The sequence below is a fragment of the Streptomyces sp. BRA346 genome, from assembly GCF_052851135.1.
The window spans coordinates 1-226431 of the sequence record NZ_JAIWIH010000006.1 but is presented as its reverse complement, the minus strand read 5'-3'; the positions used below and the strand labels follow the sequence as shown (position 1 = coordinate 226431).

209 protein-coding genes, 1 tRNA gene, 2 pseudogenes and 2 riboswitches (1 of these 214 only partly in view) are annotated in these 226431 nt (G+C 71.5%); of the genes and pseudogenes, 102 read left to right on the top strand and 110 right to left on the bottom strand.

Annotation, left to right across the window (positions count from 1 at the left end; genetic code table 11):
- On the bottom strand, positions 1–856 hold the 5' portion of the coding sequence (locus LCH29_RS10785; RefSeq protein ID WP_446461473.1) for an asparaginase. Its footprint begins 164 nt before the window's first position; only the first 856 of its 1020 coding nucleotides appear in the window; it begins with the start codon at positions 854–856; its stop codon lies beyond the left edge, outside the window.
- 227 nt (positions 857–1083) lie between these two features.
- Here LCH29_RS10785 and LCH29_RS10780 point away from each other — a divergent pair, with 227 nt between their 5' ends.
- Positions 1084–2109: a LacI family DNA-binding transcriptional regulator gene (locus LCH29_RS10780; RefSeq protein ID WP_123108129.1), complete on the top strand. Its 1026-nt coding sequence runs from the start codon at positions 1084–1086 to the stop codon at positions 2107–2109.
- Here LCH29_RS10780 and LCH29_RS10775 read toward each other — a convergent pair whose 3' ends face one another.
- The 4 genes from LCH29_RS10775 to LCH29_RS10760 form a co-directional block, all read right to left on the bottom strand.
- A complete protein-coding gene (locus tag LCH29_RS10775; RefSeq protein ID WP_446461472.1) occupies positions 2110–2796 on the bottom strand; it encodes an ABC transporter permease in 687 nt (228 codons plus the stop codon). It lies immediately after the preceding gene.
- A 59-nt stretch (positions 2797–2855) separates the two neighbouring features.
- Positions 2856–3698, bottom strand: a complete 843-nt coding sequence (locus LCH29_RS10770; protein WP_446461706.1) for an ABC transporter permease — start codon at positions 3696–3698, stop codon at positions 2856–2858.
- 130 nt (positions 3699–3828) lie between these two features.
- Positions 3829–4848 (bottom strand): ABC transporter ATP-binding protein, encoded by a 1020-nt coding sequence (locus LCH29_RS10765; RefSeq protein WP_446461471.1) that lies wholly within the window; start codon positions 4846–4848, stop codon positions 3829–3831.
- 107 nt (positions 4849–4955) lie between these two features.
- The gene (locus LCH29_RS10760; RefSeq protein WP_446461470.1) at positions 4956–6269 is read right to left on the bottom strand and encodes an NYN domain-containing protein; all 1314 of its coding nucleotides are present in this window, start codon (positions 6267–6269) and stop codon (positions 4956–4958) included.
- Positions 6270–6534: 265 nt separating this feature from the next.
- Between LCH29_RS10760 and LCH29_RS10755 the strand changes: the two genes are divergently transcribed.
- A complete protein-coding gene (locus tag LCH29_RS10755) occupies positions 6535–6702 on the top strand; it encodes a hypothetical protein (protein WP_446461469.1) in 168 nt (55 codons plus the stop codon).
- A 73-nt stretch (positions 6703–6775) separates the two neighbouring features.
- Here LCH29_RS10755 and dnaE read toward each other — a convergent pair whose 3' ends face one another.
- Positions 6776–10321, bottom strand: coding sequence for a DNA polymerase III subunit alpha (dnaE, locus tag LCH29_RS10750; RefSeq protein ID WP_446461468.1), 3546 nt, complete (start codon positions 10319–10321; stop codon positions 6776–6778).
- 227 nt (positions 10322–10548) lie between these two features.
- On the opposite strand from dnaE, the gene LCH29_RS10745 reads away from it, so the two are divergent.
- From LCH29_RS10745 to LCH29_RS10730, 4 genes are all read left to right on the top strand, one after another.
- On the top strand, positions 10549–11874 hold the full coding sequence (locus LCH29_RS10745) for a DUF2252 domain-containing protein (RefSeq protein WP_446461467.1): 1326 nt from the start codon (positions 10549–10551) through the stop codon (positions 11872–11874).
- Between the two features lie 102 nt (positions 11875–11976).
- Positions 11977–12675, top strand: coding sequence for a hypothetical protein (locus LCH29_RS10740; RefSeq protein WP_446461705.1), 699 nt, complete (start codon positions 11977–11979; stop codon positions 12673–12675).
- Between the two features lie 64 nt (positions 12676–12739).
- Positions 12740–13570 carry a DsbA family protein gene (locus tag LCH29_RS10735; protein WP_446461466.1) on the top strand — a complete coding sequence of 277 codons (831 nt, stop codon included), beginning with the start codon at positions 12740–12742 and terminating at the stop codon, positions 13568–13570.
- A gap of 154 nt (positions 13571–13724) precedes the next feature.
- The gene (locus tag LCH29_RS10730; RefSeq protein ID WP_446461465.1) at positions 13725–15359 is read left to right on the top strand and encodes an alkaline phosphatase D family protein; all 1635 of its coding nucleotides are present in this window, start codon (positions 13725–13727) and stop codon (positions 15357–15359) included.
- Here the strand turns inward: LCH29_RS10730 and LCH29_RS10725 are convergent, their stop codons facing one another.
- A complete protein-coding gene (locus tag LCH29_RS10725; protein WP_446461704.1) occupies positions 15360–15941 on the bottom strand; it encodes a dienelactone hydrolase family protein in 582 nt (193 codons plus the stop codon).
- Positions 15942–16043: 102 nt separating this feature from the next.
- Here LCH29_RS10725 and LCH29_RS10720 point away from each other — a divergent pair, with 102 nt between their 5' ends.
- Positions 16044–17168 carry a mechanosensitive ion channel family protein gene (locus LCH29_RS10720; RefSeq protein ID WP_446461464.1) on the top strand — a complete coding sequence of 375 codons (1125 nt, stop codon included), beginning with the start codon at positions 16044–16046 and terminating at the stop codon, positions 17166–17168.
- 23 nt (positions 17169–17191) lie between these two features.
- Here the strand turns inward: LCH29_RS10720 and LCH29_RS10715 are convergent, their stop codons facing one another.
- From LCH29_RS10715 to LCH29_RS10700, 4 genes are all read right to left on the bottom strand, one after another.
- Positions 17192–17668, bottom strand: coding sequence for a GNAT family N-acetyltransferase (locus LCH29_RS10715; RefSeq protein ID WP_446461463.1), 477 nt, complete (start codon positions 17666–17668; stop codon positions 17192–17194).
- Positions 17665–18606 carry an RluA family pseudouridine synthase gene (locus LCH29_RS10710; RefSeq protein ID WP_446461462.1) on the bottom strand — a complete coding sequence of 314 codons (942 nt, stop codon included), beginning with the start codon at positions 18604–18606 and terminating at the stop codon, positions 17665–17667. Before LCH29_RS10710 ends, LCH29_RS10715 begins: the two co-directional genes overlap by 4 nt.
- 70 nt (positions 18607–18676) lie before the next feature.
- Positions 18677–19258: a signal peptidase II gene (locus LCH29_RS10705; protein ID WP_446461461.1), complete on the bottom strand. Its 582-nt coding sequence runs from the start codon at positions 19256–19258 to the stop codon at positions 18677–18679.
- Positions 19259–19329: 71 nt separating this feature from the next.
- Positions 19330–20124 carry a TraR/DksA family transcriptional regulator gene (locus LCH29_RS10700; protein ID WP_446461460.1) on the bottom strand — a complete coding sequence of 265 codons (795 nt, stop codon included), beginning with the start codon at positions 20122–20124 and terminating at the stop codon, positions 19330–19332.
- A gap of 592 nt (positions 20125–20716) precedes the next feature.
- Between LCH29_RS10700 and ileS the strand changes: the two genes are divergently transcribed.
- The gene (gene ileS, locus LCH29_RS10695; RefSeq protein ID WP_446461459.1) at positions 20717–23848 is read left to right on the top strand and encodes an isoleucine--tRNA ligase; all 3132 of its coding nucleotides are present in this window, start codon (positions 20717–20719) and stop codon (positions 23846–23848) included.
- 619 nt (positions 23849–24467) lie between these two features.
- Here ileS and LCH29_RS10690 read toward each other — a convergent pair.
- From LCH29_RS10690 to rsmH, 16 genes are all read right to left on the bottom strand, one after another.
- Positions 24468–25661, bottom strand: coding sequence for a DivIVA domain-containing protein (locus LCH29_RS10690; RefSeq protein ID WP_446461458.1), 1194 nt, complete (start codon positions 25659–25661; stop codon positions 24468–24470).
- 49 nt (positions 25662–25710) lie between these two features.
- Positions 25711–26007 carry a YggT family protein gene (locus LCH29_RS10685; RefSeq protein WP_009718667.1) on the bottom strand — a complete coding sequence of 99 codons (297 nt, stop codon included), beginning with the start codon at positions 26005–26007 and terminating at the stop codon, positions 25711–25713.
- Positions 26008–26080: 73 nt separating this feature from the next.
- On the bottom strand, positions 26081–26695 hold the full coding sequence (locus LCH29_RS10680; protein ID WP_446461457.1) for a cell division protein SepF: 615 nt from the start codon (positions 26693–26695) through the stop codon (positions 26081–26083).
- Positions 26696–26818: 123 nt separating this feature from the next.
- Positions 26819–27538: a YggS family pyridoxal phosphate-dependent enzyme gene (locus tag LCH29_RS10675; protein WP_446461456.1), complete on the bottom strand. Its 720-nt coding sequence runs from the start codon at positions 27536–27538 to the stop codon at positions 26819–26821.
- A gap of 3 nt (positions 27539–27541) precedes the next feature.
- Complete coding sequence (gene pgeF, locus LCH29_RS10670) at positions 27542–28273, bottom strand: peptidoglycan editing factor PgeF (protein WP_446461455.1); 732 nt, start codon at positions 28271–28273, stop codon at positions 27542–27544.
- 43 nt (positions 28274–28316) lie between these two features.
- Positions 28317–29552, bottom strand: coding sequence for a cell division protein FtsZ (gene ftsZ, locus LCH29_RS10665; RefSeq protein ID WP_446461454.1), 1236 nt, complete (start codon positions 29550–29552; stop codon positions 28317–28319).
- Between the two features lie 277 nt (positions 29553–29829).
- On the bottom strand, positions 29830–30627 hold the full coding sequence (locus tag LCH29_RS10660) for a cell division protein FtsQ/DivIB (protein ID WP_446461453.1): 798 nt from the start codon (positions 30625–30627) through the stop codon (positions 29830–29832).
- 13 nt (positions 30628–30640) lie between these two features.
- Entirely contained in the window at positions 30641–31735 is a 1095-nt protein-coding gene (gene murG / locus LCH29_RS10655) for an undecaprenyldiphospho-muramoylpentapeptide beta-N-acetylglucosaminyltransferase (protein ID WP_123106667.1), read from the bottom strand.
- Between the two features lie 6 nt (positions 31736–31741).
- A complete protein-coding gene (ftsW, locus tag LCH29_RS10650; protein ID WP_446461452.1) occupies positions 31742–33364 on the bottom strand; it encodes a putative lipid II flippase FtsW in 1623 nt (540 codons plus the stop codon).
- Positions 33365–33421: 57 nt separating this feature from the next.
- The gene (murD, locus tag LCH29_RS10645) at positions 33422–34882 is read right to left on the bottom strand and encodes a UDP-N-acetylmuramoyl-L-alanine--D-glutamate ligase (RefSeq protein ID WP_446461451.1); all 1461 of its coding nucleotides are present in this window, start codon (positions 34880–34882) and stop codon (positions 33422–33424) included.
- Positions 34879–35946, bottom strand: coding sequence for a phospho-N-acetylmuramoyl-pentapeptide-transferase (mraY, locus tag LCH29_RS10640; protein WP_446461703.1), 1068 nt, complete (start codon positions 35944–35946; stop codon positions 34879–34881). Before mraY ends, murD begins: the two co-directional genes overlap by 4 nt.
- A 59-nt stretch (positions 35947–36005) precedes the next feature.
- Complete coding sequence (locus LCH29_RS10635) at positions 36006–37433, bottom strand: UDP-N-acetylmuramoyl-tripeptide--D-alanyl-D-alanine ligase (protein ID WP_446461450.1); 1428 nt, start codon at positions 37431–37433, stop codon at positions 36006–36008.
- A gap of 62 nt (positions 37434–37495) precedes the next feature.
- Positions 37496–39259 (bottom strand): UDP-N-acetylmuramoyl-L-alanyl-D-glutamate--2,6-diaminopimelate ligase, encoded by a 1764-nt coding sequence (locus LCH29_RS10630; RefSeq protein WP_446461449.1) that lies wholly within the window; start codon positions 39257–39259, stop codon positions 37496–37498.
- Between the two features lie 12 nt (positions 39260–39271).
- Positions 39272–41254 (bottom strand): peptidoglycan D,D-transpeptidase FtsI family protein, encoded by a 1983-nt coding sequence (locus tag LCH29_RS10625; RefSeq protein WP_446461448.1) that lies wholly within the window; start codon positions 41252–41254, stop codon positions 39272–39274.
- Positions 41255–41258: 4 nt separating this feature from the next.
- Complete coding sequence (locus LCH29_RS10620; protein ID WP_446461447.1) at positions 41259–41771, bottom strand: septum formation initiator family protein; 513 nt, start codon at positions 41769–41771, stop codon at positions 41259–41261.
- Complete coding sequence (gene rsmH, locus LCH29_RS10615; RefSeq protein WP_446461446.1) at positions 41768–42727, bottom strand: 16S rRNA (cytosine(1402)-N(4))-methyltransferase RsmH; 960 nt, start codon at positions 42725–42727, stop codon at positions 41768–41770. The genes LCH29_RS10620 and rsmH overlap by 4 nt, the downstream gene beginning before the upstream one ends.
- Before the next feature lie 418 nt (positions 42728–43145).
- Here rsmH and LCH29_RS10610 point away from each other — a divergent pair, with 418 nt between their 5' ends.
- From LCH29_RS10610 to LCH29_RS10590, 5 genes are all read left to right on the top strand, one after another.
- Positions 43146–43649 carry a beta-class carbonic anhydrase gene (locus LCH29_RS10610; protein ID WP_446461445.1) on the top strand — a complete coding sequence of 168 codons (504 nt, stop codon included), beginning with the start codon at positions 43146–43148 and terminating at the stop codon, positions 43647–43649.
- Between the two features lie 204 nt (positions 43650–43853).
- Positions 43854–44903 carry an AAA family ATPase gene (locus LCH29_RS10605; protein WP_446461444.1) on the top strand — a complete coding sequence of 350 codons (1050 nt, stop codon included), beginning with the start codon at positions 43854–43856 and terminating at the stop codon, positions 44901–44903.
- Positions 44903–46291 (top strand): DUF58 domain-containing protein, encoded by a 1389-nt coding sequence (locus LCH29_RS10600; RefSeq protein WP_446461443.1) that lies wholly within the window; start codon positions 44903–44905, stop codon positions 46289–46291. The genes LCH29_RS10605 and LCH29_RS10600 overlap by 1 nt, the downstream gene beginning before the upstream one ends.
- Positions 46288–48717, top strand: a complete 2430-nt coding sequence (locus LCH29_RS10595) for a transglutaminase TgpA family protein (RefSeq protein ID WP_446461442.1) — start codon at positions 46288–46290, stop codon at positions 48715–48717. The genes LCH29_RS10600 and LCH29_RS10595 overlap by 4 nt, the downstream gene beginning before the upstream one ends.
- Before the next feature lie 105 nt (positions 48718–48822).
- Positions 48823–48906, top strand: a tRNA-Val gene (locus LCH29_RS10590).
- A gap of 185 nt (positions 48907–49091) precedes the next feature.
- Here the strand turns inward: LCH29_RS10590 and LCH29_RS10585 are convergent.
- The 3 genes from LCH29_RS10585 to LCH29_RS10575 form a co-directional block, all read right to left on the bottom strand.
- Complete coding sequence (locus LCH29_RS10585; RefSeq protein WP_009718649.1) at positions 49092–49487, bottom strand: DUF3040 domain-containing protein; 396 nt, start codon at positions 49485–49487, stop codon at positions 49092–49094.
- Between the two features lie 275 nt (positions 49488–49762).
- Positions 49763–50560: a methyltransferase gene (locus tag LCH29_RS10580; RefSeq protein ID WP_446461441.1), complete on the bottom strand. Its 798-nt coding sequence runs from the start codon at positions 50558–50560 to the stop codon at positions 49763–49765.
- Between the two features lie 141 nt (positions 50561–50701).
- Positions 50702–51241 (bottom strand): SAV_6107 family HEPN domain-containing protein, encoded by a 540-nt coding sequence (locus LCH29_RS10575; protein WP_446461440.1) that lies wholly within the window; start codon positions 51239–51241, stop codon positions 50702–50704.
- Between the two features lie 241 nt (positions 51242–51482).
- On the opposite strand from LCH29_RS10575, the gene LCH29_RS10570 reads away from it, so the two are divergent.
- The 4 genes from LCH29_RS10570 (at position 51483) to LCH29_RS10555 (ending at position 57053) form a co-directional block, all read left to right on the top strand.
- Complete coding sequence (locus LCH29_RS10570; RefSeq protein ID WP_446461439.1) at positions 51483–52304, top strand: ATP-binding cassette domain-containing protein; 822 nt, start codon at positions 51483–51485, stop codon at positions 52302–52304.
- Positions 52276–54363 carry a YhgE/Pip family protein gene (locus LCH29_RS10565; RefSeq protein ID WP_446461438.1) on the top strand — a complete coding sequence of 696 codons (2088 nt, stop codon included), beginning with the start codon at positions 52276–52278 and terminating at the stop codon, positions 54361–54363. Before LCH29_RS10570 ends, LCH29_RS10565 begins: the two co-directional genes overlap by 29 nt.
- A gap of 76 nt (positions 54364–54439) precedes the next feature.
- Positions 54440–55075 (top strand): TetR/AcrR family transcriptional regulator, encoded by a 636-nt coding sequence (locus tag LCH29_RS10560; protein ID WP_123098130.1) that lies wholly within the window; start codon positions 54440–54442, stop codon positions 55073–55075.
- A 406-nt stretch (positions 55076–55481) separates the two neighbouring features.
- Entirely contained in the window at positions 55482–57053 is a 1572-nt protein-coding gene (locus LCH29_RS10555; RefSeq protein ID WP_446461437.1) for a phytoene desaturase family protein, read from the top strand.
- 70 nt (positions 57054–57123) lie between these two features.
- On the opposite strand, the gene LCH29_RS10550 is transcribed toward LCH29_RS10555, so the two are convergent.
- The 5 genes from LCH29_RS10550 to LCH29_RS10530 all read right to left on the bottom strand — a co-directional run bounded on the left by LCH29_RS10550 (position 57124) and on the right by LCH29_RS10530 (position 61664).
- Positions 57124–58107, bottom strand: a complete 984-nt coding sequence (locus LCH29_RS10550; protein ID WP_446461436.1) for a hypothetical protein — start codon at positions 58105–58107, stop codon at positions 57124–57126.
- A gap of 40 nt (positions 58108–58147) precedes the next feature.
- Positions 58148–59065, bottom strand: coding sequence for a methylenetetrahydrofolate reductase [NAD(P)H] (gene metF, locus LCH29_RS10545; protein ID WP_446461435.1), 918 nt, complete (start codon positions 59063–59065; stop codon positions 58148–58150).
- Positions 59066–59186: 121 nt separating this feature from the next.
- On the bottom strand, positions 59187–59834 hold the full coding sequence (thiE, locus tag LCH29_RS10540) for a thiamine phosphate synthase (RefSeq protein WP_446461434.1): 648 nt from the start codon (positions 59832–59834) through the stop codon (positions 59187–59189).
- Between the two features lie 108 nt (positions 59835–59942).
- Positions 59943–60308 carry an Rv2175c family DNA-binding protein gene (locus LCH29_RS10535; protein ID WP_009718639.1) on the bottom strand — a complete coding sequence of 122 codons (366 nt, stop codon included), beginning with the start codon at positions 60306–60308 and terminating at the stop codon, positions 59943–59945.
- A 123-nt stretch (positions 60309–60431) separates the two neighbouring features.
- Positions 60432–61664 (bottom strand): NAD(P)/FAD-dependent oxidoreductase, encoded by a 1233-nt coding sequence (locus LCH29_RS10530; RefSeq protein ID WP_446461702.1) that lies wholly within the window; start codon positions 61662–61664, stop codon positions 60432–60434.
- Between the two features lie 194 nt (positions 61665–61858).
- Positions 61859–61972, top strand: a riboswitch (TPP riboswitch).
- Here LCH29_RS10530 and thiO point away from each other — a divergent pair.
- The 9 genes from thiO to LCH29_RS10485 all read left to right on the top strand — a co-directional run bounded on the left by thiO (position 61971) and on the right by LCH29_RS10485 (position 70678).
- A complete protein-coding gene (gene thiO, locus LCH29_RS10525; RefSeq protein WP_446461433.1) occupies positions 61971–63191 on the top strand; it encodes a glycine oxidase ThiO in 1221 nt (406 codons plus the stop codon). (Overlaps the previous riboswitch by 2 nt.)
- Positions 63188–63388: a sulfur carrier protein ThiS gene (gene thiS / locus LCH29_RS10520; protein WP_123106968.1), complete on the top strand. Its 201-nt coding sequence runs from the start codon at positions 63188–63190 to the stop codon at positions 63386–63388. The genes thiO and thiS overlap by 4 nt, the downstream gene beginning before the upstream one ends.
- A 6-nt stretch (positions 63389–63394) precedes the next feature.
- Positions 63395–64225: a thiazole synthase gene (locus LCH29_RS10515; RefSeq protein WP_446461432.1), complete on the top strand. Its 831-nt coding sequence runs from the start codon at positions 63395–63397 to the stop codon at positions 64223–64225.
- 56 nt (positions 64226–64281) lie between these two features.
- Entirely contained in the window at positions 64282–64752 is a 471-nt protein-coding gene (locus tag LCH29_RS10510) for an SRPBCC domain-containing protein (RefSeq protein WP_446461431.1), read from the top strand.
- Positions 64753–64839: 87 nt separating this feature from the next.
- A complete protein-coding gene (gene pknB / locus LCH29_RS10505) occupies positions 64840–66753 on the top strand; it encodes a Stk1 family PASTA domain-containing Ser/Thr kinase (protein WP_446461430.1) in 1914 nt (637 codons plus the stop codon).
- A gap of 504 nt (positions 66754–67257) precedes the next feature.
- Positions 67258–67845 carry a TetR/AcrR family transcriptional regulator gene (locus LCH29_RS10500; protein ID WP_446461429.1) on the top strand — a complete coding sequence of 196 codons (588 nt, stop codon included), beginning with the start codon at positions 67258–67260 and terminating at the stop codon, positions 67843–67845.
- Positions 67842–69008, top strand: coding sequence for an FAD-dependent monooxygenase (locus LCH29_RS10495; protein ID WP_446461428.1), 1167 nt, complete (start codon positions 67842–67844; stop codon positions 69006–69008). The genes LCH29_RS10500 and LCH29_RS10495 overlap by 4 nt, the downstream gene beginning before the upstream one ends.
- A gap of 147 nt (positions 69009–69155) precedes the next feature.
- The gene (locus tag LCH29_RS10490) at positions 69156–70034 is read left to right on the top strand and encodes a deoxyribonuclease IV (protein WP_446461427.1); all 879 of its coding nucleotides are present in this window, start codon (positions 69156–69158) and stop codon (positions 70032–70034) included.
- Positions 70035–70135: 101 nt separating this feature from the next.
- On the top strand, positions 70136–70678 hold the full coding sequence (locus LCH29_RS10485) for a DUF4396 domain-containing protein (protein WP_446461426.1): 543 nt from the start codon (positions 70136–70138) through the stop codon (positions 70676–70678).
- Here LCH29_RS10485 and LCH29_RS10480 read toward each other — a convergent pair.
- From LCH29_RS10480 to LCH29_RS10465, 4 genes and pseudogenes are all read right to left on the bottom strand, one after another.
- Positions 70605–71660, bottom strand: coding sequence for an RNA-guided endonuclease InsQ/TnpB family protein (locus LCH29_RS10480; RefSeq protein WP_446461701.1), 1056 nt, complete (start codon positions 71658–71660; stop codon positions 70605–70607). The two genes, LCH29_RS10485 and LCH29_RS10480, sit on opposite strands and share 74 nt — an antisense overlap.
- Before the next feature lie 137 nt (positions 71661–71797).
- Complete coding sequence (gene ltrA, locus LCH29_RS10475; protein ID WP_446461425.1) at positions 71798–73558, bottom strand: group II intron reverse transcriptase/maturase; 1761 nt, start codon at positions 73556–73558, stop codon at positions 71798–71800.
- 643 nt (positions 73559–74201) lie between these two features.
- Positions 74202–74417, bottom strand: a pseudogene (locus LCH29_RS10470) (RNA-guided endonuclease TnpB family protein); the annotation flags it as partial.
- Between the two features lie 173 nt (positions 74418–74590).
- Positions 74591–75034, bottom strand: coding sequence for a MarR family winged helix-turn-helix transcriptional regulator (locus LCH29_RS10465; protein WP_446461424.1), 444 nt, complete (start codon positions 75032–75034; stop codon positions 74591–74593).
- A 100-nt stretch (positions 75035–75134) separates the two neighbouring features.
- Here LCH29_RS10465 and LCH29_RS10460 point away from each other — a divergent pair, with 100 nt between their 5' ends.
- A complete protein-coding gene (locus LCH29_RS10460; protein ID WP_446461423.1) occupies positions 75135–75653 on the top strand; it encodes a phenolic acid decarboxylase in 519 nt (172 codons plus the stop codon).
- 194 nt (positions 75654–75847) lie between these two features.
- On the opposite strand, the gene LCH29_RS10455 is transcribed toward LCH29_RS10460, so the two are convergent.
- Positions 75848–76471, bottom strand: a complete 624-nt coding sequence (locus LCH29_RS10455) for a sulfite oxidase-like oxidoreductase (RefSeq protein ID WP_123106817.1) — start codon at positions 76469–76471, stop codon at positions 75848–75850.
- 169 nt (positions 76472–76640) lie between these two features.
- On the opposite strand from LCH29_RS10455, the gene bfr reads away from it, so the two are divergent.
- Entirely contained in the window at positions 76641–77120 is a 480-nt protein-coding gene (gene bfr / locus LCH29_RS10450; RefSeq protein WP_123106816.1) for a bacterioferritin, read from the top strand.
- Positions 77121–77137: 17 nt separating this feature from the next.
- Here bfr and LCH29_RS10445 read toward each other — a convergent pair whose 3' ends face one another.
- The 3 genes from LCH29_RS10445 to LCH29_RS10435 form a co-directional block, all read right to left on the bottom strand.
- Positions 77138–77386 (bottom strand): (2Fe-2S)-binding protein, encoded by a 249-nt coding sequence (locus LCH29_RS10445; protein ID WP_446461422.1) that lies wholly within the window; start codon positions 77384–77386, stop codon positions 77138–77140.
- Between the two features lie 128 nt (positions 77387–77514).
- Positions 77515–78864 (bottom strand): class II 3-deoxy-7-phosphoheptulonate synthase, encoded by a 1350-nt coding sequence (locus LCH29_RS10440; RefSeq protein WP_446461421.1) that lies wholly within the window; start codon positions 78862–78864, stop codon positions 77515–77517.
- Between the two features lie 65 nt (positions 78865–78929).
- A complete protein-coding gene (locus LCH29_RS10435; protein WP_446461420.1) occupies positions 78930–79334 on the bottom strand; it encodes an ATP-binding protein in 405 nt (134 codons plus the stop codon).
- 73 nt (positions 79335–79407) lie between these two features.
- On the opposite strand from LCH29_RS10435, the gene LCH29_RS10430 reads away from it, so the two are divergent.
- On the top strand, positions 79408–80232 hold the full coding sequence (locus LCH29_RS10430; protein WP_446461419.1) for a helix-turn-helix domain-containing protein: 825 nt from the start codon (positions 79408–79410) through the stop codon (positions 80230–80232).
- Complete coding sequence (locus LCH29_RS10425) at positions 80216–80404, top strand: DUF397 domain-containing protein (RefSeq protein ID WP_446461418.1); 189 nt, start codon at positions 80216–80218, stop codon at positions 80402–80404. Before LCH29_RS10430 ends, LCH29_RS10425 begins: the two co-directional genes overlap by 17 nt.
- Before the next feature lie 572 nt (positions 80405–80976).
- Here LCH29_RS10425 and LCH29_RS10420 read toward each other — a convergent pair.
- Positions 80977–81483 carry an LppU/SCO3897 family protein gene (locus LCH29_RS10420; RefSeq protein WP_446461417.1) on the bottom strand — a complete coding sequence of 169 codons (507 nt, stop codon included), beginning with the start codon at positions 81481–81483 and terminating at the stop codon, positions 80977–80979.
- 175 nt (positions 81484–81658) lie between these two features.
- Between LCH29_RS10420 and LCH29_RS10415 the strand changes: the two genes are divergently transcribed.
- The 5 genes from LCH29_RS10415 (at position 81659) to LCH29_RS10395 (ending at position 85404) form a co-directional block, all read left to right on the top strand.
- On the top strand, positions 81659–81970 hold the full coding sequence (locus LCH29_RS10415) for a hypothetical protein (RefSeq protein WP_446461416.1): 312 nt from the start codon (positions 81659–81661) through the stop codon (positions 81968–81970).
- Positions 81967–82554 carry a Uma2 family endonuclease gene (locus LCH29_RS10410; RefSeq protein WP_446461415.1) on the top strand — a complete coding sequence of 196 codons (588 nt, stop codon included), beginning with the start codon at positions 81967–81969 and terminating at the stop codon, positions 82552–82554. Before LCH29_RS10415 ends, LCH29_RS10410 begins: the two co-directional genes overlap by 4 nt.
- Before the next feature lie 178 nt (positions 82555–82732).
- Positions 82733–83266, top strand: coding sequence for a hypothetical protein (locus LCH29_RS10405; RefSeq protein ID WP_446461414.1), 534 nt, complete (start codon positions 82733–82735; stop codon positions 83264–83266).
- 15 nt (positions 83267–83281) lie between these two features.
- Positions 83282–83338, top strand: coding sequence for a trp operon leader peptide (locus LCH29_RS10400; protein ID WP_106516695.1), 57 nt, complete (start codon positions 83282–83284; stop codon positions 83336–83338).
- A gap of 92 nt (positions 83339–83430) precedes the next feature.
- A complete protein-coding gene (locus tag LCH29_RS10395) occupies positions 83431–85404 on the top strand; it encodes an anthranilate synthase family protein (protein WP_446461413.1) in 1974 nt (657 codons plus the stop codon).
- A gap of 486 nt (positions 85405–85890) precedes the next feature.
- Here the strand turns inward: LCH29_RS10395 and LCH29_RS10390 are convergent, their stop codons facing one another.
- From LCH29_RS10390 to LCH29_RS10375, 4 genes are all read right to left on the bottom strand, one after another.
- Positions 85891–86919 (bottom strand): 6-phosphofructokinase, encoded by a 1029-nt coding sequence (locus tag LCH29_RS10390; protein ID WP_123106764.1) that lies wholly within the window; start codon positions 86917–86919, stop codon positions 85891–85893.
- Between the two features lie 166 nt (positions 86920–87085).
- The gene (locus LCH29_RS10385) at positions 87086–87772 is read right to left on the bottom strand and encodes a response regulator (protein ID WP_446461412.1); all 687 of its coding nucleotides are present in this window, start codon (positions 87770–87772) and stop codon (positions 87086–87088) included.
- A 16-nt stretch (positions 87773–87788) separates the two neighbouring features.
- The gene (macS, locus tag LCH29_RS10380) at positions 87789–89033 is read right to left on the bottom strand and encodes a MacS family sensor histidine kinase (RefSeq protein ID WP_446461411.1); all 1245 of its coding nucleotides are present in this window, start codon (positions 89031–89033) and stop codon (positions 87789–87791) included.
- A gap of 66 nt (positions 89034–89099) precedes the next feature.
- Positions 89100–89918 (bottom strand): lysophospholipid acyltransferase family protein, encoded by an 819-nt coding sequence (locus tag LCH29_RS10375; RefSeq protein WP_446461700.1) that lies wholly within the window; start codon positions 89916–89918, stop codon positions 89100–89102.
- A 126-nt stretch (positions 89919–90044) separates the two neighbouring features.
- Here LCH29_RS10375 and LCH29_RS10370 point away from each other — a divergent pair, with 126 nt between their 5' ends.
- Positions 90045–90860, top strand: coding sequence for an alpha/beta hydrolase (locus tag LCH29_RS10370; RefSeq protein ID WP_446461410.1), 816 nt, complete (start codon positions 90045–90047; stop codon positions 90858–90860).
- Positions 90853–91578 (top strand): hypothetical protein, encoded by a 726-nt coding sequence (locus LCH29_RS10365; RefSeq protein ID WP_446461409.1) that lies wholly within the window; start codon positions 90853–90855, stop codon positions 91576–91578. The genes LCH29_RS10370 and LCH29_RS10365 overlap by 8 nt, the downstream gene beginning before the upstream one ends.
- 19 nt (positions 91579–91597) lie before the next feature.
- Here LCH29_RS10365 and LCH29_RS10360 read toward each other — a convergent pair whose 3' ends face one another.
- The 6 genes from LCH29_RS10360 to LCH29_RS10335 form a co-directional block, all read right to left on the bottom strand.
- The gene (locus tag LCH29_RS10360) at positions 91598–92374 is read right to left on the bottom strand and encodes an endonuclease/exonuclease/phosphatase family protein (RefSeq protein ID WP_446461408.1); all 777 of its coding nucleotides are present in this window, start codon (positions 92372–92374) and stop codon (positions 91598–91600) included.
- 20 nt (positions 92375–92394) lie between these two features.
- On the bottom strand, positions 92395–93336 hold the full coding sequence (locus LCH29_RS10355; protein ID WP_123106771.1) for an ROK family glucokinase: 942 nt from the start codon (positions 93334–93336) through the stop codon (positions 92395–92397).
- A gap of 57 nt (positions 93337–93393) precedes the next feature.
- Positions 93394–93870 (bottom strand): DUF5304 domain-containing protein, encoded by a 477-nt coding sequence (locus tag LCH29_RS10350; protein WP_446461407.1) that lies wholly within the window; start codon positions 93868–93870, stop codon positions 93394–93396.
- Between the two features lie 127 nt (positions 93871–93997).
- The gene (locus LCH29_RS10345) at positions 93998–95350 is read right to left on the bottom strand and encodes an ArsA family ATPase (protein ID WP_446461406.1); all 1353 of its coding nucleotides are present in this window, start codon (positions 95348–95350) and stop codon (positions 93998–94000) included.
- A gap of 127 nt (positions 95351–95477) precedes the next feature.
- Positions 95478–95915, bottom strand: coding sequence for an SRPBCC family protein (locus tag LCH29_RS10340; RefSeq protein ID WP_446461405.1), 438 nt, complete (start codon positions 95913–95915; stop codon positions 95478–95480).
- Between the two features lie 66 nt (positions 95916–95981).
- Positions 95982–96752 carry a metallophosphoesterase family protein gene (locus LCH29_RS10335; RefSeq protein WP_446461404.1) on the bottom strand — a complete coding sequence of 257 codons (771 nt, stop codon included), beginning with the start codon at positions 96750–96752 and terminating at the stop codon, positions 95982–95984.
- Positions 96753–97005: 253 nt separating this feature from the next.
- Here LCH29_RS10335 and LCH29_RS10330 point away from each other — a divergent pair, with 253 nt between their 5' ends.
- The gene (locus tag LCH29_RS10330; RefSeq protein ID WP_446461403.1) at positions 97006–98802 is read left to right on the top strand and encodes an AMP-dependent synthetase/ligase; all 1797 of its coding nucleotides are present in this window, start codon (positions 97006–97008) and stop codon (positions 98800–98802) included.
- Between the two features lie 55 nt (positions 98803–98857).
- On the opposite strand, the gene LCH29_RS10325 is transcribed toward LCH29_RS10330, so the two are convergent.
- The 6 genes from LCH29_RS10325 to LCH29_RS10300 form a co-directional block, all read right to left on the bottom strand.
- Positions 98858–100000: a glycosyltransferase family 4 protein gene (locus LCH29_RS10325; protein ID WP_446461402.1), complete on the bottom strand. Its 1143-nt coding sequence runs from the start codon at positions 99998–100000 to the stop codon at positions 98858–98860.
- Positions 100001–100345: 345 nt separating this feature from the next.
- The gene (locus LCH29_RS10320) at positions 100346–101620 is read right to left on the bottom strand and encodes a hypothetical protein (protein ID WP_446461401.1); all 1275 of its coding nucleotides are present in this window, start codon (positions 101618–101620) and stop codon (positions 100346–100348) included.
- A gap of 30 nt (positions 101621–101650) precedes the next feature.
- Positions 101651–102730 (bottom strand): NlpC/P60 family protein, encoded by a 1080-nt coding sequence (locus LCH29_RS10315; protein WP_446461400.1) that lies wholly within the window; start codon positions 102728–102730, stop codon positions 101651–101653.
- Positions 102731–102908: 178 nt separating this feature from the next.
- On the bottom strand, positions 102909–103934 hold the full coding sequence (locus LCH29_RS10310; protein ID WP_446461399.1) for an NlpC/P60 family protein: 1026 nt from the start codon (positions 103932–103934) through the stop codon (positions 102909–102911).
- Between the two features lie 263 nt (positions 103935–104197).
- On the bottom strand, positions 104198–105559 hold the full coding sequence (locus tag LCH29_RS10305; RefSeq protein ID WP_446461398.1) for an NYN domain-containing protein: 1362 nt from the start codon (positions 105557–105559) through the stop codon (positions 104198–104200).
- A gap of 19 nt (positions 105560–105578) precedes the next feature.
- Positions 105579–105824: a hypothetical protein gene (locus LCH29_RS10300; RefSeq protein WP_009718598.1), complete on the bottom strand. Its 246-nt coding sequence runs from the start codon at positions 105822–105824 to the stop codon at positions 105579–105581.
- Positions 105825–105968: 144 nt separating this feature from the next.
- Between LCH29_RS10300 and LCH29_RS10295 the strand changes: the two genes are divergently transcribed.
- The gene (locus LCH29_RS10295; protein ID WP_446461397.1) at positions 105969–106679 is read left to right on the top strand and encodes a rhomboid family intramembrane serine protease; all 711 of its coding nucleotides are present in this window, start codon (positions 105969–105971) and stop codon (positions 106677–106679) included.
- The gene (locus LCH29_RS10290; protein WP_446461396.1) at positions 106676–106957 is read left to right on the top strand and encodes an Lrp/AsnC family transcriptional regulator; all 282 of its coding nucleotides are present in this window, start codon (positions 106676–106678) and stop codon (positions 106955–106957) included. Before LCH29_RS10295 ends, LCH29_RS10290 begins: the two co-directional genes overlap by 4 nt.
- A gap of 11 nt (positions 106958–106968) precedes the next feature.
- Here the strand turns inward: LCH29_RS10290 and LCH29_RS10285 are convergent, their stop codons facing one another.
- The 6 genes from LCH29_RS10285 to ctaE form a co-directional block, all read right to left on the bottom strand.
- Positions 106969–108330: an aminotransferase class V-fold PLP-dependent enzyme gene (locus LCH29_RS10285; protein ID WP_446461395.1), complete on the bottom strand. Its 1362-nt coding sequence runs from the start codon at positions 108328–108330 to the stop codon at positions 106969–106971.
- 156 nt (positions 108331–108486) lie between these two features.
- A riboswitch (SAM riboswitch) is annotated at positions 108487–108604 on the bottom strand.
- A 397-nt stretch (positions 108605–109001) separates the two neighbouring features.
- Complete coding sequence (gene trpD / locus LCH29_RS10280) at positions 109002–110081, bottom strand: anthranilate phosphoribosyltransferase (protein ID WP_446461394.1); 1080 nt, start codon at positions 110079–110081, stop codon at positions 109002–109004.
- A gap of 140 nt (positions 110082–110221) precedes the next feature.
- Positions 110222–111856, bottom strand: coding sequence for a cytochrome bc1 complex cytochrome b subunit (gene qcrB / locus LCH29_RS10275; protein WP_446461393.1), 1635 nt, complete (start codon positions 111854–111856; stop codon positions 110222–110224).
- Positions 111853–112908, bottom strand: a complete 1056-nt coding sequence (gene qcrA, locus LCH29_RS10270; protein ID WP_446461392.1) for a cytochrome bc1 complex Rieske iron-sulfur subunit — start codon at positions 112906–112908, stop codon at positions 111853–111855. The genes qcrB and qcrA overlap by 4 nt, the downstream gene beginning before the upstream one ends.
- Positions 112905–113714, bottom strand: coding sequence for a cytochrome bc1 complex diheme cytochrome c subunit (gene qcrC / locus LCH29_RS10265; RefSeq protein WP_446461391.1), 810 nt, complete (start codon positions 113712–113714; stop codon positions 112905–112907). Before qcrC ends, qcrA begins: the two co-directional genes overlap by 4 nt.
- 69 nt (positions 113715–113783) lie before the next feature.
- Positions 113784–114404 (bottom strand): aa3-type cytochrome oxidase subunit III, encoded by a 621-nt coding sequence (gene ctaE, locus LCH29_RS10260; RefSeq protein WP_179933802.1) that lies wholly within the window; start codon positions 114402–114404, stop codon positions 113784–113786.
- Positions 114405–114615: 211 nt separating this feature from the next.
- On the opposite strand from ctaE, the gene LCH29_RS10255 reads away from it, so the two are divergent.
- Positions 114616–115017: a hypothetical protein gene (locus LCH29_RS10255; RefSeq protein WP_446461390.1), complete on the top strand. Its 402-nt coding sequence runs from the start codon at positions 114616–114618 to the stop codon at positions 115015–115017.
- 25 nt (positions 115018–115042) lie between these two features.
- Here the strand turns inward: LCH29_RS10255 and LCH29_RS10250 are convergent, their stop codons facing one another.
- The 4 genes from LCH29_RS10250 to ctaC form a co-directional block, all read right to left on the bottom strand.
- The gene (locus LCH29_RS10250) at positions 115043–116296 is read right to left on the bottom strand and encodes an Ig-like domain-containing protein (protein ID WP_446461389.1); all 1254 of its coding nucleotides are present in this window, start codon (positions 116294–116296) and stop codon (positions 115043–115045) included.
- 292 nt (positions 116297–116588) lie between these two features.
- Positions 116589–116987, bottom strand: a complete 399-nt coding sequence (locus tag LCH29_RS10245; RefSeq protein ID WP_009718587.1) for a cytochrome c oxidase subunit 4 — start codon at positions 116985–116987, stop codon at positions 116589–116591.
- Positions 116984–118723: an aa3-type cytochrome oxidase subunit I gene (gene ctaD, locus LCH29_RS10240; RefSeq protein WP_123101579.1), complete on the bottom strand. Its 1740-nt coding sequence runs from the start codon at positions 118721–118723 to the stop codon at positions 116984–116986. The genes LCH29_RS10245 and ctaD overlap by 4 nt, the downstream gene beginning before the upstream one ends.
- Entirely contained in the window at positions 118720–119682 is a 963-nt protein-coding gene (ctaC, locus tag LCH29_RS10235; protein ID WP_446461388.1) for an aa3-type cytochrome oxidase subunit II, read from the bottom strand. The genes ctaD and ctaC overlap by 4 nt, the downstream gene beginning before the upstream one ends.
- 453 nt (positions 119683–120135) lie before the next feature.
- Here ctaC and LCH29_RS10230 point away from each other — a divergent pair, with 453 nt between their 5' ends.
- On the top strand, positions 120136–121536 hold the full coding sequence (locus tag LCH29_RS10230; RefSeq protein ID WP_446461387.1) for an aminotransferase class V-fold PLP-dependent enzyme: 1401 nt from the start codon (positions 120136–120138) through the stop codon (positions 121534–121536).
- Positions 121537–121663: 127 nt separating this feature from the next.
- On the opposite strand, the gene LCH29_RS10225 is transcribed toward LCH29_RS10230, so the two are convergent.
- Positions 121664–122638: a carbohydrate kinase family protein gene (locus LCH29_RS10225; RefSeq protein WP_446461386.1), complete on the bottom strand. Its 975-nt coding sequence runs from the start codon at positions 122636–122638 to the stop codon at positions 121664–121666.
- A gap of 159 nt (positions 122639–122797) precedes the next feature.
- On the opposite strand from LCH29_RS10225, the gene LCH29_RS10220 reads away from it, so the two are divergent.
- Together LCH29_RS10220 and LCH29_RS10215 are read left to right on the top strand one after the other, a co-directional pair.
- The gene (locus tag LCH29_RS10220; RefSeq protein WP_123101587.1) at positions 122798–123022 is read left to right on the top strand and encodes a hypothetical protein; all 225 of its coding nucleotides are present in this window, start codon (positions 122798–122800) and stop codon (positions 123020–123022) included.
- Positions 123023–123161: 139 nt separating this feature from the next.
- Positions 123162–124628 (top strand): hypothetical protein, encoded by a 1467-nt coding sequence (locus tag LCH29_RS10215; protein WP_446461385.1) that lies wholly within the window; start codon positions 123162–123164, stop codon positions 124626–124628.
- 76 nt (positions 124629–124704) lie between these two features.
- On the opposite strand, the gene erpA is transcribed toward LCH29_RS10215, so the two are convergent.
- Positions 124705–125058: an iron-sulfur cluster insertion protein ErpA gene (gene erpA, locus LCH29_RS10210; RefSeq protein ID WP_179933809.1), complete on the bottom strand. Its 354-nt coding sequence runs from the start codon at positions 125056–125058 to the stop codon at positions 124705–124707.
- A gap of 223 nt (positions 125059–125281) precedes the next feature.
- Between erpA and nadA the strand changes: the two genes are divergently transcribed.
- Positions 125282–126469: a quinolinate synthase NadA gene (gene nadA, locus LCH29_RS10205; RefSeq protein WP_446461384.1), complete on the top strand. Its 1188-nt coding sequence runs from the start codon at positions 125282–125284 to the stop codon at positions 126467–126469.
- Positions 126470–126496: 27 nt separating this feature from the next.
- Here the strand turns inward: nadA and LCH29_RS10200 are convergent, their stop codons facing one another.
- From LCH29_RS10200 to LCH29_RS10185, 4 genes are all read right to left on the bottom strand, one after another.
- Positions 126497–127174: a response regulator gene (locus LCH29_RS10200; RefSeq protein ID WP_446461383.1), complete on the bottom strand. Its 678-nt coding sequence runs from the start codon at positions 127172–127174 to the stop codon at positions 126497–126499.
- Positions 127171–128403, bottom strand: coding sequence for a sensor histidine kinase (locus LCH29_RS10195; protein ID WP_446461382.1), 1233 nt, complete (start codon positions 128401–128403; stop codon positions 127171–127173). Before LCH29_RS10195 ends, LCH29_RS10200 begins: the two co-directional genes overlap by 4 nt.
- 122 nt (positions 128404–128525) lie before the next feature.
- A complete protein-coding gene (gene pspAA, locus LCH29_RS10190) occupies positions 128526–128804 on the bottom strand; it encodes a PspA-associated protein PspAA (RefSeq protein WP_123101597.1) in 279 nt (92 codons plus the stop codon).
- Between the two features lie 49 nt (positions 128805–128853).
- Positions 128854–129627: a PspA/IM30 family protein gene (locus tag LCH29_RS10185; protein WP_446461381.1), complete on the bottom strand. Its 774-nt coding sequence runs from the start codon at positions 129625–129627 to the stop codon at positions 128854–128856.
- A 241-nt stretch (positions 129628–129868) separates the two neighbouring features.
- Here LCH29_RS10185 and LCH29_RS10180 point away from each other — a divergent pair, with 241 nt between their 5' ends.
- Positions 129869–130465: a DUF3043 domain-containing protein gene (locus LCH29_RS10180; RefSeq protein WP_123101601.1), complete on the top strand. Its 597-nt coding sequence runs from the start codon at positions 129869–129871 to the stop codon at positions 130463–130465.
- A gap of 80 nt (positions 130466–130545) precedes the next feature.
- Positions 130546–131256 (top strand): class I SAM-dependent methyltransferase, encoded by a 711-nt coding sequence (locus tag LCH29_RS10175; RefSeq protein WP_446461699.1) that lies wholly within the window; start codon positions 130546–130548, stop codon positions 131254–131256.
- Between the two features lie 48 nt (positions 131257–131304).
- Here LCH29_RS10175 and LCH29_RS10170 read toward each other — a convergent pair whose 3' ends face one another.
- Positions 131305–131508 carry a hypothetical protein gene (locus tag LCH29_RS10170; RefSeq protein ID WP_039942100.1) on the bottom strand — a complete coding sequence of 68 codons (204 nt, stop codon included), beginning with the start codon at positions 131506–131508 and terminating at the stop codon, positions 131305–131307.
- Between the two features lie 149 nt (positions 131509–131657).
- Between LCH29_RS10170 and LCH29_RS10165 the strand changes: the two genes are divergently transcribed.
- Entirely contained in the window at positions 131658–132860 is a 1203-nt protein-coding gene (locus LCH29_RS10165; RefSeq protein ID WP_446461380.1) for a bifunctional adenosylcobinamide kinase/adenosylcobinamide-phosphate guanylyltransferase, read from the top strand.
- 398 nt (positions 132861–133258) lie between these two features.
- Positions 133259–134320: a nicotinate-nucleotide--dimethylbenzimidazole phosphoribosyltransferase gene (cobT, locus tag LCH29_RS10160; protein ID WP_446461698.1), complete on the top strand. Its 1062-nt coding sequence runs from the start codon at positions 133259–133261 to the stop codon at positions 134318–134320.
- Between the two features lie 7 nt (positions 134321–134327).
- Here the strand turns inward: cobT and LCH29_RS10155 are convergent, their stop codons facing one another.
- The gene (locus LCH29_RS10155; RefSeq protein WP_446461379.1) at positions 134328–135068 is read right to left on the bottom strand and encodes a hypothetical protein; all 741 of its coding nucleotides are present in this window, start codon (positions 135066–135068) and stop codon (positions 134328–134330) included.
- A gap of 34 nt (positions 135069–135102) precedes the next feature.
- On the opposite strand from LCH29_RS10155, the gene LCH29_RS10150 reads away from it, so the two are divergent.
- The 7 genes from LCH29_RS10150 (at position 135103) to LCH29_RS10120 (ending at position 145674) form a co-directional block, all read left to right on the top strand.
- A complete protein-coding gene (locus LCH29_RS10150) occupies positions 135103–135984 on the top strand; it encodes an adenosylcobinamide-GDP ribazoletransferase (protein WP_446461378.1) in 882 nt (293 codons plus the stop codon).
- Positions 135985–136126: 142 nt separating this feature from the next.
- Entirely contained in the window at positions 136127–137689 is a 1563-nt protein-coding gene (locus tag LCH29_RS10145) for a leucyl aminopeptidase (protein WP_446461377.1), read from the top strand.
- Positions 137690–137911: 222 nt separating this feature from the next.
- The gene (gene lpdA / locus LCH29_RS10140; RefSeq protein WP_123105757.1) at positions 137912–139300 is read left to right on the top strand and encodes a dihydrolipoyl dehydrogenase; all 1389 of its coding nucleotides are present in this window, start codon (positions 137912–137914) and stop codon (positions 139298–139300) included.
- A 55-nt stretch (positions 139301–139355) separates the two neighbouring features.
- Positions 139356–141086, top strand: coding sequence for a 2-oxoglutarate dehydrogenase, E2 component, dihydrolipoamide succinyltransferase (sucB, locus tag LCH29_RS10135; RefSeq protein WP_446461376.1), 1731 nt, complete (start codon positions 139356–139358; stop codon positions 141084–141086).
- Between the two features lie 160 nt (positions 141087–141246).
- Positions 141247–141870, top strand: a complete 624-nt coding sequence (locus LCH29_RS10130) for a GntR family transcriptional regulator (RefSeq protein ID WP_055551003.1) — start codon at positions 141247–141249, stop codon at positions 141868–141870.
- 93 nt (positions 141871–141963) lie between these two features.
- Positions 141964–144648: a pyruvate dehydrogenase (acetyl-transferring), homodimeric type gene (aceE, locus tag LCH29_RS10125; RefSeq protein ID WP_446461375.1), complete on the top strand. Its 2685-nt coding sequence runs from the start codon at positions 141964–141966 to the stop codon at positions 144646–144648.
- Positions 144649–144684: 36 nt separating this feature from the next.
- The gene (locus LCH29_RS10120; RefSeq protein ID WP_446461374.1) at positions 144685–145674 is read left to right on the top strand and encodes a helix-turn-helix transcriptional regulator; all 990 of its coding nucleotides are present in this window, start codon (positions 144685–144687) and stop codon (positions 145672–145674) included.
- 8 nt (positions 145675–145682) lie between these two features.
- Here LCH29_RS10120 and LCH29_RS10115 read toward each other — a convergent pair whose 3' ends face one another.
- Complete coding sequence (locus tag LCH29_RS10115; protein WP_446461373.1) at positions 145683–146603, bottom strand: SDR family oxidoreductase; 921 nt, start codon at positions 146601–146603, stop codon at positions 145683–145685.
- 153 nt (positions 146604–146756) lie between these two features.
- Here LCH29_RS10115 and LCH29_RS10110 point away from each other — a divergent pair, with 153 nt between their 5' ends.
- Complete coding sequence (locus LCH29_RS10110) at positions 146757–147275, top strand: DUF4240 domain-containing protein (protein ID WP_446461697.1); 519 nt, start codon at positions 146757–146759, stop codon at positions 147273–147275.
- A 2-nt stretch (positions 147276–147277) separates the two neighbouring features.
- On the opposite strand, the gene LCH29_RS10105 is transcribed toward LCH29_RS10110, so the two are convergent.
- Positions 147278–147817 (bottom strand): N-acetyltransferase family protein, encoded by a 540-nt coding sequence (locus LCH29_RS10105; RefSeq protein WP_446461372.1) that lies wholly within the window; start codon positions 147815–147817, stop codon positions 147278–147280.
- 68 nt (positions 147818–147885) lie between these two features.
- On the opposite strand from LCH29_RS10105, the gene LCH29_RS10100 reads away from it, so the two are divergent.
- Both LCH29_RS10100 and LCH29_RS10095 read left to right on the top strand, forming a co-directional pair.
- Positions 147886–148785 (top strand): TIGR01777 family oxidoreductase, encoded by a 900-nt coding sequence (locus tag LCH29_RS10100; protein WP_446461371.1) that lies wholly within the window; start codon positions 147886–147888, stop codon positions 148783–148785.
- Positions 148786–148969: 184 nt separating this feature from the next.
- Positions 148970–150322 (top strand): NAD(P)/FAD-dependent oxidoreductase, encoded by a 1353-nt coding sequence (locus LCH29_RS10095; RefSeq protein ID WP_446461370.1) that lies wholly within the window; start codon positions 148970–148972, stop codon positions 150320–150322.
- A 14-nt stretch (positions 150323–150336) separates the two neighbouring features.
- Here the strand turns inward: LCH29_RS10095 and LCH29_RS10090 are convergent, their stop codons facing one another.
- Positions 150337–150465 (bottom strand): hypothetical protein, encoded by a 129-nt coding sequence (locus tag LCH29_RS10090; protein WP_446461369.1) that lies wholly within the window; start codon positions 150463–150465, stop codon positions 150337–150339.
- A 54-nt stretch (positions 150466–150519) separates the two neighbouring features.
- On the opposite strand from LCH29_RS10090, the gene LCH29_RS10085 reads away from it, so the two are divergent.
- The 3 genes from LCH29_RS10085 (at position 150520) to LCH29_RS10075 (ending at position 152439) form a co-directional block, all read left to right on the top strand.
- Complete coding sequence (locus tag LCH29_RS10085) at positions 150520–150771, top strand: hypothetical protein (protein ID WP_446461368.1); 252 nt, start codon at positions 150520–150522, stop codon at positions 150769–150771.
- A gap of 105 nt (positions 150772–150876) precedes the next feature.
- Positions 150877–151626 (top strand): nucleotidyltransferase domain-containing protein, encoded by a 750-nt coding sequence (locus tag LCH29_RS10080; protein ID WP_446461367.1) that lies wholly within the window; start codon positions 150877–150879, stop codon positions 151624–151626.
- A 48-nt stretch (positions 151627–151674) separates the two neighbouring features.
- Positions 151675–152439 (top strand): ArsR/SmtB family transcription factor, encoded by a 765-nt coding sequence (locus LCH29_RS10075; protein ID WP_446461366.1) that lies wholly within the window; start codon positions 151675–151677, stop codon positions 152437–152439.
- A 4-nt stretch (positions 152440–152443) separates the two neighbouring features.
- On the opposite strand, the gene LCH29_RS10070 is transcribed toward LCH29_RS10075, so the two are convergent.
- Positions 152444–153976: a regulator gene (locus LCH29_RS10070; protein ID WP_446461365.1), complete on the bottom strand. Its 1533-nt coding sequence runs from the start codon at positions 153974–153976 to the stop codon at positions 152444–152446.
- Between the two features lie 190 nt (positions 153977–154166).
- On the opposite strand from LCH29_RS10070, the gene lipB reads away from it, so the two are divergent.
- From lipB to LCH29_RS10050, 4 genes are all read left to right on the top strand, one after another.
- Positions 154167–154985 (top strand): lipoyl(octanoyl) transferase LipB, encoded by an 819-nt coding sequence (gene lipB / locus LCH29_RS10065; RefSeq protein ID WP_446461364.1) that lies wholly within the window; start codon positions 154167–154169, stop codon positions 154983–154985.
- Between the two features lie 152 nt (positions 154986–155137).
- Positions 155138–156082, top strand: a complete 945-nt coding sequence (lipA, locus tag LCH29_RS10060; RefSeq protein ID WP_446461363.1) for a lipoyl synthase — start codon at positions 155138–155140, stop codon at positions 156080–156082.
- A gap of 314 nt (positions 156083–156396) precedes the next feature.
- Positions 156397–156594, top strand: coding sequence for an SCO2195 family GlnR-regulated protein (locus LCH29_RS10055; RefSeq protein ID WP_446461362.1), 198 nt, complete (start codon positions 156397–156399; stop codon positions 156592–156594).
- A 10-nt stretch (positions 156595–156604) separates the two neighbouring features.
- Complete coding sequence (locus LCH29_RS10050) at positions 156605–157285, top strand: DUF4191 domain-containing protein (RefSeq protein WP_123105633.1); 681 nt, start codon at positions 156605–156607, stop codon at positions 157283–157285.
- A gap of 92 nt (positions 157286–157377) precedes the next feature.
- Here the strand turns inward: LCH29_RS10050 and LCH29_RS10045 are convergent, their stop codons facing one another.
- On the bottom strand, positions 157378–157845 hold the full coding sequence (locus LCH29_RS10045; protein ID WP_446461361.1) for an RDD family protein: 468 nt from the start codon (positions 157843–157845) through the stop codon (positions 157378–157380).
- Positions 157846–158032: 187 nt separating this feature from the next.
- Between LCH29_RS10045 and glnA the strand changes: the two genes are divergently transcribed.
- Positions 158033–159442, top strand: a complete 1410-nt coding sequence (gene glnA / locus LCH29_RS10040) for a type I glutamate--ammonia ligase (protein WP_123105629.1) — start codon at positions 158033–158035, stop codon at positions 159440–159442.
- Positions 159443–159520: 78 nt separating this feature from the next.
- On the opposite strand, the gene LCH29_RS10035 is transcribed toward glnA, so the two are convergent.
- Both LCH29_RS10035 and LCH29_RS10030 read right to left on the bottom strand, forming a co-directional pair.
- Positions 159521–160708 (bottom strand): Ig-like domain-containing protein, encoded by a 1188-nt coding sequence (locus LCH29_RS10035; protein WP_446461360.1) that lies wholly within the window; start codon positions 160706–160708, stop codon positions 159521–159523.
- 318 nt (positions 160709–161026) lie between these two features.
- A complete protein-coding gene (locus tag LCH29_RS10030; protein ID WP_446461359.1) occupies positions 161027–161635 on the bottom strand; it encodes a phosphatase PAP2 family protein in 609 nt (202 codons plus the stop codon).
- Between the two features lie 205 nt (positions 161636–161840).
- Between LCH29_RS10030 and LCH29_RS10025 the strand changes: the two genes are divergently transcribed.
- On the top strand, positions 161841–163751 hold the full coding sequence (locus LCH29_RS10025) for an ABC transporter ATP-binding protein (RefSeq protein WP_446461358.1): 1911 nt from the start codon (positions 161841–161843) through the stop codon (positions 163749–163751).
- A gap of 3 nt (positions 163752–163754) precedes the next feature.
- On the opposite strand, the gene LCH29_RS10020 is transcribed toward LCH29_RS10025, so the two are convergent.
- Positions 163755–164243 (bottom strand): inorganic diphosphatase, encoded by a 489-nt coding sequence (locus tag LCH29_RS10020; RefSeq protein ID WP_123106726.1) that lies wholly within the window; start codon positions 164241–164243, stop codon positions 163755–163757.
- Between the two features lie 185 nt (positions 164244–164428).
- On the opposite strand from LCH29_RS10020, the gene LCH29_RS10015 reads away from it, so the two are divergent.
- Entirely contained in the window at positions 164429–165490 is a 1062-nt protein-coding gene (locus tag LCH29_RS10015) for a medium chain dehydrogenase/reductase family protein (RefSeq protein ID WP_446461357.1), read from the top strand.
- Between the two features lie 131 nt (positions 165491–165621).
- Positions 165622–166248, top strand: coding sequence for a GntR family transcriptional regulator (locus tag LCH29_RS10010; protein WP_446461356.1), 627 nt, complete (start codon positions 165622–165624; stop codon positions 166246–166248).
- A gap of 6 nt (positions 166249–166254) precedes the next feature.
- Here the strand turns inward: LCH29_RS10010 and LCH29_RS10005 are convergent, their stop codons facing one another.
- From LCH29_RS10005 to LCH29_RS09995, 3 genes are all read right to left on the bottom strand, one after another.
- Positions 166255–166620, bottom strand: a complete 366-nt coding sequence (locus tag LCH29_RS10005; RefSeq protein WP_446461355.1) for a cupin domain-containing protein — start codon at positions 166618–166620, stop codon at positions 166255–166257.
- Positions 166617–167423, bottom strand: coding sequence for a carbon-nitrogen hydrolase family protein (locus LCH29_RS10000; RefSeq protein WP_446461354.1), 807 nt, complete (start codon positions 167421–167423; stop codon positions 166617–166619). The genes LCH29_RS10005 and LCH29_RS10000 overlap by 4 nt, the downstream gene beginning before the upstream one ends.
- Before the next feature lie 89 nt (positions 167424–167512).
- Positions 167513–168868 carry an MFS transporter gene (locus tag LCH29_RS09995; protein ID WP_446461353.1) on the bottom strand — a complete coding sequence of 452 codons (1356 nt, stop codon included), beginning with the start codon at positions 168866–168868 and terminating at the stop codon, positions 167513–167515.
- Positions 168869–168992: 124 nt separating this feature from the next.
- On the opposite strand from LCH29_RS09995, the gene LCH29_RS09990 reads away from it, so the two are divergent.
- Complete coding sequence (locus tag LCH29_RS09990) at positions 168993–169724, top strand: DUF2848 domain-containing protein (protein ID WP_446461352.1); 732 nt, start codon at positions 168993–168995, stop codon at positions 169722–169724.
- 98 nt (positions 169725–169822) lie between these two features.
- On the opposite strand, the gene LCH29_RS09985 is transcribed toward LCH29_RS09990, so the two are convergent.
- Both LCH29_RS09985 and LCH29_RS09980 read right to left on the bottom strand, forming a co-directional pair.
- Positions 169823–170266 (bottom strand): SPW repeat protein, encoded by a 444-nt coding sequence (locus LCH29_RS09985; RefSeq protein ID WP_446461351.1) that lies wholly within the window; start codon positions 170264–170266, stop codon positions 169823–169825.
- Positions 170267–170426: 160 nt separating this feature from the next.
- On the bottom strand, positions 170427–170804 hold the full coding sequence (locus LCH29_RS09980) for a 5-carboxymethyl-2-hydroxymuconate Delta-isomerase (protein WP_446461350.1): 378 nt from the start codon (positions 170802–170804) through the stop codon (positions 170427–170429).
- Between the two features lie 100 nt (positions 170805–170904).
- On the opposite strand from LCH29_RS09980, the gene LCH29_RS09975 reads away from it, so the two are divergent.
- Positions 170905–171036, top strand: coding sequence for a hypothetical protein (locus LCH29_RS09975; RefSeq protein ID WP_257231808.1), 132 nt, complete (start codon positions 170905–170907; stop codon positions 171034–171036).
- A 129-nt stretch (positions 171037–171165) separates the two neighbouring features.
- Complete coding sequence (locus tag LCH29_RS09970; RefSeq protein ID WP_446461349.1) at positions 171166–171753, top strand: winged helix-turn-helix domain-containing protein; 588 nt, start codon at positions 171166–171168, stop codon at positions 171751–171753.
- 66 nt (positions 171754–171819) lie between these two features.
- Here the strand turns inward: LCH29_RS09970 and LCH29_RS09965 are convergent, their stop codons facing one another.
- Positions 171820–174015 (bottom strand): MMPL family transporter, encoded by a 2196-nt coding sequence (locus LCH29_RS09965; RefSeq protein ID WP_446461348.1) that lies wholly within the window; start codon positions 174013–174015, stop codon positions 171820–171822.
- A gap of 258 nt (positions 174016–174273) precedes the next feature.
- On the opposite strand from LCH29_RS09965, the gene LCH29_RS09960 reads away from it, so the two are divergent.
- The 4 genes from LCH29_RS09960 to LCH29_RS09945 all read left to right on the top strand — a co-directional run bounded on the left by LCH29_RS09960 (position 174274) and on the right by LCH29_RS09945 (position 181606).
- Positions 174274–175548 carry a sensor histidine kinase gene (locus tag LCH29_RS09960; RefSeq protein WP_446461347.1) on the top strand — a complete coding sequence of 425 codons (1275 nt, stop codon included), beginning with the start codon at positions 174274–174276 and terminating at the stop codon, positions 175546–175548.
- 85 nt (positions 175549–175633) lie between these two features.
- Positions 175634–176302 (top strand): LuxR C-terminal-related transcriptional regulator, encoded by a 669-nt coding sequence (locus LCH29_RS09955; protein WP_179933848.1) that lies wholly within the window; start codon positions 175634–175636, stop codon positions 176300–176302.
- Positions 176303–176404: 102 nt separating this feature from the next.
- Positions 176405–179551, top strand: a complete 3147-nt coding sequence (locus LCH29_RS09950; RefSeq protein ID WP_446461346.1) for an alpha-N-acetylglucosaminidase — start codon at positions 176405–176407, stop codon at positions 179549–179551.
- 90 nt (positions 179552–179641) lie between these two features.
- Positions 179642–181606 carry a hypothetical protein gene (locus LCH29_RS09945; protein WP_446461345.1) on the top strand — a complete coding sequence of 655 codons (1965 nt, stop codon included), beginning with the start codon at positions 179642–179644 and terminating at the stop codon, positions 181604–181606.
- Here LCH29_RS09945 and pulA read toward each other — a convergent pair.
- From pulA to LCH29_RS09920, 5 genes are read right to left on the bottom strand one after another with little or no spacing between them, the layout of a single operon-like run.
- Entirely contained in the window at positions 181603–184260 is a 2658-nt protein-coding gene (gene pulA, locus LCH29_RS09940; RefSeq protein WP_446461344.1) for a pullulanase-type alpha-1,6-glucosidase, read from the bottom strand. The two genes, LCH29_RS09945 and pulA, sit on opposite strands and share 4 nt — an antisense overlap.
- Positions 184257–185663, bottom strand: coding sequence for an alpha-amylase (locus tag LCH29_RS09935; protein WP_446461343.1), 1407 nt, complete (start codon positions 185661–185663; stop codon positions 184257–184259). The genes pulA and LCH29_RS09935 overlap by 4 nt, the downstream gene beginning before the upstream one ends.
- A 43-nt stretch (positions 185664–185706) precedes the next feature.
- Positions 185707–186546, bottom strand: a complete 840-nt coding sequence (locus LCH29_RS09930) for a sugar ABC transporter permease (protein ID WP_446461342.1) — start codon at positions 186544–186546, stop codon at positions 185707–185709.
- Complete coding sequence (locus tag LCH29_RS09925) at positions 186543–187499, bottom strand: carbohydrate ABC transporter permease (protein ID WP_446461341.1); 957 nt, start codon at positions 187497–187499, stop codon at positions 186543–186545. Before LCH29_RS09925 ends, LCH29_RS09930 begins: the two co-directional genes overlap by 4 nt.
- An 11-nt stretch (positions 187500–187510) precedes the next feature.
- Positions 187511–188788, bottom strand: coding sequence for an extracellular solute-binding protein (locus tag LCH29_RS09920; RefSeq protein WP_446461340.1), 1278 nt, complete (start codon positions 188786–188788; stop codon positions 187511–187513).
- 269 nt (positions 188789–189057) lie between these two features.
- Between LCH29_RS09920 and LCH29_RS09915 the strand changes: the two genes are divergently transcribed.
- The 6 genes from LCH29_RS09915 (at position 189058) to LCH29_RS09890 (ending at position 195489) form a co-directional block, all read left to right on the top strand.
- Entirely contained in the window at positions 189058–190719 is a 1662-nt protein-coding gene (locus LCH29_RS09915; protein ID WP_446461339.1) for a glycoside hydrolase family 13 protein, read from the top strand.
- A 25-nt stretch (positions 190720–190744) separates the two neighbouring features.
- Positions 190745–191770 (top strand): LacI family DNA-binding transcriptional regulator, encoded by a 1026-nt coding sequence (locus LCH29_RS09910; RefSeq protein WP_063735708.1) that lies wholly within the window; start codon positions 190745–190747, stop codon positions 191768–191770.
- A gap of 50 nt (positions 191771–191820) precedes the next feature.
- Positions 191821–192624 carry a phosphatase PAP2 family protein gene (locus LCH29_RS09905; protein ID WP_446461338.1) on the top strand — a complete coding sequence of 268 codons (804 nt, stop codon included), beginning with the start codon at positions 191821–191823 and terminating at the stop codon, positions 192622–192624.
- A gap of 174 nt (positions 192625–192798) precedes the next feature.
- Entirely contained in the window at positions 192799–193599 is an 801-nt protein-coding gene (locus LCH29_RS09900) for an HAD family hydrolase (protein WP_446461696.1), read from the top strand.
- Positions 193600–193687: 88 nt separating this feature from the next.
- Positions 193688–194833, top strand: a complete 1146-nt coding sequence (locus tag LCH29_RS09895; RefSeq protein ID WP_446461337.1) for a threonine synthase — start codon at positions 193688–193690, stop codon at positions 194831–194833.
- On the top strand, positions 194830–195489 hold the full coding sequence (locus LCH29_RS09890; protein WP_446461336.1) for a helix-turn-helix transcriptional regulator: 660 nt from the start codon (positions 194830–194832) through the stop codon (positions 195487–195489). The genes LCH29_RS09895 and LCH29_RS09890 overlap by 4 nt, the downstream gene beginning before the upstream one ends.
- Before the next feature lie 9 nt (positions 195490–195498).
- On the opposite strand, the gene LCH29_RS09885 is transcribed toward LCH29_RS09890, so the two are convergent.
- From LCH29_RS09885 to LCH29_RS09875, 3 genes are all read right to left on the bottom strand, one after another.
- Entirely contained in the window at positions 195499–197088 is a 1590-nt protein-coding gene (locus tag LCH29_RS09885; protein ID WP_446461335.1) for an ABC transporter substrate-binding protein, read from the bottom strand.
- A complete protein-coding gene (locus tag LCH29_RS09880; RefSeq protein ID WP_446461334.1) occupies positions 197085–199232 on the bottom strand; it encodes a hypothetical protein in 2148 nt (715 codons plus the stop codon). Before LCH29_RS09880 ends, LCH29_RS09885 begins: the two co-directional genes overlap by 4 nt.
- 64 nt (positions 199233–199296) lie before the next feature.
- Positions 199297–199977, bottom strand: a complete 681-nt coding sequence (locus LCH29_RS09875; RefSeq protein WP_446461333.1) for a response regulator — start codon at positions 199975–199977, stop codon at positions 199297–199299.
- 186 nt (positions 199978–200163) lie between these two features.
- Here LCH29_RS09875 and LCH29_RS09870 point away from each other — a divergent pair, with 186 nt between their 5' ends.
- The 3 genes from LCH29_RS09870 to LCH29_RS09860 are packed head-to-tail and all read left to right on the top strand — an operon-like array spanning position 200164 to position 203165.
- Positions 200164–201141 (top strand): Bug family tripartite tricarboxylate transporter substrate binding protein, encoded by a 978-nt coding sequence (locus LCH29_RS09870; RefSeq protein WP_446461695.1) that lies wholly within the window; start codon positions 200164–200166, stop codon positions 201139–201141.
- Positions 201138–201668: a tripartite tricarboxylate transporter TctB family protein gene (locus LCH29_RS09865; protein ID WP_446461332.1), complete on the top strand. Its 531-nt coding sequence runs from the start codon at positions 201138–201140 to the stop codon at positions 201666–201668. The genes LCH29_RS09870 and LCH29_RS09865 overlap by 4 nt, the downstream gene beginning before the upstream one ends.
- Positions 201669–201671: 3 nt before the next feature.
- Complete coding sequence (locus LCH29_RS09860; protein ID WP_446461331.1) at positions 201672–203165, top strand: tripartite tricarboxylate transporter permease; 1494 nt, start codon at positions 201672–201674, stop codon at positions 203163–203165.
- A gap of 7 nt (positions 203166–203172) precedes the next feature.
- Here the strand turns inward: LCH29_RS09860 and LCH29_RS09855 are convergent, their stop codons facing one another.
- Both LCH29_RS09855 and LCH29_RS09850 read right to left on the bottom strand, forming a co-directional pair.
- The gene (locus tag LCH29_RS09855) at positions 203173–203367 is read right to left on the bottom strand and encodes a DUF397 domain-containing protein (RefSeq protein WP_446461330.1); all 195 of its coding nucleotides are present in this window, start codon (positions 203365–203367) and stop codon (positions 203173–203175) included.
- Positions 203368–203381: 14 nt separating this feature from the next.
- A complete protein-coding gene (locus tag LCH29_RS09850) occupies positions 203382–204263 on the bottom strand; it encodes a helix-turn-helix domain-containing protein (protein WP_446461329.1) in 882 nt (293 codons plus the stop codon).
- Between the two features lie 177 nt (positions 204264–204440).
- Here LCH29_RS09850 and LCH29_RS09845 point away from each other — a divergent pair, with 177 nt between their 5' ends.
- Positions 204441–204869 (top strand): ATP-binding protein, encoded by a 429-nt coding sequence (locus tag LCH29_RS09845; RefSeq protein WP_446461328.1) that lies wholly within the window; start codon positions 204441–204443, stop codon positions 204867–204869.
- On the opposite strand, the gene LCH29_RS09840 is transcribed toward LCH29_RS09845, so the two are convergent.
- Genes LCH29_RS09840 through LCH29_RS09830 form a run of 3 tightly spaced genes read right to left on the bottom strand, consistent with a single transcriptional unit; the run spans position 204864 to position 206490 of the window.
- Entirely contained in the window at positions 204864–205721 is an 858-nt protein-coding gene (locus tag LCH29_RS09840) for a helix-turn-helix domain-containing protein (RefSeq protein ID WP_446461327.1), read from the bottom strand. The two genes, LCH29_RS09845 and LCH29_RS09840, sit on opposite strands and share 6 nt — an antisense overlap.
- Positions 205722–205751: 30 nt before the next feature.
- Positions 205752–206276 (bottom strand): DUF6879 family protein, encoded by a 525-nt coding sequence (locus LCH29_RS09835; RefSeq protein ID WP_446461326.1) that lies wholly within the window; start codon positions 206274–206276, stop codon positions 205752–205754.
- The gene (locus LCH29_RS09830; protein ID WP_446461325.1) at positions 206248–206490 is read right to left on the bottom strand and encodes a hypothetical protein; all 243 of its coding nucleotides are present in this window, start codon (positions 206488–206490) and stop codon (positions 206248–206250) included. The genes LCH29_RS09835 and LCH29_RS09830 overlap by 29 nt, the downstream gene beginning before the upstream one ends.
- 350 nt (positions 206491–206840) lie before the next feature.
- Here LCH29_RS09830 and LCH29_RS09825 point away from each other — a divergent pair, with 350 nt between their 5' ends.
- The 6 genes from LCH29_RS09825 to LCH29_RS09800 all read left to right on the top strand — a co-directional run bounded on the left by LCH29_RS09825 (position 206841) and on the right by LCH29_RS09800 (position 215146).
- The gene (locus LCH29_RS09825; protein WP_446461324.1) at positions 206841–206972 is read left to right on the top strand and encodes a hypothetical protein; all 132 of its coding nucleotides are present in this window, start codon (positions 206841–206843) and stop codon (positions 206970–206972) included.
- Between the two features lie 524 nt (positions 206973–207496).
- On the top strand, positions 207497–207952 hold the full coding sequence (locus tag LCH29_RS09820; protein ID WP_446461323.1) for a GNAT family N-acetyltransferase: 456 nt from the start codon (positions 207497–207499) through the stop codon (positions 207950–207952).
- Positions 207953–208079: 127 nt separating this feature from the next.
- On the top strand, positions 208080–209708 hold the full coding sequence (locus LCH29_RS09815; RefSeq protein WP_446461322.1) for an IS200/IS605 family accessory protein TnpB-related protein: 1629 nt from the start codon (positions 208080–208082) through the stop codon (positions 209706–209708).
- A gap of 276 nt (positions 209709–209984) precedes the next feature.
- Complete coding sequence (locus LCH29_RS09810) at positions 209985–210614, top strand: maleylpyruvate isomerase family mycothiol-dependent enzyme (RefSeq protein WP_446461321.1); 630 nt, start codon at positions 209985–209987, stop codon at positions 210612–210614.
- Between the two features lie 121 nt (positions 210615–210735).
- The gene (locus LCH29_RS09805) at positions 210736–211767 is read left to right on the top strand and encodes an SHOCT domain-containing protein (RefSeq protein WP_446461320.1); all 1032 of its coding nucleotides are present in this window, start codon (positions 210736–210738) and stop codon (positions 211765–211767) included.
- Positions 211768–211927: 160 nt separating this feature from the next.
- Complete coding sequence (locus tag LCH29_RS09800) at positions 211928–215146, top strand: bifunctional [glutamine synthetase] adenylyltransferase/[glutamine synthetase]-adenylyl-L-tyrosine phosphorylase (RefSeq protein ID WP_446461319.1); 3219 nt, start codon at positions 211928–211930, stop codon at positions 215144–215146.
- A gap of 111 nt (positions 215147–215257) precedes the next feature.
- Here LCH29_RS09800 and LCH29_RS09795 read toward each other — a convergent pair whose 3' ends face one another.
- From LCH29_RS09795 to LCH29_RS09785, 3 genes are all read right to left on the bottom strand, one after another.
- Positions 215258–215395 carry a hypothetical protein gene (locus tag LCH29_RS09795; protein WP_446461318.1) on the bottom strand — a complete coding sequence of 46 codons (138 nt, stop codon included), beginning with the start codon at positions 215393–215395 and terminating at the stop codon, positions 215258–215260.
- A 114-nt stretch (positions 215396–215509) separates the two neighbouring features.
- Positions 215510–215881, bottom strand: a complete 372-nt coding sequence (locus tag LCH29_RS09790; protein ID WP_446461317.1) for a universal stress protein — start codon at positions 215879–215881, stop codon at positions 215510–215512.
- A gap of 49 nt (positions 215882–215930) precedes the next feature.
- A complete protein-coding gene (locus LCH29_RS09785) occupies positions 215931–217349 on the bottom strand; it encodes a sugar porter family MFS transporter (RefSeq protein ID WP_446461316.1) in 1419 nt (472 codons plus the stop codon).
- A gap of 359 nt (positions 217350–217708) precedes the next feature.
- Between LCH29_RS09785 and LCH29_RS09780 the strand changes: the two genes are divergently transcribed.
- The gene (locus LCH29_RS09780) at positions 217709–218692 is read left to right on the top strand and encodes a LacI family DNA-binding transcriptional regulator (protein ID WP_446461315.1); all 984 of its coding nucleotides are present in this window, start codon (positions 217709–217711) and stop codon (positions 218690–218692) included.
- Between the two features lie 40 nt (positions 218693–218732).
- On the opposite strand, the pseudogene LCH29_RS09775 reads toward LCH29_RS09780, so the two are convergent.
- Positions 218733–218819: pseudogene (locus LCH29_RS09775) on the bottom strand (glutamine synthetase); the annotation flags it as partial.
- A 239-nt stretch (positions 218820–219058) separates the two neighbouring features.
- Here LCH29_RS09775 and LCH29_RS09770 point away from each other — a divergent pair.
- From LCH29_RS09770 to LCH29_RS09755, 4 genes are all read left to right on the top strand, one after another.
- Positions 219059–219481 (top strand): effector-associated constant component EACC1, encoded by a 423-nt coding sequence (locus tag LCH29_RS09770; RefSeq protein ID WP_446461314.1) that lies wholly within the window; start codon positions 219059–219061, stop codon positions 219479–219481.
- The gene (locus LCH29_RS09765; protein ID WP_446461313.1) at positions 219453–220853 is read left to right on the top strand and encodes a caspase family protein; all 1401 of its coding nucleotides are present in this window, start codon (positions 219453–219455) and stop codon (positions 220851–220853) included. The genes LCH29_RS09770 and LCH29_RS09765 overlap by 29 nt, the downstream gene beginning before the upstream one ends.
- 303 nt (positions 220854–221156) lie before the next feature.
- Positions 221157–222392, top strand: a complete 1236-nt coding sequence (locus tag LCH29_RS09760) for a helix-turn-helix domain-containing protein (protein ID WP_446461312.1) — start codon at positions 221157–221159, stop codon at positions 222390–222392.
- Entirely contained in the window at positions 222389–222952 is a 564-nt protein-coding gene (locus LCH29_RS09755) for a flavoprotein (RefSeq protein ID WP_446461311.1), read from the top strand. The genes LCH29_RS09760 and LCH29_RS09755 overlap by 4 nt, the downstream gene beginning before the upstream one ends.
- Positions 222953–223168: 216 nt before the next feature.
- Here the strand turns inward: LCH29_RS09755 and LCH29_RS09750 are convergent, their stop codons facing one another.
- Positions 223169–223555, bottom strand: a complete 387-nt coding sequence (locus LCH29_RS09750; protein ID WP_446461310.1) for a GntR family transcriptional regulator — start codon at positions 223553–223555, stop codon at positions 223169–223171.
- A 626-nt stretch (positions 223556–224181) separates the two neighbouring features.
- On the opposite strand from LCH29_RS09750, the gene LCH29_RS09745 reads away from it, so the two are divergent.
- From LCH29_RS09745 to LCH29_RS09730, 4 genes are read left to right on the top strand one after another with little or no spacing between them, the layout of a single operon-like run.
- On the top strand, positions 224182–224475 hold the full coding sequence (locus tag LCH29_RS09745) for a hypothetical protein (protein ID WP_446461309.1): 294 nt from the start codon (positions 224182–224184) through the stop codon (positions 224473–224475).
- Positions 224472–224801, top strand: coding sequence for a hypothetical protein (locus tag LCH29_RS09740; RefSeq protein WP_446461308.1), 330 nt, complete (start codon positions 224472–224474; stop codon positions 224799–224801). Before LCH29_RS09745 ends, LCH29_RS09740 begins: the two co-directional genes overlap by 4 nt.
- Positions 224801–225178, top strand: a complete 378-nt coding sequence (locus tag LCH29_RS09735) for an RRQRL motif-containing zinc-binding protein (RefSeq protein ID WP_446461307.1) — start codon at positions 224801–224803, stop codon at positions 225176–225178. The genes LCH29_RS09740 and LCH29_RS09735 overlap by 1 nt, the downstream gene beginning before the upstream one ends.
- Before the next feature lie 39 nt (positions 225179–225217).
- Positions 225218–226294: a hypothetical protein gene (locus tag LCH29_RS09730; RefSeq protein WP_446461306.1), complete on the top strand. Its 1077-nt coding sequence runs from the start codon at positions 225218–225220 to the stop codon at positions 226292–226294.
- The last annotated feature ends 137 nt before the right edge of the window (positions 226295–226431 follow it).

Sequence of the window (226431 nt, the reverse complement as noted above, 5' to 3'; positions counted from 1 at the left end):
CGCCGCCGCCGTTGCCGTACACCGCGGCGACCGGACCGGCGTGGACGCGGGTCGAGAGCGCGACCACGACGCCGGAGCCGACGAGCCGCGCGACCTCGTCGGCGACCTGCGGGTTGGCGTTGCCCGCGCCGGTGGCCTCGAGGACCACCGCGCGGGCCCCCGCGTCGGCCACCGCGCGCAGGGCCCGGATGTCGCAGCCGGGGTAGACCGCGACGATGTCGGTGCGGATGCGCCCGGGTGCCTCGGGCAGGAAGGCCGCGAGGTCGAGCGGTTTGGGACGCAGGGGCGCCGCGGTGATCTCCACCTCGCCGTCGGCCACCCGCCCCAGCGGACCGCCGTCGGGGGCGGCGAACGCGGCGGGGGCCACGGTGTGGGCCTTGCGGGTGCCGCGGGCGGGGTAGATCCGGCCGTCGAAGGAGATCAGTACGCCGACGTCCCGGGCGCGGGCGGCGTTCGCGACGGCGATGGCGTCGGCGAGGTTGCGCGGCCCGTCGCCGTCCGGGGCGTCCGCCGGGCGCATCGCGCCGGTGAACACCACGGGCCGGGGGTCGGCGTGGAAGAGGTCGAGGAGGTACGCGGTCTCCTCCAGGCTGTCGGTGCCGTGGGTCACCACCACGCCCCGCACGCTCTCGTCGGCCAGCGCCTCGTGGGCGGCCACGGCGACGTCGCGCATATCGGCCGGGGTGAGCAGATAGCTGCCCAGGCAGAAGACGTCGCGCGTCTCGACGGGCACCCCCGGGGGCCGGGGAAGCCGCTCCAGCAGGGCGTCCGCCGGATCGGCGGCGAGCCTGGTGCCATGGGCGTCCTGGCGGGTCGCAATGGTCCCGCCCGTCGACAGTACGACGATCCTGCGCACCCGGCCTCCTCGTGATGTGGCGTGATGTGGCGCGATGGAAGCCGTGGTGCATGGCCTGAAATCGCGCCTTGCGTGACTCAAATGTGCGCCCAAACGTTTGGGGCAATCGTTTGGGTAGGATGTGTGTCACCGGCCACAGGTGTCAAGAGGTCCGCTGTTACCATCACGATCGTTCGCTGTACCGGGGACCGGGGTGCGGCGGTGGGACAACCGGAGGCCGAGCCGAAGTGGGCACGCAGCAGTCACGACCGGTCACCCTGCGCACGATCGCCGATCAGCTCGGTCTGCATGTCTCGACCGTCTCCCGGGTGCTGCACGCGAAGCCGGACGAGAGCCTGCGGGCCGCCTCGGCCGACACCGTGGAGCGGGTCCGGCGGCTCGCCGACGAACTGGGCTACCAGCCCAACCCCCATGCCACCAGCCTGCGCACCCGGCGCAGCAACCTGGTCGGCGTCCTGGTCCCCCGGCTGTCGGACATCGTGCTCGCCACGATCTACGAGGGGATCGAGGAGGCCGCCGCCGAGCAGGGCCTGTCGACGTTCGTCGCCAACACCGGCGACAACCCCGACGCCCAGCGCACCCGCACCAACATGGTCATCGGGCGGCGCGTCGACGGCATGATCTTCGGCGACGCGCACGCGGACGGGCGCTTCCTGGCCGAGGTGGCCGGGCGCGGCATCCCGTTCGTCCTGGTCAGCCGGACCTGTGCCGACCACCCGTCGGTGACCTGCGACGACTACCTGGGCGGCCGACTGGTCGCCGACCATCTGCTGGAGCTGGGCCACCGTGATGTCGCGGTCGTCGCGGGCGAGCCGTACGCGAGCACCGGCATCGACCGTACGGCGGGTCTGGTGGACCGCTACCGGGAGGCGGGGCTGCCGATCCCGGCCCACCGGATCGCGCACTCCCGCTTCGACGTGCCCGGCGGACACGCCGCCACGGCGCGGCTGCTGGACACGCCGGAGCCGCCGACGGCGGTCTTCGCGGTGAACGACTTCGCGGCCATCGGCGCGATCGGCGCCCTCCGCGAACAGGGCCTGCGGGCGGGCGCCGATGTGGCGGTGGTGGGGTTCAACGACACGCCGCTGGCGGCGGAGTTGCCGCTGCCGCTGACGACCGTGCGGTCGCCCATGCTGGAGATGGGCCGCCGGGGCCTGCGGCTGCTGGTCCGGCTGCTGGAGGGCGAGGCGGTCGAGTCCGAGCGCCTGCGCCCGGAGCTGGTCGTCCGCGCCTCCAGCGCGCCGCGGCTCTAGCTACGCGGCGGTCGTGGTCTGGTAGTAGGTCTCCGGCTCCTCGTCGCGGGGGCCGAACAGACCGGTCAGGGCCAGGTGCACGACCATCGCGGCCACCGACCACGCCAGCAGCGCGCCCTTCGCGTTCAGCTTCAGCGGGGCGTCGAACGCGACGCCCTTGCCGACCTGCCGGGCGTGCGTCACGACGTCCGTGGACGGCCCGAGCCAGACGCCGAGACGCCAGGCGATCACCGAGCCGAGGACGCCGCCGATCGCCAGCCCGACCACCAGGGCGACCCCGCCGCGGCGGCAGAACAGGAAGGTCAGCAGCGCCGAGACCAGGCCGAAGGCCAGCGCGGCCAGCACGAACACGCCGTCACCGCCGATCGCGTTCTCACCCTCGGAGTCCTTCAGATAGACGGCCTTGCCGTCCGAGATCAGCGACACCCGGGGCGCCAGCCACAGCCAGAGCAGCCCGAGCAGCACGCCCGCGACCGCCACCGCGATCGCCGCCACGGACGCCTGGACCAGCTCGGCCCGCAGCTCCTCCCCCGGTTCGGAGTACTCGGCGTGCTCGGACTCCTCGACGGGATACGGATCGGGATGCCCCTGCGGACCCTGCGCGGCGGGTTCGCCCGGTGCGGGCTGCCCGTGCTCGGCGTCGTCGTGCGGCGAGGACTGCTCATGTGGCGTCAACGGTGCGGTCACTCCGTCATCGTGCCAGGTGGACGGCGTACTTCGGTCGGCGGGACGTCCGCTGCGGCGCGTCACCGCACGGCTGCCCGGCGATAGGCCCAGGTCGCGGCGGCAAGCGACACCACGGCCACCCCCGCGCACACCCCGAGGTCGGCGCAGACCGCCGGCCAGTCGGGCTGACCGTCGAAGGACCGGGCCAGGGCCTCCACACCGTACGTCGACGGCAGCAGATCACGCGCGTACGACACTACCTCCGGCATCCGGTCGGCGGGCAGCACCCCCAGTAGCAGCGCGGCCGACATCCCCAACTGCCCCAGCAGCGTGGCCAGTTCCTGGCGCGGGGCGAGCAGCCCGAGGGCCGCGCCCAGGCCCGCGAGCGCGGCGCCGGAGAGCGGGATCACCGTGGCGAGCACCCACAGGTGGCCCATCGGCAGCTGGAACAGCGCGCTGCCGACGACCGCGGTGACGGCCGTCCCCGGCACGGTGAAGGAGGCGTACGCGGCGGCCGCGCCGAGCACCACCGCGGCGGGCGGCACCGGCAGCGTCGCGTAGTGGTCGAGCCCGCCGCTCGCGCGGAGCTGGCCGAAGTACTGCGCGAGCAGATTGAGCGCCACGAAGGCCACGACGAGCACGCTCGACCCGGCCACCACGGACCGTGCAGCGCTGCCGCCCTCGTCCACCACGCCGCGCATCAGGACCATGATCCCGATCGACTGGAACGTCGCCACGAACAGCAGCGGGATCCGCGCCACCCGCGCCCGCGACAGCTGCGCCCGGTAGACCGCGACCAGCGCGGGCAGCAGCCGCGCGGAGGCCGCCAGCGGCGCCGGGTCCACGAGCGGGGCGGGGGCGGCGTCGGCTGGCCGGGGCACGGCACCACCGGCCTCCTCGACCGGCGCACCGGCCTTCGGCATGCCGGGCATGGCCTGCGCGGGCACGACACTCACGTCTGCGCTGCTCCTCTTCCGTCTGGCTTGGTCACGGGCTTGGTTACGGACATGACCACGGCGGCGTTCACCGCATGCCGTCCCCTCCTACGGTCCCTCATGTCTTCACCAGCCCCTCCGCACCGTCCGTATGGCCGCCCAGCGCCACGTACACGTCCTCCAGGCTGGGCGTGGCGAGGGTGAAGTCGTCCAGCGCGGCGAAGGCGGGCCCGCCGGTCACGGTGGCGATCGCGGCGCGCGCCGCGTCCGGGGGCAGCCGCAGCGTCCAGCGCCGCCCGGAGGCGTGCGCGGCGTCCCGCAGCGCGGCGACGCCGGGGATGTGCAGCGGCGCCTCGGCGCGCCACACCAGCTCCACCCGCACCTCGTCCGCGACCATCGCCTTGAGCCCGGCGGGGGTGTCGCAGGCGATGACCCGGCCCCGGTCGAGCACCGCGACCCGGTCGAGCACGGTCTCGGCCTCGATGACGTTGTGCGTGACGAGCAGCACGGTCACCCCGCGCTCGGCCCGCCGCCGGTCCACGGCGGCCCAGACGGCGCGGCGCGCCACCGGGTCCATTCCGGTGGTCGGCTCGTCCAGCACCAGCAGCGGCCGCTCCCCCACCAGGGCGGCGGCCACGCAGGCCAGCCGGCGCTGACCGCCGGAGAGCTTCTTGAGCGGCCGCCCGGCGAGCCCGCCGAGCCCCAGCTCCTCGATCACCGCGTCCCGCTCGGCGCGGGCGGCGCGGGCGTCGAGCCCGCGCAGCCGTGCGGTGGTCTCGGCGGCGAGCGCGACGGTCAGCTCGTCCAGCGCGGTGGAGTCCTGGCCCAGGTAGCCGAGGAGGCGGGAGGCGCGCTCGGGGTGGCGTACGAGGTCGTGGCCGAGCACCCGGACCTGGCCCTCGTCGGGCCGCAGCAGGCCGGTGAGCTGGCGTACGAGGGTCGACTTCCCGGCGCCGTTCGGCCCGAGCAGCCCGAACACCTCACCGCGCGCCACGTCCAGGTCGATGCCGTCACTGGCCCGCACCGCGGGCGTGGCGGGCGCACCGCGGCGGCCACGCGCCGCGGGATAGGTCTTGACCAGGCCGCGCACGGTGCACACCACATCGCCTGCCGTCGCCTGTTTCGCGCCCGTCCTCACGAGCTATGAGGGTACGCGCCCAAACACCCGGTGCCGTCCGCGGGGGGCCCGGCCCAGGTCCTGTCCGGCGGATCTTCGTGGGCCCGCGAAGATCCCCCGGACGGGGCCTACTCTCCCGCGGGGGCGTGCTCGGCGGCGGTGCGCACGTCGATCTCGCGCCAGAACCCGGCCCGGATCGCATAGCGGTCGTGCTCGTCGATCTGGTCGTCCTTGTGGGCGAGCAGACCGAAGCGGGCGGCGTAGCGCAGCAGCTCGCCGTCGATGCGGTGCGGGATGCGCGGGTACTCCGTCGACAGCTGGTGGAGGTGGCCCGCGTCGGAGAGCCGCTCGGTCCAGCGGCGGGCGAAGACCTGGCCGACCTCGAACGGGTCGCCGCTGACCGCGGTGATGTCCTCCTCGCGGTCGGCCCAGCGCTGCTCGGCGCTGGTGAGCTGGGCCAGCATGGGCAGATTGGCGGTCTCCGGCGGCTCGCCCACTCCTGAGCCCGGGCCGCGGTCGACCCAGCCCTTGTCGGAGGACCAGCGGAGGGTGGCGCTGGGGGCCGGGTGCGGCGCGGCGGAGGAGCCGGGCCCGCGGCCCAGGCCCGCGAGGTCCTTCGGGGTCGGCACGCCCTTGGCCCCGCCCGCGGCCGTGGCGTCCGGCGCGGCGGCGGGGGCCGGGCCGGGCGCCCGGGCGTCCGCTCCGGCCGCCCCGCCCGCGGCCGGGGCGGCGCCCGGGGCGCCCGCCGCGGGCCGCGCCGTGCCGTTGCGCGTGCCGGGCGATTCGGCTGCCGCCGCCGCGGCGGCCGCGGCGGCGGTCTCCGGCAGTGGGGCGGCGAGGATGGCGGCGATCTCGGGGCGCGGCTCGGTGGTGGGGGCGCAGGGCCCGGGGAGCTCCTTGGCGCGCACCGCGCCGGTGATCCACGCCCGGTCCAGGACGCGCCGCTCGTCGGCCTCGGCGACCAGGTCCTCGGACTGGTTGTAGTCGCCGTCGGCGGCCTGGACGGCCCACAGGTGGACGGCGACGCCGTGTTCCTTGGCCGACATCAGCCCGGGCAGCAGATCGCCGTCGCCGGTGACGAGCACGATGTCGGAGCAGGCGCGGTTGCGGGCCAGCTCGGTCAGCTCGGCGTGCATGGCGGCGTCCACGCCCTTCTGCGCCCAGCGGCCGTCGCTGCGGGTGAGGGCGCCGAGCCGGACGGTGACGCGGGGCATCACCCGCAGCCGCCGGTGCTCGGGCTGGGGTACGCGGTCGGGGGCGCCGTCGAACCAGTAGATGCGCAGCAGCGGGCGCTCGGTCTCGGCCTCGGCACGCTCCCGCAGGCCCTGGATCAGGGTCGCGTGGTCGACGGAGATGCGGGAGCGGGCGGGCTCCCCGGCCAGCAGGCTCGCGGCGGCGCCCAGTAGATAGCCGGCGTCCACCAGGACGACGCAGCGGTCCACGTTCCACCCTCTTTCCTGAAGTCCAGTCGTCGGTCGCCCCCCGACACAGCCGTGCCCCGGATCTGTTCTCGGTCCTCTTGGTCCTCCCTTCGAGTCTGCCCGACCGTACGGGGGTTATCAGTCCGAACTGGATCACCGGCGTGGCGGATACGGCCTCCTCGGCAAGACCGCCCTTCTCACTCACGGTAATTGCCCGAAATGCACGGGTCACCAAGGCGTGTCACTGTTCTTCCCGGGGGCTGATCCCAACTGGAGGCACACCACCATGGGTAAGAACAAGAACCGCGATCGTAAGCAGCAGCAACAGCAGAACCGCGGTCGGGCCGACCAGTCGCAGCAGTCCTCGATGGAGGCGCAGTCCCCGCAGATGCCGCCGGAGGGCACCCCCTCGACGGCACGGAAGGGCCGACAGAAGAGTTTCGGCCACAACTGACCCGCCGCCCAGAACCCGTTGAGGGGCGCGCCCGGCTGCCGGGCGCGCCCCTCATCTGTTCACGGTCTGGTGCTCAGCCTGCCAGGCAGGAGGCTCCCAGCAGCACCTTGAGGTCGCCGAAGAGCGCCGGGTCGGGGGTGACCCGGTGCTTGTCGAGCCGCAGCACGGTGGTCTTGCGCGCCCCTTGCAGCCTGATCCGCACCTCGGTCGACCCGCGGTGGTGGGTCAGCACCTCGCCGAGCTTCTCGACCAGCGGCGGGGTGACCTTGACGGTCGGAATGGTGATCGTCACGGGGGCGTTGGCGCCCGCCTCGGACAGGTCGGGGACCATCAGCTCCATGGCGACCAGCCGCGGAATGTCCTCGCGCTTGTCGAGGCGGCCCTTGACGAAGACGACGGCGTCCTCGATGAGCTGGGTGGAGACCAGCTGATACGTGGCCGGGAAGAACATGCACTCGATGGACCCGGCCAGGTCCTCGACGGTCGCGATGGCCCAGGCGTTGCCCTGCTTGGTCATCTTGCGCTGGAGGCCGGAGATGATGCCGCCGATGGTGACGATCGCCCCGTCCGCGTGCTCACCGCCGGTGAGCTGGGAGATGGCGGCGTCCGCCTTGTCGTTGAGGACGTGCTCGATACCGAAGAGCGGGTGGTCGGAGACGTAGAGGCCGAGCATCTCGCGCTCCTGGGCGAGCAGATACGTCTTGTCCCACTCGACGTCGGAGAACTCGATGTCGAGCCCGAAGCCCGGCGCCTCCCCGCCACCGCTCTCCCCGCCCATGCCGCCGAAGAGGTCGAACTGCCCCTCGGCCTCCTTGCGCTTCACCGCCACCACGTTGTCGATCATCGTTTCGTAGTGCGCGGTGAGGCCCTTGCGGGTGTGGCCCATCTCGTCGAAGGCGCCCGCCTTGATGAGCGATTCCGTGGTGCGCTTGTTGCAGACGACCGCCTCGACCTTGTCCAGGTAGTCGGGGAACGAGCTGTACTTCCCCTTGGACTTGCGGCCGCGGATGATCGCTTCCACCACGTTCTGACCGACGTTGCGGACCGCCGTCAGGCCGAAGAGGATCACGTCGTCACCCTGGGCGGTGAAGTTGGCCTCGGACTCGTTGACGTTCGGCGTGAGCACCTTGATGCCCATGCGGCGGCACTCGTTGAGGTAGACCGCCGACTTGTCCTTGTCGTCACGGACCGAGGTGAGCAGCGCCGCCATGTACTCGGCGGGGTAGTTGGCCTTGAGGTACGCGGTCCAGTAGGTGACCAGGCCGTACGCGGAGGAGTGCGCCTTGTTGAACGCGTATCCGGCGAACGGGACCAGCACGTCCCACACCGCCTGGATGGCCTCGTCGGAGTAGCCGCGCTCCCGGCAGCCCTTCTGGAAGGGCACGAACTCCTTGTCCAGGACCTCCTGCTTCTTCTTGCCCATCGCACGGCGCAGCAGGTCGGCTTGTCCGAGCGAGTACCCCGCGAGCACCTGGGCGGCCTTCTGCACCTGCTCCTGGTACACGATGAGGCCGTAGGTGATGCCCAGGACCTCCTTGAGCGGCTCCTCCAGCTCGGGGTGGATCGGCGTGATCTCCTGCTGGCCGTTCTTCCGCAGGGCGTAGTTGATGTGCGAGTTCATGCCCATCGGGCCCGGCCGGTAGAGGGCCGAGACGGCGGAAATGTCCTCGAAGTGGTCGGGCTTCATCATGCGCAGCAGGGAGCGCATGGGGCCGCCGTCGAACTGGAAGACGCCGAGGGTGTCGCCGCGGCAGAGCAGTTCGAAGGTCTTGGGGTCGTCCAGCGACAGGTCGAGCATCTTGAGGTCGACGCCCTTGTTGGCGCGGACCATCTTGACCGCGTCGTCCATGATGGTGAGGTTGCGCAGGCCGAGGAAGTCCATCTTCAGCAGGCCCAGCGACTCACAGGTCGGGTAGTCCCACTGGGTCACGACCTGGCCGTCGTTCTTCGGCGAGAACACCGGGACGTGGTCGGTCACCGTCTCGCTGGACATGATCACGCCCGCGGCGTGCACGCCCATCTGACGGACCAGGCCCTCGATACCGCGCGCGGTGTCGATGACCTTCTTCACGTCCGGCTCGTTCTCGTACATCCCGCGCACCTCGCCCGCCTCGCTGTAGCGGGGGTGCTTCTCGTCGGTGATGCCTGACAGCGGGATGCCCTTGCCTAGGACGTCGGCGGGCATGGCCTTGGTGATGCGGTCACCCATCGCGTACGGGTAGCCGAGCACGCGGGCCGAGTCCTTGATGGCGTTCTTGGCCTTGATCGTGCCGTACGTGCCGATCTGGCAGACCTTGTCGTGGCCGTACTTCTCGGTCACGTACCGGATGACCTCACCGCGCCGGCGCTCGTCGAAGTCGATGTCGACATCGGGCATGGTCACACGCTCGGGGTTGAGGAACCGCTCGAAGATCAGCCCGTGCTCGACCGGGTCGAGGTCGGTGATGCCCAGCGCGTACGAGACGATCGAACCGGCCGCGGAGCCCCGGCCGGGGCCCACCGCGATGCCGTTGTTCTTGGCCCACATGATGAAGTCGGCGACCACGAGGAAGTAGCCCGGGAACCCCATCTGGATGATGACGTCCATCTCGTACTCGGCGAGCTTCTGCCGGTCCTCGGGAATGCCGCCGGGGAAGCGCTGGGCCATCCCCTTGCGGACCTCCTCCTGGAACCAGGTGACCTCGGTGTACCCCTCGGGCACGTCGAAGCGCGGCATCAGGTCGCGCTTCTCGAACCAGCCGGTGTTGTCGATCTGCTCCGCGACCAGGAGGGTGTTGCGGCAGCCCTCCTGCCAGGCGTCCGAGGAGTCGATGGCGTACATCTCCTCGGTGGACTTCAGGTAGTAGCCGGTGCCGTCGAAGCGGAAGCGGTCCGGGTCGGAGAGGTTCTTGCCGGTCTGGACGCACAGCAGCGCGTCGTGCGCCACGGACTCGCGGGAGTAGGTGTAGTGCGAGTCGTTGGTGACCAGCGGCGGGATGCCCAGCTTCTTGCCGATCTCCAGCAGCCCGTCCCGGACCCGGCGCTCGATCTCGATGCCGTGGTCCATCAGCTCCAGGAAATACCGGTCCTTGCCGAAGATGTCCTGGTATTCGGAGGCCGCCTTCAGGGCCTCGTCGAACTGGCCGAGCCGCAGCCGGGTCTGGAGCTCACCGGAGGGGCAGCCGGTGGAGGCGATCAGCCCTTCGGACCACTGGGCGATGGTCTCCTTGTCCATCCGGGGCCACTTGACGAAGTAGCCCTCCATATAGGCGTCGGAGGAGAGCCGGAAGAGGTTGTGCAGACCGGTCTTGTTCGTCGCCCAGATGGTCTTGTGGGTGTAACCACCGGAACCGGAGACGTCATCGCGCTTCTGGTGCGGCTGGCCCCACTGGACCCGTCGCTTGTAGCGCCGCGACTCCGGCGCGACATACGCCTCGATGCCGATGATCGGGGTGACCCCGGCGGACGTCGCCTGCTGGTAGAAGTCATACGCGCCGTGCAGGTTGCCATGGTCGGTCATGGCGATGTGCGTCATGCCCATCTCGTTGCAGGCGTTGAACATGTCCTTGAGCCGCGCCGCACCGTCCAGCAGCGAGTACTGGGTGTGGACATGCAGGTGCGTGAAGGGCGGCTTGGTCACGGTGGCAGACCTCCGGCGAACGGTTGATGACAGCTGGGTGGGACAGGACCGAAGGTTACCCCTCCGGACTGACAGCGGACGGGCACGGGCGAGTAGCCTCAGGCGTTGATCCTCTCGGGATCCTCCGTCCCGCCGCATACGTCGGAACGTATGTCGCACGGGATGAAAAACACCCTGTCGTATGAGTCACCACGCCGTAATCCCCATGCCCCAGGAGGCGCTCCGCGATGTCGACCCAGCAGACCCAGGCGGAACAGCGCGGCGAACACATCCTCGCCGTCTTCGACACCGCCTTCGGCGAGCTGCTCGCCGCCGACCCGGCCGCCTTCCGGGTGAAATTCCGGAAGATGGCCGCCTCGGCGTTCGCCTTCTACCGCGGCACGGCCTGCCTGTTCTACTCCGACGTGGAGCGCGAGCGGGCCGGCGGGCCGTACCTGGACGACCGCACCAGCCGGGTGTGGATCCACGGTGACCTCCACGCCGAGAACTTCGGCAGCTACATGGACGCCAACGGGCGCCTGGTCTTCAATGTGAACGACTTCGACGAGGCCTACGTCGGCCCCTTCACCTGGGACCTCAAGCGCTTCGCCGCCTCCGTCGCGCTCATCGGCTACACCAAGGCGCTCAGCGACGAGAAGATCACCGAGCTGGTGCGCATCTACGCCGCCGCCTACCGCGAGCGGATCCACGCACTGGCCACCGGCGCCAAGAACGACGAGGTGCCGCCCTTCACGCTGGAGACCGCCGAGGGTCCGCTGCTGGACGCGCTGCGCGTCGCCCGCTCGCTGACCCGCTTCGGGCTGCTCGACTCGATGACCGAGATCCGCGACTTCGAGCGCCGCTTCTCGGCGGGCGGCGGCTCCATCGAGCTGGACGCCGCGACCCGCTACAAGGTGCTGGCCGCCTTCGACGGCTATCTGGAAACGCTTCCCGAGTCCAGTCTCGCGCGTCCGGACTCCTACCGCGTCAAGGACGTCGTGGGCCGCCGGGGCATCGGCATCGGCAGCGCCGGGCTCCCCTCGTACAACATCCTCCTGGAGGGCAACAGCGACGCCCTGGAGAACGATGTGGTGATCTACATGAAGCAGGCGCAGACCCCGGCGGTCTCCCGGCACATCACCGACGAGCAGGTGCGCGCGTACTTCCACCACGAGGGCCACCGCACGGTGATCTCGCAGCGCGCCCTCCAGGCGCACGCCGACCCGTGGCTGGGCTGGACCGAGCTGGACGGGGCCGGGCAGCTCGTCGCCGAGATCTCGCCGTACGCGGTGGACCTGGACTGGTCCGACATCGACGACCCGTCCGAGATCGCGGCCGTCGTCGCCGACCTCGGACGGGCCACGGCCACCATGCACGCCGCCGCCGACGACCAGAGCGGCCACTCGCTGGTGCCGTTCTCCACCGAGCGCGCCATCGACGCGGTGATCGCCGCCGACGAGGACGGCTTCGCGGAGCTGCTGGTGGACTTCGCCCACTCCTACGGCACCCGGGCCCGCACCGACCACCAGATCTTCGTGGACCTCTTCCGCAACGGCCGCATCCCGGGGCTCTGAGCAGCGACGCGGGGTGCCCGCAGGGCGGGCACCCCGCGCCCTGAGCCCCTCTTGATATCACTCCTACAGGCGAACGTGGCACAATCCGACCTTATGGACGGCATGGGCGGCACCGCCGGAACGGGCGGCACCGGGCCCCAGCTGAGGGCCCTGCGCGCAGCGCTCTTCACGGCGCTGTGCGTCACCCTGTCCTCGGCGTCCCATGTGCTGCTCTCCCGCGTCCCGCTGCCGCTGTCGACGGTCGCGGTGCTCTCGGTGGTCGTCTTCGCCCTCGCCTACGCCCTCGCGGGCCGGGAGCGGAGCTTCTGGGGCATCGCCGCCCTGCTGGTCCCGCTGGAGCTGGCCGCCGACACGATCTTCACCACGGGCCAGGACGCCTGTTACGGCCAGTCCGGCGGCCCGGTGGCCGGGCCCCTGCGCTCCATGGGCGTCGACCTGCTCTGCAACAGCGGTGACGTGGGCACCCCGCTGGCCGGGATCACCCATCCGGGGGGTGGCACTCCCCTGTCCGCCGCCGTCAGCTCCGCCACGCCCTGGCTGCTGCTCGCCGCCCACGTGGCCATCGGGCTGATCGCCTCGGCCTGGCTGCGCCGCGGTGAGGCCGCCGTCGCGCGGCTGCTGGGCGCCCTCGCCGGTTTCGCCTTCCGGCCGCTGCTGCTGGCCGTCGCCGTGGTCACCTCGGCCCTGCGGCCGCGGACCCCGGCCCTGCTGCCGATACGCCCGGCGCGCCCGGCCCCCGCGCTCCCCCTTTTGGTGCACTCCGTCGTACGACGTGGACCGCCCTGCTCAGTCGCCGCCTGAGCACAGCGTTTCCCTTCCACGTACGCACTACAGACCGACGTAGAACGACGGAGATCGATCAATCATGAGCAACCGCAATAGCCACCAGAACAAGCAGGCCGCGCGCGAGCGGCTGCGCGCCGAGCGCGAGCGTCAGGCCAAGAAGGAGCGGGTGCGCCGCCAGCTGTTCGTGGGCGGCGCGGTCCTCGCGGTCCTCGCGATAGCGGGCGGCATCGGCTACGCCGTCACCAATATGAACACCGACGACGTCAACCAGAAGTGGCGGACGGCGGCCGAGAAGAAGACGATGGCGAAGCCCGCCAACACCAGCGGGGCCCAGGGCACCACGGTCGTCATCGGCGACAAGAAGGCCAAGAACACCCTCCACGTCTACGAGGACATGCGCTGCCCGGTCTGCGCCCAGTTCGAGAAGTTGACCGGGCCGACCGTGCTCAAGGACATCAAGGACGGCACCTACAAGGCGCAGTTCACGATGGGCACCTTCCTCGATGACAACAAGCAGATGCCCGGCGCCGGCTCGAAGAACGCCCTGAGCGCGCTCGGCGCGGCGCTGAACGTCAGCCCGCAGGCCTTCCTGGACTACAAAACGGCGCTGTTCTCCCCGAAGAACCACCCCACGGAGACCGACGACGCCTTCGCCGACGACCAGAAGCTGCTCGACGTCGCCCAGCAGGTCAAGGAGCTCAAGAACAACGCGGCCTTCGAGAAGGCCGTGAAGAAGGGCACGTACGACCGGTGGGCGCTGGCCATGTCGGCGTCCTTCAACAAGGCCAAGGACATCGACGGCACCCCGGCCTTCAAGCTCAACGGCAAGGTGCTGGAGACCCCCCAGAAGAATCCGCCCATGACGCCGGACCAGTTCACCCCGCTCGTCCAGCAGAACCTCAAGAAGTAACCGCCCCGCACCGCCCGGTCCGCGCGGGCGTGCCTCCAGGGGATCACCCCGGGGGCACGCCCGCCGACCCGGCGGTGACCCCGCGGCGACACGGGGGCGAACTTCCCCCGGAAGCCCTGCCCTTCGGGGCTACTTGCCAGTAATCTCGTCGGCCGTGACCGACGCCAAAAACCACATATCCCGCCGCAGCGCCGTCACGGCCGTAGCGGCCACCGCCGCCCTGCTGCCGCTGGCCGCCCAGCCGGCCGCCCACGCCGCCACCGGACCCGCCTTCCTGCACGGCGTCGCCTCCGGCGATCCGCTGCCCGACGGCGTCCTGCTGTGGACGCGCGTCACCCCCACCCCGGACGCCGTCCCCGGTTCGGGGCTCGGCCCGGCCGTCGAGATCGGCTGGGAGATCGCCACCGACCGGGAGTTCCGCACGGTCGTCGCGCACGGCACCGCCAAGACCACCGCCTCGGCCGACCACACCGTCAAGGCCGATGTGCGCGGACTGCGCCCGGCCACCGCCTACTTCTACCGCTTCCGCTCCGACGGCGGCGCGTACTCCCCCGTGGGGCGCACCCGCACCGCTCCGGCGGCCGACGCCGCGGCCCCCGGGATCCGCTTCGGCGTGGTCTCCTGCGCCAACTGGGAAGCGGGCTGGTTCTCCCCGTACCGCCATCTCGCGGCCCGCACCGACCTGGACGCGATCCTGCACCTGGGCGACTACATCTACGAGTACCAGAGCGGCGAATACCCCGAGAAGAACGTCGTCCGGCAGCACGCCCCCACCCACGAGATCGTCACCCTCGCCGACTACCGCACCCGGCACGGCAGGTACAAGACCGACGCCGATCTCCAGGCGCTGCACGCCGCGGTGCCGATGATCGCCATCTGGGACGACCACGAGCTCGCCAACGACGCCTGGTCGGGCGGGGCCGAGAACCACACCCCCGGCGCCGAGGGCGCCTGGGCGTCACGGATGGCCGCCGCCAAGCAGGCGTACTTCGAGTGGATGCCGGTGCGCCCCTCCACCGAGGGCACCACCTACCGGCGGCTGCGCTACGGCACCCTCGCCGACCTCCACCTGCTCGACCTGCGCTCGTTCCGCTCCGAACAGGTGGGCGTGGGCAACGGCGCGGTGGACGACCCGGAGCGCACGGTCACCGGGCGCGCCCAGCTCGACTGGCTCAAGTCCGGGCTCTCCGCCTCGGACACCACCTGGCGGCTGGTGGGCAACTCGGTGATGATCTCGCCGGTCGCTTTCGGCGCGCTCCCCGCCGAAGTACTCGCCCCGCTGGCCGAACTCCTCGGGCTGCCCAAGGAGGGCCTGGCGATCAACACCGACCAGTGGGACGGCTACACCGACGACCGGCGCGAGCTGCTCGCCCATCTCACCGGGAACGCCATCGGCAACACCGTCTTCCTCACCGGTGACATCCACATGGCCTGGGCCAACGACGTGCCGGTGAAGGCCGCGACCTATCCGCTCTCCGACTCGGCCGCGACCGAGTTCGTGGTCACCTCGGTGACCTCCGACAACCTGGACGATCTGCTCCACGTACCGGCGCACACCGTCTCGCTGGCCGCGGCCGCCGCCCTCCGCGCCGCCAACCGCCATGTGAAGTGGCTGGACATGGACGCCCACGGCTACGGCGTGCTCGACGTCACCGCCGAGCGCGCCCAGATGGACTACTACGCCGTTTCCGACAAGGCCGACCCGCACGCCACCGCGTCCTGGGCCCGGTCCTACCGCACCCGCTCCGGCACCCAGCGCGTCGAGCGTGCCGACAAGCCGGTGGCCTGACTACCCCAGCTCGTCGAGGAAGCCGAGCGCCACCCGCCAGGTGGCCTCGGCGGCCTCCTCGTCGTAGTCCGGCAGCTCCGGGTCGGTGTACAGGTGCCCGGCCCCCGGATAGCGGAAGACCTCCACATCGGCCCCGGTCCGCCCCATCCGCAGGTACCAGGCGTTCAGCCAGTCGTGCGGCTCGAACGGGTCGGGGTCGGCGACGTGCAGCTGCACCGGCAGCTCGTCGGTCGTGGTGTCGTCGGCGATGTCCGACGTCCCGTGCAGCAGGAGCAGGCCGCGCGCCTTCTCGTCGGCCAGCGCCAGGTTCTGCGCGATCGAGCCGCCGAGCGAGAAGCCCGCGTAGACCAGCCCGCGGTTCGAGACGGGCGCCGCGGCCCGTACCGCCCGCTTCAGCAGCTCGTCCCCGCCGATCTCCTCCTTGAGGGCCATGCCCTCCTCGGCGGTGTTCGCCGTCCGACCCTCGTACAGATCCGGTACGTGCACCTCGTGCCCCGCGGCGCGCAGCCGGTCCGCGGCCGCGTGCACCGCGGGCCGCAGGCCGTACATGGAATGGAGGAGCAGGATCGGGGAACGGGTCACAGTGGTCACTTCCTAGTGGGTGGAACGCTTCGCCCATCGTGCCAGGTACGGCCCGGGAAGGCGGAACCCAGAACCTCCGGCGGAAGGACGAGGAAGATCTTCATGGAGGACGTGCTGCGTCCGGTCATCGTCATCGGCGGCTCCCTCGCCATCACCGTGTTCATCGGCTGGGGAGCCGACTGGCTGCTGCGACGGATCGACGCCCGGCACCCGGAGACCCCGCTGTGGGACCTGCTGCGCGGCTGCCGGCTGCCGCTCCAGGTGACGGTGTGCACGGCGCTGCTGCGCGGCTCGTACGAGACGATCGACGCGCAGGCCATCACCGCGCACCAGACGGCGATCGGCCGGCTGCTCACCCTGGTGCTGATCGCGGCGACCGCCTGGCTGGTGATCCGGGGGTCCGGCGCCATCGTGGAGTCCTCGTACTCCCGCTACGCCGCCAGCGCGCACGACCCGGCGCGGGTGCGGCGGGTGCGCACCCAGGTCACGCTGATCCAGCGGGTGGTGGCCGCGGTGGTCGGGGTGGTGGCGGCATCGGCGATGCTGCTGACCTTCCCCGCGATGCGCGCCGTCGGGACGTCCATGCTGGCGTCCGCCGGAATCCTGGGCATCGTCGCCGGTGTCGCCGCCCAGTCGACGCTGGGCAACCTCTTCGCCGGTCTCCAAATCGCCTTCGGCGACATGGTGCGCATCGGCGACACGGTGGTGGTCAACGGCGAATGGGGCACGGTCGAGGAGATCACCCTGACCTTCCTGTCCGTGCGGACCTGGGACGAGCGGCGGATCACCATGCCGGTGTCGTACTTCACCGGCCAGCCGTTCGAGAACTGGTCGCGCGGCGGCACCCAGAAGACCGGCACGGTCCTCTTCCACCTGGACCACCACGCCCCGATCGCGGAGATGCGGACGAAGCTGCGCGAGATTGTGCAGGAGTCCAAGGCCTGGGACGGCAGGGACTGGAGCCTGGTCGTCACCGACACCAGCCCGAGCACCATCGTGGTGCGGGCGCTGGTGACCGCGCGGGACTCCGACGACGCGTGGACGGTGCGGTGCGAGATCCGGGAGCGGATGATCACGTGGCTGCGGGAGGAGCATCCGTACGCGCTGCCGCGGATCGCGACCGCGCCCGCGGTGCAGGCCCAGGTGCCCGCCCCGGCGCCCACGCATCCCGCCCCCGGGCGCGAGGACCACTTCGCCCGCTTCGACAACGGCTTCCGCAAGAGCTAGCGGTCCTCGGGGGGCTCAGCGCCTCACAGCGCCCGTCGCATCGCGCGGTGCGGAATGCCGCTGCCCTCGTCGAACTCGGGCCCGAACGCCTCGTAGCCCAGCCGCTCGTAGAACGCGAGCGCGTGGGTCTGCGCCTCCAGGTAGACCCGGGACAGCCCGCGCCGCCCCGCCTCCGCCTCGACGGCCCGGACCAGCGCGGCGCCCAGCCCCGTGCCGCGCGCCGCGGGGACCACGGCAAGGCGGCCGAGGGCGGCGGTGGTGGCGCCGTTCACCCCGGCGCGGCCGTACTTCTTGTCGGCGGCCGCGCCGTGCAGAAAGCGGACCGTGCCCACCGGGCGGCCCGCCGAGGAGGCCAGGAGGTGGACGGCGTGCGCGTCGTACGCGTCCATCTCCTCCGCCATGGAGATGCCCTGCTCGACCACGAAGACCTCGCGGCGCACGGCATGGCAGTCCGTGAGGTCGCCGTCGGTCACCACCTCGATCGCGTACGGCGCGCTCACGCGCTCTCCGCCCGCACGATGTCCAGCGCCCGCTGGAGGTCGTCCGGGTAGGGGCTCTCGAACTCGATCCAGCTGCCGTCGGACGGGTGCTCGAAGCCCAGCCGCATCGCGTGCAGCCACTGCCGGGTCAGCTTCAGCCGCTTGGCGAGCGTGGGGTCGGCCCCGTAGGTGAGGTCGCCGACGCACGGATGGCGGTGGGCCGACATGTGCACCCGGATCTGGTGGGTGCGCCCGGTCTCCAGCTTGATGTCGAGGAGGCTGGCGGCGCGGAAGGCCTCGATGAGGTCGTAGTGGGTGACGCTCGGCTTGCCGTCCGCCGTCACGGCCCACTTGTAGTCGGCTTGCGGATGACGCCCGATCGGCGCGTCGATGGTGCCGCTGAGCGGATCGGGGTGGCCCTGGACCAGCGCGTGGTAGCGCTTTTCGACCGTACGCTCCCGGAACTGCTGCTTCAGCAGGGTGTACGCGCGCTCGGACTTGGCGACGACCATGAGCCCGGAGGTGCCCACGTCCAGCCGGTGGACGATGCCCTGGCGCTCGGCGGCGCCCGAGGTGGCGATGCGGAAGCCCGCGGCCGCGAGCCCGCCGATCACGGTCGTTCCGGTCCAGCCGGGGCTGGGGTGGGCGGCGACGCCGACCGGCTTGGCGATGACCACGATGTCGTCGTCGTCATGGACGATCTCCATGCCCTCGACGGGCTCGGCGACGATCTGGACCGGCGGCGCGGCCTGCGGCATCTCGACCTCGAGCCAGGCCCCGCCGGAGACCCGGTCGGACTTTCCGGCGACGCTGCCGTCGACCTGCACCTTCCCGGCGGCGGCCAGCTCGGCCGCCTTGGTCCGCGAGAAGCCGAACATGCGGGCGATCGCGGCGTCGACGCGCTCGCCCTCCAGTCCGTCGGGTACGGGCAGGGTGCGGATCTCGGGAATCGTACTCACCCGTCGAGTATGACGGACCGCGCGGACCGGTTCGTACGCCCGTCGGATACCGGTCCGCGGCGGCCGGGTGTCAGTCCTTGTGGACCGTGCCGTCCGGGTCCAGACCGCGGAACGACAGGATCACGATCAGGAAGCCGCCGCACACGATCGCCGAGTCGGCGAGGTTGAAGACCGCGAAGTGGGCGGGTGCGATGAAGTCCACGACCGCGCCCTGAAGGTCGCCGGGCGCCCGGAAGACCCGGTCGGTGAGGTTGCCGAAGGCGCCGCCGAGGAGCATGCCGAGCGCGATGGCCCACGGCAGGCTGTAGAGCTTGCGGGCCAGCCGCGCGATGACCACGATCACCGCGGCCGCGATCACCGTGAAGACGATGGTCATCGCCTCGCCCATACCGAAGGCCGCGCCGCGGTTGCGGATCACCTCCAGCTGGAGCCAGGTGCCGATCACCTCGACCGGAGCGTGGTGCTCCAGCTTCGCGACCACGGCCAGCTTGCTGACCAGATCCAGGAGGTACGCGAACGCGGCGACCGCGACCAGCACCCCGATCCGCCGCCTCTTCCCGGCCCCGGACGCGGCACCGGCGGCGCTGGTCCCGGCGCCCTCCTCGGCCTTCCCCGCGTCTGGCGTACCGATGGCCTGCTCCGCCTCTGTCAACGTGTGTCCCTCATCGTCCGGGCCAGTCTCCCCCTGGCTCAGACGAGGGTACGGCACAGGCGTGCGGACGGTCAGCGGCGCTCCTGACGCTGTTTGCACTCGACACACAGCGTGGCGCGCGGGAACGCCTGCATCCGGGCCTTGCCGATCGCGTTCCCGCAGTTCTCGCACAGGCCGTACGTCCCGGCGTCCAGCCGCTCCAGGGCGCGCTCGGTCTGGAGCAGCATCTCGCGGGCGTTCCCGGCGAGGGCCATCTCGTGCTCGCGCGTGATGTTCTTGGTCCCGGTGTCGGCCTGGTCGTCGCCCGCGCCGTCGCCGGAGTCGCGCATCAGCCCGGTGATCGCCTCCTCGGAGGCGAGGATCTCGGTGCGCAGCCGCCCGGCCTCGGTCAGCAGTTCGGCGCGCGCCTCGTCCACCTCCTCCGCCGACCAGGGGTCCTCACCGGGGCGTACGGCCAGCTCAGCCGGGTCGACGGGCCCGTTCGCGACCCGGGCCTTGGGCACGCCGGACGGCGGGAACGACGGCGCGGTCTGCTTGGCGGCCGGCGCACCGCCCGGGGTCTTCTTCGCAACCACTTTCCTGGCTCCCGTCTTCTTCGCGGGCACCGCCTTCTTGGCCGGTGCGGCCGACGCGGTCTTCTTGGCCGTGGCCTTCTTGACCGTGGTCTTCGTGGTCTTGGTGGCCTTGGTGCTCTTCTTGGCCGCGCTCTTCTTGGCCGCCGCCGTCCTGGCGGCCGCCTTCTTCGTGACCTTCTCGTCCTGCGCGGCGGCCGATGTGGCCTTGCCGGCCGAGGCGCTCTTCTTCGCGGACGCGGCCTTCGTCGCCTTCGCCGTGCTCTTCTGCACGGCGGTCTTCCTCGCCACCATGGCCGCGGCCCCTTCACATATTGTGATCTTGCTCGCGAATCGTTCCGGAACGATAAATCGACTCCGGGCACGCGGCAACGGGGCACGCCGCCCGATTCGCCCGGCTTGCCCGTACGACAACCCGGTCTCCACCGTTGTGCCCCACCCGCCGCCCGGTAATCCGGCCGGGAACCGGTACCGGAGAGTGACGTACGACGACTCCCGGACTGAAGCACCCGGCGTATCGGCATTCGGGTCATCTCAGGACCGGCCCGTCCCCCGGTCGGCGCAGTGAGGAAAAGCGGTCGGCCGCGGTCCGTCCGGCCCCGTACACTGGGCGCAGCGAAAGGCGTGGATGGGGACGAGTAGCGTCGTAGGCGGCCACGAGCGACCCGGGGACGGTGTGAGCCCGGGGGCGAGCGCGATGCGAAGGATCACCCCGGAGCCGCCGGAAGAACACCCGCACAGGGCCAGTAGAACCGGCATCGCGACCCTAATGAGGGGGCCGGGAGCGCACTGCTCGCGGCCAAGGAGGGTGGTACCGCGGGAGCGCTGACGGCTCTCGTCCCTCCGACGGAAACGACGAGACGTATCCGCCGGAGGACGTGTTCCGATGACGCAGTACCGCCAGGTGCCCGCCCAGGTCGACCTGCCCGCCCTCGAGCACGCCGTGCTCGACTTCTGGCGGGAGAACAAGATCTTCGCCCGTACCCTCGAGCAGTCCGAGGGCCGGCCGGAGTGGGTCTTCTACGAGGGCCCGCCGACCGCGAACGGCATGCCGGGCGCCCACCACATCGAGGCCCGCGTCTTCAAGGACGTCTTCCCCCGCTTCCGCACCATGCGCGGCTACCACGTCGCCCGCAAGGCGGGCTGGGACTGCCACGGCCTGCCGGTGGAGCTGGCGGTCGAGAAGGAGATGGGCTTCAACGGCAAGAAGGACATCGAGGCGTTCGGCATCGCCGAGTTCAACGCCAAGTGCCGGGAGTCGGTGACCCGGCACACCGACGCCTTCGCCGACCTGACCCAGCGCATGGGCTACTGGGTCGACCTGGACGACGCCTACCGCACGATGGACCCCGAGTACGTCGAGTCGGTGTGGTGGTCGCTCAAGGAGATCTTCACCAAGGGCCTGCTGGTCCAGGACCACCGGGTCGCCCCCTGGTGCCCGCGCTGCGGCACCGGGCTGTCCGACCACGAGCTGGCGCAGGGCTACGAGACCGTCGTCGACGCCTCGGTCTACGTACGCTTCCCGCTGACCTCCGGCCCGCTGGCGGGCGAGGCGTCCCTGCTGGCCTGGACGACCACCCCGTTCTCGCTGGTCGCCAACCTCACCGTCGCCGCCCACCCCGACGTGACCTATGTGGTCGCCACGGACGGCAACGAGAAGCTGGTCGTCGCCGAGTCGCTGGTCGAGCAGGCGCTGGGCGAGGGCTGGCAGACCACGGGCCAGAGCTTCACCGGTGCGGAGATGGAGCGCTGGACGTACCAGCGCCCCTTCGAGCTGGTCGAGATCCCCGACGCGCACTTCGTCGTCAACGCCGACTACGTCACCACCGAGGACGGCACCGGACTGGTCCACCAGGCGCCCTACGGTGAGGAGGACTTCAAGAGCAGCCGCGCCTACGGCGTGCCGATCGTCAACCCGATCCGCACGGACGGCACCTTCGAGGAGGAGCTGGACCTCGTCGGCGGCCAGTTCTTCAAGAAGGCCGACGAGGCGCTGGTCCGCGACATGGACGAGCGCGGGCTGCTGTTCAAGCACCTGGCGTACGAGCACAGCTACCCGCACTGCTGGCGCTGCCACACCCCGCTGATCTACTACCCCCAGCCGTCCTGGTACATCCGCACCACCGCGATCAAGGACGCGCTGCTGCGGGAGAACGAGAAGACCAACTGGTTCCCAGACTCGGTCAAGCACGGCCGCTACGGCGACTGGCTCGACAACAACATCGACTGGGCCCTGTCCCGCAATCGCTACTGGGGCACCCCGCTGCCCATCTGGCGCTGTGAGGAGAACCACCTGACCTGTGTCGGCTCGCTCACCGAGCTGTCCGAGCTGACCGGCACCGACCAGACCGGGCTCGACCCGCACCGCCCGTACATCGACGAGATCACCTTCGCCTGCCCCGCCGACGGCTGCTCCCTGGAGGCCGTGCGGGTGCCGGAGGTCATCGACGCCTGGTACGACTCGGGTTCGATGCCGTTCGCGCAATGGGGCTACCCGTACCGCAACAAGGAGGTCTTCGAGAAGCGCTACCCGGCGCAGTTCATCTCCGAGGCCATCGACCAGACCCGCGGCTGGTTCTACACGCTGATGGCGGTCGGCACGCTCGTCTTCGATCGGTCGAGCTATGAAAACGTGGTCTGCCTCGGTCACATCCTGGCCGAGGACGGCCGGAAGATGTCCAAGCACCTGGGCAACATCCTTCAGCCGATCCCGCTCATGGACCAGCACGGCGCCGACGCCGTGCGCTGGTTCATGGCCGCCGGCGGTTCGCCGTGGGCCGCCCGCCGAGTGGGCCACGGCACCATCCAGGAGGTCGTGCGCAAGACGCTGCTCACCTACTGGAACACGGTCGCCTTCCAGGCCCTGTACGCCCGCACCACGGGCTGGGCGCCGTCCGACGCCGACCCGGCCCGGGCCGAGCGCCCCATGCTGGACCGCTGGCTGCTGGGCGAACTGGGCACGCTCACCGAGCAGGTCACCCAGGCCATGGAGGCGTACGACACCCAGCGCGCCGGCAAGCTGCTCTCGGCGTTCGTGGACGACCTGTCCAACTGGTACGTGCGCCGCTCGCGCCGCCGCTTCTGGCAGGGCGACGCGGCCGCGCTGCGCACCCTCCACGAGGTCATCGAGACGGTCACCCGGCTGATGGCCCCGCTGGTCCCGTTCATCACCGAGCGGGTCTGGCAGGACCTGGTCGTCCCCGTGACCCCGGACGCCCCCGACTCCGTCCACCTGACCTCCTGGCCGGAGGCCGACCAGGCCATGATCGACCCGGCCCTGTCGGCGCAGATGGCGCTCGTACGGCGCCTGGTGGAGCTGGGCCGGGCCACCCGTGCCGAGTCCGGCGTGAAGACCCGCCAGCCGCTGTCGCGCGCGCTGGTCGCCGCGTCCGGCTTCGAGAAGCTGGGCCCCGAGCTGCGCACCCAGATCGAGGAGGAGCTGAACGTCACCTCGCTCGCCGCGCTGAACGAGGTCGGCGCCTCGCTGGTCGACACCACGGCCAAGGCCAACTTCCGTGCCCTGGGCAAGCGCTTCGGCAAGGGCACCCAGCCGGTCGCCAAGGCCATCGCGGAAGCCGACGCGGCCGCGCTGTCGGTGGCGCTGCGCGAGGGGACCGCCTCGGTCGTGGTGGACGGCGAGACGGTCGCCCTCTCCCCCGACGAGGTCATCATCACCGAGACCCCGCGGGAGGGCTGGTCCGTCGCCTCGGACTCCGGCGCCACGGTCGCCCTCGACCTGGAGATCACCCCGGAGCTGCGGCGCGCGGGCCTGGCCCGGGATGCCATCCGGCTGATCCAGGAGGCCCGTAAGAACAGCGGGCTGGACGTCGCGGACCGGATCGCCCTGCGCTGGGAGACCGCCGACGAGGAACTCCGCCAGGCCCTCACGGACCACGCGGGGCTGATCGCGGACGAGGTCCTCGCCACGGACTTCGCCCCCGGCGAGGCCGACGCCGCCTACGGCGCCCCCTTCGAGGACGGCACCCTGGGCCTCACCTTCCGCCTCCGCAAGGCGTAACACCCGAGCGGGGGTTCGCCCCCTCCCCGCAACCGGGGCCCACCCCGGGCCCCGGTTGCGGCACGCCCGCCCGAGCGCCGCGACCGGCACGCCGCGCGGCCCCCAGGCGGCAACCGACATGGGGCCCGGGCACCACGACCGGACGTAGGCGCGGCGATCGGAGGGCGAACCCCAGCCGGGAGTTTGTCCCCTACCCGCCCCTTCCCGAACCTGGGCTCCGCCCCGGACCCCGGCCCGGGCAGGCTGCTGTCAGCCCGCCCCTTCCCGAACAGAGGGTTCCGCCCCGCCCCCCTGGCCTCCGGCCCGGCGGCGCCCAGCCGAGCTGGCACCGGCTCGCCCGGGCTTCGCGACCGAGCCCACAAGCACCCGGCCGCCCGGCGGGGCGGAGGCCCCGCCCGCGCCTACGACCGGAACCCGTTGCGGAGCACTCGCACTTCAGCCCGTCCGGCGCCCCGGACCGGGGGTCCGGGGGCGGAGCCCCCGGGTTCGGGGAGGGGCGGGTAGGGGAAAGAGCCCCCGGCGCACCGAACCCGCACGGCAAAAGGGCCGGGCCCGGGAGCTTGAAGCTCCCGGGCCCGGCCCTCGTGATTGCCGAGACGACGCGCCGACGCGCGCAGCGTCAGTTGTCGTCCTCGTCGATGAGGAAGCCCCGCATCGGGCTCGGCGCCTGCTGCATCGGCTGCGGACTCTGCGGCCGCACCGGTGCCATCGGCTGGGTCATCGCGGGGGACATCTGCTGCTGGCCACCGTACGACGGCGCGCCGCCGTTCTGGTTGTGGCCGCCGCCCATCGACTGGTTGCCGCCCATCGTGTGGCCACCCATCGAGCCGGCACCCGAGGAAGCCATGGACCCGCTCATCGAGGGGGACGGCGGCAGCGAGGCGGTCGCGGGGGTCCGCGGCGGGGCCAGCGAGTCGTCGGACTGGTTCTCCAGCTGGCGCAGCTGGCTCTCCAGGTACGACTTCAGCCGCGTGCGGTACTCGCGTTCGAAGCCGCGCAGGTCCTCGACCTTGCGCTCGAGCGTGGCACGAGCGGACTCCAGGGAGCCCATCGCGACACGGTGCTTCTCCTGCGCGTCCCGCTCCAGCGCGTCCGCCTTGGCGCGGGCGTCACGCTCCAGGCCCTCAGCGCGGCTGCGGGCCTCGCCGACGATCTTGTTGGCCTCGGAACGGGCCTCCGCGATCGCCTGGTCGGCGGTCTGCTGCGCGAGCGAGAGCACGCGCGCGGCGCTGTCGCCGCCCGGGCCCTGACCCGGCTGCGGCAGCTGCGGGCCGCCGGGACCACCGGGGCCGCCCATCGGGCCACCCATGGGTCCGCCGGGACCCATCGGGCCGTTCTGGCCCATCGGACCGGGACCGCCAGGACCGCCAGGACCGCCGGGGCCACCGGGACCGCCCTGACCCATCGGGCCGGGCCCGTTCTGGCCCATCGGACCGGCCGGCAGCTGCGGGGCACCGCCCGGAAGCTGGGGCGGGCCGCCCATCTGCTGCTGCTGCTGTTGCTGCTGCTGCGGCGGGCCGGGCTGGCCCTGCTGCTGCTGCTGCGGCGGTCCGGATATGGCGGCGGGGACAGGGGCGCCGGGTCGCTCCTGCTGTTCCGGAGGTTTACGCATGCCTTGCTGCTGCTGACTCTGTGCGGCGGCCCGCGTGGCTGCGGCCAGCTTGGCGCGCAGGTCCTCGTTCTCCCGCAGCAGCCGGGTCAGTTCGGCTTCGACCTCGTCGAGGAAGGCATCGACCTCGTCCTCGTCATAGCCTTCTCGGAGGCGGACGGTCGTGAACTGCTTGTTCCGCACGTCCTCGGGGGTCAACGGCATCTCTACTTCACCTCAACGTAGTCGTCGGCAATCGGCAAGACCGTATCGTTCACACCCTGCTCGCAAAATTGCTCACGACGGTGATCAGGATCCAGACGATGATCATCAGCACGAAGAAGGACAGGTCGAGCGCCACACCCCCGAGACGCAACGGCGGGATGACCCGCCGCAGCAGCTTGAGTGGCGGATCGGTCACAGTGTAGGTGGCCTCGAGGATGACCACCATCGCCCTACCGGGTTGCCACGAGCGTGCGAACTGGAAGACATAGTCCATCACCAGCCGGAAGATCAGCACGATCAGGAAGCAGTACAGCGCGATGTAGATCACCTGTAGTGCGATGCTCATCTCGCGCGTCCCTCTCCCCTGTTTCGTACGCGGCCTTGCGGCCTCGGATGACTCGGTGTTGCCGTGTTGCGTCTCAGCTCTGGTTGAAGAACCCGCCCTCTGCGATACGGGCCTTGTCCTCCGCCGTGACATCGACGTTAGCAGGAGACAACAGGAACACCTTCTGCGTCACTCGCTCAATGCTCCCATGGAGACCGAAGACGAGTCCGGCGGCAAAGTCGACAAGTCGCTTCGCGTCCGTGTCGTCCATCTCCGTCAGATTCATGATCACCGGGGTGCCCTCGCGGAAGTGTTCCCCGATAGTACGGGCCTCGTTGTAGGTCCGGGGGTGCAGTGTGGTGATGCGGTACGGCTCCCGCTCGGACACAACCTTGGGCATGATCACCGGTGCGTTCTTCTCCAAGTTCTGACGTTCAGGTGTGATAGACGCCACGGGGGCAATTCGCGCGGGTTGTCTGCTTTCCGTCGCAAGCGGAGCCGGTTCGCGCTGTGCGGGGGGGTGGACGACTCGCACAGATTCGCCCCTCTCCGGCCGCGGTTCGGTCTCCACTGCCGAATGACGCCGACGCTCCCGCTCGGGCTCCGGCTCGGGCTCGAATTCGTCGTCGGGGTCGAACCCCCGGCCGTCGTACCCATCGTCCTCCACGAGGCCGAGGTAGACCGCCATCTTGCGCATCGCGCCGGCCATTCTCTGCGTCCTCCGCTCTGTGGTGGATCGGCTCCGCCACCGGATGCCTTGGATCCACGTGGCCTGCCCGTCTTTTGACGGGAATGACCATATTTTCTGCTGTGGTCCGACTTCTTCGCGACGTTACCGGAGCCTGGGGCGGACTCCGAGTACCGCGGTGCCGACGCGCACATGTGTCGCTCCCGCCGCAACCGCTTCTTCCAGATCTGAGCTCATTCCCGCCGAGACCATGTTCGCAGCCGGATGAGCCACGCGCAGGCCGGATGAGATTTCCATCAGCCGGTCGAAGGCCGCCCGCGGCTGGTCCGCGTAGGGACCGGCCAGCGGCGCCACGGTCATCAGGCCGTCCAGCCGCAGACCGTCGGCCGCCACCACGGCCTCGGCCAGCGCGCCCACTCCGTCCGGACCGACCCCGCCGCGCTGCCCCCGCTCCCCGGAGTCCACGTCGAGCGCCACTTGAATCAGGACACCCAGCTCGCGCGCGGCCCCCACGGCCGCACCCGAGAGCGCGTCGACCAATCGCTTGCGATCAACCGATTGCACCACATCGGCATAACTACATACGGAACGGACCTTATTGGTCTGCAATTGCCCGACAAAATGCCAGATGAGTGGCAGATCAGCGCATTCCGCAGCTTTGGGAGCGGCCTCCTGATCGCGGTTCTCCGCGACGTGCCGGACGCCGAGTTCCGCGAGCAAACGGACGTCGCTCGCCGGATACGTCTTGGTGACCACGATCAGGGTCACCTCTTCGCGCTTGCGACCGGCGGCGGCGCAGGCGGCAGAGATACGTTCCTCCACCCGTGCCAGGTTCGCGGCCAGTTCCGTCTTGCGATCCGTCACAGCTCAGCCGTCCAACCAGACATAGCTCGCGAGCCGCCCCGTCGTGCGGTCGCGCCGGTACGAGAAGTGGTCCGCCGATTCCAGCGTGCAGATGTGAGATTCTCCATCCATCTCCACACCGGCGCGGGCGAGTTGGGCCCGCACTCCGGCCGCCACGTCCACCGCCGGGGTGCCCCAGCTGGTCTCGGCCCAGGACTCGGGCACCGTCGCGGCGACCTCGGTGCGCATCGCCGCGGGGACCTCGTAGCACCGGCCGCAAACGGAGGGTCCGCTTCGGGCCACGATCCGGGCCGGGGAGGCACCCTGAGCCGTCATCGCCTCGACCACCGCCGGGACCACCCCGGCGACCAGCCCGGGCCGTCCCGCGTGCGCGGCACCGGCGACACCGGCGTCCGGGTCGGCCAGCAGCACCGGGGTGCAGTCGGCGGTGAGGACGGCGAGGGCGAGCCCCCGACGCGACGTCACCACCGCGTCCACACAGGGGATCTCACCGGTGGTCCAGGGGCCCTCGACCACGGCCACGTCCCGGCCGTGCACCTGGTTCATCCAGACGACGGACGACGGGTCCAGGCCGAGCGCCTTGGCCGCCAGTTCGCGGTTGGTCCGTACGGACTGGGGGTCGTCGCCGACCGCCCCGCCGAGGTTGAGCTCGTCATACGGAGCGGCGCTCACCCCGCCCCACCGATCGGTGAAGGCGAAGTGCGCGCCGCTCGCGTCGTGCTGTTGCGCTATCACTGCGGGATCGCTTCAGGGTCGCCGTGGAGCCATGGCAGCGGGCTCACTTCAGGAAGTCCGGCACGTCCAGCTCCTCGGCCTGGCTGTCCTGGTAGGGACGGGCCGGCGGGACCTGCGGAGTGGACACCGGGGGCGGCGGCGGGACCTCGGCGACCGGAGCGGGCTCCGGGGCGGGCTCCTCCTCACGCGGAGTGACGCTGCCGAGGCCGCCGAAGGACGGGCGGCCGGCTTCCTGGGCGGGCGGACGGGGGGCCTGGCTGCCGGTGTTCTCCTCGCGGCCGCCGTTGTACGAGCCCAGCACCTTGTCGCGGTTCTGGTTCTTCGCGGGGGGCTGGCCGCCGTCGAAGCCCGCCGCGATGACGGTGACCCGGACCTCGTCGCCGAGCGCGTCGTCGATCACCGCGCCGAAGATGATGTTGGCCTCGGGGTGGGCGGCCTCGCTCACCAGCTGGGCGGCCTCGTTGATCTCGAACAGACCGAGGTCGGAGCCGCCCGAGATGGAGAGCAGCACGCCCCGGGCGCCGTCGATCGACGCCTCCAGCAGCGGCGAGGAGATCGCCATCTCGGCGGCGGCCACCGCGCGGTCGTCGCCGCGCGCCGAGCCGATGCCCATGAGCGCCGAGCCCGCCTCGGACATCACGGACTTGACGTCCGCGAAGTCGAGGTTGATCAGGCCGGGGGTGGTGATGAGGTCGGTGATGCCCTGAACACCCGACAGCAGCACCTGGTCCGCCGACTTGAACGCGTCGAGCACGCTCACCTGACGGTCGGAAATCGACAGGAGCCGGTCGTTCGGAATGACGATGAGGGTGTCGACCTCGTCGCGCAGACCCGCGATGCCGTCCTCCGCCTGATTGGCGCGGCGGCGGCCCTCGAAGGTGAACGGACGGGTGACCACACCGATCGTCAGTGCGCCCAGCGACCGGGCGATGTTGGCGACGACGGGCGCGCCGCCGGTGCCTGTGCCGCCGCCCTCGCCCGCGGTCACGAAGACCATGTCGGCCCCCTTGAGGACCTCCTCGATCTCCTCGCGGTGGTCCTCGGCGGCCTTGCGGCCGACATCGGGGTTGGCGCCGGCGCCCAGTCCACGGGTGAGCTCGCGGCCGACGTCGAGCTTGACGTCCGCGTCACTCATCAGCAGGGCCTGCGCATCGGTGTTGATCGCGATGAACTCGACGCCCTTGAGCCCGACCTCGATCATCCGGTTGATGGCATTCACGCCACCGCCGCCGATGCCGACGACCTTGATGACTGCGAGGTAGTTCTGCGGTGCTGCCACGTCGAAGGCCTCTCGCCTCGAGTTACGTGTCGCCACCCCGCTGTTGTCGCGGTGCGCCGACTGATGCCGAATGGGACGGTTCCGATTGCCGACCCCAACCCTAACGCTGAAGTTTAGGGTTACCAGTGCCTCTGTTTCCCGGAGTCTTCGGAACAGGACACTAAGTCGACAAGTGGCGCGCGTTCAATGAACACGCCGAACCTCCCGCTTTTCTTTTCACCCTATGTGATCACCCAGTGGGCTAGCCAACCAGGGTGCTGGCCTGCTGGTATCCCCGTCAACTGCGGGACACCGCAGGCGCGCTCGGCGCGCTGACGTCGAAGTGACCGGCGTCGGGCCGCGCTTTCATGAGCGCCGTGAGCGCCTTCGCCTTCGCGGCTCCGCGCTCATCGCTCCCCCACGCAACCGTACGGCTCCGTGACAGCTCCAGGGTGATCGAGTCGTACGAGCGGACCCGGACCGAGCGCATGTCCGCACGGACCTTCGCCGGGAGCCCGGCGACTACCCCGGCGGCCTCGCGCCGCAACCGCGCCGGGCCGAAATGGCGTGAACTCGGCGACCGGTCCGGCTCCATTTCAAGCAGGGGAACGCCCTTCGGCCGCTTGGCCAGACGGGAGAACCGCACGCCATGGGCGTCCACTTCGCGGAACTTCCCGCCCTCTTCGACAATCACTTCGGCCTTGCGTTCCGTCACATCAAGACTGATGGTGTGCGGCCATGACCGGGATACGTCCACTTTCGCTATCCGTGGCAGCCGGTCGCGCAGCCGCTCCCCGATCGCGCCGGTGTCCACGGCGACGAGGGGGGTGTTCAGCGGAACGTCCGCGGCCTCGCGGACCTCGTCCGGGGTGAGCACGTCCTCGCCGGTGACCGTCACCCGCTCGGCGCGCAGCCAGCTCGACCCGTACAGCAGCCAGCCGGTCCCGCCGCCCAGCAGGGCCGCGACCACGGCGGCGATCACCAGGGTGCGGCGGCGGGGCAGGCGGAACCTGCGCCGCGCCGCGAAGATGCGCGGGGGCGGGCCGGACGGCGACGTCCTGCGGGCACCGCTCTCGGCGGTCGTCGGTCCGGCCACGCTCCCTGCCTTCTCACGCCTGGCGGCGTGCCGCGATTGCCTCGTACACCATGCCGACCAGCAGCTCGTCGGCGTCCCGGCGGCCGAACTCGGCGGCGCGCCGCGACATCTCGTACAGCCGGTGCGGGTCGCCGAGCACCGGGAGCACATTGCTCTGCACCCATTCGGGCGTCAGTTCGGCGTCGTCGACCAGCAGTCCGCCGCCCGCCTTGACCAACGGCTGGGCGTTGAGCCGCTGCTCGCCGTTGCCGATGGGCAGCGGGACGTAGGCGGCCGGCAGCCCGACGGCGGACAGCTCGGCGACGGTCATCGCGCCCGCGCGGCAGAGCATCATGTCGGCCGCGGCGTACGCGAGGTCCATCCGGTCCACGTACGGTACCGGGATATAGGGCGGCATTCCGGGCATGTTGTCCACATGCGGCAGTTCGTTTTTCGGGCCGACCGCGTGCAGGACCTGGATTCCGGCCCGCTGGAGGAACGGGGCGACCCGCTGGACCACCTCGTTCAGCCGGCGCGCGCCCTGCGAACCGCCGGAGACCAGCAGGGTCGGCAGGTTGGGGTCGAGGCCGAAGGCCGCGCGCGCCTCGGGGCGGACCGCGGCCCGGTCCAGGGTGGCGATGGAGCGGCGCAGCGGGATGCCCACGTAGCGGGCGCCGCGGAGCTTGCTGTCCGGGGTGGAGACCCCGACGGACGTGGCGTAGCGGGAGCCGATCTTGTTGGCGAGACCGGGCCGGGCATTGGCCTCGTGGACGATGATCGGCACGCCCAGCCGCTTGGCGGCCAGATAGCCGGGCAGGGCCACATAGCCGCCGAAGCCGACCACGCAGTCGGCCTTGGTGCGCTCAAGGATCTGCTCGGCGGCCTTGATGGTGCCGCGCAGCCGCCCGGGGACGGTGATCAGCTCGGGTGTGGGTTTGCGTGGCAGCGGAACGGCGGGGATCAGCCCGAGTTCATAGCCGCGCTCTGGCACGAGCCGGGTCTCCAGCCCGCGCTCCGTGCCGAGCGCCGTGATCCCCACGGTCGGATCCTGCCTTCGCAGGGCGTCCGCGAGGGCGAGCGCGGGCTCGATGTGGCCGGCGGTCCCCCCACCGGCGAGTACGACATGCACCGAAATTCACCGCTCTCCGGACGGCCGTTCCTTGACGCGCCGTCTCATCGTCTTCCGTCTCACCCGAGCCAGCTTCTTCCGCAAAGCAGGCTGCCGCATGGCCAGTGCCGCCCGTGCAGCGGGCTCGGCCCGTGCGAAGGCGATCAGCAGACCTACGGCGAACATGGTCGGCAGCAGGGCGGACCCTCCGTAGGAGAACAGCGGGAGCGGAACCCCGGCGATCGGCAGCAGACCGAGCACCGCACCGATGTTGATCACGGCCTGGGCCGTGATCCAGGTGGTCACGCCTCCCGCGGCGTACCTCACGAAGGGGTCCTCCGTGCGTCCGGCCACGCGGATACCCGCATAGCCTAGAGCCGCGAAGAGGACGAGCACCGACAGCGTCCCCGCCAGGCCGAGTTCCTCCCCGGTAATGGCGAAGATGAAGTCGGTGTGCGGTTCGGGGAGTTCACCCCATTTTTCCATGGATGCGCCGAGTCCGGAACCGAACCATCCGCCATTGGCCAGAGCATAGATCCCATGCACCGCCTGCCAGCACTGATCGTTGGCTCCGGGCTCGGTGGCGCCGATGCAGGCGAGCCGGGACATCCGGTTGGCGCTGGTCTTGATCAGCAGGATGCCGATCACTCCGGCGAAGGCGAGCACCCCGGCGAAGAGCCGGGTGGGGGCGCCCGCCAGCCAAAGCAGGCCGAAAAGGATCGCCGTGAGGATGATCGCGGTGCCCATGTCGCCGCCGAGCATGATCATCCCGAGCAGCAGGGCCGCCGCCGGGACGAGTGGCACCAGAAGGTGCTTCCACTGCGTGAGCAGCCGCTTGTCCTGCTTGCGGGCCAGCAGGTCGGCGCCCCACAGGACGAGGGCGAGCTTGCCGAACTCGCTCGGCTGGAGCATGAACGGGCCGCCGAAGGAGATCCAGTTCTGGTTGCCGTTGACCGAAATCCCTATCCCCGGCACCTGGACCAGGCACATCAGAAAGACCGAGGCGGCCAGCAGCGGATAGGCGAAGGCGCGGTGCAGCTTGATCGGCATGCGCACGGCCAGCAGCATCAGCGCGGCGCCGAGCGCCGCCGCGAAGAGCTGTTTGCGGAAGAAGTACGAGGGCGCGAGGCCCGACTGGAGGGCCTTGATCTGGGAGGCGGAGTAGACCATCACCAGACCCAGCACGGTGATCAGCGCGGCGCCGCCGAGGATCAGGTAGTACGCGGTGAGCGGCCGGTCCCAGGCCTTCTTGGCGCGCTGCTGTGCGCCCCGCAGCGCGTCCAGCACGCTGCCCTTGGAGGGACGGCGGGGCCTACGGATCACCGGGCGGCGGGGGGCCCTCGGCGGGCTCGGGCGGCCCTTTCCGGCCGCGGCCCTGGCCGCAGCGGCCTCGTCGGCCCTGGCCTTGTCCGCCCTGGCCCTGCCCGTCCTGCCCTGGTCCGCCTTGCCCTGGTCCGCCTTGCCCTTGTCCCCGAGGGGCGCGGCCGGGGCCTTGCCGCGGCCGCCCGGCGGCCGGGCGGGCGCCGCGGACCGCTCCCCGCCCCGCGCGGCGGGCCGGGGCCGCGCGGCGCCGCCCGCCCGCGGCCCGGGGCGGCCGGTGGCTGCTCCGGCCTGCCGGGACCGCGGCGCGGCGGGCTGGTCAGGCGTCATGTCGAATCCCCTCCAGGTTCTCCGCGCGAGCGGTGGTCCTCGCGGGGGACCGGCGGGCTACTGCTCGTCCGTGACCGGGCCCGAGGCCAGGTCGTGAACCGCCGCGGCGAAGGCGTCGCCCCGCTTGTTGTAGTTGGTGAACATGTCCATCGAGGCACAGGCCGGGGCCAGAAGGACGGTATCGCCCGGCCGGGCGAGCCGGGCCGCTTCCCGGACAGCCGCCGCCATCGCCCCAGTGTCGGTCCGGTCGAGGTCCACGACCGGGACATCCGCTGCGTGTCGCGCGAGCGCTTCCCGGATCAGGGCGCGGTCGGCGCCGATCAGCACCGCACCGCGCAGCCGCGGGGCGGCGCCGAGCACCAGCTCGTCGAAGGTGGCGCCCTTGGCGAGGCCGCCGGCGACCCACACGATGTGCTCGTACGCGCCCAACGACGCCTCGGCGGCGTGGGTGTTGGTCGCCTTGGAGTCGTCCACGTAACGCACGCCCCCGACGTCCGCGACGTGCTCCACCCGGTGCGGGTCCGGGCGGAAGGCGCGCAGCCCGTCCCGTACGGCCTGGGGCGGCACGCCGTAGGCGCGGGCCAGGGCCGCGGCGGCGAGCGCGTTGGCGATGTTGTGCGGCGCGGGCGGGTTGACGTCGGCGACCTCGGCCAGCTCCTGGGCGCTCTTCTGCCGGTTGGTGACGAAGGCCCGGTCGACCAGGATGTTCTCGACGACGCCGAGCTGGGAGGGGCCGGGGGTGCCGAGGGTGAAGCCGATCGCCCGGCAGCCCTCCTCGACGTCGGCGGCCCGGACCAGGTCCTCGGTGGCCGGGTCGGCGGCGTTGTAGACGCAGGCGACCTGGTTGCCCTCGTAGATCCGGCCCTTGTCGGCCGCGTACGCCGCCATGGAGCCGTGCCAGTCGAGGTGGTCGGGGGCGAGGTTGAGCACCGCGCCGGAGTGGGCGCGCAGCGAGGGCGCCCAGTGCAGCTGGTAGCTGGACAGCTCGACGGCGAGCACGTCGTACGGCGTATCGCCCAGCACGATGTCCAGGAGCGAGACGCCGATGTTGCCGACGGCGGCGGTGCGCAGCCCGGCCGCCTCCAGGATGGACGCCAGCATGCGCACGGTGGTGGTCTTGCCGTTGGTGCCGGTGACCGCGAGCCAGGGCGGGGCGTCCGGGCCGCGCAGCCGCCAGGCCAGCTCCACGTCGCCCCACACCGGGACGCCCGCCTTCTCGGCGGCCAGGAAGAGCGGGCTGCTGGGCTTCCAGCCGGGCGTGGTGACGATCAGCTCGGTGCCCTCGGGGAGCCCCGCGGCGGAGCCGCTATTGGACGCAGTCCCGTCGCCGAGCCGGACCGTGATGCCGAGCGGCTCCAGTTCGGCCGCCTGGGCGCGCTGGGGCTCCCCGTCGCTTCCGTTGACGACGGTCACCGTGGCCCCGAGGCCCCGCAGCGCACGCGCTGCGGGGACCCCGGAGACGCCGAGTCCGGCGACGGTGACATGCCGTCCGGCGAGGTCGGTGACGTCGATGGTCACGAAGCCCGCCAGCCCGCGTAGAAGATGCCGAGTCCGACGATCACGCACATGCCCTGAATGATCCAGAACCGGACCACCACCAGGACTTCGCTCCAGCCTTTGAGTTCGAAGTGGTGCTGGAGTGGTGCCATCCGGAAGACCCGGCGCCCGGTGAGCCGGAACGAGCCGACCTGGATGACCACGGACAGGGTGATCAGGACGAACAGACCGCCGAGGACGGCCATCAGCAGCTCCGTGCGGGAGCAGATGGCGAGCCCGGCGAGGCCGCCGCCGAGCGCGAGCGAGCCGGTGTCCCCCATGAAGATCTTGGCGGGCGAGGTGTTCCACCACAGGAAGCCGAAGCAGGCGCCCATCAGCGCGGAGGCGACGACGGCGAGGTCGAGCGGGTCGCGCACCTCGAAGCAGGACGAGGGGTTGGTCAGGGTCCGCGCGTTGGCGCAGGACTCCTGGTACTGCCAGACGCCGATGAAGGTGTAGGCGCCGAAGACCATCACGGAGGCGCCGGTGGCCAGGCCGTCCAGGCCGTCGGTGAGGTTCACGCCGTTCGACATCGCGAGGATCATGAACAGCGCCCAGATCGCGAAGATCACGGGGCCGAAGGACCAGCCGAAGTCCTGGACGAAGGAGAGCCGGTCGGAGGCCGGGGTCTGCTGGCGGGCGTCGGCGAAGTTCAGCGCGAGGATCGCGAAGGCGACACCGACGATCAGCTGACCGGCCATCTTGGCCTTGGCCCGGAGGCCCAGGCTGCGCTGCTTGACGATCTTGATGTAGTCGTCGAGGAAGCCGACCAGGCCCATGCCCGCGAACAGGAAGAGCACCAGCACACCGGAGAAGGTGGGCTGGCTGCCCGTGATCACCTTCGTCACCGCGTAGGCGATCAGCGTGGCCAGGATGAAGGAGATGCCGCCCATGGTGGGCGTGCCCTTCTTGCTGCCGTGCGTCCGCGGGCCGTCGTCCCGGATGTACTGGCCGTAGCCCTTGCGGGCGAGCAGCTTGATCAGCAGCGGGGTGCCGATCAGGGTCAGAAAGAGACCGATGGCTCCGGAGAAGAGGATCTGCCTCATGGCGCCTACGTGTTCTTCTCCCGCGGCGAGGCCACCGGCGAGGAGGGTCTGCCCCATGGTCATCGCCCGGCGACCTCACCCTCGAGCAACGCCTGCGCGAGTTGCTCCAGGCCGACCGACCTGGATGCCTTCACCAACACGACATCCCCCGGTCGCAGCTCGCTCCGCAGCAGATCGACCGCTGCCCGCACGTCGGACACGTGCACCGACTCCTCACCCCACGAACCCTCGTTCTTGGCGCCCATGTCCAGCCACGCGGCCTCCTGACCGCCGACCGCCACGAGCTTGCTGACGTTGAGCCGGACGGCCAGCCGTCCGACCGCGTCGTGCTCGGCCAGTGACTCATCGCCCAGCTCGGCCATCGGGCCCAGCACCGCCCACGTGCGACGCCCCGGTGTTGCGGCGCCCATCGCGGCCAGCGCGCGCAGCGCGGCTCGCATGGACTCGGGGTTCGCGTTGTAGGCGTCATTGACGACCGTCACGCCGTCCGAGCGCTCGGTGACCTCCATCCGCCAGCGGGAGAGCTGCCCCGCTTCGGAGAGCGCCACGGCGATCTCGTCGACGGACATGCCCGTCTCATGGGCGACGGCGGCCGCGGCGAGCGCGTTCGACACGTGGTGCTCACCGTACAGGCGCATGGTCACGTCACCGCACCCGGTAGGGGTGTGAAGCGTGAAGGCGGGGCGGCCACCGTCGGCAAGCCGGACATTCGAGGCACGCACGTGGGCGTCCCCGGCCTCGCCGAACAGGACGGTACGGGCCTTCGTACGGGACGCCATGGCGCGCACCAGGGGGTCGTCGGCGTTGAGCACCGCCACCCCGCCGTCCTCGGCGGAGGGCAGCGCCTCGACCAGTTCGCCCTTGGCCTCGGCGATCTGCTCGCGGCCGCCGAACTCCCCGATGTGCGCGGTGCCGACGTTGAGGACGAGCCCGATGCGGGGCGGGGTGAGGTCCGTCAGATAACGGATGTGCCCCTTGCCTCGGGCGCCCATCTCCAGCACCAGGTGCTGGGTCGTCGCGTCGGCGCGCAGCGCGGTCAGCGGCAGCCCGATCTCGTTGTTGAACGAGCCGTGCGTCCACACGGTCGGGCCGTGCCGCTGGAGCAGCTGGGCGATGAGGTCCTTGGTGCTGGTCTTCCCGGCGGAGCCGGTGAGCGCGACCACGGTGGTGCCCAGCCGCTCGACGACGGCGCGGGCGATCGCGCCCATGGCGGCGACGGCGTCGGGGACGACGATCGTCGGAACCGGGGCGTCCGGTGTGGAGACCGGGCGGGTGGCCAGGACCGCCACCGCGCCCGACTCGACCGCGCCGCGCGCGTAGTCGTGGCCGTCCACGCGCTCGCCGGGGAGCGCGGCGAACAGGCTCCCGGGCCGCACCTCGCGGGAGTCGATCACGACGGGTCCTGTGACCTTCAGGTCAGGGTCCGGTATGTCGTGCGGCTGCCCACCGACGAGGCCGGTGATCTCGGTGAGGGACAGTGGGATCACTGATCACCTCCGGCCGTGCGGGAGAGCTGCCTGGAGGGGGCTGGTGCGCGCATGGCGGTCTGTCATCCCTGGTTGTCTTGAGGTGTGTGCCCGTGCGGTTCGCTCGCCTCGGGGCGTTGCGGACCGCGCCCCTTGGCTCGCTCGCTGAGTTCGATGGCTTCCCGCAGGACCTGGCGGTCGTCGAAGGCGCGGATCACCCCGGCGATGTCCTGGCCCTGCTCATGGCCCTTGCCCGCGACGATCACGGTGTCGCCGGGTTCGGCGCGGGCGACGGCGGCGGCGATGGCGTTCTCCCGGTCCTCCTCGACCAGGACGTCGCCGCGCTCGTGCGAGGGCACCTCGGCGGCGCCCGCGAGCATCGCGGCGAGGATGGCGAGCGGGTCCTCGGAGCGCGGGTTGTCGGAGGTCAGCACGGCCGTGTCGGCGTACCGGGCCACCGCGGAGCCCATCGGGCCCCGCTTGAGCCGGTCGCGGTCGCCGCCGCAGCCGAGGACGGCGTGCAGCTTGCCGTCGGTGACCTTGCGCAGGGCGCGCAGCACCGACTCCACGGCGTCGGTCTTGTGCGCGTAGTCGACCACCGCGAGGTACGGCTGGCCCACGTCGACGCGCTCCAGCCGGCCGGGCACGCCGGGGACGGCGCCGATGCCGTCCGCGGCCGTCTGCGGGTCGATCCCGGCGACGGCGAGCGCGACGAGGGCGGCGAGCGCGTTGGCGACGTTGAACGGGCCCGCGATGGGGGCGGCGGCCCGTACCGTCTCGCCGTTCGGGCCGATCGCGGTGAAGGTCGAGCCGAGCGGGCCGACCTCGACGTCCGCGGCGCGCCAGTGGGCGTCGGGGTGGCCCTCGGCGGAGAACGTGGTGACCGGGACCTCGGACTCCTCGATGAGCCGGCGGCCGTACTCGTCGTCGTAGTTGATCACTCCGGCCCGGCTGCGGGCCTTGGTGAACAGCTGGGCCTTGGCCTGGAAGTAGTCCTCCATCCCCGAGTGGAACTCCATGTGCTCCGGGGAGAGGTTGTTGAACACGGCGACGTCGAAGACGCAGCCGTCGACGCGGCCGAGGACCAGGGCGTGGCTGGAGACCTCCATGACGACCGAGTGGACGTCGCGTTCGCGCATCACCGCGAACAGCGCCTGGAGGTCGGTGGCCTCGGGGGTGGTGCGCTCGGACTTGATGCGCTCGTCGCCGATGCGCATCTCGACGGTGCCGATGAGCCCCGTGGGACCACCTCCGGCCTGCTCCGCGGCGGCCCTGAGCCCGCCGTCGACGAGGTAGGCGGTGGTGGTCTTGCCGGAGGTGCCGGTGATGCCGATCTGGAGCAGGCTGTGGCCCGGCTCGTCGTAGATCGTGGCGGCCAGCGCGCCCATCCGGCCGCGCGGGTTGTCCACGACCAGGACCGGCAGCCCGGTGGCGGCGGCGCGCTCGGCGCCGTCCGGGTCGGTCAGCACGGCGGCCGCGCCGAGGTCGGCGGCCTGGGCGGCGAAGTCCGCGCCGTGCAGCCGGGCGCCGGACAGCGCGGCGTACACGTCGCCCGGGCGCACGGCGCGCGAGTCATGGGTGATCCCGGTGACCGCGGCCTCAGCCGGGACGCCGGAGGCATCGACGCCCAGCTGGTCCGCCAGCTCCGCGAGCGGGACGGGCCGGACCTGGAGAGGGCGGGGCGCTCCCGGGTATTCCACAGAAACGTCCTTCTGAGGGGTTTGAGACTGATCAGCTTGGGGCACGGCGGTGAGCGTACCCGGCCCACCCGCTCCGTCGCGAAATCCGGCGTCGGAGCAGCGGCGCACCGGGCCCCGGTTCCCGGGCTCCCGCGTGATCGTCGTCACGGCTGGACCCGCTCACTGGTCCGGGCTGTAGCTCACGGGAAGCCGCTTGGGCTGCGTACCCGTAGGCGGGACCTGGAGCGACTTGAGCGCGAACTCCATGACCTTCTTGTAGACCGGACCACAGACCTGACCGCCGAAATAGCTGCCCCTGGTCGGATTCTGCACCGCGCAGTAGACCGTGAGGCGCGGTTTGTCCGCTGGTGCGAAACCGGCGAACGAAGCGGTGTATCCGTGGTAACGGCCGGTCTTCGGGTCCACGCGGTTGGAGGTGCCGGTCTTGCCCGCCACCAGATAGCCGGGGATCTTCGCCTTGGTACCGGTGCCCTCCTCGTTGTCCACGACCGATTCGAGCATCTCGGCGAGCGTCTTCGCGGTCTTCGGGCTCACCACGCGCGTCTTCTCGGGCGCGGGCGCGGGGGTGAAGTCGCCGCCGGGGCCCCGGGTGCCGCGCACCAGGCTGGGGGCGATGCGCTGGCCGCCGTTGGCGACGGTGGAGTACACGGAGGCCGCCTGGACGGCGTTGAGCGACAGGCCCTGACCGAAGGGGATGGTGTACCCCTGGGTCGGGCTCCAGTCCTGCGGCTTGGCCAGGATGCCCGGGGTCTCGCCGGGGAGGCCGAGCCCGGTGGGCTGCCCGATGCCGAACCGCCGCAGGTAGGAGTAGAGGATCCGGTTCTTCTGCTTCTCGGTCTTGCCCAGCTGCTCGGTGGCGAGGATGGTGCCGATGTTGCTGGACTTGGCGAGCACCCCGTTGAGCGTGAGGTACCAGGTGGGGTGGTCGACGTCGTCGGCGAAGGCGCGACCCGCGCGCGGCAGCCGGTTCGGGACCTGCACCTGGGTGTTCCAGCGGGCGGCGCGCTCCTGGAGGACGGCGGCCATCGACATCACCTTGCTGACGCTGCCCGGCTCGTACGCGTCGGAGACGGCGGCGTTGCCGAGGGCGTCGCCGTCCGCGGTGGAGATGTCGTTGGGGTCGAAGCCGGGGGCGTTGGCCATGGCCAGCAGCCGGCCGGTGCGGGTGTCCTGGACGACGACGTAGCCGCGGTCCGCCTGCGACTTCTTCACCTGGTCGGAGATGGCGTTCTGGGCGGCCCACTGGATGTCGCGGTCGATCGTCAGCTCGACGTCGTTGCCGGGCACCGCGGGCTGTTCGCTGACGTCCCCGGTGGGCACCTGGTGGCCGCCGGACTGGGCGTAGACACGCTTGCCGTCCTTGCCCGCGAGCTTCTTGTTCAGCTGCTGCTCGATCCCCGCGGCCCCGCGCCCGTCGGCGCCCACGAAGCCCAGGATCCCGGCGGCGAGGTCGCCGCCCGGGTAGACCCGCTTGCTGTGCGACTCCCGGTTGACCCCGGCGAGGACGTTGGTGCCCTTGCCCTTGGCCGCGGCGTCGTCCAGGTTGTTCTTCAGGTCCTTGATCTGCTTCCAGACCAGCGGGGTCTGCTGCCGGGCCAGCACGACGTACTGCGACGTCGGGTTGTCGGTGAGCTTCTTCTCCAGGTCCGCCTCGTTCTTGCCGAGGATCGGCGCGAGGAGGGCGGCCGCCTGCCGGGGCGCGTCCTTCATCTTGGCGTTGCGCGGGGTGAGCAGGTCGGGGGCGGCCGTGATGTCGTACGCGTCCACGGTGGTGGCGAGGTTGACGCCGTCGCGGTCGGTGATGGACCCGCGCTCCGCGGACAGCTTGACCGGGATGTAGCGGTTGACGTTGGCCTTGGCGGCGTACGCGGAGGCGTCCACGGCCTGCACCTGGAGCAGCCGTACGACGAAGGCCAGCATGACGAGGGTCAGGCCGAGGCTGATCAGCCGCAGCCGGGGGCGCGGGCTGCCCAGCCGCAGCTGCGCCGGAGCGCCCCCGGGGCGCCCGCCGCGCTGCGCGCCGGGGCGCGGGCCGCGCTCGCCGGGGCGGCCCTGCGCCCCCTGGCGCGGGCGGCGGTCGCGGTCGCCGCGCGGCGCCGCCGGGCCGGGCACGCGTCGGCGGGGGTCCTGGGGTCGCGTCACCGTGTCACCTGCCAGGGGCCGGGGTGGTCGGGGCGCCGGCCGCCGGGGCCCGCGGGCTCGCCGACGGCAGGACGGCCGGGGCCGGGGCGGACGCCGCGGCGGGAGCCGACGGGGTCGGCGCCTGGGTGGGGTCGAGCACGAGCGGGGGCAGCGGGCCGGGGGCGTGCGCCACCGAGGGCTGCCCGGTGGCCGGTGCGGGCACCCCCGCCACCGTGCCGTCCGGGTTGAGGAACGCCGGGCTGCCGCCGGGCACCATGCCCAGTTCCTGGGCGCGCTGCTCCAGCGCGCCGGGGGCGGAGAGCTGGTCGACCTCCTGCTGGAGCGACTGGCGTTCGTCGCTCAGCTCGTCGGTCTGCTTCTCCAGCTTGCTCAGCTCGAACGACCCCTGGTTGAGCGAGGAGTTCAGCAGCAGCAGCGCGATCAGGCCGGAGCCGAGCAGGATCACGACGAGCAGCACGAAGGGCGCCCGCCTGGCCGTGACCGCGCCCGGTACGGGCGACACCGGCGCCCGGGTCACAGCGCGTCCTCGCGGATGCGCTCCGCGCCCCGGAACCGGGCCGGGGCGGCGCGGCGGTTCTCGGCGATCTCCTCCTCGGTGGGCAGCTCGGCGCCGCGGGTGAGCAGCTTGAGCTTGGGCTGATAGCGCTCCGGGACGACCGGCAGGCCGGGCGGCGCGGTGTTGGCGGCACCGGCCGCCAGCACGTGCTTGACGAGCCGGTCCTCCAGCGAGTGGTACGACAGCACGGCGATCCGCCCGCCCACCGCGAGCGCCGCCACGGCCGCCGGAACGGCCCGCTCCAGGACGGACAGCTCGCCGTTGACCTCGATGCGCAGCGCCTGGAAGGTGCGCTTGGCGGGGTTGCCGCCGGTGCGCTTTGCGGCCTGCGGCAGGGCCTCGCGGATCAGCTCGACGAGCCGGGCGCTGTTGCTGAACGGCTCCTTGGCGCGCTCCCGGACCACCACGTCCACGATCTTCTTGGCGAACTTCTCCTCGCCGTACGTCCGCAGGATGCGCACCAGGTCGCCGGGCGGGTAGGTGTTCAGCACCTCGGCGGCGCTGATGCCCGTCGACTGGTCCATCCGCATGTCCAGCGGGGCGTCCTGCGCGTAGGCGAAGCCGCGCCCGGCCTCGTCCAGCTGCATGGAGGAGACGCCGAGGTCGAACAGGACGCCCTGGACGCGCGGCACCCCGAGCCGGTCCAGAACCTCGGGCAGCTCGTCGTAGACGGCGTGCACCAGGGTCGCCCGGTCGCCGTACGGGGCCAGCCGCTCACCGGCCAGCCGGAGCGCGTCCGGGTCGCGGTCGAGGGCGACGAGCCGGGCGGCGGGGAAGCTGCGCAGCAGCGCCTCGCTGTGCCCCCCGAGGCCGAGCGTGCAGTCGACCACCACCGCGCCGGGTTCGGCGAGGGCGGGGGCCAGCATGTCCAGGCAGCGCTGAAGCATGACGGGAACGTGGAGAGCGTTGCTGCTCATTGCGCTGCTCGTGCGCCCTTCTGAGGGTCGGGCGTGGCGGGTACGCACCGCCGGGTCCCCACCCGCTCTGAAGGGGAAGCGGCCGACTGGCGCCGGGGAAGTGACGTCAGGCGACCGGAGCGGGAGGAGGCCGAGGGGTACGTACGCACCGCGCTCACGCGAAATTTCGGGGATCCAAGGGGAGCGTCACGCCTCCCACTTCGCGCCACTTTAGTCCACTCGTCCCTTCGGTCAACCAACCGGCCAGCGCGTCCCGCCGACGAGGTCGCCCGAAGGGAACGGCCGCGTCCGAGGGCACCGGACAAGGGCGCACGGGGGCGTGAAGTGGCTCACAATCACTCCTTCGGAGCACCCGATGCCCTCGTTTGCGTAACCTAAAGAAAAGACAAAATCCCCTGGTGGGCTTAGGGTCATAGCCATGTCGATATCTGTCACCGACCGCTTGGTCGAGGCCAACCGCGCGTACGCCGACAAGTTCACCGACCCCGGGATGGACGCCCGCCCTGTGCAGAAGGTGGCCATCGTCGCCTGCATGGACGCACGTCTCGATCTGCACGAGGCGCTCGGCCTGGAGCTGGGCGACTGCCACACCATCCGTAACGCGGGCGGTGTGGTCACCGACGACATCATCCGTTCCCTGACCATCAGCCAGCGCGCGCTGGGCACCCGCAGCGTCGTGCTGATCCACCACACGGGCTGCGGCCTGCTGAACCTCACCGAGGACTTCCGGCACGAGCTGGAGGAGGAAGTGGGCCAGCGGCCGTCGTGGGCCGTCGAGGCGTTCAAGGACCTGGACGCCGATGTGCGCCAGTCGATGGAGCGCGTCCGCACCTCGCCGTTCCTGCTGCACCGGGACGACATCCGGGGCTTCATCTTCGATGTGACGACCGGTCTGCTGCGCGAGGTCGAGCCGCGCAGCTGAGGAGATTTTCAGCCCGAACTCGCACAAGCGTGACAAATAACCCCGGGTTATCCACAGCCGAGTGACGCGAGACGGCGAAGACCGCAAGAATGCGTAGATGACATCGTCCCCCGCAACCCCGCGGGGGCCGGTGACAGCGTTTGCGGTGGGCCGGTCCGTCCTTGGTCGGACAGTCGGCCCTGAGAACGGGCCGAGGAGGGCCGGGTGACGACCTATGACGAACGAGCGAGCCTCAGCGATCTGACCACCACAGCGGAGCGGGTCCGCCGGTCGGTGGAGGGTGTGATCGAGGGCAAGCCCGAGGTCGTACGGCTTTCGCTGACCGTGCTGCTCGCCGAGGGGCATCTGCTGATCGAGGATGTCCCGGGCGTCGGCAAGACCATGCTCGCCAAGGCGCTCGCGCGGTCCATCGACTGCTCGGTGCGCCGTATCCAGTTCACCCCCGACCTGCTGCCGTCGGACGTCACCGGGGTGAGCATCTACGACCAGCAGCGCAAGGAATTCGAATTCAAGCCGGGTGCGATCTTCGCCCAGATCGTCATCGGCGACGAGATCAACCGCGCCTCCCCCAAGACCCAGTCCGCGCTCCTTGAATCGATGGAAGAGCGCCAGGTCACCATCGACGGGAAGAGCTACGAACTGCCCGGCCCGTTCATGGTGGTGGCCACCCAGAACCCGGTCGAGATGGAGGGCACGTATCCGCTGCCCGAGGCGCAGCGCGACCGCTTCATGGCACGCGTCTCCATCGGCTACCCCAGCCCGCAGGCGGAGCTGGAGATGCTGGACGTGCACGGCGGGGTGTCCCCACTGGACGACATGCAGCCGGTCGCCCACGCCCACGAGATCGTCAAGCTGGTCGAGGCGGTGCGCTCGGTGCACGTCGCCGAGGCCATCCGGCGGTACGCGGTGGACCTGGTGTCCGCCACCCGCAACCACCCCGATCTGCGGCTCGGCGCCTCCCCCAGGGCCACCCTGCACCTGCTGCGGGCCGCCAAGGCGTCGGCCGCGCTGGCCGGGCGGGACTTCGCCCTCCCCGACGACGTGCAGTCGCTCGCCGTCCCCGTGCTGGCCCACCGGCTGCTGCCCACCGCCCAGGCCCAGCTGAACCGGCGCACCGCGGAGCAGGTCGTCGGCGACATCCTCCAGCACACCCCGCTGCCCACCTCGTCGCAGCGGAGCGGCGGGCCGGTGCCCCCGGTGCCGCCCATGCCCCCGGTCGACTACGGGCAGCAGCCGGGCGCACGGAGGCTGTGATGACCACAGGGGGGACGGGCGCGCGCCCCGGAGGCGCCGGAAGCGGGGAGGACCGGGGCACGATCCGGGCGGCGCTGGCCGGGCTGACCACCCGCGGCCGTTCCTTCCTGGCCGCCGGGGTCGCCGCCGCGGTGTGCAGCTATGTGCTGGGCCAGGCCGATCTGCTGCGGGTGGGGCTGCTGCTGGCGGCGCTGCCCCTGGTGTGCGTGGCCGTGGTCTACCGCACCCGGTACCGGGTGGCGGGCAGCCGGCGGCTCGCGCCCGCGCGGGTCCCGGCGGGCTCCGAGGCCCGGGTGCACCTGCGGATGGACAACGTCTCGCGGCTGCCCACCGGGCTGCTCATGCTCCAGGACCGGGTGCCGTACGTGCTGGGGCCGCGCCCCCGCTTCGTCCTGGACCGGGTGGAGCCGGGCGGCCGCCGCGAGGTGTCCTACCGGGTCCGCTCCGATCTGCGCGGCCGCTATCCGCTGGGCCCGCTCCAGCTGCGGCTGAACGACCCGTTCGGGATGTGCGAGCTGACCCGCGCGTTCAGCGCCTACGACACGCTCACCGTGGTGCCCCGGGTCGAGCCGCTGCCCGCGGTGCGGCTGACGGGCGAGGCCGCGGGGTACGGGGACGGGCGGCACCGCTCGCTGGCCCTGGCCGGTGAGGACGATGTGATCCCGCGCGGCTATCGCCACGGCGACGACCTGCGCCGGGTCCACTGGCGGTCCACCGCGCGCTACGGAGAGCTGATGGTGCGCCGGGAGGAGCAGCCGCAGCGCGCCCACTGCACGGTGCTGCTGGACACCCGGGGCATCGCCTACGAGGGCGCGGGGCCCGACTCCCCCTTCGAGTGGGCGGTGTGCGGCGCGGCCTCGGCCTCGGTGCACCTGCTGGAGCGGGGCTATGCGGTCCGGTTGCTGACCGACACCGGAAGCTCGGTGCCCGGCCCGGACGGCGGAGGCGGATTCACCGGTTCCACGCATGACTCGGCCGAGACGGCCGGGCTGATGCTGGACACCCTCGCGGTGGTGGACCACTCCGACGAGGACGGGCTCTCCCCCGCGTACGACGTACTCGGCGGCGGGGGCGAGGGCCTGCTGGTGGCCTTCCTGGGCGATCTGGACGAGGAGCAGGCCGCGCTCGTCGCGCGGATGCGGCACCGCGCCACGGCGGCGGTGGCGTTCGTCATGGACGGCCCTGCCTGGTCGCGGGGCATGGAACCGGCCGGTCCGGAAGAGCTGGGGGACGCGCTGCGCCGACTGCGCGAGGCGGGGTGGACGGCGCTGCCGGTCGCCCCTGGCGCCTCGCTGGCGGAGCTGTGGCGGCAGGCCGACGGGCAGGGCGCCACCCGGGCCGACACCGGACCTCGGGTCGTCGGCGGCATGACAGGGAGCTGGGGATGAGTGGGAGCGTTCGGCTGGCGATCTGCGCGGCGTTGGCCACGGCCGCGGCCGCGTGCGCGCTGCTGCCGCTGGTGAATCCGGCCGGCTGGCTGCTCCAGGCCGTGCTGCTGCTGGCGGTCCAGAGCACCGCGGGCGTGGCCGCCCGCCGGGTGCCGCTGGCCCGTCCGCTGACGGTCGCGGGGCAGGCCGTGGTGATGATGCTGCTGCTCACGGTCGTGTTCGCGTCCGGGCAGGCGATCGCCGGGGTGCTGCCGAGCCCGGAGGCCCTCCATGAGTTCGCGCTGCTGCTGCGCGAGGGCACCAGCGACGTCGGGCAGTACGCGACCCCGGCGCCGGTCACCGACGGCATCCGGCTGCTGCTGATCGGCGGGGTGCTGCTGATAGGGCTGGTGGTCGACGCGCTCGCGGTGACCTACCGCAGCGCGGCCCCCGCCGGGCTGCCGCTGCTGGCGCTGTACTCGGTCGCGGCGGGCCTGTCGGACGACGGAAGCGACTGGGTGTGGTTCCTGGTCGCGGCGGCCGGCTATCTGCTGCTGCTCCTGGCCGAGGGCCGGGACCGGCTCTCCCAGTGGGGCCGCGTCTTCAACGGCGGCGCCCCGCGCGCGCCGGGCACGCCGACCTCGGGGCTGGCCGGGGCCGGTGGCGGCCCCGCGTCGGCCCCGGTCCGTGCGGGCCACCGGATCGGCGTGCTGGCGCTGGGCATCGCGGTCGCGGTGCCCGCGGTGCTGCCGTCCCTGGACGGCGGGCTGCTGAACCGGCAGGGCAGCGGCGGCGGTCCGGGCAGCGGCGGCGGCACCATCTCGGCGGTGAACCCGCTGGTGTCGCTCCAGGACAGCCTGAACCAGCCGGAGAACAGGGAGGTGCTGCGGTACCGCACCTCCTCGCAGAGCACCCAGGACATGTATCTGCGGATCGTGGCGCTCGACAAGTTCGACGGCGCCTCGTGGAAGTCGTCCGAGCGGCACGTCACGGATGTGCCGGGCCGACTGCCGGCGCCGACCGGTCTCGGCCCCGCGGTCCGGACCACCTCCGTGGACACCACCATCTCGGCCGCCGAGTGGTACGCGCAGAACTGGCTGCCGCTCCCCTACCCGGCCGACAAGGTGCAGATCGACGGGCGCTGGCGGTACGAACCCGAGGGCCGCACGCTGGTCGGCGACCGCGGCCAGACCACCCGCGGCGCCCGCTACCGGGTCACCAGCCTGATGGTGGAGCCGACCGCCGACCAGCTGGCCTCCGCCCCGCCACCGAACCCGCGGCTGCTGCGCGAGTACACCGAGGTGCCGGACTCGCTGCCGCCCGTGGTCTCCCAGACGGCGCGCGAGGTGACCTCGGGCGCGTCCAACGCGTACCAGAAGGCGGTCAAGCTCCAGGACTGGTTCGCGGTGAACGGGGGCTTCCGGTACGACACCGAGGTGCAGTCCGGCAGCGGTTCGACCGCCATCGCCAAGTTCCTCAAGCAGAAGGCGGGCTTCTGCGTCCACTTCTCCTTCTCCATGGCGGCGATGGCCCGGACGCTGGGCATACCGGCGCGGGTGGCCGTCGGGTTCACCCCCGGCACCTCGCAGGCGGACGGTTCGGTGTCGGTCGGGCTGAAGGACGCCCACGCCTGGCCCGAGCTGTACTTCGAGGGCGTCGGCTGGACCCGCTTCGAGCCCACCCCGAGCCGCGGCACCCAGCCCGACTACACGATGGAGCAGACGCCGTCGGGCGAGGTCCCCGACGAGCCCTCGGCCCAGCCGAGCACCAGCTCCGAGCCGACGGCCGCGCCGTCCGCCTCGGACAGCTGCGCACCGGAGCTGCGGAAGGAGGGCGGCTGCGACGCGGCCGCGGTCCCGCAGCCCGGTGACGGCTCCTCGGGCGGCGGGTTCTCGGTGACCACGGTCACCAGCTGGAGTTCGCTGGCGCTGCTGTTGCTCGTGGTGCCGCTGCTGCCCATGCTGTGGCGGCGGCGGGTCCGGGCCCGCAGACTGGACGGCTCCGGCGGGCGCACCGAACAGGACGCCGCCGACCGGATCCTGGCGGCCTGGCACGAACTGGTCGACACCGCCTGGGACTTCGGCGTCCTGCCGGACGACTCCCAGACCTCGCGCAAGGCCGTGGCCCGGATCGTGCGGCTCACCGAGCTGGACGACGAGGCGAGACAGGCGGCCGAGCGGGTGGCCACGGCGGTCGAACAGGTGCTGTACGCGCCGCACCCGCGCCCGGTCGCCGGGGTCGCCGACGACGTGCGGGCGGTCCTGGCCGGTCTCCAGGCCGGAGCCGGACGCCGCGAGCGTCTACGGGCCCTGCTGGCCCCGCGCTCGGCGGTCCAGGTGGTGTGGGCAGCCGCCCGCCGCTGGTCCGCCCTGGTCGACCGCTGGGGAACCCCACGATGGGCCCGCTGGGCGGCCCAGCTCCGAGGCCCCCGCGGAGAGCGGAGCTGAGGGCGGACCGGGCCCTTCGCCGGGGCGGCACGACCGCCCGGCGAAGGGCCAGACGCGACCCGCGTGGATGAAGGGCCAGGGCCGGCCCGGCTGACAGCTCGCTCAGGACGCATAGCTCAGCGGTGGAGCGCTGCCCTTACAAGGCAGCTGTCCGCCGGTTCGAACCTCGACGGCAGGCCGGCGCGGCCATCGCTGCAAGGCCGGAGACGTCCCACCGGTGCAAGGCCGGGTGCGGCCCCGGCGGGGCGTGACGGGGCACCCCCGCATCGGGGGCGTGCGGTACGGACATGGGTGAGGGGCGGTCGCTCTCGGCGACCGCCCCTCACCCATGCGTTCTCAACCGGTGGACCCGCTCCGGCCCGGGGTCCCGGTGGTCAGTGGCCCTGCTCGTCGCGGCGGCGCTGCCACCGCTCCTCGATCCGGTCCATCATGGAACGGCGCTGGCGGCCCTGACGGCGGGGCGGCCCGGCCCCACCCGCCCGCTGCGCCTCACCGGGCTTGGGCGCCTTGCGCCAGCCCGTCACGGCGAGCACCGCACACCCCAGCATGATGAGGAAGCCCACCACGCTGATCCAGATCTGCGGAACGATCACTCCGACCATCAGGAGCGCGATGCCGACCAGAAAACCCGCGACCGCCTGGTAGACCCGTCGCCGGGTGTACGTGCGCAGGCCGCTTCCCTCAAGCGTTGTCGCGAACTTGGGATCTTCGGCGTACAACGCTCGCTCCATTTGCTCGAGCATGCGCTGCTCGTGCTCCGAGAGCGGCACGGAGTCCTCCTACTCGTCGGTCGCGGGGGGCGACCGGGGTGCGACCCTTTCAGGATAGGCAGGGAATCGCCCCCGTGAAACCCGCCCCTCAGCGCCAATTCGCCCACCGTTACGTGTGTGACGAAAGTTGACGCTGAGACGTCCATTCCCCTCCCGCCGATTCGCCATGCCGGACGGTGTACCCCGATCATACGGGGCCGGACGGCCGAGCGGGTGCGCTGTGGCCTACTCCACCTGCGCCATCCGTCACGGAGCGGGGCGGGAGCGGCGGGCGGTCAGTCCCGCTCGGCGAGGACGTGCAGCTGGGTGGCGACGGAGTGGAAGGCGGGCAGCTCGGCGGCGGCCTCCTCCAGCCGCAGGAGCGCGTCGAGGGCGCCGGGCTCGGTGTCGACCAGGACTCCGGGGACCAGGTCGGCGAAGACCCGTACGCCGTGCACCGCGGCGATCTCCAGCCCGGCCTCGGTCACCAGCTCGGACAGCTGGTCGGCGGTGAAGCGGCGCGGCATGGGGTCGCCCTCGCCCCAGCGGCCGTCCGGCCCGGTAAGCGCTTGCCGGGCCTCCGTGAAGTGTCCGGCCAGGGCGCGGGCGAGCACGGCACCGCCGAGCCCCGCGGCGAGCACGCTGAGGGTGCCCGCCGGGCGCAGCGCGTCCGCGGCGTTCCGCAGGCCCTCGGCGGGGTCGTCGACGTACTCCAGCACGCCGTGGCACAGGACCACGTCGTAGCCACCGCGCTCGACCACGTCGAACAGGCCGTGGGCATCGCCCTGGACGCCGCGCACCCGGTCGGCGACCCCGGCCTCGGCGGCCCGCCGCTCCAGCGCGAACAGCGCGTTGGGGCTGGGGTCGACGACCGTCACGCGGTGGCCGAGCTGGGCGACCGGCACGGCGAAGTTGCCGCTGCCGCCGCCGGTGTCGAGCACGTCGAGCGTCCCGTGCGCGGCCCCGCTCCCGGCCCCGGCGGCTGCCGCCGCTTCCCCGCCCGTGGCCTTGGCCCGCCGTTCCAGGGCGTCTTTCAGGACCTCCCACACCACGGCGGTACGGAGGGACGCACGGGGGCGCTGCGGGTCTGACACGGCGGGTGGCTCCTCGGCGCGGTGCCGTCACCGCCCGGGGCGGCGACGACGGGTTACTGACGTCGCTCCCAGCCTATTGCCTCCGGACCCCGGGCCGGTCCCGCGGTGGTTTCAGCGGTGGTCAGCAGTGATCAGCGGTGGTCAGCGACCTGGCTCGCCGTCCGTCGGCGGGGTCTGCCGGGGCAGCGCGGGCTGGAGCACCAGCATCCGCTCGACCAGCCGCAGGAACATGGCGGCGGCGCGCAGCAGATCGTCCGCGTCGCGGCAGCTGGCCGCGCCCTGTATGCCCGCTTCGGCGCGGGCCCGGCGCTCGGCGCCGGAGGCGAACAGGGCGCTCCACTCGGTCAGTTCGGGGGCGACCTCCGGAAGCACCTCCCAAGTGCTGCGGATCCGGGCGCGGCGCCGGGCCGTGGTCTCGGGGCGGCCCCGCACGGCGAGCACGGCGGCGGCCGTCCGCAGGGCCGCCAGATGCGCGGTGGCGAATCGCTCGTTCGAGGTCTCCAGCACGGCGGCCTCCTCCAGCCCCTGGTGAGCCTGGGTGAGCAGGTCCAGCGCGGCAGGTGGGGCCGCGGAGCGGCGCAGCACGGGGTGGACGTCGCTCGCGGGGCCAATCGACGAAGGGGCAGGGGTAGGGGCAGGGGCGGCGGCACGGTGCCGGCGCTCTGCGGCGGTACTGGCCATGACGAACCTCCTGTCGTCGCGTGGCGGCCGGGTCGTATGACGAAGCGACCGCCGTATGGGGCCATCGTGGGGCACACCACTGACAATCGGCCCTGACCTGCTCCTTTCTCCTCCGGGTCGCCTCGGGGGCACCTCTCGGTCCGCCCCGGTGCGGATGCCCGATCCGTGATCCCCCATACTGAATTGAACTGACTGGTCAGTTCAAAAAGTTGATGATTCATACGGCCGAGGCACACAGGGAGTGGTTCTCGTGACGGGCACCCCGGACCGGGGCGCCGGAGCGGCGGTGACGGCCGGCGGACTCGGCGTCAAGGGCTCACACGGCTGGGCGTATCGCGATGTCGGCGTCACCGCGGACCCCGGCGCACTGATCGCCGTCGAGGGGCCTTCGGGCTCCGGGCGCACCTGTCTGCTGCTCACACTCACCGGACGGATGCGCCCCACCACCGGGCAGGCCGCCGTCGGCGGCTTCCGGGTTCCCCAGGAGATGCGCCGCATACGTCGGATCAGCGCGCTCGCCCACGTACCCGGCGTCAGCGAGCTCGACCCGGCGCTGACGGTCGCCGAGCATCTGCGCGAGCGGGCCCTGCTCCAGCGCCGGTTCGGGGACTCGCCGCGCGGGCTGCTGCGGCCGCGCCGGGAGCGCGCCGCCGCCTCCCGGGCCGCGATCGAGGCGGCCCTCACGGCGGCCGGGCTCGACCTGGAGGCGCTGCCCAAGGGGCCGCGTACGGCCGTACGGGACCTGGAGCGGCTGGAGGCGCTGCGGCTGTCGGTGGCGCTCGCGCTGATCTCCCGGCCACGGCTGCTGGCCGTGGACGACACCGACCTGAAGCTCTCGGACGCCGAACGCGCACGGGCCTGGGCGCTGCTGCGCGGGATCGCGGAGGGCGGCACCACGGTCCTCGCGGTGTGCAGCCAGGCCCCGGAGGGCGCCGTGGTGGTCTCGACCGTCACGGACCCCGCCGAAGCCACGGACGCGGACGACGACACGAACGAAGACGACGACACGGACACCGACGAGGAGGGGGCGGCGGATGCGCTCGCCGAAACTGGCCGCGCTTGAGCTGAAGCGGTTCGGCAGGGGGAAGCTGCCCCGGGCGGCGCTCGCCGCCCTGCTCCTGCTGCCCCTGCTGTACGGCGCGCTCTACCTGTGGTCCTTCTGGGATCCGTACGGCAAGCTCGACAAGATCCCCGTGGCGCTCGTCAACTCCGACAGGGGCGCCACCGTGAAGGGCAAGCACCTCACCGCGGGCGACGACCTCACCGAGCGGCTGCTCGACAGCGGCAAGAGCTTCGACTGGCACCGCACCAGCGCCGCCGAGGCGCGCGAGGGCGTCGAGAGCGGCAGGTACTACCTGTCGCTGACCGTGCCCGGGGACTTCAGCAAGCGGATCGCCTCCAGCTCCGGCTCGAGCCCGGAGACCGGTGCCCTCAAGGTGCGCACCAACGACGCCAACAACTACATCGTCGGCCAGATCTCCCGCAGCGTCTTCTCCGAAGTGCGCGCGGCGGCCTCCACCAAGGCGTCCCGGGGCTTCTACGACAACATCTTCGTCTCCTTCTCGGACATCCACGGCCGCACCGAGAAGGCCGCCAAGGGCGCCGACGAGCTGGGCCGGGGCATCGGCAAGGCCAGGACGGCCGCGGGTGACCTCGCCAAGGGACTGGGTACGGCGAAGAAGGGCAGCCACGGCCTGAAGTCCGGACTGGGCAAGCTCAACAAGGGCGCCGGGACACTGGACACGGGCGCGGGCGGGGTCGCCGACGGCACCCAGACACTGGCCGACACGGTGAACGGCGTAGCGGACAAGGCCGGTCCGTTCCTCAAGGAGCACGGCAAGGAGATCGGCGACGTCTCCCGGCTGGTCGCGGACGCCTCCCAGCAGGCGTCCGACGACCTGGACGACCTCCCCGAGGCGGCCTCCAGTGCCGCCGCCGACGCCCGCTCGGCGTCCGACGACCTCGCCGCCGACTACCGGACCCGCTGCGAGGGCCCGGTGGCCACCGCCCCCGACTGCCCGGCGCTGAAGAAGGCCGTACGGGCGGCCGACCGTGCCGCCGATGTGGCCGAGGACGTCAACAAGCTCGTCAAGGACAACACCGGGCAACTCGACACCCTCGCGGGCGACTTGAACGATCTGCACGACAAGGCGCTCCTGCTCGCCGAAAAGGCCCCGCACCTGGGCACCGACCTCGACGCCGCGGTCAAGAAGGTCAACGCCCTCAACTCAGGGGCGCACAAGGTCGCCAAGGGCGCGGGCAAGCTGCACACCGGGCTGACCACCGCCCACGGCGCGGCGTCCACCCTCGACACCGGGGTCGGGAAGCTGCGCACCGGGTCGACCTCCCTGAAGGGCGGTCTGGTCAAGCTGGCCGACGGCTCCGGCACGCTCTCCGGCGGGCTGCACGACGGCGCCGCGAAGATCCCCGATTACGACAAGCACGACCGGGACGCCCGTACGGGGGTGATGGCGGACCCCGTCCAGCTCGTCAACCAGGAGCTGCACAAGGCACCCAACTACGGCACCGGTTTCGCCCCGTACTTCGTCCCGCTGTCCCTGTGGGTCGGCGCGATGGTGGCCTACATGCTGATCCCGCCGCTCAACGCCCGGGCGATCGCCGCCGGGGCCTCCTCCTGGCGCGTCGCGCTCGCCGGATGGCTGCCGGTCGCCGCGATCGGCGCGGTCCAGACGGGGGCGCTGATGGCCGTGCTGCACTGGGCGGTGGGGCTCCAGATGGTGCGGGCCGCGGGCACGGTCGGCTTCCTGGTGCTGGTGGCCGCCTGTTTCGCGGCGATCGTGCAGTGGCTGAACGCCCGCTTCGGACCGGCCGGGCGGATCCTCGTCCTGGCGCTGCTGATGCTCCAGCTGACCTCGGCGGGCGGCACCTATCCGGTGCAGACCAGTCCCCGGTTCTTCAACGCCATCCACCCCTTCCTGCCGATGAGCTACGTGGTGGACGGGCTGCGGCGGCTCATCACGGGCGGCGGGCTCGGCCCGGTGTGGGTCGCGTGCGGGGTGCTGCTCGGCTTCGGCGCGGCCGCGCTCGCGCTCACCGCGTGGTCGGCGCGGCGCAGGCAGGTGTGGTCGGTCGACCGGCTGCACCCTCAGCTGTCGCTGTGAGCACCGGACCGGTCGGCGCCATGCCTGGGGGCGCCCTGTGAGCGGGACCACTCCGGCAGCGGGCAGAATCGGCGCCATGGACAGCAGCAGCACGCGCCGCCAGGGCACCCGGCAGAAACTCTTCGAAGCAGCGGTCACCCTCATCGCCGAACAGGGCTTCTCCTCCACCACCGTGGACGAGATCGCCGAGCGGGCCGGGGTGGCCAAGGGCACGGTGTACTACAACTTCGCGTCGAAGACCGTGCTGTTCGAGGAGCTGCTGCGGCACGGCGTCGAGCTGCTGACCGCCTCGCTCCAGAACGCCGCCGACGAGAACGCCGAGCGCGGCGGCAGCCACGTGGACGCGCTGGACGCCATGGTCCGGGCCGGGCTGGACTTCATCTCCCGCTATCCGGCGCTGACGCAGCTGTACGTGGCCGAGCTGTGGCGCACCAACCGGGCCTGGCAGTCGACGCTGATGATGGTCAGGCAGCAGGCCATAGCGGTCATCGAGGCCGAGCTGCGGGCCGGGGTGGCGGCGCGGGAGCTGAGCGACGACATCGACATCCCGCTGACCGCGTCGGCGCTGTTCGGGATGGTGCTGGTGGCCGCGCTCGACTGGCAGTCCTACCAGCCGGAGCGGTCGCTGGAGGACGTCCACGCCGCCCTGTCCCGGCTGTTGCAGGGGCGGGTGGGCGGAGCCCTGGTCAAGGAGGCTCCGGCTTCGGGCTGACGACGTCCCGCGGCAGCTGCCGCGGGACGGTCGCCCGCACGAAACAGAAGGCGCTGTTCCGGAACGGTTCGACCCCCATCGACCCGTCGCGGAACAGCGCCTCCCCCCGTACTTCCCCCGTTTCCCCCGTACTTTCCCCCGTGCTTCCCCCGTGAGAGCCCCCGGGGCGTATTCCCCGGCGGCTCCCCCGTCCGGAAGGCCGCCGTGCCGTTCCGCCGCCCCGTGTCGGCGGTCCGGTCCGCGTCCTTCCGTGTGCTCCACTCTCCCGTCTGCGGGGGTGGCCGCCCATCCGCGCGCCTACTCATCTCGGCGACTAGGTACGGGTACTCAGTCACCCGCGCGCGGGCCCAGCGTGCGTCCGGGGACGAGCGCGGGGCTGTCGGTGGGGCCGGATAAAGTCACTGGCATGGCACGGATTGCGGTGATCGGCGCTGGGATGGGCGCCATGGCGGCCGCCGCCCGGCTGGCCGTCGCGGGCCACCGGGTGGTGGTGTACGAGCGCGGGCGGACCCATGGCGGCGGGGTCGGGCTGTTCGAGCGGGACGGCTTCCGCTTCGACACGGGCCCGGGGCTGCTGCGGCTGCCCGCGGTCTACCGGGACCTGTTCGTGAAGACCGGCAAGGAGACCCTGGAGCAGACCGTCCGGCTCACCCAGGTCGACCCGGCGGTGCGGCACCTCTTCGCCGACGGCACGGACGTGGCGCTGCCCAACGCCTCCCGCGCCGGGGTGCTCCGGGCGCTGGACGGCGCCTTCGGGGCGGGCGCGGGCGAGCGCTGGAGCGATCTGGTCAACCGGGCGCGCGAGGCGTGGGACGCCACCCGCAGACCCCTGCTGGAGGAGCCGCTGCGCACCGACTGGCGGGTGCTGGGCGGCGATCCGTATCCGGCCGCCGCCCCCGCGCGGCGCGGCTGGTTCGGCGGTCTCCTCGCGCGCGGCGGGGGCCGTCCGCGGGTGCCCACCCTGGCCGAGGTGGCGCGGCGGGAGCTGGCGGATCCGCGGGCCGCCGCCCTGCTGGAGAGCCATGCGCTCGCGCACGGCCTGGACCCGCGCACCGCCCCCGCGAGCGCCACCGTGCTGCCCTATGTGGAGCAGACCTTCGGCGCCTGGTACGTCGGCGGCGGGATGCGGGCGCTCGCCGACGCGCTGTACGAGCGCTGCGGCAAGCGGAAGGTGGAGTTCTGCTTCGAGGCGAAGGTCACCGGCATCGTCGAGAAGGACGGCCGGGCGGCAGGCGTCGAGCTGGCCGACGGCACGGTCGCCGAGGCGGACGCGGTGGTCGCGGGCATCGACCCGGCGCTGCTGCCCGCCCTGCTCGGCGGCCAGGAGCCCTGGCGGGAGGGCGAGGACGTCACGCCCGGGCCGGGGCCCGGCGCCGGTCCGCCCGGCCGCCTCACGGTCTTCCTGGCGCTGCGCGGCGGCCGCCCCGGCGACGCGGTGCACCGGACCGTGGTGCACGCCCCGGACCGGGAGGCGGAGCTGACCGCCGTCTTCGGCGCGGAGGGCGACGGCGGCCCGCGAGAGCCCTGTCCGCGCCCCACGGTGACCGTCCTGCGCCCGGACGATCCCGCGACCCGCCCCGACGACGGCCACGAGGCCGTCACCCTCACCGCGGTCGTCGCCCCGCACGGACCGGTCGACTGGACCGACGGGGAGGCCGCCGCGCGGGGCGCGGACCGGCTGATCACGGCCGCGGAGGCGGCGATACCGGGGCTGCGGGACCGGATCCTGTGGCACGAGGTCCGCACCCCCCGCGACATCGCCGCCGACACCGGTGTCGCGGGCGGCTCCGTGCCGGGCCCGGCGCTGGCCGGTGCCGAGGGGCGGTATCTGCGCCCGGCCAACCTCACCCGGCTCCCGGGCCTCTATCTGGCGGGCGGCTGGTCCCACCCGGGCGGCGGGCTGGCCCACGCCGGGATGTCGGGTGCGCTCGTGGCGGGCCTGATCGTCGAGGGGCAGGACTGGCGCGGCTCACAATGAGCGACGCCGGTCCCGGCCCACGTCGGAGGCGGGCCGGGACCGGCGTGCGTGGGCGCCGGGTCACAAGCGGTCAGAAGCGGTACTGCTCGTCGTACCCCTGCTGGAAGCCGCCCTGCTGCTGGTAGGGGTACGGCGGCTGGTCCTGCTGCGGGGGCGGGGTGTCGCCCTCGCGCTGCTGCGGGACCCAGGAGCCGCCCGGCTCCATCGCGTCGGTGCCCGGGGCGTATTGCTGCGGGGAGCCGTACGAGGCGTCCGCCGCGTAGTGGTCGCCGCCGTACCCACCGGCGGCGTACGGGTCCTGCTGGTAGCCCGCGTACGGGTCGGGGTACTGCGCCTGTGCGTAAGGCTGCTGGCCGTATGCCTGCTGGTCGTAGCCACCCGCGTACGGGTCCTGGCCGTAGGCCGCGTACGCCTGGTCCTGGTAGCCGTACTGCGAGGCGTCCGCGTACACGTCCTGCTGCTGGCCGTAGCCCACGTCGGCGTAGCCCTGGTCCTGAACGCCCGGAACGCCCTGGACACCCTGGCCGTCCTGCGTGCCGTACCCGGCGTACGTCTCGTACGGGCTGTACCCGGCGTTCGGGTCCGCGTAGGCGCCGGAGGCGGGGGTGAACGGGGACGGGTCCTCGTAGACGCCGTACTCGCTGGTGTCGTCCGGCATCGGCTCCGGCCGGTAGGTGGGCGGCTCGGGCCGCGACACCGGGACGTCCTCCAGGTCCGAGACCTGGAGCATCGGCTCGGGCTCCGGGCCCTCCGGCCCGGGGTCGCGCTCGCGCCCCCGGCCCAGCCCCGGCACCCCGGGGATGCTCTCCAGCGCCCAGCCCATCTCGAAGCCGCGGCGGAAGGAGAGCGTGACATAGGTCTGGCCGATCGCGAAGGCGATCGCGCCGATCGCGATCACGACCACCGAGGGGACCAGCACCCCCACGACCACACCCAGAAAGCCGACGAAGGCCAGCAGCCGCCAGCGCAGCCGCGCCTTGTACTGAAGGAGTACCTCCCCCAACAGCCACAGCGCCACGACGCCGAAAGCGATGTAGAGGACCGTCCAGCCCATGCCCGCCCCTCTCAGTGCGGCTGCCCCTTGGCCGCCGTCATCAGGACCGCTGGTGCAGTCCCAGATTCTTGTAGATTTCCAGCGTCGCCGTGGAGTGGTTCAGGGTAATGAAGTGAAGCCCGGGGATCTCCTCGGCCATCAACCGCGAACACAGCTCCGTCGCGTAGTCGATCCCGATCGAGCGTACAGCCGCCGCGTCGTCCTTGACCGCCAGGATGCGTTCGGCCAGCTCCGGCGGGAAGGCGGCGTTGCTGAGCTGCGCGAACCGCTCGATCTGCTTGACGTTTGTGACCGGCATGATCTCAGGGATGATCGGTGTCGTACAGCCCGAGGCCGCGACCCGGTCGCGCAGCCGCAGGTAGTCCTCCGGATAGAAGAACATCTGAGTGATCGCGAAGTCGGCGCCCGCGCGGCACTTGTCGACGAAGTGACGGATGTCGGTGTCCCAGTCCGTCGAGCGCGGGTGCATCTCGGGGAAGGCGGCGACGCCGACGCAGAAGTCGCCCGACTCCTTGATCAGGCGGACCAGCTCGGCGGCGTAGGTGATGCCGTCGGGGTGTCTGACCCACTCGCCCATGGGGTCGCCGGGCGGGTCGCCGCGCAGGGCGAGCATGTTCCGGATCCCGGCGTCGGCGTACTGGCCGATGATGTTGCGCAGGTCGGCGAGGGAGTGGTTGACCGCGGTCAGGTGGGCGACGGGGGTCAGGGTGGTGTCGGTCGCGATCTGCTCGGTGGCACGGACGGTGCCCTCACGGGAGGAGCCGCCCGCGCCGTAGGTCACGGAGACGAAGGTCGGTGAGACGGCCTCCAGTCGGCGGATGGCGTTCCACAGAGTGTGCTGCCCCTTGTCCGTTTTGGGGGCGAAGAATTCGAAGGAATACGACTGCTCGCCCGAAGCGAGCAGGTCACGCACGGTAAGGGCTCGATCAGTCCTGGTGGAAGCGGTGCCTAGGGCCATACGGGAAGGTTAGCCAGCAGGCTGGTCGGCGCCCACCCGGCGACGTGGTTATGGGGGTTTTGCGAGGCTCCTGTCCGCAATGCGGACAGGATGATCGAGCCGGGCTCAACCCCGACACTTGCTAGACATCTGCTGCTCGCACGCGCTTCGCCAGGGATTCCGTGGCCGCCGCCGGGTCCTCGGCCTCGGTGATGGCCCGCACCACGACGATCCGGCGCGCTCCCGCCTCCAGCACCTGGTCCAGGTTGGACGCGTCGATGCCGCCGATCGCGAACCAGGGCCGGGCCGGGCGCCTCGCTGCGGCGTGACGGACCAGGGAGAGACCGGGGGCGTGGCGTCCCGGCTTGGTGGGGGTGGGCCAGCAGGGGCCGGTGCAGAAGTAGTCCACGCCGGGCTCGGCGAGGGCCGCGTCCACCTCGGCCTCCGCGTGCGTGGAGCGCCCGATCAGCGGGCCGTCGCCGAGGATGGCGCGGGCCGCCGGGACGGGCAGGTCGCCCTGGCCCAGGTGGAGCACGCCGGCACCGGCGGCGTGGGCGACGTCCGCCCGGTCGTTGACGGCGAGCAGCTTGCCGTGGCGGCGGCAGGCGTCGGCGAAGACGGCGAGGTGATCCAGCTCCTCGGCGGCCTCCATGCCCTTCTCCCGCAGCTGGACGATGTCCACCCCGGCCGCCAGCACGGCATCCAGGAACTCCGGCAGGTCGCCCTGGCGCTTGCGCGCGTCGGTGCACAGGTAGAGGCGGGCGTCGGCCAGCTGCTCGCGTGCGGTCATGGGTGGGTTTCCCCCCGGATCGTGCGGCGTACGGGCAGGGTCGGCCCCGCCCGTACGCCTGGTGGTTCAGAAGTGGATCAGAAGTGGTTCGGAGAACGGCGGGCGACGTCAGACGGCGAGCGCCTGCGCGCGCCGCTTCACTTCCGTGCCGCGATTCTCGCGCAGCGCCTGGGCCGGGGTGCCCGGCAGGCTCGGGTCAGGGGTGAAGAGCCACTCCAGCATCTCCTCGTCGCTGAAGCCGTCGTCCTTGAGCAGTGTCAAGGTCCCCACGAGGCCCTTGACGACCTTGCCGTCACCGATGAAGTCGTCGGGCACCTGGAGCACCCGGTTCTCGCCACGGCGCACCGCGATCAGCTGGCCCTCCTTGACCAACTGCCTCACGCGGGTCACCTCGACGCCGAGCCGGTCGGCGACGTCGGGGAGGGTGAGCCAGGCGGGGACGAGAGCATCGATCTTTGCGTCAATCTCGGTCACAGAACAAGCCTGCCATCTGGGACTGACAGTGGGTAGCCGGGCGTCCGCCGTGCGGGCCGCCGGATGCGGGGCCCGCACGGCGGACGCCCGGCCCCGCCCCCTGCTCACGGGGGTACCGGCGGGTCACAGAACGGCCGACTTCAGCGGCACCGACGGATCCGTGGCCCGGGTCCGGTCCAGCCGGGCGCCGCGTTCGATCAGCTTGCGGCCCTGGGCCAGATCGCGCGGACGGCCGACCGCCAGCAGGGCGACCAGGGCCCCGTCCCGCAGCCAGCACACCGACCAGGCGGCGCCGTCCGGGTCGCCCCGCCAGACCAGTTCGTCGGCGTCCGAGTGGTGCCCCGCGTACTGCACGAACCTCCCGAACTGCTCGGACCAGAAGTACGGCACCGGGTCGTAGACCTGGCCGGGGAAGTGCGCGGTCCGGCTGCCGACCACGTTGGCGGCGACCGTCCGCGGCCCCTGGAGCGCGTTGTCCCAGTGGTGCACCAGCAGCCGGGTCCCGTAGCGGGCGGACGGGAAGGACGCGCAGTCGCCGACGGCGTACACGTCGGGCGCCGAGGTGCGCAGCCCCGCGTCGGCGGCGATGGACCGGTCCTCGGCGAGTTCGACGCCCGAACCGGCCAGCCAGCCGGTCGCGGGCCGGGCGCCGATGCCGACGACCACCGCACCGGCCCGCAGCCGGGTGCCGTCGCCGAGCTGGAGCCCGTTTTGGTCGAGCGCGGTGACCCGGGCGCCGGTGACCAGGGTGGCGCCGTAGTCCGCGTACCAGCCGGTCATGTGGGCGGCGACCTCCGCCGGGAGGGCGCCCGCCAGCGGCCGGTCCGCGGCCTCGACGACCGTCACCGTGCAGCCCGCCTCGCGGGCCGCGGTCGCGAACTCCGCGCCGATCCAGCCCGCCCCCACCACCACGATCTCCTGCTGCGCGGCGAGCACCGGGCGCAGCCGTTCGGCGTCGTCCAGGGTGCGCAGCAGATGGACGCCGGGCACGCCCTCGCTGCCGGGCAGGGCGACCGGCTCGGCGCCGGTGGCGATCACCAGGACGTCGTACGGGACCGGGCCGGACCCGGTCTCGACCGTGCGCCCGTCCGTGTCCAGCCCGGTCACCGGGACGCCGAGGCGCAGCTCGATGCCGAGCGCGGCGAAGTCCACGTCGAACGCGGACCCTTCGGCCTTGCCGAGCAGCACGGCCTTGGACAGCGGCGGCCGGTCGTACGGCTGATGGGGCTCGGCTCCCAACAGCAGGATCTCCCCGGTCCAGCCCTGCTCCCGCAGCGCCACCGCGGTCTGCACCCCCGCCATCCCAGCGCCGACGATCACCACCCGCTGTCCGCCGCCACCCGCCGAGGACGCCATCGTCTTCGTCGTCTCATCGCTCACACGATCACTGTATTGCGGCAGGTGGGGCGGACCGGAGAGCGCACGACGAGATCTCGGGCACAGCCCGACGGACCGGACGGCCCGTCGTACCGGGGCGCGGGGCTTCGTGCCCGGCACCGCCCGGGACGCTCCCTTCCGGGCGATTCGGGGCGCGTACTAGGGTGGCGGGACAGAGCACTCGCGGGAGCCCGGGCGCACCGGGCTGAGAGGGAGGCTGGCGCGGCCTCCGACCGTACGAACCTGATCCGGGTCATGCCGGCGAAGGGAGGGGGCGACCAGCCCATGCACACCCCACATGAAACGCCTCAAGGCAACGCCGCACCGTACGACGTCCTCGTCATCGGCGGCGGCATCATCGGCCTGGTCACGGCCTGGCGGGCGGCCCAGCGGGGCCTGCGCACCGCCGTCGTCGACCCGGCGCCCGGCGGCGGGGCCGCCCGGGTCGCGGCCGGGATGCTGGCGGCCGTCACCGAGCTGCACTACGGCGAGCAGACCCTGCTCGGGCTGAACCTGGCCTCGGCGCGCCGCTACCCGTCCTTCGTGCCGGAGCTGGAGCAGGCGAGCGGCCATGACCTGGCCTTCCGTACCTGCGGGACGCTCTCGGTCGCGCTCGACGCGGACGACCGGGCCCATCTGCGCGAGCTGCACGGCTTCCAGCAGCGGCTGGGACTGGACGCACAGTGGCTCACGGGGCGCGAATGCAGGCGCCTGGAGCCGATGCTCGCGCCGGGCGTACGCGGGGGCCTGCGCGTCGACGGCGATCACCAGGTCGACCCGCGGCGGCTGGCGGCGGCGCTGCTGGCGGCGTGCGAACGCGCCGGGGTGGTCCTCCACCGCGTCCGCGCCGAGCGGCTGCTGCTGAACGGCGACGGCGACCGCGCCACCGGGGCCGAGCTGGCCGACGGCGCGCGCACCCGGCTGACCGCCGGGCAGACCGTACTGGCCGCGGGCAGCCTCAGCGGGCGGCTCCCCGGCGTGCCCGAGGAGGTCCTGCCGCCCGTGCGCCCCGTCAAGGGCCAGGTCCTGCGGCTGTCGGTGCCCGGCCCGTACGCGCCCTTCCTGTCCCGGACCGTGCGGGCCGTGGTGCGCGGCGGGCACGTCTACCTCGTCCCGCGCGAGAACGGCGAGCTGGTCGTCGGCGCGACGACGGAGGAGCTGGGCTGGGACACCACCGTCACCGCGGGCGGGGTGTACGAGCTGCTGCGCGACGCCCACGAGCTGGTGCCCGGCATCACCGAACTGCCGCTCGTCGAGACCCTGGCCGGGCTGCGCCCCGGCTCCCCCGACAACGCCCCGCTGCTCGGCCCGACCGAGCTGCCCGGCCTCCAGCTGGCCACCGGCCACTACCGCAACGGCGTCCTGCTCACCCCGATCACCGGCGACGTCATGGCCGAGGCCCTGGCGAGCGGCGAACTGCCGCCCGAGGCGCGGCCGTTCTCCCCGCGGCGCTTCGCGGCGACCCCGCCTCTCCCCACCGCAGCAGTACAGGAGCACACCGCATGACCGTGACCGTGAACGGCGAGCCCCGCGAGCTGCCCGACGGCACCACTCTCGACGGGGTCGTCGCGACCCTCACCCAGGCGCCCTCGGGCGTCGCCGCGGCCGTCAACGAGACGGTCGTCCCGCGCGGCCAGTGGCCCGCGACCCCGCTCGGCGACGGCGATCGCGTCGAGGTCCTCACCGCGGTCCAAGGAGGCTGAACCCCCATGTCCCACGCCACGACGCTGGATCAGGTCCTCACCGACGCCGATCCGCTCACCATCGCCGGTACGACCTTCGGCTCCCGCCTGATCATGGGAACCGGCGGCGCGCCCAGCCTGGACATCCTGGAACGCTCGCTGATCGCCTCCGGCACCGAGCTGACCACGGTCGCGATGCGCCGCCTCGACCCCACGGTGCAGGGCTCGGTGCTGTCCGTACTGAACCGGCACGGCATCCGCCCGCTGCCCAACACCGCGGGCTGTTTCACCGCCGGTGAGGCCGTGCTGACCGCCCGGCTCGCCCGCGAGGCGCTGGGCACCGACTGGGTGAAGCTGGAGGTCGTCGCCGACGAGCGCACCCTGCTCCCCGACCCCATCGAGACGCTGGACGCCGCCGAGACCCTGGTGGACGACGGCTTCACGGTCCTGCCGTACACCAACGACGACCCGGTTCTGGCCCGCAAGCTGGAGGACGTCGGCTGCGCCGCGATCATGCCGCTGGGCTCGCCGATCGGCTCCGGCCTCGGCATCCGCAACCCGCACAACTTCCAGCTGATCACCGAGCACGCCGGAGTCCCGGTGATCCTCGACGCGGGCGCGGGCACGGCGTCCGACGCGGCGCTCGCCATGGAGCTGGGGTGCGCGGCCGTCATGCTGGCCTCGGCCGTGACGCGCGCCCAGGAGCCGGTGCTGATGGCCGGGGCGATGCGGCACGCGGTCGCCGCGGGGCGGCTGGCGCACCGGGCGGGCCGCATCCCCCGCCGCCACTTCGCCGAGGCGTCGTCCCCGGCCGAGGGGCTGGCCGCGCTCGACCCGGAGCGGCCCGCGTTCGCGTGACGCGGCCGTACGGAGTGGTACGGGGCGGCCTACCGTGGAATGCGGAGGTGGTCGCCGTGAGGGAGCCGACAGCCGTGACCGTGGCCGACCGGATCGAGCGCGAGGCGTACGTCCCCGCCCCCATCGACCGGGTCTGGCGGGTGCTGACCACGCCGGAGCACATCCGCACCTGGTACGCCCCCGGCGGCTGCGAGATCGACCCGCGTCCCGGCGGCACCGTCCGCTTCCGCTGGGACGAGCACGGGGAGTTCCACGGCCGGGTCGAGCGCGCGGTCCCCGACGCACTCTTCCGCTTCCGGCTGGCCCACGCCCCCGACCGCGCCCCGCTCGGCCCCGGCCAGTCCACCGTGGTCGAATTCACGCTCTCCCCGGAGGGCGCGGGCACCCGCCTCCGCCTCGCCGAGACCGGCATCCGCGCGCTCGACCTCCCGGACGAGGCCAAGGCCAAGCACGCCGAGTACGCCGCCCTGGCCTGGACCTCCGCCCTGGAGGAGCTGGCCGCCCTGGCCGCGGCCTCGCACAACTGAGGCACAGGTCACCGTTGTGTCGCAGTCCGCACCGGAGATGGGGCGGGCGGCCCGACGCGGCGCTGACGGCTCGTAGACTGCGTTCTCGTGGATACGACGCTCCAGGACCCCCTCGTCGGGCAGGTGCTCGACGGCCGCTACCGCGTTGAGGCGCGCATCGCCGTGGGCGGGATGGCGACGGTCTACCGGGCCGTCGACACGCGGCTCGACCGCGTCCTCGCCCTGAAGGTGATGCACCAGAGCCTCGCCTCGGACGCCGCCTTCGTGGACCGCTTCATCCGCGAGGCCAAGTCCGTCGCCAGACTCGCGCACGCCAACGTGGTGGGCGTCTACGACCAGGGCACCGACGGCGCCCACGTCTACCTGGCCATGGAGTACGTCGCCGGGTGCACCCTGCGCGACGTGCTGCGCGAGCGCGGCGCCCTCCAGCCCCGTGCCGCGCTGGACATCCTGGAACCGGTGCTCGCCGCGCTCGGCGCCGCCCACCGCGCGGGCTTCGTCCACCGCGACATGAAGCCGGAGAACGTCCTGATCGGCGACGACGGCCGGGTCAAGGTCGCCGACTTCGGCCTGGTCAGGGCCGTGGACACCAACACCAGCGCGTCCACCGGATCCGTCCTGGGCACCGTGTCCTACCTCGCGCCCGAGCAGATCGAGCACGGTACGGCCGACACCCGCGCCGATGTCTACGCGTGCGGCGTCGTCCTGTACGAGATGCTCACCGGCTCCAAGCCGCACGGCGGCAGCACCCCGGCGCAGGTCCTCTACCAGCATCTCCACGAGGACGTCCCGCCGCCGTCCGCCGCCGCGCCCGAGGTCGCGCCGGAGCTGGACGGACTGGTCGCCTCCGCCACCGCGCGCGATGTGGCGCTGCGGCCCGCGGACGCCGTCGGACTCCTCGGCCAGGTGCGGACGGCGCGGGCCGCCCTCACCGACGCCCAGCTCGACGCCGTACCGCCGCAGGCCCACGAGGAGGCGCTCGGCGGCGGTTCCGAAGACCGTACGACGGTGATCCCGCGCCCGGCGGGGGCCGTGCCGCAGGACGAGGTGAACCACACCAGCCGCCTGGAACTCCCTCAGGACCCGCCCGAGCCGCGGCCGCGCCGCCGTCTGCCGCGGCGCGGGGTGGTGACGATCGTCGCCGCCGTGCTGCTGGCGCTCGGCATCGGCGCCGGGGTCTGGTACATCAGCGCCGGGCAGTTCACCAACGTGCCGTCCGTGCTGAAGATGGACCGCGCGGACGCGGAGAAGAAGCTCGAGAGCGCCGGTCTGGACGTCAAGGTCGTCCAGGACTACAGCGACGTCGTCGACAAGAACAAGGTCATCAGCACCAAGCCCGGCGTCGGGAGTCGCATCCGCTCCACCGGCACCGTCACCATCCACGTCTCCCAGGGGCCGCCGCGCGCCGAGGTGCCCAATGTCGTCGGCCGCCCCCTCACCGAGGCCAAGGCGAAGATCGCCGACGCCGGGCTGACGGTGGGCACCGTGACCCGCGACTTCAGCACCGAGACCCCACAGGGCTCCGTCCTCGCCACCACCCCCGGCCCGGACGCCGTCCGCCGCCCCGACACGCCCGTGAACATCGTGGTGAGCAAGGGCGAGCAGCTCGACATCCCGGACGTCATCGGCGACGACCCGGCCGACGCCCGGTCCGAGCTGCGCGAGGCGGGCTTCAAGGTCAAGTTCGCCGAGCGCCGGGTGTTCTCGGAGGAGGACCGCGGCACGATCGCCGAACAGTCCCCGTCCGGCGACGAGGGCGCCAAGGGCGACACGATCACCCTCACCCTCTCCAAGGGCCAGCAGATGATCGAGGTCCCGGACGTCGAGGGCGACAACATCGACGACGCGAAGCGAGAGCTGGAGGACGCGGGCTTCACGGTCAACGTCGACAAGCCGCTGCTGTTCCCGGGCGACACGGTGAAGGACCAGTCGGTGTCGGGCGGCGACAAGGCGCCGAAGGGAAGCGAGATCACGATCACGGTGAAGGGCGGCGTCTTCTAGCGCCGGCGGCCCCCGCAGAACGCACCGCGAGGTCCCACCCCAGCCCGGGTGGACAGCCCGGCGTCACCGATCACGTCGTGGGCGGCGCCGGCTCACGCCCGCCGGAAGAGCGCACCTGCCCCGGGTCCGTTCGCTGTGCGCACGTCGAACCGGGATCGCGATCCGTAACACGCGCTTGGCTCCGGCGCAGAGCTCGACGTTCGCGGCCTGGGCGACCAGGTTCATGAACGCCTCGACACCGGTGCGCCGTTCCGTGCGGCCGAACGCCTTCGCGCGGTGAACGCCGCAGGCCGCCGGGCAAACCGGGGAGCAGCCGCGGCCGCAGGCGTGGACGACACACATGGCGCGAGCGTCACCGCGCGGGCCTGCCTTCTTCCCCTTCCGCCTCAGCACGGAATGTGCGCACATCCGATCCCGATGGGGACCCTTGTGGCCGCAGGCCGTCTCTGCGGCCACCCATGCTAGATTGGGCATTCGTCCAAGTCGATTGCCCAAGGAGTGCGCTTGCCCGGTCAGACCAACACCGAACGCGGCCGGAGCGTACGCGCACGGCTACTGGCGGCCGCCCGGGAACTCATCGGAGAGGTCGGCTGGAGCGCCGTGAGCACCCGCAACCTGGCCGAACGGGCCGGCGCCCGTCCGGGCCTGGTGCACTACCACTTCGCGTCACTCCAGGCACTGCTGTGCCAGGCCGCGCTCGAAGAGATGCGCCGCGTACTCGATGACACCGCGGGTCTCCTCACCACGGCCGCCGACCCCGCCGCCGGTATCGAGGCGATGCTGTCCGACCTCGACCGGTACACCGGCGCCGACCCGGCATCCCTGCTGTTCATCGAGGCGTATCTCGCCGCTACTCGCGATCCTCGACTGCGCGAGCAGATGCGTGGACTCATGATCGACTTCCGCGGCAACCTCGCCACCGCGCTGGCCCGCGCGGGCCACCCCACGCCCGAAGCGGCGGCGACCGTCGTCATGGCCGTCTTCGACGGCTTCCTCCTCCACAAGGGACTCGATCCGGAGCTGTCGGCCGCGCACATCGCACCACTCCTGCGTCAGCTCACCGAAAAGGAACCGAACGGAGAGCACCGATGAGAGCCCTCATCTGCGGCGCGGGCATCGCCGGCCTCGCCCTGAGCAACCGCCTCCACCACCACGGGTGGGAGGTCCACCTCGTCGACCACGCCCCCGGCCCACGCACCCAGGGCTACATGATCGACTTCTTCGGTCCCGGATTCGAGGCCCTGACCGCCATGGGCCTGCGATCGCGGCTGCGCGAGTTCGCCAGCCCCGTCGAGGAGTTCTGCTACATCGACGACCGCGGCCGCAAGACCGTCAGCGTCGACTACACCCTCGTCTCCAAAGCGCTCAACGGTCAGATAGCCAGCATCATGCGGCCCGCACTGGAACGCATGCTGCGCGAATCGCTCACCGACGAGGTCCACCTCCGCTACGGCACGACCATCGATCGGATCGACGACGACAAGGCCCTCCTCTCCGACGGCACCGCGATCGACGCCGACCTGATCGTGGGTGCCGACGGCGTCCACTCCCGCGTCCGCTCGCTCGTCTTCGGCGGAGAACAGGACCATCTCCGCTACCTCGGCATGCACACGGGCGCCTTCGTCTTCACCGATCCCGAGGTGTTCCAACAGGTACGCGGCCGGTTCGTGCTCACCGAGACACTCAACCGCCAGATGGGCTTCTACGGGCTCGGCGACGACCGCGTCGCGGTCTTCGCCGTGCACCGCACCCCCCACCTGGCCCTTCCCGAGGACCCGCGCGAAGCGCTTCGCCACGCATACACCGGCATGGGAGATCTCGCCGAGCGCGCCTTGGCGCAGTGCCCCCCGCCCGACCACGTCTACTACGACCAGGTTGCCCAGATCGACCTCCCGGGCTGGTGCGACGGACGGGTGACACTGGTCGGCGACGCCGCCCACGCCGTCTCGCTCGTCGCCGGACAAGGCGCCTCCCTCGGCGTCGCGGGCGCCTACGTGCTGGCGGAGCGGCTACACCGGTCGGCTTCGGTCTCCGAAGGAGTAGCCGACTACGAACAGCGCTGGCGTCCGGTCGCGGCACAAGTCCAGACGGCCGCCCGGGACCGAGTCACCGAGTGGTTCCTGCCGACCTCGTCCGCCAGACTCCGCTTGCGACGCTGGGGATTCCGCGCCATGCACCTGCCCGGCCTCGACCGGCTCCTGGTCGGCCCCCTCTTCCCGAAGGACCACCGGACGTTGGCCGAACTCAGCGCCTGACCGCGCCGCCTCACGAGTGGACCACGTGACGGCACGGGGCTCGCCCCGTCCCCACAAAACAAAGATCACCGCGCCGGGTCGATCGGCCGACTTGGCCTCCGGACCACCGGGACCGGGGCGGTGGCCGTCGGCTGGGATGCTGGAAGGGTGAGTACGAACCGCAGCCGCAATCCCATCGGCGGGCACATCCGCGTCGCCGGTGGCCTCGCCTCCACCGGACTTCCGCACGCGCAGGACATCGGCGCCGAAGCCGTGCAGGTCTTCGTCGCCAATCCGCGCGGCTGGGCCACCCCGCCCGGCACCCCGGCCCAGGACGAGGCGTTCCGGGCCGCGTGTGCCGAGCAGTCCGTACCGGTGTACATCCACGCCCCGTACCTGATCAACTTCGGGTCGCACACCGAGGCCACCGCCGACCGCTCCGTCGATTCGCTGCGGCATTCGCTCCGCCGCGGGCGGGAGATCGGGGCGCTCGGGGTCGTCGTGCACACCGGGTCGGCGACCGGCGGGCGGGCGCGGGGGACGGCGATCGCGCAGGTGCGGGAGCGGATGCTGCCGCTGCTGGACGAGCTGACACGGGACGACGACCCGCCGCTCCTCCTGGAGCCGACGGCGGGGCAGGGCACGTCCCTGTGCGCGCTGGTCGAGGATCTCGGCCCGTACTTCGAGGCGCTGGACCGGCACCCCAAGCTCGGCGTCTGCCTCGACACCTGCCATGTCTTCGCGGCGGGTCACGACCTGGCCGCGCCCGGCGGGATGAAGCAGACGCTCGACGAGCTGGTGGACGTCACCGGCAAGGGGCGGCTGAAGCTGATCCACGCGAACGACTCCAAGGACGTGGTCGGCGCGCACAAGGACCGGCACGAGAACATCGGCGCGGGGCACATCGGTGAGGAGCCGTTCCGGGAACTGTTCACGCATCCGGCGACGGAAGGGGTGCCGCTGGTGGTCGAGACGCCGGGCGGGGCCGACGGGATCGAGGGGCATGCGGCGGACATCGCCCGACTCAAGGCGCTGCGGGACGAATGAAAGACAGCGACCTCCACCATTGAGGAATACCCCCTAGGGGTATAACGTTCCTTCTGCCGGAGGATCGCTACTACTCCCTGGGGGCATCCGACATGGATCGCATGGAGCACGACACGCACCACGCGCACGGCGAACACGGTCACGAGCATGAGCACGGGCACGGGAACGAACAGGGTCACAGCCACGGCAACACCCCCGCCAACTGGCGCATGGCCGCGCAGGCCACCCTGCACTGCCTCACCGGCTGTGCCATCGGCGAGATCCTGGGCATGGCCATCGGCACGGCACTGGCCTGGCACAACGCACCCACCATGGCCCTGGCGATCGCGCTCGCCTTCGTCTTCGGCTACGCCCTCACGATGCGCGGCGTCCTGCGCGCCGGGCTCGATCTACGGAGCGCACTACGCGTCGCCCTGGCCGCCGACACCGTATCGATCGCCATGATGGAGCTGGTGGACAACGGAACGATCCTGCTGTTCCCGGGCGCGATGGACGCGACCCTGTCCGACGCCCTGTTCTGGCTGAGCCTGGCGCTCTCCTTCGCGGTCGCCTTCGTCCTGACCACCCCGGTCAACAAGTGGATGATCGGGCGCGGGAAGGGCCATGCAGTGGTGCACCAATACCACTCGACGACCCGGCACTAAAGTCCCGGGATTGCACAACGGGCACCACTGGCTGTGGCGCTGCGTTTGCGTCCTGTCCCCGCTCCGGTTCGGGAAGTGGGGCTGGGGCGGTCGACTGCGCCCCGCGTCGCCACAACGCCCACGCTCTCGCGCGGATGTTGCGGGAGCTGTTCCGGTCTGCGTGATCAACGAATCCGCAGTCCCGGCACACGAACCAGGCCTGCGAGACCCGGTTCACTCTGTCGATGTGCCCGCACTGGGAGCAGGTGCGGGAGGTGTACGCCGGATCAACGTGCACCACCGGCACCCCTGCCCTGCGGGCCTTGTACGCGATGAACCGCCCCAGTTGGGCGAAGGACCAGCTGGAGTGGGTGGCCCGTTGGGGCTTGCGAAGCCGTACCCGCTCGCGGATGCCCGTGAGGTCTTCCAGGGCGATCCCGCGACCGGTGCGTTCTGCCTCGGCCACCACATGCTTGTCGATCTTGTGGTTGATGTCCCGCGCCCGCCGCGCCTCCTTGCGCCGCCGCTTCTTCAGGCGGCGTCTGGCGGATGGGGTGTTCTTCTGCTGGAGCTTGGCTCGGAGCTTCCGTTCCCGGAGTCGGACGCGGTTGAGTGCCCGCCCCGCCATGAGCTCGCCGTCGGAGGTCGTAGCGATGTTGACAATGCCCAGGTCAACGCCGAGGAAGTCCACCGGATCAGCGTTCAGCGGCGCTTGGGGCACCTCGCAGGTGGCGTGCAGGAACCACATGCCGTCCCGGCACACCAGATCGGACTCACCCTTGCGGTAGAGGGCCAGGGTGGCCAGCTGCTCCGGGGACGCGGTGATAGCCACGCTCTTCATCCGGCCGGTCACGGTCCAGATCGAGATCCTGCGCTGGTCGATCTGCCAGGACAGCATCCGGTCGTCGTAGGGCTGCGCGCTCTCCGGGCGGAAGCTGACCGGCTTCCCGGCGGCCTTCCGCCAGCGCTTCGAGCCCGGCCTGCCCAGATTCCCGGCTTTCAGGTTGGCCTTGAGCGTGGCGTACGCGTCGCAGGTCTGTCGGGTAGCCGGAGCGCATTGCTGCGCTCCGGCCCCCTCAGAACCGGACTTGCGACTTTCACCGCATCCGGCTCAAGCAAACCCCAGAGAACGAAACGGGGTTACTTCCTGGTCCGTTTGCCGTCTGCTGCGTGGTGCAAGCGGTGGCATTCGGAGTGCACGAGGCGAAGGTTGGTCCTGTCGTCCGATCCCCCGTCGCGGCGGTACACAAAGAAGTGGTGCTTGTGTAGCGCCTTCTTATGGGCCGCGAACCAATCGATCCACTGACGTGGTTCTTCTGGCTCGTATTCAGCCTCGGCAATGAGCGCCTGTTCGCAGAGCGGGCATAGCCCCTTCTGTTTGTACGCCAGATAGATGCTGGTCTTATCCATCGACGGTGGCGTTCTCTTGCGTCGACGGGATTCCCAGTAGTCGATGAGCGCCGGATCATGTACTGATGCGGTGCCCCTGACCGGGACGTGTCGGACAATCTTCGTCCAGGCAAATTGGGGAAGGTGGATACCGGTGGCCCGGTCTCCGAACACCCAGTTGTTCTGCCTGGATTTGTTGAACCTGCCGAAGTACTTGTTGGTGACCCAGTGCCTCGGCTTGGTCGGGTGGGTGTGTTTGGCCCACTTGTAGGTGAGCTTCCACAGATAGTTGTCCAGAGATGTGAACACCTCCTTCGACACCACCGTCCGGTAGTAGGCGGACCAGCCCCGGATGATCGGAGCCAACCGCTTCATGACGGCCCTGCTGTTTGCCCCGCGCAGGGACAACGTTTCGGCCTTCAGTCTCTCCCGGACCCTCGTAACCGCCGCCTTGCTCGGCTTGATCAGGAGCTTCCCTCTGTAGCGGCGTACGTTGAACCCGAGGAAGTCGAACCCGTCTTCTAGGTGTACGACTTTGGTCTTTCCTTCGTTGAAGAAGAGACCTCTTGGCTCCAGCCACTCCGCCAGATCGCTCCTGACCTGTAACGCTTCTTGTTCCGTGTGACAGAGCACAACGAAATCGTCTGCGTATCTCACCAGAACTGGGGTGCCGGGCTTCGCGCCGGGCTCGGGCCTGCGCCCGTCCCGAACATAACGGCACCCTGCGGCGTGCTCCATCCCGTGCAGGGCTACGTTCATCAGCAAGGGGATGATCACCCCTCCCTGTGGTGTCCCCTCGTCCGTTGGTGCGAGTCTCCCGCCCTCCATGACTCCGGCCTTGAGCCATCCTCGGATAGCCGCCCTGCCCGGGAATTGCCCGATCAGGTCCAGCAAGTGGTCATGGTTGATACGGTCGAACGCGGCCGAGAGGTCCGCGTCCAGGGCCCACAGCCTTGCAGCGTTCTTCTGGGCTGTGGTGTTGAAGATGGCCGCGATGGCATCGTGGCATCCCCGCCCCGGGCGGAATCCGTAGCTCTTTGCTTCGAATTTCGCCTCCCACTCGGGTTCAAGCGCATTACGCACTCGCGCTTGCATGGCCCGGTCTCGAATGACCGGAATTCCAAGCGGGCGTTGTTTTCCATTGCTCTTCGGGATGTATACCCGTTTGACGGGCTGGACCTTCCAGGGTTTCGACCACTGATGGATTTCAGTTGCCAGGGCCGCTCTCTCCTTTGGATTGAGCGCCACCTTCCCGTCGATACCAGCCGTCGCACGGCCAGAGCTCTGCTGTGTCACTCTCCTCACACTGACCAGAGTGTTCGAGAGTGATCGCAGCAGCAGCTTTTGCAGGTTCCGGACTTTCTTCCGGTCCCCTTCCTGTTCCGCCTTGAAGATCCTTCGTTGCAGTCGCCGTACGTTGTCCTCACATCTAGCCCAGTCAACATCGAGCCAATCGAGGCCATCGCCCTTGGGTCCGTTCTCCAAGGGTTGCGAGATCGACACCTCGGCCACGCCTCCCCCTTCGTCTAACTTGTCCGCCGGTTATGACTCTTGCTACGTCAGCCTTCAAAGGTTCACCTGGTCCACGTGGGCCCCCTTTCGGGGCGAGGCACCGGCCTCGTATCCGGCGGGTTATGCGGAACTATCCGCTTTCCCCTGGCCTTTCGGCCTACCGGCGTTCGCTTCTTGGACCATCCTGTTCCCGCTGCGGGTTTGGGCCTTCTTTACATCTGGCTTACCGGACTGGCGAGTCCGGACCGCAACGGGGTTTCCACGTTCCGCAGCCGCGAGCTGCGACCGGGTCGGGTGCCCCCTATACCCCGAGGCCAGTGGTGTCCTCCCCCCACGTTCAAAATCCCGCAGGGGCACTTGATGCCTTGCAGCATCGGGCCTTCAAATCGCCGCTTGCGTTCCGCCGGGCGACCTCACGTTGACGAGGCATCGTCGGGGGTTCACTTGCGTTCACCCTTCCGGTCTTCCCCTTGCCTGTTGTTCTCCGGCGGTCGGAGAACTCTTGGGCGTGGACACCAGGCTTCACACCCCGCCGTTACCGGCAACGCATGCTGGTGTGGGGACGGGCCGTTGGACACGGGCCCGAGAGAAACGGCTATATCACCCGTTCCTCCACTCGACGACAGCGACTTCGTGTCGCACTCTTGATGACGTGCTGGGCGGCCTGCGCCCCCAGCCCCCACCGGGCTTTGATCTCGCCGTAAGTGTGCTTGCGCAGCGCGAAGTTGTTCTTCACATCCTTTTCGAACGCCACCACGCTGACCCAGGTCGCCGCCTCGTTGCAGGCGCGCAGGGTCGCCTCGAGCGCCACCGCCTGCGCGGGCGTCGGCAACAGCCTGACCTGCACCACCAGCTTCACGATCAGCAAAGCTACACAGGCGTACGACTGCCCGCCGCATGTTCACCACTCACCACTCGATCGAGTGGACTCGCTACCGCGGGGACTCAGCACCGGCTCCGCCAATGCGATTCCCTCCAGGATTGAAGCCCTGGGAGGAATCGCAATAATCTGCTGAAAAACCAACGCCCCCGTCACCCCTCCCCCGGAGCCTCCGCCTCCAGCGCCGCGAGCAGATCGTCGAGCGCGGGCAGCGCCCGCTCCAGCGCCTCGCGGCGCGACGGGTCGAGGCCGTCCAGCGCCCGGCGCAGGGCGGCCGTACTGGTGCGGTCGTAGGCGTCGAGCATCTCCAGTGCCCTGGGCGAGGCGGCGAGCCGCACGGTGCGCAGGTCGACGGTGGAGGGGGTGCGCTCGACCAGACCGGCGGCGGTCATCGTACGGACCAGGTTGCTGACGGTGGACGGCGCGACCCGCAGCCGCTCCGCGACCTCGCGCGGGGCCGCATCACCCTCGGCGAGCACCCGCAGCAGCTCGATCTGAGCCTCGGGCAGATCGGGGAGGTCTGCGGTGTGGCGGGTGCGCAGGACGGCCCTGCGCAGGGGGCCGAGGAGTCGGCCGAACTCGGTCGCGGTGTCCATGAACCCCATTCTGCCGGGGCGCATAGTTTTGACACAAAACAGTTTTGTCGCAAAATTGAATGGTCGGCCGAACCCAGACCCCCCCCCGAGGAGGCAGACCATGACCACCGTCGCCAACCCCGTCCCGCCGCAGGACCTCTCCGGGATCGTCGGCCACCGCTTCATCTACACCTACGCCAACGGCTGGCAGTACGAGATGTACGTGAAGAACGACCACACCATCGACTACCGCATCCACTCCGGCATGGTCGGCGGCCGCTGGGTCAAGGACCAGCAGGTCGATCTGGTCCAGCTGGACGACGACAGCTTCAAGATCTCCTGGAACGAGCCCACCGGCACCTCCGTCTCGGTGAACGTCATGCCGCGCAAGCGCCGCCTGCACGGCGTGATCTTCTTCCCGCACTGGGTCGAGGAGCACGGCGAACGCACCGTCTGCTATCAGAACGACCACCTCGACGCGATGCGCGCCTATCGCGACCAGGGCCCGACGTACCCGGTGTACGTCGTGCCCGAGTTCGCCAGGATCACCCTCTTCGAGCACGTCGGCGCGGACGACGAGTCGGTCATCGCGGTGGCCCCCGGCGCCCTCCCCGAGGGCTGGTCCAGCCGCACCGACTGAGCAGAGGCGGCCTCTAGGGGTGTCCGCAAAGTCGCGTCGGATCAGCCCGCGGCGTCAGGGGGCACCTCCCAGCGGTAGCCGGGGGCGCGTGCGATCGCGTGATCCCGACAACGCAGCGAGAGGGGGCACCTCCCAGCGGTAGCTGGGGGAGCGTGCCAGGCGTCGCGGGCCCGACGGGACTTTGCGGACACCCCCTACAGCTCGGGCCCGTCCCCCGGCTCCTCCTGGTACGTATAGCGCTGCTCGCTCCAGGGGTCACCGATGTTGTGGTAGCCGCGCTCTTCCCAGAAGCCGCGCCGGTCGGCGGTCATGTACTCGACGCCGCGGACCCACTTCGGACCCTTCCACGCGTAGAGGTGCGGGACGATCAGCCGCAGCGGGAAGCCGTGCTCGGCGGTCAGCAGCTCGCCGTCCTTGTGGGTGGCGAACATGGTCGCCTCGGTCATGAAGTCCGTCAGCCGCAGATTCGAGCTGAATCCGTACTCCGCCCACACCATGACGTGCGTGACGTCGGGCGCCGGCGGCGCAAGCTTGATGATCTCGCTCGCCGCGACGCCACCCCATTCCGCGCCCAGCATGGAGAACTTGGTGACGCAGTGCAGATCGGCGACGACCGTCGAGTACGGAAGGGCGGAGAACTCCTCATGCGTCCAGCAGTGCTTCTCCCCGTCCGCCGTCGCGCCGAACACGCGGAACTCCCAGCGGTCCGGCCGGAATTTCGGGACCGGCCCATAGTGCGTAACCGGCCACCCGCGCTGGAGTCGCTGCCCCGGGGGCAGCTGCGCAAGCTCTCCCTCGCGGTGCTCCGACTGACCCATGGACTCCATGCTCTCAGACCGCCGGGGGTGGTCGGGACCAGGGCATGCGGCACCGGGGCCACGGCGGGGCAACTCGCACTAAGCGTGCCCTTGCTGGACGCCCCAGCTGCGGCGATGCAACGATGCCGGAACCTGGCATTCCCCCTTCTGATGGGAAGGAGCCCCTTCGATGCAGGGCGACCCCGAGGTTCTGGAATTCCTCAACGAGCAGCTGACCGGCGAGCTGACGGCCATCAATCAGTACTTTCTGCATTCGAAGATGCAGGACAACAATGGCTGGACACGACTGGCGGCATACACCCGGTCGGAGTCGTTCGATGAGATGAAGCACGCGGAGATGCTCACCGACCGCATCCTCCTTCTGGATGGCCTCCCGAATTACCAGCGGCTCTTCCACGTGCGGGTGGGCCAGACGGTCACCGAGATGTTCCAGGCCGACCGCCAGGTGGAGCTGGAGGCCATCGACCGCCTCAAGCGCGGCATCGAGCTGATGCGGTCCAAGGGCGACATCACCTCGGCCAACATCTTCGAGAGCATCCTCGCCGACGAGGAGGAGCACATCGACTACCTCGACACCCAGCTCGATCTGATCGAGAAGCTCGGTGAGGCGCTCTACATCGCCCAGCAGATCGAGCAGCCGAGCAGCTGACGGGCCAGGACGGCAGGCTAGGCGGCTTCGGCGGCCTCCACCCCGACCTCGACCGCCGCGGCAGCAGACAGCGCGACGGGCTCGAGCGGGGCCTCGCGGCGCGGGCACGCGCCCCGGCCCAGCAGCGCCTGGATCTTGCGTACGCAGGAACCGCAGTCCGTGCCCGCCTTGCAGGCACCGGCAATCTGGCGCGGTGTGCACGCGCCCGTGGCGGCGTGCTCGCGCACCTGCTTCTCGGTGATCCCGAAGCATGAGCAGACGTACACGGGCAGACTCTCCAGCGTTGATCAATAAGGTAACCCTTACCTTACCTTTCATGCCGGAGCCTTACAACGGCGAGGGGCGCGGATCGATGTGATCCGCGCCCCACCTGCGTAAATGATCTGTTTCGGCCCTACTGGTCCCGGTACATCTCCGCGACCAGGAACGCCAGGTCAAGCGACTGGCTGCGGTTCAGCCGCGGGTCGCAGGCCGTCTCGTACCGCTGGTGCAGATCGTCGACGAAAATCTCGTCGCCACCGCCCACGCACTCCGTGACGTCGTCACCGGTCAGCTCCACGTGGATGCCGCCCGGGTGGGTGCCCAGCTCCTTGTGGACCTCGAAGAAGCCCTTGACCTCGTCCAGCACATCGTCGAAGCGGCGCGTCTTGTGGCCCGACGCGGCCTCGAAGGTGTTGCCGTGCATCGGGTCGCAGACCCAGGCGACCTGCGCACCGGACGCGGTGACCTTCTCCACCAGGTGCGGCAGCTTGTCGCGGACCTTGTCCGCGCCCATCCGCGTGATGAAGGTGAGACGGCCCGGCTCCCGGTCCGGGTCGATCTTGTCGATCAGCGTCAGCGCCTCTTCGGGCGTGGTCGTCGGGCCCAGCTTCACGCCCACCGGGTTACGGACCTTCGACGCGAACTCGATGTGCGCCCCGTCCAGCTGCCGGGTGCGCTCACCGATCCACACCATGTGGCCGGACACGTCGTACAGGTCGCCGGTCCGCGAGTCGGTACGGGTCATCGCCGACTCGTAGTCCAGGATCAGCGCCTCGTGCGACGAGAAGAACTCGACGGTCTTGAACTCCTCCGGGTCCACCCCGCAGGCGTTCATGAAGTTCAGCGCCCGGTCGATCTCGCGCGCCAGCGCCTCGTAGCGCTGCCCCGAGGGGGACGACTTCACGAAGTCCTGGTTCCAGGCGTGCACCTGCCGCAGATCGGCGTAGCCGCCGGTGGTGAAGGCGCGGACCAGGTTCAGCGTCGAGGCCGACGCCTGGTACATCCGCTTCAGCCGCTGCGGATCCGGGATCCGCGCCTCCTCCGTGAACTCGAAGCCGTTGACGGAGTCGCCGCGGTACGTCGGCAGGGTCACCCCGTCGCGGGTCTCGGTCGGCTTCGAGCGCGGCTTGCTGTACTGCCCGGCGATCCGGCCGACCTTCACCACCGGGACGGACCCGGCGTAGGTCAGCACGGCGCCCATCTGGAGGAGCGTCTTCAGCTTGTTGCGGATCTGATCGGCGCCCACCCCGTCGAAGGCCTCGGCGCAGTCACCGCCCTGGAGCAGAAACGCCTCACCCCGGGCGACGGCCCCCAGGCGGTGCCGCAGCTGGTCGCACTCGCCCGCGAAGACGAGCGGCGGATAGGCCTCGAGCTCAGCGATGACATCGCGCAGAGCCTCTTGGTCCGGCCAGTCAGGCTGCTGCGCCGCGGGAAGGAACTGCCAGGTGTTGCCACCGGCGTGGGATTCAGCGTTCACGGTCACCCGGACAAGGGTACGGGGTCTTCCTCCGCGTCCAGCCCGCCGCCCACGGTGTGAGACGGCACCCCTCACGCTTTGAGCTCGAACCACACCTTCTTCCCCGGCCGCCCCGTGTTCCGCTCCACGCCCCACGCGTCCGTGACCAGCTCCACCATCGCCAGCCCCCGCCCGTTCTCCTCCCACGGCCCCGCCGCACGCCTGACGGGCACGACGGACGAGGCGTCGCCGACCTCGACCCGCAGCTTGCCTTCCTCCGCGAGCAGCAGCACGGTGCAGCTCGCGCCGGGCACGTGCTTGATCACGTTCGCGAGCAGCTCGGTCACGGCCAGCCCGGCGGGTTCGGCCAGGTGCGGCATGTCCCACATGGCGAGGAACGTACGGACGATACGTCGGATGTGGCAGGCCGCATGCGCGGACAGCGTGGTGAAGGTCAGGTGGTAGTGGGGCGGCGGGTACGCAATGTCTTCGTTCACGCCACAAGAGTGGATCCGGACGATTACTGTGGGCTACCTCACGAACACAACGTGCTGGTTGTTGGGGGCTGTCATGCCGAACATCCGAAAGCTGGACCCGACTACGTCTCCGATGCATCACCTTGGCGCGGAGCTACGCCGGTACCGGGAGGCCGCGGGGCTCACGCAGGATCAGTTGGGCGCGAAGGTGTACTGCACGGGGTCGCTGATCGGTCAGTACGAGACGGCCAAGAAGATCCCGACCAATCGCTTCACCAAGCAGCTGGACGACGTGCTGAACACGGGCGGCGCGCTGCTGCGGCTGCTGGAGATGGCCCTGCGCTTCGGCGTGCCCCTCGAACTCAAGGATCACAGCGAACTGGAGGCCGAAGCCACCCAGAAGTTCGTGTTCGAGATGACCGTGGTGAACGGCCTGCTACAGACCCCGGATTACGCACGGGCGGTGCTCGGCGTGCTCCGCAAGGATCAGCTCGAATCAAAGCTGGAGCAGCGACTGTCACGCCAGCAGATCCTTCACGGGAAGCGCCCGCCGCTGCTGTGGGCCGTATTCGGCGAAGGGGTGCTGTGCCAGGAGATCGGCGGTCGGGACGTGATGCGGGCCCAACTGGCACACCTGTTGAGCTTCCGCGACGACCCACACGTGCACATCCAGATCCTGCCGTTCACGGCCGGAGCACATGCCGGTTTTGGTGGGGCTTTCGCGCTGCTGCGCTTCAAGGACAGCCCGGAGCTGGCGTACGACGAGACGCGTAAATTCGGCTACATGACCGCCGATCCGGAGTACGTCGGCGATCTCAGCCTTCGTTACGCTCACTTGCAGGCTGCCGCCCTGTCCGTACAGGACTCGGCAGACCTGATCGCGCACGTGATGGAGGAACGCTATGGAACGCAGTCCTGAGTGGCGCAAGTCGAGCTACAGCGCGGACGACGGCGGCGAATGCGTGGAGATCGCCGAAATACCCGGCCGGATGGCCATCCGCGACTCCAAGCACCCCGACGGCCCCGTCCTGCTCCTCTCCCCCGCCGCCTTCGGCGACTTCGTCGCCGCTGCCGCGAACGGCGAACTCTGATCCCGACGGTGCGGCTTTCGTGGCGCCTTCGGCGATGGAGCATTGGCAGGGCCCGGGGGCCACGCCGCGCCGTCGCCGTCTGACGGCATTGCGGTGGCTTTGGTCCACGCCAGCGGTACGTCCGGTACCTCAACACGCCCCAGACGCACCGCATGTGGCCCTGTAAGCACGGCCGGTGACATTGAGGCGGCTCACCGACACCGCCGCGCCGATAGCAACGGTGTCAGTGTCCGTAAGCCGCCTCAACCGGGTTCTCGGACGCCCCGCAGCCCGGCACCGCCCCATGCCACGAGGGCGCGGAGCCGCCACCGGCCCCCGCCCGAGGGGAGCGTCCGAAGGCAACGGCGAGACCTGGCCCCCACCGCCCCCAATGCTCCAATCACCGGAACCGAGACGAAACCCGCACCCGGCATCCGGCCAGTGCACCCACCAGCGGGTACCGCACACCAGCGGATACCGCACACCAGCGGATACCGCACACCCACGACGCCCACAAAACACCCCGGGGCCGTGTGCTCCGCCCTCCGGCGGAGCACACGGCCCCGGACACACCGGCCCTACTGGCCCACGTGCTACTTGCTGACGTGCTCCATGCAGAGCGTGAACTGCGGCCGGCCGTTCCGCGTCAACTGGTACGTCGCATACTGCGGATCGCAGGTGTAGTCCATCACCTCACGCTGCTTCACCTTGTAGTCCGCGGTGGCCTCACCGCAGCCCACGATGGACAGGTCCGGGTCGCTCTCGGAACCCTTGTTCTGGAGGCAGTCGCCGACCTCGGCGGAGGACGCGCTGGTGCTGTCCGTGTTGGCCGGGCCGGTGTCGGGGGAATCGTGGCCCAGCACCCCGTACCAGACAGCGCAGAAGATCGCTACCAAGACACCGGCAATCATCTGGATCTTCGTCTTGAGGTTGAAGCGGCTGAAGAAGCCGCGCCGGGGCGGAGGCGGCGGCGCCGGAGCGCCCGGGTAGGGCTGGCCGTGCGGCGGCTGCTGGCCGTACTGGGGCTGACCGTACGGGTACGGCTGCTGCGCCGGGTAGGAAGGACTGTGGCCGTGGGGCGGCGGTGCGGACGTGGACAAAGCGATTCCCCCATTGAAGAGCATGCGTGATGACCGCGCATCGCGCCGATGCGCGGGCCCTGTAACTTAACGGCCCCCACCGACAGCCCCGGCGCCCGGGGTCGCGGCCTCCACACCGCCCACACCTCACCCACGCAACCTGTCGCGACCGCGACTCACGAAGAGGCGATGCAGCATGGCCCACGTCAGCATTCACGTGGACGACGAATGGCTGAGGATTCTGTCGGCGCGGGTGTCTGGCTACAGTCCAGAACACACGGTCCTGTCCGTGCTCCGACTTGCCAAGGAGCAGGCCGTCCGCGATGCGCTGGACTACAACGACCAGCATGGCTCTCACCTGCCGATGGAGGAAGCTGCCGAGGCAGTGGCAAGCGAGCACCGGAGCGAAGCGCTTCAGCGGATTCGCGAGATGAGCGCTGAGGGCGTGTTCGACCAGGGGGCAACACCGCCCCGCGATACCGCCCCTCCGCGTACTCTGCCCTCATGACTGCCGAGCCGCTGCCCGACTGGGTGATCCCGCCTCCCGGCGGCTTCACCGCCGAGGACCTTCTGCGGCTGCCCGGCCTCCCCCCACACACCGAGCTCATCGACGGGAGCCTCGTCTTCGTGAGCCCGCAAGAAAAATGGCACAGCCGGGTGATCAATCTGCTGGTCGCGGAGCTGGACCGGCAGGCCCCCGGCGGGTTGCGGGCCGATCGTGAGATGACCGTCCGACTCGCCAAGCGCCAGGCTCCCGAGCCGGACGTCGTCGTGGTGACCAGCGAGGCGTACGAGCGCGACGAGCCGTCCACGTACTACCTCCCGGAAGACGTCGTGCTGGCCGTCGAAGCCGTGTTGCCGGACTCGGAGGAGCGGGACCGCGACACCAAGCCCCGGAAGTACGCGAAGGCGGGCATCCGGCACCACTGGCGGGTGGGGAACGACAAGGGACGCACCGTGGTCTACGTCTACGAGCGCGACCCGGCCACGGAAGGCTTCTCCTTGACCGGCATCCACCACAACCAGCTCAAGGTCACGACGCCCTTCGCCCTCGACATCGACCTCACCTCCGTGGGCAAGCGCTCCGCGTAACAAAGGTCTGCACCAAGCACACACGGGACGCGTCGCGCAAGAACGGACGTTCGGGCATCTCTCCGCCACTTACGGCCATCCCCTGAAGATGCCGTGATGGAACCGTGCGCTCCTCGGACGCTGTTCGGGTGACCGGCCCGACCGGGCCGTGCGTACGACGCCATCTGAGGAGTGCCCCATGAGGACGTTGCTCCGCCGCAGTGCCGCCGCCTTCGCGGCCGCCGCCTCGCTCGTACTGCTGTCGCTCAACGCCACCCCCGCCCGGGCGGACTCGTCGGCCATCCCGTCCGGGATGACGTGGACCGTGCTCGACAAGGGCAACGGCACGGTCCGGGTCGGGGCCGACGCCGCGACCGACCCGTACAACGGCGACACCGCCGCCACCGCGACGCTTCCGCTGCTGTGCCTGAGAGTGAACGGCAGCGGGGTGCCGAGCGGGATCACGCCGGACTTCTACGCGGGCTGGGCCCGCGGCACCGTGGCGGCGACGCCGCCCGTGCTGGGCAAGACGCTGACCAGCAGGGCGACGGCGGATGCCCTCTGCGCGCAGTACTACGGCGCGGACTGGCGGATGGCCGAGTTCCACGACGGCCGGTACGGCGCCAACCTTGAGGCCAGCGGTGGCTGGTCCTTCTGGGCGTACGGCTACGTCCCGGACGGCACCCGCTTCTGGGCGGCGATCAATGACCAGCCTGCGAACCCGTGGAACTGATGTAAAGTCCTGACCATGTTCGCGCGACTGACCATGACCTGGTGGTGGACCGCTCATCCGGCGGCCCACTGAATCGCGCGCACCCACAGACACACGCGAAGGCCGCCCGAGGGGCGGCCTTCGGCGTTTCCGCGGGTCGTTCCTCCTCTCCGGAAGGAACCTCCATGCACAACGCAGACGCTCAGGCCCTCGTCGCCCGGCTGCTCGCCGACGACTGCCCGCCCTTCGCCCTGCTGCACCGCCGTACGCCAGGACACGACGCCGACACCGTCGAGGTGCTCATCGGCCCGGCCGGTGAGGTGGAGCGGCTGACCGACATCCCGCTGCCGACCGGGGCGCCGGAGGGCGGCGGGCCGGTGAACGACGCGCTCGCGCTGGTGCCGTTCCGGCAGATCCGGGAGCGCGGGTTCGACGTACGGGACGACGGGACGCCGCTGACCGTCCTGCGGCCCGAGACCACGTACGCGCTGCCGCTCGCCGAGCTGCTGGACGCGCTGCCCGCGCACGACGTGCGGGTCGAGGGCGGGCGCTTCGACGTCGACGACGACGCGTACGCCGAGATCGTGAGCCGGGTCATCGAGGACGAGATCGGCACCGGCGCGGGTGCGAACTTCGTGATCCGACGGACCTTCGAGGGCGAGATCCCGGGGTTCGCGAGTACCGACGCGCTCGCGCTCTTCCGGCGGCTGCTCGCCGGTGAGCGGGGCGCGTACTGGACGTACGTCGTACGGCTGGGCGGCGGGCGGACGCTGGTCGGGGCGAGCCCGGAGGTGCACGTACGGATGTCAGGTGGGAGGGGCGAGCGCGAAGCGCTCTCGGTTGAGGGTGGTGGCGGGCGCCGGGCGGGAGGGACGGTCGTCATGAACCCGATCAGCGGGACGTACCGCTATCCGGAGGGCGGGGCGTCGGTGGACGGGCTGCTGGAGTTCCTGCACGACCCCAAGGAGGTGGAGGAGCTGTCCATGGTCGTGGACGAGGAGCTGAAGATGATGTGCACCGTCGGCGACATGGGCGGCGTCGTGGTCGGGCCGCGGCTCAAGGAGATGGCGCACCTCGCGCACACCGAGTACGAGCTGCGGGGCCGCTCGTCGCTGGACGTGCGGGAGGTGCTGCGGGAGACGATGTTCGCGGCGACCGTCACCGGGTCGCCCGTGCAGAACGCGTGCCGGGTGATCGAGCGGTACGAGCCGGGTGGGCGTGGCTACTACGCGGGCGCGCTCGCGCTCATCGGGCGGGACGGCGGCGGTGCGCAGACCCTCGACTCGCCGATCCTCATCCGCACCGCCGACATCTCCGGCCGCGGGGCGCTGCGGGTGCCGGTCGGGGCGACGCTGGTGCGTCACTCGGACCCGCGGGGTGAGGTCGCCGAGACGCACGCCAAGGCGGCCGGGGTGCTGACCGCGCTCGGCGTGCGGGAGGCGCCCGTACGGTCCGGCGCTGGCCCGCGGCCCCGGCTCGCGGACGATCCGCGGGTGCGGGCGGCGCTGGACGCGCGGCGGGCCGACCTGGCGCCGTTCTGGCTGCGGATGCAGGCGGCTGAGCAGTTGCTGTCGGGGCATGCGCTGGTGATCGACGCCGAGGACACGTTTACGTCGATGCTCGCCCATCTGCTGCGGACGGCGGGGCTGACGGTGACGGTGCGGCGGTACGACGAGCCGGGCGTGCGGGAGGTCTGTCTGGCCCACGACGGGCCGGTCGTGCTCGGCCCCGGGCCGGGGGATCCGGGCGATGCCGCGGACCCCAAGATGCGGTTCCTGCGGGGGCTGGCGGCGGAGTTGGTGGCCGGGCACCGGCACGGGCTGCTGGGGGTGTGCCTGGGGCACGAATTGATCGCGGCGGAGCTGGGGGTGGAGATCGTGCGGAAGGATGTGCCGTTTCAGGGGGCGCAGGAGCGGATCGACTTCTTCGGGCGGGAGGAGACGGTGGGGTTCTACAACACGTTTACCGCTCGGTGCGATGAGGGGGTGGAGGCGGAGTTGGCGATGCACCGGGTGGAGCTGTGCCGTGACTCGGCTTCGGGGGATGTCCACGCTTTGCGGGGGCCGGGCTTTGCGGGGGTGCAGTTCCATCCGGAGTCGGTGCTGTCGTTGGATGGGGCGAGGCTGGTGGCGGAGCTGCTGGCGGCGGTGCGCGTCTGACTGTTCCCCACCCCGCCCCTTCCCGCAGTACCGATATGCGGCTCCGCCGCGTGGCGGGCTCCGCCCCGGCCCCCGCTCCTCAAACACCGGAGGGGCTGGATGATGCCCCTGGGGGGCTGGGGGTGGGCCTGGGGCTGCGCCCCAGGCCCGCTGCGGGGGCTCCGCCCCTCGACCCCGCTCCTCAAACGCCGGAGGGGCTGGGTTGTACGCCCGGAGGGGCTGGGTGACGGCCCGGCTGGAAGCAGCCCCGGGGCGCGGGGCGGGCTCCGGCCCCGGACGCATGGGCCACTCGCCCGGGGCGGCCCTCCGTTGCGGGGCCTCCGGGGCTCCGCCCCTGGACCCGTACCCCACAGGCCCCCGTTGTGGGCAACCGTTCCGCGGAGGGGGCACCTCACAGCGGTAGCTGGGGGAGGAACGGGTGGGCACAACCCTGCCACCGGGCCGCGCCCGGCGACGAAACCCCAGGCCCCGGCGGGAGCGGCGGGCTCAGCCGAAGAAGACCTCCGCTTCCGCGTACAGCGACGGGTCCACCGTCTTCAGGCGGGCCGTCGCCTCGGCCAGGGGGACGCGGACGATGTCCGTGCCGCGCAGGGCGACCATCTTGCCGAAGTCCTGGTCGCGGACGGCGTCGATGGCGTGCAGACCGAAACGGGTGGCGAGCCAGCGGTCGAAGGCGCTGGGGGTGCCGCCGCGCTGGACGTGGCCGAGGACGGTCGTGCGGGCCTCCTTGCCCGTGCGCCGCTCGATCTCCTTGGCCAGCCACTCCCCGATGCCGGAGAGCCGGACGTGGCCGAAGGAGTCCAGGGACTCGTCCTTGAGGACGGCATCGCCGTCCTTCGGCATCGCGCCCTCCGCGACGACCACGATCGGCGCGTAGCGGATCTTGAAGCGGGATTCGACCCACGCGCAGATGCGGTCGACGTCGAAGCGCTGCTCGGGGATGAGGATGACGTTGGCGCCGCCGGCGAGCCCCGCGTGGAGGGCGATCCAGCCCGCGTGGCGGCCCATCACCTCGACGACGAGGACGCGCATATGGGATTCGGCGGTGGTGTGGAGGCGGTCGATGGCCTCGGTGGCGATGTTGACCGCGGTGTCGAAGCCGAAGGTGTAGTCCGTGGCGGAGAGGTCGTTGTCGATGGTTTTGGGGACGCCGACGCAGGCGATGCCGTAGTCGCCGGAGAGCCGGGAGGCGACGCCGAGGGTGTCCTCGCCGCCGATCGCGATGAGGGCGTCGACCTCCTGTTTGGCCAGGCCCTCCTTGACCCGGCGGATGCCGTCCTCGCTGTTGAAGGGGTTGGTGCGGGACGAGCCGAGGATGGTGCCGCCGCGCGGCAGGATGCCGCGTACCGCGCGGATGTCGAGGGGAACGGTGTCGTTCTGGAGGGGACCGCGCCAGCCGTCCCGGAAGCCGACGAAGTCGTAGCCGTATTCCTGTACGCCCTTGCGCACGACGGCGCGGATGACCGCGTTGAGACCGGGGCAGTCGCCACCGCCGGTCAGCACTCCGACCCGCATCCTTTTCATCCCTTCTGCCGCTGAAATCCCGAGATTGGGCCCGATACGGGGGCCACGCTAACGGTGATCCAGGTCACAGGGGATGGGGTGAAAAGCGATTCCTGCGTTCCCCAAGGGAGTTGGGAGGGAAGTTCACCCGTTCGAGCGGCAGGGCGGCGGACGGGGCTCAGGCCTCGTCCAGCCCCGCCTCGATGGCGTACCGCACCAGCTCCACCCGGTTGTGCAGCTGGAGCTTGCCCAGGGTGTTCTGGACGTGGTTCTGCACGGTGCGGTGGGAGATCACCAGGCGCTCGGCGATCTGCTTGTACGAGAGCCCCTTGGCCACCAGCCGCAGCACCTCCGTCTCCCGCTCGGTGAGCTGCGGGGCGACCGGCTGGTCGGCGGTGGCGGGGGCGGGCTCGCTGGCCAGCCGCCGGTACTCGCCGAGCACCAGACCCGCGAGGCCCGGGGTGAAGACGGCGTCGCCGACGGCGGTACGGCGCACCGCGTCGATCAGCTCGTCCGTACTGGCCGACTTCACCAGGTAGCCGGTGGCGCCGGACTTGACCGCCTCCAGGACGTCCGCGTGCTCACCGCTCGCGGAGAGCACCAGCACCCGCAGCTTGGGGTGGGCGGCGACGACCTCCTTGCAGACCTCGACGCCGGGCAGCCCGGGCAGGTTGAGGTCGAGCACCAGGACGTCGGGCTCGGCGGCCTTGGCCCGGCGGACCGCCTGCGGGCCGTCCCCGGCGGTGGCCACCACGTCGAACCCGGCCTCGGACAGATCGCGGGCGACGGCGTCGCGCCACATCGGGTGGTCGTCCACCACCATCACCGTCACCGGCCGCTCGGCTTCGCGGTCGTCGTCGGTCATCGTGCAGTCGTTCCCTTCATGTCCGGTCCTTCGCGTTCAGCGCGGGCTTCGGAACCGTCAGCTCCACCTCGGTGCCCTGACCCGGCGCCGAGATCCACTCGGCGGTGCCGCCGAGGTCGCGCAGCCGCCCCCGGATCGACAGGGCGACGCCGAGCCGCCCTTCGCGCTCGGCGTCGGCGAGCCTGCCGTCGGGGATGCCGGGCCCGTCGTCCCGTACGGTCACCATCACCGCGTTCGGCTCGTCCTCCAGCAGGATCCAGGCCCGGGCGCCCTCGCCCGCGTGCACCCGCACATTGTCCAGCGCGGCACCGACAGCGGCCGCCAACTCCCCCGCCGCGGCGGCCGGGAGGAGCACCGGGGCGCCGGGTTCGGAGAAGGTGACCTGGGATCCGGCGTGCGGGGCGATCAGGGCCCGCAGGTCGCAGGGGTCGGCGCTGTCCTCGGGCAAGCAGGGCAGGGCGTCGGCAGGAGCGGGATCGGGGCCGGGGCCGGGCGGCGATACCGGGGGTGCGGCGTCGTCGAGGTCGTGGCTGTCGTCGGCCGCGGCGCGCGGCGGGGTGACCAGGCCGGTGGCCACCAGCGAGCGCAGCGCGATCTCCTGCTCCCCCGCCATCCGGCCCAGTTCGGCGGCCTCGCCGCCGATCGCGGCGCCCCGCCGCTGCACCATGGCCAGCACCTGGAGCACGCTGTCGTGGATGTCCCGGGCCAGCCGCTCGCGTTCGCGGGTCGCCGCCTCGATGCGCAGCGCGCGGGCCAGGGTGCGTTCACTGGCGCGGGCGACCTCCACGACGTACCCGATGGCCACGCTCGCGACCCACACCAGCATCAGCATGTGGACGGTGTCCTGGGCGAACCCGCCGCGCTCGATGATGTTGGCCGCGCACACCACGGTCGACGCCCACGCGGCCCACCGCCAGCCGCCCTTGATGGCGAAGCCGAGGACCGCGCCCGCCGTCCATATCGAGGGCAGCGTGGGCGTGCCCTCGGCGATGCGGTCGTGGGTGTCGACCAGCGGGGTGAGCAGGATGCCGGTGATCGCCACCGCCAGGTCGCCGATCAGGAAGCGCCGGGTGCAGCGCTCGGCCGAGGAGACCATGCGGAAGGTCAGCGCCGTCCACACGGTCAGCACCGCCATATAGGCGGCGGCGCCGAGCGGACGGTCGTAGTCGTAGAAGGAGTAGACGAAGAGGCAGAGCGCGTAGATCAGCGTGAGCACCCGGTAGGCGGTCAGCGCATGCCACAGCGGCTGCTCCACTGACATGCGTACGACACGCTCGCGCTTGGGCTGTAGCGCCAACTTCCCCCCACCCCCGGGCCCGGCGCGACGTTACGCCCCGGTCTTGTGCTTGTCCGTACTCTCGCCGTCCGTGCTCTTGTCGTCCGAGCTCTTGTCGCTCTTGTCGCTCTTGTCCGTGCCCTTTTCGGCGGCCTTCTCGGCCTTTTCCTTCTCCTTCTCGGCCTTCTTACGGGCCGCCTCCGCGTCCGCGATCTGCCGCTTGGCCGCGGTCGCGTAGATGTCGACGTACTCCTGGCCGGACAGCTTCATGATCTCGTACATGACCTCGTCGGTCACCGAGCGCAGGATGAAGCGGTCGCCGTCCATGCCGTGGTAGCGGCTGAAGTCCAGCGGCTTGCCGATCTTGATGCCGGGGCGCATCAGCTTGGGCATCACCTTGCCCGGCGGCTGGATCTTCTCGGTGTCGATCATCGCGACCGGGATCACCGGCGCGCCCGTCGCCAGCGCGACCCGCGCCAGACCGCCGGGCTTGCCGCGGTAGAGGCGGCCGTCCGGCGAGCGCGTGCCCTCCGGGTAGATGCCGAAGAGCTCACCGCGCTTGATGACCTCGATCCCGGCCTTGATCGCGGCCTCGCCCGCGCCCCGGCTGCCCGAGCGGTCCACCGGCAGCTGGCCGACGCCCTTGAAGAACGCCGCGGTCAGCCTGCCCTTGATCCCCGGAGTGGTGAAGTACTCCTGCTTGGCGATGAAGGTGACCTTCCGGTCGAGCATCGCGGGCAGGAAGAAGGAGTCGGAGAAGGAGAGGTGGTTGCTCGCGAGGATGGCCGGCCCCTCGTCGGGGACGTTCTCCAGTCCCTCGACCCAGGGCCGGAAGGCGAGCTTCAACGTCCCACCCACCGACAGCTTCATTGCACCGTAGAACAACCGAGAACCTCCTGTATCCGACGAGGAGACCTTAACCTGCCTACCCCCGGTGGGGCGCGCCGCGTACGCTGAGGTCCCGTTGACCGCTACACCACCGAACGGAGATCCGTGGTGCCGCTCCTCCCCGGAGCCGAGCCGTTCCGCCACGACGGCGGAGAGATCGGCGTCCTCGTCTGTCACGGCTTCACCGGTTCGCCGCAGTCGGTGCGTCCCTGGGCCGAGCACCTCGCACGGCGCGGACTCACCGTCTCGCTTCCGCTGCTCCCCGGCCACGGGACCCGCTGGCAGGATCTCGCGGTCACCGGGTGGCAGGACTGGTACGCCGAGGTCGACCGGGAGCTGCGGGCGCTGCGCGAGCGGTGCGCCCGGGTCTTCGTCTGCGGGCTGTCGATGGGGGGCGCGCTCGCGCTGCGGCTGGCCGCCCAGCACGGCGCCGAGATCAGTGGCGTCGCCGTCGTGAATCCCGCCAACCGGATCCACGATCCGCTGGCCGTGGCCCTTCCGGTGCTGCGTCATCTGGTGCCCTCCGTCAAGGGGATCGTGAGCGACATCGCCAAGCCGGGTTCCCAGGAATCGGGATACGACCGGATGCCGCTGCACGCGGTGCACTCGATGCGCCGCTTCTACCGGGTGGTCGACGCCGAACTGCCGCAGGTGACCCAGCCGCTGCTGGTGATGCACAGCCCGCAGGACCACGTGGTGCCGCCCGCCGACTCCGAGCGCATCCTGAGCCAGGTCTCGTCCCGGGACGTCACCGAGCGGCGGTTGGAGCGCAGCTACCACGTGGCGACGCTGGACTACGACGCCGAGTTCATCTTCGAGGAGACGGACACGTTCATCACCCGGCTGACCGCGGGTATGGGAGAGGACAACGGGGCGCACCCCGGGGACGTCGGCGGGAAGGAGGGGGCGGCGGCCAGTGGCTGAGCGCGATTCGAACGAGAACGAGGCGGGGGCGCGCCGGGACGACGACGCCGCCTTCGCGGCGATCGTCGCCGCGTACGGGGAGGAACCGCCGGACCCGCCGGAGGCGGAGCGGTGGCCCGTCGCCGAGAACCTGACGGAGAAGTGGGGCCGCGAGGACGCCCGCCGCGAGGACCGGCGCGACGACCCGCTGGACGAGCTGGACGACGGGTTCGAGAGCCGTTTCGATGACGACTTCGACCCCGACGTCGAGGACGACCGCAGGGGCACGACGGCCCCGGACGCCCTCACCAAGGCCGATAGGGCGGATCAGGCCGATACGGCGGATAAGGCGGACACGAGCGATCCGGGCGACGCGGCCGACAAGGGCGACAAGCCCGTCGGCAGCTTCATCGTGTTCGCGCCGGGCGTGGGCCCGCGCGACTGGGACGCCACGGATCCCTCCGAGGACGACTTCGACGAGACCGACGAGGGCCACTTCGTCCCGCCCGAGCCGCCGCCGCTGCCCGAGTCCGACACCACGTCCCGGTTCGCCTGGCTGGGCGTGCTGGGCGGGCCGCTGCTGCTGCTCGGCGTGGTGCTGTTCCAGGTGGAGCTGACCTGGTGGATCGCGACGCTGGGCGTCGGCGGCTTCCTGGGCGGCTTCATCACGCTGGTGATGCGGATGCAGGACAGCGACGACGAGGAGGACGACGACCCGGGGCGCGGCGCCGTCGTCTGATCCTCATCCGGAGCGGGTCCTACGGGGCCACGCGGGGCAGCCGGAGCGCGGCCAGGACCGGCAGGTGGTCCGTGGCCGCCCGCAGATCGGCGTCCTGGACGCCGGGCAGCCCGGACGGCACCCCGCAGCCGATGATCTCGATGCCGTCGGACGCGAACAGCGCGTCGATGCGGCGGCGCGGATCGCTCGGGTCGAACGTGGCCTCGCTCCCCCACGGCTCGGTGGCCCAGCCGTCCCGCAGCGTCCCGGCGATGCGGCGGAAGGCGCGGCCGTCGGGCTGCTCGTTGATGTCCCCGGCGGCGACGGCGTACGGCACGTCGAGCGCGGCGACCCGGTCCAGCAGCATCCCGGCCTGGTCGTAGCGCTCGGCCGCGGCCAGGCTCAGATGGCAGCTGACGACGCCGAGGCGAATGCCGTCGTCGTCCCGGTGGCCGCCGCCGAAGCGCAGCACGGCGGTGGCGAAGCCACGCCGGTGCAGTCCGGGGACGCGGGGCAGCAGGATGTCCTCGGCCCGCTCGACGTGGGCGCGCAGCGAGGTGAGGATCATGGGGCCGGTGGCGGTGGCCCCGCCCGTGGCGTAGACGAGGCCGGTCTCGCGGGCCAGCCATGCGACGGCCTTGCGCCAGCGGAAGAAGCGCGGCGCCTCCTGGACGCAGACCACATCGGGGGCGCAGGCCCGGATCACCCGGGCCAGCGCCTCGCGGTCGTCGCGCAGTGAGCGGATGTTGTAGCTGAGCACCCGCACCACGGCCGCGTCGGGGCCGGTGGTGGAGGCGGGCAGATCCGCGAGCACCACGGTCCCCCCCCTTACGGCCGTCAGCCCTGGCGGGCGAGGTCGGCCGCGCCGACCAGCCCGGCCTTGCCGCCGAGCTGGGCGGCCAGCACCTGGGCGTGCGGCCGCCACTGGTTGCCGACCAGCCAGCGGCGGAACGACTTGCGGATCGGCTCCAGGACGAGGTCGCCCTCGTCGGAGACCCCGCCGCCGACGATGAACGCCGAGGGGTCGAAGAGCGAGGCGAGGTCGGCGAGCCCGGCCCCGGCCCAGCGCGCCAGCTCGCGGAAGGAGTCGATGGCGACCGGGTCGCCCTGGCGGGCGGCGTCGCTGATGTGCTTGCCCTGGATGTTCTCGGCGGTGCCGTCGCCGAGGCCGAGCAGGATCTCGGCGTTCTCCGGGGTGGCGTTGGCGCGCTGCTTGGCGTACCGCACGAGGGCGCGGCCGGAGGCGTACTGCTCCCAGCAGCCCTGGCTGCCGCAGCCGCAGAGCAGACCGTCGGGGACGACCCTTATGTGGCCGAACTCGGCCGCGACGCCGAAGCGGCCGCGGTGCAGCTTGCCGCCGATGATGATGCCGCCGCCGAGGCCGGTGCCGAGGGTGATGCACACGACGTCGTCGTGGCCCGCGCCGGCGCCGAACCGGTACTCGCCCCACGCGGCCGCGTTCGCGTCGTTCTCGACGACGACGGGCAGGCCGACGCGCTGCTCGACCTTGTCCTTCAGCGCCTCGTGCCGCCAGTTGATGTTGGGCGCGAAGAGCACCGTGGCGCGCTTGTCGTCCACGTAACCGGCCGCGCCGATGCCGACCGCCTCGACGTCATGACCGGTGCTGACCTTGCGCACCGCGTCCGCGATGGCGTCGACCACTCCCTCGGGGGTCGGCGGGGTCGATACCTTGCTCGTTTCGAGAATCGAGCCCTCTTCGTCGACCACGCCAGCCGCGATCTTCGTGCCGCCGATGTCGACGCCGATGGTGAGTCCCATGAGTCCCTCAGTTATTTGGTCGAACCCCGCCACCGCTAACGGTACCGGAGGTAGCGCTCAATCGAGGTCGATGTGTTCACTACTCGAACTCTGACCTTCGTCTCCACCAGACGCGCCCCCGCTGTCGTCACCACGGGTCCAACGCTGCTCCTGGCCCGTCACGGCGGCGCGGTAGGCGGCGAGCAGTTCACTTCCGGCGCTGGCGAGATGCTCGAATACGTCGGGATTGCGCTCTATGACCGGCTCAACGGCCGCCTTCGCCCCTGCGATCAACTGTTGTACGGCCCCCTCCACCGGCGTACCGGCGAGCGGGGTGTGGAGCCCGGCCAGCTTCTCCGCGACGGCGTCGGCCAGCTTGCGCAGTTCCTCGGCGGCGCTGCCCGGCTCCCCGCCGCCGCCCTCACGGGCCCGCCGCCGTTCCTTCTCGGCGGCCAGGTCCTCGGCGCAGGCGCGCTCCCAGGCGTCGGGGTCGATCTCGGTGACCGGTACGTCGGTGCCGGGGCTGTCGGCGGGACGCTCGGTGGCATCGCTCATGGCGAACTCCTGCGGCGGGGAGGCTGGCTGCCCGGTCCGTTCGTTCAACCGGGCTTGCTCTCGACGTTACCGGAACGACGGGCCTCGGTCAGAGCCCGCGGAGGGCACCGCAGGGGCGTACGGGAGGTCAGGGCCGCCTCGGCCACAGGTCGGGGTCCGGGGTGAAGCGGACCTGGAGGTGGCCGTCGCGCAGCCCGGCCCCGGAGACCGTGCAGCGGCGCAGCGCGGACGGCAGCGGCAGCACGCGGTGGAACGGTCCGACCGTGACGATCAGTTCGTCGCCGCGCCGGACCAGGCCCAGCCCGTCCCGGGAGGCACCGGGCAGCGGCAGCCGCCACAGCAGAACCCCCTCGTCGGCCAGCCGGTCCTCGACGGTCCACGGGTCGGCCGCCGGGCGGTCAGGGCGCGGGTCGGGCGGCCCGACGGGACCGGCCAGCGCGCCCAGTCCGGCGGTCGGGCGGGGCGCGCCGCCCCCGCCGGAGACCACCACGCCGGAGATCACGCCGGGGGCGTCACCGGGGCCGTTGTCGGCGGTGTCGGCGGTGTCGGTGGCGTCGCCGAGGCCCTGCGGATCGCGGCCCAGATGCGGCAGCTCGCGGACCGGCACGGCGGGTGCCCACTGCTCGTACAGGTCCTTCAGCGCGGCCTGCTGCTGCCCGGACAGCGCCCCGAGCCAGGGGTCGGGGGTGCCGGTGGGCAGCAGCCGGTTGGCGACGACCGACTCCACCCGGCAGCCGTGCAGCGCGAGCCCGGCGCGGGCGGTGCGCAGCGCGCGGTCGGCGAGCGGCCCGGGCTCCACCACCACCCGTACGGTCGTGGCCTCCGACTCCAGGACGCCCTGGATGGCGGCCAGCTCGTGCTCCCAGCGCTCGGCCAGCTCGTACAGCTTCTGCGCGGGCATCGGCATCCCGGCGAGCTGCGCCAGCATCGGCCGCAGCGCGCGGGCCGCCTGCCGCTCGGCGGGCAGCAGCCGCCGCAGATAGCGGCGCAGTTGTTCGGGCAGGGCGAGCAGGGCGACGGTCTCCGGCGCGGGCGGCAGGTCGACCACGAGGACGTCCCAGCCGGTGCCGGGCGGGGCGGTCTGCGCGGCGCGCAGCGCGCGCAGCAGCGCGACCGACTCCACGCCGGGGAGCGCGGTCAGCTCCTCGCCGTCCAGCGGGGTCGAGCCCAGCATGTCGAGCATGCCGCGGCCGCGGTCCTGGAGGACGGTCAGCTCGTCGCGGAACCACTCCTCGGTCACGACCCGCGCGGCCCACAGCCCGGGGGTCAGCGCGACGGGTACGGACCACGGCAGCCGGTCGGCGCTGCGCCCGGGCGCGCCGCGCAGCGGGCCGATGCCGAGCAGCGCCTCGGGCGTGCCGTCCCGGTCCGCGGTGAGCAGCAGGGTGCGCTGTCCCTCGCGGGCGGCGGCGAGGGCGGTCGCGGCGGCCACGGTGGTGCGGCCCGCGCCGCCCGTACCGGTGACGAGGACCGTACGCATGAAGAAAGCCTCCGGCAGGGTGGTACGTGGGTGTGCGGTGCGGCTCCCGGTGGCCGCCTCCGCCGGAGCGTACCCCGCCACCGGCCCCGCTCCCGGCCCGATGGCGACCGCGCGCCGAAGAGGGGGGTTAAGCGGCTTCGACCCGCTTCTTCAGGCCCGCGAGCGCCCGGTCGATGATGACCTTCTCGGCCTTGCGCTTGATCATGCCGAGCATGGGGATCTTGACATCGACGGTGAGCTGGTACGTCACCTCGGTGCTCTTGCCGCCCTCCAGCGGGGCCAGCCGGTAGGAGCCGTCGAGGGTGCGCAGCATCTGGGACTTGAGCAGGGACCAGCTGACCTGGTCGCCGCTCCAGGTGTACTGGAGCGTGTAGTCGTCCTTGATGGCCCCGGCGTCGAGCACCATCCGCACCTGCTCGCCGCGCCCCTGGCCGTCCTTGGTGAGGATGTCGGCCTCCTTCACCTCACCGGACCACTCCGGGTAACGGTCGAAGTCGGCGATCACCTCCATCACGTCGGCCGGGGCCGCCTCGATCGTGATGCTCGAGCTGGTGTGTTCCGCCATCGCCGTGGCTCCTCCGTACCGGTCCGCCGCATGGGGTGTCTGCCGGTGAAGGCTATCGCGGGTGGGTCACCACTCCAGGGTCCAGGGGGTCCCGGAGGAGGCGAAGTGTCCGACGTTGACGCATTCGGTGGCGCCGATCCGCATGCGGCGGGCGAGCGGCTGGTGGACATGGCCGAAAAGCGAATAGCGGGGGCGAAGGGTGTGGATCGCGTCCAGCAGCGCCTCGCTGCCGCGCTCGAAGCGGCGGGCGACGGTGTCGTAGCAGAGGTCCGGCACCTCCGGCGGGATGTGGGTGCACAGCACGTCCACCTCGCCGCGCCCGCCGAGCGACGCGATCTTCTCGGCGTACGCCTCGTCGTCGATCTCGTACGGGGTGCGCATCGGGGTGCGCAAGCCCCCGCCGACGAAGCCGAAGACGAGACCGCCGATCTCGACCCGCTCGCCGTCGAGGATCGTGGTGCCGGATTCGGCGTATTCCGGCCAGAGCGCCGGTATGTCGACATTGCCGTAGGTGGCGTACGTCGGGGCGGGGAAGGCGGCGAACAGCTCGGCGTATTGCCTGCGTACGGCGGACTCGATGGCCGCGTGGCGGTCCATTCCGTCCCACAGCCGGTTGCCCAGTTCGCGTGCCTCCTCGAACCGGCGGGCGGTGCGGAGTTCGACCAGGCGGTGGGCGTTCTCGACGCCGAAGAGGTCGGGGAAGATGCCGCGGGAGTGGTCTGCGTAGTCCAGGAAGAGGACGAGGTCGCCGAGGCAGATCAGGGCGTCGGCCCCGTCTCCCGCCTTCCCCAGATCCTGACTGTTCCCGTGCACGTCACTCACCACGTGGACTCGCATGCGTGTCACCCTAAGACCTGTGACCATCCGTCCGTAAGGTGTTCCGTTCGCACAGTGACCCGCGTCCACCTGCGGTTCCTTCCGGGCCCCGAGGGCGGTCCACTAGTCTGCGGGCAGTATGGAGGCGGTGTGTGACGCATAAAACATCTGTACGGAAACCCCTATCCCACAGCCATACCGATGGGTAACGTCCGGGCAGTCCAGCACCCCCATTGCCCTGTAGCGGCGCCGGCGCCCACGAGGAGCAGCAGTCTTGCGCGAGTTCAGCCTTCCGGCCCTTTACGAGGTTCCGGCCGACGGCAATCTGACGGACCTCATCCAACGCAACGCGGCGCAGCACCCGGATGTCGCGGTGGTCGGCCGCAAGGTTGACGGCCGGTGGGAGGACGTCACCGCGGCGGACTTCTTGGCCGAGGTGCGCGCCGCCGCCAAGGGCCTGATCGCGGCCGGGGTGTCGCCGGGCGACCGGGTCGGCCTGATGTCGCGCACCCGCTACGAGTGGACGCTGCTGGACTTCGCCATCTGGAGCGCGGGCGCCATCACCGTGCCGGTGTACGAGACGAGTTCACCGGAGCAGGTGCAGTGGATCCTCAGCGACTCGGGCGCGGTCGCGGTCCTCGTCGAGACCGGGGTGCACGAGGCGGCCGTGGAGTCCGTACGGGACACCCTGCCCGCACTGAAGCACGTCTGGCAGATCGAGGACGACGCGATCGGGACGCTGCGGACGCTGGGTTCGGACGTCAAGGACGAGACGGTGGACGAGCGGTCCTCGCTCGCCAACGCGGACTCCCCCGCCACCATCGTCTACACCTCGGGCACCACCGGCCGCCCCAAGGGCTGCGTCCTGTCGCACCGCAGCTTCTTCGCCGAATGCGGCAACGCGGTGGCGCGGCTCAAACCCATCTTCTCCACCGGTGACTCCTCCGTGCTGCTCTTCCTCCCGGAGGCGCACGTCTTCGGGCGATTGGTGGAGATTTGCGCGGTCCTGGCGCCGATCAAACTCGGCCATGTTTCGGACATCAAGACGCTCACCGATGAACTCGCCGCCTTCCGGCCGACCTTGGTGCTGGGCGTGCCGCGCGTCTTCGAGAAGGTCTACAACTCGGCGCGGGCCAAGGCCCAGGCCGAGGGCAAGGGAAAGATCTTCGACAAGGCCGTCGACGCCGCCATCGCCTACAGCAAGGCGCTGGACACCGAGTCCGGGCCGTCCTTCGGACTCCGGCTCAAGCACCGGGTCTTCGACCGGCTGGTCTTCAGCAAGCTGCGCGCCGCCCTCGGCGGCCGCGCCACCCACGCCATCTCCGGCGGCGCCCCGCTGGGCGAGCGGCTCGGCCACTTCTACCGGGGCATCGGCTTCACGGTCCTGGAGGGGTACGGCCTGACCGAGTCCTGCGCGGCCACCACGTTCAACCCGTGGGACCGGCAGAAGATCGGCTCGGTCGGCCAGCCGATGCCGGGCACGGTGGTCCGTATCGCCGACGACGGCGAGGTGATGCTGCACGGGGACCACCTGTTCACGGAGTACTGGAACAACGAGGCGGCGACGGCGGAGGCGCTGGCCGACGGCTGGTTCCACACCGGGGACGTCGGCACCCTCGACGAGGACGGCTACCTCACCATCACCGGCCGCAAGAAGGAGATCATCATCACCGCGGGCGGCAAGAACGTCGCCCCCGCGGTGATCGAGGACCGCATCCGGGCGCACGCCCTGGTCGCCGAGTGCATGGTCGTCGGCGACGGCCGCCCGTTCGTGGGCGCGCTGATCACCCTGGACGAGGAGTTCCTGCCCCGCTGGGCCGCCGAACACGGCAAACCGGACGGTGCGACGGCGGCCGACCTGCGCGAGGACGCCGATCTGCTGGCCGAGATCCAGACGGCCGTGGACGACGGCAACGCGGCGGTCTCGAAGGCGGAGTCGGTGCGGAAGTTCCGGGTGCTGACGCAGCAGTTCACCGAGGACTCGGGGCATGTGACGCCGTCGCTGAAGCTCAAGCGGAACGTGGTGGCGAAGGACTTCGCGACGGAGATCGAGGCGCTGTACGGAGGCTGAGCGCCGCGCCGTCCGGTGGGCCCGGGGCTCGTTCGAGCCCCGGGCCTCCTTTTGGTCAGAGCAGCGAACGCAGCCGGTCCGCCAGCAGGTCCCAGCGCCAGCGCTCCTCGACCCAGGCGCGGCCCCGCTCGCCCATCCGGCGGCGCAGCGCCTCGTCCTCCAGCAGGGCCACGATCCGCTCCGCGCTCTGCTCCGCGGAGCCGCCCGGCACCACCCACCCGGTCTCGCCCTCCAGCACCGCGTCCGGCGCGCCGCCGGAGTCCCCGGCGACCACCGGAAGCCCGGTCGCGGACGCCTCCAGGTAGACGATGCCCAGGCCCTCGACGTCCAGCCCGCCCCGCCGCGTACGGCACGGCATGGCGAACACGTCGCCCGCACCGTAGTGGGCGGGCAGCTCCTCCCACGGCACCGGGCCGGTGAACCGTACGGATTCGGCCACGCCCGTCGTCTCCGCGAGCCGCCGCAGATCCTTCTCGTACGGTCCGCCGCCCACGATCAGCAGGACCGCGGCCGGCACCCGCTTCAGGATGTGGGGCATCGCCTCGATCAGCGTGTCCTGCCCCTTGCGCGGCACCAGCCGCGATACGCACACCACGACCGGCCGCTCCGCGAGCCCCAGCCGGGCCCGGATCTCGTCCCCGCCCGAGCCGGGGTGGAACGTCTTCTCGTCCACCCCCGGCGGCAGTTGCACCATGCGGGCGGCGGCCTCGGGGGTGAGGGCCTCGGCGATGCGGGAGCGGGTGTACTCGCCGAGGTAGGTGATCGTGTCCGTACCCTCGCCGATCCGGCGCAGCAGCGTGCGGGAGGCGGGGAGCTGGGCCCAGGCCGCCTCGTGCCCGTGCGTGGTCGCCACCGCCCGTTCGGCCCCCGCCTTGCGCAGCGCCGGGGCCATCAGCGCGAGCGGGGCCGCGGCCCCGAACCACACCGAGCCGCAGCCGTGCTCGCGCAGCAGCTCGGTGGCGCGGCGGGCGACGCGGGGCGTGGGCAGCAGCATCGTCGTACGGTCGCGGATGACGGGGAACGGCTGCTCGGCGTCGAACCGGGCGGTGGCCTGTTTGCCCTCCTCGCCGTGCTTCCAGGTGGAGGCGTAGACGACGATGCGCTCCGGGTCGAGGCGGAGGGCGATGTTGTGCAGGAACGCCTGGATGCCGCCGGGGCGGGGCGGGAAGTCGTTCGTCACGAGCAGGGTCTTGTCCATCGTGGCCGACAGTACCGGGTGGGTGCGGCGCGACGTTCTGCTCCCCACCCCGCCCCTTCCCGAAACCGGGGGCAAGCCCCCGGCCCCCGTACCGGGCCCGCCCCCGGGGCTGGGTGCGGCTCCGCCGGGTGGGGCCCGGGGTTTCGTCGCCGGGTGCGGGCCGGTGGCCGGGTTGTGCCCACCCGTTCCTCCCCCAGCTACCGCTGGGAGGTGCCCCCTCCGCGGAACGATTGCCCACAACCAGGTCAGCCTCTCCGGCGCTTGAGGAGCGGGGTGCAGGGGGCGGAGCCCCCGCAGCGGGGTCCAGGGGCGGAGCCCCGGTTTCGGGGAGGGGCGGGGTGGGGGCTAGCCCAGCACTCCCGCCACGTACTTGCGCCACTCCGCCGTGAAGTCCGTCAGGCTGACGTCCAGCACCTCGCGCAGGCCCGCCTCCACCGCGCCCTCGCGCCGCGGAGCGGCGCCCACCGCTCGGTACAGGGCGACCAGCTTCCCCGCGCCCCAGCGGTCGGCGATCATGCGACAGGCCAGCCAGCCCTGCTCGTAGGCCTCGGAGAGCCGGTCGGGGCGGCTGCCGAAGCGGAAGGCCTCGTCGGGCGGGAGGGCCTTCGGGAGGCGGCCGGAGGCGACGGACTCGGAGAGCTCGGGGGCGACTTGGCGCGGGGTGCGCCCGGGGGTGCGGTAGCCGGTCCAGTCGGCGAAGCCCTCGGAGAGCCACAGCGGCGTGGCGGCGGTGGTGGCGGCACGGGTCGCGACGTGGGCCGTCTCATGGGTGACCACGACCTGGCGGCCGAAGTCACCGAGCGCCCGGTACGCATCGGGGTTGACGATCACACGGTCGGCCGGTGAGGAGTCGCTCGCGCCGCCGACCTCGCCGGTGGTGACGGCCGCGATGCCCCGGTAGCCGCTCGCGGAGGCGCCCAGCAGGGCGGCCATCCGGTCCAGCGAGGCGGGCACCTCGACGACGACGCGCCCGGCCCAGGAGCCGGGCCAGACCCGGTCGAGGGCGGGCACGGCCCGGTCGGCGGTGGCGGCGACGCCGCGCAGCAGCCTGCGGTTCTGGCCGACGCCGAGGACGAGGCTGTGCTTGCCGCGGACGACGTCGACCCGGCCCTGGTCCCACAGCTGGTCGACGCCGCGCTTGCCGTCGACCCGGCCGTCGTCGGCGGCGACGAACCACCGGCCGTCGCGCTGCGCGAGCGTCAGGTACTGGGGGGCGACGACGGGCGCGGTGTCGTACCCGGCGAGCCGGTAGCGGAGTTCGACCTGCGCGGCGAGGCGGCGGCCGCTGCCGACGGCGGGCCGGAAGCCGCCGGTGCGCACCAGCCGGTACGTCCAGGAGCGCAGCGGTACGGCGGACAGGCGGCGGAACACCCGCCGCTGCTCGGCCCGGTAACCGGCCGCGCCACGGTCGACGGTGGCGAGGAAGGCGCCCGCGTTCCGGCCGCGTACCGCCGCGGCCCGCTGGTCGAGCATGCGCTGCACGGCGCGCCCGTCGCGCCCCGCGGGGTCGTCGGGCGGAACGGTCGTGCCGCACGCGGTGAGCGCGGCCAGCGGCAGCGCCCACACCACCGGCAGACAGAGTGCCGTCCGCCATCGCCCCGATCTCCACCGACCCGTCACGCCATAGATCGTACGAGCCGCCGCCGTGCTTCAGACGCGCGTGATGGAAAAGATCGGCATCATGCCGACGGGGTCGTAGCGGACCGCCGCACCGGGGTAGGGCGCGTGGATCACCCGGCCGCCCCCGGCGTACATGGCGACGTGCCCGGCATCGGAGCGGTAGACGACCAGGTCGCCGGGGCGGGCCTGGGACAGCGGCACGGACTGCCCGGTGTGCGCCTGGGCCTGGGAGGTGCGGGGGATCGCCACCCCGGCCCGGCGGTAGGCCCATTGGGTCAGCCCGGAGCAGTCGAAGGCGGTGGGCCCGGCCTGCCCCCAGGCGTACGGCAGGCCGACCGCGGCCCGCGCCGCGCCGAACGCCGCGGCGGCGCGCGGCGAGGACGGCGGCAGACCAGGTGTTGCATGCGCGCCACCGGGGGGCGCGCCCGGTACGGCGTGCGCCCCGTGCCCGTCCCCGGCGCGCGAGGCGCGTGCGTACGCCTCCCACTCCCCCGGCCGCAGCGCGCCCAGCAGCCGTCGCGCGGTGGCCAGCTTGCGCTGCACCTCGCGCTTGTGGCGGGCGACGGCCAGGCGGCTGCGCTCCAGCTTCAGCAGCCGGTCCGCGGCCTCCGCGCGCTGCTGCCGCAGGGTGCGCTGGGCGCGGGCCAGGACCCGCAGCTGACCGGCCTGGCGGCTGGTGATGCGGTCCAGCATGGCGGCCCGGTCGAGGTAGTGGGCCGGGTCGGAGGAGAGGAGGAGGGCGAGGCCCGGGTCGAAGCCGCCGGTGCGGTACTGCCCGCCCGCGATCGCGCCGAGCGCCACCCGCATCCGGTTGACCCGCTCCTGGGCGCGGGCCGCGCGGTCCCGGAGGCGGTCCGTCTCGCGGCGCAGCCGGTGGGCGCGGGTGCCGGCCGCGTTGTAGCGCTCGGTGGCCCGCTCCGCCTGTTCGTAGAGCCGGTCGATCCGGTCGGCGGCGGTGCGGTCCGCGGGGCGGTCCGCCGGGGTGTCGTGGGGTTCGGCCCCGGCCGGGGCGGCCAGCACGGCGCCCGTGGCGGCGGCCGCCGATGCGGCGGTCCAGACGACGGTGGCCCGGACGGGCCCGGGCTTCGAGGCGCGGCGAGAGGACGCCATGGGAGCCGCACTCCCTTCCGCGGAGTCGGTGAGGAACTGCGCGCAGACAGTAGCGGCGCCACCACCCGGGGGCCAAAGCCGATCGCGGGCACACAAACTGACGCCCCGCCGGAGACCGCAGGTCACCGACGGGGCGGGAGTCGTGGGGAGTTGTCCTGATTCGCCCGAACGGACGCCGTCAGACCCGCACGCCGAACTGGAACGGCATGTTGTCCATCGACTCGAAGCGCACACCGGCACCGGGCTTGGGGGCGTGCAGCACCTGCCCGTTGCCCGCGTACAGGCCTATGTGGTGCAGGTCGCCGTAGAACAGCACCAGGTCGCCGGGCTTGAGCTCGCCGCGGCCGATCCGCGTACCGGCGTTGGCCTGGTCCTGGGAGATGCGCGGCAGCTGGACCCCGGCCTGCTGGTACGCCCAGCCGGTGAGGCCGGAGCAGTCGAAGGAGGACGGGCCGGTGGCGCCCCAGACGTACGGCGAGCCGATCTTGGTCTTGGCGGCGGCCAGCGCGGCGGCGGCACGCTGCGAGTCGGGCACCTCACTGCCCAGGTCGACGCGACTGCTGGCGCGGTTGGCGCGCTCCCGCTCCTCCTGCGCCATCTTGGCGCGTTCCTGCTCGGTGAGGGTGTTGAGGAGGTTGCGGGCCTTGGTGAGCTTGCCCTGGATCTGCTTCTTCTTCTCGCCCAGGGCCTTCCGGGTGTCCGCCAGGTCCTGGAGCTTGGTGGACGCCTCCTCGCGCTGCTGCTTGAGCATGCGCTGCTTGTCGGCGATCTTCCGCAGGGACTCGGCCTGCTTGCCGCTCACCTGGTCGAGGGTGGACGCCTTGTCGAGGTAGGTGTCCGGGTCGGAGGAGAGGATCAGCTGTACGGAGGGGTCGATACCGCCCGTGCGGTACTGGGCGGTGGCCATGGAACCCAGTCCGTCGCGCAGCTTGTTCAGGTCCTGCTGGCCGCGCGCCACGTTGTCCTGGAGGTCGCCGACCTGCTTCTCCAGCTTCTCCTGCTTCTCCTTGGCGCCGTTGTACTTCTCGGTCGCCGCCTCCGCCTCTTCGTAGAGCTTGTCGACCTGCTCCTTGACGTCCTTCTTGTCCTGCTTCGGAGCGGCCTGGGCGGCCTGGGACGTGAGCGCGACGGCGGCTGCGGCGGTCGCCGTGAGTACGGATACCCGAGTGCGGCTCGGCTGCTTGGGTCGACGGTGGGACGCCACGAAGGCGAGCTCCTTCTTCCTCCGGCCGCCTACCAGGGGTTGAAACGCGCCCCCCGGCTCCGCGGATACGCCGCGGACTCGGCGGTACCCCCGCTGTCACCCCGGATGGGTGATCAACCGCGCGAAGGTTCGAGCCGACATTAGTGACCCTGCCGTGATCCGTTCAAATCCCGACGACAAAAAAATTGGCCAGGGACGCATCTTTTACAAACATCGCACGGGCAGTGACGGTCAATTGACACTGTGCTGATGCTGAGCGCCCGTCAGGTGCGCGCAAGTCGCTTCAGCAACAGGGCGGATGCCACGGGGCGCGCTCCGGCGCGTGCGACCCCGTCCGCGACCTCGCGGTCGGTCGACACCACGACCACCGGACGGCCCGGTGGCTCGGCCCGCACCAGCTGCCGGATCAGCTCGTCCGCCGTCACCCCGGGCTTGCTGAACAGCACCCGGACCCCGCGCGGCGGCGCCAGCAGCACCGGAGCGGCCAGCTCCGCCCCGTCGAAGACACACGTCATCTCCGCGCCCGTCTGCGCCGCGAGCACCGCGAGCCCGCCCAGCAGCCGCAGCCGCTGCTTCTCCAACGGCATCGTCGGATAGCCGGTCTTGGTGACGTTGTAGCCGTCCACCACCAGATGCGCCTGCGGCAGGGCCAGCAACTGGTCCAGCAGCGCCGGGTCCATCTCCGACAGCGCCCTGGTGCTTATGTCCTTCGGCGTCATCTTGCCCGGTTCGACCGCGTCCACCGTGTCCGCCGGGTGCATCGACGCGGGCGGCAGCGCCAGTTCGCGGCGCAGCCCCTGGGCCGCGTCCAGCACCGTGTCCAGCAGCAGCCGCAGCCGCATGTCCTCCACGCTGCGGCCCTCGCGCACCGCCCGCCGGCTCGCCTCCAGCGCGGACTCCGCCTCCGCCAGCCGGGCCCGCAGCCGCCGCGCCTCACCGTCGGCGGCCGCCTGCCGCGTCGCGGCCTCCGACCGCACGGTCTCCAGCTCGCCCTCGACCTTGCGCAGCGCCGCCGCCCCGCGCTTCACATCGCTCTGCGCGCTGCGCAGCTTGCGCTGCACCGCGTCCGTCTCCTTGCGGGCCGCGTCCAGCTCGGCGCGGACCCGGTCGGACTCCTTGCGCGCCGCCGCGCGGGCGGTGGCCAGCTCCTCGCGCAGCCGCTGGAGCTCGCGCTCGGCCTCCTCGCCCGCCCGCTCGGCCGACGCCCGCTGGGCCTCCTCGCCCGCCGCCTCGACGAGCTTCACCCAGCCCGCTGGGCGCAGTACGTACGCCACCGCCGCGACGTCCACCGGATCCGCGGCCGCGGGCGGCGAACCGCCCTCGATGGCCTCGGTCAGTTCCGTCTGGGTCTCGCGCAGCCGCTGTCCGATCCGCTGCCGGAAGACGGGGTCGCTCTCCACCGCGGCGGCCATCGCGTTGCCCGCGAACTTCGCGCGCCGGTTCGGGGTGAAACGGGCGTACTGCCGCAGCTGGGGTGGCAGCTCGGTGACCGTCAGACCACCGAACGCATCCGCGACCAGCGCCACCACACGCCGCCGCACCCCTTCCGGCAGGGGGCGGTCCAGCGCCTCGGTGACGCCCTCGGCGTCACCGGCCGCCTCGCGGCCGCCCGTCCGGTCCACCACCTTCTCCTCGCTCCGTGTCTCAGGCGCTCGCGTTCGCACTCGGACGGTCCACCAGCTCGATCTGGTCGACCGCGTTGCACCAGCGACAACGCACTGACTCAATGGTCTCACTGAGCACATCGCGCTCCTCGACCCGAGGCTCCCCCGCCAGGTCCAGGTGGATGAACTCGACGGCCTTCGTCGAGCGGGTCACATCGAAACGGGTGAGGTTGCCGCACAGGGTGCAGCGCCAGCGGGTCTCGGCTGTCGGCGTGGGAACGGCCATGGTGTCGGGTCCTCGCTACTCGGGCTCATCGGCGTCCTGTAACCCTACGGCCTGAGCCCCGGGGGTTGTCGGGCCCGTACCCCCGCCCCCGGGCGGCGGCGAGGCGCTCTGGGCAGGTTGTGCCGGGTACGCGATGATCTGCCCATGATCGAGAAGTCGGCGGGGTCCGGCCGTCCCGTGATGACGTACGCCCTCATCGTCACCTGCTGCCTGATCTTCGTCCTCGGACCGGCCTCCGGGCTCGACCCCCGCTACGGCTCCGGCGGGGACCTCCTCCAGGCCCAGACCTCGTACTTCGAGCGCTGGGGCGTCGTCCCCAGCGCCCTGTGGAGCGGCACCCCCGCCGAGCCGCTGACCCCGCTGACCGCGCTCTTCGTCCACGGCAACTGGCTGCATCTCCTCGGCAACATGCTGTTCCTCTACGTCTTCGGGGCGATGACCGAGGAACGCATGGGCCGTATGCACTTCGCCCTCTTCTACCTCGTCACCGGCTATCTCGCGCTCCTCGGCTACGCCGCCGCCCACGCCTCATCGCCGCAGACGCTGGTCGGCGCCTCCGGCGCCATCTCCGGCGTCCTCGGCGCCTTCTTATGGCTCTTTCCGCGCGCCCGGGTGACCAGCCTGTTCCCGTTCCTGTTCTTCCTCCCGCTGCGCTTCCCCGCCTGGGCCGTACTGATCTTCTGGGTCACCCTCCAGTGGCTCGCCGCCCGCCAGGCCGACGCCCGCCCCGGAGTGGCCTACCTCGCCCATCTCGTGGGCTTCACCCTGGGATTTCTCTACGCGTGGGCCCGCTTCGGACGGCCGGATAGAGTGGGCGGCGCAGCCAGGTCCAGCGAGGGAGAAAGCCAGCCGTGATCACTTCGATCGTGCTCATCAAGACCAGCGTGGACCGGATCCCGGAGACCGCCGAGAAGATCGCCGCGATCGAGGGCGTCAGCGAGGTCTACTCGGTCACCGGCGCGCACGATCTGATCGCGATGGTGCGGGTGGCCCGCCACGACGACCTCGCGGACATCATCACGGGCCAGATCAGCAAGCTGCCGGGGGTGGCCTCCACCGAGACCCACATCGCGTTCCGCACCTACTCCCAGCACGACCTGGAAGCCGCGTTCGCCATCGGTCTCGACAGCTAGGTCGTATCGGGCTAGCGCGCGGGCACGCAGCGGCCGTCCTCCGTGCGGTACTCCCACTTCGCGCCGTCCCGGACCAGCTCCTTCACCGCCCGGACGAAGCGCTCCACATGCTCATCCGGGGTGCCCGCGCCGAAGCTGACGCGGATCGCGTTCAGGGAGCGCTCCCCCGGGGCGGCCTCGGGCGCGCCGCACTCCCCCGGGTCGCCGGCCTCGCCACCCAGCAGGGTCCGCACCAGCGGATGCGCGCAGAACAGCCCGTCCCGTACGCCGATCCCGTACTCCGCGGACAGCGCCGCCGCGAAGTGCGAGCTGTTCCAGCCCTCCACGACGAACGACAGCACCCCCACGCGCGGCGCGTCGTCGCCGAACAGCGACAGCAGCCGCACCTCGGGCACCTCCGCCAGCCCCTCCCGTACGGTCGCGATCAGCTGCCGCTCCCGCGCCACCAGGCCGTCGAACCCGGCCTCGGACAGCGCCCTGCACGCCGAGGCGATCGCGTACACCCCGATCACGTTCGGCGAACCGGCCTCGTGCCGCGCCGCGGTGGTGTGCCACTCGACGTCCACCCCGCCGTCGTCCCGCCGCGCGACCTTGCGGCTCGCGCCGCCGCCCGCCAGGTACGGCCGCGCCTCGCGCAGCCAGTCGGCCCGGCCCGCCAGGACGCCCGCCCCGAACGGCGCGTACAGCTTGTGCCCCGAGAACGCCACCCAGTCCACGTCCGCCTCCGCGATGTCCACCGGGTGGTGCGGGGCCAGCTGCGCGGCGTCCAGCACGATACGGGCGCCCCGCGCGTGCGCCGCCGCGGCCAGCTCCCGCACCGGCCACAGCTCGCCCGTCACGTTCGACGCGCCCGTCACGCACACCAGCGCCGGGCCCCCGGCCCGCCCCGCCAGCGCCTTCTCCAGCGTCTCCACGGCCTCCCGCGGCGAGCGCGGCGCGCTCAGGTAGGTCACCCGGGTGTCCTCCCGCTGCTCCCACGGCAGCAGCGAGGCGTGGTGCTCGGTCTCGAACACGAACACCTCCGTGCCGGTGGGCAGCGCGGCGGCCAGCAGGTTGAGCGAGTCGGTGGTCGAGCGGGTGAAGACCACCTGGTCGTCCTCCCGGCACCCCAGAAACGCCGCGACGTCCTTGCGGCTCGTCTCGAAGAGGTCCGTCGACAACTGCGACAGGTACCCCGCGCCGCGGTGGACGCTCCCGTAGTACGGGGCGTACGCGGCGACGTCGTCCCACACCCGCCGCAGGGCGGGCGCGCTGGCCGCGTAGTCGAGGGCTGCGTAGGTCACCTCACCGCCGGTGACCAGGGGCACGGTGACGTCACTGCCGAGGACGGCGAGCGGGGCGGAGGTCTCGACAGCAGAAGGGCACACGGACATGGCGAATTCTCCCGATGGGGTTGCGAGCATGCGGAAACTCGCTCAACGCACGGTGGGCTCCGCGCGGAGCAGGGGGGAAAACGGGGCGCTGCGGCCCTAGCGCATTCGCTGCGTCACGGAGAAACTCCCTCGACCACCAGGACCCCTAGTGCGAGGGGTCCGCGCTTGCCGCACGCCTCGCTGCGGGCGGCCTGGTCATCACCCGGGGCACCCCGCCACGGACGGAGGGTTGCCGGACAGCGGGCCGGGGCCGAAGTCGCTGTCGCTCGTGACCTGGGGGGATTATGCCATGCGGACGCGCGACACCTCAGCGCGCGTCCGCATAGTGGACGCGGGGCGGGGGCTTCCCCCACCCCGCCCCTCCCCGAAACCGGGGGCAAGCCCCCGGGCCCCACCGGGGCTCCGCCCCCGACCCCGCCGGGGCTCCGCCCCCTGCACCCCCGCTCCTCAAACGCCGGAGGGGCTGGGTGGTACGCCCGGAGGGCTGGGGACGGGGCAAGAGCTGAGGAGCGGGCGCGAGGGCTGAGGAGCGGGCGCGAGGTTGGGGAGGTCGACCTGGTTGTGGGCAATCGTTCCGCGGAGGGGGCACCTCCCAGCGGTAGCTGGGGGAGGAACGGGTGGGCACAACCCGGCCACCGGGCCGCACCCGGCAACGAAACCCCAGGCGCCCGTTACGCGTTGCTGGCCCGGACCCACCGTTCCAGGGACTGCCTCGCGGCGCCCGAGTCGATCGAGGCGGCGGCTCGGGTGACGCCCGCCGCGATGCGGGCCGGGAGCGGGGTGTCAGCGGGCTCGCGGTCCCAGTCCAGGGTCGCCAGGGCGGCGGCCGAGTTCAGGAGGACCGCGTCGCGGACCGGGCCCGTCTCGCCCGCCAGCAGGCGGCGGGCCACGTCCGCGTTGTGCGAGGCGTCGGCGCCGCGCAGCGCCTCCACCGGGGCCAGGTCGAAGCCGATGTCGCGCGGGTCGAACGTCTCCCGGCGGACCGTGCCGTCCCGCACCACCCACACCTGGGAGGTCGCGGTGACGGTCAGCTCGTCCAGACCGTCGTCGCCCCGGAAGACCAGCGCCGAGGAGCCCCGCTCGGCCAGCACCCCGGCCATGATCGGCGCCATGCGGGCATCGGCGACGCCCGTCACCTGGCAGCGGACCCGGGCCGGGTTGGTGAGCGGGCCGAGGAAGTTGAACGGGGTGGCGATGCCCAGCTCGCGGCGGGCCGCCGCGACGTGCCGCAGCGACGGGTGGAACTTGACCGCGAAGCACATGGTGATGCCCGCTTCCTCGGCGATCTCGGCCACCCGCGCCGGGCTCAGATCCAGGTTGACGCCGAGCTTCTCCAGGACGTCGGAGGCGCCGCTCGCGGAGGACGAGGCGCGGTTGCCGTGCTTGACGACGCGCGCGCCCGCCCCGGCCGCCACCAGGGCGGACATGGTCGAGATGTTGACGGTCTTGGCACGGTCGCCGCCCGTGCCGACGATGTCGACGGTCGGCCCGGGCACCTCGATCGTCTTGGCGTGCCCGTACATGGCGCGGACGAGGCCGGACAGCTCGGCCACGGTCTCGCCCTTGGCCCGCAGCGCGACCGCGAACCCGGCGATCTGGGCGTCGGTGGCCTCCCCGCGCATGATGCGGTCCATGGCCCAGGCGGTGTCGTCGGCCCCGAGGTCCTGGCCGCCGAGGAGGGAGCTGAGCACATCCGGCCAGGTGCGGGCCGTCGCGGTGCTGTCGCCTCCGGCTGGGGTCACAACGTCCATGGTCCGCTCCTGAGTGGCTATGGCTCGATCAGGCCAAGCCTATCGGCGCGGAAGACGTTCATGACCACGACCGGGGCCCCGGTCCGGACGGTGAGGTCCGGGCCGGGGCCCCGGTCTGTGGCGTCAGATGACGGAAGAGATCAGTGGTGGCCGTGGCCGCTGGTGATCTCCTTGTACTCCTCGGAGGTCGGCTTCGGGATGAAGGCGTCCTTGCCGTAGTACGACTTGGACAGCCTGGCCCGCAGCTTCTGCGACCCCTTGACCTTGCGGCGGACGCCGTTCTCGTCGACCTCGGGGCCGATCTCGTACGCCTTCGGCTGCTCGTGCTGGGTGAGCACGTGCAGCTGCTCCTGCGTGAGCGGCTCGTGCACCTCGATGAACTCACCGTGCGGCAGGCGCTTGATGATGCCGGTCTCGCGACCGTGCAGCACCTTCTCCTTGTCGCGGCGCTGGAGGCCGAGGCAGATCCGCTTGGTGGCGATGAACGCGAGGACCGGGCCGGCGAAGAAGCCGATCCGCACGAACCAGGTGATCGAGTTGATCGACAGGTGGAAGTGGGTGGCCCACAGGTCGTTGCCGCCGCCGATCAGCATCACGAAGTACGCGGTCAGCCAGGCGACACCGAAGGCCGTACGGGTCGGGGCGTTGCGCGGGCGGTCCAGGATGTGGTGCTCGCGCTTGTCGCCGGTGATCCAGCCCTCGATGAAGGGGTAGAGGCCGATCGCGAAGAGGACCAGCGGGAAGAGCACGATCGGGATGAACACGCCCAGGACGAGCGTATGACCCCAGGCGTTGATCTCCCAGGCGGGCATCACACGGACCAGACCCTCGGCGAAGCCCATGTACCAGTCGGGCTGGGCGCCGGTGGAGACCTGGTCGGGCCGGTAGGGGCCGATGGTCCAGACCGGGTTGATGGTCGCGATCGCGGAGATGGCCGCGATGACGCCGAAGACCAGGAAGAAGAAGCCGCCCGCCTTGGCCATGTAGACCGGCAGCAGGGGCATGCCGACGACGTTCTTGTTGGTCTTGCCGGCCCCGGGGTACTGCGTGTGCTTGTGGTAGAAGACCAGGATCAGGTGCGCCACCAGCAGGCCGAGCATGATGCCCGGCAGCAGCAGGACGTGGACCGGGTAGAGCCTCGGGATGAGGTCCATGCCCGGGAACTCGCCGCCGAACACGAACATCGAGATGTAGGTGCCGACGACCGGGATCGACAGGAACACGCCCTCGATGAACCGCAGACCGGTGCCGGAGAGCAGGTCGTCGGGGAGCGAGTAGCCGGTGAAGCCGGTCAGCATGCCGAGGAAGAACAGCAGGAAGCCGAACAGCCAGTTGATCTCACGCGGCTTGCGGAACGCGCCGGTGAAGAAGACGCGCATCATGTGCACGAACATCGCGCAGAGGAAGACCAGCGCGGCCCAGTGGTGGATCTGCCGGATCAGCAGACCGCCGCGCACCTCGAAGCTGATGTCGAGCGTCGAGGCGAACGCCTCGGACATCCGGACGCCCTGCATCGGGACGTACGGGCCGTGGTACACGACCTCTTCCATGCTGGGGTGGAAGAACAGCGTCAGGTACACACCCGTGAGGATGATGATGATGAAGCTGTAGAGCGCGACCTCGCCCAGCATGAAGGACCAGTGGTCCGGGAAGATCTTGCGCATGTTGGCCCGGGCCAGGCTGTAGATGCCCAGCCGGCCGTCGGCCCAGTCGGCGACGCGCTCGCCCGCGGGCGCCTTGCCGCGCCGTGGCGCCTGCTCGTTTTCAGTACTCATCCGCGCTCCCAGTAAGCAGGACCGACGGGCTCCGAGAAGTCGCCCATGGCTTCGAGGTACCCCTGGTCATTGGCCCTGATCCGCAGCTGGGGCAGTGCGTGACCGGCCGGACCGAAGATCACTCGGCCACCGTCGGAGAGGTCGAACGTCGACTGGTGGCAGGGGCACAGGACGTGGTGGGTCTGCTGCTCGTACAGGTTGATCGGGCAGCCGACGTGGGTGCAGATCTTCGAGAAGGCGACGATGCCCTCGTGCGACCAGTCCAGCTCGCGCTTGTCCTTGATGTTCTCCGGCTGGAGCCGGACCAGCATCAGGGCGGCCTTGGCGATCTGGGTCTGGAAGTCGTGGTCCTCCTCGCTCATGCCCTCGGGCATGGCGAAGGTCAGGGAGCCCACGGAGATGTCCTCGGGCCGCAGCGGCTGCATGGTGTTGTAGTTCATGAGCCGCTTGCCCTTGGCCCACTCGGTGTGCCGGAGCTTGGTGCCCGGCAGCGGACCGAGGTCGCGCAGCAGCACGACGCCGGAGAGCGGCACCAGCGCGAGCGCGCCGAAGAGGGTGTTGCGGGCGAGCTTGCGGCGGCCGAAGCCGGACTCCTTGGCACCCGCCGCGAAGTCGTCGAGGACCTTCGCCTTGACCTCGGGGCTCGCCTCGATGGGGTGCCGCTCGTCGGCGATCTCCACGTCGGACATCAGGGTGCGGGCCCAGTGGACCGCACCGGCGCCGATGCAGAACAGCGCGATGCCGAGGGTGACACCCAGCGCGAAGTTCAGCGCGCTGATGTGGCCGATCGGGAAGACGTAGATGTACTTGTCGACCGGCAGCGCCACGTAGGAGGCGATGAAGGCGATCGTCGCCAGCATCGAGACCGTGAACATCAGGGCGACGGTGCGCTCGGACCGCTGGGCGGCCCGCTCGTCGATGTCCTGCTGACGGTGCTCGTGCGGGGGCAGCCCCGGGTCGGCGAACGGGTCTTCCGCGACTACGGTCGCGCCGCCCTCCGCCCGCTCCTCGGGCAGCTTCTCTTCTGCTTGTGAAATCTCGTGGCTACTCATGACTTCTTGGCCTTTGCGGTCCGGGCGGCGACCCAGATGGTGAGGACGATCAGCGCGCCCATGCCGAAGACCCAGGCGAAGAGGCCCTCACTGACCGGGCCGAGCCCGCCGAGCTCAAGGCCACCGGGGGTCTTGGACTTGTCGCTGTTGACCGTTTCGAGGTACGCGATGATGTCCTGCTTGTTCTTCTCCGGCATCGTGGTGTCGGGGAAGGAGGGCATGTTCTGCGGGCCCGTCTGCATGGCCTCGTACAGATGCTTCTTGCTCACGCCCTCGAGGGACGGCGCGTACTTGCCGTTGGTGAGGGCACCACCCTTGCCGGCGAAGTTGTGGCACTGCGCGCAGTTCGTACGGAAGAGCTCTCCGCCCTTCGCGACATCCGCGTCGTCGGTGCTGTACTGGCCCTTGGAGGGCGTCACCGGCCCGGCGCCGAGCGAGGAGATGTACGCGGCCAGCTGCTCGATCTCGGCGTCCGAGTAGACCTTCTTCTTCTTCGGCACCTGGGCGCCCGGCTGCTGGGCGGGCATCCGGCCGGTGCCGACCTGGAAGTCGACGGCCGCCGAGCCGACGCCGACCAGACTCGGGCCGTCAGTGGTCCCCTGACCGCCCGTACCGTGGCAGCTGGCGCAGCCGACGGAATAGAGCTTCTTGCCCTCCTCGATGGCGAGGGACTGGGCGGAGCTGTCATCGGCCTTCGCCTCGCTCGGCGAGAACGCGGCGTACAGCCCCCCAGTGACCGCCAGCGCGAAGAGTAGGACGACGAGCGCAGCCAGCGGATGGCGCCGTCGTGCGGAGAGCTTTTTCACGGATTACCCCGGTGTCAGGATCTTCTGCGTCGATGCTTTAAGGACGTGCTTCCGGTCGCGGTGACCGGCTTACTTGATCATGTAGATCGTGGCGAAGAGGCCGATCCAGACGACATCGACGAAGTGCCAGTAGTAGGACACGACGATGGCCGCCGTCGCCTGCTGGTGGGTGAACCTCTTGGCCGCGTACGTCCTCCCCAGGACCAGCAGGAAGGCGATGAGCCCGCCCGTCACATGCAGTCCGTGGAAACCGGTGGTCAGGTAGAACACCGAGCCGTACGGGTCGGAGGAGAGCGAAAGCCCGTCCTTCTTGACCAGCTCGGTGTACTCGAAGATCTGACCGCCGATGAAGATCGCGCCCATGATGAAGGTGATCACGAACCAGGAGCGCAGCTTCCTCACGTCGCCGCGCTCGGCGGCGAAGACACCGAGCTGGCAGGTGAGGGAGGAGAGCACGAGGATCGTGGTGTTCGTCGCCGAGAACGGGAAGTTCAGCGCGGACGCCATTTCCTTCCAGTGCTCGGCTCCGGTCACCGATCGCAGGGTGAAGTACATCGCGAAGAGGGCCGCGAAGAACATCAGCTCGGAACTCAACCAGATGATGGTTCCGACACTGGTGAGGTTCGGCCGGTTGACCGACGGGTGCGCGTGCCCGGTTTCTACTGTCGTTGCTGTCGCCACGACCGACATTATGTCGGTCGCTTATCCGGCCCTCACTCCCGGGGGTGCCGTTCGGAGTGTCCAGGGCGGCGTCAAGGGCATCGACGCTGCTCGTCGCGGCTGTTCCGGGTGATCCCTCGAAGGAGGGAGAGATCGGTTCGCCCCCTCCTCCGGAAGGCTGTACGGGAGTAACATCCGCCACAGGAGCCCGGTAGTCCCCTTGGCTGATGCGGAGGAAACGATGCGGCCGACCGCCACGGTGCTGGTCTACAGCGACGACGCGAACACCCGCGAACAGGTGCGGCTCGCGACCGGTCGCCGGCCCGCCGCCGATCTGCCTCCGGTGGAGTTCGTGGAGTGCGCGACGCTCCCGGCCGTCCTGGAGGCCCTGGAGGACGGCGGGATCGACGTGTGCGTCCTGGACGGGGAGTCGGCCCCCGCGGGCGGGATGGGCGTCTGCCGGCAGATCAAGGACGAGATCTTCCAGTGCCCGCCGGTGGTGCTGCTCATCGGCCGCCCGCAGGACGCCTGGCTGGCCACCTGGAGCCGCGCGGAGGCCGCGGTGACGCATCCGGTGGACCCGGTGGCCCTGACGGACGCGCTGGCCGGGCTGCTTCGCAAGCGGCTCGCGGTGGGCGCCTGACCGCACGCGGTGCGGCGTCACGCGGTCATGCCATGGGGCGGAGCCGGGCCGAGTCGGCCGGGGTGCTGCCGTCCCGCTGACCGGCGGCGAGGGCGCTGCCCTGACGCCAGTCGGTCCAGGCCATGTTCCAGTCGCCGTAGCCGTTGCCGAACGTGGCCATGTCGTCCCCGTTGCTGTTGACGACCGTGACGAGGTCGCCGAGGTGCACGGTGTTGAAGAACCACTGGGCGTTCGCGGTGGACATGCCGGTGCAGCCGTGGCTGACGTTGGCGTAGCCCTGTGAGCCCGTCGACCAGGGCGCGGCGTGGACGTATTCACCGCTTTCGGTGACCCGGGCCGCCCAGTAGACCATCAGATCGTAGGAACCGGCGCCGAGACCGATGCTGGCGCCCGTCATTCGCACCGCCGACTCCTTGGCGAGGATCACCTTGGTGCCGTTACGGGTGTCGAACCCGGGCATACCGGTCGTGATCGGGATGGTCCGGATCACCTGCCCGTTGCGCCGCACCGTCATCTGGTGGGTCCCGGAGTCGGTCAGGGCCTCGATCCGGTCGCCGGTGGTGATCTTCAGCGGCTTGGCGTCACCGCCGTAGAGCCCGCCGCCGACCCTGATGCCCTTGAGGTTGGAGTGGACCTTGACGGTGGCGTGCGCGGGCCAGTACTCGGCCGGGCGGTAGTGCAGCGTCTTGCTGTTCACCCAGTGCCAGACACCCTCCACCGCGGGCTGTGAGTCGACCTTCAGACCCCGCTCGACCACGGCCCGGGCCGAGGGGTCCTTCACCGGGCGGCTCAGCTTGGCGGTGATCGGCTGGCCCACCCCGTACTCGCCCGACTTCGGGCCGAAGGTGACCTTCAGCAGCTTGCGCTTGGAGCTGGTGGTGAAGTCGATCGTACGGCGGCCCGGCGCGCCGCCCGAGTCCTCCGTGGACACCCGCAGCGTGTAGTGGGCGCCCGCCGCCAGCGGCACGGTGGAGCGCCACCGGCTGCCGTCCGGCGTCAGTTCGCCCCGTACGTACCGGCCCGCAGCGTCGGTGGCGGTGACGTCCGTGATCCGGCCGTCGTCGCCCTTGGCGGTCACTTGGAGCGGCCGGTCCGGATCGGCGTTGCGTGCGCCGCTCTCACCGCTGAAGGAGATCTGGTCGGCGGCGTCGTACGGCTTGGCGGACAGCGGGTCCGAGGAGGGGCCCCCGCATCCGCTGAGACCCGCTATCAGCGACGCCACCAGCAGGGCACTGGAGAGCACCGCCCGGGTTCGAGGAGATCGAGGTGTGTGGTTCATGCAGCTCACGCTATGGACACCCGCGGTGGACGGCGCGCCGGACGAGGCAGCAGGGTGACACGGCAGGGGGCACCTCCCAGCGGTAGCTGGGGGCGGGCCGAAGGGGCGCGCCGCTGTCGGAAGGGAGAGCGCGCGCAGGGAGCGAGGGCTCGTATTGATGTGCGGCTCCCGCGCGAGCGACCGAGCACGGTCGACCGTCGACAGGGGCTGAGGCGCCCCGGAGGCGAACCGAGCCTCAAACGCGGAGGGGCCCGGCACCGAGGTCGGTGCCGGGCCCCTCCGAGAGAGCCTGCTACTGGTTCTGGTTCTCGCCGCGGTAGTACTCGAAGACCCACCCGAAGAGGCCGACCATGATGATCGGGGCGGAGAAGAACAGCAGCCACCAGCCGAAGACGACACCCATGAAGGCCAGGGCGCCACCGACGGCCAGGGACAGCGGCTGCCAGCTGTGCGGGGAGAAGAAGCCCAGCTCACCGGCGTCGTCCGCGACGTCCGCGTCCTTGTTGTCCTGCGCTCCGACATCCACCCGGCGCGCGGTGAACGCCAGATAGAAGCCGATCATGATGCTCAGCCCGAAGGCGAGGAACAGCGCCGTGGTACCGGCGGGCTCCTTCGACCACACGCCGTAGACGACCGCCATCAGCAGGATGAAGACGGCGAGCCAGATGAACATCCGGCCTTGGACCTTCACTTGTCGGCCTCCTTACCACCCGCGAGGGCCTTGTCCTGGTCGGCCGCACCCTGGTGCTCGAGCTGGTCGAGCGCCGCGATCTCGGGGTGGTGCAGGTCGAACGCCGGGGATTCGGAACGGATCCGCGGCAGGGTGAGGAAGTTGTGCCGCGGCGGCGGGCAGGAGGTCGCCCACTCCAGCGAGCGGCCGTAGCCCCACGGGTCGTCGACCTCGATCTTCTTGCCGTACTTGGCGGTCTTCCAGACGTTGTAGAGGAACGGCAGGATCGACAGGCCGAGCAGGAACGAGCTGATCGTGGAGATCGTGTTCAGCGCGGTGAAGCCGTCGGCCGCCAGGTAGTCGGCGTACCGGCGCGGCATACCCTCGGCGCCCAGCCAGTGCTGCACCAGGAAGGTGCCGTGGAAGCCGATGAACAGCGTCCAGAAGGTGATCTTGCCGAGCTTCTCGTCCAGCATCTTGCCGGTCATCTTCGGCCACCAGAAGTGGAAGCCGGAGAACATCGCGAAGACCACGGTGCCGAAGACCACGTAGTGGAAGTGGGCCACCACGAAGTACGAGTCGGAGACGTGGAAGTCCATCGGCGGCGACGCCAGGATGACGCCGGTGAGACCACCGAAGGTGAAGGTGATGAGGAAGCCGATCGCCCAGAGCATCGGGGTCTCGAAGCTCAGCGAGCCCTTCCACATCGTGCCGATCCAGTTGAAGAACTTGATACCGGTCGGAACCGCGATCAGGAACGTCATGAAGGAGAAGAACGGCAGGAGCACCCCGCCGGTGACGTACATGTGGTGCGCCCACACGGTCACGGACAGACCCGCGATGGAGATCGTCGCGGCGACCAGGGTGAAGTAACCGAACATCGGCTTGCGCGAGAAGACCGGGATGACCTCGGAGATGATGCCGAAGAACGGCAGCGCGATGATGTACACCTCTGGGTGTCCGAAGAACCAGAAGAGGTGTTGCCACAACAACGCCCCGCCATTGGCCGCGTCGAAGACATGCGCCCCGAATTTACGGTCCGCCTCCAGGGCGAACAGCGCGGCGGCCAGCACCGGGAAGGCGAGCAGCACCAGAACGGCGGTCAGCAGCACGTTCCAGGTGAAGATCGGCATGCGGAACATCGTCATGCCGGGAGCGCGCATGCAGATGATCGTGGTGATGAAGTTGACCGCACCGAGGATCGTGCCGAAGCCGGAGAAGGCCAGACCCATGATCCACATGTCGGCACCGACGCCCGGCGAGCGGACCGCGTCCGACAGCGGCGAGTACGCGAACCAGCCGAAGTCGGCCGCGCCCTGCGGGGTCAGGAAGCCGCCCACCGCGATGAGCGAGCCGAAGAGGTACAGCCAGTACGCGAACATGTTCAGCCGCGGGAACGCCACGTCGGGCGCGCCGATCTGGAGCGGCATGATCCAGTTCGTGAAGCCCGCGAACAGCGGGGTGGCGAACATCAGCAGCATGATCGTGCCATGCATGGTGAACGCCTGGTTGAACTGCTCGTTCGACATGATCTGCGTGCCCGGGCGGGCCAGCTCGGCGCGCATGAAGAGCGCCATCAGTCCGCCGATGCAGAAGAACGCGAACGACGTGACCAGGTAGAGCGTGCCGATCGTCTTGTGGTCCGTGGTGGTCAGCCACTTGACGACGACATTGCCGGGCTGCTTGCGGCGCACCGGCAACTCATCCTCGTACGAGGCGGTTGCGTCGGCACCCTGGGGTTCGTTGAGGATGCTCACTGTGTCTTGGTCTCCGCGTTCTTGGCGGGGTCCGTCTGCGCAATGCCCGCCGGGATGTATCCCGTCTGGCCCTTCTTCGCCAGGTCCTTCAGGTGCTGCTGGTAGCGCTCCGGGGAAACGACCTTGACGTTGAAGAGCATGCGGGAGTGGTCGACACCGCACAGCTCGGCGCACTTGCCCTTGAAGGTGCCCTCACGGTTCGGGGTGACCTCGAACCGGTTGGCGTGGCCCGGGATGACGTCCATCTTCATCAGGAAGGGGACCACCCAGAACGAGTGGATGACATCGCGGGAGGTCAGGATGAACTCGACCGACTCACCCTTGGGCAGCCACAGGGTCGGACCCGGGTTGCCGTTCTGCGGATTCCGCTCACCGGGGGTGCCGGTCTCGTAGACGCCCTCGGCGCCCTTGGGGACGGTGTCGAGCATCTTGTCGGGGATGGACGACACCTCCTTCGGGGTGGCCTTGGGGCTGGCCGCGTTCCCGTCGACGTTCTCCATGTAGTTGAAGCCCCAGCTCCACTGGTAGCCAACGACGTTGACCACGTGATCGGGCTTCTTGGAGGTCTTGAGGAGGGCGTTCTCATCGCGCGCGGTGAAGTAGAACAGCACCGAGACGATGATGATCGGGACCACGGTGAACAGTGCCTCGAGGGGCATGTTGTACCGGACCTGTACCGGGACCTCGATCCTGGTCCTGGCCCTGCGGTGGAGGACGACCGACCACAGGATCAGGCCCCAGACCAGCACGCCCACGGCGAGCGCTGCTGCCCACGAGCCCTGCCACAGGGAGAGGATCCGCGGCGCCTCCTCTGTAGCCGGGGTGGGCAATCCGAGGCGGGGGAAGTCCTTGGATGTGCAACCGGTGGCGGTCGCCAGGACCAAGCCCGCGGACAGCGCCTGCAGCAGCTTCCGCCGCACCGGGCGCCGCGACGAGCGGTCGGAGCCGTTGGGACTCACGTAGCGCCTTCCCGAGAGTCTCGCCCGCGCGGTCGGCCGCGGCCGTCATCTGGTCGGTCGCCGGCCCGGTGCGGGCAGGGGTTTGGATGTTTATGCGGACCAAACCCTACTGGACGCCATTTGGCGCTGCGCGGGGAGGGTGCCCAACGCGCCGCACCCCTCCCCGAAGGGGTGGCATCGCCGCAGGAACACCGTGGAATCCCAACGGAATGACCTGCTCCGCCAGCGTTTTCCGGGCCCGCGGGCGGTGCGGGGTGTGGCCGGGGAACGGCCGGGGTACAGGTGGTGCGGGCACCGCCCCGTTCGTGTGATGCCGCGCGTCGGCACGCCGTACGCCCGTGCGTGGCACCTGCGCGTTTTTGTCATGAGCGGTGCGCCGGATTCTTGTCATGAGCGGTGCGCCGGATTTCCGTCCTGAGCCGTGCGCCGGGCACAGCGACTAGCGTTCTTTACGTGCCCTATTTCGACGCGGCCTCGTCCGCACCTCTGCATCCCGTGGCCCGGCAGGCGCTGCTCGCCGCCCTCGACGAGGGGTGGGCCGACCCGGCCCGGCTCTACCGCGAGGGACGGCGCGCCCGGCTGCTGCTGGACGCCGCGCGGGAGACGGCCGCCGAGGCCGTGGGATGCCGCCCGGACGAGCTGGCCTTCACCCCCTCGGGGACCCGCGCCCTGCACGACGGCATCGCCGGGGCGCTCGCCGGGCGCCGGCGGGCCGGGCGGCGGCTGATCGTCTCCGCCGTGGAGCACTCCGCGGTGTTCCAGGCCGCGGCGGCGCACGAGGCGTCCGGCGGCACGGTCACCGAGGTCCCGGTGGACCGTACGGGACGGGTCGCGCCGGAGCGTTACGCGGCGGCCCTGCGCGAGGCGCCCGACGACATCGCGCTGGCCTGCCTCCAGTCCGCCAACCACGAGGTCGGCACGGTGCAGCCGGTGGCCGAGGCGGCGGAGGCGTGCGCGGCGGACGGCGTGCCGCTGCTGGTGGACGCGGCGCAGTCGCTGGGCTGGGGCCCGGTGGAGGGCCGGTGGTCGCTGCTCACCGCGAGCGCCCACAAGTGGGGCGGCCCGGCCGGGGTCGGGCTCCTCGCGGTGCGCAAGGGCACGCGGTTCCGTCCGGCCCCGGTGGACGAGCGGGAGTCGGGCCGCGCCCCGGGCTTCGAGAACCTCCCGGCCATCGTCGCGGCCGCCGCCTCGCTGCGCGCCGTACGGGCCGAGGCCGCGGAGGAGGCGGAGCGGCTGCGGGGGCTGGTGGACCGCATCCGGGCCCGGGTGCCGGACCTGGTGCCGGACGTGGAGGTGGTCGGCGACCCGGAGCGGCGGCTGCCGCACCTGGTCACCTTCTCGTGTCTCTATGTCGACGGAGAGGCGCTGCTGCACGAGCTGGACCGGGCGGAGTTCTCGGTCTCGTCCGGGTCGTCGTGCACGTCGAGCACGCTGGTCCCCAGCCATGTGCTGAGGGCCATGGGGGTGCTGTCCGAGGGCAACATCCGCGTCTCGCTCCCGCGCGGGACCGCGGGGACGGACGTGGAACGGTTCCTGGAGGTGCTGCCGGGCGTGGTGGCCGGGGTCCGCGAGCGACTGGGCGCCCCGGAGGCGGCCGGTGCCGCTGCCGCGGAGGCCGCTTCCGAGACTCCTGGCCTGATCGTCGATTCGCTGGGCAAGCGGTGCCCGATTCCGGTGATCGAACTGGCCAAGGTCATCGGCGACGTACCGGTGGGCGAGGTGGTGACCGTGCTGTCCGACGACGAGGCGGCGCGGCTGGACATCCCGGCGTGGTGCGAGATGCGGGGGCAGACGTACGAGGGTGAGCGCCCCGCCGAGCGCGGCACGGCGTACCGGGTGCGCCGCCGGGCCTGAAGCCGTCGGGTGTGAAGGGGCCGGGGGTGAAGGGGCCGGGTGTGAAGCCGCCGGGCCTGGAGCGGAGACGGCGGCGGGGCCGGAGGAACGTTCCCCCGGCCCCGCCGTCGTGTGCCGTACCGGGCCGTCAGGCCAGGTGGTCGCCGATCTCGGCCGCCGCTTCGTGGCCGTAGGCCTTGGCGAAGCGCTCCATGAAGTGGCCGCGGCGCAGCTCGTACTCCTGCGTGCCGACCGTCTCGATGACGAGCGTCGCGAGCATGCAGCCCACCTGGGCGGCGCGCTCCAGCGGGAGGTTCCAGGACAGGCCGGAGAGGAAGCCCGCGCGGAAGGCGTCGCCGACGCCCGTCGGGTCGGCCTTCTGCTCCTCCTCGGCGCAGCCGACGACGATCGGCTCCTCGCCGTCGTGCTCGATCCGGACGCCCTGGGCGCCCAGCGTGGTGATGCGGGTGCCGACCTTGGCGAGGATCTGCTCCGAGGTCCAGCCGGTCTTGGTCTCGATCAGCGCGGCCTCGTACTCATTGGTGAAGAGGTACTGCGCGCCGCCCACCAGCACCCGGATGTCCTCGCCGTCCATGCGGGCGAGCTGCTGGGAGGGGTCCGCGGCGAACGGGATGCCGCGCGAGCGGCACTCCTCGGTGTGGCGGACCATCGCCTCCGGGTCGTCCGCGCCGATGAGCACCAGGTCGAGGCCGCCGACCCGGTCGGCGACCGGCTGGAGCTCGATCTGGCGGGCCTCGCTCATCGCTCCGGTGTAGAAGGAGGCGATCTGGTTGTGGTCCTCGTCCGTGGTGCAGACGAAACGCGCGGTGTGCTGCGTCCCGGAGATCCGGACGGATTCGGTGTCCACGCCGTGCCGGTCCAGCCAGGCACGGTATTCGGCGAAGTCCTCGCCGGCCGCGCCGACCAGGATCGGGCGCAGCCCGAGCACCCCCATGCCGAAGCAGATGTTCGGGGCGACCCCGCCCCGGCGGACTTCGAGGGTGTCGACCAGGAAGGAGAGGGAGACCGTGTGCAACTGGTCGGCGACCAGCTGATCGGCGAAGCGTCCGGGGAAGGTCATCAGATGGTCGGTGGCAATGGAGCCGGTGACGGCGATACGCACGAGAGCTGCTCCTGTTTCGGGGCGGCGGCGAAATCGGACGCTTCACGCTATCGGCTTCCCGGGCCGCTTACGAACGGGAGGAACTACCCGGTAGTAGGGCATACGGTGCAGAGATGACGGGGCTCGTGCCCGTACGGCCCCCTCGGACCGGGAGGCCGTATGCCGCAGCACGTCACCCCCGCCCAGGCCGCCGCCGGGGCGATCGAGCCCGAGGCCCTGGCCGAACTGCGCGGCTACGGGGCGCGGATGGCGCCGCACTGGTCGGTCCCGGTGGTCACCGTAGCGCCTCCCGCCGCGCCCGTGTCCCCGTCGCGCATCCGCGGGATCACGGTTCCCGCCGCGTCCGCCGATCTGGTCGGCGGCATGTCCGACTACGGGGACTGACGGCGGCGGCCGAGCACGGCGGCCGAAAAGCTTCGGCCCCAGGGGAAGGAACCAGCCGCCCCTTCACCCCGTCACACCGGCAACCCCCTCGCGAGGGCAGTAAGCCGGACAACGTGAGCGGAGCCGAAGGAGAGAAACGGTGAGCACCGAGGAGACCGACACCCCGCAGACCCCCGACGACGACCATCCGCAGCCGCGTCGGCGTTCCCGGCTGGCCGTCGTATCGGTGGCGGCAGCGGTGCTGGTCGCCGGTGGCGGCGGCGCCTACTGGGCCTCGACCGCGGTGGGCGGCGGCTCCCAGGGCGCGGGCTCGGCGGGCCGCGACGGATCCCCCCAGCCCCTCGCACTGGACGCGTACGCCGCCCCGGCGGGGAACGACGGGCACGAGGGGATCGCGGTCGGCGAGCCCGACCCGAACGGCAGCGGCCGCTACGAGGTCGACGGAAAGCTGCCGGACGGACCCGACGAGGCACCCGTCTACCGCACCGACGCCAAGGTCACCAAGGCCGAGGTGGCGCGGCTGGCGAAGGCGCTGGACGTCTCCGGCAGCCCCCGCGCCGACCACGGCAACTGGAAGGTCGGGGGCACGAAGGACGGCCAGGGGCCGGTGCTGCGGGTGAGCCGGAAGGGCCCGGGCAACTGGTCGTACTCCCGCTTCGGGACGGCGGGCGGCACCACCTGTGTGCACCCGCCGGGCGCGGGGCCGGAGGCCGACAGCACGTCCTGCCCGACCTACCGCGAGGGCGACAAGAAGAGCGGCACCGACAAGAGCGGCGGTGACGACAAGGCCGTGTCCGAGGAGAAGGCCAAGCGCACGGCCGGGCCGGTGCTCAAGGCGCTCGGGCTGACGGACGCGAAGCTCGACGCGAGCGGCCGCTACGGCGCCGTGCGCATGGTCAACGCGGACCCGGTGCTGGACAAGCTGCCCACCCAGGGCTGGACGACCAGCCTCCAGGTGGGCGCGGACGGTCAGCTGACCGGCGGGAACGGCGCGCTGTCGACGCCCGAGGAGGGCGACAGCTATCCGCTGATCAGCGCGGAGCAGGCGCTGAAGAAGCTCAACGCCACGGCCCCCAAGAGCGGCGGCGCCGGGTCGGGGAAGGTGACCGTGACGTCGGTGACCTTCGGGCTGGCCGCGCACTCCGTCGCCGGGCAGCGGGCCCTGGTGCCGTCGTGGATCTTCAAGACCGAGCCGACCGGGGCCAACGGCGTCCCGGCGACCCTCCCCTACCCGGCGGTGAAGCCGGAGTTCATCAAGAAGAAGGCGGACCCCCGCAGCGACACCCCGGGCCAGGGCAAGAAGCACAGTGAGCCGGGCACGCCGGGCCGCGGCTCCAAGGCCGACGACATCACCTCGTACAGCGTGGACGGGAAGACCCTGACGCTGCGCTTCTGGGGCGGCGTGTGCGACACCTACTCGGTCTCCGCCGACGAGACGTCGAAGAAGGTCACGGTCGAGGTCAAGAGCAAGCCGAAGCGTCCGGGCCAGGCGTGCATCCTCATGGCCAAGGAGATGACGAAGAAGGTCACGCTCGACAAGCCGCTGGACGGCCGCGAGGTCGTGGACAAGGCCACGGGCGACAAGGTCCCGGCTCAGAAGAAGTAATCAAGGGGCACACAGCGCCGGAGGCGGCGGGTCCGGATGGACCCGCCGCCTCCGCCTGTGCCTGTCGCTTCAGGGCTCAGCTGAAGGAGTCGCCACAGGCGCAGGAGCCCGTGGCGTTCGGGTTGTCGATCGTGAAGCCCTGCTTCTCGATGGTGTCGACGAAGTCGATCGAGGCACCGCCCAGGTACGGGGCGCTCATCCGGTCGGTCACGACCTTGACGCCGTCGAAGTCCTTCACGACGTCGCCGTCGAGCGAGCGCTCGTCGAAGAAGAGCTGGTAGCGCAGGCCGGAGCAGCCACCGGGCTGGACGGCGACGCGCAGCGCGAGATCCTCGCGGCCCTCCTGCTCCAGCAGGCTCTTGACCTTCGACGCGGCGGCGTCGGACAGGATGATGCCCTCGCTCGCGGTGGTCTCGTCCTGAACGGTCATCTGCTTCTCTCCCGGGTCGTACGGACTGCTTGCCGTCGGAACCAACCAACGGCGCCCCGGATTCATTCCGGGTCCAGCGCGTTTCCTGGCCTTCATGCTCGCATACGGGGCCAGTGGACCGTAATGCGTCACATCGACGCGATGCCCATCGTCAACATGACGTGAAGCGGTTATGATAGATAGCGTCAAATTGACGATTAGGGTTCCGAGTGAAGAAAGAAGGGTGCGTGTTGTGACCACCGCCCAGCCCCTCGACGTCCAGCCGAGCCCCCTCGCGCTGCTCCTCCTCGGCCGTGACGCCGACCCGAGGAGCGAACGTGGTGTGGAGTGCCCCGGCGACCTCCCCGCGCCCTCCGACCCGGATCTGGTGGCCCGCGCCCGCGCGGCCAAGGAGAAGCTCGGCGACAAGGTCTTCGTGCTCGGCCACCACTACCAGCGCGACGAGGTCATCGAATTCGCCGATGTCACCGGTGACTCCTTCAAGCTCGCCCGTGACGCGGCCGCCCGGCCGGACGCCGAGTACATCGTCTTCTGCGGTGTGCACTTCATGGCGGAATCCGCCGACATCCTGACCGGCGACGGCCAGCAGGTGGTCCTCCCCGACCTGGCCGCGGGCTGCTCGATGGCCGACATGGCGACCGCCGAGCAGGTCGCCGAGTGCTGGGACGTGCTGACCGAGGCGGGCGTCGCCGGGACGACGGTGCCGGTGTCGTACATGAACTCCTCCGCCGACATCAAGGCCTTCACCGGCCGCCACGGCGGCACGATCTGCACCTCCTCCAACGCCCGCCGCGCCCTGGACTGGGCGTTCCAGCAGGGCGAGAAGGTGCTGTTCCTCCCCGACCAGCACCTGGGCCGCAACACGGCGGTGCGGGACATGGGCATGTCGCTGGAGGACTGCGTCGTCTACAACCCGCACAAGCCCGGCGGCGGGCTGACCGCCGAGCAGCTCCGCGACGCCAGGATGATCCTGTGGCGCGGCCACTGCTCCGTGCACGGCCGCTTCTCGCTGGAGTCCGTACGGGACGTCCGCGAGCGCATACCCGGCGTCAACGTGCTGGTGCATCCCGAGTGCAAGCACGAGGTGGTCGCGGCGGCCGACCTCGTCGGCTCGACGGAGTACATCATCAAGACCCTCGAAGCCGCCCCGGCGGGCAGCAAGTGGGCCATCGGCACCGAGCTGAACCTCGTCCGGCGGCTGGCGAACCGATTCGCCGGAGAGGGCAAGGAGATCGTCTTCCTCGACAAGACGGTGTGCTTCTGCTCGACCATGAACCGGATCGACCTGCCGCACCTGGTGTGGGCCCTGGAGTCGCTGGTCGCGGGCAAGGTCGTGAACCGCATCCAGGTGGACCCGGAGACCGAGGCCCACGCGAAGGCCGCCCTGGAACGGATGCTGGCGCTCCCGTAACCGCTCGCCCGGCCCCGCCCGGGGGTTTCACGCCCCCGGGCGGACCAGGCCCGTTTCATACGCGATGACCACCAGCTGGGCCCGGTCCCGGGCGCCCAGCTTCGCCATCGCCCGGTTGACGTGCGTCTTCACGGTCAGCGGGCTGACCTCCAGACGGCCGGCGATCTCGTCGTTGGAGTGGCCGCCCCCGACCTGGACCAGCACCTCGCGCTCCCGTCCCGTGAGGGCGTCCAGCCGGGAGGCGTCGTACGCGGCGCCGCCGGAGCCCGGGACGCCCTGGGCCAGGAAGCGGGCGATCAGGCCCTTGGTGGCGACCGGGGAGAGCAGCGCCTCGCCCGCGGCCGCGATGCGGATGGCGGAGAGGAGCTCGCCGGGTTCGGCGCCCTTGCCGAGGAAGCCGCTCGCCCCCGCCCGCAGCGAGTCCACCACGTACTCGTCGACCTCGAACGTGGTCAGCATGACCACCCGGACGTCCGCGAGCCGCGGATCCTCGCTGATCATGCGGGTGGCGGCGAGTCCGTCCGTACCGGGCATGCGGATGTCCATCAGCACCACGTCGGCGCCCCTGGCCCGCACGATCTCGACCGCCTCCGCGCCGTCGGACGCCTCCCCCACCACCTCCATGTCGGGCTCCGAGTCGACCAGCACCCGGAACGCGCTGCGCAGCAGCGTCTGGTCATCGGCGAGCAGCACCTTGATCGTCATGACTCCCCTCCCCCACGGGCCTGGAGCGGAAGTGTCGCCCGGACCCGGAATCCGCCCTCGGGGCGGGGTCCCGCCTCGCAGGTGCCGCGCAGCGCGGCGACCCGTTCCCGCATCCCCAGCAGCCCGTGCCCGCCACCGTCCTCGGAGGGGGTGCCGACGCCGTCGTCCGACACCGTGATCTCCAGCGCGCTGTGCGTACGGACGATGCGGACCTCGGCCTTGACGTCGGGCCCGGCGTGCTTGTGCACATTGGTCAGCGCCTCCTGGACGACCCGGTACGCGGTGAGGTCCACCGAACCGGCGAGCGGCCCCAGGCCCTCCTGCGGCCGTTCCTCGACCTGGACCCGCATCCCGGCCCGTACGAAGCCGTCCACCAGCTGGTCCAGGACGCCGAGGCCCGGCGCGGGCTCGGTGGGCGCCGCGGGGTCGCCGTACTGCCGCAGCAGGCCGACGGTGGCGCGCAGCTCGTCCAGTGCCGAGCGGCTGGCCTGCCGTACGTGCGCGAGCGCCTCCTTGGCCTGGTCCGGGCGGTTGTCCATGACGTGCGAGGCGACCCCGGCCTGCACGTTGACCAGCGCGATGTGGTGCGCGACGACGTCGTGCAGCTCGCGGGCGATGCGCAGCCGCTCCTCGGCGACCCGGCGACGGGCCTCCTCCTCGCGGGTGCGCTCGGCGCGCTCGGCCCGCTCCTCGATCGCGGCGATGAAGGCGCGGCGGCTGCGGACGGCGTCGCCCACGGCGGCGGCGAGCCCGGTCCAGGCGAAGATGCCCCAGTTCTCCTGCGCGTACCAGGGGGTGAGGCCGAACAGCATCCCGGTGCCGGTGAGCAGCACGGCCGTGACGGCGCCGATCCGCCAGGTGGTGGACCGGTCGGTGCGGGCGGCGACGGTGTAGAGCGCGACCACGACCCCGAACACGATCGAGGTGCGCGGCGGCCCCTCGTCGTTGGTGACGATCTCGATGACGCTGATCGCGCAGGTGAACGCGAGCACCGCGCGCGGCAGCTCGCGGCGCAGCACGAGCGACGCCGAGGTGAGGGTGGCCAGCAGCCCGAAGAAGACACCGATGTGCTGGTGGTCGCGCAGATGCGGGTTGGACACCGCGCCGATGAGGATCAGGGCGAGGCAGCCGGCGGCCACGAGGGTGTCCAGGGCTCGCGGATGGGCGGCCAGCCAGCGGTGCGGACGGGCCAGGCCCGGCCCGACGGCGAGGGGAGTCACGGGATCCAACGGTAAACGCCGCGCCGGACCGCTTCGGCGGCGTCCCGCCCCCGGCGCCTGTGCGGCCTCGCCGGAATCCGCCGTGACGTGGGTTGTGACCTGGGACGACGCACGGGCTGCGGGCACGGTGCTCAGCCCGGGATGAGGCCGTCGTCCTTGAGCATCGCCTTGACTTCCTCAAGCGTCGCCTCGGGGGCGGGCAGGATCAGCCCCGAGGGCTCCAGCGCGTCGGCGGGCAGCGGCTCACCCGCCGAGCGCACCGCGTCGAGGAGTGCGCCGAGTGTGCGCCGGAAGCCGTCGTGGTCGCCGCTTTCGATTTCGGCGAGCAGATCGTCGTCCAGCTTGTTGAGTCCGGGCAGGTGGCTGTCGTCCACCCGCACCTGTCCCTCCCCCATGATCCGTACGATCATGACGACCTCCTCGGGACGTCGACAGACCCGCCCGGTCCAGGGGCGGCGGCTACTGCTTGTCGAACTTCTGCTGGTTCTGCGACTGCTGCGACTGGTCCTGGCCGCCGCCCTCGATCGCCTGCTGCGACCCGCCACCGGCCAGCTCGGCCTTCATCCGCTGAAGCTCCAGCTCCACGTCCGTGCCGCCGGAGATCCGGTCCAGCTCGGCCGCGATGTCGTCCTTGGCCATCCCGGACTGGTCGTCGAGCGCACCGGAGGCCAGCAGCTCGTCGATCGCGCCCGCGCGGGCCTGGAGCTGCGCCGTCTTGTCCTCGGCACGCTGGATCGCCATGCCGACGTCGCCCATCTCCTCGGAGATGCCGGAGAACGCCTCGCCGATCCGGGTCTGCGCCTGGGCCGCGGTGTAGGTGGCCTTGATGGTCTCCTTGCGGGTGCGGAACGCGTCCACCTTGGCCTGGAGCCGCTGCGCGGCCAGGGTGAGCTTCTCCTCCTCGCCCTGGAGCGTCTGGTGCTGCGTCTCCAGGTCGGTGACCTGCTGCTGGAGCGCGGCACGGCGGGACAGCGCCTCGCGCGCCAGGTCCTCCCGGCCGAGCGCGAGCGCCTTGCGGCCCTGGTCCTCCAGCTTGGAGGACTGGCCCTGCAACTGGTTCAGCTGAAGCTCCAGGCGCTTGCGGGAGGTGGCCACGTCGGCCACACCGCGCCGGACCTTCTGGAGCAGCTCCAGCTGCTTCTGGTACGAGTAGTCAAGGGTCTCGCGCGGGTCCTCGGCCCGGTCCAGGGCCTTGTTGGCCTTCGCGCGGAAAATCATCCCCATACGCTTCATGACACCGCTCATGGGCCTCGCGCGCCCCCTTCTGACGGACTTGTGACACCGGCACACCCAACAGACCCAGCCTACGGGCCCTGCTTCCATTACCGCACTGTTCCGCCCGTCCCGCGCTCCTCCCACAGGACGATCGCGGTCCGGGCGCCTCCGGCGCAGGGAGGAGCGCGGCCAATGCGGTTTCCGGTTCTTTGCCCCTGACGCTGGGGCCCACACCGGTGACCCCGTACTCTTGGGCTTTGTGTTCCGAAGCCGTTCCAAGGATGAGCAGGCCGCCACCGCCAAGGTGACCGCGGACCAGCCGCAGCAGCCCCGAGACCCGCAGGCGCCCAAGGGCCGCCCCACGCCCAAGCGCAGCGTGGCCCAGTCGCAGCGCCGCAGCCTGGCGCATACGCCGACCACGCGCAAGGAAGCCGCCAAGCGGCAGAAGGAGGCCCGCCGCTCCGACCTGGCGCGCCAGCGCGAGGCGCTGGCCGGTGGCGACGAGCGTTACCTCCCGGCCCGCGACAAGGGCCCGGTGCGCCGGTTCGCCCGTGACTTCGTGGACTCGCGGTTCGTCATCGCCGAGTTCTTCCTGCCGCTCGCCGTGCTGATCATGGTGCTCAGCATGATCCAGGCGGGCGCCATGCAGAGCTATGTGCTGCTGCTGTGGATGGTCGTCATCGTGCTGATCGTCCTGAACTCGTTCGTGATCTCCTTCCAGCTCAAGCGTCAGCTGCGCCAGAAGTTCCCGGACGAGAACCTGCGGGGCGCCGTCGCGTACGCCCTCATGCGCACCCTCCAGATGCGCCGGCTGCGCCTGCCCAAGCCGCAGGTCAAGCGCGGAGAGCGGCCCTGAGCGGGAGATCCGGCTTCGCCGGAGGAGCGGCGGGCTGGCTCGGCGGCCTCGGAGGCTTACGGAACACGGTCCGGCAGGCCCTGGTCGCCCATCAGCTCGATGAGCAGATCACCTCGCGGTTCCGGTTCGACCAGCGGCTGAGGGTCCTCGACGTCGGCCTCGGCCAGGGCACCCAGGCCCTGCGATTAGCCCGCGCCGGCCACAAGGTGACCGGCCTCGAATCCGATCCGGCGATGCTGGAGGCGGCCCGTACCGCCCTGGCCGACGAGCCCGAGGGCATCCGGCAGCGGGTGAAGCTGCTGGAGGGCGACGGCCGGGAGACCGGCGCCACGTTCCTGCCCGGCGCCTTCGACGTGGTGCTCTGCCACGGCGTCCTCATGTACACGGACGAGCCGGACCCGCTGCTCGCCGGTCTGGCCCGGGTCCTCGCCCCCGGCGGACTGCTCTCGCTCCTGGTGCGCAACGCCGACGCGCTCGCGATGCGGCCGGGGCTCGCCGGGGACTGGGATGCCGCGCTCGGCTCCTTCGACTCCCCCACGTACACCAACCGCCTCGGGCTCCAGGTCCGCGCCGACCGGCGCGAGGAGCTGACCACCACGCTCACCGCGATCGGGGCGCCCCTGCACGCCTGGTACGGGGTGCGGGTCTTCACCGACCAGGCCCCCGACACCGCCGAGCCCCCGCCGTCTCCCGAGTGGGACCGGCTGCTCGCCGCCGAGGAGCGGGCCGGGCGCACCGACCCGTACCGCGCGGTGGCGGCGCTGCTGCACCTGTGCGGGGTGCGGGGCTGAGGGACGTGCGGGCTCAAGAGAGGGGGGCGGTGCCCCGCCCCCCTTCGACTACTCCGCGTGCAGGCTCATCGGTCCGTAGATCTTCGATCCGTCCTCGAAGAGCGTGACCTGTTCCGCCCCGCCCTCCAGGAGCGCCTTCCACTCCTCACCGATCCACGACTCCGCGTCCCCCTGGGTCGGGAACTCCTCGGGCTGCACCGCGGGCGCCGTCTCGGTCCCGTCGGACTTCTCGAACCGCCACGTCCAGGCCATGTCCGCCTCCTCGATCCCACCGGTCGACACGTGATATCTGCCCGCAGCCTAGGCGACTGATCACTCCGTACGGCTCCGAACGGATCGGTACGTCTCCGCGGAGGGTGACCCGGCGCGCCCGGCCCGCGAGGACGCGAGACGATCAGAGCGTGGAACTCACTCTTCTGGGCACCGGGGCCCCCGACGGACTGCCGCGCCACGGCTGTCCCTGCGCGGCCTGCGCGACCGCCGTCGGCGACGAGGCGCGGGCGGCGACGGCACTCCTGATCGACGGCGCGCTGCTCCTCGACCTCACCCCGGGCGCCGCCTTCGCTGCGGCGCGGGCCGGGTACTCGCTGGTCGGGGTGCGGCAGGTGCTGCTCTCACATCCGCACGCGGGCCCCGCCGTCGAGTTCCCGGCCGGGCTCCCGGCGCCGGGGCGGGTCCCGGACGGGCGCGAACTGTCCCTGATCAGCGGGCACCGGGTGCGGGCGGTGGCGCTGGACTCGCCCGGTACGGGGTACGAGGTGGCCGGGCCCGACGGCACCCGCCTGCTGTACCTGCCGCCGGGCGGCGCCCCGTCCGGGCTGTCCGGCCCCGTCGCCGAGCCGTACGACATGGTCGTGCTCGACGTACTCGGCCGCCCCGACGCCCTCGCCCGGCTCCGGGCGGCCGGCGGCGTGGGGCCCACCACTGACATCGTGGCCGTCCACCTCGACCACACCGTGCCCCCCGGTGCCGAGTTGCACCGCCGCCTCGCGGCGGCGGGCGCGCGGACCGTACCGGACGGCAGCACGCTGATCGTCGGCGAGTACCACGAGGTGCCGGACCTGCCGCGGCGCACCCTGGTGCTGGGCGGGGCGCGCTCCGGCAAGTCCCTCGAAGCGGAACGGCGGCTGGCCGCCTTCCCCGACGTGCTGTACGTGGCCACCGGCGGCACCCGGGTCGGCGACCGCGAGTGGGCCGCCCGCATCGCCGCCCACCGCGACCGCCGTCCCGGCTCGTGGCGCACCGCCGAGACCTGCGACCTGGTGCCGCTGCTGGCGGACGACGGCGCCCCGCTGCTGATCGACTGTCTGGCGCTGTGGCTCACCGACGCGATGGACTCCGTCGGGGCCTGGGACGACGAGAAGTGGACCCACGGCGGCGAACGCGCCCTCCACGAACGGGTCGGCCGTCTCGTCGCGGCCGTGCGGGCGACGGAGCGGACGGTGGTGGCCGTCAGCAACGAGGTCGGCGCCGGGGTGGTGCCCGCGACGGCCGCGGGGCGTCGCTTCCGCGACGAACTGGGGCGGCTGAACGCCGGGTTCGCGGGCGAGTGCGAGCAGGTCCTGCTGGTGGTGGCGGGCCAGGCCCTCCCCCTGCGCGGCTGACCCGGGCTCTCCCCCACCCCGCCCCTTCCCGAAACGGGGGACACCCCCGCCCCCGCCGGAGCTCCGCCCCCGGCCCCCGCTCCTCAATCGCCGGAGGGGCTGGAGTGCGCCCCTTCCCAGGGGTTGAAGCGGAGCAACTCCGCCCCAGGCCACGGGCCTCGGGAGGCAGAGGCAGGCGCGCCGGGGTGGCCGGGATCCGGGGGTGCCCGCGGTTTCGGTGCCTCTCGCCTGGGGGCTGTGGCCGGGCTGAGCCCGGCATCGCCGGGGGCCCGGGGGTGTCCCCCGGTTTCGGGAAGGGGCGGGGCAGGGGAAAGAGTTCCCCTCGGCGTCGGGGAGATCGTTGGGGGGCGGGGTTTCAACGGCGGGCGGCCGGTAGGGTTCAGGCCGTGAGCAGCGGCCTGAATCTCGATGACTTCGTCGACCTGATCGAGCGCCCCGACGGGGGCATACGACGTGACGCCGAGGAGCGGCGGGAGCGGCTGGTGCCGCCGCCCGGCGCGCTCGGGCGGCTGGACGAGCTGGGCGAGTGGCTGGCCGCCGCCCAGCAGCAGGTGCCGGTGAAGCCGATCGAGCGGCCCCGGGTGGTGCTGTTCGCGGGCGACCACGGCATCGCGGAACTGGGCGTGTCCGCCCGCCCCGCGGGCACCGCCCACCACCTCGTCCGCGCCGTGATCGACGGCGAGAGCAGCGTGGCCGTGCTCGCCCGCCGCTTCGGGGTGCCCGTCCGCGTCGTCGACATGGCGCTGGACTGCGATCCCGACGAGCTGCCCGGCGAGGTCACCCGGCACCGGGTGCGCCGCGGTTCGGGGCGGCTCGACATCGAGGACGCGCTGACGGCCGAGGAGGCCGAGCAGGCGTTCCGTACCGGCATGGCCATCGCGGACGAGGAGGCCGACGCGGGGACGGACCTGGTGGTGCTCGGTGACCTCAGCGTGGGCGGCACGACCGCCGCGGCCACGCTGACCGCCGCGCTGTGCGGCACGGACGCGTCCGTGGTGACCGGGCGCGGCGGTGCCGGGATCGACGACCTGGCGTGGATGCGCAAGTGCGCGGCGATCCGCGACGGGCTGCGCCGGGCCCGTCCGGTCCTCGGGGACCAGCTCCAGCTGCTGGCCACGGTCGGCGGCGCGGACCTCACCGCGATCACCGGGTTCCTGCTCCAGAGCGCGGTGCGCCGCACCCCGGTGATCCTGGACGGCGTCGTCTCGGCGGCGTGCGCCCTGGTCGCGCAGCGGGTGGCGTTCCGGGCGCCGGACTGGTGGCTGGCGGGCCAGGCCAGCGGCGAACCGGCGCAGGAGAAGGCGCTGGACCGGATCGCGCTCACCCCGCTGCTCGACCAGGGCGTCACGGTGGGCGAGGGCGCGGGGGCGCTGTTGGCGCTGCCGCTGGTCCAGGCGGCCGCGGCGCTCGCGGGGGAACTCCCCGAGCGGGCGCAGGCCGAGGAACCAGAGGACGCCTGACGGGGCCTCAGTTCGGCTCGGAGAAGCCGCCGATCCAGTCCTGGAGCCGCCGCCGTACCCCGTCCCAGCGCGCGTCGTGGCGGGCGGCCCGGCGGCGCGCGCGGGCCCGGGTCCGGGGGCGGTGGCGGTAGACGCGGCGGTCCCACGGCGATCCGGGGCGCGCGAGCCGTACCGCGCCGACGATCGCCACGAGCGGCACCAGCACCCCGATCACCGCGATCCGCAGCTTGCCCTTGACGAGGGCGAGCAGGGCGAAGGCGAAGTTGAGGGACACCTCCGCGACCACCGCCCCGCGGTCGCTGCGTTCGGCGTCGGACACCTCGTTCACCCCGAACGGCAGGAAGCCGCTGAGCACCAGGGCGACGAGGGCGGCGGTGACCACGACGACCTCGACGCTCTGTCGGCCCTGCTCGGTCCAGTAGACGTCGTGCAGGTGGAGGATCAGCGCGAACTCGTCCAGCACCAGCCCCGCGCCCACCCCGAAGAGCACCGCCGAGATCGCCGCCCCCACCCCGTGCCGTCCACTCGCGACCGCGCCGAAGCCGCCGATGACGGTGAGGATCACGCCGGGCACCACATGGTGGACGTGCACCCCGCCGGGAGTGACGTCATGGAACGGGCCCTTGCCCGCCTTGATCAGCCGGGTGATGGTGCGCGTGATCACGAACGAGAGGATGAACGAGGCCAGCGCGAGGAGCAGCGGCAGCTTGCCGGGCTCCACGATGTTGCGTTCCCACCAATGGCCCATGGCCCGTCAGGGTCGCGCGATACCCTGCGGCGCGATGGACACCACGCCGGAGCAGTCCCCCGACCGCCAGCCGGACCCGGACCCGGAGATACCGCCGGACCCCGGTCCGGAGATACCGCCGCGTCCGGCGCATCCCCCGCGCGCCTCCCTGGATGACGGCCTCCGCTTCGCCTTCGGCACGCTCACGGCGCTGCCCGTGACGGTGGCGCGCTGGGATCGCGAGGCGGCGCGCGTGGGCATGCTGTGCGCCCTGCCGGTCGGGCTGACGGTCGGGCTGTGCGCGGCCGGGTTGGGCGGTGTGCTGCTGTTCCTGGGCGCCGGGCCGCTGCTCGCGGCCGTCGCCTCCGCCGCCGTACCCGCCGTACTGACCCGCGGCCTCCACCTCGACGGCCTCGCGGACACCGCGGACGGCCTCGGCAGCGGCAAGCCCGCGGACGAGGCGCTGCGGATCATGAAGCGGTCGGACATCGGCCCGTTCGGCGTCATCACCCTGCTGTTCGTGCTGCTCGCGCAGGTCGCGGCGCTGGCCGAGCTGTACGGGGAGAGCTGGACGCGCGGCGCGGTGGCCGCCGCCGCCGCGGGGCTCGTCGCCCGGTGCGCCCTGACGCTCGCGGCCCGCCAGGGGATGCCCGCGGCCCGGCCGGAGGGGCTGGGCGCGGCGGTCGCGGGGGTGGTGCCGCCGCGGGCGGCCGTCGCCGCGGCGGCGCTGGCCGTCGTCGTGTGTGCGGGCGCGGGCGCGCTGGTCGATGTGTACGCCATGCCGATGTACGGGCTGGCGGCGCTGGCCGGGCTCGCGGCCGCCGATCTGCTGTCGCGCCACTGTGTGCGCCGCTTCGACGGGGTGACGGGGGACGTCTTCGGCGCCCTCGCGGAAACCGCCGCCACGGCGACCCTACTGGTGATCACCTTCGGCTGAGGACAGGGGCACCCCATGGGTCCCGGTCACGGATCATGGGCTCGGGAGGCGCACCGCGCCTCGGAATAAGCTGGGCCGCACGGCCGACGACACCCAAGACGTCGGCCGGAACCACCGGAACCGGAAGAGGGACCCGACCACTGTGACTGCACTGACTCTCAGCACCTCCTCCGCCGCGTCGCTGCGCGCGGATGCCGTCGTCGTCGGCGTGGCGAAGGGGCCCAAGGGCCCGGTCGTCGCCCCGGGCGCCGAGGCCGTGGACAAGGCGTTCGGCGGGAAGCTCGCCACCGTTCTGGAGACGCTCGGCGCGACGGGCGCCGAGGGTGAGGTGACCAAGCTGCCCGCCGCGTCCGGGCTCAAGGCCCCGGTCGTGCTGGCAGTCGGCCTGGGCGAGGCCCCGGCGAAGGGCGACGGCTTCGACGCCGAGGCGCTGCGCCGCGCCGCGGGCGCGGCCGCCAGGGCGCTGGCGGGGTCGAAGAAGGGCGCGTTCGCGCTGCCGGTCGAGGACGCGGCGGACGCGGCCGCGGTCGCCGAGGGCGCGCTGCTCGGTGCGTACGCGTACGCGTACGACAAGGGCAACAGCAACGGCGCGAAGAACGGCAAGGACGGCAAGGACGCCAAGGGCGACAAGGACAAGAAGAACAACGGTCCGCTCGCCGAGGTGGCCCTGCTCGGCGCCAAGCCGCGCGACAAGGCGTACAAGGCGGCGGCCGAGCGCGCCACGGCGCTGGTCGCCGAGGTCAACCGGGCCCGCGACCTGATCAACACCCCGTCGAACGTGCTCGACCCGGCCTCGTTCGCGGCGGCCGCCGTGACCGCGGCCAAGGAGCACGGCCTGAAGACGGAGGTGCTGGACGAGAAGGCCCTCACCAAGGGCGGCTACGGCGGCATCCTGGGCGTGGGCCAGGGCTCGGACGCCCCGCCGCGGCTGGTGCGGATCGCGTACACCCACCCCAAGGCGGAGAAGACGCTCGCGCTGGTCGGCAAGGGCATCACCTACGACTCGGGCGGCATCTCGCTGAAGCCGGCCGGTCACAACGAGACCATGAAGTGCGACATGAGCGGCGCGGCCGCGGTGTTCGCCACCGTGGTGGCGGCCGCCAAGCTGGGGCTGCGGGTCAACGTCACCGGCTGGCTGGCGCTGGCCGAGAACATGCCGTCGGGTTCGGCGACCCGCCCCGGCGACGTGCTGTCGATGTACAGCGGCAAGACCGTCGAGGTGCTGAACACGGACGCCGAGGGCCGGCTGGTGCTCGCCGACGCGCTCACCCGCGCGTGCGAGGAGAAGCCGGACGCGATCGTGGACGTGGCGACGCTGACGGGGGCGATGGTCCTGGCGCTGGGCAACCGCACGTTCGGGATCATGTCGAACGACGACGCGTTCCGCACCGCGCTGCACGAGATCGCGGACGAGGTGGGCGAGGCGTCCTGGCCGATGCCGCTGCCGGCCGATCTTCGCAAGAGCATCGAGTCCCCGGTCGCCGATCTGGCGAACATGGGCGAGCGCATGGGGGGCGGTCTGGTGGCCGGTATCTTCCTGAAGGAGTTCGTGGAGGACGGCATCGCCTGGGGTCACCTGGACATCGCGGGTCCGGCCTTCAACGAGTCCGGTCCGTTCGGCTACACCCCCAAGGGCGGCACGGGCTCCGCGGTCCGCACCCTGGTGCGGCTGGCGGAGCGCACCGCCGACGGGGATCTAGGCTGACGGGGAAACCCCTTACCGGGTACTGCCGAGTAACCCCTGGACCCGGGTCCAGAGATATCTCACACAGCGGCCCCGCGTCCCGCCTCCCGTCAACAAGTGCGAAGATGTTGCCCGGCAGGACAGGGCCCCCACACCAGGGCTGCGAGCAAGAAGCGGCCGAACAACCGCCGCCGCCCGGCCACCCACGGTCGGCCCGGCGCACCCATGCATGGAGGACGTGACGTGGCGAACGACGCCAGCACCGTTTTCGACCTAGTGATCCTCGGAGGCGGTAGCGGCGGTTACGCCGCTGCCCTGCGCGCGGCGCAGCTGGGTCTGGACGTCGCCCTGATCGAGAAGGACAAGCTGGGCGGCACCTGCCTGCACCGCGGCTGCATCCCGACGAAGGCCCTGCTGCACGCCGGTGAACTCGCCGACCAGGCTCGTGAGGGCTCGGAATTCGGCGTGAAGACCACCTTCGAGGGCATCGACATCGAGGGTGTGCACAAGTACAAGGACGGCGTGATCACGGGCCTGTACAAGGGTCTCCAGGGTCTGATCGCGTCCCGCAAGGTCACCTATGTGACCGGCGAGGGCCGGCTGTCCTCGCCGACCTCCGTCGATGTGAACGGCGAGCGCTACACCGGCCGCCACATCCTGCTCGCCACCGGTTCGGTGCCGAAGTCCCTCCCCGGCCTGGAGATCGACGGCAACCGCGTCATCTCCTCGGACCACGCGCTGGTCCTGGACCGGGTTCCGCAGTCCGCGATCGTGCTGGGCGGCGGCGTCATCGGCGTCGAGTTCGCCTCCGCGTGGAAGTCCTTCGGGGCCGACGTCACGATCGTCGAGGCGCTTCCCCACCTCGTCCCGGTCGAGGACGAGAACAGCTCCAAGCTGCTGGAGCGCTCCTTCCGCAAGCGCGGCATCAACTTCTCCCTGGGCTCGCGCTTCTCGGGCGTCGAGTACACCGCCGACGGCGTCAAGGTCTCGCTGGAGAACGGCAAGACCTTCGAGGCCGAGGTGCTGCTGGTGGCCGTCGGCCGCGGCCCGGTCTCCCAGGGCCTGGGCTACGAGGAGGCCGGGGTCGCCATGGACCGCGGCTTCGTCCTCGTCGACGAGTACATGCAGACCAACGTGCCGACCATCTCGGCCGTCGGTGACCTGGTCCCGACGCTCCAGCTCGCCCACGTCGGCTTCGCCGAGGGCATGCTGGTGGCCGAGCGGCTGGCCGGCCAGAACCCCGTTCCGATCGACTACGACGGCGTGCCCCGGGTGACGTACTGCCACCCCGAGGTCGCCTCCGTCGGCATCACCGAGGCCAAGGCCAAGGAGCTGTACGGTGCGGACAAGGTCGTCGCCCTGAAGTACAACCTCGCGGGCAACGGCAAGAGCAAGATCCTCAAGACCGCGGGCGAGATCAAGCTCGTCCAGGTCCGCGACGGTGCTGTCGTCGGCGTCCACATGGTCGGTGACCGCATGGGTGAGCAGGTCGGCGAAGCTCAGCTGATCTACAACTGGGAGGCCCTGCCGGCCGAGGTCGCGCAGCTCGTCCACGCCCACCCCACCCAGAACGAGGCGCTCGGCGAGGCCCACCTGGCACTTGCCGGCAAGCCGCTGCACTCCCACGACTAGTCAGTCCGAGCGCGCGACCCATTCCGCACAGATCGTTAAGGAGCAACCGAACACCATGGCGGTATCCGTAACCCTGCCGGCGCTCGGCGAGAGCGTGACCGAGGGCACCGTCACCCGCTGGCTCAAGGCCGAAGGTGAGCGCGTCGAGGCCGACGAGCCGCTGCTCGAGGTCTCGACCGACAAGGTCGACACCGAGATCCCGGCGCCCAGCGCCGGTGTGCTGACATCCATCAAGGTGGCCGAGGACGAGACGGTCGAGGTCGGCGCCGAGCTGGCCGTCATCGACGACGGCGAGGGTGCCCCGGCCGAGGCCCCCGCCCCGGCCGCCGAGCCCGCTCCGGCGGCCCAGCCCGAGCCCGCCCCGGCCCCCGCGGCCGAGGCCCCGGCCCCCGCCGCCGCCCCGTCCGGTGGCGCCGAGGGCACCGATGTGGTCCTCCCGGCGCTCGGCGAGAGCGTCACCGAGGGCACCGTGACCCGCTGGCTCAAGGAGGTCGGCGAGTCGGTCGAGGCCGACGAGCCGCTGCTCGAGGTCTCCACCGACAAGGTCGACACCGAGATCCCGGCCCCGACCGCGGGCACCCTGCTGGAGATCCTGGTCGGCGAGGACGAGACCGCCGAGGTCGGCGCCAAGCTGGCCGTGATCGGCGCTGCCGGTGCCGCTCCGGCCGCCGCGCCCGCCGAGGCCCCGGCCGCCCCCGCCCCGGCCCCCGAGCCGGTCAAGGAGGAGGCCCCGGCGCCCGCTCCGGCCCCGGAGCCCACGCCCGCTCCGGCTCCCGAGCCCACGCCTGCCCCGGCTCCGGCGCCCGCCCCGGCCCCGGCCGCCAAGGCGCCGTCCATCCCGGCTCCGGCCTCCCCCGAGGCCGAGGGCGCGTACGTGACCCCGCTGGTGCGCAAGCTCGCCGCGGAGAACGGCGTGGACCTGGGCACCGTCAAGGGCACCGGCGTCGGCGGCCGCATCCGCAAGCAGGACGTCATCGCCGCCGCCGAGGCCGCCAAGGCCGCGGCCCAGACGCAGGCGCCGGCTCCGGCCGCCGCCGCGCCCAAGGCCAAGCAGGAGGTCTCCCCGCTGCGCGGCCAGACCATCAAGATGCCGCGGATGCGCAAGGTCATCGGCGACAACATGATGAAGGCGCTGCATGGCCAGGCCCAGCTGACCAGCGTGGTCGAGGTGGACGTCACCAAGGTCATGCGGCTGCGTGCCCAGGCCAAGGAGAGCTTCGCGCAGCGTGAGGGCGTCAAGCTCTCGCCGATGCCGTTCTTCGTGAAGGCCGCCGTCCAGGCGCTGAAGGGCCACCCGGCCGTCAACGCCCGGATCAACGACGACGACACCATCACGTACTTCGACGTCGAGAACGTCGGCATCGCGGTGGACGCCGAGAAGGGCCTGATGACCCCGGTCATCAAGGGCGCGGGCGACCTGAACATCGCGGGCATCGCCAAGAAGACGGCGGAGCTGGCGGGCAAGGTCCGCTCCAACAAGATCACCCCGGACGACATGTCCGGTGCCACCTTCACGATCAGCAACACCGGCTCGCGCGGTGCGCTGTTCGACACGATCATCGTGCCCCCGAACCAGGTCGCCATCCTGGGCATCGGCGCGACCGTCAAGCGCCCGGTGGTCATCAACCACCCGGACCTGGGCGAGACGATCGCGGTGCGCGACATGACGTACGTGGCGCTCTCCTACGACCACCGCCTGGTGGACGGTGCCGACGCGGCCCGCTACCTGACCGCGGTCAAGGAGATCCTGGAGGCCGGCGAGTTCGAGGTCGAGCTCGGTCTCTGAGCCCCCTCCGGCAGACGGCCGCGCCCCGCACGGGCTTCCGTGCGGGGCGCGGCCCTTTTGCGAGTCTGTGCGGTTCGTGTCTTTCCGGCTCCGGACCGCGATGCTTCCGCTGCCTGGATAATGACTTCCGTTCACCGCTGGTTCCGAAGGAGCGCTCCCTATGATCCCGCCCGTCGTCCACTCGCTGCGCGAGCAGATCCGCGAGCACATCGTGGAGGGGATCGTCAGCGGGCGGTGGAAGCCGGGCGAGCGGATCGTGGAGCGGCGCATCGCGACGGAGCTGGAGGTGAGCCAGACGCCCGTACGGGAGGCGCTGCGCGAGCTGGAGACGCTGCGGCTGATCGAGTCGGCTCCGAACAAGGGCGTCCGGGTGCGGAATCTGACCGCGGCCGACCTGGAGGAGATCTATCCGGTGCGGGCCGGTCTGGAGCAGATCGCCGCGGAGCTGGCGGCGCCCCGGCTGGCCGAGGACACCTCGGCGCTGGAGCCCGAGGTGCGGGCGCTGTACGAGGCGGACCGCAGGGCCGACGGCGAGGCCCAGGTGCGGCACACCGTGGCCTTCCACCGGGAGCTGGTGCGGGCGTCGGGCAACAGCGTGCTGCTGCACACCTGGGAGTCGCTGGGCATCGAGATCTGGACGACGCTGTCGATCCGCTGGCTGGGCACCGTTCAGCAGTCGTACGCCGAGGAGCACCAGGCCGTGGTGGACGCGTTCCGGCGACGGGATCCGCGGGTGGGCGAACTGGTCAAGGCGCACGTTCTCGGCTGTGCACCGCGTGCCTGATTTCGCGGCACGGAATGCCAATTTCGGCCTACGGACAAGTTTTTCCCTTCACGTACTTTGATCGATCATCGATCAGAACTTACAGTCGACCGCATGACCGATCTCGCAAGCACGCAGCCGAGTGCGCTCGACCAGTTCCCCGACCGGGACCCCGAGGAGACCGCCGAGTGGGGCGCCTCGCTCGCTGCCGTCACCCAGGCCGCCGGACCGCACCGCGCCGCGTACCTGATGCGCCGCACCCTGGAGCGCGCCGAGGACACCGGGCTGTCGCTGCCGCCGCTGCTGGAGTCGGACTACGTCAACACCATCCCGACCGCCGCGGAGCCCGCGTTCCCCGGTGACGAGGCCATGGAGCGCCGGATCACCGCCTGGAACCGGTGGAACGCGGCGGCGATGGTCACCCGCGGCAGCGCGGACGGCCTCGGCGGCCACATCGCCACCTTCGCCTCCGCCGCCTGGCTCTACGAGACGGGCTTCCAGCACTTCTTCCGCGGCAAGGAGGCCGACGGCAGCGGCGACCAGCTCTACATCCAGGGCCACGCCTCTCCCGGCATCTACGCCCGCGCCTTCCTCGACGGCCGGCTGACCGAAGCGCACCTGGACCGCTTCCGCCGTGAGGCGGGCGGCGGCAGCGTTCAGGGGCTTCCCTCGTATCCGCATCCGCGCCGGATGCCGTGGCTGTGGGAGTTCCCCACCGTCTCGATGGGCATCGGCCCGATCTCCGCGATCTACCAGGCCCGCTTCAACCGCTACCTGGCCGCCCGCGGCATCAAGGACACCGCGAACTCCCACGTATGGGCGTTCCTCGGCGACGGCGAGATGGACGAGCCGGAGTCGACCGCCGCCCTGGCGCTGGCCGGGCGCGAGGGCCTGGACAACCTCACGTTCGTCATCAACTGCAACCTCCAGCGCCTCGACGGCCCGGTGCGCGCCAACTTCAAGATCGTGCAGGAGCTGGAGGCCCAGTTCCGCGCCGCCGGGTGGAACGTCGTCAAGTCGCTGTGGGGCTCCGCCTGGGACGAGCTGTTCGCCCGGGACGCCTCCGGTGCGCTGGCGCGCCGCCTGCGCGAGGTCCCCGACGGCCAGTTCCAGACGTACGCGACCCGCGACGCCGCCTACATCCGCGAGCACTTCTTCGGCGCCGACCCGGCCCTCGCGGAGCTGGCGAAGTCGCTGTCCGACGCCAAGCTGGCCGAGTGTTTCCACACCTCCCGCGCGGGCCACGAGCCGCGCAAGGTGTACGCGGCCTACCGCGCGGCCGTGGAGCACAAGGGCGCCCCGACGGTCGTCCTCGCGCAGACCGTCAAGGGGTACACGCTCGGCCCCACCTTCGAGTCGCGCAACGCGAACCACCAGATGAAGAAGCTGACCGGCAAGGAGTTCCGCGCCATGCGCGACCTCCTGGAGCTGCCCATCCCGGACAGCAAGCTGGACGACAGCCTCGTTCCGTACGCCCACCCCGGCGAGGACTCCCCCGAGGTCCGCTACCTCCAGGAGCGCCGCGCCGAGCTCGGCGGCCCCGCCCCGGCCCGCAAGGTCCACCCGGTGGCCCTGCCCGAGCCCGCGGCCAAGCCGTTCGAGACCCTGGCCAAGGGCTCCGGCAGCCAGGAGATCGCCACGACCATGGCCTTCGTGCGCCTGGTCAAGGACCTGATGCGGGACAAGGAGACCGGCCACCGCTGGGTGCCGATCGTGCCCGACGAGGCCCGTACGTTCGGCATGGAGTCGCTCTTCCCGACCGCCGGGATCTACTCCCCGCTCGGCCAGACCTACGACCCGGTCGACCGCGATCAGCTCCTGTACTACAAGGAAGCCGAGAACGGTCAGATCCTCAACGAGGGGATCACCGAGGCCGGTTCGATGGCCGACTTCACCGCCGCCGCCACCTCGTACGCGACGCACGGCGAGCCGACGATCCCGTTCTACATCTTCTACTCGATGTTCGGCTGGCAGCGCACCGCCGACCAGATGTGGGCGCTCGCCGACCAGCTCGGCCGCGGCTTCCTGATCGGCGCCACCGCGGGCCGCACCACCATGACCGGTGAGGGCCTCCAGCACGCCGACGGCCACTCGCACCTGATCGCCTCCACCAACCCGGCGGCGCTCGCCTACGACCCGGCGTTCGCGTACGAGGTCGGCGTGATCGTGCGGGACGGGCTGCGGCGGATGTACGGCCCGCAGGCCGAGGACGTCTTCTACTACCTCACGGTCTACAACGAGACCAAGGTGCAGCCCCCGATGCCGCAGCACGAGGGCGTCGAGGAAGGCATCGTCAAGGGCCTCTACCGCTTCCAGGAGGCCGAGGCGCCCGCCGCCGACGCCCCCCGTATCCAGCTCCTCGCCTCCGGCACCGCCATCCACTGGGTGCTGGAGGCCCAGAAACTGCTCGCCGACGACTGGGGCGTGGCCGCCGACGTGTGGTCCGCCACCTCCTGGAGCGAGCTGCGCCGCGATGCCCTGTCCTGTGACGCGGCGCAGCTCAACGGCGAAGACCGGGTCCCGTACGTCACCCGTGCCCTGGCAGGCGCACCGGGCCCGGTCCTCGCGGTCAGCGACTGGATGCGGGCGGTACCGGACCAGATCAGCCAGTGGGTCGAGCAGGACTGGTACTCGCTCGGCACCGACGGCTTCGGTCTCTCCGACACCCGCGAGGCGGCCCGCCGCCACTTCGGCGTGGACGTCCACTCGATCGTGGTCACCGCGCTGGCCCGGCTCGCCAAGCAGGGCGCGGTCAAGAGCACGGCCCCCAAGGAGGCCGCCCAGCGCTACGGCATCTGACGGCGCACCGCCGCCCCGTCACGGCATGATGGGGCCGTGCGTGCCGCGCGGCTGATCAAGATGGTGCTCCTGCTCCAGGCTCGGCCCTCGATGACGGGGGCCGAGCTGGCGCGTGAGCTGGAGGTTTCGGAGCGCACGGTGACGCGGGACGCCGCCGCGCTCTCCGAGGCCGGGGTGCCGGTGTACGCGGACCGCGGCCGGGCCGGTGGCTACCGGCTCATCGGCGGCTACCGCACCCGGCTGACCGGCCTCGGCCGCACCGAGGCCGAGGCGCTGTTCCTGTCCGGGGTGCCGTCCGCGCTGCGCGAGATGGGGCTCGCCGACGCCGCCTCCGCCGCCCGGCTGAAGGTGTCCGCCGCGCTCCTCCCCGAGCTGCGCGACGCCTCCCACACGGTGGCGCAGCGCTTCCACCTCGACGCGCCGGGGTGGTGGCAGGAGCCGCAGACGCCGGCCCTGCTGCCGGACGTCGCCGACGCGGTGTGGGACGACCGGCGGCTCGCGGTCCGCTACCGCCGCCGGGACACGGAGGTGGAACGGGAGCTGGAGCCGTACGGGCTCGTCCTCAAGGCGGGCGTCTGGTATCTGGCGGCCCGCGCCGGTGCCGCCGCGGGCTCCCAGGGCGACTTCCGCGTCTACCGGGTGGACCGTCTCGCCGCGGTCGGGCCCGCGCCCGGCGGGGACCGGTTCCGGCGCGACGAGGCGTTCGACCTGCCCGCCTTCTGGGAGGAGCGGGCGGCGCAGTTCGCGCGCTCGATCCTCCGCGAGGAGGTCACGCTGCGCCTCACCCCGGAGGGCGCCCGCGGACTGCCGTACGTCACGGACCGTACGGCGGCCGAGGACGCCGTACGGTCCGCCGGGGAGCCGGACGGGGAGGGGCGGATCACGATCACCCTGCCCGTGGAGTCCGCCGAGGTCGCGTACGGCCAGCTCCTCGCCCTCGGCCCGGAGGCGGAGGTGCTGGCGCCGCCGGAACTGCGGGAGCGGTTCGCGGCGGCGGCGCGGCGGATGACGGACCTCTACGCGTAGCTACCGGGCTACCGGTAGTCGGCGGCGCTGCCCTCCTTGCCGCCGAAGACGACGTCCCGGAAGTACCCGAACGCGTCCGGTCGCGACCCGTCGAGGTCGGTGAAGCCGTAGACCTTGGCCAGGTCGCCGCTGAACACGGACTTCCCGTTCCAGCGCGCCCGGTCCGGGTCGGCGGCGAGCGCGGCGACCGCCCGCCCGACGAAGTGCGGCGTCTCGGCGATGGCGAAGTGCGGCTCCTTCTCCACCGCGTCCCGCCAGTTCTCCTCGGTCACCCCGAAGTGGTCCAGCATCTGTTCGGAGCGCAGGAAGCCCGGGGAGACGCACACCGCCGTGCCGTCGAAGTCCTTCAGCTCGTGGGCCAGCCCGAAGGCGGTGCGGATGGGGGCGTTCTTGGTGAGGTCGTAGAAGAGGTTCTCCCGGTAGGTCTTGTTGAACTCCTCGTTCCCGTCGGTCACCTCGACCACCAGACCGCCCGGGTTCCGGATCAGCAGCGGCAGCGCGTAGTAGCTGGTGACCAGGTGGGTCTCGACGCCGAGCCGGAGCATCCGCAGACCCCCCTCCAGGTCGTTCTCCCAGCTCTTCTTGCCGAACGGGATCAGGTGTTCACCGCCCCAGACGTCGTTGACCAGGACGTCCAGCCGCCCCTGCTCGCGGTCGATGCGCTCGATGAGCGCCCGTACCTGCTCCCGTTCCAGGTGATCGGTCGGCACCGCGATGCCCGTGCCGCCCGCCGCCGTGATCAGTTCCGCCGTCTCCTCGATGGTCTCGGTCGGCCGCCCGACCTCGCTGACCCGGTCCCGGGTGGTGCGTCCCGTCGCGTAGACGGTGGCGCCCGCCGCGCCCAGCTCGACGGCCATGGCCCGGCCCGCGCCGCGCGTGGCGCCCGCGACGAGTGCGACCTTGCCCGCCAGCGGTCCCTGTGTGCTCACGTCAGTACGTCCTCTCCTGGGGAGACCTCATCAGTGACGCGTTCGACGATCGCAAGGAAACCCGACACCTTCTGTCCCATATAACAAGAGGGCCGCATCTGGGTCGCTCCGCGTGCGGCGGTGGGCGCGAGGGCCGATGCTGGTCCCGTGATGATGGACGAGACGGAGTTCTGGGGGCTGGTCGACAGCGCTCGGGAGGCTGCCCAGGGCGACCCCGAGGACCAGTCCGACCTGCTCGTCGAGCAGCTGTCACAGCTCGACCCGGACTCCGTGCTGGACTTCGCCCGGCACTTCGAGGCCCGCGCCAACCGGGCGTACCGCTGGGATCTGTGGGGCGCCGCCCGGGTGCTGCTGGGCGGCGTCAGCGACGACGCCTTCGAGGCGTTCCGCTACTGGCTGATCGGCCAGGGCCGGGACGTCTTCGAGGGCGCGCTGCACGACCCGGACGCGCTGGCCGAACTGCTGGAGGACTTCGACGATCAGGTGGACGGCGACTGCGAGGACCTGGGGTTCGCGGCGGACGAGGCGTACGAGCAGCTCACCGGCGCGGTGCTGCCGGATCTGGGGCTCCCCGAGCGGCCGGACGAGCCGGTCGGCGCGACGATCGACCTGGAGGACGACGAGGCGCTGGCGGCGCGGTACCCCCGGCTCTGGGAGCGCTTCCGCGACTGATCTCAGGCGGCGCCGTCGATGAGGGGGCGGCCCATCAGCACATCGTCCACGTACGCGCCGTCGAGCAGGAACTCCCCGCGCAGGACGCCCTCCACCACGAACCCCTCCGACTCGTACAGCCGCCGCGCCGGGAGGTTGTGGCCGAGCACCCGCAGGGTGATCCGGATCGCGCCCTGCCGCAGCGCCTCCTCGTACGCCGCGTGCAGCAGCGCCCGCGCCACGCCCCGGCCGCGCACCCGCGGGTCCACGGCGAGCCCCTGTATCTGGCGGACGTGCGCGTTGCTGGCCAGCTGCGTCGGCGGGACGAGCCGCACGAAGCCGACGGGGCGCCCGTCCAGCTCGGCCACCATGTTGTGGACGGGGCGGTTGCGGTGGGTGAAGAAGGCGTCGTACGGCGGCTCCGGCGCCGGCAGTACGGAGTGCAGCGTCGACCAGGTGCGGCGCTCCAGAGCGACCAGCTCCTGCTCGTCGTCGAGCACGGAGCGGCGGATCAGCGGTGCGGGCACCGCGGACGGCTGAGGCGGGGCAGAGGGCTCGGACATGCAGGTCACTCTGCCACGCGCTCCTCGACGTCCGACATCCCCCGGATGATCGGGGGCAGGATGGGGCCATGCGCATCGCGGTCACCGGTTCCACCGGGCTCATCGGGACGGCCCTCGTCCACTCCCTGCGCCAGGACGGCCACCAGGTCGTGCGGCTGGTGCGGCGAACTCCCCGCGAGGAGGCGGAAGTCGAGTGGGATCCGCACCGGCAGTGGGTCGACACCGCCGGGCTGACGGGGTGTGAGGCCGTCGTCCACCTCGCGGGCGCGGGCATCGGCGAGCACCGCTGGACCGATGCGTACAAGAAGGAGCTGCGGGACAGCCGGGTGCTGGGCACGGCCGCCATCGCCGAGGCCGTGGCCTCCCTGGACACCCCGCCGCGGGTGCTGATCAGTGGAAGCGCGGTGGGGTTCTACGGGGACACGGGGGAGCGCGCGGTCGATGAGAGCGCGCCCCCTGGGCACGGTTTCCTCCCGGACCTCTGTCAGGCCTGGGAGGAGGCGACCGCCGCGGCGCAGGAGGCGGAGGTGCGCACGGTGTTCATCCGCAGCGGTCTGGTGATCGCGCCCGAGGGCGGCGCGTGGGGGCGGCTGTTCCCGCTGTTCAAGGCGGGCCTCGGGGGGCGGATGGGCAGCGGTCGGCAGTACTGGAGCTTCATCGCCCTGCACGACCACATCGCCGCGCTGCGCCACATCCTGGACACGGCGGACCTCAGCGGCCCCGTCAACCTCACCGCCCCCTCCCCCGTGACCAACCGTGAGATCACCGAGGCCATGGGCCGGGTGCTGCGCCGTCCGACGCTCCTCCATGTGCCCGCCCCGGCGCTGCGGATCGCCCTGGGCGAGATGTCCACCGACATCCTCGGCAGCGTCCGGGCCCTCCCGCGCAAGCTGCTGGACTCCGGCTTCTCCTTCACCTACCCGCATGTCGAGGAGGCCCTGAAGGCGGCGGTGGGCGGACGGCGCTGACGGGTCGCAGGGGAACGGGACAGGTCGGAGGGGAACGGGACGCCACGAAACGGAACGGCCGAACCCGATCGGCGTGCGACCGTTGTGCGCCCGTGCTCGGTCGATGCGCGTCTGTCATCGACCGTTTTTGCCCTTACCGTCGTGACCGTTCCGATCCGCTCCATCCCGACCCCGGGGAGGGAACGTGCTCACCAGCGCGCACCGCACGGACGTCGTCATCGTGGGAGCCGGACTCGCGGGGCTGGCCGCCGCCCAGTTGCTGACCGGCGCGGGGATGGAGGTCACGGTCCTGGAGGCCGCGCCCCGGGTCGGCGGCCGCATGACCACCGATACCGTCGACGGCTTCCGGCTGGACCGCACCGGGCAGCTGGTGAACACCTCGTTCCCCGAACTGCGGCACACCCCGGGACTCGACACCCTCGCCCTGCGCCCCTTCTCCCAGGGGGTGCTGGTGCACGGCGACGGCCGTACGCAGCGGATCGGCACCCCCCGCGGCTCCTGGAGCGGCTCCCGGAGCGGTTCCCGGAGCACAAGGGGCGCACTCACCACGGCACGCGCTCTCGCAAGCGCCGCCCGCGCGCCCCTGGGCGGCGGACTCGATCAGGCCCGACTCGGTGCCGCGCTCGGCAGGCTCGCCGCCCTGCCCGCGGACCGCCTCCTCGCCCGCCCCGACCGGCCGGTCCACGAGACCCTGGCGGGGCGGGGCCTTCCCGCTCGTACCGTCGAGAGCGTGCTGCGCCCGCTCCTCGTCTCGCTGCTGAGCGACCCGGGCCTGAACACCTCCAGCCGCTGCGCCGACCTGGTGCTGCGCGGCTACGCCCGCGGCCGGCTGTGCCTTCCGGCGGGCGGCGCCGCCACCGTCCCCGAACTGCTGGCCGCCACGCTGCCGCCGGGGACCGTCCGCACCGGCGTACGGGCCACCTCGGCCGCCACCACCACCGTGACCACCGCCGGACACGGCGAGTTCCGCTGCCGGGCGGTGCTGGTGGCCACCGGGGCGCACGACGCCGCCGAACTCCTCCCCGGGCTGCGGCTGCCCGCCTTCCACCCGGTCACCGTGCTGCACCACACCGCCGACCAGCCGCCCCTGCGCGAACCCGCGCTGATCCTCACGGCAGGTGGCCATGGCCCCGTCGCCCACACCACGGTCGCGAGCGAGGTCGACCCCTCGCGCGCACCGGGCGGCCGGGTGCTCATCACCTCCACCGTGCTGGGCGCCGCCGCGGGCCTGCCGACCGCCGAACTCGACCGGCAGGCCAGGGCCCAGCTCGCCACCGTCTACGGCACCTCCACCACCGACTGGCAGCTGCTGGCCGCCCACCACGACCCGCACGCCGTACCCGCCATGCCCGCACCCCACGACCTCCGGCGCCCGGTGCGGCTGCTGTCCGGGCTGTACGTATGCGGCGACCACCGCGACGCCAGCACCGTGCAGGGCGCCCTCGTCTCCGGCCGCCGCGCCGCCCGCGCGGTGCTCCAGGACTTCGGCGCCACCCCCGGCTCCGACACCCCGCCCATCCCTGCGGCGGCGGCCTGACACCGGCCCGGCCCTCAGACACCTGCTGCCACCGCGGCGCCCAGCCCCACCAGGACGACGCCGGTGGTCACGCTGATTCCCCGCAGGACGGTCGGCTGCGACACCAGGGCGCGCCCTCGGCCGACGGCCCAGGTGAGCACCATGTCCCGGCCGCGGCGGCCGCCCTCCAACTCACGCCCGCGGCGGTCACCCAGCAGGTGGCCAAGGCCGAGCGCGACTGGCAGGTGCCCCTGGTCATCCGCGGTCCTCGCGGAGCAACGCTCACCGCGGCCGGTGCGCTGCTCGCCTCCCACGCTCGAACCGTGGAGGAGGCATCGGGCAGGGCCGAGGCGGAACTGGCCGCACCACTCGGCCACCTCTCGCTCCGGCTGCGGATCGGGACGTTCCAGGCGGCTGCCCTGCACCTGCTGCCACCGGCCCTGACGACTGCTCATCGACCTGCTACGTGATGTCGCCCGCGACATCACCGCCACCTGGGAGGCTCCCCTGTCGTAAATGACATTGACAGGGCGCCATCGGCCTCGTTCTCTACGTCCATGAAGAGCCGTCACCTCATGACCGACGACACCTTCCTCGACCACGCCGCCGACCGGCTCGCCACTCTGCCCGGCGTGCACGCCGTCACCCTCGGCGGCTCGCGCGCTCAAGCGACCCACGCCCCGGACAGCGACTGGGACCTGGCCCTCTACTACCGGGGCGGCTTCGACCCGGCGGAGCTGCGCGCGGTCGGCTGGGAGGGCGAGGTCTGCGAGGTCGGCGCCTGGGGCGGGGGCGTCTTCAACGGGGGCGCCTGGCTCACCATCGACGGCCGCCACGTCGACATCCACTACCGCGACCTTAACGTCGTCGACCACGAACTCGCCGAGGCCCGGCAGGGCCGCTTCCACTGGGAACCGCTCATGTTCCACCTCGCGGGCATCCCCAGCTATCTGGTCGTCGCCGAACTCGCCGTCAACCAGGTGCTCCGCGGCACCCTGCCCCGCCCCGGGTACCCGGAGGCGCTGCGCGCGGCGGCTCCCCCGTTCTGGCGCGAGCGGGCCGCCCTGACGCTCGCGTACGCAGGGGGCTCGTACGCCCGGCGCGGCCAGGCCACCGAGGTCGCGGGCGCGCTGGCCACCGCCGCCATGCAGACCGCCCACGCGGTGCTGGCGGCGCGCGGCGAGTGGGTCACCAACGAAAAGCGGCTCCTGCGGCGGGCGGGGCTCGGCCGCCTCGACACGATCACGGCCGGGCTGCGGCCCGAGCCGGAGGTTCTGGCGCGGGCGATCGCCGAGGCGGAGGAGGTGTTCGCCGCCGCTGTGTGAACGAACACTTCGCCGGGCGCCGAAACGACCGCGGCCTACGCTGAACCCATGGCCGCCTCCCCCGTCTCCCCCGCCCGCGACGCGGACATCGCCCGCGCCGCCACCGCCCTCGCGGACGCCTCCCGCGCCCGCATCCTGCTGGCGCTGGCGGAGGGGCGGGCGCTGCCCGCGAGCGTGCTGGCCACGGAGGCGGGGGTGAGCGCCTCCACGGTGAGCGGGCACCTGGCGAAGCTGCTGGAGGCCGGTGTCGTACGCGTCGAACGGCAGGGGCGGCACCGCTACTACCGGCTGACCGGCCCCGCCGTGGGCGAGGCCATCGAGGCGCTGGCCAGGATCGCGCCGCCGCTGCCGGTCACGTCGCTGCGGGCGTCCACCCACGCCAACGCGCTGCGCCGGGCCCGCACCTGCTACGACCATGTCGCGGGCGGCCTGGGTGTGGCGCTGATGGGCGCCCTGCTGGAACGCGGCGTGCTGACCGGCGGCGACGGACGCCACCACCCGGAGACGGCCGAACGCGACCGGCTGTCCGCCCCCGGCAACGACACCCCGTACCGGCTGACCGACCGGGGGCGGGCCGAGCTGGCCGCGTTCGGCGTGGACGCGGACCGGCTCCACGGCCGCCGCCCCCTGATCCGCTACTGCGTGGACTGGACCGAACAGCGCCACCACCTGGCGGGCGCCCTGGGCGCCGCGATCACCGACCGGCTCTTCGAGCTGGACTGGATCCGCCGGGGAACGCGACGCCGGGCGATCGATGTGACGGAGAAGGGCACGGCGGGCCTGGCCGACACCTTCGGCGTCACCGCGGGGTAAGGGCCTAGCCCAGGGCCGCGACCCGTTCGCGGTAGCCGCGGACCGGGGCCGCGTCCCGGTACGGCTCCAGGCGGCGTTCGAAGTCGCGTACGTAGTCCAGCGCCCGCGCCGACCGCATCTCGGACGCCTGCTGCGCCGCCTCCGCGCCCAGCGCGCACGCCTGCTCCAGCTCGCCGAGGCCCAGCCGGGCCGTGGCCAGCACCACCCGGCTGAAGAGGCGGCTGCGGGCGAACCCGGCGCCCCGCAGCCGCAGCGAGCGCTCCGCGTGCTGGGCGGCGGCCCGGTACTGCTGGAGGTCCCGGTGGCTGTGGCCGAACTCGTCGGCCAGCTGCGCCTCGTCGAAGGTCCGCGCCCAGTACGGCACGTCGTCGCCCGGCCGCGACGTCTCCAGCGCCCGCTCGGCGCGGGCGAGCGAGGCGGTGCAGGCCCGCACCTCGCCCAGCACCGCGTGCCCGCGCGCCTCGACCGCGTGCAGCAGGGACTGGAGCACCGGCGGGGCGCCGCCGCCCACGCCCTGCTGGGCCACCCGGGCGAGCTGGACGGCCTCCCGGCCGTGGCCCAGATAGACGGCCTGGCGGCTCATGGTCACCAGCACATAGCTGCCGTACGGCCGGTCCCCGGCGGCCTGGGCGAGCCGCAGCGCCTGGACGAAATACCGCTGGGCCAGGCCGTGCGCGGCGATGTCGTACGACGTCCACCCGGCCAGCCGGGTCAGGTCCGCGACGGCGCCGAACAGCCGCCGCCCCGTCGTCTCGCCGTACGTGCCGCGCAGCATCGGCTCGCCCTCGTGCTCCAGGTAGCGCACCAGGGCCTGCCGGGCGTGGCCGCCGCCGTACGTCTGGTCCAGGGTGCGGAACAGCTCGCTGACCGAGCGCAGCGCCGCGATGTCGCCCGGGGTCACCCGGTGGCCGGGCCCGCGCTGGACGCGGTCCGCCTGCCGCTGCCGGGGCACCGGCGCCCGTCCGGCGGAGGCGCCCTGGCCCGCGGCGACCGCCCGGTCGACGGCGGCCGCCCGGCCCGCGGCGGCGCCCCGGCCGCCCTGGGCGGGGACGGTGGGGCCACCGGCGGCGGCCGCGGGCTCACCGCGCGCCACCCGGTCGTCGGGCCGTCCGATCAGCCAGTCCCGGCTGGGGACGACGAGCCCGGCCGGGGTGAAGGCGATCTTCCGCAGCTCCGCATGGCTGCCGGAGTCCTTCCGCCACAGCCCGCTGACGATGTCCACCGCCTCCTGCGGGGTGGCGGCGAACTCCAGCCCCGCGTAGACCGGCGCACAGGCGTCGAGACCCAGGTCCTGGGCGGTCAGCCGGCGGCCCAGCCGCCGGGTGAAGACCTCGGCGATCAGCGCGGGGGTGGTGCCGCGCGGCTGCTGGCCGCGCAGCCAGCGGGTCACCGACGTCTTGTCGTACCGCAGGTCGAGGCCGTGTTCGATGCCGAGCTGGTCCACCCGCCGGGCGAGCCCGGCATTGGAGAAGCCTGCCTCGGAAATCAGCGCGGCGAGCTGACGATTGGGGATGCGCTGCGGGGGTCGTTCCGTCATCAGCCTGCCGGTCTCCCTGATTCGCTCTCTGGAACGGCGTGAATTTAACTGGCTGTAGCGGGCTGATCGCGCTGGTCGGACTCCTTTCATCCGATCGTGTGAGAACGAGCCGGATAGGGGTCCGAAAGCGCGCGGTCGTACAGTGGCGGAGGCACTGCCAACCGTTACGAGGTCCGAAGAGGAGCTTGCCGTGACCGCAACGTCCCCGGAGACGCCCCCTGCTTCGCAGACGCGACTGCGCTACGTCCATCTGGGGTTCGGGGCGGAGGCCGTCGACTACCAGGAGGCGTGGCAGGAGCAGCGCCGGGTGCACGCGGCCCGGTTCGCGGACGAGATCCCGGACACCTGTCTGCTGCTCGAGCACCAGGCCGTCTACACGGCGGGGCGGCGCACGGCCGACAACGAGCGCCCCCTCGACGGCACCCCGGTGGTGGACGTGGACCGCGGCGGCAAGATCACCTGGCATGGTCCCGGCCAGCTGGTGGGCTATCCGATCCTCAAGCTGCCGCGCCCGGTGGACGTCGTCGCCCATGTCCGGCGGCTGGAGGAGGCCATGCTGCTGACCTGCGCCGACTTCGGCGTGGAGGCCACCCGCGTGGAGGGCCGCAGCGGGGTGTGGGTGCTGGGCGACCCGGTGGACCGGCGCCCGGGGCTCGGCGGGCTGACGCTGGACTTCGACCCGCGGGTGGAGGACGAGGAGTTCGACCCGCGGCTGAACGGCCCGGAGTACGCCCCGTCCAACGCCGGGCAGCGCCGTGAGGACCGCAAGCTCGGCGCTATCGGGGTGCGGGTCGCCAAGGGCGTGACCATGCACGGCTTCTCGTTCAACTGCAATCCGGACAACACCTCGTACGACCGGATCGTGCCGTGCGGCATCAGGGACGCGGGCGTGACGTCGCTCTCGGCGGAGCTGGGCCGGGAGGTGACGGTCGCCGAGGTGACCCCGGTGGTCGAGAGGCATCTGCGGGCGGTCGTGGAGTCCTCCGTCCCGCTGCCCCGCGCCGTATAGGGCCCGCCCGCAGAGGGCCCAGGGAATGCGGCCCCCGACCTCACCGGTTGCCCTGGACGTAAATCCGTACGAATGACGGGCGTACCCTGGTGACCGCCGACGATTCGAAAGCCGCGCCACCCAGACTCGCCAAGCAAAGAGGAGTGCCGGACGTGTCCGCAGTCGCACCCGACGGACGCAAGATGCTGCGTCTGGAGGTCCGGAACAGCCAGACCCCCATCGAGCGCAAGCCCGAGTGGATCAAAACGCGGGCGAAGATGGGCCCCGAGTACACCGAGCTGCACGGCCTGGTGAAGCGGGAAGGCCTGCACACGGTGTGCCAGGAGGCGGGCTGTCCCAACATCTTCGAATGCTGGGAGGACCGCGAGGCCACGTTCCTCATCGGCGGCGACCAGTGCACCCGGCGCTGTGACTTCTGCCAGATCGACACCGGCAAGCCGCAGCCGCTGGACCGCGACGAGCCGCGCCGGGTGGCCGAATCCGTACGGACGATGGAGCTGCGGTACGCCACGATCACCGGCGTCGCCCGCGACGACCTGGACGACGGCGGCGCCTGGCTGTACGCGGAGACCGTGCGGCAGATCCACTCCCTCATGCCGGACACCGGCGTCGAACTGCTGATCCCGGACTTCAACGCGGACCCCGACCAGCTCGCCGAGGTCTTCTCGTCCCGCCCCGAGGTGCTCGCGCACAACGTCGAGACCGTCCCGCGGATCTTCAAGCGCATCCGCCCCGGCTTCCGCTACGAGCGCTCGCTGGAGGTCATCACCAAGGCCCGCGAGGCGGGGCTGGTCACCAAGTCCAACCTGATCCTGGGCATGGGCGAGGAGCGCGAGGAGATCAGCCAGGCGCTCCAGGACCTGTACGACGCGGGCTGCGAGCTGATCACGATCACCCAGTACCTGCGCCCCTCCGCGCGGCACCACCCGGTGGAGCGCTGGGTGAAGCCGCAGGAGTTCGTGGAGCTGAAGGAGGAGGCGGACGAGATCGGCTACGCCGGTGTCATGTCCGGCCCCCTCGTCCGCTCGTCGTACCGCGCGGGGCGCCTGTACCAGCAGGCCATCGACCAGCGGGCGAACACGGCAGAGGCGGTGTGACGCCACAACGGCGATACGACGGAGGGCGGCGCGAACCGGCTGGTTCCCGCCGCCCTTTGCCGTGCGCACCCGTCGCCGTGCCCTCGGAACAAGCGTCGGTGTGAGCAACACGCTGTGTGAGGACGGGCACACCGCCCCCTCTACGCGTCTTGCAAAACCCCAGGTCACAGCTCCAATAGCAGGTCATTCCAAGGCTTCATCGGTGTTTGACCGACCGGTCACACACTGGTAACACCATTGGGTAACGATAAAACCACGCACCGCTCATAGCCGCGTGCGTTCGTTGATAATCCGCCGCTCCCGAGGGGTACCCCATGCCGGCTGCGCCCGTACGCCCGTCCATGACCGACGCGCTGCTCGCCCTGGAGGGACTGCTGCTGCGCGGCGGACAGCGCACAGCCCGGCGCAACGCCTGGACCGCGGTCCTGGAGGACCGTCGCCGCGCCAAGGACCGGACCGAGGCCCAGCACGTGCTGGAGGCCGTGTCCACCGGGGCTTCCCAGGCCACGTAAACTTCGCCTTATGGCGAGGAAGGAAACATCCGAGAACCCCGGGCGACTGAAGCAGATCGCCCTGACCTACAAGATGACCAAACGGGTCGACTCCAAGGTCGGCCTTGTCGTCGCCGGCGTGGGGATCATCACCTTCGGTGTCCTCCTCGGCATCGGCTTCCTGATCGGTCATCCCGTCTTCCTGGGCATCCTGGGCTTCGTCCTGGCCTTCCTCGCGATGGCGATCATTTTCGGCCGCCGCGCCGAGCGGGCGGCCTTCGGACAGATGGAGGGCCAGCCGGGCGCGGCCGCAGCCGTTCTGGAGAACGTGGGCCGCGGCTGGTCGGTGACCCCGGCGGTGGCGATGAACCGCAACCAGGACGTCATCCACCGGGCCGTCGGCAAGGCGGGCATCGTGCTCGTCGGCGAGGGCAACCCGAACCGGCTCAAGGGCATGCTGGCCGCCGAGAAGAAGCGCATGGCCCGCATCGTGTCGGACGTCCCGGTGCACGACGTGATCGTCGGCACCGACGAGGGCCAGGTGCCGATCAAGAAGCTCCGCACCACGCTGCTGAAGCTGCCGCGGGTGCTGCCGGGCGCGCAGGTGACGGTCGTGAACGAGCGGCTGCGGGCGCTGGGCGACCTCATGAGCAACATGCCGATCCCGAAGGGCCCGATGCCCAAGGGCATGCGCATGCCGAAGGGCCGCTGAGCGGCCGTACGCCGAGACTCCACGTGACGAAGGCGGCCCGGGACAGGACGTCCCGGGCCGCCTTTCGTATGCAATCCGTGGCGCCGAGGCGCCTAGACGCGGATCTGCACCGCCCGGGAGAGCCGGTCGTGCAGCCCGCGGGTGTCGCGGTCGAAGACGACCGCGGGGATGACGAGCACCAGCAGCACGCTGCGCAGCACGGCCCGCGGCAGGCTGAGCCGCGCCCCGCCCTCGCCGACCACCCGCAGCCTGAGCAGCAACTTGCCGGGGGTCGCGCCGACGGTGCCCACGGTCAGCAGGCTGAGCACGAGGAAGACGAGCAGCGCCCAGTTCCCGGCGGCCTGCGGATTGCGGCCCGCCAGCAGCGCGTACGAGATGAGCACGCACAGGCCCCAGTCGATGAAGAGCGCCCCGAGGCGGCGCCCGAGCGGCGCGATCGCACCCGGTCCGTTCTCGGGCAGCCCCAGCCCCTGGCCGCGGTAGCCCAGGTCGACGCCCATCTCCTCGGCGGCCGCGCGGGGGCCGGAAAGCCAGGATCCGATTGCTTGCCTCTTGTCCACGCTCCATACGGTACTGCGACGGCCCGCATACGCCCGTAACGGCCCCTGACCCGGTTAACCTGGGTGAAACAAACGGGTCATGCCCGGGAAATCCCGTCTGCTTATCGTCGGCGGCAGCGCGCCATGCACACGGACCGCGCGACCGAACAAATCCCCGTCCCCCCGCGGCCGGGCTAGGAGGAGTTGGATGTTCCAGAACGCCGACGACGCTCGGAAGTTCATCTCGGACGAGGACGTCAAGTTCGTCGACGTCCGGTTCTGTGACCTTCCCGGCGTCATGCAGCACTTCACCGTACCGGCGGAGGCGTTCGACCCGCACGAGGAGCTGGCCTTCGACGGCTCGTCGATCCGTGGCTTCCAGGCGATCCACGAGTCGGACATGGCGCTGCGTGCCGACCTGTCGACGGCCCGTGTCGACCCGTTCCGCCGGGACAAGACGCTCAACATCAACTTCTTTATCCACGACCCGATCACGGGCGAGCAGTACAGCCGCGACCCGCGCAACATCGCCAAGAAGGCCGAGGCCTACCTCGCCTCCACCGGCATCGCGGACACCGCGTACTTCGGCCCCGAGGCCGAGTTCTACGTCTTCGACAGCGTGCGCTTCGAGACCAAGGCGAACGAGGCCTTCTACCACATCGACTCCGAGGCGGGCGCCTGGAACACCGGTGCGCTGGAGGACAACCGCGGTTACAAGGTCCGGTACAAGGGCGGCTACTTCCCGACCCCGCCGGTCGACCACTTCGCCGACCTGCGCGCCGAGATCAGCCTCGAGCTGGACCGCGCCGGTCTCCAGGTCGAGCGCCAGCACCACGAGGTGGGCACCGCCGGCCAGGCCGAGATCAACTACAAGTTCAACACGCTGCTGGCCGCGGCCGACGACCTGATGCTGTTCAAGTACATCGTCAAGAACGTGGCGTGGAAGAACGGCAAGACCGCGACCTTCATGCCGAAGCCGATCTTCGGCGACAACGGCTCGGGCATGCACGTCCACCAGTCGCTGTGGCAGGGCGGCTCCCCGCTGTTCTACGACGAGCAGGGCTACGCGGGCCTCTCGGACACCGCCCGCTACTACATCGGCGGCATCCTCAAGCACGCCCCGTCGCTGCTGGCCTTCACCAACCCGACGGTGAACTCCTACCACCGCCTGGTCCCGGGCTTCGAGGCGCCGGTCAACCTGGTGTACTCGCAGCGTAACCGCTCGGCCGCGATGCGTATCCCGATCACGGGCTCCAACCCGAAGGCCAAGCGCGTCGAGTTCCGCGCCCCGGACTCCTCCGGCAACCCGTACCTGGCCTTCTCCGCGCTCCTGCTCGCGGGCCTGGACGGCGTCAAGAACAAGATCGAGCCGGCCGAGCCGATCGACAAGGACCTCTACGAGCTGGCCCCCGAGGAGCACGCGGGCGTCCCGCAGGTCCCGACCTCCCTCCCGGCCGTCCTCGACGCGCTCGAGTCCGACCACGAGTTCCTCCTCCAGGGCGGTGTCTTCACCTCCGACCTGATCGAGACGTGGATCGACTACAAGCGCACCAACGAGATCGCGCCGCTCCAGCTGCGGCCGCACCCGCACGAGTTCGAGCTGTACTTCGACGTCTAAAGACCCCGCGGGTCCTCGACGCATGACTGATCCCCGCCACCGCCCCTCGGGCGGCGGCGGGGATCAGTGCTGGCCGGGTCAGGTGATGGTCTGCGTGGTGGTGCCGGTCGACCCGGTGAAGTCGGCGTCCCCGGAGTAGACCCCGGTGACGGTGTAGCTGCCTGCCGGCAGGGTGGCGTCGGTGAAGAAGGCGAACCCGGAGCTGTTCACGGTGCCGGTACCGGTGACGCTGTTCGTCATGTTGCTGACGGTGAAGGTGACCGTTCCCGTCGGGGTTCCGGCCCCAGGGGCCACGGGCTGCACGACGGCGACATAGGTGACCGGCGTGCCCGACGCCGCGGGGTTGGGGTTGGAGCTGACGATGGTGGTCGTCGACGCCTGGTTCACCGTCTGCGTCGGGAGCGTCCCGGTCGACGCGGCGAAGTTGGCGTCACCGCTGTAGGTGGCGGTCACGGTGTGCGGGCCCACGCCCAGGCCGGTGAAGGTATGGGATGCCGTGCCGCCCGTCAACGCCTTGACGACCGTACCGCCGCCGGTACCGGTGACGACGAAGGTGACCGTCCCGGTCGGGGTCCCGGATGCGGGCGGGTTCGGCGTCACCGTCGCGGTGAACGTGACGGGCTGCCCGAACACGGACGGATTCACCGAGGACGTCACCGTGGTCGTCGTCGCGGCCGGGGCCGGATTCACGGTGTGCGTGTCACTGCCGGAGGACGGCAGGAAGTTGACGTCGCCGCTGTAGAGGGCGACCACAGGGTGGGTGCCGACGCCCAGGTTGCTGAGGGACAGCGTCGCCGCGCCGCCCACCACCGGCTGGGTGAACGAACCGCCGCCCGAACCGCCGATGAAGAAGGTGACGGTGCCGCCCGGGACGCCCGCACCGGGCGGCACCGGGGTGACGGTCGCCGTGAACGTCACCGCCTCTCCGAGCCCGGACGGATCCGGCGCCGACACCACCGATGTCGTCGTCGCGGACCGGTTGACGGCGATGACGTTGGTGCCGGTGGAGGGGAGGAAGTTGGCGTCGCCGCTGTAGGTGGCGACGACGTTGTGGATGCCGACACTCAGCCCGCTGACGGTGACCGAGGTCGTGCCGCCCGACAGCGTCCCCGTCAGGGGAGGGCCGTCGGCGCTGATGGCGAAGGTGACGGTGCCGGTGGGGGTTCCGGCGCCGAGCGGGATCACGGTGGCGGTGAGCGTGACTGCCTGCCCGAACGTCGACGGGTTCGGCGATACCGTCACCACGGTGAGGGTGGGGGTAGCCATGATGGGCCCTCCAAGTGAGGTGAGGTGGTGGGCCGTTGGTCGCCAGGTCGGCGCCTGATCGGGGCGCGGCGGCGCATCGGGGTCCAGGGGGTGCACACTTACGGCGATCGACGCCGGGCCCTGCCCGCGTCACCGTCCCCCGGCAGATGTAAAACCCACCGGTCTGTAGCACCAGTAGGCGCGCGGGTGGCGGCACAACGCCAGGTACGCGGGGGTGAATTGCCCTGAATGGCGCAGCGCTCAGCGGCTCGCGCCGTGTGCGCCGCGCGTACCGTCGAGCGCGGGTTCCCTGACCGGTGCGCACCGCGCGGGCGCTGTTCACCCGGCCCAAAGGTGGACTTTCGGCAGTGTCCGGCGCGCCCCGGGTTCCGTAGCGTCTGGCCGGTGATGACGATTGCGCGGGGTCGGTTGGTGGCGGCGGGGGCGGCCGTGGGGGCCGGGTTGAGCGTGCTGAGCCTGTGGTGCGGCCAGGGTGGCGTGGTTGCTGGGGAACGACCAGTCCCCCGCCGCGGGGCAGTGGGCGATGGCCGCGGCTCCGCGTACGGCGCGGCAGGGCCGTTCCTCGTCCACCACCAGCTTCAGGGCCTCGCTGAGCGCGTACGCGGCCACGGTGCCGAGGCCGACCACCGTGGTTCCGGCGATGCCGCGGGCGTCCTTGCGGCGCAGCGCGGTCCACCCCAGGACGGCGAGCAGCAGCCCGAGGACGGCCACGGTGCCCTCGCTCGCCGCTTCCAGCGGCGCCATGGGGGCGTCGGCCACCGCTCCGGTGAGCGCGCGGTACGCGGATGCGGAGGCTCCGTGTCCGACCTCGACGGGGCCGGGGTCCCCCAGCCCGCCCGGGGAGAGCAGGACGATCGCCGCGGCGCCCGCGGCGAGCAGCGCCGCGGGCCCCAGGAGCCGGGCGGTGTGGTGAGAGTGCGTTGGCATGGCCCCGAACGTAGGAGCGGCCGACGCCGGGGACCCGGGCCGAACGGCAGGGCGTGACCTTGACGTTGGTCGGGGTTGACGAAGAGGCGGACAGGGCAAGGCCGTTCCACGTTCGTGTGGACCTCCGCCGTACGCCTGCGGCCCCACCCGCTTTGCGGCAAGGTGACCGGCACCGCCGTGCTGGACCGCATCGTCAGGGGGATCCGTGGCAGCGTCGCAGGCCGCCGGGCAACCGGCAGGACAACCGGCCGGGGCCGGTGAGGAGTTGCGGTTCCGGCCGCCCACGCCGGTCGCCCTGGAGACGATCACCACCCGGGCCATGGCCCGCCGCCTGCCGCAACTGGTGCGCCGCTCCCTGGGGTTGGCGTGGCGGGTGGACCGCAGGGCGGTCGTGACGCTGCTGCTGTGCCAGGCGCTCGCGGGGTTCTTCGAGGCGTTCGGGCTGCTCGCGACCACCGGCACCATCACGGCGCTCATCTCGTCCGGGCACATCGGCGAGCGGCTGCGCGAGGCGCTGCCGTCGATCGCGGTGCTGGCCGGGGCGGCGGGGCTGCGGGCGCTGCTCGGGATCGCGGTGTCGAACATCTCCAGCAGGCTGTCGCCGCGGATCTCGCGGGAGGCCGAGACGCAGATGCTGGACGCGGCGATCAACGCGGAGCTGGCCGCGTACGACAACCCCGGGTTCAACGACAAGTGGGACGCGGCGGACCGGGGCGCCGAGGTCGCGCAGGATCTCATCATCGAGTCGCAGCAGCTGATGGCGTGTCTGGCCTCGCTGGTCGCGGCGGCCGGGGTGGTGACCGTGCTGCATCCGGCGCTGCTGCCGCTGTTGCTGCTGGCTGCGCTGCCGCAGGGGATCGCGGGGATGAAGGGCGCGCGGGTGAGTTACGAGACGAGCCGGGCGATGAGCGCGGACCGGCGCACGCTCGGGCTGCTGCGCTGGTACATGGTGGACAAGGACATCGCCGACCAGCTGCGTTCGGGCACCATGGCGTCGTTCCTCCTGGAGCGGTACCGGACGATCGGCGCGCGGGTGGACGCCGCGACGGACAAGGCCGTGCACAGGGGCGCCCGGTACGCGGTGGCGGGGGCGCTGGCCGGTGGTTTCGCGTCGGGTCTCGTATGGGCGTCGCTGGCACTGCTGCTGGGGTCCGGGCAGATGTCGGTGGCCTCGGCGGGGACCGCGGTGTTCGCGCTGCGGACGGTGGGCGCGTCGCTCCAGGGGATGGTCGGGTACGGGACGCGGCTGTTCCGTACGGGGCTGTACCTGGACGACTGGGCGGAGTTCATCGAGGAGGCGGGCGGGCACCGGATGCGGCGTGGCAGCCGGGAGCCGGACGTCCCACGGGTGATCCGGGCCGAGGGGCTGACGTACGCCTACCCGGAGTCGGAGGCTCCGGCGCTCGCCGGGGTGAGCCTGGAGGTGCGGCGCGGCGAAGTGCTGGCGCTGGTCGGGGAGAACGGGTCCGGCAAGACCACCCTGAGCAAGCTGCTGACGGGGCTGTACCTGCCCACCGGGGGCGCGGTGACCTGGGACGGTACGAGCACCGCCGAGCTGGACCCGCAGGCGATGTGGCGGCACACCGCCGTCGTGCCGCAGGACTACGCGCACTGGCCGCTGTCCGCGCGCGACAACATCACCCTCGGGCAGCCGCACGGCGGGGACGAGACGGTGCGGACGGCGGCGGTCCGCTCCGGGGCGCACGAGGTGGTCGACGGGCTGCGCAGCGGTCTTGACACGCTGCTGGCCCGGCAGTGGTGGGGCGGGGTGGAGCTGTCCGGCGGGCAGTGGCAACGGATCGCGCTGGCCCGCGCGTTCCACCGGCCCGCCGGGCTGCTGGTGATGGACGAGCCGACCAGCGCCCTCGACGCGCGCGCCGAGCACCGGATCTTCGCCGGGCTGCGGCGGATGGCGCGGGACCGCGCGGTCGTCCTGGTCACCCACCGGCTGGCGAACGTCGCGGTGGCCGACCGCATCGTGGTGCTGGACCGCGGCCGGGTGATCCAGCAGGGCACGTTCGAGGAGCTGACCCGATCGCCGGGCCTGTTCCGGGAGTTGTGGGAGCTCCAGAACGACCGCGGGGTGCCCGCTCCGCGCCGCGGCGGGACCGCGTAGGCCTCAGCCCGCGCGGGCGCGGGAGGCGGCGATCTCGGCGTACGCCTGGTCGCGGCCCTCCCAGTGGGAGCCCTCGACGGACTTGCCGGGTTCGAGGTCCTTGTAGACGTCGAAGAAGTGCGTGATCTCCATGCGGTCGAACTCCGGCACGTCGTCGATGTCCTGGACGTCCACATAGCGCGGATCGTGGGCGGGCACGCACAGGATCTTCTCGTCCGGGCCCTTCTCGTCGCGCATGCAGTACATGCCGATGGCCCGGCACAGGATCACGCAGCCCGGGAAGGTGGGCTCGCCGACGGTGACCAGCGCGTCGAGCGGGTCGCCGTCGCGGCCGAGGGTGTGGTCGATATAGCCGTAATCGGCCGGGTATTTGGTGGCGGTGAACAGCATCCGGTCCAGCCGGATGCGCCCGGCCTCGTGGTCCATCTCGTACTTGTTGCGGGACCCCTCGGGGATCTCCACGACGACGTCGAATTCGGCGGCGGACTCCATCGCGACCTCCGGTCACCGGTGGGCGTGCTTCCAGTGTGCGCCGTGCGAGCCGCTCACGCCCTGCCTGTGGCCATGGGCGCGCGCCCCCGGGCTTGACACAGCGAGACTAACAGCCTCATTGTTCCGTTAGAAGCTCTTACGATTGCTAGAAAGCCTCAGGAATCACGAGAAGACGGAGCCCCGCCATGTCACCCATCTCGCCCGCCCCGCCAGCCTCGCCCGCCTCGCTCACCGAAGTCGTCCTGCCCGGTCGGGTGGACCCCGAGGGGCTCCAGCTCCGCACCCGCCCGGTGCCCGAGCCCGGGCCCGGGCAGGTCCTGGTGGCCGTCGAGGCGTCCGGGGTGTCGTTCGCCGAGCAGCAGATGCGCCGCGGCAAGTACTACGACCAGCCGCCGTTCCCCTTCGTGCCCGGGTACGACCTGGTGGGCACCGTCGCCGGGACCGGCTCGGGCGTGGATCCGGGGCTGCGCGGCCGCCGGTTCGCGGTGCTCACCAAGGTCGGCGGATGGGCCAGCCACGTCCTGGCCGACGCGGGCGACCTGGTCGCCGTGCCGGACGGGGTGGGCGCCGCCGAGGCCGAGACGGTGGTGGTCAACGGGATCACGGCCTGGCAGATGCTGCACCGGGTGGCCGGGGCCAGCGCCGGGACGACCGTGCTGGTCCACGGGGCCAACGGCGGGGTGGGCTCCACCCTGGTCCAGCTCGCCCGCCGCGCCGGAATCACGGTCATCGGCACCGCGTCGCCCCGCCACCACGACGCGGTACGGGCGCTGGGCGCCACCCCCGTCGACTACCGCGCCCCGGATCTGGCCGCGCGGGTGCGCGAGCTGGCGCCCGGCGGGGTGGACGCGGTGTTCGACCACGTCGGCGGCGAGGGCATCGTGGACTCGTTCCGGCTGCTGGCCCACGGCGGCACGCTCGTCTCGTACGGCACCGCGGCCACCCGGGACGTGCCCGGCTCGTCCCGGGCACCGGTCCTCAAGCTGTTCGCCCGGCTCCTGCTGTGGAATCTCCTGCCCAACGGCCGGAAGGCGCACTTCTACAACCTGTGGGCGGGCAGACGGCGCCGCGCCGCCTACCAGGCGCGGGTGCGCGAGGATCTGGGCCAGGTCCTCGCGCTGCTCGCGAGCGGTGAGTTCACCGCCCAGGTGGCCGCCCGGATCCCGCTCGCCGAGGCCGCGCGGGCGATGCGGCTGGCGGAGTCCGGCACGGTCACCGGCAAGGTCGTCCTCGTGAGCGGATCCTGAACCGCGGGAACGGACCCTGAACCACGGGAACGGCTCCTAAGCCACGGGAACGGCTCCTGCACCGCGGGCTCCGGGACCTTCCGCCGTGATAATTTTCGTATACGAGTGGTATGCGAGGAGGCAAGGGCCCAGTGCAGTCCGGACGAGAAAAGGCGTACGCGTTCCTCAAGGAGACCGTGCTGACCGATCCCGACATGCAGGGCCGGTTCCTCACCGAGCAGGAGATCGCCGACCGCATCGGCATCTCCCGTACCCCGATCCGCGAGGCGCTGCTGCTGCTCGCGGCCGAGGACCTGGTGCAGTTGGTGCCCAAGCGGGGTGCGCACATCGCGCCGCTGTCCGGCCGGGAGATCACCGAACTGATGGAGCTGCGCGGGATCGTCGAGCGCTACGCCGCCGAACAGGCCATCGAGCAGCGGAAGGTGCCGGTCGAGGAGCTGACGGCGCTGCTGGAGCGGCAGCGCGGGCTCAGCGGGCCCGAGCACGCCAAGGAGTTCATCGCCGTGGACCACCTCTTCCACGCGACCATGGTCGCGTCGGTGGGCAACGAACTCCTCAACCGGCACTACGACGGGCTGCGCAGCCGCCAGATCCGGGCCGGGGTGGTGGCGCTGTACAACCGGACCGGCCGCCAGGAGGCGGTGCTCGCCGAGCACCGGGCGATCCTGGACGCGGTGGCCTCCGGCGACCCGGAGGCGGCCCGCGCCGCGATCAGCGGCCACCTGGAGTCGACGCTCAAGGTGCTCCTGGCGGGCTGAGCCGCCTCATGCCCCGGCCGGGGCCCCCGGGTAGGTGATCACCAGCATCGTCACCCCGTGGTCGGAGATCCACGGCCCGTGGGGCATGCCCGGCGGGCGGCATGCGTAGTCGCCCCGCGAGAAGGTCCGCCCCAGCGTCAGGTCGCGCATGTCGCCCTCGAGCAGGTAGACCTCCTCCCAGAAGTCGTGGCGGACGACTCCGGACCCCGAGGTGTCCGTGCCCGGCTCCCACCGGACGAGCGCCGTGCGGTGCGCACCGCTCCCGTCCGCGGCGAGGGTCTGCTCCCGGACGCCCGGGGCCGCGCCCTCGGGCACCTGCCAGGCGCCCGAGGGACGGTGGAATTCCAGCTCGGGCTTGTCCCGCCCGCTCATGCGCCGGTGCCCAGCTTGCGGTTGGCCAGGACGGACACCGTGCGGCGCACCGCGGCGACCTCCTCGGTGGCGACGTCCGCCACCAGCAGCCCCGGCGCCGCCTCCAGCCGCTCGCGTACGGTCCCGTCGGGGCCGACGAGGGCGCTGTAGCCGATGCCGGTGGGGGCGCTCGTCGACGGCACCCCGGCGCCGCTCGCCGCCGGGTCGGCCTGGCCCACGGCGGCCAGCCATACGGTGGCGTCCAGCGCCCGCGCCCGGGTCAGCAGCTCCCACTGCTCGCGCTTGCCGGGACCCGCGCCCCAGGAGGCGGGCAGCAGCGACAGCACCGCGCCCGCGTCGGCGTGCGCCCTGAACAGCTCGGGGAACCGTACGTCGTAGCAGGTGGCGAGGCCGATCCGGACGCCGTCCAGCTCGAAGGTCACCACCTCCGAGCCGGGGGCCACGGTCTTGGACTCGGCGAAGCCGAAGGCGTCGTACAGATGGATCTTGTCGTACGCGGCCTCGACGCCCAGGCCGGTGGCCAGCAGGGTGTTGGTGACCCGCCCGTCGGGGGCCGGGGTGAACATGCCCGCCACGACGACGAGCCCGGCGTCCCGCGCGATCCGCCGGACCTCGGTGGCCCAGGGGCCGTCGAGCGGTTCGGCGAGCGGGCCCAGCTTGGTCCCGAAGCACGCCATGGCGGCCTCCGGGAAGACGACGATCCGGGCACCGTCCGCCGCCGCGCGCAGGGCCTGCTCGCGCAGGGTGGCGAGGTTCTCCTTCGGATCCGGGCCGGTGGTGATCTGGCTCAGTGCGATGCGCATGGGGTGGGTTGCCCTTCCCTGGTCGGCGCGGTGGGTGACGTGGCGATGATGCCCCGGGCGGGCCATGGCTGCCCGTCCCGGGGGGTGCGTCAGCGGGTCGCGGCGGACGACTGCCGCGGTGCGGCCACCGCGTCCGGCTCCTCGTCCTCGGCGGGGGCGGCGTCCCGGCCCAGCCACAGCCCGGCGACCGTGACGACCGCCGTGAGCGCGATGTAGAGCGCCAGCGGCTGCCAGGCGTGGTACGTCCCGAGCAGCGTCGTGAACAGCAGCGGCGCGACCGCGCCGCCGACGACCCCGGCCAGGGTGTACGCGAGGGAGGAGCCGGTGTAGCGCAGCCGCGGGGAGAACTGCTCGGCGATGAAGGCCGCCTGGGGCCCGTACATCAGCGAGTGGATCACCAGCGCGCCGACGACGCCGAGGGTGAGCAGCGCCCAGCTGCCGCCCGCGACCAGCGGGAAGAAGAGGAACGGCCAGACGCCCGCGGCGACGGCGGAGACCCCGTACAGCCACCGCCGGTTGACGCGGTCGGAGAGCGCCCCGGCGAGCGGGATCAGGAAGATCTGGAGGGAGGAGCCGATGAGGACGGCGGTCAGCGCGGAGCCGCGCGACATGCCCAGCTCCCCGGTGGCGTAGGTGAGCACGAAGACGGTGAACATCGCGTACAGCACGTCGGGGGCGATCCGGCAGAGGATCGCCGCGGTCAGCGCCCGCGGCTGGTCGGCGAACACCTCGCGCACCGGCGCCTCGGAGCGGTCCTGCGCGGCCTCCATCGCCTTGAAGACCGGGGTCTCCTCCAGCTTGGCGCGGATCCACAGCCCGAACACCACCAGCACACCGGAGAGCAGGAACGCCACCCGCCAGCCCCAGGACAGGAACTGGTCGTCCGTCAGCGTGGCGCCCAGCCCCGCGAGCACCCCGTTGGCGAGCAGATTGCCCGCCGGGGGTCCGACCTGGGCGGCCGAGGCGAAGAAGCCGCGCCGCTTGGGATCGCCGTACTCGCTGGACAGCAGCACCGCGCCGCCCCACTCGCCGCCGACGCCGACGCCCTGGGCGAAGCGCAGCAGCACCAGGGCGGCGGGGGCGGCGACGCCGACGGTGGCGTAGGTGGGCAGCAGCCCGATCAGCAGGGTCGCGACGCCGATGAGCACCAGGGTCGCGATGAGCACCTTCTTCCGGCCGATGACGTCTCCGAGCCGCCCGAAGACGAAGCCGCCCAGCGGGCGGGAGACATAGCCGACGGCGTAGGTGGAGAACGCCAGGAGGGTGCCGGTGAACGGGTCCTTGGAGGGGAAGAAGAGATCGCCGAAGACCAGCGCCGCGGCGGCGGAGTAGACGGCGAAGTCGTACCACTCCAGGGCGGTGCCGGTGAGGCTGGCGACGAAGGCGCGGCGGACCGCGGGTCCGTCGGCCCGGGGTTCTGGTGCGGCCTTGGAGGTGCGCTGCATGGTCCGTCCTCGGGATGGTGCGGGGTGGTTGCGTGATGCACGGCTTCCGGCATACTTGTTGTATACCAAGCGTATGCGCAACCCCCCTGAGGGAAGTTCCTCGCGATATGGAGTGCCCACCCCCATGACGACGCAGCCGATGCAGCCGACGCAGCCCCCGCAGTCCCCCCGGCCCGCCCTGATCTTCGAACTTCCCGACGGCTCCACCCGGCGGGTGGAGGTCGTCCAGGTGCTCAACGCGGGCTACGCCGGACGCAGCCAGGAGGACGTGGCCGCCCATGTCGCCGAACTGGCCGAGCTGGGCGTCCCCGCGCCCAGCGTGACCCCCGCCCTCTACCCCATCTCCCCCTACCTCGCCCAGCAGACCGGCCGGGTCAGCGCCCAGCACGGCCGCACCTCGGGCGAGGCGGAATGGGCGCTGGTCGTGGCCGAGGGCGGGGAGCTGCTGCTCACCGCCGCCTGCGACCACACCGACCGGGAGCTGGAGGTGCACGGCGTGGCCTGGAGCAAGAACGCGGGCCCCGATGTGCTCGCCGCCCGCGCCTGGCGCCTGGCGGATGTGGAGGCACGGCTGGACGAACTGACCCTGCGGGCCTGGGTCACCCATGACGGCACGGAGACCGAGGTGCAGAGCGGCACCCTGGCCGAGCTGCTGCCGCCCGCGTACTGGGTCGAGGTGCTGCGCGAGCGCGGCGGCCTGGTGCCGGGCACGGTGCTGATCTCCGGCACGATCCCGATGACGGAGGGTGTCGACCAGTTCGCCGACCGCTGGCGGGTGGAGCTGGGCGATCCGGCCACCGGCGACCTCATCGAGTGCGCCTACGACGTGGTCCCGCTGCCGGAGCCGATCGGCTGACGCACCCGCTACGAACGACAACGAGCGACAACGGACCAGGCCGTCGGCCCGGTCCGTTGTGGCTCGTAGCGTCTGATTCCGTGTCGTTCAGCTCTCGGTCAGGTCGTCTCCCGTCCCTTCCGCATCACCACACCGGCGGCGATCAGGCCGAACAGGCAGGTGAGAGCGCCGATGAGCACGTTGTTCCAGATCATTCCGGCATCCGGCCCCCTGGCAACGACCCAGGGAGAAATGATCATCCATACACCGATCGCGGACATGGCCCAGCACAGGCTGTACATCCTCCTCGGCGCCGACGTGAGGCCGATGCCCAGCAGGGCGATGGCCAGGCCGAGGATGACGTTGTTGACCATGAGGTCGGGGCTGGTGCTCGAGAAGTGCACCACCCAGGGGGAGATGGCGAAGTACAGACCGGCAAGCAGCACCGGTCCGTCGAGGAAGACAACATCCCGCGCCTCCATCATGCGAGCGAAGCGCTCACGCATCTCGGACACGTCGGGGTGGCCCTTGAGATCACCTCGGGTACGTGAGACGTCGGCCATACGACTCGCCTCCTTCGTTCCATGCAAGTCTGACCGCGCAGTACGGCAATACCGCCGCACCACCATTGTGCGCCTCGCCTCGCTTTATAGGTAGATGTCGGATTGGCTCCGCTACTCGGGGTGCCCGGGGTGCCCGGGGTGTCCGGGGTGCCCGGGGTGCCTAAGAGGACTGCGGGGTGGCCTCCTCGTGCTTCGCGTACCAGGCGCGGTCCAGGTCGGTGATGTTCACGGTGGTCTGCACGGTCAGCCCCGGCACCGGCGCCACATGGGCGCGTGCGACGTCCAGCACGGCACGGGACAGCTCCGCCTTGGTCCCGGCGTCCCGGCCGGACAGGATCGCCACCTCGATGTGGATCATGGCCAGGTGGGGCGCCCCGTCGGCGATGACGGCCTCCTCGACCCGGCGGAACCGGGTCTTGCACCCGGCCACCGCGGTGTCGATGGTCTTGGCGACGACCGGGTGCAGGGCGGTGCCGAAGCCCTGGCGGTCGAAGGCGTCGGTCAGGGTGTCGGAGTATTCGACGACGATGTGCGGCATGCGCGGGGCTCCTCATCGGGAGTGCGAGGTGGAGTGGGCATCGTCGCACCCTGCCCGGGGCCCGAGCGCCGCGGGCCGTTGTTCTGCTTCAATAGGGGGCATGGTCAGCCTCATCAACGCCGCGACGGGTCGTCTCGACCTGGAGCCGTTCTGGCCGTCCCGGCAGGCGCACCACTTCGACCGCGAGTGTTGCCGCGCATCCGTTGCGCGGGCCCGCTCGCTCGGCTGCTGACGCCGCCCCACCCGGCCGCTCAGCGTCCTGCCCGGTCCAGGGGCGCACTTTCCCCGTTCCGGGCCCCCTTCGGCCCAGCCCGCGCGCATGACGTCCACCGACGCCCCTAGCGCGAAAGAGCTGACTCCCATGACGAACGTCCGTACCCTCTCCGCCTCCGCGTCCGCCTCCCCCGCCGCCACGGCGCCCGGGCGGCCCCCGCTCGCCGGCCGGCAGCGGCTACGAGCCGTCGCCCGCGGCGAGGTGCCCCCCGTCGACGACTTGCTCCACCCGGGCGCCACCTGGCTGCCCGCTCCCCCGCACACCGTCCCCGCCCTCCCCGGACAGCCGCCGATGATCGGCTACCTGGTGCTCGTCCCGGCCGACCAGCAGGAGCGCCAGGGGACCGCACCCGCCGCACCGGCACCCGCCGCACCGCTCCCCACCGACGACGGCCCGGTGCGGATCGACCCGGAGCAGCGGACCGTGCAGGTTGCGGGGCGTCCGCTCGACCTCACGTACCTGGAGTTCGAGCTGCTGGCCCATCTCGTCGCCCGTCCGCACCGGGTGCACACCCGCGATCAGCTGGTGACGACGGTGTGGGGGTACGGACACGTCGGCGACGGCCGGACCGTGGACGTCCATGTCGCCCGGCTGCGCCGCAAGTTGGGCGCGGAGCACCGCGGGTCGATCGTGACGGTCCGGCGCGTGGGCTACAAGTACGTGCCGAGCGCGTAAGTCGGCGAGGAGCGCCGTACGGGCCGCGACTCGGCCCGTACGGCGCTCCCCCGGGGGCGCCGCTCCTCAGCGATCGGCGCCCACCAGCGGGCGGGACTCCGCGGGGGCCGGAGCCTCGCCATGGCTGACGTTCGGCAGCCACCGCAGCGCGCGCGGCAGATACCAGGTGCGCTCGCCCAGCAGCGCCATCGCCGAGGGCAGCAGCAGCATCCGTACGAGGGTGGCGTCCACCAGCACCGCGACCGCGAGCCCGACGCCCATCTGCTGCATGTCCTGCATCCGCAGCAGCGCCAGCACCGAGAACACCGCGACCATGATGGTGGCCGCCCCGGTGACGGAGCCCGCCGTCGTCCGGATGCCCTCGCGGATCGCCTCGCGCGTCGTCAGGCCCCGGTCGTGGGCCTCACGGATCCGCGAGACCACGAAGACGTGGTAGTCCATCGACAGCCCGAAGAGGATGACGAGGACGAACAGCGGCATCCACGACTCGATCGCCCCGGCCGGTTCCATGCCCAGCAGCTCCGCGCCCCAGCCGTGCTGGAAGACGGCGGTCATGGTGCCGTACGCCGCGCCCACCGACAGCAGGTTGAGCAGGATCGACACGATCGCGATCGGCAGCGAGCGGAAGCACACCAGCATCAGCAGGAAGGTGACCGCGGCGATGAAGACGAAGACCGGTGCGATGTCGGTCTTCAGCTGATCGGTGAAGTCGCGGTTCTCGGCGAGTTCGCCGCCCACGTACGCCTCGTCGGAGACCGGGCCGAGGACGTCCGGCACCAGGTCGTCGCGCAGGGTGTCCAGCGCCCGCTGTGACGTCGCGTTCTCGCCGTTCCCCGCGAGCGGCACCTCGATACGGGCCACCCCCTGTTCGGCGTGCAGCTCGACCTCGACGGCCTTGCCGAACCGGCCGGAGTCGGCCAGCTGCCGCTTGAAGTCGGTGACGGCCGCGCCGAAGCGGGGCGAGGAGATGTCGTCGGCCCGCACCACCACCTCGGCCGGGGCCGGGCCGCCCGGGAACGCTCCGGTGATCTCCTTGTACGCCACCGTCAGCGGCGCGTCCGAGCCGAACTGGTCCTCCATGCCGAGGTTTTCGGTCTTCATCCCGAGCGCGGGGGCGCACATCACCAGCAGCAGGGCGGCCGAGACGGCGGCGAACAGCTTGGGCCTGGCCAGGACGGGCTTCATGAGCGTGCCGGAGATGCCGCCGCTCGCGTGGGCGCCCTTGTCGCGGCGGCGGTTGAGCAGCGGCACCCGGCCCTTGTCGACCCGGTCGCCGAGCCAGGACAGCGTGGCGGGCAGAACCGTCACCGAGCCCAGCATGGCCATCAGGACGACCAGCAGGGTGGCGACCGCGAAGCCCTGGAAGAGCATCAGCCCGGACAGGAACATGCCCGACATCGCCAGCATGACCGTGATCCCCGAGACCAGCACCGCCCGGCCGCTGGTCTCCGCCGCGATGCGCAGCGCGGTCTCCGCATCCCGCCCCGCGGCCCGCTCGTCCCGCTCGCGCCGCAGGTAGAACAGGCAGTAGTCGACGCCGACGGCCAGCCCGACCAGGAACATCACCGAGTTGGTGGAGTCGTACAGCGGCAGCTGGTGGCTGACCAGGGCCAGCAGCCCGAAGGTGCCGATGCAGGCGGTCACCCCGAGCAGCACCGGCAGCAGGGCCGCGACCAGCGCCCCGAAGACCACCAGCAGGATGCCCAGCGCCAGGGGGACGGCCGTGAACTCGGCCTTCTTGAAGTCGTTCTTCAGCATCCCGTCCAGCTCGTGCTGCGCGGTCGCGTCGCCGAACTCATGTGCGGTGATCCCGCGGTGGGCGGACTCGGTCGCCGCCACCGCGTCCAGGACCGGCTTCACCCGCTCCCCCGCGGTGTCCGGATCGCCCTTCAGCTGGAAGGCGACCAGCCCCTCACGGCCACTGGCCGAGCGCACCGGCGGCTGGATCCGCGCGGTCTCGCCGGTCTTCTCCAGCCGGGCGGTCAGGTCGCGGGCCGCGGCCCGCCAGCCGTCCGGGTCCGTGCTGCGCAGCATCACCATCTCGCCGGCCGGGGTGCTGAGCCCGGCGTCCTCGAGAACCTTCTGGGCGCGAGCGGAGTCGCCCGCGCCGTTCTCGGAATTGGTCATCTGCCGGGAGCCGGACATGCCACCGACGACGGCGACGACCACCACGAACAGCAGCCATCCGATGATCGCGGACTTGCGGTGGCGGGTGCTCCACCCGCCGAGCCGCACGGCCAGGCCTCGCCTCGTTGTGCTCATGGCGTCTCTCCCACTGGGGATGTGTACGGAATACGGACCGGATCGGTCATGTCCTAGACGCTAGAAAACGGCGCGTTCCCGCCCCAGCCGGGCAACCCCCGAATCCCCGAGCCATAGGGCGAGGGCGGGGGGTGGTGTTAGGTGTACCCCCGGGCGGGGCGCGGCCCCCGTGACCGATCATGCGGCGTCCAGCAGACTGAGGACATCGGAGGGGCAGGAAGCCGCACCGCACAGCTGAAAAACCCTGGAGGGCGTGGGATGAAGGTCCGCAAGAGACTGTCGGCCTGTGTACAGGGGCTCGGGGTATCCGTTCTCGCGCTGATGTCGATCGTCGTCTCCGTACTGACCGTCCTGTCCATCGCCTTCATCCCGCTGGGCCTGGGGGTCTTCACCACCCCGGCGATGGTGGGCGTGCTGCGGCGGCACGCCAATCAGCGCCGGTTACTGGCGGCGAAGTGGTCCGGCGTCCAGATCCGGATGCCGTACCGCCCGCTTCCCGACGACCGGCGCTCCGGGATCACCGGTCAGGTGGAGCTGTGCACCTTCCTGCTGAAGGACCCGGCGACCTGGCGCGACCTGCTCTGGCTCCAGGTCGACATGACCGCCGGGTACGTGATCGCGCTGCTGGTGTTCGTCTTCCCGCCGTACGGGGTCGAGGGCTCGGTGCTCGCCGCCGGGGTCTGGGAACCGATCGTCGACGCGGGCGGCACCTACTGGTACGCGTTCGTCCCCGTGACCTCGCAGGGCACCGCGAACCTCGCCGCCCTGACCGGCCTCGGCCTCATCGCGCTGGGCCTGTCCGTCTCGCCCCTGCTGCTGCGCACCCACTTCCTCCTGGCCCGCGCCTTCCTCGCCCCCACCCCGCAGATGACCCTCGCCGCCCGTGTCGAACGGCTCACCGAGACCCGGACCGACGCGGTGGACACCTCCGCCGCCGAGCTGCGCCGCATCGAGCGCGATCTGCACGACGGCGCGCAGGCCCGGCTCGTCGCCATGGGCATGAGCCTGGGCACCATCGAGGCGCTCGTCGAGAAGGACCCGGCCAAGGCCAAGGAACTCCTCGCCGCGGCCCGCACCAACTCCGCCGAGGCGCTGGCCGAACTGCGCGACCTGGTCCGCGGCATCCACCCGCCGGTCCTGGCCGAGCGCGGCCTGGGCGACGCGGTGCGCGCCCTCGCCCTGCGGATGACGATCCCGGTGGAGGTCGAGGTGGAGGTTCCGGGCCGGTTCGCGGAACCGGTCGAGGCGGCCGCGTACTTCGCCATCAGCGAGGTCCTCACCAACGCGGCCAAGCACTCCGGCGCCGCGCGCATGTGGCTCGACATCCACCACGAGGCCGGGATGCTGCGCATCGCGGTCACCGACAACGGCAACGGCGGCGCCCGCATCGCGCAGGGCGGCGGCCTCAGCGGCGTCGAACGGCGGCTGGGCACCTTCGACGGCATCCTCGCCGTCAGCAGCCCGCCCGGCGGCCCCACCATGGTGACGATGGAGATCCCCTGCACCCCGGTCGCCCCGCGACCGACGGTCTGAGCACCAACGGCGACCCTGCGGCGGTACATTCGACGCATTCGGCCCGGAGTGCCGTTCCGGGCCCGATGACGTCATGGAGCCCGCCGTGCGCGTAGTCGTTGCCGAGGATCTGTTCCTGCTCAGGGACGGGTTGGTACGGATGCTGGAGGCCTACGATTTCGAGATCGCGGCCGCCGTCGAGAGCGGGCCGGAGCTGACGCGGGCGCTGGCGGAGCTGAAGCCCGACGTCGCGGTGGTGGACGTGCGGCTGCCCCCGTCGTTCAGCGACGAGGGCCTCCAGTGCGCGCTGGCGGCGCGGCGGGAGCGGCCGGGGCTGCCGGTGCTGGTGCTGTCGCAGCACGTGGAGCAGCTGTACGCGCGCGAGCTGCTGGCCGACGGGAGCGGCGGCATCGGCTATCTGCTCAAGGACCGGGTCTTCGACGCGGACCAGTTCATCGACGCGGTGCGGCGGGTCGCCGAGGGCGGTACGGCGATGGACCCGCAGGTCATCTCGCAGCTGCTGACCCGGCGCTCGCAGGACCGGCCGATGGGGCATCTGACGCCGCGGGAGCGCGAGGTGATGGAGCTGATGGCGCAGGGCCGGTCGAACGCGGCGATCGCCGCGCAGCTGGTGGTGACCGAGCGGGCCGTCGCCAAGCACACCTCCAACATCTTCGGGAAGCTCGGGCTGCCGCAGTCCGACGACGACAACCGGCGGGTGCTGGCCGTGCTGGCGTACCTGGACCGGGGGCGGGCCGAGACGAACGGGCGATAACGGGGCCTTCCCCCGGCGCGCGCGCCCCATTGCTCCCGCCCCATATCGCTGGTTAAGTGCCCTGCGCACCACAACCGTTGGCCGTTGTCCGTTGGGGGGCGCATGAGCGACCTGAGCAGACGCACGCTGATCGGAACCGCCGGAGCACTCGGGGCCGGGGCCGCGTTAGGCGCCCACTCCCCCGCGCTGGCCCACACGCCACGGCCACCACAGGACACCACCGCACAGGACACCGCCGTGACCGCCTTCTCCACCGCCCCCGCGCGCGCCGCGCTGCGGCGGCTGCTCCCCGACCACGCCGAGCAGTTCCGGCTGGTGGCGCTGCCCGGGGGCGAGGGGAAGAAGGAGCGGTTCGAGGTCACCGGGTCGGCGGGGCGCATCACCGTGGCCGGGACGAGCCCCGCGGTGCTGCTCACCGGCGTCCACTGGTACCTCAAGTACACCTGCCACGCCCAGATCACCTGGGCGGGCGATCAGCTGGAGCTGCCGAAGAGGCTGCCCGCGCCGGGCGCCACCGTGCAGCGGTCGACCGCGCTGCCGCACCGCTTCGCGTTCAACGACACCCACGACGGCTACACCGCCCCGTTCGCCGACTGGGACCGCTGGGAGCACCTGATCGACGTCGCGGCCCTGCACGGCAGCAACGAGCTGCTGGTCACCGCGGGCCAGGAGGTCGTCTACCACCGGCTGCTCCAGGACTTCGGCTATACGGACGCGGAGCTGCGCGCCTGGCTGCCCACCCCGGCCCACCAGCCGTGGTTCCTGATGCAGAACATGAGCGAGTACGGCGGCCCGGTGTCCACGGCGCTGCTGGAGAAGCGGGCCGACCTGGGGCGGCGCATCGCCGACCGGCTGCGGGAGCTGGGCATGCGGCCCGTCTTCCCCGGCTACTTCGGCACCGTCCCCGACGGCTTCGCCGACCGCAACCCGGGGGCGCACACCGTGCCGCAGGGCGACTGGAACGGGCTCCGGCGGCCCGACTGGCTCGACCCGCGCACCGACGCGTTCCACGAGGTGGCCGCGGCCTTCTACCGCCACCAGCACGAACTGTTCGGCGCGTGCGACCTGTTCAAGATGGACCTGCTGCACGAGGGCGGCAACGCCGGTGACGTCTCCGTACCGGACGCCGCGCGCGCCGTCGAGAAGGCGCTCCAGAGGGCCCGCCCCGGCGCCATCTGGGTGATCCTGGGCTGGCAGGCCAACCCCCGGCGCGATCTGCTGGACGCGGTCGACCACGACCACATGCTGGTCGTGGACGGTCTGTCGGACCTGGACACCATCACCGACCGCGAGAAGGACTGGGGTTCGGTGCCGTACGCGTTCGGCACGATCCCCAACTTCGGCGGCCGTACGACCATCGGCGCCAAGACCCACATGTGGACCGAGCGGTTCACCGTCTGGCGGGACAAGCCCGGCAGCAAGCTGGTCGGCACGGCGTACATGCCGGAGGCGGTCGAGCGCGATCCGGCGGCGTACGAGCTGTTCAGCGAGCTGGCGTGGCGGGATACGGCGGTGGACCGGGACGCGTGGTTCCGTGACTACGCCGACATCCGCTACGGCGCGCGGGACGCCAAGGCGCGGGAGGCGTTCGCGGCGCTGCGCGACACCGCGTACCAGATCAGCAGCAAGGACGGCCGCCCCCACGACTCGGTCTTCGCCGCCCGGCCCTCCCTCACCGCCCGCTCCGGCACCTACTACGCCACCCACACCCCCGCCTTCGACCCCGCCCGCTTCGACGCGGCCCTGGCGGCGCTGCTGGGGGTGCGGGCCGGGCTGCGCGACAGCGACGCGTACCGCTACGACCTCGCCGACACCGCCCGGCAGGCGCTCGCCAACCGCTCCTGGCAGCTGATTCCGCAGCTCGCGGACGCGTACGCGCGAGGGGACCTGGACACCTTCCGGGCGCTGTCCCGGCTGTGGCTCAAGCTGATGCGGCTGAGCGACGACATCACCGGCACCCACCGGCTCCTGCTGCTGGGCCCCTGGCTGGAGGACGCCAAGCGGATGGCCTCGGGCGCGGAGGAGTCCGCACAGCTGGAGTTCGCCGCGCGCGCCCTGATCACCACCTGGGCGGACCGGGGCGCCGCCGACCCCGGCAAGCTCGCGAACTACGCCAACCGCGACTGGCACGGCCTCATCGGCGACTTCCACCTGCCGCAGTGGCAGACCTACCTGGACGAGCTGGAGGACGCGCTCGCCGAGGGCCGCGCGCCGCGCACGTTCGACTGGTACACGGTCGAGGAACCGTGGACGCGGGAGCGCAAGAGCTATCCGGTCCGGCCGGTGGCGGACGCGTGGCGCACCGCGAGCCGGGTGCACGAGGCGCTGGCCAAGGCCCCGTACCAGGGGACGCTGGCCGTCGCCACGGAGCCGGGGACGCTGCCGCCGGGCGGCGCCGGGGTCATCACCGCGACGCTGCGCAACGTCAACGGGCTGCGGGCCACCGGCCGCGTCGACTTCGACCTGTCCGTGACCGGACTCGACCCCGCGCCGCAGGGCCCCACCTCGCTGCCGTCGGTGCCCGCGGCGGGCAGCGGCGAGGTCCGCTGGCGGGCCACCGCGCCCGACGGGCCGCTGGAGGATCCGCTGAAGCCGTATCCCTACGAACTCGCCGTGCGGTACGGGCCGCGCGGCGAGGACCGGGTGCGGGCGGTGCACACCGGCACCCTGTGGGTGGCGGGCCCCCTGGCCGACGGCTGGAAGACCGTCACCAACAACGGTGCGGCCTTCGGGCAGCTGGGCGAGCGGTTCGCGATCGACGGGGCGGGCCAGGACCTGTGGAAGGCCACCGCGGAGTTCGGCGCGGCGTACCGGGCGGGCGCGCTGCGGTCCGGCGGGGCGGTGACGGTGAAGGTGGACGCGCAGGCCGCCACCGGGCCCTGGGCCCGCGCCGGGATCGCCGTCCGCAACGCGCTGGGCACGGCGGGCTCGCCCGGGTTCCTGAACCTGTCGGTCACGCCCGCCAACGGCGTCGTGCTGTCGTACGACTCGAACGGCGACGGCACGCTCGACACCTACCAGCGGATCACGGGCGTGAAGGCGCCGGTGCTGCTGCGGCTGACCCGCGCGTCCGCCACCTCGTACACCGGCGAGCTGTCGACCGACGACGGCGCGACCTGGCGCAAGGTGGCGACGGTGACCGTGCCGGGCGCCGCGGCCGCGCAGGACGCCGGGCTGTTCATGAGCGCGGCGAACGGCGGCAGCGGGGCACGCGGCACGGTCGAGTTCAGCGGCTGGCGCGTGAGCTGAGGCGCCTGACTGAAGGTGGCTCCGTCCCCGCGCGCGGGGGCGGAGTCGCCCGGTTTGTGACCTCCCCCTGCCGCCGCTCGTTTACGCCACGTGGAGCAGCAGCAGGCGACAGCCACCCCCGACGACGACATCGACGACACCGCGGGCCCGATCGACGTCGAGCAGGCCGAGGCCGCCATCGTCGAGCACTATCCGCGGCTGGTGCGGCTCGCGTACCTCATCCTGCCGCCCGGCATGGGCCGCACCCGGCGCGTCCTGGCCGCGCACGCGCTGGCGCAGCGCGCCCTGCCGCGCAACCAGGCCAGGCCCGAGGCCCAGGAGGTCGAGCTGCCGTGGCAGCGCGGCACCAAGGGGACGGCGGGCGACGCGGGGTACGCCTATGTGCGGCTGCGCGTGCTGCGCTCCGCGCTGCGGGCCGCGCGGCCGCGGCGCCCGTGGATGCTGTCGGCGCCGCTGCCCCTGGTGTGGGGGCTGCGGCTGTTCCCCCGGTCCGGCGGGGCCGATGAACTCGCCCTGGACACGGCGCTGTCCGAGCTGTCGGGCCCCGGCCGGGCCGCGTACGTGCTGCGCGAGCTGGAGCGGATGGAGGACCGCGAGGTGCGGGCGCTGCTCCAGGCCGCTGGGGTGGACGGGGACGACGCGCTGGACGCGCTCGACGAGGCGGACGAGGTGCCGGAGCCCGCGGGCAGCCGGGACGACGGTTCGCTGCTGGAGTCGGCCGAGTTCGACCCGTGTTCGCTCCAGGCGCGCCCCACCGATCTGATGCGCCGCCGCCAGCATCTGCGGGCGCTGCTGGTGGCGGTGGTGGCGCTGCTGGTGTGCGGGTCGCTGCTGGGGATGCCGGGCGAGGGCTGGGGGCCCGGCGGTGCGGCGGCGCCGTCGTACGCCCGTAACCCGTCCTCCGAACGGGCCCTGGACCCGGAGCGGTTGACGCGCGCCGAGCCCTTCGCGTGGCGCACCGCGACCCGCGCGGACTTCTCGTCCTGGCCCGCCCGCGGCGACCGGCTCGGCGACAGCGCGCTGCTGCGCCGCGCGCTGGCGGTCTGGGCGCGGCCGGGGCGTTCGGTGCGGGTGTCGACGACGGCGGGCACGCAGTCGGGGCCGCCGTCCGGGCCGCCGCAGCTGCTGTACGCGGGCGTGGTGGACCAGGCCGTGGTGGTGCTGCTGTACGACGGGCTGCGGATCGCCCGGTACGCGGAGGCGAGCGACGGCGAGGGCGGCACGGTGGCGCTCGACCTCGCCCGCCTCGACGCGGCGGACGCGGCCGCCTCGACCGCGCTGGTGCTGGGCCGCACCGACGGCAACGTCCGCTTTCTGACCGCCCCCTGGGTGCGCCGGGCCTCCGTACGGGACCTGCTGCGGCCCGCCGGGCGGCCGCGCCCGGTCCGGCTGACCACCGATGGGGTGACCGACCCGGTGCGCACCGTGCCGCGGCTGCGCCCGTGCCGGGGCTGGCCCGCGGTGCAGTTCGGCCCGCGGCTGGTGGCGGACCTGGGCGAGCTGGCCCCGGCCCGGCTGACGTACGGCGACCCCGGCGCCACGTCGCGCGGCGGACCGGGCGACGTGGCGGGCCGGGACGCCCTGCTGAGCTGGGAGCGGACGGCCTGCCGGCTGCCGCTGATGGCGGGGCGCGGGGTCCGGTCGGTCAACATCTGGCGGTTCGGGGTCCAGCGGCTGCCCGAGCGGGGCGGCCGGGCGGCGTGGCTGTGCACCCGGGCCGAGACCTGGCGGGGCGCGGGCAGCCGGGTGCTGGCCCAGTTCCAGCCGTGGACCACGCGCCGGGGCGCGGGGGGCATGGTCGCCGCCACGGCGGACGGCTCCCCCGCCTGCGGGCCGCGCGCACCGCGCGTCCTGGCGGGCGTGCTGTGGAAGGCGCGGTCCGGCCGCTGGTTCCTGCTGGCCGCGGGCAGCCGCCAGGTCACCGGGATCGTGGCGAGCGGCGGCGTCCGGGGCCGGTCCTACCACCGCGCCCTGACCGTGCCCGCCAAGCCCGGCGCCCACGCCACCCTCAAGGGCCGCCTGAGGAACGGCGGCCACCTGAGCTCCCTGCGTTAGCGTCCGGTGGCTTCGGCCGCGTAGACGGCGACCGTGCGGCCGGGCACGGTGAAGGTGCCGGTCGCGCGCTCGTACGTGGACGTCTTCACCGTCGCGTCGGAGCCGTGCGCCTGGACCGGGTGGAGGCCGTACGGCGTCCCGGCCAGGGCGGGGACGGTTTGCGACTGCCGGGACGGGGTGGCGTTGAAGACCACGACGAGCCGGTCGAGCCGCATGGTGATGACCCCCGGTGTCTCCCCGGTGCCGGACAGCGGGAAGGACAGCGCGTCCTGCACCCCTTCCGCCGTGGCCTGGCTGAACGCCTTCTCGGTCGTGCGGATCCGCAGCAGATCCCGGTAGGCCCCCGAGGCGCCCGTGATCTCGGGGCAGCCGGGGCGTGCGGACGGGTTGGTCAACAGCGGTGTGGCGTAAGGCCACTTGGACTGGTTGTCCGCCGCCGGGGGCAGTCCCCGGCCGAAGCCGTTGCCGTCCTCGCAGGCCCAGTGAAGGGCGTTGAACCAGTCGCCGCTGTCGTAGGAGTTGCGGTCCAGCGACTTGGAGCGCAGCAGGTCGGTGCCGGCCTGGCTGAGTGCCGGGCCCTGGGAGAGGGCGGCGGTGGCCAGGGCCAGGACCTGCGCCCGGGCCCGGTCGGCGGCCGGGGTGGTGGCGGGCAGCTTGTAGGCGAGCGCGTCGTAGAGGGTCTCGTTGTCGTGGGCGTCGGCGTAGGCGAGCGCGTCGCCGGGGGCGGCGGCGTACCCGGCCGGGGAGCCGTTGTAGTCGACCTCGGAGCCCTTGACCCGGCGTCCGCCGGTGTCGGTGAAGGTGTAGTCGGCGAGGTTGCCGGAGAGCCCGACCTTGATCAGGTCCTGGGCGTGCAGCAGCCGGGCCCGCTGTTCGTCGGGGGTGCCGCCCGCGGGTGAGCCGTTGGGGTCGGTGAAGAGGCCCGAGGCGAAGCCCTGGACGCGGGGGTCCTCGTCGAACGGCCCGCCGCCGCGCACCGCGTCCCGCGCCCGGTCGCTGAAGGTGGCGATGCCGGTGCCGGCCATGTGGCGCTGGGTGGCCTGGACGAAGCGGGCGTCGTCGGCCACCTCGCCGAAGTTCCAGCCCTCGCCGTAGAGGATGATCGACTTTCCGTCCACCCCGTCCTCGGCGGGGGTCAGCGCGTCGAGGGCCTTGCGTACGGCCAGGATGTTGGCCTTGGGGTGGTGGCCCATGAGGTCGAACCGGAAACCGTCGACCTTGTACTGCTTGGCCCAGGTGACGAGGGAGTCCACCACGAGCTTGCCCATCATCGCGTGCTCGGGCGCGGTGCCGGGGCAGCAGGTGGAGGTGGCCACGCTGCCGTCGTCCAGCAGCCGCTGGTAGTAGCCGGGCACGATCCGGTCGAGGACCGACGCGTCGTCCTGTCCGGCGGCCACGGTGTGGTTGTAGACCACGTCCATCACGGTGCGCAGCCCCGCCCGGGCCAGGCCCTGCACCATCCGCCGGAACTCGCGGGTGCGCCCCGGGCCGTCCGGGTCGCTCGCGTAGGACCCCTCCGGCACGGTGGGGTGCAGCGGGTCGTAGCCCCAGTTGTAGCCGTCCCTGTCGGCGGTCGCGGCCACGCACTTCTGCTGCTGGTCGGAGTCGGCGGGCAGGGCGGCCAGATCGCAGCCGGGCCGGGTCTGGTCGGACCGCCGCTCCGGGACGGTGCCGAAGTCGAAGGCGGGCAGGAGGTGGACGTACGAGGTGCCGGAGCGGGCCAGCCGCCGCAGGTGCCGCATCCCGTCCGAGTCCTGGTCGGTGAAGGCGAGGTACTGGCCGGGGTGGGCGCTGGTGCGGTCCGCGATGGAGAAGTCGCGGATCTGGAGCTCCTGGATGCGGGCGTCGCGCAAGGGGACGGCCCTGGGCTTCTTCAGCGAGTCCCACCCGGCGGGGGCGAGCCGGGGATCGGCCAGGTCGGTGACCAGGCTGCGGGCGGAGTCGGCGGTCAGGGCGGTCGCGTAGGGGTCGGTGACCTCGTTGGTGACGGTTCTCCCGACGCTCGGCGCCCAGACCCGGACCCGGTAGCGATAGGGCTTGTCCCGCCAGTCGGAGGTGCCGGTCACGCTCCACACCCCGCTGCGGGCGTCCCGCCGCATGGCGACGGTGCGCCCGTCCAGGTCGAGCGAGACGCTCCGGGCGGTCGGCGCCCACACGGACAGGGTGGGGCGGGCCCCGTGGAAGACCGGGCCGAGCCGGGCCCGGCGGGCCCGGTCCGCGTAGAGGTCGTCCAGGACGCCGGGGATCTGCACCCCGGTGCGGTGCAGCACGTGGTCGCGGTCGTCGGCCGCGCGCTGCACGGCGGCGAGGGGCCCGCGCAGCGCCGTGGCGGCCTTGTCGCGGTCGCGCGGGTCGAGGGAAAAGGCCGGGCGGTCGGCCAGGTGGGGGTAGGCGGCCTTCTGGGCGTCGGTCAGGGAGGCCGGGGTCAGCCGCAGGGTGCGGCCGTCCGCGGAGCGCAGCTCCTCGGCGGTCGCGGCGGTGTGCTCGACCTTCCAGACGACGGTGGCGCGGTCGATCCACTGCGCCTCTGCGGTGGCGGGGGCCTGCGCCTCGGCGGCGGGCGCCGCGGCCCGGGCGGTCCCCGACACGGAGGGCAGGGCCGCCGCGCCCAGCGCCAGGGTGGCGAGCGCGGCGGCGATGCGGAGAGGTTTCACGAGGCGTCGGCCGATCCGCAGTCACGCGCGCCCACGTGCAGCGCCACCGCCGTGTTCGCGCCCAGGGTGGCGGCGAAGCGGCCCGAGGAGTCGACGGTGACGGACGTGCCGCGCTGTACGTCGCAGTAGCCGCCCGCCGGGAGCGAGGTCTGGAAGGTCCGGGTCAGGGAGCCGCTTTCGTGGTTGATGGCCACGTACGCCTTGTCGCCCCGTCCGAAGGCGACGGCGTCGTTGCCGTTGTCCCACCAGTCCGTCACCGACGTGCCCCGGGCCGTGTTGCGGAGGGCGACCATGCTCATGATCTCGGGCCACTTGTGCTGGCACTTCCAGCCGTCCTGGTAGCAGGCGCGCACCGTGCCCCCGCCCGGCGGACCGGCGTCGTTGTCGCTGAACTCGTAGCCGGAGTGGACGTCCGGGGAGCCATAGGGCCAGGCCAGCATGAAGACGTTGGCCAGGGTGTAGTCGGCGCCGTTCTTGTAGCTGAGGGTGGAGCCGTTGCGCTCGGTGTCCCAGTTGTCGACGAAGACACCGGACTGGCCGCCCGGCATATAGCCCCAGCCCTCGCCGAAGTTCTTCAGATACGCCAGCTTCTCGTCCTGGAACACCCGCTTGAGGTCACGGCCGTAGCGGAACTCCTGCACATCGCCGTTGCGCAGATACTCCGTCGGGGAGACCGCCTCGCCCTCGCCGTGGATGACCTCCTGCTTCCAGGAGACGCCGGGGTCGCTCAACTGGCTCTTGACGGCGGCCAGGTCGTCCGCCGGGATGTGCTTGGCGGCGTCGACGCGGAAGCCGTCCACACCGAGCGAGAGCAGGTCGTTCAGGTACTGCGCGAGCCGGGTCCGGACGTACGGCTCACCGGTGTCCAGGTCCGCGAGGCCCACCAGCTCGCAGTGCTGCACGTTCCAGCGGTCCTGGTAGTTGCTGATCTGCGAGGTGCAGTCGTCCATGTCCTGGGGCTGGTAGATCCCGGGGTAGGTGTACTTGGTGTACGAGGAGCCGCCGGTACCGGAGCCGGATCCGGCGGCCATGTGGTTGATGACGGCGTCGGCGACGACCTCGACGCCCGCCGCGTGACAGGTGTCGACCATGTTCTTGAAGGCGGTGCGGTCACCCAGCCGCCCGGCGATCTGGTAGCTGACGGGCTGGTAGGACGTCCACCACTGGCCGCCCTGGATGTGCTCGGTGGCCGGGGACACCTCGACGTAGCCGTATCCGGCGGGGCCCAGGGTGCCGGTGCACTCCTTGGCGACGGAGGCGTACGTCCACTCGAAGAGTTCGGCGGTGACGTCCTTGGTTCCGGGCGGTGCCGCCTGCGCGGTCCGCGGGGACGCGGCGACGAGCGCCGTCGCGCCCGCCGCGAGGGCGAGCACGGTGGCGAGGGACGTACGGATGCCGGTCATCGTTCCTCCGTGGGGGGAGTCTCGTACCGTGGGGGGAGGCTCGTCATGACTTGGTCGCGCCCGCCGTCAGCCCCGCCACCAGATGGCGCTGCACCCAGGCGAACACCAGCGCCGCCGGGACGGCGATCATGACGGCGGCTGCGGTCATCGCGCCCCAGTCGGACGTGTACTGGTTGACGAAGGTCTGGAGGCCCGCGGCGAGCGTCAGGTTCTCCTCGCCCGTCATGAAGGCGGACGCGTAGGCGACTTCGGCCCATGCGGTGATGAACGTGTAGAAGGCGGTGACCGCGATGCCCGGCTTGGCGAGCGGGACGACCAGCCGCCAGAAGGCGCCGAAAGGGTTCAGCCCGTCGACCCGGCCCGACTCGTCGATCTCGGCCGGGATGGTGTCGAAGTAGCCCTTCATCATCCACGCGCAGAACGGCACGGCCACCGTCAGATAGGTGACGATGAGCGAGACCGGCTGGTTGAGCCAGCCGAGCGTCGACATGATGGTGTAGAGCGGCACGATGAGGATCGCCACCGGGAACATCTGGGTGACCAGCAGCAGCCACATCAGCGGCCGCATGCCGGGGAAGCGGAAGCGGCTGACGGCGTAGCCGGTGGTGGCCGCGATGAACACACCCAGCACGGTCGTGCAGCCGACGACCAGCAGTGAGTTGCCGAACCAGGTCGGGAACTCCGTATCGCCCAGCACATGGCTGTAGTTCCCCAGCGTGGGGTCCTTGATCACATCGGTGCTGAACGCCTCGCCCTTGGGCTTCAACGAGGTCACCAGCAGCCACAGCGGCGGGAAGACCGCGACGGCCGAGGCGAGGATCAGGGTCGTGTGCAGCCCGATCGAGGCGAGCGGGCCGCGTCGCCGGTCGCGCACGGCGGTCACTCCTCTCCCTGCTTGCGGAGTGCGCGGCGGTAGACCACCGCGAAGAGCATGAGGATGAGCAGGATGAAGACGCCCCAGGCGGAGGCGGCCGCGTAGTCGCGCGGACTGTTGACGAAGGAGATCCGGTACGCGTACGTCACCAGGATCTCCGTGGTGTCACCGGGCCCGCCGCGGGTGAGCAGGTAGATCACCGGGAACATGTTGAAGGTCCAGATGGTGGAGAGCAGGACCACGGTGGAGGAGACCGGCCGCAGCCCGGGCAGGGTGATGTGGCGGAACCGCTGCCAGGGGCTCGCGCCGTCCATCTCGGCGGCCTCGTACCGCTCGCCGGGGATGGACTGGAGCCCGCCGAGCAGGGCGACCAGCATGAACGGCACCCCGATCCAGACGTTGACGGCGATCACCGAGACCTTGGCCAGGGTGGGGTCGTTCAGCCAGGGCACGGCGTCGATGCCGCCGCCGTCGAGGATCTTGTTGAGGATGCCGTTCCGCTCGTTGTAGAGCAGCCGCCAGGCGAAGACGGAGACGAAGGCGGGCACCGCCCAGGGCAGGATCAGCAGCGAGCGGTAGACGGCGCGCCCGGCGAACCGGCGGTTCAGCAGCACGGCGAGGCCGAGGCCGAGGCAGAAGGTGACGGCGACGCAGGAGACGGTCCAGGTGACGGTCCACAGGAGCCGGTCCAGGAAGACCTCGTCCTTCAGGACCGCGGTGAGGTTGTCGAGGCCGGTGAAGCGGTAGGTGGCGGGGAGGTGGTTGATCCCGATGGTGCGCTCGACGTTGGTCTCGTCGGCGTCCGTGAGCGAGAGGTAGACGCCCCGGCCCAGCGGATAGCCGATGATCAGGCCGAGGACGATCACGACGGGCGCGACCATGGCCCAGGCGTACCAGTGGCGGGCCAGCGCGGTGCGGATGCGGCCGGGCGGTTTCGCCGTGCTGACGGTGTCGGCAGCCATCGTCACCGGCCCTACTTCCAGTCGCCCTTGAGGAGCTTCCGGTAGGCGTCCCCGACCGCCCCGGCGGCCTCCTTCGGCGACGTCCTGCCGGCGAGCACGTTCGGCAACTGGACCAGGATCGCCTGGAAGAGGCTGTTGCCCTCGGGGATCCACGGGCGCTCGACGGCCTTGTCGACGGCGGCCTTGAAGAACTTCACATTGGCGTTGGCCGCGACGGTCTCGTTCCGGTAGACGGAGGTGCGGGTGGGCAGCAGGCTCAGCTTCTCGGTGGTCTTCGCCTGCACCTCGGCCGAGCTCATGTAGCGGGCGAAGGCGTAGGAGGCGTCGAGGTTCTTCGAGCCCGCGTAGACGGTGAGGTTGTGGCCGCCCTGCGGGGCGCCCCGGCCGCCGCTGCCGGCGGGGACGGGGACCACGCCGAGGTTGGACGGGTCCTTGAACGCCTTGCCCGCCAGGGTGTCCTCGATCGCCCACGGCCCGTTGAGGGTCATCGCCACGTCGCCGTTCTTGATGGCGTGCTGCATGGTGTCCCAGCCGTCGGTGGCGTCGGTCTGCGCCGCGCCGGAGGCGACCAGGTCCCGGGCGGTTGCGAACGCCCTGACGCCGGGCGCGTCGTCGACGGTGACCTTCTTCGCGCCGGTGTCGAGCAGATCGCCGCCCTCGCCGTAGAGGAAGGGCAGATACCAGTAGGCGTCGTCGCCGCGCAGATAGAGCCCGGTCTTCCCGGTCTTCTGCTTGATCTTCTTCGCGGCGGCCTTCAGCCCGGCCCAGCTGGTGGGCGGCGCCACCCCGGCCTCCTTCAGCATCTTCTTGTTGTAGAAGAGGCCGAGGGTGTCGATGACCTGCGGTACGCCGTACGTCGCGCCCTTGAACTTCGTCCCGGCGGCCGCCTTGGGCAGATAGTCGGACCGGTCGGCGAGGGCGGAGGTGCCGTCCAGCTTGGCGAGGTAGCCGATGTTGGCGAGGTCCTGGGTCCAGGCCACCTCGGCGCGCAGCACGTCGGGCGCGCCGGAGCCGCCGGAACCGGCGGCGTTCTTGAACTTGGCCAGCGCCTCGCCGAACGGGACGTTGACGTAGTTCACCTTCACGTCCGGGTACTTCTTCTGGAAGCCGCGCGCGAGCTGCTCGTACGTGCCCTTCTCGGCCTCGTTCGAGGTGTCCCAGTAGGTCACGGTGCCGGAGATCTTGCCGTCGGATCCCTTTCCGCCGCCGTCCCCGTCGCCGCCGCCGCACGCGGTCCCCGTGAGCGCGATGACCGCGACGAGCGCGGTGGCCGCAATGCCATGTCGCATCTGAACCCCTCCCCGAGCCGACCGGCGGCGCCATGGCGGCCGCCGGATTGCGCAGGAACGTAACAGCGCCGCGGAGCGCCGGAAAGACCCCCGGAAAAAACTTGCGGTGGTTTTCTGCAAGCGGACCGGATCGTTACTCCCGCGTGTCCCCGCGGTAGCCGCCCAGGCGCTTGACAGGGCGCCATACGACCCCGTAGTGCGCCCTTTGGGCGCCCCCCACCCCTGCAAGCTCTTCCGCAAGACATTGCAGAGCTGTTACGTTCACCGGCATGACCCAGGAGCTCACGACCTCCCTCCAGGCCGGGCCGGCGCGATCCCCCGAGGGGACCGCCTGGTGGCGGGACGCCGTCATCTACCAGGTGTACGTCCGGTCCTTCGCCGACAGCGACGGCGACGGCATCGGGGATCTGCGCGGCGCGCGCGAGCGGCTGCCGCACCTCGCCCGGCTCGGGGTGGACGCCGTCTGGCTGACGCCGTTCTACGCCTCGCCGCAGGCCGACGGGGGCTACGACGTGGCGGACTACCGCGCCGTCGATCCGCTCTTCGGCACCCTCCAGGACGCCGACGACCTGGTGCGCACCGCCCATGAGCTGGGGCTGCGGGTGATCGTCGACGTCGTCCCGAACCACACCTCGGACCGCCATCCGTGGTTCCTCGACGCGCTCGCGGACCGGCCTCGGGGGGCGGCCCGCGAGCGGTACCACTTCCGTCCCGGCCGGGGCGCGGGGGGCGAACTGCCGCCGAACGACTGGGAGTCCGTCTTCGGCGGCCCGGCCTGGACCCGCACCACGGGACCGGACGGCACCCCGGGCGAGTGGTACCTCCACCTGTTCGCGCCCGAGCAGCCCGACCTCAACTGGGACTGTCCGGAGGTCCGCGAGGAGTTCGACTCCGTACTGCGCTTCTGGCTGGACCTGGGCGTGGACGGATTCCGCATCGACGTCGCCCACGGCATGGTCAAGGCCCCGGGGCTGCCCGACATCGGCCGCACCGAACAGGCCAAGCTGATCGGCTCGCAGGTGCTGCCGTTCTTCGACCAGGACGGGGTGCACGAGATCCACCGCGGCTGGCGGCGGCTGCTGGACTCCTACCCGGGGATGCGGATCGGCGTCGCCGAGGCCTGGGCACCCAGCGCCGAGCGGCTCGCCCTGTACGTACGCCCGGACGAGCTGCACCAGGCGTTCAACTTCCAGTTCCTCAAGTGCCCGTGGGACGCGGCCGCGATGCGCGAGGTGATCGACGAGTCGCTGGCCGCCACCGCCTCGGTCGGCGCCCCCACCACCTGGGTGCTCTCCAACCACGACGTGGTCCGGCACACCACCCGGTACGCCGACGACGGCCCCGGGCAGGGGCTGCGGCGGGCCCGGGCCGCGGCCCTGCTCACCCTGGCGCTGCCGGGTTCGGCGTATCTGTACCAGGGCGAGGAGCTGGGCCTCCCCGAGGTCGTCGACCTGCCGGACGAGGCCCGCCAGGACCCCGCGTTCTTCCGTACCTCCGCCGACGGACAGGACGGCCAGGACGGTCAGGAGGGCCGGCGCGACGGCTGCCGGGTGCCGCTCCCCTGGTCGCGCTCGGGCCCGTCGTACGGCTTCGGGCCCGGCGGCAGCTGGCTGCCGCAGCCCGACGGCTGGGGCGACACGTCCGTAGAGGCGCAGACCGGCGACCCGGAATCCACCCTGGAGCTGTACCGCGCCGCGCTCGCGCTGCGCCGGGAGCTGCCGGGTCTGGGCGACGGGCCGATGAGCTGGCTCAACGCCCCGGCGGGGGTGCTCGCGCTGTCGCGCCCGGGCCTCGTCTGCACGCTCAACACCCTGGGGGAGGAGGTCCGGCTGCCGCTGCCGGGGCGCGCGCTGCTGTCCTCCGCGCCGCTGGCGTACGACGCCGGTACGGTGCGCATTCCCGCCGAATCCTGCGTGTGGTGGGCAATCTGACATGCGACCGGTAAGGTCCCAATCCATGACCGCACGGCTTGCTGACATCGCAGCTCAGGCGGGGGTCAGCGAAGCCACCGTCAGCCGCGTCCTCAACGGCAGGCCGGGGGTGGCGTCGGCCACCCGCGAGTCCGTCCTCGCCGCCCTGGACGTCCTCGGCTACGAGCGGCCGGTGCGGCTGCGGCAGCGCAGCGCCGGGCTGGTGGGACTGATCACGCCCGAGCTGGAGAACCCGATATTCCCCGCGCTCGCCCAGGTGATCGGGCAAGCGCTGACCCGGCAGGGCTACACCCCGGTGCTGGCCACCCAGACCCCCGGCGGCTCGACCGAGGACGAGCTGACCGAGATGCTGGTGGACCGCGGCGTGGCCGGGATCATCTTCGTCTCCGGGCTGCACGCGGACACCTCGGCCGATATGCAGCGCTATGACCAGCTGCGCGGCCAGGGCGTGCCGTTCGTGCTGGTGGACGGCTTCTCGCCGAAGGTGCGGGCGCCGTTCATCTCCCCCGACGACCGGGCGGCGATGCTGCTGGCCGTCACTCATCTGGTCTCCCTCGGGCACACCCGGATCGGGCTCGCGCTCGGGCCCAAGCGGTTCGTGCCCGTGCTGCGGAAGATCGAGGGCTTCCAGCACGCGATGCGGGACCGGCTGGGGGTGGCGCCCGAGGAGTCCGAGGAGCTGATCCAGCATTCGCTGTACACCCTGGAGGGCGGTCAGGCGGCGGCGGGCGCGCTGATCGACCGGGGCTGTACGGCGGTGGTGTGCGCGAGCGACATGATGGCGCTGGGCGCCATACGCGCGGCCCGGCGGCGGGAGCTGCGGGTTCCTCAGGACGTCTCCGTGGTGGGCTTCGACGACTCCCCGCTGATCGCCTTCACCGACCCGCCGCTGACCACCATCCGCAAACCGGTGCAGTCGATGGGGCAGGCGGCGGTGCGGGCGCTGCTGGAGGAGATCGGCGGCACCCCGGCGCCGCCCAGCGAGTTCGTCTTCCTGCCCGAACTGGTGGTCCGCGGGTCCACCGCCGCGGCGCACGGCGCCCGCCCGTAACGGGACATAAGCACACCCCGTATCGGACATCTCTGGCAGACTGTTGCCCTATGGGTGAAGCGACTTCTCGGACCGCGATGGACCGGCTGCGGACGCCGCGGCGGCCCCGGCTCTGGTTCGAGATCGTCCTGCTCGCGGTCAGCTACTGGACGTACTCGTTGATCCGCAACGCCGTCCCGGAGCAGCGCGCCGAGGCGCTGCGCAACGCGGGCTGGATCTGGGACTGGGAGCACCGGCTCGGGATGGCCTTCGAACGCGGTGTCAACCATGCGAGCGACTCGATCAGCTGGCTCATCGTCGGCATGAACTACTACTACGCCACGCTGCACTTCATCGTGACGCTCAGCGTGCTGGTGTGGCTCTACCACTGGCACCCGGGCCGCTACGCCGCCATCCGGCTGGCCCTCTTCGCGACCACCGGCGTGGCCCTGCTCGGCTATTACCTCTTCCCGCTGGCCCCGCCCCGGCTCATGCACGGCGGGCACTTCATCGACACGGTCGTGGTGCACCACACCTGGGGCTCGATGGCCTCGGGGAACCTGGCCACCATGTCCAACCAGTACGCGGCGATGCCCTCGATGCACATCGGCTGGTCGCTGTGGTGCGGCCTCACCATCGCCACCCTGGCCCGCCCGGTGTGGGTGCGGGTCCTGGGCCTGCTGTACCCGACGGCGACGCTGCTGGTGATCGTCGCGACGGCGAACCACTTCTGGATGGACGCGGTCGGCGGCATCATCTGCCTGTCCTTCGGCTTCGGGCTGTCGTACGCCTGGTACGGGGCGCTGCCGTACCGGCTGCCGAAGCAGGTGGCCGGGCGGCGGCGGGCGCCCGAGCGCGAGCTGCGTACGGCCTAGGGGGCGTCTGCCTGCCCGGCCTGATCGGCGCCTGCCTGCACGGTTTGATCGGCCCCGGCCGACCCGCCATTCTGATGCACCGTGTACATCGCCGACGCCACATCTGGCGCTTCTGCCACTCCCGCCCCCGGAGCCTTACTCCCCCGCCCCCGCGCCGCCGGGCCGCCCTTCCGGCTGGTGGCCACCGACCTCGACGGCACCCTGCTGCGCGGCGATCTGACGGTCTCGCAGCGCACCCGTGCCGCGCTGGCCGCCGCGGGCCGCGCCGGGGCCCGGCATCTGGTCGTCACCGGCCGCCCGGCCGCGTCCTGCCGGGAGTTCCTGGTGGCGATCGGCTACCAGGGGCTCGCGGTGTGCGGGCAGGGCGCGCAGCTGTACGACGCGACCGCGGACCGGCTGCTGGTCTCGGCCGCGCTCGACCGCGACCTGGCCCGGTCGGTGGTGGCGCGCACCGAGGAGGCGCTGGCCGCGGGCCCGCTGGAGCTGGCCGTGGTGACCGCGGCGCCGGAGAACCGCTTCGTGGTCACGGCCGGGTTCGCCGACGGGCGGCGGCCGGGCTGGGACGCGATGGCGGACCGGGAGGCGCTGTGGGCGCGGCCGATCGAGAAGGTGCTGATGCGCCACCGGTCGGTGGCCGACGACCGGGTCGCGGCGGCCGCGGCGCTGGCGGGTGCGGGCGAGGTGTCGGTGACCCACTCGGAGAAGGGCATGATCGAGGTGCTGCCCGCGGGGATCACCAAGGCGGTGGGGCTGGGACTGGCCGCGGAGCGGATGGGGTTCGCCCCCGCGGACACGATCGCCTTCGGCGACATGCCGAACGACATTCCGCTGCTGGGCTGGGCGGGGCACGGGGTCGCGATGGGCAACGCCCACCCGGACCTGATCGCACTGGCCGACGAGGTGGCGCCGCGCAACGACGAGGACGGGGTGGCGGTGGTGGTGGAACGGCTGTTCGCGCACGTCGCGACCGCTTGAGCGACCGCTTGAGCGCATCTTGATCCCGGCTTGCTCCTGGCTTGAGTCGCCTTCCGGGACCTTGACGATGGTTATACAACTACACAGAATGTCCAAGGTGCGAGCTGACCCACATTACGTCGACGAGCGCTCCGGCGCCTCGTATCCGATCGACGAGCCGCGCTGGTGCGGCGACGACGGCGCGCCCCTCACCGTCTCCGCACTGCCCGGCATCACCCCCGCGCAGGTGGACACCGGGGCCCGGTCGCTGTGGCGCTACCGAGCGGCCCTCCCGGTGCGCATCGACGCCCCGGTGTCCTTGGGTGAAGGATGCACGCCACTGGTCGAAAAGGACTGGGGCGAGGGTCGGGTGCGCTTCAAGCTGGAGTGGTTCAGCCCCACCGGCAGCTTCAAGGACCGCGGCACCAGCGTGATGATCTCCCTGCTGGCCCAGCGGGGCGTCCGCGAGGTCATCGAGGACAGCTCCGGCAACGGCGGTGCCTCCGTCGCCGCGTACTGCGCCGCCGCCGGGATCGGGGCCCGGATCCTCGTCCCGGAGTCGACCTCCCCCGCGAAGGTGCTCCAGAGCCGGGCGTACGGCGCCGACATCCAGCTGGTGCCCGGCGACCGGGACGCCACCGCCGCCGAGGCGCTGCGCCAGTCGGCCGCCACGTACTACGCGAGCCACAACTGGCACCCCTTCTTCCTCCAGGGGACCAAGACCCTCGCGTACGAGCTGTGGGAGGACCTCGGCTTCACCGCCCCCGACGCCGTGGTGACCGTGGCCGGTGCCGGGTCCACCGTGCTCGGCTGCGACCTCGGCTTCGGCGAGCTGCTGGCCGCGGGCCAGATCGCCCGGCGGCCACGGCTGCTGGTCGCCCAGCCCGCCAACTGCGCCCCCATCCACGCCGCGTTCCACGGCGAGTCGGCCGCCCCCGCCTTCTCCCCGACCATCGCCGAGGGCACGGCCATCCGCGAACCCGTCCGGCTGCCGGAGGTGGTGAGCGCGATCCGCCGCTCGGACGGCGACATGGCCGCCATCCCCGAGGACGCCATCGTCGCCGCGGTCCGCAGGCTGGCCGCGACAGGCCTGTACGCCGAGCCGACCAGCGCGACCGCGGCCGCGGCGATCGACGTCTTCCGGGCCCGCGGCGCGATCCGCCCCGGGGAGACCACCGTCGTCCTGCTGACCGGCTCGGGGCTGAAGGCGGCGACGACGATGGGCGCCCTGTTCGGCCCGGAGGGCCCACGATGACCGAAACGGCCGACGAGGAGCCACGCGGCAGCGCCGAGGACGAACTGCTGCTGCGCGAGGCCGAGAAGATCGTCACCGCCATCGGCCGGATGTTCCCCGGCCTGTGCGAGGTGGTGCTGCACGATCTGCGCCGCCCCGACCAGGCCATCCGCGCCATCGAGTCCAATCTCTCCGGCCGGTCGGTCGGCGACCCGGCCACCGAACTCGGCCTCGCCCGCATCGAGGACTGCGATTTCCCCGGCATCGTCCAGAACTACGCCAACCGCTTCCCGGACGGCCGCCCGGCCAAGAGCACCTCCATCGGCATCAAGAACAGCGCGGGCACCTACGTCGCCGCCATCTGCCTCAACCTGGACGTCTCCCTCTTCGCCAGCGTCGCCCGCAGCCTCACCAACCTGGTGCGCACCGACGATCAGGAACAGCCCCTCATGGAGACCTTGCGGGCCCGTACGGTCACCGAACTGCGCACCGTGGTCGAGGAGTTCGCCGCCGCCCGCGGCCACACCCCGCGCGGCCTGGGCACCGCTGCCAAGAAGGAACTCGTCCGCTCCCTCCAGACCCGTGGCTTCCTCCAGGTCAAGCACTCGGTGCAGGTCGTCACCGAACTCCTCGGCGTCTCCCGCGCCACGGTCTACAACTATCTGCGCGCGCCGTGAAGCGCCATCTCAGTCCGGTGCGGCTGTGCACTGTTCGGCGGGCGGGTGGCCGTCCGGCCAGGCGAGCTTCTCGAACTCGATGTGCCGGTCCTTCCTGGGCGACAGCCGCACGATGGCCACCGCCTTGTCGTACGGCGTGCCATAGCCGTTGAGGCAGATCCAGCCGCTCGCCCCGCGCACCATCTGGTCCCCGTGCAGCCGCGGCCACGCCGCCGCGATGGAGTCCAGGTCCGGCACCTGCCCCTTGGTGGTGGTGCGGTTGCGGATGCCCGCGATGGCCGTCGTGGCGGAGTCGTAGGTCGTGATCGTCCGGCCGTCGGCGAGCCCGGTCGGGCCGATGTCACCGGCCGCGGAGGCCTTGTCGCCACCGCCGACGAGCGTGCTGAGGGCCCGGAAGTCGGCCGCGGAACCGCCCGTCCCGGGCGGGTTGCCCGTGGTCCAGGCGCTCTCGTGGGTGATGGTCGCGTACTCGACGGTCAGCCCGGCGCCGTACGAGAACGCGCCCCAGTCCATCGAGGGGTCGTACGCCAGCGTCGACGCTCCCGAGACCGTGACCACGCGGTAGCGCTGGTCCGCGCAGCCGCGCTTGCCCAGCGCCCTGATCAGCTGGGCGAGCGCGGGCGGGCGGCCGGAGAAGTAGACCGTGGTGGCGCGGGAGTCACAGAGGTTGTTGACCATCTGGACGAAGTCGTTCGGGATGGCCTTCGACGAGTCGTACTGCTCGGAGTACGGCGTTCCCTTCGTCTCCGCGCGGAAGGCGGCGCGCAGCGATCGCGCGTAGAGGTCGTCCGCGTGGGTGTCCTCCACCAGGAAGGTGTCCCGCGGACGCACCTTCAGGTGGTGGGTGAGCGCCTTGGCCTGGTCACGGTTGGACGGCACGACCTTCGCCAGGCCCGGGTATCTCCGGGGGTTCCCACGGTCGTTGCCCAGGTCGTCCGCGGTGATCGGCCCGCCGACCACCGCGATGCCCTTCTTCCTGGTCAGATAGGCGATGGTCTGCTCGGTGCGGGTGACGCTGAGGTTGAACCCGAAGACCGCGCGCAGCCGGTCCCTGCCCGAGTGCGCCATCCCGGCGAGCTGGTCCGACACCTCCTTCCAACGCGTCATGTCGCGGCCGGGGTTGGCGAGCACCAGCCGGATCGCGGGTTCGTCGCCGCTCTCGTGGTTCGCCCGGTACTGGGCGAGATAGGCGCCCTGGACCTCCCGTACCACCTGGGCCCGCTCCGCCACGTCGTCCTTGGTGAACGTCATGGGGATCATCAGCGCGATGGTGGCGTACGCCTTGCCGCTCCTGGTGACCTTCGTGTTCTCGGCCTTGATGCGGTCCGACACCGGGCCCAGTTCGGCCATGAAGGCGTGGCCGCCGTCGGTGACGCCCGTGCACTCGTCGTCGCCCGCGCGCTTGTCGACCCCGGCGCCGCACGAGCGGTCGGGCGTCAGCGTGACGACGCCCACCGCCACGAGCCCGCCCACGACCAGCCCCACCAGGAGCCAGTTCAGCACCCGGCGGATCGGCGGAAGGGCGGAGTGCCAGTTCCGGACGGCTCTGAGGGGACGGGTCAGGGCACGGGTCACGGAATGGGTCACGGAATGGGTCATCGGCTACTCCCCTTGACTGGAAGATCAGGGGCCTGCACCCCGCTGACCAGGGCGTCGATCCAGCCGCCGTCCGCGATGGCGTCGACGTACGCGTTGTACGCCCGCTCGCGGCGCGGGCTGTTGCCGTACTCGGTGCACAGCGCCTCCAGCGCGGTCCGCACCTGCACCAGGTCGGTGTCCCGGTGGCCCGACGGCACCGCCGACAGCGGCCCGGACAGCCGCCAGACGAGGGCCAGCAGCCGCCGGATCGCGGCGTGGACGCGCTGATCGCCGCCGGACGCGCAGGACGCGCAGTCGGGCACGCCGTCCGTGGGCGGATCCTCGGGGGCGAAACCGGCCCATGCCGGGGGCGCGGCCGCGATGAGGTTGAGATCGCTCAGCCACTCGGCGGGGGCGCGGTGCAGATAGCGGTGGTGCAGCGCCCGCACCACCAGGGTGTCGATGCGGCCCTGGGCGAGCGCGTGGTGCAGATAGCGCGGATCGTGCCGGTCCGAGTCGCGGGCCCGCACATCGCCGTCGTTGTAGCGGGCGGCCGCCACGGCGTGCAGGCTGGTCCAGGACGCCTCGTCGGCCCCGGTTCTCACGCTGTGCAGCAGCAGCGCGCGCAGCGCCCGGTCGGTGATCAGCGGCGGCTTCCCGGGGTGCGGCACCGGCCAGGGGCGGTGGTCCCAGTGCGGCCGCTCCAGGGTGGCGTCCCGCAGCCGTCTGACGCGCAGATCGGGGCTGAGGCCGGGCAGCGCCGCCCGGTCGGCCCGCAGCAGCCGCGCCGCGGCCTCCGCGTCCAGCGCGGGCGCGATCCGCAAGCCCTCCTCCCGTACGCCCCCGTCGGGCAGCAGCCGCGCCACCAGCCGCGCGCCCACGGGTTCGTCCGTGCCGGGCCACGGAAGGGACAGCAACTGGTCGAGGGCGAAGGGGCCGGACTCGCGCAGCCGTGCCGTCGCCGCCCCGGCGAGCGCCAGGGCGTCGCCCGTGCGCCCGCCGCTGAGCCGGGCGATCACGGCGGGCAGCGACGGCGGGTACGTGACGGCGTCGCCGAGCATCGTACGGATCTCCGCGTCGCCGACCCGGGGGATGCCGAGCCGCAGCAGCCACGCCTCCGGCGGGCACCGCTCCGGCTTCGTCCACGGGGGCGCGTCGGTGGTGAGGGCGCGAGCGGCGGAGCCGTCCCCGAGCGAGGTGGCGAAGACGACGGGCAGCATGATGCGCCCGCGCCCGCGCCACTCCCGGCTGTCCCGCGCGTAGCGCGCGACGAACGGGTCGAGGAAGCGCTCCCGCAGCGCCTCGTCCACGTTGTCCAGCAGGATCAGCGACGGATGCTGGGTCCTGCGCTTCCAGAGGCCGTACGCGCCGTCGATGTCCGCCAGCAGGGCGGCGATCAGATCGGCCTCCACCTCGGCCCGGTCCGCTCCCCCTCTGCGGAACTTCCGGACCAGCGCGAACAGCCGCTGCGTGGTGTCACCGTCGATACGGTCCAGGTGGGAGTGCCACCACGACGAGCCGTGGCGGCCGTCGTCGCCGCGGGCGAGGAGGGTGTCGGTGGCCGCGCTCAGCACCTCCTGGAGCCCCGGCACCCCGGGCAGCAGCCCCGCCACGACCCCGCCCAGCGCGTTCAGCCACCGCCCGACCACCACCTTGCGCGCCTGTGCGTCGGGGTTCCGCTGGGCGAGGAGCTCCCCCAACTCCTCCTCGGCCGCCACCAGGTCGGGCGGCTGCACCTCGTCGCGGTCCCGGGCCTCGGGGCGCCAGGCGCTGATCACCAGCAGCGCGGGCGAGAGCCGCGGGAAGGTCAGGGTGTGCCTGGTGCCGTCGCGCTCGTAGCCGAGCTGGTGGGAGACGGTGAAGAGCAGGTTGGTCACCGGCGACGCGTGCGCGGTGTCCAGCCGGGCGCGGTCGCCCTGGTCGTCCGCCGAGTACGGGGCGTCCGCCAGATCCACCCGGGCCGTGGGCACCGCTGCGTGGTAGCCGTCGTACAGGGCGTCCAGCAGCGCCGTCCTGCCGGTGGCCCGGCCACCGACGACCTCCACCACGGGCTCGCCCGCCGGGAACCGCCGCTTCTCCCACGGCCCGCCGCCCGGCGGCATCCCGAGCAGCGCCGGAGCCAGCGTGTCCATGACGCGATCGAGGTTGTACAGGCCGCTCCCCATCGTGCCCCCCGTGGCTCGCCCTTCCCCCGCTATACCCGGCGAACACGCCCCCCATGTACGGACATCAGGCGATCCAGCGGTAGCGGTGCTCGGGGCGGCCCGTGCCGCCGTAGCGCAGGGTGACCTCGGCCTGGCCCGTATCGACGAAGTACTCCAGGTAGCGGCGCGCGCTCACCCGCGAAAAGGCGCCCGCCTCGGCGCATTCGGCGGCGGACAGCCCGTCGGCGTGGGCCCGCAGGGTCCGCTCCACGAGGTCGGCGGTGTGCGGGGCCAGCCCCTTGGGCAGCTCGCGGGAGGCTCGCGGGCGGCCGCCGAAGATCTGGTCCACGTCCTCCTGGCGCGCCTCGCCGAGGGTGTCGAGGCGGGCACGCAGGGCCGCCGCGTGCCGCAACTGGTCCCGGAGCGCGGCCCGGTCGAACGGCTTGATGAGGTAGTGCAGCGCCCCCGCGCGCAGCGCCTCGCGCACCACATGGGCGTCCTTGGCGGCGGTCACGAACAGGGCGTCCACATGGTGGCCGCCGTCCTCCGCCTTCGCGCGCAGCTCGCGCAGCACGCTGATGCCGTCCATGTCCGGCAGGTAGACATCGAGGAGCACCAGGTCGGGGCGGAGCTCCTCGGCGGCGCGCAGCGCCTCGGCCCCGGTGTGCGCGACCCCGGCCACCGTGAAGCCCTCCGTGGCGGCCACGAAGCGGCTGTGCAGCTTGGCCACCATGAAGTCGTCCTCGACGACCAGCACTGTCGTCACCGGCCGGCCCCTTTCCCGCGTTCAGGCCCGCGATCACGCCGCGAACTCAACGACCACAACGTCCTTTACTACCGGAAGAGAGACAGCCCGGTAACCCATAGGCAACATGTGGCGCACCTCACAGGCAAGTCCGAAAGGTGGTGTCACCAGGTGCGACAGCGTCCGAGCCTGCCGCTGCGTCCTGCCCTGCGTACCCCGCTCGCCGTGCTCTCGGCGGCCCTGCTCGTCCTCCTCGCGCCGCCACTGATCAGCTCCGGGGACGGCTCCGCGGGCGGCACCCACATTCCGGGCCTGCGCTTCATGGTGCCCAACACTCCCGGCGGCGGCTACGACATCACCGCCCGTACGGCCGCCAAGAGCGCCGAGGACGCCGACCTCGCCGACAACATCGAGGTCTTCAACCTCCCCGGCGCCGGCGGCACCGTCGGCCTGAGCCAGCTGGTCGCCGAGCGCGGCAACGGCAAGCTCGCGATGTCGATGGGGCTGGGCGTCGTCGGCGCCGTCCACACCAACCACGCGCCCTCCTCGCTCGCCGACACCACCCCCATCGCCCGGCTCACCGAGGAGCCGGACATCGTGGTCGTCGCCAAGAACTCCAAGTACCGGACCTTCGACCAGCTCCTCGCGGACTGGCGCAAGAAGCCGCACGCCCTCCCGGTGGGCGGCGGCTCCTCGCCCGGCGGCCCTGACCACATGGCCCCCATGCTCATGGCCAAGGCCGCCGGGATCGCCCCGAAGAGCGTCAACTACATCGCCTACGACGGCGGCGGCGAGCTGCTGGCCTCCGTCCTCGGCGGCAAGGTCGCCTTCGGCGTCTCCGGCATCGGCGAATACCTGGACCAGATCAAGTCCGGCGATCTGCGGGTGCTCGCGGTCACCAGCGCCGAGCGGCCGAAGGGACTCGACGCGCCCACGCTCAAGGAGTCCGGGCTGGACGTGACGTTCACCAACTGGCGCGGCATCGTCGCCCCGCCCGGCCTGAGCGACAGCGAACGCGACAAGCTCACCGGCCTGATCGCCAAGCTCCACGCCTCCCAGGAGTGGAAGGACGCCGTCAAGCGCAACCAATGGACCGACGCCTATATGCCGGGCGAGGACTTCGGGCGCTTCCTCGCCGCGCAGGACAAGCGCGTGGACACCGTGCTGAAGGAGCTGGGACTTTGAGTGCCGCACCCGACCCCACGCCCCCCACCGGTCTCGCGGAACGCCTGCGCGGCCGCTCCGAACTCGGCGTCTGCGCGCTGCTGCTGATCCTCGGCGTCCTCGTCCTCGGCGACGCCCTCACCATGGACGCCAGCTTCGCGCAGCGCGGCCCGGTCGGTCCCAAGACCGTGCCCGTCGTCGTCGGCGCCGGGCTCCTGCTGGTCGCCGTCCTGCTCGCCGTCGACGTCCTGCGGGGCGGCCGCGGCGAGGCCGAGGGCGGCGAGGACATCGATCTGAGCGCGCCCGGCGACTGGCGCACCGTGCTCCTCCTCGCCGGGGTCTTCCTCGGCAACGCCGTCCTCATCCAACCCCTCGGCTTCCCGATCTCCGGCGCGCTGCTCTTCTGGGGCTCCGCGTACGCGCTGGGCAGCCGCTCCTTCTCGCGTGACCCGATCGTCGCGGCCGTGCTGTCCGTGGTCACGTTCTTCGTCTTCGACCGGCTGCTCGCGGTGCCGCTGCCCGGCGGGCCGCTCATGGGGGTGCTCTGACCGATGGATTCCCTGAACTCCCTCCTCGACGGCTTCGGCACCGCCCTCTCCCCCCTCAACCTGCTGTGGGCGGCCGTCGGCGTGCTGCTCGGCACCGCGATCGGCGTCCTGCCCGGCATCGGCCCGGCGATGGCGGTCGCGCTGCTGCTGCCCGTCACGTACGGGCTGGACCCCACGGCCGCGTTCATCATGTTCGCGGGCATCTACTACGGCGGCATGTTCGGCGGCTCCACCACGTCCATCCTGCTCAACACCCCGGGTGAGACGGCGGCCGTGGTCGCCGCCATGGAAGGCCATCCCATGGCCAAGTCCGGGCGCGGCGCGCAGGCCCTCGCCGCGGCCGCCATCGGGCACTTCGCGGGCGGCATGATCGGCACGATCCTGCTGGTCTTCCTCGCCCCGACCGTCGCCGACCTCGCCGTCGACATCGGCGCCCCCGACTACTTCGCCATCATGGTCCTGGCGTTCGTCGCCGTGACCTCCGTCCTCGGCAGCTCCCGCATCCGCGGCTTCGCCTCGCTCCTCATCGGCCTCACCCTCGGTCTCGTCGGTCTGGACCGGCTCACCGGACAGCAGCGGCTCACCTTCGGCTCGCTCCAGCTCGCCGACGGCATCGACGTCGTGATCGTCGCCGTCGGGCTCTTCGCCATCGGCGAGGCGCTGTGGGTGGCGCTGCACCTGCGGACCCGCCCCGACCGGCCCATCCCCGTCGGCCGCCCCTGGCTCGGCAAGGCCGAACTGCGCCGCACCTGGCGCCCCTGGCTGCGCGGCCCCGCGATCGGCTTCCCCTTCGGCGCCATCCCCGCGGGCGGCGCCGAGATCCCCACGTTCCTCTCCTACGTGACCGAGAAACGGCTCTCCAAGCACCGCGACGAGTTCGGCAAGGGCGCCATCGAGGGCGTCGCGGGCCCCGAGTCGGCGGCCTCCGCGTCGGCCGCGGGCACGCTCGTCTCGATGCTCACGCTCGGCCTGCCCACCACGGCCGTCGCCGCGGTGATGCTGGCCGCGTTCCAGCAGTACGGGATCCAGCCAGGACCGCTGCTCTTCGAGCGCGAACCGGACCTGGTCTGGGGGCTGATCGCCTCGCTCTTCATCGCCATGGGCCTGCTGATCGTCCTCAACCTGCCGCTGGCCCCGGTCTGGGCCAAGCTGCTCCGCATCCCCCGGCCCTACCTGTACGCGGGCATCCTCTTCTTCGCGGCCGTCGGCGCGTACGCGGTCGGCGGCGAGCCGCTGGACCTGGTCATCCTGCTCATCATCGGCCTGCTGGGCCTGCTCATGCGGCGCTACGGCCTCCCCGTACTGCCCGCCGTCATCGGCGTCATCCTCGGCCCCGGCGCGGAACTCCAGCTCCGGCGCGCGCTCCAGATCAGCGACGGCAGCATCACGGGCCTGGTCAACACGCCCTTCGCGGTGACCGTGTACGTGGTGATCCTGCTGATCGTGGCCTGGCCGGCGATCCGGAAACTGCTCCCGCGCGTGAGGAGGCGGGCCTGAGTCACCCTTACGCGAGGTGGTCGAAGTCCCCCTGCTTGACCCCCCGCACGAAGGCCGCCCACCGGGCGGGGTCCGTGGCGATGACGACCGCCGGGTCGTCGCTCTCGCGCAGGAGTATGAGACCTTGGGCCTCGGCCGCGACCTCGACGCATTCGGCGCTGGCTTGACCGCTGCTGAAGCTCGATTTCCGCCACGACGGCATGGACCGGGTTCCCTTCACAAGGTGTACAGCAGGTGCTGGATGAGCTGGAGTGAGTCCCTCTTCGTATGAGACTCGCGTTCGCCTCGGAGGGCAATGGGCGGCAGGGCTGCCGCACTCAGATGCTCGAAGGCCGAGTCGTACTGGTCAAGATGCTCCCGGTCGCCGAGGAACACGGACGAGACCGGATGCTCCACGTAGACCGTGCTCAGCTCCGGCACCCGGCTGTCCAGAATGGTGAAGGGAGTGCCCGGGGTCGCCGAGTTGATGTCCGCCTTGAACGGCAGTAGTTGAATGCGTACGTGAGGCAGCTCGGCCACCTTGACAAGGTGCTCGATCTGACGGCGCATGACGTCGTCAGGTACGAACTTCATCAGCAGGGCAGCTTCGTGGACAATCGCGTGAAGCGGCTGCCCGTCGGTGAGTACCTGTTGCCGCCGCTGCCGGAACTCGGCGTACTTGGCGATGGCGCCGGGACCGTCCGGTTGACCGCCCTCGAAGAGACAACGCATGTAGTCGGCGGTCTGGAGCAGACCCGGCACGTACATCCACTGGAAAGAGCGGTGCGCCGCGGCGCCTGCTTCCAGCTCCGCCAGGTCGAGGGCCCGAGCGTTGTGGCTGTCCTTGTAGGCCGACCACCATCCCCGCCCCGTGGCCCGACTCATCTCGCACAGCCCCTCAACCAGAGGATGGCTTGTGCAACCGTACGCCTTCGCCAGTGCCCGAAGTTTCTCTTCCGGAATGGCCGTGCGCCCCGTCTCGATGTGGCTCATGTGCGCTCGTCCGAGCCCCGCATGGGCTCCCGCCTCCGTCGCGGACAACCCACTCGCCTCGCGCAGCTTCCGTAGCTCCTCGCCCAGCCGTCGTTGCCGTTGGGTCGGGTTGGCCCGCAGCCCCATCGTGCGACTCCCTTCGTGAATCACGCGCAGTCTGCCCGCCTTTGGGACAACCGGTCCACTCGAGAGAGGGAATTTCCGACATTAAGTTGCGCTAGCTAAACCGACTTCTCTACCGTCAAAGACGAATCGCCCAACCGGCGTCCGCCCAACGGCCGTTGGCCGAAGGAGGCAACACCCATGAGCCACGCGCTCCCCCGTGCCGACTTCTCCCTCGTCTTCCCGCCCGACCCCGGCTGGGTCCGCACCGCCCGCGAGGCCGTCCGCACCGCCCTGCGCACCGCCAACCGCACCGACCTCACCGACACCGCCCTCCTCCTCACCTCGGAGGCGGTCACCAACGCGGTCAACGCCTGCCGGAACAGCGGCTGCTCGGCACCCGTCACCCTCTACGCCGAGTGGGGCGCATACGGCACCCTCCGCGTCCTCGTCAGCGACGACGCTCCCGGCCTGCCCGCGCAACGCACCCTCGCCGGCAACGCGACCGACGCCGAGAACGGCCGGGGACTGCTCATCATCGGCAGTTCCGCCACCGACTGGGGCGTCTGCCACCACGGGCCGGGCCCCGGCAAGGCGGTGTGGTTCCAGGTCAACGGGACGGGCTCATGACCCTTCCAGCGCCCCGATGGCCTCGGTGATCAACGCCCGGGCCGCCGCCCCGTAGACGGCCAGTTCCGACAGCTCGCCGAACACCTTCCGGTAGAGCCCCACCTCGCTGGGCTGCGTAACGCTCACCCTCGCGGACAGCAGCTCGACGGACACCAACTCGTCGTCGTACATGTGGAACGTCTCAAGCGGCCAAGCGGGCCGTGACCGCGCCGTGAACGGGATGATCCCCAACGAGACCGAGGGCAGCGCCCCCACCGTCAGGAGATATCCGAGCTGCCCGGCCATGGTCTCGGCGTCTCCGATCTGGTGGCGCAGGACCTCTTCCTCGACGAGCAGGGTGAATCGATGGTCCCCCTCGTGCAGCACGCGGGAACGAGCCAAGCGCGCCTGGACGGCCTCAGCCACGTCGTCGGGGATCTGACGGAACTCGGTGATGGACGTGAGCAGCGCCGTGGCATACCCCTCAGTCTGGACCAGACCGGGCACGAGCGTGGAGGAGTACACGCGGAACATTCGCGTCTGCTCGAACAGCTCGTTGTATGACTCCTGGAGCCTGCGCAGCCCGGTCCGCTGTTTACGGCGCCACTCCACCCACATGGAGTTGGCGGTGCGCGACTGGGCGATGAGGTCGGCCACTTGGTCCTCGGCGCCACAGGCCGTGCACCACGCCCGGATATCGGCGTCCGACGGCGGTGTCCGCGCGTTCTCGATCCGTGAGGACTTGGCCGGGTGCCACCCGGCCCGGAGGGCCACCTCGCGCCCAGTGACCCCGGCGTCCAGCCGAAGCTCCCGCAGCCGCGCGGCAACGGCTTCGCGGGCGGCCTGGGCACTGGAGGAGGGGGACTTGGGCATGAGGTGGCTTTGTTCGTCCGATCGCCGCTGTCAGAGTTCGTATTCGTCGTGGGGCGTGGCCCGTTCCCAGACTGCCTCGAAGGCAGCTGAGCAGAGCTTCACCACGGCCGGCTCGTCGACCATCTCGCCACCGGCGGAGGCCCCGTCGCCGGTGAAGTGATTGAACCGGATCAGCTTGTCGTCGTAAAGCCAGAAGTCGTTGCCGGGCAGGGCCAGGTCCGAGGCGCGACGACGGGGCAACCAGCGCACTTGCTCACCGGCAGCGACATTGGTGAAGGTGCCGCTGTGCTCGAAGCGGATGTACTCGCTCACCGGCTCCGAGACGATGCGAGCACGCCGGATGACCACACCGCGGGCGGCCGTCCCGGCGACCAGATCGAGCCATGGGCGCCACCAGGAAGCCCGGTCGTCCGGGTTGAGCCGGTGCCCCTGCCGCCATGCCGTGAAGCCGGACTCCTCGTAGTCCACGGCGTAGGCGTCCCGCATCTCCAGGTGGACGGCCGACCGTTCGCAGTCGCGGAACAGCTCAGCGAAGCTCGGTACGTTCGATGGCATCGCACGCCTCCCTCAGGATGGGCGCCATCCGCGCCGGAATCCGTACCACTGCCTCGGTCTCGGGGATGGCGCCAGTACGCAGACACTCGGCCTGCATGGTCTCGCCTGCTTTCCATCCCTGGATGACGATCTCATCGGCATCCTTGTCCACCCACACCGTCGGACACTCACCGTCGCCCGTGTTGGGGTCGATCCCTACAAACGTCAGAGCCATGGTCTCTCCCTGCCAACTGAGTTGCATGGGCATGCATGAGTATCACGTCAGATCCGTGCCTTCAGGTCAAGAGTGCACTGGGCTAAAGCGGCATGCAATTCGATGCAATTTCATTGAGCCACATCGAGGGCGACTCCTAACGTCATGTCACCGCTACAGGCACGACGGCGGATGAGGAGTGAAGATCCCACGCGCCATGAGGCCAACCCGGGTCGTGGGGTCATACCGCTGAAACTCCCGTTCCGGCCGGACCGGAGCCCTGGCAGGTCGAGCCCTGCCGGAACGGGCGCACATGCACGGCGGCGCAGGGAAAGCCTCCGCGCCGACAGCGCAGAAGAGGGACCTTCCCGATGCAGATCGTCAGGCTCAAGGCCGTCTTACGGCAGGACCCGGACGGCGGCGACACCGCGCCCGACACCGACGAACCCACGCCCCCTTCGGGCGGCGGCTGCGGTGACGGTGACGGCTGCGGCCGTCGATAACCGATAGGCGGTGGGCCGCACCGACCAGGTCGGCCCACTGCCATCAGCGAAGGCGAGACATGCACCATCACGGTTACACCTGGCTCGGTTCCGGACACGACCTCCTCAAGGACGGCCCCAGACGGCCCATGCACCCCGACTTCACCGGTGCCCGAGTCGTCCCGTTGGAGCTGGCGCACTGGTTACTGAAGCCCCGCTCTTTCATCCGGGGGACTTGGACCGCCCCCGAAGAGGCAGTCGCCTGGTTCGTCACCCAGGCCCAGAATCACGCGCCGTCGTTCGCATCGGACCATGACCGCACCCCCGAGGCACTGTCCGCGAGGATCGCAGCCACAGCCGAGGCTGTCGTCGCAGGACAGGATGTGGCCGGCGGCTGGTATCTGACAGGGCAGCGCTTCCTGTCGGTGTGCCTGATCGCCTGCAGCCCTCACCGCACACGGCCTGAGATCCCCTGCCCTCAGCGGTAGGTAGCAGTCCGAGACAGGATCCGTCGCCTGCGGGGGGTAGACCCAGCGTCCTCTTAAATGCGTTGCCGGACAAAGTGGCCCGAGGCGGCATCCTCGGGCATGGGACACCCTGCCGAAACGCTCCGCAGCGGCCACGTCGAACTGCGCCGTTGGCGCATGAGCGATCTCGATCCCCTGCGTCGGGCGATCGAGGAATCGCTTGATCACCTCAAGCTGTGGATGCCCTGGGCCGCCGTCCAGGAGCGGCAGCGGACGGCCGCGTACCTGGAGCGCAGCGAGCGGGAGTGGGAGGCGGGCGAGTCCTACGGCTACGCCATCATCACGGAGGGCGCGGTGATCGGCGCCTGCGGGCTCATGCGCCGGATCGGTCCCGGCGGGCTCGACATCGGGTACTGGCTCCACCCCGCGTGGACGGGCCGGGGCCTGGTCACGCTGGCGGTTGAGGCGTTGGTCCGGCAGGGGTTGGGAGCTGCTGCCAATTCAGCGCACCTGGGCGTGTTCTGGCGTGCATGAGTGAGCATTGGTGAACGCGTGAGGAGCTTTGACGGGGAACGAGAGTTCTTGTGTCGAATGCGTGACCTTTGCGAGAGATCCTCGTTGGTTGTGGTGGTGGGACCTTCGGCATCGAGTGGGGGCGGGGATGGGCGGGTTGCGTGATGTGGCGGCGCCGTTCGTGGCTCCCGGCCCGGCCGGTGTGGCCATCCGGGCCGGTCTCAACGGCCTGACTGGGCAGGACGAGGAGGTCCTGCGCCTGGTCGGTGACCTGCTGGGCTCCCTGGCCTCCCGGGACTGGAAGGCCCGCTGTGCGGCCGGGCTGGACCACGACAGTGACCGGTGGGCGCAGCGGAAGCGGGCGTTGACCGGACAGTCTTCCTCGCGCTGGGCGGGGAGTATCACCAAGGCCACGCATGATCAGTGGGCGCTGGCCCGTCGCGGTCAGCTCGCGTATATCCAGTCCCTTGAGGCCGGTGTGCATACGATCGCTCGTCGGTTGTCGCTGCCGGTGGGGGCGAAGGGGGCCAGGGGCTTGCCGGGTGGTTACCGCTCCCGGCAGGAGTGGTTCGCCAAGTCCCGACGCCTGTGCCTGCTGCGAGAGCGGCTGGAGCGGGAGCGCGCCGACCGCGAGACCGGACGGGTGCGGGTAGTGCGGGGCGGCAGGAAACTGCTGCGCAACCGGCACCACCTGCAAGCCGCCCGGCTGACTGAGGCCCAGTGGCGTGTGCGGTGGGAGGCGGAGCGCTGGTTCCTCGCCGCCGACGGTGAGTCGGGGAAGCGCTATGGGAACGAGACGGTCCGGGTCAGCCCCGGCGGTGAGGTGAGCATCAAGCTTCCAGCGCCGCTTGCCGCGCTGGCCAACGCGCCCCATGGCCGGTACGTACTGGCCTGCCAGGTCGGCTTCCGGCACCGGGGCCAGCAGTGGGCCGACCGCATCGCGGCCGACCGTGCCGTGGCCTACCGCATCCACTACGACATCGACCGGGATCGCTGGTACCTGACCGCCTCGTGGCAGATTCCGCCGGTGCGGACGGTACCGCTGGAGGCGGTCCGGTCCGGAGGGCTGATCGGCGTCGACACCAACGCCGACCACCTGGCCGCCTGGCACCTGGACAGCCACGGCAACCCCATCGGTGAACCGCGCAGGTTCGATTTCGACCTGTCCGGATGCGCATCGCACCGGGACGCGCAGGTGCGGCATGCCCTGACCCGCCTGCTGCACTGGGCCCAACACCACGGGGTGGCCATCGCGGTCGAGGACCTGGATTTCGCAGCGGAGAAGACGCGAGAGAAGCACGGGCGCAGGAAGCGATTCCGCAAGCTGATCTCCGGCATGCCCACCGCCAAGCTGCGGGCACGGCTGGTATCGATGGCAGCCGAACTCGGCATCCCTGTCGTCGCCGTGGACCCGGCCTACACCAGTCGCTGGGGCGCCCAGCACTGGCAGAAACCCCTCACCAGCGACAACAGGAAGCCCACTCGCCATCACTCGGCTGCGGTGGCGATCGGAAGGCGCGCCCTGGGACACCCGATCCGGCGACGGACGCCACCGCCCCCACAGCACCGGAGCGATGCTGTGGGGCATCGGAGCGTCCAGGCCGCATCAGGTGTCCCGGGGCGCGAGGAAACCCGCCCCCGCAATCCCGGACCACGGACACGATCCGTTGGTGCCGGACGCGGAGCGAAAGCGGGCGACCAGGGTGCCCACAACCGTTCGGAGCACCCGGCTGAGCACCAGTCCTGGAACCAGGACCCACTCCCGCTCAGTCAATAGGAACGGTTCGCGCTGCCGGGGATCGACCGGCTCGAGATCGTCCACGACGAGGCCAACCGGGCCAGCGCCGCCATCCCGCGCCGTCTGGGCTTCACCGAGGTCGCACGCAGGTCCCCGACGGCCCCACCGCCCCCGGCGAGGTGGGAGTCGACGTGATCTGGCGCTTGCACAAACCGGCCACCGCGTGAGCGGAACGGACCCCATACCCATCCCTTCTGCCCACCAGAAGAACCAGCTCTTGGACTTATCACTCCGGGCCCCGTCACCCTGGAACACATGGTGACAACGGGGGACATCAGAGACGCGATCGCGGCCGAACGGCGGGAGCTGGCCGAACTGTTGGACACCCTGACCCCCGCGCAGTGGGACGCCCCCTCGCTGTGCGCGGGGTGGCGGGTGCGGGAGGTCGCGGCGCACATGTCGCAGGGGTTCCGGTACTCCCTCCCCCGGACGCTGCTCGAACTCCTCAAGGCGCGCGGCGGCCTCCACCGCATGACCGACCGCCTCGCCCGCAAGGACGCGGCCGCCGCCTCCACGGCCCAACTCGCCGCGTACCTCCGCGACAACGCCCACCACCCCTGGACGCCCCCGGTCGGCGGCCTCACGGCGGCACTGGGCCACGACGTGATCCACGGCCTGGACATCACCGTCGCGCTGGGCCTGGACCGCCGGGTCCCCGAGGACCGCGTACGCGCGCTCCTGGACACCGTCGACGCCCGCACCCTGAAGTTCTTCGGCGCCGACCTCACCGGCGTCCAGCTCCGCGCCGACGACCTCGACTGGTCCTACGGCACCGGCACCCCCCTGACCGGCACCGCCCAGGACCTGCTCCTGGTCGCCTACGGCCGCAAGCTCCCGCCGGGCCGCCTGCACGGCGAAGCGAGCGGCCGGTTCGTCACTGCCTGAGGGACGGGCCCCTTCACAGGCTTCGCGGACCTCTCTACTGTGTGCCCGCATCGCCGTGTGCGTTCATCTGCCCGCCGGAGGGTGGACGTTGGGGGCCGCACACACAGGGGGAGGGTGCTCGATGGTCAGATACGAGGGTGTGGGCGGCTGGGTCGAGATCGGCCCCGCATCGCTCACCGTCTGCCGGACGGATCTGAGGCCGGAACCCCTCCCTCCGCGCGTGCTGCCCTTCCAGGCGCTGTCCGGTGTGGAGCTGAAGGACGCGACCCGGCTGCGGCGCGGGCGCGTTCACCTGTGGTTCGGGGGGCGCGTCCTGGTTCCGGTGGGATCCGACGAGGACCCCAACACGATCGGCTTCACGTACGGGCAGCGGGAGGTGTTCCGGGCTCTCCACGAGTACCTCCGGAACGTCGTACGCACGAACGAGACCCAGGACGTCGACGTGGCCGAGGCCTACGAGGCCGCGAACGACCCTCTGGTGGCCTGGCTGGCCCAGCGCGAACGGGCCAGGGAGAGGTCCGAGGAGGTCCGGGCCGCGGGCGAGTACGCCGCGGAACAGCAGCGCATCGCCGCGTTCGCCCGCAAGGTCGGCCCGGAGGCCGCCGCGCGTGAGGACATCATGGCCGCCGGTCTCGCCTCGGCCACGGGTGACCGGTGCTGGCTCGTCCTCAAGGGGTTGCCCGGCTACCTCCTCGGCGGGGAGCAGGTGTTCGTCGTGGCGGAGTGCCGCCTCGGCGACGACACGGGCCCAGGCACGGTGGTCCTCACGAACCAGCGGCTCATCTTCGTCAAGACGAAGTTCTCCGGAAACGAGCTGTCCGTGCTCCGGCTCGCGGAGATCAGGGCGGTGGCGGGCCAGCAGAAGATCAGCCAGGGCGTCCTCCAGGTGGAGACCCTGCGGGGGCTTGTCGTCGAGTTCAGGGGCCTCAAGGGGGAGGATCTGGCACGCCTCGACGAGGCGCTGCGCCTGGCCCTCGGCTCCCTCGGTCGGGCGGCCCCGGCCTCACCCGGGGCCCCGGCCCCGCCCGGCGCCCCGGCCGTGCCCCAGGACATCCTCGACCAGATCGCCAGGCTCGGCGAGCTGCACGCGGCCGGGGTCCTCACCTCCGCCGAGTTCGAGCAGAAGAAACGGCAATTGCTCGACCGGCTGTGAGACCGGCTGTGAGAGCCGTCGACGTGGGGCGGCGCCGATGACCGAGGCGCCCCACTCCCCCGGGACCTGCCGCTTCGCGGTCCCCGTCGCTTAGGCTCGGCAGCGGGCCTTGATCACGGCAGGGCGTGGGACGGAGACACGGGACGGAGGCGGCGCGCACATGGCCGTACCGCAGGGACGCAGGAGCAGCACCTTCACCCGGCTGCTCCGGCACGGCTTCACCGACCCCTCCGCCGCGCAGCGGCTGCTGGACTCGCCCGAGGTGGCAGGGGTGCGGGCCGACTCCGTGCTGCTGGACGCGCTCGGCGGGACCGCCGATCCGGATCTGGCGCTGCTCGGGCTGGTGCGGCTGGTGGAGGCGCTGCCCGAGGAGGCCGGGGACGGGAACGAGGCGGGGACGCGGCAGGCGCTGCTGGACACGCTGGTCAGCGCCAAGCCGCTGCGGGACCGGCTGCTGGGGGTGCTCGGGGCGTCCGAGGCGCTGGGTGATCATCTGGCCCGGCATCCGCAGGCCTGGCACGCGCTGGTGACGTACGAGCCCGCGGATCTGCATCCGACGACGCCCGAGTTCGAGCAGGCGCTGGCCGAGGGGATCTGGGGCGACCCCGGCGCGGGGATGCCGCGGCCGGACGCGCTGCGCGTGGCGTACCGCCGGGCGCTGCTGGCGATCGCGGCGCGTGACGTGTGCGGGACCACCGATGTCACGCAGGCGGCCGCCGAGCTGGCGGATCTGGCGACGGCGACGCTGCGGGCGGCGCTGGAGATCGCGGCAGAGGAGCAGCCCGAGGACGCCGCGGCCTGCCGGCTGGCGGTGATCGGGATGGGGAAGTGCGGCGGGCGCGAGCTGAACTATGTTTCGGACGTCGACGTGATCTTCGTGGCGGAGACCGTGGACGGGGTGGAGGAGGGCAAGGCCGTGCAGGCGGCCACCCGGCTGGCCGCGCGGCTGATGCGGATCTGCTCGGACGTGACCATCGAGGGCACGATCTGGCCGGTGGACGCCAATCTCCGGCCGGAGGGGCGCAACGGCCCGCTGGTGCGGACGCTCTCCAGCCACCTGGCCTACTACCAGCGGTGGGCCAAGACGTGGGAGTTTCAGGCGCTGCTGAAGGCCCGGCCGGTGGCGGGCGACGGCGCGCTCGGGCAGGCGTACGTGGACGCGGTGGCGCCGCTGGTCTGGCAGGCGGCCGAGCGCGAGAACTTCGTCCCCGATGTGCAGCAGATGCGCCGCAGGGTCGTCGAGAACATCCCGGTCGCCGAGATCGACCGGGAGCTGAAGCTGGGTCCCGGCGGCCTCAGGGACGTCGAATTCGCCGTGCAGATGCTCCAGTTGGTGCACGGGCGGACGGATGAGTCGCTGCGCAGCGGCACCACCCTGGACGCGCTCGCCGCGCTGGCCGCGGGCGGCTACGTGGGGCGCTCGGACGCGGCCGCGCTGGACGAGGCGTACCGCTTCCTGCGCTCCATGGAGCACCGCATCCAGCTGTACCGGCTGCGCCGCACCCATCTGGTGCCGGAGGACGAGGCGGATCTGCGGCGGCTGGGCCGGTCGCTGCACTTCCGTACGGAGCCGGTGGCCGAGCTGGGGACGGCGTGGCGGCGGCACGCGCGCGAGGTGCGGCGGCTGCACGAGAAGCTGTTCTACCGGCCGCTGCTGGACGCGGTCGCCCAGCTGGAGCCGGGCGAGGCCCGGCTCAGCTCCAAGGCGGCGGGGCAGCGGCTGGAGGCATTGGGCTACGCGGATCCGACCAGCGCCCTACGTCATTTGGAGGCTTTGGCGTCCGGTGTGACCCGGAAAGCGGCCATTCAGCGTACGCTACTGCCCGTGCTGCTGGGCTGGTTCGCCGATTCCGCAGACCCGGACGCCGGGCTGCTGGGCTTCCGCAAGGTCTCCGACGCGCTGGGCAAGACGCCCTGGTATCTGCGGCTGCTGCGGGACGAGGGCGCGGCCGCGGAGAATCTGGCGCGGGTGCTCTCGGCCGGGCGCCTCGCCCCCGATCTGCTGTTGCGCGCCCCGGAGGCGGTCGCCCTGCTCGGCGACCCGGGCGGGCTGCGACCGCGCGGGCGGGAGCATCTGGAGCAGGAGGTGCTGGCCGCGGTGGGCCGCGCGGACGGCGCCGAGCAGGCGGTGGCCGCGGCGCGCGGGGTGCGGCGGCGCGAGCTGTTCCGTACGGCGGCGGCGGATGTGATCGAGAGCGCGCGGCTGGCCAACGGGTCCGTACGGCCCACCGTGAGCTGGCCGCCGCCGGGCGGCGAGGAGACGCGCGCCGCGACCAAGGCCACGGCTCCCGCCGTACCGTCGAAGGCGCCCGAGGTGCCCCGTGCGCTGCGCGACTCCGAGCCCCACGTACCGGCCCGGCCCGCCGCCCACGCGGCACCGGCCGAGGAGGAACCGACGGACTCGGCGGCACTGGCCGACATGGTCGGCGACGCCGTCTCCGACCTCAACGCGGCGACCATCGCGGGCGCGCTGCGCGCCGCGGTCCGCGACACCTGGGGCGACGAGCTGCCCACCCGCTTCGCCGTGATCGGCCTGGGCCGGTTCGGCGGCCATGAGCTGAGCTACGGCTCGGACGCGGACGTGCTGTTCGTCCACGAGCCGCGCGAGGGCGCCGACGAGCAGGAGGCCTCGCGGGCCGCGTTCGCCGTGGCCAACGAGATGCGGCGGCTGCTCCAGCTGCCCACCGCCGATCCGCCGCTGCTCATCGACGCCGATCTGCGCCCGGAGGGCAAGTCCGGCCCGCTGGTGCGCACCCTCGCCTCGTACGCCGCGTACTACCGGCGCTGGTCGCTGGTCTGGGAGAGCCAGGCGCTGCTGCGCGCCGAACCGGTCGCGGGCGACCCGGACCTCGGGGCGCGCTTCATCGAGCTGATCGACCCGCTGCGGTATCCGGCCGAGGGGCTGGGCGAGGACGCCATCCGGGAGATCCGCCGCCTCAAGGCCCGCATGGAGTCCGAGCGCCTGCCCCGCGGCGCCGACCCGACCACCCACGCCAAGCTGGGCCGCGGCGGTCTCAGCGACGTGGAGTGGACGGTCCAGCTGCTCCAGATGTGCCACGGCTGGGCGGAGCCCGGGCTGCGCACCACCCGCACCCGCCGGGCCCTGGCCGCGGCGCACGCGGCCGGGCTGATCGAAACCGAGGACGCCCAGACCCTGGACGAGGCCTGGGTGCTGGCCACCCGGGTCCGCAACGGCGTGATGCTGGTCCGCGGCCGCCCGGGCGACACCTTCCCCAGCGACTCGCGCGAACTGGCCGCGGTGGGCCGCTACCTGGGCTACGGCCCGGGGCACGTCGGCGAGATGCTCGACGACTACCGCCGCACGACGCGGCGTGCGCGGGCCGTGGTGGAGCGGCTGTTCTACGACTACGAGGACTGACGGCCCCGCGGGCCTACGAACAGGACGCCGTCGCGCGGCACGCCGGACGGCAGCGGTTTGCGCTCGGCGGCGGTGAAGTCGCGGCCCACGGAGGCGCCACCGGACGATGGCCTACCGCACCACCGGGACGGGGGCGATCGCCGTCGAGGACTGGCACTTCACCGACGGCCGGTGCCGGGAGAAGTACGGCCGGGCGCCCAGTACTGGCAGCAGCCCCTCAGCACCAGCAAGCGCAAGGTTTCCCGGCACGATGCGGCCAGCATCGCGATCGGGCGACGCGCCCTCGGACACCCGATCCGGCGACGGACGGCACCGTCGTGTCACCCCTGCGCAACCCACATCACGGTAGCCGAACCCGCCGGTTCACGGGGACCGGTCGGCCGGGGGCTTGACCGCGACGACGGGGACGGGGCTCTGCAACAGCAGCCGCTGGCTGACGCTGCCCAGGAAGGCCTTGCCCACCGGGGAGCGGCGGCGGATGCCGATGACGAGCCGGTCGATGCCGGAGCGGGCCTCGATTTCGTCCAGGACGGCGTCGACGGGGTCCCGGTCGCCGGGGCCACTGCGTTCGACGAGCGTGATCGTGACGTCTTCCGGCAGACCGGAGTGGTCCAGCGCCGACAGGCGCAGGTTGACGACCACCAGATCGGTGCCCAGCAGCCGGGCTTCGGCGATGCCCGCGGCCAGCGCCTGGTCTCCTTCGCGGCCCTCGGCGACGGCAGTCATGACGGTCATGGTGGGTGAACCCTTCTTTCAGAGCCTTGGAGCCTCACAGCGGGATGGATCAGGAGTAGCGCGCGCGGAAGTCGTCCTCCAGTTCCTCCAGCGAGCGGTCCTTGGTCTCGGGCACGCACTTCCCGATGAACGCGAGGGCCAGCACGCCGAAGGCGGCGAACGCGAGGAAGGTGTTCGAGATGCCCATGGCCTTCACCACGGGCGGGAAGCCGAGGGCGACCAGGGCATTGGCCATCCACAGGACGAAGATGCTGATGCCGATGGCCATGCTGCGGATCTTCAGCGGGAACATCTCGGAGAGGATCAGCCAGACCAGCGGGCCGATGGTGGCCTGCATGGAGAAGACGAAGAGCACGACGAAGACGAGGATGAACCAGGCCTTCGCGCCGCCGTCGGGCATCAGCATCGCGGAGAGGCCGACCAGCAGGTGGAACGTCGTGGTCAGGGCGAAGCCGCCGAGCAGCATGGTGCGCCGCTTGATCTTGTTGATGACCGACAGGCCCACGGTGATGCCGATGACGCTGAAGGCGCCGTTCAGGGTGTTCGCGATGATGGCCGAGTCGCCCGAGAACCCGGCGTCGCCGAGGAGCTGGGTGCCGTAGTACATCACCGAGTTGATGCCGGTGAACTGCTGACAGATGCCAAGACCGGCCCCGATCAGGATGAGCAGCCGGACCCAGCGCACCCCGAGGTCCACCGCACCGGCGGTCTTGGCGGCCCGCTCCTCCTCGGCGAGCCGGTGGACCTCGGCCATCTCGGCTTGGGCACGCTCGGCGGTGCGGACCTGGGACAGGACCGCGAGCGCCTCGTCGTCCCGGCCCTGGGCGACCAGCCAGCGCGGGCTCTCCGGCAGCCGCAGCATGCCGATGAACAGCCCGATCGCGGGCAGGACGGCGACCAGGAGCATGAGCCGCCAGACTCCGTCGCTCTCGCCCCACATGTTGAAGATGAGCGCGTTGATGACGAACGCGGCGAACTGACCGCTCACGATCATCACCTCGTTGCGGGTGACGATGCTGCCGCGGCGCTCGACCGGGGCGATCTCGGCCAGGTAGACCGGCACGGTCGCCGAGGCGCCGCCCACGGCGAGCCCGAGGATGAACCGGAACAGGGCGAGGATCTGCCAGTTCGGCGACAGGACACAGCCCAGAGTGCCGAGCATGAACACCAGGGCCAGCATGAGGATGTTGTGGCGGCGGCCGTACCGGTCGGAAAGGGCTCCGCCGATCATGGCGCCGAAGGCGGCACCGAAGACCAGGATGCTGACGACCACTCCCTCGGTGAACGCGGTCAGACCGAGATCGGCGGTGAGCGGTTCGAGAGCGCCGTTGATCACGCCGGTGTCGTAGCCGAACAGCAGGCCGCCGAAGGTCACGATGACGGAGACCAGGCCCAGGCGTCGCGAGTGGGGTCCCGGTGCGTCCGGAGGCAGTCCGTGGGAGGTGGGGCTTGGGCTGGTCCTGGTCATGCCTGTGGCTCCTCTTCGAGCGTTCCTGGTGAAGGTGCGGCCCCGGTCCGGCGAGGGGCGGGCGGCGCGCGTCGACGGGGGTACGCCGGTTTCAGCGCGCTCAGGCGGCCGTGTGGTGTGTCGCGGCGCCGGGTTGGGGGCGGGCATGGTTCAGCCGCGGTGACAGCGCCCCGCGTCGTGTGTGACGCATAGCCGGGGCGCTTGTTCGTACTACTAATACGTACTAGGTCCCCGGTACTATGTGCCGCGGTGTTATGCATGTCAATACCTGAACGCGGGAGGCACGCATGCGAGATCCAGGGATCACCGACCAGACGGGCGTACCTGGATCACCTCCGATACGCCCGAAACGCCCCACCATGTCCGACGTCGCGGCGCGCGTCGGCGTCTCACAGGCCCTCGTGTCCCTGGTGTTCCGCAACCAGCCCGGCGCGAGTTCCCTGACCCGCCAGCGCGTGTTCCAGGCGGCCGAGGAGCTGGGCTACCGCCCCGACACCGCCGCCCAGTTGCTGCGCCGCACGCGCAGCCGCCAGTTGGGCGTGCTGTTCACCATGCGCCACCCGTACGACGTGGGCATCGTCGAGGCCCTCTACCCCGCCGCCGAGAAGCACGGCTACCACCTCGCGCTCAGCGCCATGGTCGCCACCCGCGACGAGCGCCAGGCCGTGGAGCAGCTGCTCGGGCTGCGCAGCGAGGCCATCATCATCATCGGCGCCGAGTCCAGCCCGCAGAACCTGGTCACGGTCGCGGGCCCCACGCCCCTCATCGAAATCAACCCGTGCACGCGGGCGGCCGGTGTGGACGTCGTCCGCACCGCCAACAGCAAGGGGATACGCCAGGCCGTCGACCACCTCATCGGGCTCGGCCACCGCGCCATCATCCACATCGACGGCGGCGCGATGCCCGCCGCCGACGAGCGGCGGCGCGGATACCGCACCGCGATGCGGCGCCACGGGCTCGCCGAGCACATCCGGATCCTCCCCGGCGACTACACCGAGGAGTCCGGCGCCCGGGCGGCCCGGGAACTCCTCCAGGAGGGCGAGCTGCCCACCGCGATCATCGCGGGCAACGACCGCTGCGCCCACGGCGTGCTCAACACGTTCCTGCGCGCCGGTCTCACCGTGCCGGCGGACGTGTCCATCGTCGGCTACGACGACAGCCAGCTCGCCCAGCTGTCCTTCATCGACCTCACGTCCGTGCGCCAGGACGCCGCCGAGGTGGCCCGGCTCGCCGTCCAGACGGCCGTCGAACGACTCGACGAGGGGCGCACCGCCGACCGGGACATCATCCTCGACCCCACCCTCGTCGTCCGCGGAAGCACCGGCCCGCCCCGCGCCCGGTAGACGGGCCGGGGCGGGACCGGGTCAGGGCCGGAAGCGGCGGCTACAGCACCGGCAGGCTCTTGCGCAGCTCGAAGGGGGTCACCTCGGAGCGGTACTCCTCCCACTCCTGCTTCTTGTTGCGGAGGAAGTCATGCGGTGAATCCGCCACCTGGGGAGCTCCCTCCGGAGCTGCCTCTGAGCGGTAGCGGCGCGGTCGTCGTTGGTCGTCGTTGGTCGCCCTTGGGCACCCTCAGACGGCCCCCAGACGGCCCGGCCATGCCGCTATCTAGCGGAGTGAGGCAACGCAAGTCAAGTGCTACCGCGTACACGATCGACAGTCTCCACAAAACCGGGACGAAGACCACATGCCAGCCTTATCCTCGCCCCATGCCAAAGCCTGAAACTCTCCCCGAGCTGCGGTTCGAAGCATCAGCGGCCGACGTAGGCGACTTTGACGCCCTCGCATCACTACACCAATGGATGGCACAGGATATCGGCGCAAACAATCGCATTTCTCTTCACAAGAGCGAAGCCAGGCCATCTCGCGGCGAGATGTCGGGGGGCTTCGAAACGATCACTGCCATCACAGACCAGTTGATATCACTGGCAAACCTGGCATTGGCCTATCTGACATGGCGCATCGCCTCAAGAGCCACACCGGACGGCACCACGTCACTTCAGGTGCGGATCGAAGTGAACGGCGCAAACATTGAGATTGCAAGCATGACAGATGACCAACTTCGCGAGCTCGTTGAAAGACTGAATCGAGGCGACTTTAACAATGACTTCAGAACCCCTCGACCCGAATAGGACCCGAGTCATCATCGCGGGTTGCCACGAGTACAGCAACCTTGAATCTTTGCCTTCCGTTAAGAACAACACGCGCCAACTACACGCTGTACTGACGGATCCACTCATTGGAGGAATCGCACCACAGTCATGCCACCTGCTCGAACAACCAGAAACACCCGGGATACTACTCGATTGCATCTACGACGCAGCAGAACAGTGCACCGATACCTTCATATTCTATTACGCAGGTCATGGACTGACGCACTTCCATAATGGCGATCTGTCTCTTGCGCTGCCATCAACAGTTGCCCACAGGCCACACACCTCTGTGCGGTTTGACGATGTGCGACACGCGATATTGGCGGCACGTACCGCGCCACGCAAAATCGTCATACTCGATTGCTGCTTCAGCGGCAGAGCCATGACTGGGACCATGACCAATGCGGCCGACTTGGCTGCACGCTCAGAAATAGAGGGCACCTATATCCTTGCAGCCGCAGCGGAAACCAAGCTGGCAGTAGCACCATTAGGGGAAGAGTACACGGCATTCACCGGGGAGCTAATCAGCATCTTAGAGAAGGGGGTTCCGGGTGGCCCGAAGCACCTGAGCATGGGGCTTGTGTATGAACACCTCAGTAGGCGACTAGCTGCTCGGTCACGTCCAGTCCCGCAGCAGAGAAACAGAAATGCTGGGTCTGGCATTCCATTGGCACGGAACGTCCGCTTCTCGCCCGAGAACAAGCCTGGAGCCGTAGACGACATAATCGACTACATGCAGACTGCCGCGAAAAGCGACGTGAACCCAGACGCCCTAAGAGGAAAGATGAATTCCCCGCATATTCCATACTCGAGGCGATTGAGGAGCGCCTCACAACTCGCCTATTACGATCCAAGCCTCACAGTCGAGTGCATTGATACGATAGAGCATTTCCTGACGGCCCCAGACATATCGGGCCTAGATACGGTGGCAATCATCAAAGAAATCGGGAAGCTGGATGCCTCGCGTCTAACATGGGCCCATAAACTCCTGTCGGAGATTGCCCGAGGCCAGGAAGGAAGTCGAAGTTATACAACAATCGTCAGGGAGCACGCCTGTCACGCATTGGGCTTCTTCGGCTTTCGGGAGGAAGGCGCACGCAGCTACATTAACCTATTTGAAGATTATAGAGAATCACTCAGCTATCGAATTACCGTGGCGCGCGCAACGAACAAATGCTTCCCCGAGTCAAAACTGCCTGCTGTCAAATTCCTATGGAGGACATCCAAGGACTCTAAAGTGCATTTGCGAGACCGGCTAGAGGCTCTTCGTGCGATCTGTGAATTGCATCCGAAAGATATATCAGCCGCCTCCGCAGCGATCGATGAGCTCACAAAGAGTCAGAGCCAGTGACAACCATGAGCCGACCACGGCTGGGGCAACACGTAACTACTGAAGTACGCAGCATTCTCGGCTGTGCGCGAGCCGCACTGGAGGAGGGGCTCATCGCGTCGTCGCAAGGGGCTGGATTGCTGTGGCAGGACCAGCTTTCGGCGCCCGCTAGTCGATCGGATCACTGGTGGAGCCCTGACGAACTGTCCGGGTCTCCGCCTCTCGGATCGCTCATGCTGAGCGCACATCGACTGAGCACCCTGCCGACCCCATGGGCGAATCGGTACCGTGAGGGAAGCCTTAGACGCCAGGAGGCAGCACGTAATGCGTGGTCTTGGAGATCACCTCAGCATCGGGGAACGGATCGCCTTCTACCGCAACCGCCGCGGCTACACCCAGGAGGTTCTGGCCGGGCTGGTAGGCCACAGCACCGACTGGCTGGCCAAGGTTGAGCGGGGCCGCCGGAAGCCGCCTCGCATCGACAAGCTGGGCGAACTCGCGCGCGTCCTGCGGGTGCCGCTCGGGGACCTGATCGGCCAGCCCGCCCTGCTGGAAGACGAGAAGCAGCAGGACGACGTACCGGCCGTCCGCGACGCGCTTATGAGTCCGCGGCGCCTCTCCCGGCTGCTGTTCGGGCCGGAAGCCGAAGCGCAGCTCCCGGTGCCCGGCCCCGTCGTACCGGTGGTCGAGCAACGGTGGAACGACTACCAGACCGGCCATCTCGGCAAGGTCGTGGCCGCGCTCCCTGGTCTCCTCCAGACCGCCCAGGAGCTGGAGGATCGGGGAACGCGCTCACAGGAGGAGCGGCGCGACTGCTGGGCGGTCTCAGCTCGTGCCCACCATCTCGCCGCGACCACGCTGGCGAAGATCGGCGAATCCGATATCTCGTGGCTCGCTGCGGAGCGGGCCATGCGAGCGGCTGACGAGTCGGGCGATCCGCTGGTGCTGGCGTCGGCTGCCCGCTCGGGCACGCATGCGCTGCTCGCCAATGGTCGGTACGACGACGCCATGGAGCTGGGCGAGACTACGGCCGCCTGGCTTGCTTCCCGCATAGAGGAGGACGATCCGGCGGCGCTGAGCTTGCTGGGGATGATTCACCTGCGGGCAGCTATCGCGGCGGCCCGTCACCAGGACCGCGCCACGGCGACGAACCTGCTCGGCCGGGCGGAGACGCTGGCGAACCGGCTCGGCTCGGATGAGAACCACTGGCAGACGAGTTTCGGGCCGACGAATGTCCTGCTGCACAAGCTGTCGGCGGAACTCGACCTTGAGAACATCTCGTACGTCGTGGAACACGGGGACATCGACGTGGACCACATGCCGCCAGAGCGCGGCGTGTCCCATCGCATCGACTTCGCCCGTGCCCTCACGTTGGCAGGGAAGGGGGACGACGCCTTCAGTGAGCTGCGGACCGCCGAGAGCACATCGCCGCAACTCGTGCGCAACAATCCTCGTGTGCGAGAGACGCTGCGAGACCTGATCAAACAGGCCCCGGTCACCGGGGGCGCTCGCTCGTCCGAGCTGTTCGCGATGGCCCAGCGATGCAAGGCGGTGCAGTGAGTACGAAGACGCGCGGAGTCCTCGGGGTCGTAGCCTCGGGTGCCGGCGGGGTGGAGTCGCTGCGTACGGGGTTGGTCGAGCCCGCGCTCGCGCGCGGCTGGCAGGTGGCCGTGACGCTGACCCCGACCGCGGGTGAGTGGCTGCGGGGCATCGGGGAAGTCGAGCGGCTGGAGAAGGTGACCGGGCTGCCCGTGCGGGACGCTCCTCGCCTGCCGGGCGAGGCACGGCCACATCCCCAGGTGGACTGTTACGCGGTGGCCCCGGCGAGCGCGAACACCGTCGCCAAACTGGCGACCGGCGTCGCGGACAACCAGGCACTCACTCAGGTCTGCGAGGCGATCGGCACCATCGGCCTACCGGTCGTCGTCTTCCCTCGGGTCAACGCGGCACACGCCCGGCATCCGGCGTGGCAGGGGCATCTCGCTGCCCTCCGGGAGGCTGGGGTGCGGCTTGTGTACGGGCCGGACGTCTGGCCGCTGTACGAGCCGCGCGAGGCGCCTTCCGGGCGTGAGCTGCCCTGGTCCGCAGTGCTCGACGCGGTTGAAGGGGAAGTCACTTGAGGTCACGTCAACCTCTCTGACCAGCAGTGAAAGAGGACCCGGACAGTCTGTCCGGGTCCTCTGGCGTTGGCGCCCACATGCTGATTGGCATGTCAGGAAGCAATGAGCCCCGCACCGCTGAACTGGGGATGACTCCCGCTGAGTTCGCCTTGATCAAAGCGAGCTTGCGTCAGGCCCGCGCCAAGGCCGAAAGCCTGCTGAGCCGCGCCGACAGGCTCACTGAGCGGGCGGCTTCTCATTGCCTTCGACAAGGCGCTCCAGACGGTCAAGCCGGTCACCGAGTTGCCGGAGCGTGTCATGAATCGTGCTGAGTTCCGAAGCCAGCGCGGTGAACGCCGGGCTACTGCCCGCTTCGGTACCGAGGGGCACAGCAGGGTCGCGGACGAACGTCCCGCGCCCCTGCTGGGTGATGACAAGCCCCTCGGTCCGAAGCTGGCCGTAAGCGCTCTGCACGGTCATGAGCTGGACGCCGAGCCGCTTCGCGAGTGCGCGAGCAGCGGGCAGCCGGTCATTCGGGCCGTACACCTCGTTCGCGATGTCCTCACGGAACTTCGCGGCGATCTCCTTGGCCGTCGGCTTGGGCGCGTCAGGGCTTAGGTCCATGTCACGAGCGTAGCTGGCCTAGGTCAATCCGAGTTCGGTACATCGGCTTGACAGCCAGATTGACCTAGGTCAATCTGTAATCACTTCGCCACGGCCCAGGAAACGGGGCCGGAAGCGTCTGTTTGCCCTGCTCAACAACTCAACAGCGTGATCCACCACAGCATGACGGCCGTGACCACACCGGCCGAGGTGAGTGGAGACCAGTCGGCCGAGACCGGGCCCGGCAACAACCGGAGCCCCACACCCCGTGCAAGGGGACACGCCACCGACTCAAAAGAACGGGTCTGCCCAAGGGAACGGACGCCGCGCCAAGACACCGAGTTGCGAACTCCTCGGGTGAGCGGGATGAGGGACAGATCCAGAGCCGCGCACGACGGGTACATCGCCTCCCGAAAAAGGCGATCACACGCAGTGGAAGAGACCGCGTACCGAACACGCTGCGGCCATCGGCCGCAGCCGCTGAGCACCAGTGCTCACGGTCCCCGACACCGGCGCCGTACGCGGCGTTGGGTGCCGGTGGCCGTGGGCGCTCGTACTGCACGAGACGCCGACGACAACGGTCCGCAGCCTCCCGGGAGCTCCCGGGGGTGCTGTTCGGGCCGTTCCACTGTGAGGAGAGACGTCCTATGAAGTGCATCGTTGCTGGCCGTGAAGCCGTCACCGCAGCGGAGTTCGCGGAACTGGCGCTGGGCACCCCGGTTGAGCTCTGGCTCGGGGTCGAGGGCGAGACGGACGAGGAGCGCGCGGCTCGCTTGGACGCGGCGCGCGACATCCTCGCCGACCCGGAGTACCACGATCTGCCTGACGACCTGGTGCGCCTGGCCGCGCGGGTCGTCGAGGACTGCCCGGATCTCTTCAACGTGGTTCCGCTGGTCCGCCCCGCTCGCCGCCGTCCGGCACGGCAGGGGGTTGCGGCATGAATCGGGGGCTGACGCTGGACGACCTGGCCGTGCCGCTGCGTGTGCTGCGGCTGCTGGCCACGGACTTCGGTCACCTGCCCGCTCCGGAAATCTTCGTGTCGACCATCTACCCGGACCGGCTGGAGCTGAGGTTCCACGACGACCTGTCCGCCTTCGAGACGTGGCGGGACACGCTGGGCATCGTCCCGGACGACGTGGACTACCACGAGCAGTTCAGCGGCCGTACGCGTGTGTTGAAGGCGTCCGTCGACTACGCGGGTGTCGTGCTGGAGCTGACCGGCTACAGCGACGTGCCCGCCCCGGTGCCGGTCTGGGCGGCGGCCTGATGGCCGCGTGGGGCAAGTGCTTTGACTCGACCGGCGTCCGGCACGGCATCCCTACCTACCCGTGGCGCTGTGCGCCGGAGGGGTTGGCGACCAGACGGCAGTTACGGGCCCGTGGCCTGCGCCCCGGCGGTCAGCCGGTCGCAGCCCAGATCCTCCGGCCGCGCTACCGGCGCGGGCCGCTGGTCGCCTACCTCTACCGGCTCGACAAGGCCAAGCAAGTCCGGCCGATGACCGAGGCGAAGCGCCGGGCGCTGGCGTGCGCGATGCTCGCGCGCCGCACCTGCCCGCAGTGCCGCACCGACGCCGGATACGTCATCCCCGCATCCCTCGGCGTCTGCGTCCCCTGCGCCTACCCCGACCACCAGACAGCCGCCTGACCAGCACCGGTCATGCGGTCCCCGTGAGAAGGAGAAGAGATGAACAGCCCCCCGGAAAGGTCCCTGAGCACGGGACAGGCATACGTACTCGGTGCCGCCGCGGTGCCCATGGTCGCGTTCGGCGGCATGGGCGCCTGGGGCACCTACAGCAACATCACATCAGTTTTCCACCGGTCGGCCACCGCGCTGGGCGTGGTCGCGGCCGGTGAAGGCGCAACGCTCGTTCTGGCCCTGGTCCTGGTCGGGTTGACCATGCTGGGGCAGTCCGCCCCGGCGGCCGTACGGCTCGGGCTGTGGACGCTGCCCGCGGTGGCCTCCCTGACCGGTGTCGCGGTCGCCAAGGACTCGACGGAGGCGGTGGTGTTCGCCGTCACGCCCATGGCCATGTGCGTCTCCGCCGAGGGCATGGGCCTGCTGGCTCGGCGGATCGTGGTCTACCGCACCGGCGTGGACGCCGAGGCCCAGCGCCGGAACGCCGCCGTGATGCAGCGGCTCGCCTACCACCGCGCCCGGGCCGCCAACCACCCGAACGCGAAGGCGCGTAACGGCTCGGAGCTGGAGTCGTGGAAGCTGGCGAAGAAGGTCGGCGCGGGGGATGCCCTGCTCGGGGCGAACCTGGTCGACGTCCAACGCGAGCGGATGACGACCGGCGCGGACGCCGCGCTTGCGGGCATGTTCGCCCTACCCGTCACACCCTCCGCCCACGGCGTCACGGACACCCCACCGCCGCCCGCTGTCGAGGGCCCGGACGGGGAGCGCGTCACACCGCCCGTCACGGGCGTCACGCCCCCCGTGACGGAGGAAGACACGCAGGTCACGCCCGAAACCGAGACCGCGCCGACAGAGCCCGTCACGCCCGTGACGCCTCCGCCGGAAGCACCCGTGACGCTGGAGGAAATCGCGGCCGTCGCCGGTGTGCCCACGCCGGTCGTGGGGGAGCCGCTGACGGACGCACAGCTTGTGGTCGTCCTGCGGCACCTGCGCTACACCGATGACCCGCCGCTGTCCTACCGCCAGGCCGTGGCTGCCTTCCGCGAGGCCGCTTTCGTCGGCGGGGAGCAGCGGGTGCGCCGGGCGTGGGGCTCGCTGATGTCCCACGAGGAATCCGAGGCATAACAAGCGTCCGGCACCACCAATGAGGGCCAGCCCAGGGCAATTGGGCTGGCCCTCGTTGCGACTGCCGGAAGCAGTCGACCGCACCAGTGAAGCAGACCCGGTGAGCCCCGGCGAGCGGCACCTTCGCAGACCCGGCG

Excerpts from the sequence above, each read along its gene's own strand:
- LCH29_RS10770 (WP_446461706.1), bottom strand. The coding sequence starts at position 3,698 with ATGCCGAAGGCCGGTGCGCCGGTCGAGGAGGCCGGTGGTGCCGTGCCC.
- LCH29_RS10755 (WP_446461469.1), top strand. The coding sequence starts at position 6,535 with ATGGGTAAGAACAAGAACCGCGATCGTAAGCAGCAGCAACAGCAGAAC.
- LCH29_RS10745 (WP_446461467.1), top strand. The coding sequence starts at position 10,549 with ATGTCGACCCAGCAGACCCAGGCGGAACAGCGCGGCGAACACATCCTC.
- LCH29_RS10740 (WP_446461705.1), top strand. The coding sequence starts at position 11,977 with ATGGGCGGCACCGCCGGAACGGGCGGCACCGGGCCCCAGCTGAGGGCC.
- LCH29_RS10735 (WP_446461466.1), top strand. The coding sequence starts at position 12,740 with ATGAGCAACCGCAATAGCCACCAGAACAAGCAGGCCGCGCGCGAGCGG.
- LCH29_RS10720 (WP_446461464.1), top strand. The coding sequence starts at position 16,044 with ATGGAGGACGTGCTGCGTCCGGTCATCGTCATCGGCGGCTCCCTCGCC.
- LCH29_RS10700 (WP_446461460.1), bottom strand. The coding sequence starts at position 20,124 with ATGGTGGCGAGGAAGACCGCCGTGCAGAAGAGCACGGCGAAGGCGACG.
- ileS (WP_446461459.1), top strand. The coding sequence starts at position 20,717 with ATGACGCAGTACCGCCAGGTGCCCGCCCAGGTCGACCTGCCCGCCCTC.
- LCH29_RS10690 (WP_446461458.1), bottom strand. The coding sequence starts at position 25,661 with ATGCCGTTGACCCCCGAGGACGTGCGGAACAAGCAGTTCACGACCGTC.
- LCH29_RS10685 (WP_009718667.1), bottom strand. The coding sequence starts at position 26,007 with ATGAGCATCGCACTACAGGTGATCTACATCGCGCTGTACTGCTTCCTG.
- LCH29_RS10680 (WP_446461457.1), bottom strand. The coding sequence starts at position 26,695 with ATGGCCGGCGCGATGCGCAAGATGGCGGTCTACCTCGGCCTCGTGGAG.
- ftsW (WP_446461452.1), bottom strand. The coding sequence starts at position 33,364 with ATGACGCCTGACCAGCCCGCCGCGCCGCGGTCCCGGCAGGCCGGAGCA.
- mraY (WP_446461703.1), bottom strand. The coding sequence starts at position 35,946 with ATGAGGCAGATCCTCTTCTCCGGAGCCATCGGTCTCTTTCTGACCCTG.
- rsmH (WP_446461446.1), bottom strand. The coding sequence starts at position 42,727 with ATGAGCAGCAACGCTCTCCACGTTCCCGTCATGCTTCAGCGCTGCCTG.
- LCH29_RS10610 (WP_446461445.1), top strand. The coding sequence starts at position 43,146 with ATGTCGATATCTGTCACCGACCGCTTGGTCGAGGCCAACCGCGCGTAC.
- LCH29_RS10600 (WP_446461443.1), top strand. The coding sequence starts at position 44,903 with ATGACCACAGGGGGGACGGGCGCGCGCCCCGGAGGCGCCGGAAGCGGG.
- LCH29_RS10595 (WP_446461442.1), top strand. The coding sequence starts at position 46,288 with ATGAGTGGGAGCGTTCGGCTGGCGATCTGCGCGGCGTTGGCCACGGCC.
- LCH29_RS10575 (WP_446461440.1), bottom strand. The coding sequence starts at position 51,241 with ATGGCCAGTACCGCCGCAGAGCGCCGGCACCGTGCCGCCGCCCCTGCC.
- LCH29_RS10565 (WP_446461438.1), top strand. The coding sequence starts at position 52,276 with ATGCGCTCGCCGAAACTGGCCGCGCTTGAGCTGAAGCGGTTCGGCAGG.
- LCH29_RS10560 (WP_123098130.1), top strand. The coding sequence starts at position 54,440 with ATGGACAGCAGCAGCACGCGCCGCCAGGGCACCCGGCAGAAACTCTTC.
- LCH29_RS10555 (WP_446461437.1), top strand. The coding sequence starts at position 55,482 with ATGGCACGGATTGCGGTGATCGGCGCTGGGATGGGCGCCATGGCGGCC.
- LCH29_RS10550 (WP_446461436.1), bottom strand. The coding sequence starts at position 58,107 with ATGGGCTGGACGGTCCTCTACATCGCTTTCGGCGTCGTGGCGCTGTGG.
- metF (WP_446461435.1), bottom strand. The coding sequence starts at position 59,065 with ATGGCCCTAGGCACCGCTTCCACCAGGACTGATCGAGCCCTTACCGTG.
- thiE (WP_446461434.1), bottom strand. The coding sequence starts at position 59,834 with ATGACCGCACGCGAGCAGCTGGCCGACGCCCGCCTCTACCTGTGCACC.
- LCH29_RS10530 (WP_446461702.1), bottom strand. The coding sequence starts at position 61,664 with ATGGCGTCCTCGGCGGGTGGCGGCGGACAGCGGGTGGTGATCGTCGGC.
- thiO (WP_446461433.1), top strand. The coding sequence starts at position 61,971 with ATGCACACCCCACATGAAACGCCTCAAGGCAACGCCGCACCGTACGAC.
- thiS (WP_123106968.1), top strand. The coding sequence starts at position 63,188 with ATGACCGTGACCGTGAACGGCGAGCCCCGCGAGCTGCCCGACGGCACC.
- LCH29_RS10515 (WP_446461432.1), top strand. The coding sequence starts at position 63,395 with ATGTCCCACGCCACGACGCTGGATCAGGTCCTCACCGACGCCGATCCG.
- LCH29_RS10495 (WP_446461428.1), top strand. The coding sequence starts at position 67,842 with ATGAGAGCCCTCATCTGCGGCGCGGGCATCGCCGGCCTCGCCCTGAGC.
- LCH29_RS10485 (WP_446461426.1), top strand. The coding sequence starts at position 70,136 with ATGGAGCACGACACGCACCACGCGCACGGCGAACACGGTCACGAGCAT.
- LCH29_RS10465 (WP_446461424.1), bottom strand. The coding sequence starts at position 75,034 with ATGGACACCGCGACCGAGTTCGGCCGACTCCTCGGCCCCCTGCGCAGG.
- LCH29_RS10460 (WP_446461423.1), top strand. The coding sequence starts at position 75,135 with ATGACCACCGTCGCCAACCCCGTCCCGCCGCAGGACCTCTCCGGGATC.
- LCH29_RS10455 (WP_123106817.1), bottom strand. The coding sequence starts at position 76,471 with ATGGGTCAGTCGGAGCACCGCGAGGGAGAGCTTGCGCAGCTGCCCCCG.
- bfr (WP_123106816.1), top strand. The coding sequence starts at position 76,641 with ATGCAGGGCGACCCCGAGGTTCTGGAATTCCTCAACGAGCAGCTGACC.
- LCH29_RS10430 (WP_446461419.1), top strand. The coding sequence starts at position 79,408 with ATGCCGAACATCCGAAAGCTGGACCCGACTACGTCTCCGATGCATCAC.
- LCH29_RS10425 (WP_446461418.1), top strand. The coding sequence starts at position 80,216 with ATGGAACGCAGTCCTGAGTGGCGCAAGTCGAGCTACAGCGCGGACGAC.
- LCH29_RS10415 (WP_446461416.1), top strand. The coding sequence starts at position 81,659 with ATGGCCCACGTCAGCATTCACGTGGACGACGAATGGCTGAGGATTCTG.
- LCH29_RS10410 (WP_446461415.1), top strand. The coding sequence starts at position 81,967 with ATGACTGCCGAGCCGCTGCCCGACTGGGTGATCCCGCCTCCCGGCGGC.
- LCH29_RS10405 (WP_446461414.1), top strand. The coding sequence starts at position 82,733 with ATGAGGACGTTGCTCCGCCGCAGTGCCGCCGCCTTCGCGGCCGCCGCC.
- LCH29_RS10395 (WP_446461413.1), top strand. The coding sequence starts at position 83,431 with ATGCACAACGCAGACGCTCAGGCCCTCGTCGCCCGGCTGCTCGCCGAC.
- LCH29_RS10390 (WP_123106764.1), bottom strand. The coding sequence starts at position 86,919 with ATGCGGGTCGGAGTGCTGACCGGCGGTGGCGACTGCCCCGGTCTCAAC.
- LCH29_RS10385 (WP_446461412.1), bottom strand. The coding sequence starts at position 87,772 with ATGACCGACGACGACCGCGAAGCCGAGCGGCCGGTGACGGTGATGGTG.
- macS (WP_446461411.1), bottom strand. The coding sequence starts at position 89,033 with ATGTCAGTGGAGCAGCCGCTGTGGCATGCGCTGACCGCCTACCGGGTG.
- LCH29_RS10375 (WP_446461700.1), bottom strand. The coding sequence starts at position 89,918 with ATGAAGCTGTCGGTGGGTGGGACGTTGAAGCTCGCCTTCCGGCCCTGG.
- LCH29_RS10355 (WP_123106771.1), bottom strand. The coding sequence starts at position 93,336 with ATGGGACTCACCATCGGCGTCGACATCGGCGGCACGAAGATCGCGGCT.
- LCH29_RS10350 (WP_446461407.1), bottom strand. The coding sequence starts at position 93,870 with ATGAGCGATGCCACCGAGCGTCCCGCCGACAGCCCCGGCACCGACGTA.
- LCH29_RS10345 (WP_446461406.1), bottom strand. The coding sequence starts at position 95,350 with ATGCGTACGGTCCTCGTCACCGGTACGGGCGGCGCGGGCCGCACCACC.
- LCH29_RS10340 (WP_446461405.1), bottom strand. The coding sequence starts at position 95,915 with ATGGCGGAACACACCAGCTCGAGCATCACGATCGAGGCGGCCCCGGCC.
- LCH29_RS10335 (WP_446461404.1), bottom strand. The coding sequence starts at position 96,752 with ATGCGAGTCCACGTGGTGAGTGACGTGCACGGGAACAGTCAGGATCTG.
- LCH29_RS10325 (WP_446461402.1), bottom strand. The coding sequence starts at position 100,000 with ATGGACAAGACCCTGCTCGTGACGAACGACTTCCCGCCCCGCCCCGGC.
- LCH29_RS10315 (WP_446461400.1), bottom strand. The coding sequence starts at position 102,730 with ATGGCGTCCTCTCGCCGCGCCTCGAAGCCCGGGCCCGTCCGGGCCACC.
- LCH29_RS10300 (WP_009718598.1), bottom strand. The coding sequence starts at position 105,824 with ATGGCCGTTCCCACGCCGACAGCCGAGACCCGCTGGCGCTGCACCCTG.
- LCH29_RS10295 (WP_446461397.1), top strand. The coding sequence starts at position 105,969 with ATGATCGAGAAGTCGGCGGGGTCCGGCCGTCCCGTGATGACGTACGCC.
- LCH29_RS10285 (WP_446461395.1), bottom strand. The coding sequence starts at position 108,330 with ATGTCCGTGTGCCCTTCTGCTGTCGAGACCTCCGCCCCGCTCGCCGTC.
- trpD (WP_446461394.1), bottom strand. The coding sequence starts at position 110,081 with ATGGACGTTGTGACCCCAGCCGGAGGCGACAGCACCGCGACGGCCCGC.
- qcrB (WP_446461393.1), bottom strand. The coding sequence starts at position 111,856 with ATGAGTACTGAAAACGAGCAGGCGCCACGGCGCGGCAAGGCGCCCGCG.
- qcrA (WP_446461392.1), bottom strand. The coding sequence starts at position 112,908 with ATGAGTAGCCACGAGATTTCACAAGCAGAAGAGAAGCTGCCCGAGGAG.
- ctaE (WP_179933802.1), bottom strand. The coding sequence starts at position 114,404 with ATGTCGGTCGTGGCGACAGCAACGACAGTAGAAACCGGGCACGCGCAC.
- LCH29_RS10255 (WP_446461390.1), top strand. The coding sequence starts at position 114,616 with ATGCGGCCGACCGCCACGGTGCTGGTCTACAGCGACGACGCGAACACC.
- LCH29_RS10250 (WP_446461389.1), bottom strand. The coding sequence starts at position 116,296 with ATGAACCACACACCTCGATCTCCTCGAACCCGGGCGGTGCTCTCCAGT.
- LCH29_RS10220 (WP_123101587.1), top strand. The coding sequence starts at position 122,798 with ATGCCGCAGCACGTCACCCCCGCCCAGGCCGCCGCCGGGGCGATCGAG.
- erpA (WP_179933809.1), bottom strand. The coding sequence starts at position 125,058 with ATGACCGTTCAGGACGAGACCACCGCGAGCGAGGGCATCATCCTGTCC.
- LCH29_RS10200 (WP_446461383.1), bottom strand. The coding sequence starts at position 127,174 with ATGACGATCAAGGTGCTGCTCGCCGATGACCAGACGCTGCTGCGCAGC.
- pspAA (WP_123101597.1), bottom strand. The coding sequence starts at position 128,804 with ATGATCGTACGGATCATGGGGGAGGGACAGGTGCGGGTGGACGACAGC.
- LCH29_RS10185 (WP_446461381.1), bottom strand. The coding sequence starts at position 129,627 with ATGAAGCGTATGGGGATGATTTTCCGCGCGAAGGCCAACAAGGCCCTG.
- LCH29_RS10170 (WP_039942100.1), bottom strand. The coding sequence starts at position 131,508 with ATGGCCTGGACGTGGCGGTTCGAGAAGTCCGACGGGACCGAGACGGCG.
- LCH29_RS10155 (WP_446461379.1), bottom strand. The coding sequence starts at position 135,068 with ATGGGCCATTGGTGGGAACGCAACATCGTGGAGCCCGGCAAGCTGCCG.
- LCH29_RS10150 (WP_446461378.1), top strand. The coding sequence starts at position 135,103 with ATGGACACCACGCCGGAGCAGTCCCCCGACCGCCAGCCGGACCCGGAC.
- sucB (WP_446461376.1), top strand. The coding sequence starts at position 139,356 with ATGGCGGTATCCGTAACCCTGCCGGCGCTCGGCGAGAGCGTGACCGAG.
- LCH29_RS10130 (WP_055551003.1), top strand. The coding sequence starts at position 141,247 with ATGATCCCGCCCGTCGTCCACTCGCTGCGCGAGCAGATCCGCGAGCAC.
- aceE (WP_446461375.1), top strand. The coding sequence starts at position 141,964 with ATGACCGATCTCGCAAGCACGCAGCCGAGTGCGCTCGACCAGTTCCCC.
- LCH29_RS10110 (WP_446461697.1), top strand. The coding sequence starts at position 146,757 with ATGGACGAGACGGAGTTCTGGGGGCTGGTCGACAGCGCTCGGGAGGCT.
- LCH29_RS10105 (WP_446461372.1), bottom strand. The coding sequence starts at position 147,817 with ATGTCCGAGCCCTCTGCCCCGCCTCAGCCGTCCGCGGTGCCCGCACCG.
- LCH29_RS10100 (WP_446461371.1), top strand. The coding sequence starts at position 147,886 with ATGCGCATCGCGGTCACCGGTTCCACCGGGCTCATCGGGACGGCCCTC.
- LCH29_RS10090 (WP_446461369.1), bottom strand. The coding sequence starts at position 150,465 with ATGGTGCTCACCTGGGCCGTCGGCCGAGGGCGCGCCCTGGTGTCGCAG.
- LCH29_RS10080 (WP_446461367.1), top strand. The coding sequence starts at position 150,877 with ATGACCGACGACACCTTCCTCGACCACGCCGCCGACCGGCTCGCCACT.
- LCH29_RS10075 (WP_446461366.1), top strand. The coding sequence starts at position 151,675 with ATGGCCGCCTCCCCCGTCTCCCCCGCCCGCGACGCGGACATCGCCCGC.
- LCH29_RS10070 (WP_446461365.1), bottom strand. The coding sequence starts at position 153,976 with ATGACGGAACGACCCCCGCAGCGCATCCCCAATCGTCAGCTCGCCGCG.
- LCH29_RS10055 (WP_446461362.1), top strand. The coding sequence starts at position 156,397 with ATGCCGGCTGCGCCCGTACGCCCGTCCATGACCGACGCGCTGCTCGCC.
- LCH29_RS10050 (WP_123105633.1), top strand. The coding sequence starts at position 156,605 with ATGGCGAGGAAGGAAACATCCGAGAACCCCGGGCGACTGAAGCAGATC.
- glnA (WP_123105629.1), top strand. The coding sequence starts at position 158,033 with ATGTTCCAGAACGCCGACGACGCTCGGAAGTTCATCTCGGACGAGGAC.
- LCH29_RS10035 (WP_446461360.1), bottom strand. The coding sequence starts at position 160,708 with ATGGCTACCCCCACCCTCACCGTGGTGACGGTATCGCCGAACCCGTCG.
- LCH29_RS10030 (WP_446461359.1), bottom strand. The coding sequence starts at position 161,635 with ATGCCAACGCACTCTCACCACACCGCCCGGCTCCTGGGGCCCGCGGCG.
- LCH29_RS10020 (WP_123106726.1), bottom strand. The coding sequence starts at position 164,243 with ATGGAGTCCGCCGCCGAATTCGACGTCGTCGTGGAGATCCCCGAGGGG.
- LCH29_RS10015 (WP_446461357.1), top strand. The coding sequence starts at position 164,429 with ATGTCACCCATCTCGCCCGCCCCGCCAGCCTCGCCCGCCTCGCTCACC.
- LCH29_RS10005 (WP_446461355.1), bottom strand. The coding sequence starts at position 166,620 with ATGAGCGGGCGGGACAAGCCCGAGCTGGAATTCCACCGTCCCTCGGGC.
- LCH29_RS10000 (WP_446461354.1), bottom strand. The coding sequence starts at position 167,423 with ATGCGCATCGCACTGAGCCAGATCACCACCGGCCCGGATCCGAAGGAG.
- LCH29_RS09995 (WP_446461353.1), bottom strand. The coding sequence starts at position 168,868 with ATGCAGCGCACCTCCAAGGCCGCACCAGAACCCCGGGCCGACGGACCC.
- LCH29_RS09990 (WP_446461352.1), top strand. The coding sequence starts at position 168,993 with ATGACGACGCAGCCGATGCAGCCGACGCAGCCCCCGCAGTCCCCCCGG.
- LCH29_RS09985 (WP_446461351.1), bottom strand. The coding sequence starts at position 170,266 with ATGGCCGACGTCTCACGTACCCGAGGTGATCTCAAGGGCCACCCCGAC.
- LCH29_RS09980 (WP_446461350.1), bottom strand. The coding sequence starts at position 170,804 with ATGCCGCACATCGTCGTCGAATACTCCGACACCCTGACCGACGCCTTC.
- LCH29_RS09975 (WP_257231808.1), top strand. The coding sequence starts at position 170,905 with ATGGTCAGCCTCATCAACGCCGCGACGGGTCGTCTCGACCTGGAGCCG.
- LCH29_RS09970 (WP_446461349.1), top strand. The coding sequence starts at position 171,166 with ATGACGAACGTCCGTACCCTCTCCGCCTCCGCGTCCGCCTCCCCCGCC.
- LCH29_RS09965 (WP_446461348.1), bottom strand. The coding sequence starts at position 174,015 with ATGAGCACAACGAGGCGAGGCCTGGCCGTGCGGCTCGGCGGGTGGAGC.
- LCH29_RS09960 (WP_446461347.1), top strand. The coding sequence starts at position 174,274 with ATGAAGGTCCGCAAGAGACTGTCGGCCTGTGTACAGGGGCTCGGGGTA.
- LCH29_RS09950 (WP_446461346.1), top strand. The coding sequence starts at position 176,405 with ATGAGCGACCTGAGCAGACGCACGCTGATCGGAACCGCCGGAGCACTC.
- LCH29_RS09935 (WP_446461343.1), bottom strand. The coding sequence starts at position 185,663 with ATGACCGGCATCCGTACGTCCCTCGCCACCGTGCTCGCCCTCGCGGCG.
- LCH29_RS09925 (WP_446461341.1), bottom strand. The coding sequence starts at position 187,499 with ATGGCTGCCGACACCGTCAGCACGGCGAAACCGCCCGGCCGCATCCGC.
- LCH29_RS09920 (WP_446461340.1), bottom strand. The coding sequence starts at position 188,788 with ATGCGACATGGCATTGCGGCCACCGCGCTCGTCGCGGTCATCGCGCTC.
- LCH29_RS09915 (WP_446461339.1), top strand. The coding sequence starts at position 189,058 with ATGACCCAGGAGCTCACGACCTCCCTCCAGGCCGGGCCGGCGCGATCC.
- LCH29_RS09910 (WP_063735708.1), top strand. The coding sequence starts at position 190,745 with ATGACCGCACGGCTTGCTGACATCGCAGCTCAGGCGGGGGTCAGCGAA.
- LCH29_RS09905 (WP_446461338.1), top strand. The coding sequence starts at position 191,821 with ATGGGTGAAGCGACTTCTCGGACCGCGATGGACCGGCTGCGGACGCCG.
- LCH29_RS09895 (WP_446461337.1), top strand. The coding sequence starts at position 193,688 with ATGTCCAAGGTGCGAGCTGACCCACATTACGTCGACGAGCGCTCCGGC.
- LCH29_RS09890 (WP_446461336.1), top strand. The coding sequence starts at position 194,830 with ATGACCGAAACGGCCGACGAGGAGCCACGCGGCAGCGCCGAGGACGAA.
- LCH29_RS09885 (WP_446461335.1), bottom strand. The coding sequence starts at position 197,088 with ATGACCCATTCCGTGACCCATTCCGTGACCCGTGCCCTGACCCGTCCC.
- LCH29_RS09880 (WP_446461334.1), bottom strand. The coding sequence starts at position 199,232 with ATGGGGAGCGGCCTGTACAACCTCGATCGCGTCATGGACACGCTGGCT.
- LCH29_RS09860 (WP_446461331.1), top strand. The coding sequence starts at position 201,672 with ATGGATTCCCTGAACTCCCTCCTCGACGGCTTCGGCACCGCCCTCTCC.
- LCH29_RS09855 (WP_446461330.1), bottom strand. The coding sequence starts at position 203,367 with ATGCCGTCGTGGCGGAAATCGAGCTTCAGCAGCGGTCAAGCCAGCGCC.
- LCH29_RS09850 (WP_446461329.1), bottom strand. The coding sequence starts at position 204,263 with ATGGGGCTGCGGGCCAACCCGACCCAACGGCAACGACGGCTGGGCGAG.
- LCH29_RS09845 (WP_446461328.1), top strand. The coding sequence starts at position 204,441 with ATGAGCCACGCGCTCCCCCGTGCCGACTTCTCCCTCGTCTTCCCGCCC.
- LCH29_RS09840 (WP_446461327.1), bottom strand. The coding sequence starts at position 205,721 with ATGCCCAAGTCCCCCTCCTCCAGTGCCCAGGCCGCCCGCGAAGCCGTT.
- LCH29_RS09835 (WP_446461326.1), bottom strand. The coding sequence starts at position 206,276 with ATGCCATCGAACGTACCGAGCTTCGCTGAGCTGTTCCGCGACTGCGAA.
- LCH29_RS09830 (WP_446461325.1), bottom strand. The coding sequence starts at position 206,490 with ATGGCTCTGACGTTTGTAGGGATCGACCCCAACACGGGCGACGGTGAG.
- LCH29_RS09825 (WP_446461324.1), top strand. The coding sequence starts at position 206,841 with ATGCAGATCGTCAGGCTCAAGGCCGTCTTACGGCAGGACCCGGACGGC.
- LCH29_RS09820 (WP_446461323.1), top strand. The coding sequence starts at position 207,497 with ATGCGTTGCCGGACAAAGTGGCCCGAGGCGGCATCCTCGGGCATGGGA.
- LCH29_RS09815 (WP_446461322.1), top strand. The coding sequence starts at position 208,080 with ATGGGCGGGTTGCGTGATGTGGCGGCGCCGTTCGTGGCTCCCGGCCCG.
- LCH29_RS09810 (WP_446461321.1), top strand. The coding sequence starts at position 209,985 with ATGGTGACAACGGGGGACATCAGAGACGCGATCGCGGCCGAACGGCGG.
- LCH29_RS09805 (WP_446461320.1), top strand. The coding sequence starts at position 210,736 with ATGGTCAGATACGAGGGTGTGGGCGGCTGGGTCGAGATCGGCCCCGCA.
- LCH29_RS09800 (WP_446461319.1), top strand. The coding sequence starts at position 211,928 with ATGGCCGTACCGCAGGGACGCAGGAGCAGCACCTTCACCCGGCTGCTC.
- LCH29_RS09790 (WP_446461317.1), bottom strand. The coding sequence starts at position 215,881 with ATGACCGTCATGACTGCCGTCGCCGAGGGCCGCGAAGGAGACCAGGCG.
- LCH29_RS09785 (WP_446461316.1), bottom strand. The coding sequence starts at position 217,349 with ATGACCAGGACCAGCCCAAGCCCCACCTCCCACGGACTGCCTCCGGAC.
- LCH29_RS09780 (WP_446461315.1), top strand. The coding sequence starts at position 217,709 with ATGTCCGACGTCGCGGCGCGCGTCGGCGTCTCACAGGCCCTCGTGTCC.
- LCH29_RS09770 (WP_446461314.1), top strand. The coding sequence starts at position 219,059 with ATGCCAAAGCCTGAAACTCTCCCCGAGCTGCGGTTCGAAGCATCAGCG.
- LCH29_RS09765 (WP_446461313.1), top strand. The coding sequence starts at position 219,453 with ATGACTTCAGAACCCCTCGACCCGAATAGGACCCGAGTCATCATCGCG.
- LCH29_RS09760 (WP_446461312.1), top strand. The coding sequence starts at position 221,157 with ATGCGTGGTCTTGGAGATCACCTCAGCATCGGGGAACGGATCGCCTTC.
- LCH29_RS09750 (WP_446461310.1), bottom strand. The coding sequence starts at position 223,555 with ATGGACCTAAGCCCTGACGCGCCCAAGCCGACGGCCAAGGAGATCGCC.
- LCH29_RS09745 (WP_446461309.1), top strand. The coding sequence starts at position 224,182 with ATGAAGTGCATCGTTGCTGGCCGTGAAGCCGTCACCGCAGCGGAGTTC.
- LCH29_RS09740 (WP_446461308.1), top strand. The coding sequence starts at position 224,472 with ATGAATCGGGGGCTGACGCTGGACGACCTGGCCGTGCCGCTGCGTGTG.
- LCH29_RS09735 (WP_446461307.1), top strand. The coding sequence starts at position 224,801 with ATGGCCGCGTGGGGCAAGTGCTTTGACTCGACCGGCGTCCGGCACGGC.
- LCH29_RS09730 (WP_446461306.1), top strand. The coding sequence starts at position 225,218 with ATGAACAGCCCCCCGGAAAGGTCCCTGAGCACGGGACAGGCATACGTA.